Annotated in this window: 205 protein-coding genes, 2 tRNA genes, 33 pseudogenes and 1 riboswitch (2 of these 241 only partly in view); of the genes and pseudogenes, 127 read left to right on the plus strand and 113 right to left on the minus strand. The window is 37.2% G+C overall.

From position 1 onward, the window contains the following. Positions 1 to 811: pseudogene (locus CWATDRAFT_RS39350) on the plus strand (ISAzo13 family transposase); it begins 292 nt to the left of the window's first position. A 218-nt stretch (positions 812 to 1,029) separates the two neighbouring features. Then, positions 1,030 to 1,890 (plus strand): annotated as a pseudogene (locus tag CWATDRAFT_RS04660) (RNA-guided endonuclease InsQ/TnpB family protein); the annotation flags it as partial. A 244-nt stretch (positions 1,891 to 2,134) separates the two neighbouring features. On the opposite strand, the pseudogene CWATDRAFT_RS35495 reads toward CWATDRAFT_RS04660, so the two are convergent. Both CWATDRAFT_RS35495 and CWATDRAFT_RS40965 read right to left on the minus strand, forming a co-directional pair. Next, positions 2,135 to 3,620: pseudogene (locus CWATDRAFT_RS35495) on the minus strand (IS1380-like element ISCwa5 family transposase). Between the two features lie 154 nt (positions 3,621 to 3,774). Then, entirely contained in the window at positions 3,775 to 3,900 is a 126-nt protein-coding gene (locus CWATDRAFT_RS40965) for a hypothetical protein (RefSeq protein WP_268742168.1), read from the minus strand. Here CWATDRAFT_RS40965 and CWATDRAFT_RS39355 point away from each other — a divergent pair. Then, positions 3,880 to 3,960 (plus strand): annotated as a pseudogene (locus tag CWATDRAFT_RS39355) (hypothetical protein); the annotation flags it as partial. The gene CWATDRAFT_RS40965 and the pseudogene CWATDRAFT_RS39355 overlap by 21 nt on opposite strands. 63 nt (positions 3,961 to 4,023) lie before the next feature. Continuing rightward, positions 4,024 to 4,248 (plus strand): transposase, encoded by a 225-nt coding sequence (locus CWATDRAFT_RS39360; protein ID WP_232287006.1) that lies wholly within the window; start codon positions 4,024 to 4,026, stop codon positions 4,246 to 4,248. Positions 4,249 to 4,260: 12 nt separating this feature from the next. Here the strand turns inward: CWATDRAFT_RS39360 and CWATDRAFT_RS04680 are convergent, their stop codons facing one another. The 5 genes from CWATDRAFT_RS04680 to CWATDRAFT_RS04700 form a co-directional block, all read right to left on the minus strand. Further along, the gene (locus CWATDRAFT_RS04680) at positions 4,261 to 4,428 is read right to left on the minus strand and encodes a type II toxin-antitoxin system Phd/YefM family antitoxin (protein WP_081450923.1); all 168 of its coding nucleotides are present in this window, start codon (positions 4,426 to 4,428) and stop codon (positions 4,261 to 4,263) included. Positions 4,429 to 4,629: 201 nt separating this feature from the next. Continuing rightward, a complete protein-coding gene (locus CWATDRAFT_RS04685; RefSeq protein ID WP_007303915.1) occupies positions 4,630 to 6,255 on the minus strand; it encodes an IS1634-like element ISCwa1 family transposase in 1,626 nt (541 codons plus the stop codon). A gap of 79 nt (positions 6,256 to 6,334) precedes the next feature. Further along, complete coding sequence (locus tag CWATDRAFT_RS04690) at positions 6,335 to 7,219, minus strand: pentapeptide repeat-containing protein (RefSeq protein WP_007303916.1); 885 nt, start codon at positions 7,217 to 7,219, stop codon at positions 6,335 to 6,337. Positions 7,220 to 7,367: 148 nt separating this feature from the next. Then, positions 7,368 to 9,506: a DNA polymerase gene (locus CWATDRAFT_RS04695; protein ID WP_232287007.1), complete on the minus strand. Its 2,139-nt coding sequence runs from the start codon at positions 9,504 to 9,506 to the stop codon at positions 7,368 to 7,370. A gap of 291 nt (positions 9,507 to 9,797) precedes the next feature. Then, a complete protein-coding gene (locus CWATDRAFT_RS04700; protein ID WP_007303918.1) occupies positions 9,798 to 10,637 on the minus strand; it encodes a tyrosine-type recombinase/integrase in 840 nt (279 codons plus the stop codon). Positions 10,638 to 10,787: 150 nt separating this feature from the next. On the opposite strand from CWATDRAFT_RS04700, the gene CWATDRAFT_RS31550 reads away from it, so the two are divergent. The 6 genes from CWATDRAFT_RS31550 (at position 10,788) to CWATDRAFT_RS04725 (ending at position 16,922) form a co-directional block, all read left to right on the plus strand. Continuing rightward, positions 10,788 to 11,429, plus strand: a complete 642-nt coding sequence (locus CWATDRAFT_RS31550; protein WP_232287008.1) for a pentapeptide repeat-containing protein — start codon at positions 10,788 to 10,790, stop codon at positions 11,427 to 11,429. 27 nt (positions 11,430 to 11,456) lie between these two features. After that, positions 11,457 to 11,609: a hypothetical protein gene (locus tag CWATDRAFT_RS37005; protein WP_021829081.1), complete on the plus strand. Its 153-nt coding sequence runs from the start codon at positions 11,457 to 11,459 to the stop codon at positions 11,607 to 11,609. A gap of 143 nt (positions 11,610 to 11,752) precedes the next feature. Next, positions 11,753 to 12,610: a hypothetical protein gene (locus CWATDRAFT_RS04710; RefSeq protein ID WP_042711185.1), complete on the plus strand. Its 858-nt coding sequence runs from the start codon at positions 11,753 to 11,755 to the stop codon at positions 12,608 to 12,610. Between the two features lie 150 nt (positions 12,611 to 12,760). Next, positions 12,761 to 14,245: an IS1380-like element ISCwa5 family transposase gene (locus CWATDRAFT_RS04715; RefSeq protein ID WP_007303921.1), complete on the plus strand. Its 1,485-nt coding sequence runs from the start codon at positions 12,761 to 12,763 to the stop codon at positions 14,243 to 14,245. A gap of 410 nt (positions 14,246 to 14,655) precedes the next feature. Continuing rightward, on the plus strand, positions 14,656 to 16,170 hold the full coding sequence (locus CWATDRAFT_RS04720; RefSeq protein WP_042711250.1) for a group II intron reverse transcriptase/maturase: 1,515 nt from the start codon (positions 14,656 to 14,658) through the stop codon (positions 16,168 to 16,170). Positions 16,171 to 16,439: 269 nt separating this feature from the next. Next, positions 16,440 to 16,922, plus strand: a complete 483-nt coding sequence (locus CWATDRAFT_RS04725) for a MinD/ParA family ATP-binding protein (protein WP_007303923.1) — start codon at positions 16,440 to 16,442, stop codon at positions 16,920 to 16,922. Between the two features lie 17 nt (positions 16,923 to 16,939). Here the strand turns inward: CWATDRAFT_RS04725 and CWATDRAFT_RS04730 are convergent. The 3 genes and pseudogenes from CWATDRAFT_RS04730 to psbQ form a co-directional block, all read right to left on the minus strand. Then, positions 16,940 to 17,581: pseudogene (locus CWATDRAFT_RS04730) on the minus strand (transposase). Between the two features lie 64 nt (positions 17,582 to 17,645). Continuing rightward, the gene (locus CWATDRAFT_RS04735; protein ID WP_007303150.1) at positions 17,646 to 18,227 is read right to left on the minus strand and encodes a helix-turn-helix domain-containing protein; all 582 of its coding nucleotides are present in this window, start codon (positions 18,225 to 18,227) and stop codon (positions 17,646 to 17,648) included. Positions 18,228 to 18,492: 265 nt separating this feature from the next. Then, on the minus strand, positions 18,493 to 19,569 hold the full coding sequence (gene psbQ / locus CWATDRAFT_RS04740) for a photosystem II protein PsbQ (RefSeq protein ID WP_412093203.1): 1,077 nt from the start codon (positions 19,567 to 19,569) through the stop codon (positions 18,493 to 18,495). 232 nt (positions 19,570 to 19,801) lie between these two features. Between psbQ and CWATDRAFT_RS04745 the strand changes: the two genes are divergently transcribed. Then, positions 19,802 to 20,218, plus strand: a complete 417-nt coding sequence (locus tag CWATDRAFT_RS04745) for a hypothetical protein (RefSeq protein ID WP_007303926.1) — start codon at positions 19,802 to 19,804, stop codon at positions 20,216 to 20,218. A gap of 182 nt (positions 20,219 to 20,400) precedes the next feature. Here the strand turns inward: CWATDRAFT_RS04745 and CWATDRAFT_RS04750 are convergent, their stop codons facing one another. Further along, positions 20,401 to 21,771 carry an NAD(P)/FAD-dependent oxidoreductase gene (locus tag CWATDRAFT_RS04750; protein WP_007303927.1) on the minus strand — a complete coding sequence of 457 codons (1,371 nt, stop codon included), beginning with the start codon at positions 21,769 to 21,771 and terminating at the stop codon, positions 20,401 to 20,403. A gap of 139 nt (positions 21,772 to 21,910) precedes the next feature. After that, on the minus strand, positions 21,911 to 22,171 hold the full coding sequence (locus tag CWATDRAFT_RS04755) for a hypothetical protein (RefSeq protein WP_007303928.1): 261 nt from the start codon (positions 22,169 to 22,171) through the stop codon (positions 21,911 to 21,913). 486 nt (positions 22,172 to 22,657) lie between these two features. On the opposite strand from CWATDRAFT_RS04755, the gene CWATDRAFT_RS04760 reads away from it, so the two are divergent. The 6 genes from CWATDRAFT_RS04760 to CWATDRAFT_RS04785 all read left to right on the plus strand — a co-directional run bounded on the left by CWATDRAFT_RS04760 (position 22,658) and on the right by CWATDRAFT_RS04785 (position 29,155). Then, positions 22,658 to 23,158, plus strand: coding sequence for a DUF2231 domain-containing protein (locus tag CWATDRAFT_RS04760; protein WP_007303929.1), 501 nt, complete (start codon positions 22,658 to 22,660; stop codon positions 23,156 to 23,158). Further along, the gene (locus CWATDRAFT_RS04765; protein ID WP_007303930.1) at positions 23,158 to 23,814 is read left to right on the plus strand and encodes a DUF2231 domain-containing protein; all 657 of its coding nucleotides are present in this window, start codon (positions 23,158 to 23,160) and stop codon (positions 23,812 to 23,814) included. Before CWATDRAFT_RS04760 ends, CWATDRAFT_RS04765 begins: the two co-directional genes overlap by 1 nt. A 30-nt stretch (positions 23,815 to 23,844) precedes the next feature. After that, positions 23,845 to 24,753 (plus strand): cytochrome c oxidase subunit II, encoded by a 909-nt coding sequence (locus CWATDRAFT_RS04770; protein ID WP_021830946.1) that lies wholly within the window; start codon positions 23,845 to 23,847, stop codon positions 24,751 to 24,753. 228 nt (positions 24,754 to 24,981) lie between these two features. Further along, on the plus strand, positions 24,982 to 26,664 hold the full coding sequence (locus CWATDRAFT_RS04775; RefSeq protein WP_007303932.1) for a cytochrome c oxidase subunit I: 1,683 nt from the start codon (positions 24,982 to 24,984) through the stop codon (positions 26,662 to 26,664). Positions 26,665 to 26,812: 148 nt separating this feature from the next. Further along, positions 26,813 to 27,418 (plus strand): cytochrome c oxidase subunit 3, encoded by a 606-nt coding sequence (locus CWATDRAFT_RS04780; protein ID WP_007309423.1) that lies wholly within the window; start codon positions 26,813 to 26,815, stop codon positions 27,416 to 27,418. Positions 27,419 to 27,640: 222 nt separating this feature from the next. Further along, positions 27,641 to 29,155: a GMC oxidoreductase gene (locus tag CWATDRAFT_RS04785; RefSeq protein WP_007303934.1), complete on the plus strand. Its 1,515-nt coding sequence runs from the start codon at positions 27,641 to 27,643 to the stop codon at positions 29,153 to 29,155. 41 nt (positions 29,156 to 29,196) lie between these two features. Here the strand turns inward: CWATDRAFT_RS04785 and CWATDRAFT_RS04790 are convergent, their stop codons facing one another. Together CWATDRAFT_RS04790 and CWATDRAFT_RS04795 are read right to left on the minus strand one after the other, a co-directional pair. Next, complete coding sequence (locus CWATDRAFT_RS04790; RefSeq protein WP_007303935.1) at positions 29,197 to 31,170, minus strand: bifunctional aldolase/short-chain dehydrogenase; 1,974 nt, start codon at positions 31,168 to 31,170, stop codon at positions 29,197 to 29,199. Positions 31,171 to 31,319: 149 nt separating this feature from the next. Further along, on the minus strand, positions 31,320 to 31,487 hold the full coding sequence (locus CWATDRAFT_RS04795; RefSeq protein ID WP_021832382.1) for a hypothetical protein: 168 nt from the start codon (positions 31,485 to 31,487) through the stop codon (positions 31,320 to 31,322). Between the two features lie 412 nt (positions 31,488 to 31,899). Here CWATDRAFT_RS04795 and CWATDRAFT_RS04800 point away from each other — a divergent pair, with 412 nt between their 5' ends. From CWATDRAFT_RS04800 to CWATDRAFT_RS04830, 9 genes and pseudogenes are all read left to right on the plus strand, one after another. Continuing rightward, positions 31,900 to 32,265 (plus strand): hypothetical protein, encoded by a 366-nt coding sequence (locus CWATDRAFT_RS04800; protein ID WP_007303936.1) that lies wholly within the window; start codon positions 31,900 to 31,902, stop codon positions 32,263 to 32,265. 39 nt (positions 32,266 to 32,304) lie between these two features. Continuing rightward, positions 32,305 to 32,625, plus strand: a complete 321-nt coding sequence (locus CWATDRAFT_RS04805; RefSeq protein WP_007303937.1) for an HdeA/HdeB family chaperone — start codon at positions 32,305 to 32,307, stop codon at positions 32,623 to 32,625. A 192-nt stretch (positions 32,626 to 32,817) separates the two neighbouring features. Beyond that, complete coding sequence (locus CWATDRAFT_RS04810) at positions 32,818 to 33,702, plus strand: 4-hydroxybenzoate solanesyltransferase (protein ID WP_007303938.1); 885 nt, start codon at positions 32,818 to 32,820, stop codon at positions 33,700 to 33,702. 99 nt (positions 33,703 to 33,801) lie between these two features. Further along, positions 33,802 to 34,008: pseudogene (locus CWATDRAFT_RS32910) on the plus strand (Rossmann-like domain-containing protein); the annotation flags it as partial. Positions 34,009 to 34,277: 269 nt separating this feature from the next. Further along, positions 34,278 to 35,053 (plus strand): annotated as a pseudogene (locus tag CWATDRAFT_RS04815) (RNA polymerase sigma factor SigF). A 144-nt stretch (positions 35,054 to 35,197) separates the two neighbouring features. Beyond that, complete coding sequence (locus tag CWATDRAFT_RS32275) at positions 35,198 to 36,037, plus strand: DUF4388 domain-containing protein (RefSeq protein WP_007303941.1); 840 nt, start codon at positions 35,198 to 35,200, stop codon at positions 36,035 to 36,037. A gap of 9 nt (positions 36,038 to 36,046) precedes the next feature. Beyond that, entirely contained in the window at positions 36,047 to 36,442 is a 396-nt protein-coding gene (locus CWATDRAFT_RS35500; RefSeq protein ID WP_007303942.1) for a response regulator, read from the plus strand. Between the two features lie 150 nt (positions 36,443 to 36,592). Beyond that, on the plus strand, positions 36,593 to 38,227 hold the full coding sequence (locus CWATDRAFT_RS04825) for an NACHT domain-containing protein (protein WP_007303943.1): 1,635 nt from the start codon (positions 36,593 to 36,595) through the stop codon (positions 38,225 to 38,227). Positions 38,228 to 38,338: 111 nt separating this feature from the next. Next, positions 38,339 to 38,638: a HEAT repeat domain-containing protein gene (locus CWATDRAFT_RS04830; protein ID WP_042711186.1), complete on the plus strand. Its 300-nt coding sequence runs from the start codon at positions 38,339 to 38,341 to the stop codon at positions 38,636 to 38,638. On the opposite strand, the gene CWATDRAFT_RS04835 is transcribed toward CWATDRAFT_RS04830, so the two are convergent. The 7 genes and pseudogenes from CWATDRAFT_RS04835 to CWATDRAFT_RS04865 all read right to left on the minus strand — a co-directional run bounded on the left by CWATDRAFT_RS04835 (position 38,622) and on the right by CWATDRAFT_RS04865 (position 43,485). Next, positions 38,622 to 39,263, minus strand: coding sequence for a transposase (locus CWATDRAFT_RS04835; protein WP_007303945.1), 642 nt, complete (start codon positions 39,261 to 39,263; stop codon positions 38,622 to 38,624). The genes CWATDRAFT_RS04830 and CWATDRAFT_RS04835 overlap by 17 nt on opposite strands. Positions 39,264 to 39,327: 64 nt before the next feature. Next, positions 39,328 to 39,909 (minus strand): annotated as a pseudogene (locus CWATDRAFT_RS39365) (helix-turn-helix domain-containing protein). Positions 39,910 to 40,044: 135 nt separating this feature from the next. After that, positions 40,045 to 40,932 (minus strand): hypothetical protein, encoded by an 888-nt coding sequence (locus CWATDRAFT_RS04845; protein ID WP_007303947.1) that lies wholly within the window; start codon positions 40,930 to 40,932, stop codon positions 40,045 to 40,047. Between the two features lie 67 nt (positions 40,933 to 40,999). After that, positions 41,000 to 41,266, minus strand: a complete 267-nt coding sequence (locus CWATDRAFT_RS04850; protein WP_007303948.1) for a hypothetical protein — start codon at positions 41,264 to 41,266, stop codon at positions 41,000 to 41,002. Between the two features lie 21 nt (positions 41,267 to 41,287). Beyond that, positions 41,288 to 42,163, minus strand: a complete 876-nt coding sequence (locus CWATDRAFT_RS04855; protein ID WP_007303949.1) for an S-methyl-5'-thioadenosine phosphorylase — start codon at positions 42,161 to 42,163, stop codon at positions 41,288 to 41,290. A 136-nt stretch (positions 42,164 to 42,299) separates the two neighbouring features. Beyond that, a complete protein-coding gene (locus tag CWATDRAFT_RS04860) occupies positions 42,300 to 42,557 on the minus strand; it encodes a hypothetical protein (RefSeq protein WP_007303950.1) in 258 nt (85 codons plus the stop codon). A gap of 352 nt (positions 42,558 to 42,909) precedes the next feature. After that, positions 42,910 to 43,485, minus strand: a complete 576-nt coding sequence (locus CWATDRAFT_RS04865; protein ID WP_021831261.1) for a DciA family protein — start codon at positions 43,483 to 43,485, stop codon at positions 42,910 to 42,912. A gap of 155 nt (positions 43,486 to 43,640) precedes the next feature. On the opposite strand from CWATDRAFT_RS04865, the gene CWATDRAFT_RS04870 reads away from it, so the two are divergent. Next, complete coding sequence (locus CWATDRAFT_RS04870; protein ID WP_007303952.1) at positions 43,641 to 44,786, plus strand: SpoIID/LytB domain-containing protein; 1,146 nt, start codon at positions 43,641 to 43,643, stop codon at positions 44,784 to 44,786. A gap of 52 nt (positions 44,787 to 44,838) precedes the next feature. On the opposite strand, the pseudogene CWATDRAFT_RS35510 reads toward CWATDRAFT_RS04870, so the two are convergent. The 3 genes and pseudogenes from CWATDRAFT_RS35510 to CWATDRAFT_RS04890 all read right to left on the minus strand — a co-directional run bounded on the left by CWATDRAFT_RS35510 (position 44,839) and on the right by CWATDRAFT_RS04890 (position 48,610). Further along, a pseudogene (locus CWATDRAFT_RS35510) lies at positions 44,839 to 46,360 on the minus strand (IS5 family transposase). Positions 46,361 to 46,505: 145 nt separating this feature from the next. Further along, entirely contained in the window at positions 46,506 to 47,756 is a 1,251-nt protein-coding gene (metK, locus tag CWATDRAFT_RS04885) for a methionine adenosyltransferase (RefSeq protein WP_007303955.1), read from the minus strand. A gap of 116 nt (positions 47,757 to 47,872) precedes the next feature. Next, the gene (locus CWATDRAFT_RS04890; RefSeq protein WP_007303956.1) at positions 47,873 to 48,610 is read right to left on the minus strand and encodes an HAD family hydrolase; all 738 of its coding nucleotides are present in this window, start codon (positions 48,608 to 48,610) and stop codon (positions 47,873 to 47,875) included. Between the two features lie 247 nt (positions 48,611 to 48,857). On the opposite strand from CWATDRAFT_RS04890, the gene ligA reads away from it, so the two are divergent. After that, complete coding sequence (gene ligA / locus CWATDRAFT_RS04895) at positions 48,858 to 50,870, plus strand: NAD-dependent DNA ligase LigA (protein WP_007303957.1); 2,013 nt, start codon at positions 48,858 to 48,860, stop codon at positions 50,868 to 50,870. 14 nt (positions 50,871 to 50,884) lie between these two features. Here ligA and CWATDRAFT_RS04900 read toward each other — a convergent pair whose 3' ends face one another. Together CWATDRAFT_RS04900 and CWATDRAFT_RS04905 are read right to left on the minus strand one after the other, a co-directional pair. Continuing rightward, a complete protein-coding gene (locus CWATDRAFT_RS04900) occupies positions 50,885 to 51,169 on the minus strand; it encodes a small RNA NsiR4-regulated ssr1528 family protein (protein WP_007303958.1) in 285 nt (94 codons plus the stop codon). A gap of 70 nt (positions 51,170 to 51,239) precedes the next feature. Further along, complete coding sequence (locus CWATDRAFT_RS04905; protein ID WP_007309441.1) at positions 51,240 to 51,881, minus strand: Crp/Fnr family transcriptional regulator; 642 nt, start codon at positions 51,879 to 51,881, stop codon at positions 51,240 to 51,242. 207 nt (positions 51,882 to 52,088) lie between these two features. On the opposite strand from CWATDRAFT_RS04905, the gene CWATDRAFT_RS04910 reads away from it, so the two are divergent. Beyond that, entirely contained in the window at positions 52,089 to 52,688 is a 600-nt protein-coding gene (locus CWATDRAFT_RS04910; protein ID WP_007303960.1) for a M23 family metallopeptidase, read from the plus strand. 4 nt (positions 52,689 to 52,692) lie between these two features. On the opposite strand, the gene CWATDRAFT_RS04915 is transcribed toward CWATDRAFT_RS04910, so the two are convergent. Further along, a complete protein-coding gene (locus CWATDRAFT_RS04915) occupies positions 52,693 to 53,544 on the minus strand; it encodes a M56 family metallopeptidase (protein WP_007303961.1) in 852 nt (283 codons plus the stop codon). Position 53,545: 1 nt separating this feature from the next. Then, positions 53,546 to 53,965 carry a BlaI/MecI/CopY family transcriptional regulator gene (locus CWATDRAFT_RS04920; RefSeq protein WP_042711189.1) on the minus strand — a complete coding sequence of 140 codons (420 nt, stop codon included), beginning with the start codon at positions 53,963 to 53,965 and terminating at the stop codon, positions 53,546 to 53,548. Positions 53,966 to 54,169: 204 nt separating this feature from the next. On the opposite strand from CWATDRAFT_RS04920, the gene zds reads away from it, so the two are divergent. Next, on the plus strand, positions 54,170 to 55,642 hold the full coding sequence (gene zds / locus CWATDRAFT_RS04925; protein WP_007303963.1) for a 9,9'-di-cis-zeta-carotene desaturase: 1,473 nt from the start codon (positions 54,170 to 54,172) through the stop codon (positions 55,640 to 55,642). Between the two features lie 57 nt (positions 55,643 to 55,699). Further along, a complete protein-coding gene (locus CWATDRAFT_RS04930) occupies positions 55,700 to 56,146 on the plus strand; it encodes an SRPBCC family protein (RefSeq protein ID WP_007303964.1) in 447 nt (148 codons plus the stop codon). 145 nt (positions 56,147 to 56,291) lie between these two features. Here the strand turns inward: CWATDRAFT_RS04930 and CWATDRAFT_RS04935 are convergent, their stop codons facing one another. Beyond that, a complete protein-coding gene (locus CWATDRAFT_RS04935; protein WP_007303965.1) occupies positions 56,292 to 57,731 on the minus strand; it encodes an NF041680 family putative transposase in 1,440 nt (479 codons plus the stop codon). Positions 57,732 to 57,810: 79 nt separating this feature from the next. Between CWATDRAFT_RS04935 and CWATDRAFT_RS04940 the strand changes: the two genes are divergently transcribed. Continuing rightward, entirely contained in the window at positions 57,811 to 58,206 is a 396-nt protein-coding gene (locus CWATDRAFT_RS04940) for a hypothetical protein (RefSeq protein WP_007303966.1), read from the plus strand. A 100-nt stretch (positions 58,207 to 58,306) separates the two neighbouring features. On the opposite strand, the gene CWATDRAFT_RS32920 is transcribed toward CWATDRAFT_RS04940, so the two are convergent. The 3 genes from CWATDRAFT_RS32920 to CWATDRAFT_RS04950 form a co-directional block, all read right to left on the minus strand. Beyond that, complete coding sequence (locus CWATDRAFT_RS32920) at positions 58,307 to 58,456, minus strand: orange carotenoid protein N-terminal domain-containing protein (RefSeq protein ID WP_232287009.1); 150 nt, start codon at positions 58,454 to 58,456, stop codon at positions 58,307 to 58,309. A gap of 322 nt (positions 58,457 to 58,778) precedes the next feature. Then, positions 58,779 to 60,404, minus strand: a complete 1,626-nt coding sequence (locus CWATDRAFT_RS04945) for a CocE/NonD family hydrolase (RefSeq protein WP_007303967.1) — start codon at positions 60,402 to 60,404, stop codon at positions 58,779 to 58,781. Positions 60,405 to 60,432: 28 nt separating this feature from the next. Next, complete coding sequence (locus tag CWATDRAFT_RS04950; RefSeq protein WP_007303968.1) at positions 60,433 to 60,906, minus strand: YbjN domain-containing protein; 474 nt, start codon at positions 60,904 to 60,906, stop codon at positions 60,433 to 60,435. A 149-nt stretch (positions 60,907 to 61,055) separates the two neighbouring features. Between CWATDRAFT_RS04950 and CWATDRAFT_RS04955 the strand changes: the two genes are divergently transcribed. Continuing rightward, the gene (locus CWATDRAFT_RS04955; RefSeq protein WP_007309447.1) at positions 61,056 to 61,688 is read left to right on the plus strand and encodes a TetR/AcrR family transcriptional regulator; all 633 of its coding nucleotides are present in this window, start codon (positions 61,056 to 61,058) and stop codon (positions 61,686 to 61,688) included. Between the two features lie 90 nt (positions 61,689 to 61,778). Here the strand turns inward: CWATDRAFT_RS04955 and CWATDRAFT_RS04960 are convergent, their stop codons facing one another. After that, positions 61,779 to 62,330, minus strand: coding sequence for a thioredoxin family protein (locus CWATDRAFT_RS04960; protein WP_007303970.1), 552 nt, complete (start codon positions 62,328 to 62,330; stop codon positions 61,779 to 61,781). Positions 62,331 to 62,428: 98 nt separating this feature from the next. On the opposite strand from CWATDRAFT_RS04960, the gene CWATDRAFT_RS04965 reads away from it, so the two are divergent. The 3 genes from CWATDRAFT_RS04965 (at position 62,429) to CWATDRAFT_RS04970 (ending at position 64,043) form a co-directional block, all read left to right on the plus strand. After that, complete coding sequence (locus tag CWATDRAFT_RS04965) at positions 62,429 to 62,833, plus strand: NIL domain-containing protein (protein ID WP_007303971.1); 405 nt, start codon at positions 62,429 to 62,431, stop codon at positions 62,831 to 62,833. Positions 62,834 to 62,849: 16 nt separating this feature from the next. Next, positions 62,850 to 63,001: riboswitch (cobalamin riboswitch) on the plus strand. A gap of 390 nt (positions 63,002 to 63,391) precedes the next feature. Then, complete coding sequence (locus CWATDRAFT_RS37010; RefSeq protein ID WP_157134040.1) at positions 63,392 to 63,568, plus strand: hypothetical protein; 177 nt, start codon at positions 63,392 to 63,394, stop codon at positions 63,566 to 63,568. 10 nt (positions 63,569 to 63,578) lie between these two features. After that, complete coding sequence (locus tag CWATDRAFT_RS04970; RefSeq protein WP_007303972.1) at positions 63,579 to 64,043, plus strand: hypothetical protein; 465 nt, start codon at positions 63,579 to 63,581, stop codon at positions 64,041 to 64,043. A gap of 237 nt (positions 64,044 to 64,280) precedes the next feature. On the opposite strand, the gene CWATDRAFT_RS32925 is transcribed toward CWATDRAFT_RS04970, so the two are convergent. Both CWATDRAFT_RS32925 and CWATDRAFT_RS04980 read right to left on the minus strand, forming a co-directional pair. After that, positions 64,281 to 65,306: an IS701 family transposase gene (locus CWATDRAFT_RS32925; RefSeq protein WP_071892152.1), complete on the minus strand. Its 1,026-nt coding sequence runs from the start codon at positions 65,304 to 65,306 to the stop codon at positions 64,281 to 64,283. A 184-nt stretch (positions 65,307 to 65,490) separates the two neighbouring features. Then, positions 65,491 to 66,150: a transglutaminase-like domain-containing protein gene (locus CWATDRAFT_RS04980; protein WP_007303974.1), complete on the minus strand. Its 660-nt coding sequence runs from the start codon at positions 66,148 to 66,150 to the stop codon at positions 65,491 to 65,493. 296 nt (positions 66,151 to 66,446) lie between these two features. Between CWATDRAFT_RS04980 and CWATDRAFT_RS04985 the strand changes: the two genes are divergently transcribed. The 7 genes from CWATDRAFT_RS04985 (at position 66,447) to CWATDRAFT_RS05015 (ending at position 72,683) form a co-directional block, all read left to right on the plus strand. Next, positions 66,447 to 67,808 (plus strand): AAA family ATPase, encoded by a 1,362-nt coding sequence (locus CWATDRAFT_RS04985; protein ID WP_007303975.1) that lies wholly within the window; start codon positions 66,447 to 66,449, stop codon positions 67,806 to 67,808. Positions 67,809 to 67,813: 5 nt separating this feature from the next. After that, positions 67,814 to 68,665, plus strand: a complete 852-nt coding sequence (locus tag CWATDRAFT_RS04990) for a ParB/Srx family N-terminal domain-containing protein (RefSeq protein ID WP_007303976.1) — start codon at positions 67,814 to 67,816, stop codon at positions 68,663 to 68,665. Between the two features lie 139 nt (positions 68,666 to 68,804). Next, the gene (locus CWATDRAFT_RS04995) at positions 68,805 to 69,083 is read left to right on the plus strand and encodes a hypothetical protein (protein WP_007303977.1); all 279 of its coding nucleotides are present in this window, start codon (positions 68,805 to 68,807) and stop codon (positions 69,081 to 69,083) included. 97 nt (positions 69,084 to 69,180) lie between these two features. Continuing rightward, positions 69,181 to 70,359: a M20 family metallopeptidase gene (locus CWATDRAFT_RS05000; RefSeq protein ID WP_007303978.1), complete on the plus strand. Its 1,179-nt coding sequence runs from the start codon at positions 69,181 to 69,183 to the stop codon at positions 70,357 to 70,359. Positions 70,360 to 70,533: 174 nt separating this feature from the next. Next, a complete protein-coding gene (locus CWATDRAFT_RS05005) occupies positions 70,534 to 71,115 on the plus strand; it encodes a helix-turn-helix domain-containing protein (RefSeq protein WP_007303979.1) in 582 nt (193 codons plus the stop codon). A gap of 64 nt (positions 71,116 to 71,179) precedes the next feature. Next, entirely contained in the window at positions 71,180 to 71,821 is a 642-nt protein-coding gene (locus tag CWATDRAFT_RS05010) for a transposase (RefSeq protein WP_007303980.1), read from the plus strand. Positions 71,822 to 72,239: 418 nt separating this feature from the next. Continuing rightward, on the plus strand, positions 72,240 to 72,683 hold the full coding sequence (locus CWATDRAFT_RS05015; protein ID WP_007303981.1) for a DUF29 domain-containing protein: 444 nt from the start codon (positions 72,240 to 72,242) through the stop codon (positions 72,681 to 72,683). Here CWATDRAFT_RS05015 and CWATDRAFT_RS05020 read toward each other — a convergent pair. After that, positions 72,673 to 72,855 (minus strand): hypothetical protein, encoded by a 183-nt coding sequence (locus CWATDRAFT_RS05020; protein ID WP_042711191.1) that lies wholly within the window; start codon positions 72,853 to 72,855, stop codon positions 72,673 to 72,675. The two genes, CWATDRAFT_RS05015 and CWATDRAFT_RS05020, sit on opposite strands and share 11 nt — an antisense overlap. Before the next feature lie 403 nt (positions 72,856 to 73,258). On the opposite strand from CWATDRAFT_RS05020, the gene CWATDRAFT_RS05025 reads away from it, so the two are divergent. The 3 genes from CWATDRAFT_RS05025 to CWATDRAFT_RS05035 are packed head-to-tail and all read left to right on the plus strand — an operon-like array spanning position 73,259 to position 78,353. Beyond that, positions 73,259 to 77,896, plus strand: coding sequence for a glutamate synthase-related protein (locus CWATDRAFT_RS05025; protein WP_042711192.1), 4,638 nt, complete (start codon positions 73,259 to 73,261; stop codon positions 77,894 to 77,896). Positions 77,897 to 77,952: 56 nt separating this feature from the next. Beyond that, positions 77,953 to 78,147, plus strand: coding sequence for a type II toxin-antitoxin system HicA family toxin (locus CWATDRAFT_RS05030; RefSeq protein WP_007303983.1), 195 nt, complete (start codon positions 77,953 to 77,955; stop codon positions 78,145 to 78,147). Next, positions 78,144 to 78,353, plus strand: coding sequence for a type II toxin-antitoxin system HicB family antitoxin (locus tag CWATDRAFT_RS05035; protein ID WP_007303984.1), 210 nt, complete (start codon positions 78,144 to 78,146; stop codon positions 78,351 to 78,353). The genes CWATDRAFT_RS05030 and CWATDRAFT_RS05035 overlap by 4 nt, the downstream gene beginning before the upstream one ends. Before the next feature lie 22 nt (positions 78,354 to 78,375). On the opposite strand, the gene CWATDRAFT_RS05040 is transcribed toward CWATDRAFT_RS05035, so the two are convergent. Beyond that, positions 78,376 to 79,176 carry a hypothetical protein gene (locus tag CWATDRAFT_RS05040; protein WP_007303985.1) on the minus strand — a complete coding sequence of 267 codons (801 nt, stop codon included), beginning with the start codon at positions 79,174 to 79,176 and terminating at the stop codon, positions 78,376 to 78,378. A gap of 275 nt (positions 79,177 to 79,451) precedes the next feature. On the opposite strand from CWATDRAFT_RS05040, the gene CWATDRAFT_RS32935 reads away from it, so the two are divergent. Further along, complete coding sequence (locus tag CWATDRAFT_RS32935) at positions 79,452 to 79,601, plus strand: BrnT family toxin (RefSeq protein WP_007309458.1); 150 nt, start codon at positions 79,452 to 79,454, stop codon at positions 79,599 to 79,601. A gap of 38 nt (positions 79,602 to 79,639) precedes the next feature. Here CWATDRAFT_RS32935 and CWATDRAFT_RS05045 read toward each other — a convergent pair whose 3' ends face one another. Together CWATDRAFT_RS05045 and CWATDRAFT_RS05050 are read right to left on the minus strand one after the other, a co-directional pair. After that, a complete protein-coding gene (locus tag CWATDRAFT_RS05045) occupies positions 79,640 to 79,915 on the minus strand; it encodes a helix-turn-helix domain-containing protein (protein ID WP_007303986.1) in 276 nt (91 codons plus the stop codon). Continuing rightward, the gene (locus CWATDRAFT_RS05050; RefSeq protein ID WP_232287011.1) at positions 79,908 to 80,294 is read right to left on the minus strand and encodes a type II toxin-antitoxin system RelE/ParE family toxin; all 387 of its coding nucleotides are present in this window, start codon (positions 80,292 to 80,294) and stop codon (positions 79,908 to 79,910) included. Before CWATDRAFT_RS05050 ends, CWATDRAFT_RS05045 begins: the two co-directional genes overlap by 8 nt. Before the next feature lie 50 nt (positions 80,295 to 80,344). Here CWATDRAFT_RS05050 and CWATDRAFT_RS05055 point away from each other — a divergent pair, with 50 nt between their 5' ends. Both CWATDRAFT_RS05055 and CWATDRAFT_RS05060 read left to right on the plus strand, forming a co-directional pair. Next, entirely contained in the window at positions 80,345 to 81,190 is an 846-nt protein-coding gene (locus tag CWATDRAFT_RS05055) for a hypothetical protein (protein WP_007303987.1), read from the plus strand. Between the two features lie 137 nt (positions 81,191 to 81,327). Next, positions 81,328 to 81,537: a type II toxin-antitoxin system HicB family antitoxin gene (locus tag CWATDRAFT_RS05060; RefSeq protein ID WP_007303988.1), complete on the plus strand. Its 210-nt coding sequence runs from the start codon at positions 81,328 to 81,330 to the stop codon at positions 81,535 to 81,537. A gap of 21 nt (positions 81,538 to 81,558) precedes the next feature. Here CWATDRAFT_RS05060 and CWATDRAFT_RS05065 read toward each other — a convergent pair whose 3' ends face one another. Further along, on the minus strand, positions 81,559 to 81,819 hold the full coding sequence (locus tag CWATDRAFT_RS05065) for a type II toxin-antitoxin system RelE family toxin (protein ID WP_007303989.1): 261 nt from the start codon (positions 81,817 to 81,819) through the stop codon (positions 81,559 to 81,561). Then, entirely contained in the window at positions 81,812 to 82,042 is a 231-nt protein-coding gene (locus tag CWATDRAFT_RS05070) for a hypothetical protein (RefSeq protein WP_007309461.1), read from the minus strand. The genes CWATDRAFT_RS05065 and CWATDRAFT_RS05070 overlap by 8 nt, the downstream gene beginning before the upstream one ends. 12 nt (positions 82,043 to 82,054) lie before the next feature. Between CWATDRAFT_RS05070 and CWATDRAFT_RS37015 the strand changes: the two genes are divergently transcribed. Continuing rightward, positions 82,055 to 82,198 carry a hypothetical protein gene (locus CWATDRAFT_RS37015; protein WP_007309462.1) on the plus strand — a complete coding sequence of 48 codons (144 nt, stop codon included), beginning with the start codon at positions 82,055 to 82,057 and terminating at the stop codon, positions 82,196 to 82,198. A gap of 265 nt (positions 82,199 to 82,463) precedes the next feature. Further along, entirely contained in the window at positions 82,464 to 83,816 is a 1,353-nt protein-coding gene (gene gorA, locus CWATDRAFT_RS05080; protein WP_007303990.1) for a glutathione-disulfide reductase, read from the plus strand. Between the two features lie 199 nt (positions 83,817 to 84,015). On the opposite strand, the gene CWATDRAFT_RS05085 is transcribed toward gorA, so the two are convergent. After that, positions 84,016 to 84,471 carry an NUDIX hydrolase gene (locus tag CWATDRAFT_RS05085; RefSeq protein ID WP_007303991.1) on the minus strand — a complete coding sequence of 152 codons (456 nt, stop codon included), beginning with the start codon at positions 84,469 to 84,471 and terminating at the stop codon, positions 84,016 to 84,018. A 725-nt stretch (positions 84,472 to 85,196) separates the two neighbouring features. Between CWATDRAFT_RS05085 and crtR the strand changes: the two genes are divergently transcribed. After that, positions 85,197 to 86,090: a beta-carotene hydroxylase gene (gene crtR, locus CWATDRAFT_RS05090; protein ID WP_007303992.1), complete on the plus strand. Its 894-nt coding sequence runs from the start codon at positions 85,197 to 85,199 to the stop codon at positions 86,088 to 86,090. Positions 86,091 to 86,572: 482 nt separating this feature from the next. On the opposite strand, the gene CWATDRAFT_RS05095 is transcribed toward crtR, so the two are convergent. Further along, a complete protein-coding gene (locus CWATDRAFT_RS05095) occupies positions 86,573 to 86,785 on the minus strand; it encodes a DUF2839 domain-containing protein (protein WP_007303993.1) in 213 nt (70 codons plus the stop codon). A 250-nt stretch (positions 86,786 to 87,035) separates the two neighbouring features. Between CWATDRAFT_RS05095 and CWATDRAFT_RS05100 the strand changes: the two genes are divergently transcribed. The 7 genes and pseudogenes from CWATDRAFT_RS05100 (at position 87,036) to CWATDRAFT_RS05130 (ending at position 97,041) form a co-directional block, all read left to right on the plus strand. Further along, a complete protein-coding gene (locus tag CWATDRAFT_RS05100; RefSeq protein ID WP_007303994.1) occupies positions 87,036 to 88,823 on the plus strand; it encodes a two-component system response regulator in 1,788 nt (595 codons plus the stop codon). Positions 88,824 to 88,989: 166 nt separating this feature from the next. Next, entirely contained in the window at positions 88,990 to 90,129 is a 1,140-nt protein-coding gene (locus CWATDRAFT_RS05105; RefSeq protein WP_232287012.1) for a hypothetical protein, read from the plus strand. 140 nt (positions 90,130 to 90,269) lie between these two features. Beyond that, complete coding sequence (locus CWATDRAFT_RS05110) at positions 90,270 to 90,869, plus strand: hypothetical protein (RefSeq protein ID WP_007303996.1); 600 nt, start codon at positions 90,270 to 90,272, stop codon at positions 90,867 to 90,869. A gap of 250 nt (positions 90,870 to 91,119) precedes the next feature. After that, the gene (gene ilvB / locus CWATDRAFT_RS05115) at positions 91,120 to 92,979 is read left to right on the plus strand and encodes a biosynthetic-type acetolactate synthase large subunit (protein WP_007303997.1); all 1,860 of its coding nucleotides are present in this window, start codon (positions 91,120 to 91,122) and stop codon (positions 92,977 to 92,979) included. Between the two features lie 150 nt (positions 92,980 to 93,129). Further along, positions 93,130 to 93,585, plus strand: a complete 456-nt coding sequence (locus CWATDRAFT_RS05120) for an IS200/IS605 family accessory protein TnpB-related protein (protein ID WP_081450916.1) — start codon at positions 93,130 to 93,132, stop codon at positions 93,583 to 93,585. Positions 93,586 to 93,772: 187 nt separating this feature from the next. Beyond that, positions 93,773 to 95,783: pseudogene (gene tkt / locus CWATDRAFT_RS05125) on the plus strand (transketolase). A gap of 331 nt (positions 95,784 to 96,114) precedes the next feature. Beyond that, positions 96,115 to 97,041 (plus strand): YihY/virulence factor BrkB family protein, encoded by a 927-nt coding sequence (locus CWATDRAFT_RS05130; protein WP_007304001.1) that lies wholly within the window; start codon positions 96,115 to 96,117, stop codon positions 97,039 to 97,041. Here the strand turns inward: CWATDRAFT_RS05130 and murG are convergent, their stop codons facing one another. Next, the gene (gene murG / locus CWATDRAFT_RS05135) at positions 97,042 to 98,088 is read right to left on the minus strand and encodes an undecaprenyldiphospho-muramoylpentapeptide beta-N-acetylglucosaminyltransferase (protein ID WP_007304002.1); all 1,047 of its coding nucleotides are present in this window, start codon (positions 98,086 to 98,088) and stop codon (positions 97,042 to 97,044) included. A gap of 75 nt (positions 98,089 to 98,163) precedes the next feature. Between murG and CWATDRAFT_RS05140 the strand changes: the two genes are divergently transcribed. Next, a complete protein-coding gene (locus CWATDRAFT_RS05140; protein ID WP_007304003.1) occupies positions 98,164 to 98,934 on the plus strand; it encodes a Cif family virulence factor in 771 nt (256 codons plus the stop codon). Positions 98,935 to 99,135: 201 nt separating this feature from the next. On the opposite strand, the gene CWATDRAFT_RS05145 is transcribed toward CWATDRAFT_RS05140, so the two are convergent. Further along, complete coding sequence (locus CWATDRAFT_RS05145) at positions 99,136 to 101,055, minus strand: GTPase family protein (RefSeq protein WP_007304004.1); 1,920 nt, start codon at positions 101,053 to 101,055, stop codon at positions 99,136 to 99,138. A gap of 120 nt (positions 101,056 to 101,175) precedes the next feature. Between CWATDRAFT_RS05145 and CWATDRAFT_RS05150 the strand changes: the two genes are divergently transcribed. Next, positions 101,176 to 101,550: a hypothetical protein gene (locus CWATDRAFT_RS05150; RefSeq protein WP_007304005.1), complete on the plus strand. Its 375-nt coding sequence runs from the start codon at positions 101,176 to 101,178 to the stop codon at positions 101,548 to 101,550. 171 nt (positions 101,551 to 101,721) lie between these two features. On the opposite strand, the gene CWATDRAFT_RS05155 is transcribed toward CWATDRAFT_RS05150, so the two are convergent. The 4 genes from CWATDRAFT_RS05155 to CWATDRAFT_RS37020 all read right to left on the minus strand — a co-directional run bounded on the left by CWATDRAFT_RS05155 (position 101,722) and on the right by CWATDRAFT_RS37020 (position 104,501). After that, entirely contained in the window at positions 101,722 to 103,038 is a 1,317-nt protein-coding gene (locus CWATDRAFT_RS05155) for a four-carbon acid sugar kinase family protein (RefSeq protein WP_007304006.1), read from the minus strand. Between the two features lie 113 nt (positions 103,039 to 103,151). Then, entirely contained in the window at positions 103,152 to 103,505 is a 354-nt protein-coding gene (gene rplT / locus CWATDRAFT_RS05160) for a 50S ribosomal protein L20 (protein WP_007304007.1), read from the minus strand. A 38-nt stretch (positions 103,506 to 103,543) separates the two neighbouring features. Further along, the gene (rpmI, locus tag CWATDRAFT_RS05165; protein ID WP_007309481.1) at positions 103,544 to 103,747 is read right to left on the minus strand and encodes a 50S ribosomal protein L35; all 204 of its coding nucleotides are present in this window, start codon (positions 103,745 to 103,747) and stop codon (positions 103,544 to 103,546) included. Positions 103,748 to 103,859: 112 nt separating this feature from the next. After that, entirely contained in the window at positions 103,860 to 104,501 is a 642-nt protein-coding gene (locus CWATDRAFT_RS37020) for a hypothetical protein (RefSeq protein ID WP_007304009.1), read from the minus strand. Between the two features lie 1,214 nt (positions 104,502 to 105,715). Here CWATDRAFT_RS37020 and ltrA point away from each other — a divergent pair. From ltrA to CWATDRAFT_RS05190, 4 genes and pseudogenes are all read left to right on the plus strand, one after another. Further along, positions 105,716 to 107,521, plus strand: a pseudogene (gene ltrA, locus CWATDRAFT_RS41290) (group II intron reverse transcriptase/maturase). A gap of 103 nt (positions 107,522 to 107,624) precedes the next feature. Then, positions 107,625 to 109,541: an AMP-dependent synthetase/ligase gene (locus CWATDRAFT_RS05180; RefSeq protein ID WP_007304012.1), complete on the plus strand. Its 1,917-nt coding sequence runs from the start codon at positions 107,625 to 107,627 to the stop codon at positions 109,539 to 109,541. A 34-nt stretch (positions 109,542 to 109,575) separates the two neighbouring features. Beyond that, on the plus strand, positions 109,576 to 110,025 hold the full coding sequence (locus CWATDRAFT_RS05185; protein ID WP_007304013.1) for a YlqD family protein: 450 nt from the start codon (positions 109,576 to 109,578) through the stop codon (positions 110,023 to 110,025). Between the two features lie 299 nt (positions 110,026 to 110,324). Beyond that, entirely contained in the window at positions 110,325 to 111,020 is a 696-nt protein-coding gene (locus CWATDRAFT_RS05190) for a response regulator transcription factor (protein ID WP_007304014.1), read from the plus strand. 398 nt (positions 111,021 to 111,418) lie between these two features. Here the strand turns inward: CWATDRAFT_RS05190 and CWATDRAFT_RS05195 are convergent, their stop codons facing one another. Beyond that, positions 111,419 to 112,486 carry a potassium channel family protein gene (locus CWATDRAFT_RS05195; protein WP_007304015.1) on the minus strand — a complete coding sequence of 356 codons (1,068 nt, stop codon included), beginning with the start codon at positions 112,484 to 112,486 and terminating at the stop codon, positions 111,419 to 111,421. A gap of 407 nt (positions 112,487 to 112,893) precedes the next feature. Here CWATDRAFT_RS05195 and CWATDRAFT_RS05200 point away from each other — a divergent pair. From CWATDRAFT_RS05200 to CWATDRAFT_RS05215, 4 genes are all read left to right on the plus strand, one after another. Further along, a tRNA-Phe gene (locus tag CWATDRAFT_RS05200) sits at positions 112,894 to 112,966 on the plus strand. 274 nt (positions 112,967 to 113,240) lie between these two features. Next, entirely contained in the window at positions 113,241 to 114,566 is a 1,326-nt protein-coding gene (locus tag CWATDRAFT_RS05205) for an FAD-binding oxidoreductase (RefSeq protein ID WP_007304016.1), read from the plus strand. 27 nt (positions 114,567 to 114,593) lie between these two features. After that, positions 114,594 to 115,961 carry a (Fe-S)-binding protein gene (locus CWATDRAFT_RS05210; protein WP_007304017.1) on the plus strand — a complete coding sequence of 456 codons (1,368 nt, stop codon included), beginning with the start codon at positions 114,594 to 114,596 and terminating at the stop codon, positions 115,959 to 115,961. A gap of 120 nt (positions 115,962 to 116,081) precedes the next feature. Then, positions 116,082 to 116,708, plus strand: a complete 627-nt coding sequence (locus CWATDRAFT_RS05215; protein ID WP_232287013.1) for a SanA/YdcF family protein — start codon at positions 116,082 to 116,084, stop codon at positions 116,706 to 116,708. Positions 116,709 to 116,759: 51 nt separating this feature from the next. On the opposite strand, the gene CWATDRAFT_RS05220 is transcribed toward CWATDRAFT_RS05215, so the two are convergent. The 6 genes from CWATDRAFT_RS05220 to CWATDRAFT_RS39385 all read right to left on the minus strand — a co-directional run bounded on the left by CWATDRAFT_RS05220 (position 116,760) and on the right by CWATDRAFT_RS39385 (position 121,472). Next, positions 116,760 to 117,182 carry a hypothetical protein gene (locus CWATDRAFT_RS05220; RefSeq protein WP_007304019.1) on the minus strand — a complete coding sequence of 141 codons (423 nt, stop codon included), beginning with the start codon at positions 117,180 to 117,182 and terminating at the stop codon, positions 116,760 to 116,762. Between the two features lie 58 nt (positions 117,183 to 117,240). Then, on the minus strand, positions 117,241 to 117,615 hold the full coding sequence (locus CWATDRAFT_RS05225) for a phasin family protein (protein ID WP_007304020.1): 375 nt from the start codon (positions 117,613 to 117,615) through the stop codon (positions 117,241 to 117,243). Positions 117,616 to 117,661: 46 nt separating this feature from the next. Then, the gene (locus tag CWATDRAFT_RS05230; protein WP_007304021.1) at positions 117,662 to 119,578 is read right to left on the minus strand and encodes an ABC-F family ATP-binding cassette domain-containing protein; all 1,917 of its coding nucleotides are present in this window, start codon (positions 119,576 to 119,578) and stop codon (positions 117,662 to 117,664) included. After that, entirely contained in the window at positions 119,579 to 119,917 is a 339-nt protein-coding gene (locus CWATDRAFT_RS05235) for a hypothetical protein (RefSeq protein WP_007304022.1), read from the minus strand. Positions 119,918 to 120,078: 161 nt separating this feature from the next. Further along, entirely contained in the window at positions 120,079 to 120,585 is a 507-nt protein-coding gene (locus CWATDRAFT_RS39380; protein WP_007304023.1) for a sensor histidine kinase, read from the minus strand. A gap of 38 nt (positions 120,586 to 120,623) precedes the next feature. Next, positions 120,624 to 121,472 carry a DICT sensory domain-containing protein gene (locus tag CWATDRAFT_RS39385; RefSeq protein WP_007304024.1) on the minus strand — a complete coding sequence of 283 codons (849 nt, stop codon included), beginning with the start codon at positions 121,470 to 121,472 and terminating at the stop codon, positions 120,624 to 120,626. Positions 121,473 to 121,685: 213 nt separating this feature from the next. On the opposite strand from CWATDRAFT_RS39385, the gene CWATDRAFT_RS05245 reads away from it, so the two are divergent. The 3 genes from CWATDRAFT_RS05245 (at position 121,686) to CWATDRAFT_RS05255 (ending at position 127,586) form a co-directional block, all read left to right on the plus strand. After that, complete coding sequence (locus tag CWATDRAFT_RS05245; protein WP_007304025.1) at positions 121,686 to 123,920, plus strand: ComEC/Rec2 family competence protein; 2,235 nt, start codon at positions 121,686 to 121,688, stop codon at positions 123,918 to 123,920. Between the two features lie 99 nt (positions 123,921 to 124,019). Then, a complete protein-coding gene (locus CWATDRAFT_RS05250) occupies positions 124,020 to 124,346 on the plus strand; it encodes a hypothetical protein (RefSeq protein WP_007304026.1) in 327 nt (108 codons plus the stop codon). A 222-nt stretch (positions 124,347 to 124,568) separates the two neighbouring features. Further along, complete coding sequence (locus CWATDRAFT_RS05255) at positions 124,569 to 127,586, plus strand: FAD-binding and (Fe-S)-binding domain-containing protein (protein WP_007304027.1); 3,018 nt, start codon at positions 124,569 to 124,571, stop codon at positions 127,584 to 127,586. On the opposite strand, the gene CWATDRAFT_RS05260 is transcribed toward CWATDRAFT_RS05255, so the two are convergent. Both CWATDRAFT_RS05260 and pipX read right to left on the minus strand, forming a co-directional pair. Further along, a complete protein-coding gene (locus CWATDRAFT_RS05260) occupies positions 127,554 to 128,210 on the minus strand; it encodes a YggS family pyridoxal phosphate-dependent enzyme (RefSeq protein WP_007304028.1) in 657 nt (218 codons plus the stop codon). The genes CWATDRAFT_RS05255 and CWATDRAFT_RS05260 overlap by 33 nt on opposite strands. A gap of 5 nt (positions 128,211 to 128,215) precedes the next feature. Then, entirely contained in the window at positions 128,216 to 128,485 is a 270-nt protein-coding gene (gene pipX, locus CWATDRAFT_RS05265; protein ID WP_007304029.1) for a transcriptional coactivator PipX, read from the minus strand. 113 nt (positions 128,486 to 128,598) lie between these two features. Between pipX and cofG the strand changes: the two genes are divergently transcribed. From cofG to CWATDRAFT_RS05290, 5 genes and pseudogenes are all read left to right on the plus strand, one after another. Further along, positions 128,599 to 129,573, plus strand: coding sequence for a 7,8-didemethyl-8-hydroxy-5-deazariboflavin synthase subunit CofG (gene cofG / locus CWATDRAFT_RS05270; protein ID WP_007304030.1), 975 nt, complete (start codon positions 128,599 to 128,601; stop codon positions 129,571 to 129,573). A 56-nt stretch (positions 129,574 to 129,629) separates the two neighbouring features. Further along, the gene (locus CWATDRAFT_RS05275) at positions 129,630 to 130,025 is read left to right on the plus strand and encodes a DoxX family protein (protein WP_007304031.1); all 396 of its coding nucleotides are present in this window, start codon (positions 129,630 to 129,632) and stop codon (positions 130,023 to 130,025) included. 98 nt (positions 130,026 to 130,123) lie between these two features. Continuing rightward, positions 130,124 to 131,229, plus strand: a pseudogene (locus CWATDRAFT_RS05280) (alkene reductase). A gap of 479 nt (positions 131,230 to 131,708) precedes the next feature. Continuing rightward, a complete protein-coding gene (locus tag CWATDRAFT_RS05285) occupies positions 131,709 to 132,248 on the plus strand; it encodes a GIY-YIG nuclease family protein (RefSeq protein WP_007304034.1) in 540 nt (179 codons plus the stop codon). A gap of 76 nt (positions 132,249 to 132,324) precedes the next feature. After that, positions 132,325 to 132,831: a Tic20 family protein gene (locus tag CWATDRAFT_RS05290; RefSeq protein ID WP_007304035.1), complete on the plus strand. Its 507-nt coding sequence runs from the start codon at positions 132,325 to 132,327 to the stop codon at positions 132,829 to 132,831. Here CWATDRAFT_RS05290 and CWATDRAFT_RS05295 read toward each other — a convergent pair. Further along, complete coding sequence (locus CWATDRAFT_RS05295; RefSeq protein ID WP_007304036.1) at positions 132,791 to 133,618, minus strand: fumarylacetoacetate hydrolase family protein; 828 nt, start codon at positions 133,616 to 133,618, stop codon at positions 132,791 to 132,793. The genes CWATDRAFT_RS05290 and CWATDRAFT_RS05295 overlap by 41 nt on opposite strands. 209 nt (positions 133,619 to 133,827) lie before the next feature. Between CWATDRAFT_RS05295 and rpsF the strand changes: the two genes are divergently transcribed. Next, entirely contained in the window at positions 133,828 to 134,163 is a 336-nt protein-coding gene (gene rpsF, locus CWATDRAFT_RS05300) for a 30S ribosomal protein S6 (protein WP_007304037.1), read from the plus strand. A 64-nt stretch (positions 134,164 to 134,227) separates the two neighbouring features. Here rpsF and CWATDRAFT_RS05305 read toward each other — a convergent pair whose 3' ends face one another. From CWATDRAFT_RS05305 to CWATDRAFT_RS35525, 3 genes and pseudogenes are all read right to left on the minus strand, one after another. After that, complete coding sequence (locus CWATDRAFT_RS05305) at positions 134,228 to 134,611, minus strand: four helix bundle protein (protein ID WP_007304038.1); 384 nt, start codon at positions 134,609 to 134,611, stop codon at positions 134,228 to 134,230. A gap of 70 nt (positions 134,612 to 134,681) precedes the next feature. Beyond that, positions 134,682 to 135,707 carry a dual-specificity RNA methyltransferase RlmN gene (rlmN, locus tag CWATDRAFT_RS05310; protein WP_007304039.1) on the minus strand — a complete coding sequence of 342 codons (1,026 nt, stop codon included), beginning with the start codon at positions 135,705 to 135,707 and terminating at the stop codon, positions 134,682 to 134,684. A 1,381-nt stretch (positions 135,708 to 137,088) separates the two neighbouring features. Next, positions 137,089 to 138,499: pseudogene (locus CWATDRAFT_RS35525) on the minus strand (IS1380-like element ISCwa5 family transposase); the annotation flags it as partial. Positions 138,500 to 138,567: 68 nt separating this feature from the next. Here CWATDRAFT_RS35525 and CWATDRAFT_RS05335 point away from each other — a divergent pair. Then, the gene (locus CWATDRAFT_RS05335; RefSeq protein WP_007304043.1) at positions 138,568 to 140,064 is read left to right on the plus strand and encodes an IS66-like element ISCwa4 family transposase; all 1,497 of its coding nucleotides are present in this window, start codon (positions 138,568 to 138,570) and stop codon (positions 140,062 to 140,064) included. A gap of 232 nt (positions 140,065 to 140,296) precedes the next feature. Here CWATDRAFT_RS05335 and CWATDRAFT_RS05340 read toward each other — a convergent pair whose 3' ends face one another. The 5 genes from CWATDRAFT_RS05340 to CWATDRAFT_RS05355 form a co-directional block, all read right to left on the minus strand. Then, complete coding sequence (locus CWATDRAFT_RS05340) at positions 140,297 to 142,345, minus strand: N-6 DNA methylase (RefSeq protein WP_007304044.1); 2,049 nt, start codon at positions 142,343 to 142,345, stop codon at positions 140,297 to 140,299. Then, complete coding sequence (locus tag CWATDRAFT_RS31565) at positions 142,308 to 142,568, minus strand: hypothetical protein (protein WP_157134041.1); 261 nt, start codon at positions 142,566 to 142,568, stop codon at positions 142,308 to 142,310. The genes CWATDRAFT_RS05340 and CWATDRAFT_RS31565 overlap by 38 nt, the downstream gene beginning before the upstream one ends. A gap of 247 nt (positions 142,569 to 142,815) precedes the next feature. After that, complete coding sequence (locus CWATDRAFT_RS05345; RefSeq protein WP_007304045.1) at positions 142,816 to 145,710, minus strand: cyclic nucleotide-binding domain-containing protein; 2,895 nt, start codon at positions 145,708 to 145,710, stop codon at positions 142,816 to 142,818. Between the two features lie 48 nt (positions 145,711 to 145,758). Continuing rightward, positions 145,759 to 146,079, minus strand: coding sequence for a hypothetical protein (locus tag CWATDRAFT_RS05350; protein ID WP_007304046.1), 321 nt, complete (start codon positions 146,077 to 146,079; stop codon positions 145,759 to 145,761). 17 nt (positions 146,080 to 146,096) lie between these two features. Continuing rightward, entirely contained in the window at positions 146,097 to 146,390 is a 294-nt protein-coding gene (locus CWATDRAFT_RS05355; RefSeq protein WP_007304047.1) for a MinD/ParA family ATP-binding protein, read from the minus strand. 75 nt (positions 146,391 to 146,465) lie between these two features. Here CWATDRAFT_RS05355 and CWATDRAFT_RS05360 point away from each other — a divergent pair. Beyond that, positions 146,466 to 146,792: pseudogene (locus CWATDRAFT_RS05360) on the plus strand (helix-turn-helix domain-containing protein); the annotation flags it as partial. Between the two features lie 120 nt (positions 146,793 to 146,912). On the opposite strand, the pseudogene CWATDRAFT_RS05365 reads toward CWATDRAFT_RS05360, so the two are convergent. Continuing rightward, positions 146,913 to 147,092, minus strand: a pseudogene (locus CWATDRAFT_RS05365) (NF041680 family putative transposase); the annotation flags it as partial. A gap of 63 nt (positions 147,093 to 147,155) precedes the next feature. On the opposite strand from CWATDRAFT_RS05365, the gene CWATDRAFT_RS05370 reads away from it, so the two are divergent. Together CWATDRAFT_RS05370 and CWATDRAFT_RS05375 are read left to right on the plus strand one after the other, a co-directional pair. Beyond that, positions 147,156 to 147,737: a helix-turn-helix domain-containing protein gene (locus CWATDRAFT_RS05370; RefSeq protein ID WP_007304049.1), complete on the plus strand. Its 582-nt coding sequence runs from the start codon at positions 147,156 to 147,158 to the stop codon at positions 147,735 to 147,737. A gap of 103 nt (positions 147,738 to 147,840) precedes the next feature. Next, complete coding sequence (locus CWATDRAFT_RS05375) at positions 147,841 to 148,443, plus strand: transposase (protein ID WP_007304050.1); 603 nt, start codon at positions 147,841 to 147,843, stop codon at positions 148,441 to 148,443. A gap of 26 nt (positions 148,444 to 148,469) precedes the next feature. Here the strand turns inward: CWATDRAFT_RS05375 and CWATDRAFT_RS05380 are convergent. From CWATDRAFT_RS05380 to CWATDRAFT_RS05400, 4 genes and pseudogenes are all read right to left on the minus strand, one after another. Continuing rightward, positions 148,470 to 149,427 (minus strand): annotated as a pseudogene (locus CWATDRAFT_RS05380) (transposase); the annotation flags it as partial. A 27-nt stretch (positions 149,428 to 149,454) separates the two neighbouring features. Continuing rightward, a complete protein-coding gene (locus CWATDRAFT_RS05390) occupies positions 149,455 to 150,981 on the minus strand; it encodes an IS5-like element ISCwa2 family transposase (protein ID WP_007304053.1) in 1,527 nt (508 codons plus the stop codon). Positions 150,982 to 151,225: 244 nt separating this feature from the next. After that, positions 151,226 to 151,483 (minus strand): CRR7 family NDH-1 assembly protein, encoded by a 258-nt coding sequence (locus CWATDRAFT_RS05395; protein WP_007304054.1) that lies wholly within the window; start codon positions 151,481 to 151,483, stop codon positions 151,226 to 151,228. A gap of 15 nt (positions 151,484 to 151,498) precedes the next feature. Further along, entirely contained in the window at positions 151,499 to 152,467 is a 969-nt protein-coding gene (locus tag CWATDRAFT_RS05400; RefSeq protein WP_007304055.1) for a hypothetical protein, read from the minus strand. Between the two features lie 390 nt (positions 152,468 to 152,857). Here CWATDRAFT_RS05400 and CWATDRAFT_RS38235 point away from each other — a divergent pair, with 390 nt between their 5' ends. Beyond that, on the plus strand, positions 152,858 to 153,016 hold the full coding sequence (locus tag CWATDRAFT_RS38235; protein ID WP_007304056.1) for a hypothetical protein: 159 nt from the start codon (positions 152,858 to 152,860) through the stop codon (positions 153,014 to 153,016). Positions 153,017 to 153,095: 79 nt separating this feature from the next. Here CWATDRAFT_RS38235 and CWATDRAFT_RS05405 read toward each other — a convergent pair whose 3' ends face one another. The 3 genes from CWATDRAFT_RS05405 to nadA all read right to left on the minus strand — a co-directional run bounded on the left by CWATDRAFT_RS05405 (position 153,096) and on the right by nadA (position 155,678). Further along, positions 153,096 to 154,175, minus strand: coding sequence for a phosphotransacetylase family protein (locus tag CWATDRAFT_RS05405; RefSeq protein ID WP_007304057.1), 1,080 nt, complete (start codon positions 154,173 to 154,175; stop codon positions 153,096 to 153,098). A gap of 27 nt (positions 154,176 to 154,202) precedes the next feature. Continuing rightward, the gene (ebsA, locus tag CWATDRAFT_RS05410; protein ID WP_007304058.1) at positions 154,203 to 154,589 is read right to left on the minus strand and encodes a type IV pilus biogenesis protein EbsA; all 387 of its coding nucleotides are present in this window, start codon (positions 154,587 to 154,589) and stop codon (positions 154,203 to 154,205) included. Between the two features lie 117 nt (positions 154,590 to 154,706). Continuing rightward, positions 154,707 to 155,678, minus strand: a complete 972-nt coding sequence (nadA, locus tag CWATDRAFT_RS05415; RefSeq protein WP_007304059.1) for a quinolinate synthase NadA — start codon at positions 155,676 to 155,678, stop codon at positions 154,707 to 154,709. Positions 155,679 to 155,869: 191 nt separating this feature from the next. Between nadA and CWATDRAFT_RS05420 the strand changes: the two genes are divergently transcribed. Continuing rightward, positions 155,870 to 156,916 carry an anthranilate phosphoribosyltransferase family protein gene (locus CWATDRAFT_RS05420; RefSeq protein WP_007304060.1) on the plus strand — a complete coding sequence of 349 codons (1,047 nt, stop codon included), beginning with the start codon at positions 155,870 to 155,872 and terminating at the stop codon, positions 156,914 to 156,916. 133 nt (positions 156,917 to 157,049) lie between these two features. Here the strand turns inward: CWATDRAFT_RS05420 and CWATDRAFT_RS05425 are convergent, their stop codons facing one another. The 3 genes from CWATDRAFT_RS05425 to CWATDRAFT_RS05435 all read right to left on the minus strand — a co-directional run bounded on the left by CWATDRAFT_RS05425 (position 157,050) and on the right by CWATDRAFT_RS05435 (position 158,911). After that, complete coding sequence (locus CWATDRAFT_RS05425) at positions 157,050 to 157,688, minus strand: Uma2 family endonuclease (protein WP_007304061.1); 639 nt, start codon at positions 157,686 to 157,688, stop codon at positions 157,050 to 157,052. Between the two features lie 50 nt (positions 157,689 to 157,738). Next, positions 157,739 to 158,206, minus strand: coding sequence for an SsrA-binding protein SmpB (gene smpB, locus CWATDRAFT_RS05430; protein ID WP_007304062.1), 468 nt, complete (start codon positions 158,204 to 158,206; stop codon positions 157,739 to 157,741). Between the two features lie 84 nt (positions 158,207 to 158,290). Then, positions 158,291 to 158,911 carry a vWA domain-containing protein gene (locus CWATDRAFT_RS05435; protein WP_007304063.1) on the minus strand — a complete coding sequence of 207 codons (621 nt, stop codon included), beginning with the start codon at positions 158,909 to 158,911 and terminating at the stop codon, positions 158,291 to 158,293. A gap of 268 nt (positions 158,912 to 159,179) precedes the next feature. Here CWATDRAFT_RS05435 and CWATDRAFT_RS05440 point away from each other — a divergent pair, with 268 nt between their 5' ends. Both CWATDRAFT_RS05440 and CWATDRAFT_RS05445 read left to right on the plus strand, forming a co-directional pair. Continuing rightward, positions 159,180 to 159,500 carry a hypothetical protein gene (locus CWATDRAFT_RS05440; protein ID WP_021830899.1) on the plus strand — a complete coding sequence of 107 codons (321 nt, stop codon included), beginning with the start codon at positions 159,180 to 159,182 and terminating at the stop codon, positions 159,498 to 159,500. Between the two features lie 366 nt (positions 159,501 to 159,866). After that, positions 159,867 to 160,226: a hypothetical protein gene (locus CWATDRAFT_RS05445; RefSeq protein ID WP_007304065.1), complete on the plus strand. Its 360-nt coding sequence runs from the start codon at positions 159,867 to 159,869 to the stop codon at positions 160,224 to 160,226. Positions 160,227 to 160,317: 91 nt separating this feature from the next. On the opposite strand, the pseudogene CWATDRAFT_RS05450 reads toward CWATDRAFT_RS05445, so the two are convergent. Next, a pseudogene (locus tag CWATDRAFT_RS05450) lies at positions 160,318 to 160,563 on the minus strand (aquaporin); the annotation flags it as partial. A gap of 278 nt (positions 160,564 to 160,841) precedes the next feature. On the opposite strand from CWATDRAFT_RS05450, the pseudogene CWATDRAFT_RS39390 reads away from it, so the two are divergent. Next, positions 160,842 to 161,944: pseudogene (locus tag CWATDRAFT_RS39390) on the plus strand (ISAzo13 family transposase). 154 nt (positions 161,945 to 162,098) lie between these two features. On the opposite strand, the pseudogene CWATDRAFT_RS41635 reads toward CWATDRAFT_RS39390, so the two are convergent. Then, positions 162,099 to 162,880, minus strand: a pseudogene (locus tag CWATDRAFT_RS41635) (ISAzo13-like element transposase-related protein). A 185-nt stretch (positions 162,881 to 163,065) separates the two neighbouring features. On the opposite strand from CWATDRAFT_RS41635, the gene CWATDRAFT_RS05475 reads away from it, so the two are divergent. From CWATDRAFT_RS05475 to CWATDRAFT_RS05500, 6 genes and pseudogenes are all read left to right on the plus strand, one after another. Then, positions 163,066 to 163,941 carry a DUF5942 domain-containing protein gene (locus tag CWATDRAFT_RS05475; protein ID WP_268742204.1) on the plus strand — a complete coding sequence of 292 codons (876 nt, stop codon included), beginning with the start codon at positions 163,066 to 163,068 and terminating at the stop codon, positions 163,939 to 163,941. Positions 163,942 to 164,487: 546 nt separating this feature from the next. Further along, positions 164,488 to 165,805 (plus strand): annotated as a pseudogene (locus tag CWATDRAFT_RS35530) (IS1380-like element ISCwa5 family transposase); the annotation flags it as partial. 300 nt (positions 165,806 to 166,105) lie between these two features. Beyond that, the gene (devC, locus tag CWATDRAFT_RS05490; RefSeq protein WP_007304073.1) at positions 166,106 to 167,269 is read left to right on the plus strand and encodes an ABC transporter permease DevC; all 1,164 of its coding nucleotides are present in this window, start codon (positions 166,106 to 166,108) and stop codon (positions 167,267 to 167,269) included. Positions 167,270 to 167,312: 43 nt separating this feature from the next. Beyond that, positions 167,313 to 167,819, plus strand: coding sequence for a sulfite exporter TauE/SafE family protein (locus CWATDRAFT_RS38250; RefSeq protein WP_198138933.1), 507 nt, complete (start codon positions 167,313 to 167,315; stop codon positions 167,817 to 167,819). Positions 167,820 to 167,865: 46 nt separating this feature from the next. Then, positions 167,866 to 168,300: a hypothetical protein gene (locus CWATDRAFT_RS38255; protein ID WP_007304075.1), complete on the plus strand. Its 435-nt coding sequence runs from the start codon at positions 167,866 to 167,868 to the stop codon at positions 168,298 to 168,300. A 23-nt stretch (positions 168,301 to 168,323) separates the two neighbouring features. Next, positions 168,324 to 168,743: an acyl-CoA thioesterase gene (locus tag CWATDRAFT_RS05500; RefSeq protein WP_007304076.1), complete on the plus strand. Its 420-nt coding sequence runs from the start codon at positions 168,324 to 168,326 to the stop codon at positions 168,741 to 168,743. A 156-nt stretch (positions 168,744 to 168,899) separates the two neighbouring features. Here the strand turns inward: CWATDRAFT_RS05500 and CWATDRAFT_RS05505 are convergent. The 4 genes and pseudogenes from CWATDRAFT_RS05505 to CWATDRAFT_RS05520 all read right to left on the minus strand — a co-directional run. Next, positions 168,900 to 169,427: pseudogene (locus CWATDRAFT_RS05505) on the minus strand (sigma-70 family RNA polymerase sigma factor); the annotation flags it as partial. Between the two features lie 26 nt (positions 169,428 to 169,453). Beyond that, a complete protein-coding gene (locus CWATDRAFT_RS05510; RefSeq protein ID WP_007304078.1) occupies positions 169,454 to 170,095 on the minus strand; it encodes a transposase in 642 nt (213 codons plus the stop codon). Positions 170,096 to 170,159: 64 nt separating this feature from the next. Continuing rightward, on the minus strand, positions 170,160 to 170,741 hold the full coding sequence (locus CWATDRAFT_RS05515) for a helix-turn-helix domain-containing protein (protein ID WP_007303150.1): 582 nt from the start codon (positions 170,739 to 170,741) through the stop codon (positions 170,160 to 170,162). Positions 170,742 to 170,798: 57 nt separating this feature from the next. Then, positions 170,799 to 171,536, minus strand: a pseudogene (locus CWATDRAFT_RS05520) (sigma-70 family RNA polymerase sigma factor); the annotation flags it as partial. Between the two features lie 239 nt (positions 171,537 to 171,775). Here CWATDRAFT_RS05520 and miaA point away from each other — a divergent pair. After that, entirely contained in the window at positions 171,776 to 172,681 is a 906-nt protein-coding gene (miaA, locus tag CWATDRAFT_RS05525) for a tRNA (adenosine(37)-N6)-dimethylallyltransferase MiaA (protein WP_007304080.1), read from the plus strand. Here miaA and CWATDRAFT_RS05530 read toward each other — a convergent pair. After that, on the minus strand, positions 172,678 to 173,406 hold the full coding sequence (locus tag CWATDRAFT_RS05530) for a cyanoexosortase A system-associated protein (protein WP_007304081.1): 729 nt from the start codon (positions 173,404 to 173,406) through the stop codon (positions 172,678 to 172,680). The genes miaA and CWATDRAFT_RS05530 overlap by 4 nt on opposite strands. Positions 173,407 to 173,443: 37 nt before the next feature. Further along, the gene (gene crtA, locus CWATDRAFT_RS05535; protein ID WP_042711200.1) at positions 173,444 to 174,235 is read right to left on the minus strand and encodes a cyanoexosortase A; all 792 of its coding nucleotides are present in this window, start codon (positions 174,233 to 174,235) and stop codon (positions 173,444 to 173,446) included. 81 nt (positions 174,236 to 174,316) lie between these two features. On the opposite strand from crtA, the gene CWATDRAFT_RS05540 reads away from it, so the two are divergent. After that, positions 174,317 to 174,898, plus strand: coding sequence for a helix-turn-helix domain-containing protein (locus tag CWATDRAFT_RS05540; RefSeq protein ID WP_007303150.1), 582 nt, complete (start codon positions 174,317 to 174,319; stop codon positions 174,896 to 174,898). A 64-nt stretch (positions 174,899 to 174,962) separates the two neighbouring features. Continuing rightward, positions 174,963 to 175,604: pseudogene (locus CWATDRAFT_RS32280) on the plus strand (transposase). A 92-nt stretch (positions 175,605 to 175,696) separates the two neighbouring features. On the opposite strand, the gene CWATDRAFT_RS05550 reads toward CWATDRAFT_RS32280, so the two are convergent. Further along, positions 175,697 to 176,326, minus strand: a complete 630-nt coding sequence (locus CWATDRAFT_RS05550; protein ID WP_007304085.1) for a Uma2 family endonuclease — start codon at positions 176,324 to 176,326, stop codon at positions 175,697 to 175,699. Between the two features lie 169 nt (positions 176,327 to 176,495). Then, a complete protein-coding gene (locus CWATDRAFT_RS05555; RefSeq protein ID WP_007304086.1) occupies positions 176,496 to 177,788 on the minus strand; it encodes an ATP-binding protein in 1,293 nt (430 codons plus the stop codon). A 148-nt stretch (positions 177,789 to 177,936) separates the two neighbouring features. Here CWATDRAFT_RS05555 and trpS point away from each other — a divergent pair, with 148 nt between their 5' ends. The 3 genes from trpS to CWATDRAFT_RS05570 all read left to right on the plus strand — a co-directional run bounded on the left by trpS (position 177,937) and on the right by CWATDRAFT_RS05570 (position 180,527). Then, complete coding sequence (gene trpS, locus CWATDRAFT_RS05560; protein WP_042711262.1) at positions 177,937 to 178,959, plus strand: tryptophan--tRNA ligase; 1,023 nt, start codon at positions 177,937 to 177,939, stop codon at positions 178,957 to 178,959. A gap of 58 nt (positions 178,960 to 179,017) precedes the next feature. Then, positions 179,018 to 179,914: a methylenetetrahydrofolate reductase gene (locus tag CWATDRAFT_RS05565; RefSeq protein WP_007304088.1), complete on the plus strand. Its 897-nt coding sequence runs from the start codon at positions 179,018 to 179,020 to the stop codon at positions 179,912 to 179,914. 70 nt (positions 179,915 to 179,984) lie between these two features. Then, a complete protein-coding gene (locus CWATDRAFT_RS05570) occupies positions 179,985 to 180,527 on the plus strand; it encodes a DUF2062 domain-containing protein (protein WP_007304089.1) in 543 nt (180 codons plus the stop codon). Positions 180,528 to 180,556: 29 nt separating this feature from the next. Here CWATDRAFT_RS05570 and CWATDRAFT_RS05575 read toward each other — a convergent pair whose 3' ends face one another. Beyond that, a complete protein-coding gene (locus tag CWATDRAFT_RS05575) occupies positions 180,557 to 181,633 on the minus strand; it encodes a coiled-coil domain-containing protein (protein ID WP_007304090.1) in 1,077 nt (358 codons plus the stop codon). A gap of 234 nt (positions 181,634 to 181,867) precedes the next feature. On the opposite strand from CWATDRAFT_RS05575, the gene CWATDRAFT_RS05580 reads away from it, so the two are divergent. Next, entirely contained in the window at positions 181,868 to 183,013 is a 1,146-nt protein-coding gene (locus tag CWATDRAFT_RS05580; RefSeq protein WP_007304091.1) for a hypothetical protein, read from the plus strand. Positions 183,014 to 183,029: 16 nt separating this feature from the next. Next, positions 183,030 to 183,578: pseudogene (locus tag CWATDRAFT_RS05585) on the plus strand (pentapeptide repeat-containing protein); the annotation flags it as partial. 214 nt (positions 183,579 to 183,792) lie between these two features. On the opposite strand, the pseudogene CWATDRAFT_RS41640 reads toward CWATDRAFT_RS05585, so the two are convergent. Next, a pseudogene (locus tag CWATDRAFT_RS41640) lies at positions 183,793 to 184,964 on the minus strand (ISAzo13 family transposase). Between the two features lie 124 nt (positions 184,965 to 185,088). Between CWATDRAFT_RS41640 and CWATDRAFT_RS41645 the strand changes: the two are divergent. Both CWATDRAFT_RS41645 and CWATDRAFT_RS05605 read left to right on the plus strand, forming a co-directional pair. Continuing rightward, entirely contained in the window at positions 185,089 to 185,385 is a 297-nt protein-coding gene (locus tag CWATDRAFT_RS41645; RefSeq protein WP_007304095.1) for a pentapeptide repeat-containing protein, read from the plus strand. Positions 185,386 to 185,442: 57 nt separating this feature from the next. Continuing rightward, positions 185,443 to 187,067, plus strand: a pseudogene (locus tag CWATDRAFT_RS05605) (IS1634-like element ISCwa1 family transposase). Between the two features lie 340 nt (positions 187,068 to 187,407). On the opposite strand, the gene CWATDRAFT_RS05610 reads toward CWATDRAFT_RS05605, so the two are convergent. Both CWATDRAFT_RS05610 and CWATDRAFT_RS05615 read right to left on the minus strand, forming a co-directional pair. After that, positions 187,408 to 187,480: transfer RNA gene (locus CWATDRAFT_RS05610), tRNA-Ile, on the minus strand. A 114-nt stretch (positions 187,481 to 187,594) separates the two neighbouring features. Beyond that, positions 187,595 to 189,184, minus strand: a complete 1,590-nt coding sequence (locus tag CWATDRAFT_RS05615; protein WP_232287015.1) for a fatty acyl-AMP ligase — start codon at positions 189,182 to 189,184, stop codon at positions 187,595 to 187,597. A gap of 252 nt (positions 189,185 to 189,436) precedes the next feature. Between CWATDRAFT_RS05615 and CWATDRAFT_RS35535 the strand changes: the two are divergent. Further along, positions 189,437 to 190,922: pseudogene (locus tag CWATDRAFT_RS35535) on the plus strand (IS1380-like element ISCwa5 family transposase). A gap of 224 nt (positions 190,923 to 191,146) precedes the next feature. On the opposite strand, the gene CWATDRAFT_RS31580 reads toward CWATDRAFT_RS35535, so the two are convergent. The 4 genes from CWATDRAFT_RS31580 to rpaB form a co-directional block, all read right to left on the minus strand. Next, the gene (locus tag CWATDRAFT_RS31580; protein WP_007304101.1) at positions 191,147 to 191,917 is read right to left on the minus strand and encodes a glycosyltransferase family 39 protein; all 771 of its coding nucleotides are present in this window, start codon (positions 191,915 to 191,917) and stop codon (positions 191,147 to 191,149) included. 42 nt (positions 191,918 to 191,959) lie between these two features. Then, complete coding sequence (locus CWATDRAFT_RS31585) at positions 191,960 to 192,409, minus strand: hypothetical protein (protein ID WP_050018334.1); 450 nt, start codon at positions 192,407 to 192,409, stop codon at positions 191,960 to 191,962. A 28-nt stretch (positions 192,410 to 192,437) separates the two neighbouring features. Beyond that, on the minus strand, positions 192,438 to 193,124 hold the full coding sequence (locus CWATDRAFT_RS05635; RefSeq protein ID WP_007304102.1) for a glycosyltransferase family 2 protein: 687 nt from the start codon (positions 193,122 to 193,124) through the stop codon (positions 192,438 to 192,440). 355 nt (positions 193,125 to 193,479) lie between these two features. Further along, positions 193,480 to 194,211 (minus strand): response regulator transcription factor RpaB, encoded by a 732-nt coding sequence (gene rpaB / locus CWATDRAFT_RS05640; protein WP_007304103.1) that lies wholly within the window; start codon positions 194,209 to 194,211, stop codon positions 193,480 to 193,482. Between the two features lie 247 nt (positions 194,212 to 194,458). Between rpaB and radA the strand changes: the two genes are divergently transcribed. Together radA and CWATDRAFT_RS05650 are read left to right on the plus strand one after the other, a co-directional pair. Further along, the gene (gene radA, locus CWATDRAFT_RS05645; RefSeq protein ID WP_007304104.1) at positions 194,459 to 196,024 is read left to right on the plus strand and encodes a DNA repair protein RadA; all 1,566 of its coding nucleotides are present in this window, start codon (positions 194,459 to 194,461) and stop codon (positions 196,022 to 196,024) included. A gap of 167 nt (positions 196,025 to 196,191) precedes the next feature. Continuing rightward, complete coding sequence (locus CWATDRAFT_RS05650; protein ID WP_007304105.1) at positions 196,192 to 196,590, plus strand: hypothetical protein; 399 nt, start codon at positions 196,192 to 196,194, stop codon at positions 196,588 to 196,590. A 99-nt stretch (positions 196,591 to 196,689) separates the two neighbouring features. Here CWATDRAFT_RS05650 and CWATDRAFT_RS05655 read toward each other — a convergent pair. From CWATDRAFT_RS05655 to CWATDRAFT_RS05670, 4 genes and pseudogenes are all read right to left on the minus strand, one after another. Continuing rightward, positions 196,690 to 196,872: pseudogene (locus CWATDRAFT_RS05655) on the minus strand (NF041680 family putative transposase); the annotation flags it as partial. 126 nt (positions 196,873 to 196,998) lie between these two features. Next, entirely contained in the window at positions 196,999 to 197,421 is a 423-nt protein-coding gene (locus CWATDRAFT_RS05660) for a hypothetical protein (RefSeq protein ID WP_007304106.1), read from the minus strand. A 47-nt stretch (positions 197,422 to 197,468) separates the two neighbouring features. Continuing rightward, entirely contained in the window at positions 197,469 to 198,110 is a 642-nt protein-coding gene (locus tag CWATDRAFT_RS05665; protein WP_007304107.1) for a transposase, read from the minus strand. A gap of 64 nt (positions 198,111 to 198,174) precedes the next feature. Beyond that, positions 198,175 to 198,757: pseudogene (locus tag CWATDRAFT_RS05670) on the minus strand (helix-turn-helix domain-containing protein). A 109-nt stretch (positions 198,758 to 198,866) separates the two neighbouring features. On the opposite strand from CWATDRAFT_RS05670, the gene CWATDRAFT_RS05675 reads away from it, so the two are divergent. The 4 genes from CWATDRAFT_RS05675 (at position 198,867) to CWATDRAFT_RS05690 (ending at position 204,416) form a co-directional block, all read left to right on the plus strand. Further along, entirely contained in the window at positions 198,867 to 199,118 is a 252-nt protein-coding gene (locus CWATDRAFT_RS05675) for a hypothetical protein (protein ID WP_007304109.1), read from the plus strand. Further along, positions 199,115 to 200,278 (plus strand): murein transglycosylase A, encoded by a 1,164-nt coding sequence (gene mltA, locus CWATDRAFT_RS05680; protein WP_007304110.1) that lies wholly within the window; start codon positions 199,115 to 199,117, stop codon positions 200,276 to 200,278. The genes CWATDRAFT_RS05675 and mltA overlap by 4 nt, the downstream gene beginning before the upstream one ends. Before the next feature lie 137 nt (positions 200,279 to 200,415). Further along, positions 200,416 to 202,458 (plus strand): excinuclease ABC subunit UvrB, encoded by a 2,043-nt coding sequence (uvrB, locus tag CWATDRAFT_RS05685; protein ID WP_007304111.1) that lies wholly within the window; start codon positions 200,416 to 200,418, stop codon positions 202,456 to 202,458. Between the two features lie 431 nt (positions 202,459 to 202,889). Continuing rightward, positions 202,890 to 204,416, plus strand: a complete 1,527-nt coding sequence (locus CWATDRAFT_RS05690) for an IS5-like element ISCwa2 family transposase (RefSeq protein ID WP_007304112.1) — start codon at positions 202,890 to 202,892, stop codon at positions 204,414 to 204,416. A 291-nt stretch (positions 204,417 to 204,707) separates the two neighbouring features. Here the strand turns inward: CWATDRAFT_RS05690 and CWATDRAFT_RS05695 are convergent, their stop codons facing one another. Together CWATDRAFT_RS05695 and CWATDRAFT_RS05700 are read right to left on the minus strand one after the other, a co-directional pair. After that, on the minus strand, positions 204,708 to 205,100 hold the full coding sequence (locus CWATDRAFT_RS05695; RefSeq protein WP_007304113.1) for a Fur family transcriptional regulator: 393 nt from the start codon (positions 205,098 to 205,100) through the stop codon (positions 204,708 to 204,710). 720 nt (positions 205,101 to 205,820) lie between these two features. Further along, positions 205,821 to 206,189, minus strand: coding sequence for an ArsR/SmtB family transcription factor (locus CWATDRAFT_RS05700; protein ID WP_007304114.1), 369 nt, complete (start codon positions 206,187 to 206,189; stop codon positions 205,821 to 205,823). A 3-nt stretch (positions 206,190 to 206,192) separates the two neighbouring features. Between CWATDRAFT_RS05700 and CWATDRAFT_RS37040 the strand changes: the two genes are divergently transcribed. The 3 genes from CWATDRAFT_RS37040 (at position 206,193) to CWATDRAFT_RS05715 (ending at position 207,544) form a co-directional block, all read left to right on the plus strand. Then, on the plus strand, positions 206,193 to 206,516 hold the full coding sequence (locus CWATDRAFT_RS37040) for a type II toxin-antitoxin system HicA family toxin (RefSeq protein WP_007304115.1): 324 nt from the start codon (positions 206,193 to 206,195) through the stop codon (positions 206,514 to 206,516). Then, positions 206,513 to 206,725 carry a type II toxin-antitoxin system HicB family antitoxin gene (locus CWATDRAFT_RS05710; RefSeq protein ID WP_007304116.1) on the plus strand — a complete coding sequence of 71 codons (213 nt, stop codon included), beginning with the start codon at positions 206,513 to 206,515 and terminating at the stop codon, positions 206,723 to 206,725. Before CWATDRAFT_RS37040 ends, CWATDRAFT_RS05710 begins: the two co-directional genes overlap by 4 nt. Positions 206,726 to 207,070: 345 nt before the next feature. Then, complete coding sequence (locus CWATDRAFT_RS05715; RefSeq protein WP_232287017.1) at positions 207,071 to 207,544, plus strand: DUF6745 domain-containing protein; 474 nt, start codon at positions 207,071 to 207,073, stop codon at positions 207,542 to 207,544. Between the two features lie 8 nt (positions 207,545 to 207,552). Here CWATDRAFT_RS05715 and CWATDRAFT_RS05720 read toward each other — a convergent pair whose 3' ends face one another. Next, positions 207,553 to 208,764: an FAD/NAD(P)-binding protein gene (locus CWATDRAFT_RS05720; RefSeq protein WP_007304118.1), complete on the minus strand. Its 1,212-nt coding sequence runs from the start codon at positions 208,762 to 208,764 to the stop codon at positions 207,553 to 207,555. An 84-nt stretch (positions 208,765 to 208,848) separates the two neighbouring features. On the opposite strand from CWATDRAFT_RS05720, the gene CWATDRAFT_RS05725 reads away from it, so the two are divergent. Genes CWATDRAFT_RS05725 through CWATDRAFT_RS37045 form a run of 6 tightly spaced genes read left to right on the plus strand, consistent with a single transcriptional unit; the run spans position 208,849 to position 212,291 of the window. Further along, positions 208,849 to 209,931, plus strand: a complete 1,083-nt coding sequence (locus CWATDRAFT_RS05725; protein ID WP_007304119.1) for a metal ABC transporter solute-binding protein, Zn/Mn family — start codon at positions 208,849 to 208,851, stop codon at positions 209,929 to 209,931. 52 nt (positions 209,932 to 209,983) lie between these two features. Continuing rightward, complete coding sequence (locus CWATDRAFT_RS05730) at positions 209,984 to 210,775, plus strand: metal ABC transporter ATP-binding protein (RefSeq protein WP_007304120.1); 792 nt, start codon at positions 209,984 to 209,986, stop codon at positions 210,773 to 210,775. Then, positions 210,744 to 211,559, plus strand: a complete 816-nt coding sequence (locus CWATDRAFT_RS05735; RefSeq protein ID WP_007304121.1) for a metal ABC transporter permease — start codon at positions 210,744 to 210,746, stop codon at positions 211,557 to 211,559. The genes CWATDRAFT_RS05730 and CWATDRAFT_RS05735 overlap by 32 nt, the downstream gene beginning before the upstream one ends. A gap of 38 nt (positions 211,560 to 211,597) precedes the next feature. Beyond that, positions 211,598 to 211,828: an addiction module protein gene (locus CWATDRAFT_RS05740; protein WP_007312306.1), complete on the plus strand. Its 231-nt coding sequence runs from the start codon at positions 211,598 to 211,600 to the stop codon at positions 211,826 to 211,828. Continuing rightward, positions 211,825 to 212,115: a type II toxin-antitoxin system RelE/ParE family toxin gene (locus CWATDRAFT_RS05745; RefSeq protein WP_042711203.1), complete on the plus strand. Its 291-nt coding sequence runs from the start codon at positions 211,825 to 211,827 to the stop codon at positions 212,113 to 212,115. The genes CWATDRAFT_RS05740 and CWATDRAFT_RS05745 overlap by 4 nt, the downstream gene beginning before the upstream one ends. Positions 212,116 to 212,135: 20 nt before the next feature. Beyond that, positions 212,136 to 212,291, plus strand: coding sequence for a metal ABC transporter permease (locus CWATDRAFT_RS37045; protein ID WP_268742206.1), 156 nt, complete (start codon positions 212,136 to 212,138; stop codon positions 212,289 to 212,291). Between the two features lie 473 nt (positions 212,292 to 212,764). Here CWATDRAFT_RS37045 and CWATDRAFT_RS05750 read toward each other — a convergent pair. Next, positions 212,765 to 214,202, minus strand: a pseudogene (locus tag CWATDRAFT_RS05750) (NF041680 family putative transposase). A gap of 79 nt (positions 214,203 to 214,281) precedes the next feature. Between CWATDRAFT_RS05750 and CWATDRAFT_RS05755 the strand changes: the two are divergent. Beyond that, positions 214,282 to 214,677, plus strand: coding sequence for a hypothetical protein (locus CWATDRAFT_RS05755; protein ID WP_007304123.1), 396 nt, complete (start codon positions 214,282 to 214,284; stop codon positions 214,675 to 214,677). A gap of 101 nt (positions 214,678 to 214,778) precedes the next feature. On the opposite strand, the gene CWATDRAFT_RS05760 is transcribed toward CWATDRAFT_RS05755, so the two are convergent. The 3 genes from CWATDRAFT_RS05760 to CWATDRAFT_RS32985 form a co-directional block, all read right to left on the minus strand. Beyond that, the gene (locus CWATDRAFT_RS05760; protein WP_007304124.1) at positions 214,779 to 216,305 is read right to left on the minus strand and encodes an IS5-like element ISCwa2 family transposase; all 1,527 of its coding nucleotides are present in this window, start codon (positions 216,303 to 216,305) and stop codon (positions 214,779 to 214,781) included. 121 nt (positions 216,306 to 216,426) lie between these two features. Next, positions 216,427 to 216,987 carry a pentapeptide repeat-containing protein gene (locus CWATDRAFT_RS05765; protein WP_007304125.1) on the minus strand — a complete coding sequence of 187 codons (561 nt, stop codon included), beginning with the start codon at positions 216,985 to 216,987 and terminating at the stop codon, positions 216,427 to 216,429. A 38-nt stretch (positions 216,988 to 217,025) separates the two neighbouring features. Then, on the minus strand, positions 217,026 to 218,051 hold the full coding sequence (locus CWATDRAFT_RS32985) for an IS701 family transposase (RefSeq protein ID WP_071892160.1): 1,026 nt from the start codon (positions 218,049 to 218,051) through the stop codon (positions 217,026 to 217,028). Positions 218,052 to 218,367: 316 nt separating this feature from the next. Here CWATDRAFT_RS32985 and CWATDRAFT_RS05775 point away from each other — a divergent pair, with 316 nt between their 5' ends. The 5 genes from CWATDRAFT_RS05775 to ylqF all read left to right on the plus strand — a co-directional run bounded on the left by CWATDRAFT_RS05775 (position 218,368) and on the right by ylqF (position 221,402). Beyond that, positions 218,368 to 218,973 (plus strand): hypothetical protein, encoded by a 606-nt coding sequence (locus CWATDRAFT_RS05775; protein ID WP_007304127.1) that lies wholly within the window; start codon positions 218,368 to 218,370, stop codon positions 218,971 to 218,973. After that, the gene (locus CWATDRAFT_RS05780) at positions 218,973 to 219,209 is read left to right on the plus strand and encodes a hypothetical protein (protein ID WP_035824965.1); all 237 of its coding nucleotides are present in this window, start codon (positions 218,973 to 218,975) and stop codon (positions 219,207 to 219,209) included. The genes CWATDRAFT_RS05775 and CWATDRAFT_RS05780 overlap by 1 nt, the downstream gene beginning before the upstream one ends. A gap of 42 nt (positions 219,210 to 219,251) precedes the next feature. Next, on the plus strand, positions 219,252 to 219,713 hold the full coding sequence (locus CWATDRAFT_RS39395; protein WP_232287018.1) for a hypothetical protein: 462 nt from the start codon (positions 219,252 to 219,254) through the stop codon (positions 219,711 to 219,713). Between the two features lie 467 nt (positions 219,714 to 220,180). Next, positions 220,181 to 220,411, plus strand: a complete 231-nt coding sequence (locus CWATDRAFT_RS38270; protein WP_042711206.1) for a hypothetical protein — start codon at positions 220,181 to 220,183, stop codon at positions 220,409 to 220,411. Between the two features lie 151 nt (positions 220,412 to 220,562). Then, on the plus strand, positions 220,563 to 221,402 hold the full coding sequence (gene ylqF / locus CWATDRAFT_RS05800; RefSeq protein ID WP_007304129.1) for a ribosome biogenesis GTPase YlqF: 840 nt from the start codon (positions 220,563 to 220,565) through the stop codon (positions 221,400 to 221,402). A 26-nt stretch (positions 221,403 to 221,428) separates the two neighbouring features. Here the strand turns inward: ylqF and CWATDRAFT_RS05805 are convergent, their stop codons facing one another. Beyond that, positions 221,429 to 222,073: a histidine phosphatase family protein gene (locus CWATDRAFT_RS05805; protein WP_007304130.1), complete on the minus strand. Its 645-nt coding sequence runs from the start codon at positions 222,071 to 222,073 to the stop codon at positions 221,429 to 221,431. Between the two features lie 56 nt (positions 222,074 to 222,129). Next, on the minus strand, positions 222,130 to 223,188 hold the full coding sequence (locus tag CWATDRAFT_RS05810; protein ID WP_007304131.1) for a hypothetical protein: 1,059 nt from the start codon (positions 223,186 to 223,188) through the stop codon (positions 222,130 to 222,132). A gap of 110 nt (positions 223,189 to 223,298) precedes the next feature. On the opposite strand from CWATDRAFT_RS05810, the pseudogene CWATDRAFT_RS05820 reads away from it, so the two are divergent. Continuing rightward, positions 223,299 to 224,923 (plus strand): annotated as a pseudogene (locus CWATDRAFT_RS05820) (IS1634-like element ISCwa1 family transposase). A 241-nt stretch (positions 224,924 to 225,164) separates the two neighbouring features. Next, positions 225,165 to 226,514 (plus strand): annotated as a pseudogene (locus CWATDRAFT_RS05825) (NF041680 family putative transposase); the annotation flags it as partial. Between the two features lie 237 nt (positions 226,515 to 226,751). Here CWATDRAFT_RS05825 and CWATDRAFT_RS41650 read toward each other — a convergent pair. From CWATDRAFT_RS41650 to CWATDRAFT_RS05850, 4 genes and pseudogenes are all read right to left on the minus strand, one after another. Continuing rightward, complete coding sequence (locus CWATDRAFT_RS41650) at positions 226,752 to 227,198, minus strand: PEP-CTERM sorting domain-containing protein (RefSeq protein ID WP_007304135.1); 447 nt, start codon at positions 227,196 to 227,198, stop codon at positions 226,752 to 226,754. A gap of 255 nt (positions 227,199 to 227,453) precedes the next feature. Beyond that, a pseudogene (locus CWATDRAFT_RS35540) lies at positions 227,454 to 228,939 on the minus strand (IS1380-like element ISCwa5 family transposase). A gap of 149 nt (positions 228,940 to 229,088) precedes the next feature. Next, on the minus strand, positions 229,089 to 229,364 hold the full coding sequence (locus tag CWATDRAFT_RS39400) for a hypothetical protein (protein ID WP_007304138.1): 276 nt from the start codon (positions 229,362 to 229,364) through the stop codon (positions 229,089 to 229,091). A 92-nt stretch (positions 229,365 to 229,456) separates the two neighbouring features. Continuing rightward, positions 229,457 to 230,686, minus strand: partial view of an ABC transporter ATP-binding protein gene (locus CWATDRAFT_RS05850; RefSeq protein WP_007304139.1) — the 3' portion only. It continues 585 nt past the right edge of the window; the window shows 1,230 of its 1,815 coding nt (coding positions 586–1,815); the start codon falls outside the window, past its right edge; it ends in the stop codon at positions 229,457 to 229,459.

A 230,686-nucleotide genomic window follows, 5' to 3' on the forward strand; every position in this document is an offset into this window, starting at 1 on the left:
ATAATGGAGGGGAGGTTCCTGCTGCTTCGACAATGGCAGATATTTTAAATTGTTTGGGCTATCGATTAAGAAAAGTGGTAAAAGCTAAACCTAAAAAAAAATCTCGGAGACGGACGCTATCTTCGAGAATATAGAGAAAAAAGATAGAAAAAAAGACCCTTCTGTGAAACGTTTAAGTATGGATTGTAAAGCAACTGTGGAAATAGGAGAATATTCACGTGGCGGACAAACCAGAGGTTATAATCAAGCTCAAGATCATGATATGGGAACTAAAGAAAAATACGTTCCTTGTGGGATTGTAGATGAAGATACAGGGCAACTTTATGTAACTTTTGGAAGTTCTTATAAAACGAGTGATTTCATGGTAAATAACTTGGAGCAATGGTGGACAAGTCTTAGTATAACTGAAAAGCAGCAACTAGAGAACATCCAAATTAAAGTTGATAATGGACCAGAAAATAGTGGAATAAGAAGGCAATTTTTGAAGAGAATGGTAGAGTTTGCCGACCAAACTAAGAAATCTATTCAATTACTATATTTTCCTCCTTATCACAGTAAATATAATCCCATAGAAAGATGTTGGGGAATTTTAGAGAGGCATTGGAACGGAACACTTCTGAGAAATGCTCAAACGATGTTAGCTTGGGTAAAAACTATGACATGGAAAGGCTTAAATCCGATAGTTAAGTTAAGTAAAAAAGTTTATCAAAAAGGCATTTCTTTAACGAAAAAAGAGATGAAGGAAATTGAGAAACGTTTAGAACGTAATCCTCACTTACCTAAATGGGATATTTTGATTAGACCCAGTTAGTCTAAAAAGTTAATAAGAGTGTAAAATTAAGTGAATTTCCTTTTTAAAAATAGTCAAAGCTAATTTAAAAGTTAGCGTATTTCTTTCTTTTAGATAGGGAGGTTTTTGTTCGCGGAAAGTATCCGCGAACAACTTTTTATTTTTCCCTTTTCGCTTATTTGAGATGTTCTACAAACAGATTCTGAGAATGGGTGGGAAACTTTTTCTTGGAAATCACCTTAGCTAAAAATAAAGACACACCTTGGGTAACTTTATTAAACTCTCAAGCCCGTCAATCCGCTGCTGATAGGGCATGGCAATCAATTAACAGGTTCTACCAGAATTGCGGAGCGCCGACGCGCCATCTCATGGCGCATGTCGCCGCACCAAGCAGTCGTGCCAAGATATCAGGGAAGAAAGGGTTTCCTAAGTTTAAAAAATATAGTCGTTCTGTTGAGTATAAACTAACAGGATACAAGCTATCCGATGACAGACGTAAAATTAAATTCAGTGATGGTTTTAAAGCCGGAGAATTTGATTTATGGTGTAGTCAAAGAACCTTAGTTTATTATTCAGAACAACAGATTAGACGGGTAAGAGTTGTTAGACGTGCTGACGGTTATTATTGCCAGTTTCTAATTGATGTAGAACGTCAAGAAAACCATGAACCAACGGGACAAGTAACAGGAATTGATCTGGGCTTAAAAGAGTTTTATACTGATGCTCAGGGAAATACTGTTGATAATCTACGCTATTTAAGGAGATCAGAAAAGCGTCTTAAAAAGGCACAAAGACGATTATCAAAACGTTTCCGTAAAGGCAAGAAACAGTCTAACAACTACCACAAGCAACGGGTAAAAGTTGCCAAGCTTCATCTTAAAGTATCAAGACAGCGTGAAGACAAAGCAATTAAATATGCTTTGGCGTTAGTCCAATCTAATGATCTGGTGGTCTATGAGGCTTTAAAAGTTAGAAACTTGGTAAAGAACCGTAAATTTTCTAAGTCAATTAGTGATGCTTCTTGGTATCAATTCACTGAATGGTTGAATTATTTTGCTAAGATTTATCGTATTGTTTGTATTGCTGTGCCGCCCCATTTCCCGGATTTCTCACAAATTAATTTGAAAGCCCAATCCAGAGATGAAAAATGATAATTTTTAGGACTAATAGAAATTTTGAATATAGATGAATAAAAAAATTGACTTTGATTATCCAAAAATTGAGTTTAAGAGGGAATAATTATATTAACTTTTGATTTTCTCCACGATAAATAAGACTAAATAAAAGTATCAGTCAGTCAACAACTTATGATAGATATCTTTTTTAAAAAACAACTTATTCTACTTATCCCGTATTAGGAATAGTTTTAATTCTTTTGTTAGCAATAGACAAAATATCTTGATAAGGACAAGCACTAGCTATAGCGATAATAATTCTTCTACAACTAATCTTTATTCTGGCTCCCAACTTAAGAAGATTTAGACGTATTCTTCCCACAGTTGCTTTAGCCAATGAAGTTTTTTTTAAACAGTGTTGACGAAAAGCATTTATGAGAACATAAGCCCAGGAATGTATCCATAATCTTAGTTTATTACTTTGAAATGTTTGAGTTGAAGTTCTATCAGCTAACAAGTCTAATTGTTGTTCTTTAATCCGATTTTCCATCTCGCCTCTCGGACAGTATTTTTTTGTATAAAGTTTTGAGGGTGGAATTTTTGAAGCGGGCAAAAATGTCACCACATGGCGCATTTTTAAGCCATCACTTCCATAACAAACTTTTGTCACTACTCTTCTTTGACAACTCCGTGACTTTTCTGTTTTATAACGAATAGAGCGATACCAAGTAGAAATTGGTACTAATTTTTTAACTTCTTCTAAATCTTCTTTTTTCTGAAATAAACTATCCATTAATTCAGTTATTGGAGCTAGTTTTTTTTCATATTCATGTTTGGCTTTTTCAATTACATCATCCGCTCGTAACTTAAGAACGCCATTTATTCCCATAGCTATAACATAATCAACTAAAGGCTGATTTTCACAAAAATAGAAGATTTCTTCACGGGCATAGGCACTATCACCCCTAACTAGGATATGAGTCTCTGACCATTTTTCTCTAATTAGTCCGATAATTCTTTGTAATTCGTCTAAGGCTCCATCGGCTGGATCTACATTAGATGAACGAAGTTTAGCAACTAATAAATGATGCCCACAGAAAATATATAAAGGAGCATAACATACTCCGTGATAATAACTATTAAAAAATGCCCCTTCTTGATTACCATGTACTTGGTCATCCGTGACATCCATATCTAATATAATACTTAAGGGAGGTTTTTTATAAGACTCTAAAAAAAAATTCGACAAAAGATTTTTCAATGGCTTCAAAGTTGGTTTCTATTTTATGATAACGACTCGTTTTTTGGTCGAGAATAGTCTCAGGACAATATTCCAATCTATTAATTGTACTTTTTCCAGCTAACCATCCCTTTTTATCTTCAAGTTTATTAAGCTTTTCTAAAGCGATCTTAAGGGCAGGATCGTGACGTAATTTATCATGGTCATTGACATCTTCATAGCCTAAAATAATTCCATAAAGCCTTTGTGCTAATAACTCATGAACGGAATGATCTACATAAGATTGATGACGATGATCTTGAAAACAGTTACCAAACTTCTCGGTAATTCCCAGTTTTTTATCCAACTCAGCTATCCAGACAATCCCCGCATCTGAAGTGATTAGTCCCCCATCAAAATTAGCGATTATTTCTTTTCCTTTCTGTTTACTAAAGTTGATTACTTGACGAGGGGTTCGGGGATGACTGGGACTCATTAAATCAGTTTAAGGTAAATTGCTTTAATAATTAAATTATAGCATATTTTATTCTAACAATCTAGTACTATTAGAGATTTTATTAATAATTTTTTTGGAAAAATGAGTGATTGATTTATCTTTTCATCTTTGTCTAATTCGGGTTGATTTTAACTTAAAATCTGACAACAGACTGTTGGTTGGGGAAATCTGCGATCGCTCTGTTCAAACCCACTTCCTGTAAGGCTTCTGTGTTTGGCGATCGCAGATTTTGTGAGAAATTCGGGATTTCACCAGTCAAGATTGTTCGGTTTGTGGCACAAGAGTTCAGAAATCATTAAGTACCAGAACTCATCAATGTCCTAACTGTAAAACAGTCTTAGATAGGGATCATAACGCAGCAATTAATATTCTTAAAAAGGGTTTGAAATATTTGGGAGAACATCTCAACGGTACTGTAGGGCATACAGAAACCGGAGCCAGTGCGGTCTTGGGGTCTCCCCAAGTAGAGCAACTGGCGTACCCAAACGCCTTGGGAGAGTCCGACCTCTGGGTTCTTAATGGCAACGTTGAGAATTTAAGCCGTCTCGTTGAGCAAGGAATTTCTAATAGTGATGTGGAAAGAATCCCCCGTTACAACGCAGTTTAACGGGGGAGTATGTCAAGCATCGATTAAATTATGTTCTTGTGTTTTACCTGCTTTATATTCTGCGATCGCTTCTTCTAAATGTTGAGCATTAGCAGGAGATTTTAAGAGATAAACTGTTTCCATGAGGCTATCATAATAACCCAGATTCCGCACTTCAAAATGTAGTATAAAAAAATACATAGTTTTAAAAAGTCCGAAAATCATACCTGGGCAAGAATATTTCTCTTTTTATTAAATTTTTAGGAAAAATAATCAAATTAAGAAGATTTATACTCATTGAAAACTTAGCAAGACTCAGCACAAACGAAGGAGAGTTTCCTCTTCTCATTTGATATCATTAGACTCTTATTCTTTTATTATTTTTGCTTTATCCAATTCAATTTATAGATAATATCTTTGACAAGATGCAGGTAATAAACTCAATATAAAACGCCTTTCTTCTGTTAAATTGACAATTTGTTTAACTCCGTTTAAAATCACATAATGAATACCTTGAAAACATTGAAATATCCACCTCAAAGTCGGACGCAATGTTACTTTCCCTACTTGATTATTTATTCCTTTTTTGACTCTTTTTAAACAATTTCTTAATTCTCTTTGCCCCAAGTTATAAATCAACAAACACAAAGACATTAAAAATAACATTTTTTCTATTCTTTCTGGTTTTTCAACGAAGAAACTATCAGTAAAAAATAAGGGATCTTTCAAAAATCGAAATCCTCTTTCCGTAGATTGCTGGTTTTTATAAGTTATCAGAATTTCACTAGCTTCTAATTTATTTTCCTCTACTAAGTTAGTTGCTAAAATAAATTTTCCTGCTTCTTTAGTCTTTCTACTTATCTCTTCATCTTTTTTGATGATCAGACTAATCATTTTATAAATCTTTTCCTTTTTTTTCGAGTAAGTTTCAATCAGTTCAACTTCTTTTATTTCCAACAATCTCAATTTTTTATTAATAGCTTTTAATTTATATCGAGCAGCTTGAGGATGTTCAAATTCTTCAGATTGTATTTCTTTAAGAAATTTTTGGGATTTCTTCTCTTCTTGGGAAAGTTGTTTTTCTAGTTTTTCCAAATCACTTTTCTGTCTTTTTTCACTCAAGACTATTAACCAAGTTTGCTTGATTCCACCATAAGTAACAATTTCTTCTTTCCAGGTATAACTTTCTAAATTTAGGTCACTTCTTTTTTCTTTATCTTCATCTTTTACTTCTTCCACCTCTATATTTTGCACTAATTCTTTTGCTTTTTTTATGGTCATTGGAACTCTCGTTATCCATTTTAAATGTTGGATTAGTTGGAGATTTTCTTGACCATATAAAGCACTATCACAAACCATGATACTATCAAACTTTATTTGCTTTTTGAATTCTACTAAAACGTTTCCAAATACAGCTTTATCAGATTCATTTCCATCTCCTACTCTCACAAATAATGGAATATCTCCATCTTGGCTTGTTATTAAATCCAAGACACATTGTGTTAAGTCTGGTCTATGATCCCGAGAATATCCTTTCTTAATAAAAATTGGTCTTTCTTTAATAATTTTTTCTTCTTCCTGTTTCTCTTTATCTTCTTCCCTTTTATATTCTCCATCTAAATGAAATGATGTGGGATCTAAATGGGAGTATTTAAGGTCTATTTTAAATTTTTTAATTACTTCTAAAACTACTTCAATAAAAATATCATTTAGTCCATATTTATATAATTCATCCATTACTCTCCCAATTTTATCATCATTAAGGTAATCAGGTTTAATTCTTTCTCCTAACAATTTCTCAATGGCTTTATCTTGAAAAAACTGACTGAATAAATATAGAGGTCTTGAAACAAATCCTAGTCCATTGATTAAAATAGACTTAACTACTGTACCTGCTGAGATTTTTTCTCTAACATCTATTCCTAATTTATTATTAATTATTTTGACTATTCCTATTTCATCAATTAAACCAGCTACTATCCCTAAATGGTCTAAATTTTTAACTTGTATTTCTTCTAAATAAGACATTTTTCGCTCTTTTTTTACAGAGGAAACAACTTAAACAATTATCCCACTTTTTTGTCTTCAAGAGCTTAAGCAATTATACTTAATTGTTAACCCCAGGCTTGTAGTATTTAATGCTACTTTTTGAAGTGCGGAATCTGGGTTCTATCTCTGCTTTGTTGACTTCAGGGGGGACATCAATGCGAACAACAAAGGTTCCACCTGGTCTCTTTTCTATTCCTTGAACATCAACATTTTCTTGTCCGTATTCATTCTGTAACTCTTTGAGAGAGAGAAGGAAGGCTTTCCAATCAATGCCATCCAAAAATACCAGGTCTACTGTTTCTAATGCCTTTTGAAACAGTTTGGTAAACTCGCCAGGCTCAAAGTTTCTATTAAGGTCATGAGGTCTACGTTCCTGTTGGTCTTGTCTTAAGTAGACGTAGTCACAGATTACATTTTCTAGGTTAGTCTCACTGTTGATATTCCAATCTTGTATACAAGCTCCAGTCAAGGTTGCCCCATCAAAGTTAGTCCGTAACGCTCGAACTCTACTGAGGTTAGCTCCTCTGAGGTAGGCCCCTTTTAGGTCAGCTCCTGTGAGGTCGGTTCCTGAGAGGTCGGTTCCTGAGAGGTTAGCTCCACTGAGGTTGGCTCCTGAGAGGTTAGCTCCACTAAGGTTAGTTCCACTGAAGTAGGTTCCTGTGAAGTAGAAGTAGGCTCCTCTGAAATCGGCTCTACTGAGCTTGGTGTCTTCGAGTCTGCAGCTATCGAGGTAGGCGTTTCTGAAATCGGCTTGAACGAGGCCGGCCCCTTTTAGGTTAGCTCCTGAGAGGTTGGCTCGTCTGAGATTAGAGCCTGAGAGGTTAGCTCCACTGAGGTCGGCATCACTGAGGTCAATTTTCACATCAGGATTATCTTCTCGCCATAGATTCCAAACCTCTACGCCCTCTTTTTTAAGTGTTCTTAGTTGCTCTTGGTTTGCCATTCCTTTCAATACCTCACAAAAGATTGTCCCACGTTTTGATAAAACTCTCTTGGGGGTTATTCCATTTTCCCTTGTTAAGGGCAAGTAAAAGGTCTAAAATCCGCGCAACCCTGATTACGTAGTAATCTCAGCGATGTCCTGTCCCCCTCTAAAATCTGAAAAAAGGCGGAGACGGTTCATTCTTGATTAGAACCCATGTTCTATCCTGTTTTTTCAGTTTTCTAAAATCTTTCAAGGTCTTCACAGGGAGATGAGTAAGCCCTAATCGGAAGTAAAAATCCTTTTCTACGTTGAACCCCACCAAATGAAGATTATCCTCCCTAGAAATAAGTGCTTTCTTGAGGCTTAGGATTTCCTTTTCTGAAAATCTCCCTGTCTCAACATCTTCCAAGACTTTAGAAAAATCTACTTCCCCACCCTTTTCCTCATTTAGTTGTTCAAGTAGCTTTATTTTGGGATTTGTTTTCAATCCTGAAGGATTGACTCCTCTTACTTTTGAAATGATAGAGTTTCCTTCTTCATCAAAGATTGTGTAATCTGCTTTATTTATCCATGAAACAGACCTAAAAATCTTTTGATTTCTGTGAGATTTTAGTTCTACTTTGAACCTGAAGGGAAGTTCATACATTCGCCAAAAGTCTTTAATGTGCTGTAATAAAATGTCTTCATTTGGTTTCACAGAAGTTATTGTGATGCTTCTGTGATTGTTGAGTATTGACCTATTTGCAAGAACGTTTAAACCTGGTCGTTTTCCCCTTTTCAACACCCTTACCTTATCTATTTCAAATAATCCCCCATCAGTGATTGAAAGAATAGTGTCAAGTGCTTTATTCATCTGCCAGCAACCTATTCTTCCGGCGGCTGTGATGTTATTTGCTACCAATGTATTTCCAACGTCAAAAAACCTAGAACACATTACTCCATAAAGTGAGTTTATGAGAAGTTTCAAACCATCTGATTTAGACTTTTCTCCTCTATGTTTAAACTCCATTCTTTTGTCAAGAATAGGTTCCAGGTAGTCGCCAATCATAACTCTCAAACAGGTTTTTGACCCTCCAGTTTCAACTGAAGATAAACCTCTTCGGTTAGTTTTCTTTCTACGATATATTTTCCCTTTCAAAGATTTGCTTACAAACTCCTGTGGATTATTCGTTATCCAAGATTTAGGGAACCAGCAAGCAGCTTCAACTTCACAATCTAATAACTCACTCATTTCTTTGTTGGTGCAAACTTTTCGTAAGACTTCAAGAAGTTCCCACGTTATCACTGTATGATAGAGTTCATTTCTCGCCAAACATAGATTTATTGAATCTTCAACTTTCTTTGCTAAATCCTCAGTTTCAGCGTTAAAAAGTTTTTTCATTTTCTCCTTGTTAATGTCCATAGATAGTAATAAATCTTGGTCAAAACTTAGGCGTCCAGATATGAATATTTGGAAACCATACGGAACAAACTCTTTCTCATTTTTATTTAGAAACTGACGAAGGGTTAAAGGTCTGCTGACATTATCCTGAAAGTAAATCTTAGGTCTCCCAATAAAATAGGGTTGGGAGACTAACGCCGTCCCATAGCAACCTTGAAGGTCTATGTCTGCAATGTTTTCAGCATAGTTCTCATAAGGTCTTTCATTCACACATCTTCCCCCATAGACAAGTCCTAAAGTCCATGAAGACCCCTCTACTCTGTGAGCATAAAAAGATTTACCATTCACCCCTAGTCCTTTTATTTTAGGTTTTACAGGTTTTTTAGTGTTTATGTTCAAACCTTCTTCAGTTAGTGGAATGTAATCGGGAAAAACTCCATGTCTGCAAATAGCTTCTTCCATCTTTGGGTGTAAGCTATAGATGAAAGAAGTGAAGGCGTGGGCTGACATTCTTCCCATAGTGTAATGAGGGTCTAAAAACTTTACTGAATGTCCTGCTTCCCTCATAAGATTTTCAAGGTTATTTTTAAAGTTCAAATGCACTTCCTCAGTAAGATTTACATCGTTTTTTAGATAGGTTAAAAGCTCCTCATAATCTTCATGATAGTGTTTGGAAATGTTTCCCATGTCAAAGTTGGGAGACTTACCTTCAACAAACTGAGAATCAATGATTTCTCCACTTGCTTTCAATCCTTCAGGATTGAGACCGATAATGTCCCTTAGTCTTATTTTTATGGTATGCGAAAACCCCTTTACTTTAGGACTTTTTATTTCAAGTTTCCCATCGGGGAAATAGAGGAGTGAGGTTTGACCTTGCCATTTCCCCGATTTGTCAAAGTGTTTTCGGTTAACAATACCTACCAACAAATCTTGTCCAAAAAAGTTTATAAGGTCTCTGTCAGACCAAGTAAAAACGAAGTCAGCGGAGAACTTTTTTATCCGAGGGAAAGAGTTATGGAGGTAGCATACAACCTCAAAAATAGGATTTTTAAAGTCATCACTCATGAAGTCGGTGAGAATATCATAGTGACCATCTGTCAGTGAAACCCGTGTGTAGCTTAGAACATCTTGTTTTGTTCTATTACAGAACTCTGAGTCATAATAGATAGTAATCATGTTTTAGCCCCCAGAGTTATTTCTGGGGTGTTTTTTGGTTTAGAGTGTTATAAAGTTGGAGGAGGATTGGTTCTCCCTTCCATTCAGGTAATAGCTTTCCGTAATGCTTACAGAACTATGACCCAAACTTCTGCTGAGTAAGTGGATGTCGCAACCATTGTCTAGGGATGTCATTGAATGTTCATGTTTAAACTTGTGAGGATGAATATTAGCATCAATCCCTAATCTTTTCTTCAGTCGGTTTAGCATAATGTTCACAGCTTGTCGTTTCAACTGTTCATCCCTTTGGTAAGCAGTGAAAACAAAAGTCGGGTTGAACTCAGATTTTAGTTCTGATAGTTCAAGAAATAGTTCCTCTGGTAAGTTTAGACTTCTTTCCTTATTTCCCTTTCCACTGATAAAGACTTTATTCTGATAGAAATAACTCCACTTCAAACGTAGAACTTCAGATACTCTCAGTCCAAGGAAATACATCATTTTTATTATCAACCTGTCTCTTTTACTATTCGTCCCGTCAACCATCTTACGGATGTCTTCATTTTCTATTCTCATAGATGCTATCCGTTTATTTACCTTGGGACTTTTTACCAACACAGCGACATTAGACGTAAGGTAGCCTACCTTGTAAGCGAAGGAGAATAGAGACTTCACGGTAGAAAGTTTCCCTTTTATCGTGCTGGGTTTATTCCCTTTCAGTTCCAACATTCGGACAAATCCGTGTATGTCTTCAATCTTGACCTCTTCAAGAGAGAGACCAATAAATCTGATAAACTGCTTGATGTTTGATTGATAATGCTGTCGGGTTAACTTACTTGATTGGTGAAGTAGCCAGGTAGTTATAAGCTCACTATCATTTTCTGCTCTCGTAAGGCTGTTCATTTGTTCTAATGTTTACAATAGTTGTTGTTTTGTTAATACTTATTATAGGCTATTTAGTCAACGTGAGTTTTAGAATGTTAGTTAAATAACATTCACTCTGTGAAAACGATGAAAAGATGGTGGAAGAAGAGGAAAAAAACTAAAGTAGAAGTGAAAAAGATTTGGCAAGAATCTGGTAAAGGAGAAAAAAGGATTATTTGGGAAAAGCCAAAAGTCTCTTCCATTAGAAAGTTTGCTGATTGGTGGGAGACTACTCCTGTTGAGAAGTTTCTAGAAGATGTAGACTACTTACTAAAAAAAAGTGCTTTTCTGAGTGTTATCAGTCTCCTGGCACAAATCACCATTATTATTAGTTTGATAACTTGGATAACTGGGATAGAAGAAAGAAGAGAAAATGAGATTTTTGCTACTTGGCAAGTGGTCAATCAAGCCAGTGGTAAAGGAGATAAAACAGGGGCGGTAAAAATAGGATTAGAAAGACTGCTAAAAAATGATTTTTCTTTAGCAGGTCTAAATCTCAGTAACACACAACTGTATGGAGCAAATCTTGAAGGAGCAGAGCTGTGGGGAACAAATCTTCAAGGAGCAGGTCTGGTGTCAGCAAACCTTGAAGGAGTATACCTGGGAGGAGGAAATCTTAAAGGAGCAAACTTGCGCGAAGCAAATCTTCAAAAAGCAAACCTGTCGGGAGCAGAAAACCTAACTAATCAACAAATAAAACAAGCTTGCTTTTGGGAGAAAACATCACAGAGGAACATAGAGACTTACTTGAAGCAAACTACCAACGGGTAGTTATCACGCTAAAAAAAGGAGTAAAACATGAAAATCAAAACTTATGAAGATGGTTCTATTGCTATTACAGAAAGTGGTTCTAAAAGAATTTGGACTTTTAGTGATAAAGGCCAGTTAGAACGCTTTTCTATTGGTAGTAAGATTTTTAACAAGGATAAAGAGTTAGTAAGTCATGGTTAGGACGCACCAGAAAATTGGGCTGCACCTACACAAAAACAACATAGAGAAAGTCAGGGGACAAATAAACACAACGGGTAAATGCTTCTCCCAGATAGTAAATGAAGCACTCAACTATTATTTTACACATCCTACAACGGAGGTTTATGACAGACCCAAGCAACACACGACCATTTGAAGATAAACAGAGTTTATCAATGTCCACTCAGGCCGCTTATAACAAACTCTTAGAAGGTAGAGGAAAAAAGGAACCCACCACACACTTAGAAGTAGTAAAATTTTGGTTGCAACGTTCGGGTTGTAAATGGTGTTATAACGATAAAGGTTATTACTGGTTTAACAAGGAAACCCACGTCTGGGAACTCTACAGATCCCTAACAGAGTGGTTATTACGTTTCAAGTTGTCAGAGGACACACCCTCTAAAGAACTAAAGGAGATGTTCCCCTGTGTGCTAAAGACTAATAAGGATGAGGGTTCTATCAAAAAGCTCCCTAAACCATCGGGTGTTATTCCGTTTTCTAACGGGGTTTTTGACATAAAAAAAGGTAAGTTTAGAGTAGGTGCAGAACCTCAAGACTATTTATTATCCCTTGGTGAAAACTTTTACTACTGGGATTATGAAGGTGAGAAACCTGTGGAAATTCTGCACCTTATTGACATGATGTCAGGGGGAGATGAAAAGCTACGGGAGCTTATTCTTGCAGTCTGTTGGTTAAACATTGTAGGTGTGCAGGAACGGCGTTATGATGGGTTCAAAAACTGTTTTATTCTCTGGACTTCTAAGGATGGTTATAGCGGACGTAGCACCTTGTTTAACATTCTGGACACTTGCTCTGGGAACAGAATTTGTCATTTAGAACGCTTGGAAGACCTTACAGACGCTAACCCCGAATTTCTCACAAAATCTGCGATCGCCAAACACAGAAGCCTTACAGGAAGTGGGTTTGAACAGAGCGATCGCAGATTTCCCCAACCAACAGTCTGTTGTCAGATTTTAAGTTAAAATCAACCCGAATTAGACAAAGATGAAAAGATAAATCAATCACTCATTTTTCCAAAAAAAATTATTAATAAAATCTCTAATAGTACTAGATTGTTAGAATAAAATATCCTATAATTTAATTATTAAAGCAATTTACCTTAAACTGATTTAATGAGTCCCAGTCATCCCCGAACCCCTCGTCAAGTAATCAACTTTAGTAAACAGAAAGGAAAAGAAATAATCGCTAATTTTGATGGGGGACTAATCACTTCAGATGCGGGGATTGTCTGGATAGCTGAGTTGGATAAAAAACTGGGAATTACGGAGAAGTTTGGTAACTGTTTTCAAGATCATCGTCATCAATCTTATGTAGATCATTCCGTTCATGAGTTATTAGCACAAAGGCTTTATGGAATTATTTTAGGCTATGAAGATGTCAATGACCATGATAAATTACGTCACGATCCTGCCCTTAAGATCGCTTTAGAAAAGCTTAATGAACTTGAAGATAAAAAGGGATGGTTAGCTGGAAAAAGTACAATTAATAGATTGGAATATTGTCCTGAGACTATTCTCGACCAAAAAACGAGTCGTTATCATAAAATAGAACCCAACTTTGAAGCCATTGAAAAATCTTTTGTCGAATTTTTTTTAGAGTCTTATAAAAAACCTCCCTTAAGTATTATATTAGATATGGATGTCACGGATGACCAAGTACATGGTAATCAAGAAGGGGCATTTTTTAATAGTTATTATCACGGAGTATGTTATGCTCCTTTATATATTTTCTGTGGGCATCATTTATTAGTTGCTAAACTTCGTTCATCTAATGTAGATCCAGCCGATGGAGCCTTAGACGAATTACAAAGAATTATCGGACTAATTAGAGAAAAATGGTCAGAGACTCATATCCTAGTTAGGGGTGATAGTGCCTATGCCCGTGAAGAAATCTTCTATTTTTGTGAAAATCAGCCTTTAGTTGATTATGTTATAGCTATGGGAACAAATGGCGTTCTTAAGTTACGAGCGGATGATGTAATTGAAAAAGCCAAACATGAATATGAAAAAAAACTAGCTCCAATAACTGAATTAATGGATAGTTTATTTCAGAAAAAAGAAGATTTAGAAGAAGTTAAAAAATTAGTACCAATTTCTACTTGGTATCGCTCTATTCGTTATAAAACAGAAAAGTCATGGAGTTGTCAAAGAAGAGTAGTGACAAAAGTTTGTTATGGAAGTGATGGCTTAAAAATGCGCCAGGTGGTGACATCTTTGCCCGCTTCAAAAATTCCACCCTCAAAACTTTATACAAAAAAATACTGTCCGAGAGGCGAGATGGAAAATCGGATTAAAGAACAACAATTAGACTTGTTAGCTGATAGAACTTCAACTCAAACATTTCAAAGTAATCAACTAAGATTATGGATACATTCCTGGGCTTATGTTCTCATAAATGCTTTTCATCAACACTGTTTAAAAAAAACTTCATTGGCTAAAGCAACTGTGGGAAGAATACGTCTAAATCTTCTTAAGTTGGGAGCCAGAATAAAGATTAGTTGTAGAAGAATTATTATCGCTATAGCTAGTGCTTGTCCTTATCAAGATATTTTGTCTATTGCTAACAAAAGAATTAAAACTATTCCTAATACTGGATAAGTAGAATAAGTTGTTTTTTAAAAAAGATATCTATCATAAGTTGTTGACTGACTGATACTTTCATTTAGTCTTATTTATCGTGGAGAAAATCAAAAGTTAATATAATTATTCCCTCTTAAACTCAATTTTTGGATAATCAAAGTCAATTTTTTTATTCATCTATATTCAAAATTTCTATTAGTCCTAAAAATTATCATTTTTCATCTCTGGATTGGGCTTTCAAATTAATTTGTGAGAAATCCGGGTAAAGGGACAATCAATCATCGGACGGAACGAATAAAAACGAATCTAGAGTCTCAGGAAATAGTCGAAACCTGGGTAGGCAAGACGAGATGCGGAAATCTCTAGATTCGGGTAGGACGAAGCGTAATTGCTTCGAGGCAAAAAGAAAACGATTAACCGAGGTGAACATGGTTAGACACAAAATCAAAGATTTTAGTGAACTCTGGAAGAGCATTCCCTGGAAGAAATTCCGCAAGAATCTCTTTCGTCTCCAAAGAAGATTGTTCAAAGCCATTCAAGCAAAAGACACTAGACGAGCTAGGAATCTACAAAAGCTTATTTTGAAATCCTTTGCAGCTAGGTTACTTGCAGTCCGACAAGTATCACAGCTAAACACTGGCAAGAAAACCGCAGGAGTAGATGGGGTCAAATCTCTCAACTTCAAACAACGGTTCGCCTTAGCAGAAAGATTACTCAAGGCACACGATTGGAAACACTCAAAGCTAAGAGAAATCCCCATCCCCAAAAAGGACGGTACAACCAGAATGCTAAAGGTTCCAACTATGGCAGACAGCGCATGGCAATGCCTCGTTAAATACGCCTTAGAGCCAGCACACGAAGCACTGTTTCACGCCAGAAGTTACGGGTTTAGACCTGGACGTTCAACGCACGATGCTCAAAAGATTCTATTCGCAAATCTAAGATCCAATTCAAACGGATTAAACAAGAGAATACTTGAGCTAGACATTGAAAAATGCTTCGATAGGATTAACCACACCTCAATTATGGAAAGGGTGATAGCCCCTCAGTCAATCAAGACTGGAATAGGTCAATGCCTAAAAGCAGGTGTCAACCCAGAATTTCCAGAACAAGGAACCCCCCAAGGGGGGGTGGTAAGTCCACTATTAGCTAACGTCGCATTGGACGACATAGAGGACATCCATACCTCCATCCGGTACGCGGATGATATGGTTGTAATCTTAAAGCCTAAAGACGATGCCGACAAGATACTCAAGAATATACAAGAGTTCCTGGTAGTCCGAGGACTAAAAGTGAGTGAAAAGAAAACTAAGCTCGTCAAAGCGACAGATGGATTTGATTTTCTAGGATGGCACTTTAAAGTAGAATCCAACGGAAAGTTTAGATGTGTCCCATCAGAGGACAATTACAAAGCATTCCGCAAGAAAGTCAAGGACATCGTCAACTGCTCGAATTATGGGGCTAGGGTTAAAGCTATGAAATTAGCCCCCCTAGTCAGAGGATGGCGAAATTACCATAGATATTGCAAATTGGAAGGCTCTCGCTTCTCCTTATGGAGAATGAACCACAGAACCTTCAAGGTCTTCAACAAAGAAAGGAAACTGAACCGATATACGGCATCAGAGCTTATCAAGAAGGCTTTTCCAGCAGTATCTTATAGTGAGAATCGCCACATCAACGTCAAAGGTAATAAATCCCCATACGACGGGGACGAAGTTTACTGGAGCAAGCGTAACAGCAAACTCTACGATGAAGCAACCTCTAAATGTCTGAAAAGACAAGACCATTCATGTGGACATTGTGGATTGAAGTTTATGGATGACGAGAGGGTACACCTCCACCACATAGACGGAGAACACAGTAATTGGAAGCCCAAAAACTTAATGGCAGTCCACCATAGCTGCCACCAGTACATCCACATGGGCAAGACTGGAAAAGTCTAATTTGTCGGGAGCCGGATGCTCAGAAATGCGCACGTCCGGATCTAAATGAGAGGGTCGGAGGATAATACCTCCACTCGACTCAACCGGAACAGAGATTAATGGTTCATCACCTTGAATGAGTTTCTCTCAATCAAGGTTAAACCCCGAGTCCAAACATTCAGGCTATATTCTGTTTTTAAAGGCATTGGCTGGGTAAATACCGGAAATATTCAGTCTTTTTTCTTAAATTGCACCCAATCACTTATTGAATCTGATTAAAAAACCTTATCATGACCCAAATTGTTTCTATTCATTCCTATCGCGGTGGAACAGGAAAATCTAATATGACGGCTAACCTAGCCACCACCATGGCCATGTTAGGTAAGCGTGTGGGTATTGTGGATACCGATATCCAATCTCCAGGAATCCATATTCTCTTTCGCCTCGATGAAACAAAAATTAACAAAACCCTCAACGATTATCTTTGGGATGATGATTGCTCAGCAGAGCAAATTGCTTATGATGTCAGTTATGTCCTAAATCATGGATCTGCAGTGGCGGCCAACCCTAATGGGAAAATCTTTTTGGTTCCTTCGAGTATGAAAAGTGAGGATATTGCCACTATTCTCAGCGAAGGATATGACGTGGAATTGCTCCAACAAGGATTTTATGAGGTGGGAGATACACTGGAGTTAGATTATCTCTTTGTGGATACCCACCCAGGTCTAAACGAGGAAACTCTACTTTCCATTGGTTTATCTAGTGCAGCTTAGCAAAAATAATCCACCAGTCACTTATGATCTTTAAAGCCCTTAAATTTCCAAACGAACGGCTTAGCAAAATGTTGATTAAAGTAATCAATAAAATTGAGAATTTTTTGGGATAGTTCTTCAGTTGAACGGACAGTAATTCTTTTGAGTAAACGCCTGACTAAGATCGAAAACTAACACTCAATTTGATTAAGCCACGATGTATGTTTGGGAATATAAACAAAGCGAATTCGATGAGATTCATCTGATAAAAAATCTGCTCTGCTGTCCATAGATTGCAAAATCCCCTCCTTTCCTTTTCTCCCCAAATCAATAGTAATTCCACAGCTTTCTGCTACTAATTTGACTAAGCTTTCCGATTTATGAGTGTTGAGTTTATCTACAATAAAAATCCATTCTGCTTTTTCATCAATCTTAATCGTTCTCTGGATATGTTCAGAAAAATCTTGTTCTGTTCTTGTCGGTCCAATAGAGGGACTAACAACTTTTCCTCTTGCCACATCCCAGTTCGCAATTAAGCTTAAAGTTCCGTGTCTTTCATATTCAAATTCGATTTTTTCTACTTGTTTAGGCTTGATTCTTTTGTTCGGAAATAATCTCTCAAGAGCTTGAATCCCTGTCATTTCATCTGTACTAATTAAATGAATTCCTTGTTCTAACAAAGTTTTAGCTTCTTGATGAAGTTCACAGATATATTTGACTTGCTTTTTAAATTTTAAGGGATCATCAATTTTGGCATTTAACCAGTAACGAACGAGATGTGGTTGTAATGTCGCTTCTTTTTAAAAAACGCCCCACACTACGGGGGGAAATCTTTTCGACAATTCCTCTTTTTATGGCTTCATCCGCCAACTCTGAAGGTGTCCAATGGCTCACTGGTCTGTCTGATTTTTCACATTCTTCACAAGCGATCGCTACAATCTGGACTACTTGTTCGACCGTAAAGGATTTTGTTGTTCCAGGTCTTGGGCGATCGCTTAAAATTCCTTTGATCAAGACCATTAATGCTTTCTCCGTTACCTGTTGTTCTTCGGCGGCACTCAGTTTTTCTCTCTCCTCAAACCATCGCGATCGCCACTGACGCACTTGTACTCGGTCTAATTCTAATCTTCGACTAATCGAACTATTGCTCTCTCCTGATGCTGCGGCTAAGATTAGCTTGGCTCGTCTAACAAGGCGATAGGGGTTTGTTGTCCCTCTCACTATTTGTTGGAGTACTGTTTTCTGTAGGTTGGAGAGGTTAATTGGCAATGCTTTTATCATGGACATCAACTTCGAGATTCTTCCGTTAGTTTCATTGAAACACATTGTCGTGGCTAGTCACGAAAGTTTCTGTAAAAATCTGGTGGATTACTTTCGCCAAGCTGCACTAGTATAGAAGGATACGGGAGGGCATCCCGAAATTCACGCCTTGGGAGACATGAATAGGTAAGACCAGTGATGGCACGTTCAGCCCAGGAAGCTTCTTGCCTAACAGCAGAAGTATGTCACTGAATATGTATTAACGTTGTAGGGGTCAACGGCCGTTGACCCCTACTTTAGGAAACTGGTATAAGTATCAAAGAGTTGGGAATTAACTGTTTTGAGGTTCGACTAAATTATCTAACCCATCGATCACTTGTGCGGAGACAATTTGATCTTTTTTGGTCAACTCTGCTAATGTTTCTTTACCATCAACTAGATAACCAAAAACAGAATAACGGCCATCCATTAAGTTAAACCCAGGAGGGGTTAATTCACTGTCAAATTTAAAGAAGAAAAATTGTGATGATCCACCGTTGGGATCTAAACTAGGACGGGCTAAGGCAACGGCCCCATAAGCATTAAAAGGAAGAACTAAATCTGGTAAATAAATACCCACCTCTTCAAGAGTTGCGCCATAAATGGGTGTTTCATCCCCTTTAACCAAAATTTCCATGGGAATAGCACGATATTCTCCTGTATCTGGGTCAATAAACCCTTCTTCTTGCCCTTTTGGATCACCGCTTTGGATGGCAAAACCATCTTCTGAGTCAAGAAAAGGTAAACCATCGTAGAAACCTCGTTGCACCAGATCAACAAAGTTTCCTCCATTAACAGGGGCGTTGTAACCATCAACCACAATGGTGAGATCCCCTTTGGTAGTTTCTAGTTTAACCGTAGCCCGTCCTTTTAACTGGGGCAAGCTGGCGTATTCTGTGGGAACATCAAAAGGGAAACCTTCCACCATTAAGGCTTCAATATCACCAACATTATTGAGAATAGCCCTTCTTGTTAGCCATACCTGTTCTGTATCTTTACTTTTTACTGCTTCCTGCAGTTTGCTGATCTCTGTTTTAACATTTTCTAAGAGTTTTTCTGCTTGGGGTTGGCGATCGCTAGGAACCCCGTCGATAATTTTATCGCTGCGTATGGTGAGAACAAAAGAGGCTCTTTTGACATCTTTCGCGATGGGAGGCCAACGTTTTCCCCTCAGATGATTAGAAATATCTTCGATGGCATCTTGAACTTTGCGAATGGGTTCGTTTTCAATAGGTAAGGCGTACCTTAAAATAGCTTCGGGGCTAGTAATGGCGTTTCCTTGAGCAAGAGCCGCAACCAACACTGAATTTGTACCTAATTGGTTCCAGGTTGCCCCAGATAAACCAATAGATAGGGTCACTACCATCATAGCGACTATGGTTTTTTTGCACCAATGTTTCCATGTGGATAGGACATCAAACCAAAAACTTTGTTTTAATTTCATCAACTTTTAAGGATTACCATGAATGAGCATTTTCATTATTTTTATTTACCATAATTTGAGGTCTAATTGATACCCCCTTGTGTATGAAGTCTTGAGAATAATTATTATTTATGTTTACAATAAAAGAATATTGATTCATTTTCTAGGAATTTTAACAATGGCAAGGGGTCTTTTTTGGTTATCGTTATTAGTGGTCTTTTTTATCTTAGCTTGGAGTGGTTGGAATGAATATCAAAAGTTAGAAGCTTATCGGGTATGGGCAGAAGATTTTGAGCAAGCTAAATATGATATTTATGCCATCATTGGTGTTAAAGGTAAAGAAATTACTTGGGGAAAACCAGGCCGATCTATTCCTGATGTTTTACCTAAACTTTTGTTAAATGATGTTGACAAAATGGAATTATTAGTTAACGACCAATCTGTTGATTTAGCCAATTTACCCAGAAAGGGAAAACCTGTAATTCAGTTTAGTTTTATCGAAAAGAATAAACCGGTAGTTAAAATTCCCTTTACTGAGATTGATTTAGCAGCTAAATGGTTAACTTATTTAGATAATCTTAGAAAAAATATTTAATCATTTCAACTGTAATTAATAATAATTATAGGACTATTTTTAGTAAGTTGTTTAGGGTTAGTTTCTCGTCGGAAAGAACAATAAAAAACTGTGGCCAAATTGGTTAATTTGGCCAATATATACAATGAAAAAGATTTTCAATCGATCTAGAGACAGTTAGAATCTATGCTTTTGAAAAACTGTTACAGGGAAATAGATGTTTCGGTCGGGTTTAATGTAGCCTCATAGATGATGGTTTCGTGATCATCTTCGAGTTTAATTTCAGGGTCTTTACCAGGAGTAGTAATAAGACGAGCCCCTTTGCTGTCGGTAAAATAACTCCACGCCCACTGAATCATAACAATCAATTTATTGTCAAATTCCAAGAGGTAGAAAACATGGATAAATAACCAGACAAACCAAGCCAAGAAACCGGATAATTTTAACCACCCCATATCTACCACTGCTTGGTGTTTACCAATAACCGCTAAGTTACCCCAGTCTGTATATTTAAAGGGTTTTAGGGGACGGTTTTGGATGCCATTACGAATAAAACGAGCAACATAAAACCCTTCTTGCATGGCAACTGGGGCAATACCAGGTAAAATACCTCCTTCTCCATCGGGATAATGGGCTAAGTCGCCAACGACAAAGATATTTTTGTATTTAGCTAAATGAAAATCAGGTTCTACTATAACTCGTCCGGCTTGATCCAGTTGCGCGTCGGCACATTCGGCTAACATATTAGCAATAGGAGAGGCTTTCATACCAGCAGTCCAAAGAACAGTCCTGGTGCGAATTTGTTCTAACTTATCCCCGTCACGATAAGTTACTAACTGACCCCTAATATCGTCCACTCTCACCCCAGTTTTCACGGTAACACCCAATTTTTCTAGGGATTTTCGGGCTTTTAGGGAGAGATGGGGAGGATAGACGGGTAAGATGTGTTCACGGCTCTGTAAAAGGATAATTTCAGCTTCTGAGGTATCAATATTCCGAAAATCCTCTTTTAAGGTTCCGTGGGCCAGTTCTGCTAAAGCTCCAGCTAATTCAACACCGGCTGGCCCTCCTCCCACTAAAACAAAGGTTAACCAGTCTTTCCTTCGTTCCGGGTTGGGTTCTTTTTCGGCCGATTCAAAGGCAATAAAGACCTTTCTGCGAATTTCTAGGGCGTTTTCGATAGTTTTTAGTCCAGGGGCGTTCTTTTCCCAGTCATTGCCAAAATATTGATGGGTGACTCCTGTGGCGAGAATGAGGGAGTCATATTTAACGTCTCGATAACGAAGTTTAACGGTTTGTTGTTCTGGGTCAATTTCGGTAACTTCTCCCATTAAAACTTCTGTATTTTTATTTTTACTCAATAAAGCTCGTAAGGGGGAAGAAATGTCTGCCGGGGATAAACCGCCTGTAGCGACTTGATAGAGTAAGGGTTGAAAAACGTGAAAGTTTCGTTTATCAATTAAAGTAACTTTAACAGGGGCTTTGGCTAGTTTTTGTGCTGCATATAGACCACCAAAACCACCGCCTACAATGACGACGTGATGAAGATTTGAGGAATCAGATTGAGCAACCATATAGTTTTTTTCTCCTTACTTTAACCACTGGGATTCTTGAGACTTTCACAACAGAAAAAGTACGAGTCTCCGACTAGATTTACAAGTTTAAAACACTAAGCAATACACTCACTTTTTAGTCTATGGTAATTGTGAAACCTCAGTTTGTTAGATTTGTTACAAAATCCTGCATTTTCTTTTCTAAATGTTGGTTAAGAAATCCTCGATTGATCTTAACCTTTCCATTCTCTTTATGAACAATAAACGCAATATTTTCTTTATCTGGAAATTTAATTAAGGCTTTTTCTTCCTTGGGGAAGCTTCTAGCAGCAATAGCAACACTATAGGTAATGAGATAAGAAGATACCAACTGCTTGTTATTCCAGAGAGCAGCAGGGTTTATTCCCTCTATTTTGGCCATAAACTAGATTTGTTTACGATTAGGATAGTGTTCTGCACCTATTTCAATAATTCTCATAGCTTGACCAAGGTTATCTATAATCTCTTCTAACATTAGAGGGATCAATAAATCAAGCTATAAAAAATATATGAATCTGATATGAGACTCATATTTATTATTTTTAAGAAACTTAAAAATTAATTAAAAGGTGAGAAGAGATACAGATATGCTTGACAAATTTAGATATTAATCTATTAGTAGAGTTCCTAAGAAAATTATCCTATAAGTTATGACAGTTTGTCAAAGATTAAGGATTGATTAGAATTCGCTGAAGAACAGATTTGTAGTTAATAGGTGATTACTAGGGAAAAAAGCAATTTTCAGCCTAAAAATTCTCGATTTTACAGGCTCAAGCATGGACATAAACTTGATGGTTAGAGGGATGTCCTAAAACAGAAAAATACAATCAATGTATTACTCAAGAAATACTCACAGCAAAAGACGATTATGTTTAATTATCTACCCCCATTAAACGATCATAATTTACCTTATCCCGATACCCTACATCCCATTGTGGTTCATTTCGTGATTGCAATGGTGTTATTTGCCTTTTTATGCGATGTTATCGGTTATTTCACCCGTAACTCACGGTTATACGAAGTTAGTTGGTGGAATATGTTGATCGCAACTGTTTCCATTTTCGTGGCCATTATTTTTGGTCAATATGAGGCAGGTTTAGCACAACCCTATGAAGTTGTCCAACCGATCTTAAATCTCCATACCCTGATTGGTTGGTCATTGTCGGGCATTATTGCCGGGATAACGGGATGGCGTTACGTTATTCGTTCGAGAGATCCCGAAAAACTCCCTATCCCATACTTAGGCTTAGGTTTAGTCTTGGTAGCTGTTGTGGGAATGCAGGTGTATCTGGGTGATGAGTTGGTATGGGTGTATGGACTGCATACCGTTCCTGTTGTAGAAGCTATTAAGGAGGGAATCTTACAATAATGGACTATAACGCTATTGATACTTTAAATGCTAATCTCGGTCCCAATGGACTGCCCTATAGTATTCCTATTCATCCTAATCTGGTCCATTTAACTTTGGGTTTGTTCATCATTGCCGTTATCTTTGATATGTTAGGGGCGATGTATGGCTTAGAAAAACCCTTCTTGAAAATTCTGGCTATTCCTGCCATTCGCAGCAACTTTTTTGATGTGGGTTGGTACAACATCCTAGCTGCTTCTATTATCACGGTTTTTACCGTTGCTGCTGGGTTTTATGAGATGATGCTGGCTAACCCTATTACTGATGTCAAAAGTGCTTGGGGAATGGATGCTATGTCAACCATGTTATGGCATGGTGTCGGTGGTGTTTTCCTGTTAGCGTTTATGGTGGGAATGACCATCTGGCGAGGGTTTCAACGGTTTATTTGGCGTAAAGAAAGAACCATCCAAGTGCAATGGAGTTATCTCGGGGTGGGGATGTTTATGTTATTTTTGCTGTTTCTTCATGGAACATTGGGGGCCCAAATAGCGGCCGAGTTTGGAGTCCATAATACAGCAGATCAACTGTTACACGCCGGCAGACAAACCGAGTTATGGCAGCCCGAAGGGCTTAATGTTGGGCTGAATAATGTGAAACCCTTACAGGATAATACTTGATCCGTTCTATCGTTGCTACTTACATTAATCATGAGACCTCGTAATATTCTATTTATCGTCGCTTATGCGATCGCTTTAGCAGGGATCAGTCTCTGGATGGGACAACTATCCTATTCCTGGTTTCCTCCCCAAGCATCAGCAGAGTCCCTGTTAATTGACAAATTATTTGCTTTTTTGGTGACAATAGGTAGCTTTATCTTTTTGGGTATCACAGGAGTTATCATCTATGCTGTGGTGTTTCAGAGGGCGGCTAAATATGACTTTAGTGATGGGCCTCATATCGAAGGAAATGTCACTCTAGAAGTAGTTTGGACTGCTATTCCTATCCTGTTGGTGTTTTGGTTAGCTGGTTATAGTTACTATATCTATCAGCAAATGTCTATTCGTGGCCCCATGGAAATGATGCACTTATCTATGGGACATGGTGACACCCCGGCGGTTGTGCAAGAGTTACCCACAGAAGAAATAGAAGTTATTTCCAAACAATGGGCCTGGGTGTTTCGTTATCCAGAAAGTCATGTCACCAGTACCGAGTTACATCTTCCTGCTAACCATCGCATTAAGTTAGCTTTAACCTCAGAAGATGTCTTGCATGGTTTATATATTCCAGCATTTCGGTTAAAACAGGATATTGTCCCCAACAAAACCGTTAATTTTGAGTTTACTCCCATTAAAGAAGGAACCTATCGTTTACGGGACTCACAGTTTAGTGGAACTTATTTTGCCACCATGCAGGCCAATGTAGTGGTAGAGTCCCCCGAAGAGTACCAAACTTGGTTAGCTGAAGCGAAGAAACGTAAACCTTCCCCGAGTTATAACCAGGCCGCGGAGGAATATTCCCAAGAAAAAAGACAAACCTTTAAAAGAGGTTGGCCAACTATCATCCCTGCTAAACCTCCCGTGGTTAACTATAGCAGTTTTTCTAACAATAACGTTTAGAAAAAGAAGAGGAGACACTTAGAGAATTGATTTCACCATTATTTCAATAATGGACAATGGACAATGAATAATGGATAATTAACTCTCCGGTTAAGGGAAGAGCATGGGAATAAATTAACGCTTTTTATCCTTGAAAAGAGATGTTTCCGAATTAATTAATTATCAATTGTCAATTATGCAAACTTTCAATTCTCAATTTTTGATTGTCCCTATTTTGAACCAATAAATATGACAGATACTCAAGTCAAAACAACAACTATTATTACAGAAAGCTATCAAGACCTATCGGCCAGAGACTGGAAACGATATTTTAGCTTTAGTACCGATCACAAAGTCATTGGTATTCAATACTTAGTGACTTCTTTTATCTTCTTTCTTGTCGGTGGTATCTTTGCTATGGTCATCAGGGGAGAACTTATTACCCCAGAAGCAGACTTAGTAGATAGAACCTTTTATAACGGAATGTTCACTATGCACGGCACAATAATGCTGTTTTTGTGGACTTTCCCCTCATTAGTTGGCTTGGCTAACTATTTAGTTCCCATTATGATCGGGGCTAAAGATATGGCCTTCCCTCGCCTCAACGCTGCCGCCTTTTGGATGGTTCCAGTGGTGGGTATTTTTATGATAGCCAGCTTTTTTGTACCCAGTGGTTCGGCCCAGTCTGGTTGGTGGTCCTATCCCCCTGTCAGTGTACAAAACCCCACTGGCCAACTGATAACAGGGCAACTCCTCTGGCTTTTAGCGGTGGCTATTTCTGGGGTATCTTCGATTATGGGTGCGGTTAATTTTGTCACCACCGTAGTGAAAATGCGGGCCCCAGGTATGACCTTTTTTCGGATGCCAATTTTTGTTTGGGCGGTTTTTAGCGCGCAAATCATTCAATTATTTGGTCTTCCTGCGTTAACTGCTGGTGCAGTTATGTTATTGTTTGATGTAACCGTGGGAACCAGTTTTTTTGACCCCTCCCAAGGAGGAAACCCCATCTTATTTCAACACTTTTTTTGGTTCTATTCCCACCCTGCGGTTTATGTGATTATTCTGCCCATCTTTGGCATTTTCTCAGAAATATTTCCAGTTTATTCCCGTAAGCCTCTGTTTGGTTACAAAATAGTTGCTATCTCCTCTTTACTTATTGCAGGAGTCAGTGGTTTAGTCTGGGTACACCATATGTATACCAGCGAAACATCTGGCTGGATGAGGATGATTTTTATGTTATCTACCATGTGTGTCTCCGTTCCTACTGGTATTAAGGTCTTTGCTTGGGTGGGTACAATGTGGGGAGGCAAGTTACGTCTCAATACCCCTATGTTATTTGCAATGGGTGCATTGATCATGTTTATTTTTGCCGGGGTAACAGGGATTATGTTATCTGCGGTTCCTGTGGATATTCATGTCAATAATACCTATTTTGTGGTGGGCCATTTCCATTATGTGTTATACGGAACTGTAACTATGGGAATGTATGCCGCTATTTATCATTGGTTCCCCAAAATGACGGGAAGGATGTATTACGAAAGTTGGGGTCAAGTGCATTTCTGGTTAGCTTTTATTGGCACTAACTTAAACTTTTTACCGATGCACCCTTTAGGTTTACAAGGAATGTTGCGCCGGGTGGCTTCTTATGACCCAGAATACGCTTTTTGGAATGTTATCGCCAGTTTAGGGGGATTTTTCCTGGGAATGTCTACTTTACCCTTCATCTTCAATATTATGAGTTCTTGGATACAAGGGCCCATCGCACCGAGTAACCCTTGGCGGGCCATTGGTTTAGAGTGGCTTATTTCTTCTCCTCCTCCCGTAGAAAACTTTGAAGACACTCCTATCGTTGTTTCTGAACCCTACGCTTATGGGAAGTCAGAACCCTTGGTAAGCAACCTCGAAGGAGTATTAGGGCATCACGAGAAGTAAATATTAGGAAGGGTGGGGAGTGTGGGAAGTGTGGGAAGTGTGGGAAGGGTGGGAAAATTTTTGACTTTCACATCCTAACTCCTAACTCCTAACTCCTAACTCCTAACTCCTAAATTGTTAGCTCATTAACCTTTTGGAAACAATGACAATGGATAGTTCAATTTCATCGCAACATTTACACCACGAACACGCACAGGAACACGAACACGATGAACAAGGCAATAGTCTTTTCGGTTTTATTGTCTTTCTTCTCTCAGAAAGTATCATTTTCTTGAGCTTTTTTGTTGGTTATATTGTCTATAAAACTACTACCATTGACTGGCTACCTGCTGGTGTAAGTGGTCTAGAAGTTAGAGAACCATTGATTAATACGGTGGTGTTAGTTTCTAGTAGTTTTGTTATTTATATTGCTGAACAATTCTTAGAGAAAAACAAATTGTGGGGCTTTAGAATATTTCTTTTCTTAACAATAGCTATGGGAATTTATTTCTTATCTGGACAAGCTATTGAATGGAATGGTCTGGAATTTGGTTTTACTTCTGGTGTCTTTGGAGGAATGTTTTATCTATTAACAGGATTTCATGGTTTGCACGTTTTAACTGGTGTTTTATTACAAGTTATTATGTTAGGACGTTCTTTCATTCCTGGTAATTATGATAACGGTCATTTTGGTATAATGGCAACCTCATTATTTTGGCACTTTGTTGATGTTATTTGGATTATTTTATTTGTATTACTTTATGTCTGGCAATAGCCTTTAATAATGGATAATGGATAATGGATGATTATCTTTTTTTCACACATCTACTAAGGTGTTAGCCAAAATGGTAGGGTGGGTAATTACTATAATTGAATTTCTAACAATGGTTAATTAATTGTTGTATTGCCCACGGAACCTCAACCTGAAAAAGTCCTGAAGGACTTACTACGAACTCAGAAAAATAAAGTATTTCATTCAACAAAGGTACAAAAAATTATGATTATTGATGATCAACATTATGATGTAATTATTGTGGGAACGGGTGCTGGTGGTGGCACTTTAGCTAATAGATTAGCCCCCACTGGTAAAAAAATTCTTATCCTCGAAAGAGGTGATTTTATGCCCTTAGAAGAACAAAATAGGTCCAATGTTGATGTCTTTAAAAAAGAACGTTATCGTTCCTCAGAACGCTGGTATGATCAGGATGGGCAGAACTTTTCTCCTCAGACTAATTATGCTGTGGGTGGTAATACGAAAATCTACAGCGCAGCATTAGTAAGAATGCGAGAAAAAGATTTTGAAGCAGTAGAACATCAAGAAGGTGTTTCCCCCGAATGGGGTCTAAAATATCAAGACTTTGAACCCTATTATACAGAGGCAGAAAAATTATATATGGTTCATGGTAAAACTGGGAACGATCCTAGTGAACCTGATCATAGCGAAGATTATCCCTTTCCTGCCGTTGAACACGAACCCGAGTTCCAAACTATAGTAGAGGCGATCGCTAAACAAGGATTACACCCCACATCTTTACCCCTCAGTTTAACCCGTGAAGAAGATGATCCCACGGGAGACTCAGAGGTATTCGGTATTGTCCCTGCTTTAAAACACGATAATGTGACCCTGAAAACTTCGGCCAAGGTGGTCTGTTTAATTACTAATTCTTCAGGAGAAGCAGTAAGAGCGGTAGAAGCAGAAATAAACGGTCAATCTTATCTATTTTTCGGGGATATTATCGTTTTAGCCTGTGGTGCAATCAACTCAGCGGCCTTATTATTGAAATCAGCTAATCATAAACATCCCAACGGTTTAGCTAATAGTTCCGATCTCGTCGGTCGTAACTTCATGAAACACAACCAAACCGCTATGGTGGAACTGAGTGTTAACCCTAACTCTGGTCAGTTTCTTAGGAGTGTTAGTGTTAATGACTTTTATTGGGGTGACGAGAACTTTCCCTATCCTATGGGTCATATTGAAAATACAGGAGGACTCCTCCAAGACATCATTTTTGCCGAGTCTCCCCCCATTTTATCGGTGTTGGCCAAAGGAATGCCAGGGTTTGGCCTAGAACAATTAGCTAAACGATCTATTGGTTGGTGGTTATATACAGAAACTTTACCCAATGCTGATAACCGTGTTAGAGTCGATGGGGACAAAATCTATGTTGATTTCACTCCCAATAATAGCGAAGCACACGATCGCTTAGTTTATCGCTGGATCGATGTACTCAAAGCAGGGGAGAAAAATTTAGGTGGTTCTGTGTTTGAAAAGTTAGCTGTTTACCCCCGTGGAGAAGTTCCCATACAAACAGTTGCTAACCAATGCGGAACTTGTCGTTTTGGGGAAGATCCTCAAACCTCTGTTCTGGATCTCAACTGTCGCACCCATGATCTCGAAAATCTCTATGTGGTGGATAGTAGCTTTTTTCCTTCTAGTTCTAGTGTTCCCCCTGCTTTAACCATTATTGCTAATGCGTTGCGGGTGGGGGATCATCTCAAGTCTAAAATTTAACAGAATGTTGGGTGAGGCAGGGGGCAGGAGGGTTTTCAACACTAAATAACCCTTTCATTTCCCCCATCTAAAGGGACTTGTGCGGCCGTTGTTTTCTCGAATAAGCGATCGCACATATTAGCAGCCAACTCGGCCACATCATGACTGGTAACTTCCACTTTCAAAACATTATTTGTCTTATACTCTTCTACCGTTAAACCATAATTTTTTGCCCGAGTTTCTAACACTTCATCTGTCCAGATACCTGTATCAAAAACCCCGTTAGGATGAATGGAATTAATACGAATCTTATCCTTACCCCATTCTAAAGCAGCGACACGGGTTAACTGATTCAAAGCAGCCTTAGACGCAGAATAAGCAGCAGCCCCCGGCCCTGGTGCCAGCACATTTTTGGAGCCGATAACCACCATTCTACCCCCCTTCGGAGCCATTTTTAAGAAGGGGTGAACCTCTCGCATCAATACTAAATTAGCATCCAAATTAATACCCATAATACGTCGCCATTGTTCCGTAGCTAGGGCAGAAATAGGGCTACTAGCAGGGAAAATACCAGCATTGAGTATCACCATATCAATGCCCCCAAACCGTCTTACAGCCGTTTCTAAGCCTTGCTGAATGGCTTTTTCATCTGTGAGATCACAGGTAAGGCCACAGAAGTTGGGGCCTTTATGTAAATCTGCGATCGCCTCATTAATATCCAACCCCACCACAGCGGCCCCTCGTTTCAGTAGAGACTCCACACAAGCTTTACCAATACCAGAGGCTGCTCCCGTTACTAGGGCAACTTCTCCTGTAAAAGCAGGTGCTTGCCCGCCTTTAGCCAGTTTTGCTTGTTCCAGTTCCCAGTATTCCACATCAAAGATATCTTGGGGAGGTAAGGCTTGATAACCCCCTAACAGCGTCCCCCGTTGGATAATATCGATGGTGTGGTCATAAATATCAGCTACAATGGCCGCAGCCTTAGCATTTTTACCGATCGCAACCATTCCCAACTCTGGATCGATAATCACCCTTGGTGCTGGATCAACCATGGTTTTACTGTCCTTAGCCTGGGCTAAATGGGTTTTAAAATAGGTTTCGTACTGCTTTACATACCCCTCTACATCCCTACCTATTAAGGGTATGCGTTTGGTGCGAATAACATGATCTGGTGTGGCCGGCCCCTGTTGAGAAATAGTAGTAATATCCTCTCGTTGAGCAAAAGCAAGGGTTTTTTCCGTTTGCTGAAGGGAGAGAATAACGGGAAAACCAGCAGCAATAGACACTTGATAACGTAGTTGTGCTAAAGTCTGACTGAAAGATTTTTCTGGGGTATTTACGGCTTTTTGGGGAATATTCCCAGCTTGATGACGTTTTAGATACTCTTCTGCTTCCGTAACTAACTCAATCATCCTTTCATAAGATTCTTGGGCCGTGTCTCCAAAGGAAAAAATACCATGATTCATCAAAACCATCCCAATAGTATTATCCCCTTTTTGCTTCTCGAATTCTTCTGCACAGAGACGGGCGAGGTCAAATCCTGGCATAATGTAAGGGATAATTACCAAGCGATCGCCGTATATTTCTTCCATGCGCTGTCTTCCTTCTGCTGTGTTGGTAATGGTAACCACTGCATCAGCATGGGTATGATCCACATATTTGTAGGGTAATATGGCATGGAGGATAGTTTCCACAGAAGGTGAAGGAGCATTGGAGCGAATCATCTGGGTTTTCAACTCATTAACCATCTGAGAGTCTGATAAGCTCTTAAGTTTGGCTAGTTTCAAAAGATGAGGCATTCTTACCCCAGAAAAACCCCCTTCTTCGATGGTTGCTAAGTCCCAACCACTGCCTTTAACATAAAGTATATCTTCTCTTTCTCCAACAATATTATTTTGACTGATTTTTACCGATGTGTTGCCGCCACCGTGCAACACTAAAGACGGGTTTTGTCCCAATAATCTAGAAGTGTAAACTCTCAGGGCTAAATCTGTTGTATATTTAGCTGCATCTTGGTCATTCCACAAACTTTTCATCAGCAGATTGGTTGAGCATTAAATATCTATCTCTATTTACTCTATAACAATTCGAGACGAAAAAACACCCAGGATAATCAGATTAGTTTATCTTGGGTTATGAGTAGTCTTTGGAAGTTTAGAAATAAGCTAAAACTTAATCACTGCAATTAACTCTTTGTAGAATCTCCGATTAAAAAATTATGCTCATCCATAGCATCTTCCCACTCTAACATGGGATCAACTTTTAAATCAGTTTCTTTGTCTAATAATTGACTGACAAAGTTTTCATAATCTTCTAAACTGTTGAACATATAAGGTCTTTCAATTTTGTACATTTTTACCTCTTAAGTTTTTAGAGAATACCTCTCCATTTACGGAGAATTTTAATTATATAGTTAGGGCATTAGTAACAATGCTAACTGATTATCTTTTAATGAAAACTGGAAAATGAACATGACTGCTAAGCTCAGTAAAAGCTATAATCAAGGTCTAAAAGACTGTGTTCCAGTTCACATCTAAAATAAAAATTATATGGGTAACAAACAACAGCTTAACCCTAAGTTTAATCTTGATTTGGCAAGATGTAAACTCGAAAAAATACGTATTTTACTCCGTATATCTATCGGAGAAAAGATACTGATTAGATTGAAAAAACATCTAAAAACAAGAAAATTTACCACTTAATTAGGGAAAAACTGCTACAATAACCAATGGAAAATTCACAAATCCTGTTTCAACCATACTTAGATGATGCCGAAATCATGGAAAAAGCTGTTAACAATTAGCACAATTTTAGTGGCTGATGCTATGCTACTATCAACTAGCATTACCCTAGCTCAATATTCATCCCGTTCCCAATCTTATTGTGAGGGTTACGCCAGAGACTATGCCGATCGCTATGCTAGAGGTGGTTTCTTTCGAGGAGGGGCAAGAGGGGCAGCCAGTGGCGCAGCCATAGGGGCTATTGTCGATGGGGGAAGAGGTGCCGGAACAGGAGCAGCCATCGGTTCCGTTGTTGGCATCATAGGTGGTAGTTCCCGTCGTGCTTCCGATCATGATAGCTTATATCGACAGGCATTTGATGATTGTATGCGGGGCGCACCCTTAAGATAACCCTTAATTTCAACAATAAATAAACAATGAGGAGTAATCATGAAATCAATTAACAAACTATTAGCTATTTTCCTATTATCAACTATTATTAGTACCCTCTATAGTTCATCAGGTTTTGCTCAGGATGAAGCAGAAAATACTAAAGTAGAATTGAATAAAATTAGTTGTCGAGAACTCTTAAAAATGCCAGGAAAAGATCGGGAATTAACCTTGGTCTTTTTTCACGGGTTAATGGCATCCAGAAACAATCAAATGGTTATCGATCGAGTAGCTTTAAGAGAAGCAACTAATAAAATTACTGATTATTGCATAGATAACCCTAACTCCATGTTAATGACAGCTTTTGATGAATATCTTTAAAACTGCTTAATTTCCAAAGTTTAAAGTATTCTCATACTTCAGTGTCAGAATACTTTTTTTATCAAAATATAATCGGAAATAAATAAAGGCATAAGGTGGGCAATACTGATGAGAGTTAAAATCTTAATATAAATATAGTCTGATTATTGCCCACCCTAGAAATATATCCATTGTTAATTAGCCAGTGACACTATGATTAGTCAATCTCAACCCCAAAAAGAACCTACTTTGTTAACTATTATTCGTCTATTAAGATGGGATAAACCAGCAGGAAGATTAATCTTAATGATCCCTGCCTTATGGGCTATTTTTTTAGCAGCAAGGGGACTTCCCCCTTTACCTTTAATTGGGGTTATAATTTTAGGAACCTTAGCTACCAGTGCTGCTGGATGTGTGATTAATGATCTCTGGGATAGAGATATTGATCCTCAAGTGGAAAGAACCAAAAAACGTCCCCTAGCTGAGCGATCGCTGTCGATCAAAGTAGGTATCATTATCGCTTTTATTTCCCTTTGCTGTGCTGCTGTATTAGCATTTTATCTGAATACATTAAGCTTTTGTTTATGTGTTGCGGCTGTCCCTTTTATCGTCTGTTATCCTCTTGCCAAAAGAGTATTTCCTGTTCCTCAATTAGTGTTATCCTTAGCTTGGGGTTTTGCAGTATTAATTAGTTGGACTGCTGTAACAGGAAAATTAGAAAATTATACCTGGGTATTGTGGGGAATAACGGTATTTTGGACATTGGGTTTTGACACAGTTTATGCTATGGCTGATCGAGAAGATGATCAGAAAATCGGTGTTAATTCTAGTGCTTTATTCTTCGGAAAATATGCAGGGGAAGCAGTAGGAGTATTCTTTGCTATTACCGCAGGTTTATGGGCTTATTTAGGGGTGATTATGCACCTAAATTTAGGATTTTGGCTAACCTGGGGAATCTCTTTATTGAGTTGGATGATAGAATATATACGTTTAAGTTCTCCTGAGATTCCCCAAGAAACCTATGGTGAATTATTTAGAGAAAATGTCATTTTAGGGTTTGTTTTATTAGCAGGAATTATGGTGAATATTATACTCTAAATAATGTATTCATATTCATGCAACTTCTGGAAAAAATGGGACTGAAAAGCTTTTAAGCCACCATCATTTTCCCATTTCTTTCCGTACAAAACCTTTCCCCGTCTTGTGGAATTATCTAGAGATGCTACAGTGGTATTGATGGGTCCAACACTTCCCTGGTTAGGGGAATTAGCTGATTTTGGCATCAATTATCTAGCTGGTGTTACCGTTAGCGATCCTACCGCCTTAAGGCAAACCTTTGCTGAAGGGGGTTGGGTGAGGATCTTTGAAACAGCAGTACAATATCATTTGTTATCACTAGGTTAAACCCCTAAAACAAAAATAACTTCATAATCTCTGAAACCTAGACGAAAAGAGAGATTCAAGGAACAACAACGGGTACAAATTTACAAAAACAGTAACAGTTTAATAAATATTTATATATCACCGTATCTTTCTCCGTATGATTATCTAGACTTTGATGCAAAGAACTTTTCTAAGAGTAGTATAAATCCTGTTGTGAGTAACATCACATTCATTTTAGGCTAAATATAGTTAATTGGTTACTAACAACAGTAAAGTAGTGCAGATTTGCTATGAATACTCCTGTCAAACAAAATGTAAAACTCGAAACCCTTAAGCTGTTTCAAGAGTATGAAAAGAACCCAAAGACTAGGCTAAGAAATAAGATTTTAGAATTAAATTTTGGCTTAGTACGCAGAGAAGCACATCACTGGGTTCATCAATGTCCAGAAAGCTATGAAGATTTAGTACAGGTTGGAAGTTTAGGTTTAATCCGTGCCATTGAACGGTTTAGTATTGGAAAAGGTCATGCCTTCAGTTCCTTTGCTATTCCTTACATCAGAGGAGAGATTCAACATTATTTACGAGAAAAAAATATACAGTTCGTATTCCCAGACGCTGGTTAGAAATAGGAAGACAATCTATCCATGTGCGCCAAGAATTTAGAGAAAAATTTAACCGTCAACCAACGGATTCAGAAATTGCTCAAGTCCTAGAAATTTCTTTAAAAGAATGGCAAGAAATTAAACTAGCTTTTCAAAATAGAGAACCAGTGAGTTTAGATGTTAAAATTAGTAATGGTGGAGAAGGGCAAACCAGTTTAGGAGAGTTAGTTCCTGATATCAATTATCGCAGTTTTCAACTAGCACAAGAAGATCAAATTCGTCTCCAACAAGCCTTAGGACAATTGGAAGAAAAAACGAGAAATATTCTTGAATTTGTTTTCCTCAAAGACCTAACCCAAAGAGAAACAGCCGAACAATTAGGAATTAGTGTAGTCACGGTTTCCCGTCGTGTTAAAAAAGGGCTAGAAGTACTCAAAAGTAATATGGGTAAGGAGATATGTTGATTATTAGAAAAAGGATTAACTGAGAAGAAGACTGATTACTACTTACATAGGCGCAAGCGGTGATGTTAGTCACCTAACATTGAATGTAATTATGAGAAAATAGGGTTAATTATTTAATATAAATCAATTAAAGGACTTGTGTAAATGGCTAATGTTGATCAGGAAAAAACCAAAACTGCATCTCCTTCAACCACTTTTTCCATGACACAGGGAACTAGGGAACCCCCTGCCCCCATTTGTTTTCCAAAATTTGCAACTACCCAACAGGCAACCTTATTTAACAAGTTAAAAAATAATCAATTTAGTGGTAAAGTTTCTTGCCAAACTGAGCAAGGAAGAGAATCTCATATCTACTGCTATTTAGGGAGAATTATCTATGTAACAGGAGGAACTCACCCAGTAAGGCGATGGAGAAGATCAGTGTTAAAAATTTCCCCAAAACTAAGAAAGATAGGATTGCAATCTATTGCCATTCAACAATATATTGCTGCCTCTATTCGTCAAAATAATCCTATTAGTTGGGACTATGATCTGTTATGTAGTTGGCTGAAACAGCAAAAAATTAACCGCACAGAATTATTAGAAATTATTACTTCTATGGTCATAGAAGTTTTATTTGACCTGATGCAAGGTGGTCAAGTATCCTGTCATTTTTATCCTCATAAAAAAGTTTTATACCCTTCAGTTTTACTTGACCCGGAACAGACCATTGTTACTACCTGGAAATCTTGGCAAAATTGGCACCTTTCCACCTTGGGTAGTCACTCTCCCAATGAAGCTCCTGTAATTAAAAGTTTAGAAAAATTAAAAAAACGGTCTTCAGCAAAAACCTATGAAGTTTTAAGCAAGTATATTGATGGAAACCGCAGTTTGCGAGATTTAGCCGTTTATATGGAGCAAGATGTGTTAAGGTTGACCTCCTCTTTAGCTTTATATATTCAACTGGGATTGATAAACTTAAAGGAAATCAAGGACTTACCTTAACCTTTGACTGTGCCTCAAGAAAAATCCTTAGCTCACGATGAAAATAAATTGATTGCTTGTGTCGATGATAACCCTCGAATGTGCCAGTTAATGAAGGATATTATTGCAGAGGCAGGGCATCAATTTTTAGGCATTAACGATAGCAGTAAAATTATCCCCTTATGTTTTATTCATCAACCTAATTTGATTTTTATCGATTTAGAAATGTTGGGGATAGATACTTGGAAAGTTTGTCGTAAACTGCGCAACTCTAAAGCCTTACAGCAACGACCTATTATTGTGTTAGTAGGACAAAAAGGAGTCTGGGAACCCTTACACAACAAAATTTCAGGTTCTTCTGCTTTTATTAGTAAGCCTTTGAGCAAAGAAGACATATTAGACACCATCTTGCAACACTTACCCTAAGAAATCCCAGCAGGGAGCATGACGGGGAGATGGGGAGATGGGGGGGGAAATTCATCAGATCAACTATTATCAAATAAGAAAATTATTATTTTGCTCTTATCAAAAACCTACGAAACAGAGTAAAATTATAAGTAAAAGTAGGCGACAATAATGTCCCAACCCAACTCACCCGCTGTTGAAAAACAATCCCCCTCCTTTAGCATTGACTGGAAAAAAGTCGGTCGTGTAATGCTGAAATATTTCTTGCCCATCAATCCTATGACTACTCAACCAGATGAGAGGGGAAAGGATAGGGAAGACTTGCTCATCCGTTTAGACTGTATTCAAAGTGCTAATGGTAGTAATACTTGTTCAAAACACTTTCAGAAGCAATCATCCCAAGATAAAAAGCTTCAATATCGGGAATTGAATCTCAACAACCATCAAGTAGAACGATTATTTAAACAAATTTGTGATTTAGATAGACAGGGAAGAAACAGAGGTAAAATCGCCATTGTTGGAGAATCTGGAACAGGTAAAAGTCTTTTTTTGCAAACCTTAGCCCGTTGGATGCTAGAGACAACAGATTATATTCCCATTTGGATATCTCCTGAGCAACTAACAACTCTTTCCCTAAGGGAATATTTAAGCCAAAAATGGCTCACTCAATGTTCTAAGCATTATGGGAAAAAGCAGAAATTATCTCCAGAATCTTGGCAAACCTCTTTTGAAGCATTATTAGAGAGCGGCAGAGTTTGGTTATTTGGGGATGGGATTGATTACTTATTAACTGAATCTAGCAATAATAGCAATGAATCTCCCCTTTCCTTGTTTAAAGAACAACAAAAATATACAGGTAACTGCCATCTAATTCTAAGCTGTCAAACCTCTACCTGGAAAATGCAGTCCCAAGCTTTAGCTCAATTTGATATTTATCAGACAAAGTCCCTCTCAAGTCAAACTGAAATTGAACAATTTGTGGAAAGATGGTTGCATCCCTACTCATCCCAGAGAGAAAATTCAGAAATAAGAAGGGATTTAGGGGCAAATTTATCCACTCTTTTGAGTCAACCCCCAAACCTATCCCTTCAGACTTGGTTAAACAATCCCTTGCGCTTATCTTTGCTTTGTCGTCTCTGGCAGAAAAACCCTCAAACCTTACCGCAAGCAGTAGCAAGTTTGTATCAAGTTTTAGTCAATGAATTTTATCAATGGCAGGCAGAAAACACCAATGTTACCGCCACAGAACAAGAACCATTGAATGAGTTTTTAACTCGCTTAGCATTAACTCATCGAGAAACGGGCTCGTCTTCTGCCCCTATTTCTCAAGAGATGATCGAAGATAATGCTTCAAAACTTTCTTTGAGTTTGCAACTACATTGGTTGAGACCTATGGGAATAGTAACTCAACTAGAAAAACATAATCAGTATCGATTTGAAGATCAAACGTTTGAAGATTATTTCGCCGCTTTAGGGATCGATAACTGGCAATATTTTTTGGCTACAGAAACAGGCAAAATAGAGATGTTTAGCGAGCAATGGCAACACATCTTGCTATTTTGGATGGGACGAGAAGATATTGCTTCCCAAGAAAAAGAAGCCCTGATCAAAGCTTTGATTGACTTTAAAGATGAATGTGGTCAAGAAAATTTTTATGGTTTTCGGGCTTGTTTAACCGCAGCTATGGCTTTGTCAGAATTTAGGGATTGTTCTGTAAAAGATGCTATCATCGAACAAGTGTTTGTTTGGGCATTGCCCGCATTTCTCACAAATTCTGCGATCGCTAAACTTCAAACCATTATGTAGTCTGAGTTTAACCTTGATTTGAGGGGCGAGTAAAAAATAACAGTGTGCCATTTTAAGCGATCGCTTGAAAAATAAGCCACATCTAACCTCTAGCTGATTACTGATCAGTTTGTGAGAAATGCGGGATTGGCAGAAGATGATAAGTCCAACTTACGTCGTACGGCCGCTAGAGAAGCGATCGCTAATATTTATCGCCCTTTGGTGATTAATCATTTAATTAACTATTTTGAAAATGATTCACAACCATTACAGCAAAGACAAAGATTAAACTATCTAGAAAGATTAGGCAAAGGGAACACTGAAGCGATCGCAGCTTTAACTGAATGTTTACAAAACGCCAAAGATACAACCCTTCGTTGGCAACTAGCGCAGCTTAGCAAAAATAATCCACCAGTCACTTATGATCTTTAAAGCCCTTAAATTTCCAAACGAACGGCTTAGCAAAATGTTGATTAAAGTAATCAATAAAACTGAGAATTTTTTGGGATAGTTCTTCAGTTGAACGGACAGTAATTCTTTTGAGTAAACGCCGGACTAAGATCGAAAACCAACACTCAATTTGATTAAGCCACGATGTATGTTTGGGAATATAAACAAAGCGAATTCGATGAGATTCATCTGATAAAAAATCTGCTCTGCTGTCCATAGATTGCAAAATCCCCTCCTTTCCCTTTCTCCCCAAATCAATAGTAATTCCACAGCTTTCTGCTACTAATTTGACTAAGCTTTCCGATTTATGAGTGTTGAGTTTATCTACAATAAAAATCCATTCTGCTTTTTCATCAATCTTAATCGTTCTCTGGATATGTTCAGAAAAATCTTGTTCTGTTCTTGTCGGTCTAATAGAGGGACTAACAACTTTTCCTCTTGCCACATCCCAGTTCGCAATCAAGCTTAAAGTTCCGTGTCTTTCATATTCAAATTCGATTTTTTCTACTTGTTTAGGCTTGATTCTTTTGTTCGGAAATAATCTCTCAAGAGCTTGAATCCCTGTCATTTCATCTGTACTAATTAAATGAATTCCTTGTTCTAACAAAGTTTTAGCTTCTTGATGAAGTTCACAGATATATTTGACTTGCTTTTTAAATTTTAAGGGATCATCAACTTTGGCATTTAACCAGTAACGAACGAGATGTGGTTGTAATGTCGCTTCTTTTTAAAAAACGCCCCACACTACGGGGGGAAATCTTTTCGACAATTCCTCTTTTTATGGCTTCATCCGCCAACTCTGAAGGTGTCCAATGGCTCACTGGTCTGTCTGATTTTTCACATTCTTCACAAGCGATCGCTACAATCTGGACTACTTGTTCGACCGTAAAGGATTTTGTTGTTCCAGGTCTTGGGCGATCGCTTAAAATTCCTTTGATCAAGACCATTAATGCTTTCTCCGTTACCTGTTGTTCTTCGGCGGCACTCAGTTTTTCTCTCTCCTCAAACCATCGCGATCGCCACTGACGCACTTATACCCGGTCTAATTCTAATCTTCGACTAATCGAACTATTGCTCTCTCCTGATGCTGCGGCTAAGATTAGCTTGGCTCGTCTAACAAGGCGATAGGGGTTTGTTGTCCCTCTCACTATTTGTTGGAGTACTGTTTTCTGTAGGTTGGAGAGGTTAATTGGCAATGCTTTTATCATGGACATCAACTTCGAGATTCTTCCGTTAGTTTCATTGAAACACATTGTCGTGGCTAGTCACGAAAGTTTCTGTAAAAATTTGGTGGATTACTTCCGCCAAGCTGCACTAGCAAAATCTGACTATTCTCAGTTTAGGGGTTAAGTGGCCCCTCCATGGTTTTTTATTAACAAATGTTACAGTTATATTTCAGCCACTGCCCTTTCTATTAAGCGTCTGGCTAAAGTTTGGGTTCCCGTGTGTTCATAATAATTGGTTGTCATGTCTAAAAAGGCGGCGACATAATCTAATTTATCTTCCGAGTATTCGATAAAATTGCTTAAATGCTCGAAAAGTCCCTGTGGAGTCACCCCTTTGTCTTCGACAAATCCTGACATCCAACCTTTAACCGAGTCAAAACTTTCTCCGATAAAATTAAGTTGACTGTTACTGTCACCCCCTGGAATAACTTGTTTGATGCTGTTAAAGGTGCCGTTATTCTCTAATTCCTTGGGAGACAGACTATGAAGACTTGATTCTATTTTCATAATAAAATCGGGACCGAGGGGAATTAAACCATCTAAACAGACTAAAGCAGCCATTCTCATCAAAGATTCTCCGCTATACTCCCCTAATGAGCCGACAAAATCTCCAATACTGTCCCCAGGAATTCCATTAATTTGACAAAATGCTACTAATTCGGTCACTAATTTTAGGCATAAATCGATGGCTTGCGCTTTATCGGGGTTAGGAGTAATACGGTTTAAAAAGCCCAAAAATGAGACTTTTTCCCCAATTTTATTGGCTAAGGCCGCTGCCCCTAAAGCACTGTCACTATTATCTACGGTTTGATATAACCATAAGGCAGTTTGATACCCTTGAGATTTATCGTTGAAAAGATGAACCGCGCGATCGCCGATTTCTTGGATCATGTCCTCGTCGGTTTCCCCTGTGACGGTGCGAATGGTGTTCTCAAACCCGACTAAGTTCTCCCATTCCCCAGGAACCACAAAATCCAGGGTTTTCAAGACTTTGATGGTCATGTTATCTGTGGGTAATTCGTCTACAATCTCATAAATTGGTTTACTCATAGCACTTTTTAGCGAAACTTCTAAGACTACCAACTTTATTTTAAGTTGCGGAAGGTACTCCGATACTTTAGCTGTCTGATATTTCTTCCCAGTCTGGACATTGTTCGCTTTTTAGCCAACCACTGGGATGAAAACCACAAATTAATTGGCTTCTTTGCTCACGATTATAACCATAAAATTTGCCGTGATAATGACAGCAACCAAGACAAGTTTTTGGACGAGTTGATTCAACCTGATTAAACCCCAATTGAGAACGCAAAACTTGGCGGCGAGATTGGTAAAAATTACGCCGTTTTTTTAAGAGTCGAAACCGAGATAGATTCGCCGCTGCCATAACTGAAAATCTTTTTTATCCTTACATATATTTCTGTAAAATTAGACCTAATCTTTCTTTTGTTTCTGGGCTAATCTTGTCAGGAGGAGTGAGAAGAGCATATTTTAGAGCAGAATGTGCTTCAGAAACAGGGGGATTTTTAGCTAAGCTTTTGACTGTTTCTAAGATAACTTTTTGGGCATTAATGGCATTTTTCTGTAAGTTATCAACGATCATTTCTACGGTGACATGATCGTGGTCTGGATGCCAACAATCATAATCAGTAACTAGGGCTAAGGTAGCATAAGCAATTTCTGCTTCTCTCGCTAATTTTGCCTCTTGTAAGTTGGTCATACCAATAACCGATGCGCCCCAACTGCGATATAAATTAGATTCAGCAATGGTGGAAAAAGCAGGCCCCTCCATACAAACATAAGTGCCTCCTTTGTGTAAGGCAATCTCAGGTAACTGTAAACTCTCAACTACCTCAGCTAAAATATTGGTAAGTTGCTGGCAAACCGGATGACCAAAGCCAATATGGACAACAAGACCTTGTCCAAAAAAAGTGGAAACTCGGCGATGAGTGCGATCGATAAATTGATCGGGGATGACCATATCTAGGGGTTTAACCTCCTCTTTGAGAGAACCCACCGCAGAGGCTGAAATTAAATATTCAACCCCTAACTGTTTCATCCCGTAAATATTTGCCCGAAATGGCAACTCTGAAGGCATTAAATGATGATTACGGCCATGACGGGCTAAAAAAGCCACTGATACCCCCTCTAGGTTGCCCACAATGAAAGCGTCCGAGGGCTTACCAAAAGGAGTCTCTAGGTGAATTTCTTGTACATCCTCAAGGGCGTCCATCTTATACAAACCGCTACCACCGAGAATGCCTATCTTTGCTTGAGTTACCATTGATACAGAACTTTTGTCATAAATGTGTTCTCATTAAAAATAGCATCTTTTGTTAACAAAGATGCTATTTGTTGCACACTGATTGAAAAAAGATAATATTGTTTAATAAATTATTTTAGACAGAAAACATTGATTGTTAATGAGCAATTGGTTCGTTAACTTTTTCGGCGGATTCTACATCAACAGAGCATTCTAGAACAAAAGAGTTTTCCAGTTTAACAACTTTTTCTAAACTTTCCCAAGTTTGGGTAAATGGTGCAACAGCCAAACTACAAGCTTTCCATTCTGCACTAACCGGAACACCCAATTGTTGGCACATTCCCCCTCGACGACCTTCTGTCTGATAATACCGACAAAAGCGACAAGATGAGGTCAAAAAATTAGAGGTTTTCATGGGAGTTTTACCGCAAGGTGTGAGCTTTAATCTTTTTAGATTTTCCTTTCATCGTTTATTATCTAACATCAGTTGACCATGATTCAATCTCCTCACCTATGCCTCTGTCTTGATTTGACTGTTTTTCTTGATTTTTCTGGCTTTAGATTTTTTTAATATTTATTTTACAAAAGTCAATAAAGTCTCCTGATAATCAAAGAAACTTAATTAAATTAATTTTCTGGGATTGAGTCCATTGTCAAAGAAGATACTGGGGATCAAGTGTAAAAACGGAACTATCGAAGGAAAACTTTATGAATAATCAGAGGATATACTGAGAAAAACAGTAATGATGTCATTGTTAACTGAATCATTACTCTAAGTTTGACAAAGATTTTGTCTGCCAATGTTGCGTTATGCAAAGATAACACTTTGACCATCTTTCCAGTTCGATCTCAGGAGTTGGACAATGGCACTGGGGACACAAAGGCAGATGGTTGAGATGGTGGGCGATGGCCTCAGTCCATCGTTGAAAGGCTTCTTCTGGGGTGGTGGTGGGTATTGTACTTTTTTCTGGGGGATCAACCCCATCAGTACAAGAAAAAAAGCCTTGTCCCCTTTCTGGGGATGATGATTGTTTATGGCCTGGATGCTCCTGCCATTGAGCAGGGGAAAACCGAAGTTTTTGCAAGGGAGAAGCGGATAAACCATGATTAAGTTGTTTGAGCAGAGAATAACTTTGAAAAGATAACTGTTGGGCCCAACCGGAACTAGAGGTGGCGATCCAAAGCAGATCCCTTTGGACATATAAGGGTTTACTATGGGAAGCAGCTTTTTCTGGGACGATAGTTGACCAAATGTCACATATTTCCACATAGCGACGATATTCTTCCCATTGGGGAAGTTGTGTTATGGCTTGTAGTAGGCGATCGAGAGAGTTGAGGGACATATTTAGAGGTGACGGGGTGACGGGGAGTGTGAGCAGGATGCTCACTATCCTCATTGAGACTCTTAAGAAATAGATAGTAGCATGGGTTGTTATAGTGATAAAGATTGTTATTTATCAGTATCCTAACCATTATTATTTTTTAAATTTGTTGTGTGATGAAAAAGTTGTTAAAAAACTTGTTATTCAACCGTCCCCAACTTTGGGGTGTTCCTTTATTATGTGCTGCCAGTGTTCCTTTCATTGTCGCTTATTGGCAACCCTCTGATCCTTCTGTGGAAACTACACCCCAGACAAGCACCTTACCTCCTCTGAGTCAACTACAACCTTCTCAACAACAGTCAGAAGTAAGGGCTAAGGGCCATTCACCTCGACAAAACTCAGAGGTTCAAAAACCTTATCTCAAACAACCAACTTTGAAGGAGCCTGAAGTTGAAACTGAGGAAACTAAGGAGTCGGCTAAACCCACTAAAAAATCAGAGGTGAAAAAGCAGGTTAGTTCCCCACCCTCTCAAATGTCTCCTCCGTCTCCTCCTGTTTCTCCCAAGTCTTTGGCCCCTGCTCCTGCAAACTATCAACCCCCTCCTCTTGACATTCGTGTAGCTATTCTACGAGATGCACCAGGAACTACTTTGGGGGTGTCAGGACAAGCAGTGGTAAGCGATCGCAATAATAAACGACTAAAAACCCTTTCTGGGTCCCAAGGGTGGAATGTACGGCCAAATGGGGGTTCTTTATCCTTTGGGGGAGAGTCTGTACCTGGGGTGGTTTGGGTACAACCGACAAAAGAGAGTCTTATCTATGTAGGCGATCGCTGGTATCGGGGCAAAATTTTATTGGTGTCTAAGGGTAACAGCTTGCTGGTGGTCAATCATGTTAATTTTGAGCAGTATTTATATAGTGTGGTGGGTAGTGAAATGCACGCTAATGCACCCACAGAAGCTCTCAAAGCTCAAGCGATCGCCGCTCGCTCTTATGCCTTAGTTCACATGATCCGCCCGGCTAGTTCTTGGTACGATCTGGGTAATACCCAACGTTGGCAGGTGTATAAGGGATTAAACAGCGAATATAATACGGGTCATCATGCGGTACGAAGCACTAAAGGACAGATTTTAAGCCATCGAGGCGGCGTGGTGGAGTCTCTTTATGCAGCCACAGATGAAATTGTGGCCCGCGCTCATAAGGGACGGGGAATGAGTCAAACGGGGGCTTATGAATTAGCGAGAAAGGGTTACGATTATCAACAAATATTGGACTATTATTACCCCGGGGTGGGTTTAGCGAGATTAGTTTTGAGTAACTAGCTTCTAAATAGGTACGTGTAATTAGGGTTTGCTGAAAAAGTTTCTCCAAAATTTATGCCACTTTTGACCAAGAATTTTCTGACAAATCAATAAGTTTTAGTACATAAAAATTGTTTAAAGTATAATCAAAATTAATGAAAGGCGGTTTGATGAGTTCCCCTGTTCTATTATTAGTAAATAAGGACAAAAAAAGCGACAAAAACTGCCTCAGAAGTTTAGAAAGATTGACAACTAAAAATGTAATAGCAATAGATGTAATGGAGGTTTCAGGGAGTTTTGTCATCACGAGATTTAGGCTAAATCTTCGTTTAGCTTGTCCAAACTTTCCCTCAATAGCATTACGGAAGCATTCATCGGAGTGGGCTTGTTTCTTTTCTTCTTCACTGACATTTTTCGGAGGTCTTCCTAACTTCGGACCACTGATTCTTATCCCTCTTTCCTTACACCAATTTCTGTTTTCCCTAGTTCGATAAATTTTATCTACATGGACGGATTCGGGATAATAGCCAAACGTTTCTTTATACTTTTCTACTTGTTCTTTTAAATGACAAGATTCATTGAAGTTTTCCCAACTTATTTTGTCTAGAAACACATAGTTATCTACACAGCTTACTGAGAGTTTAGCTCCAAACTCTATTGGTTTTCCTGCTTTTCCCCTCACTATTGGACGAATATGCCGTTGAGTTAAACTTACAATTCTTTGAGGAACACTCTGGGTCTTATTCTCCCACATTGACTGTTGTTGTTCATAAACTTTTTTGATAGTCTCTAGACAATTTTTCTGTNCTTTACTCAGATTTTCCAGGGAAGCCCCAGCTNGAAANTTAGTCTCTATATTTCCTAAATTTTTCTTAGGTATTTTAACTGTTTCCCGATAGCTTTTTTCTCTTCTTGATAGATACTTTTCGTTTTTAGCTACTTNTAAGTATTCTTTCTAGCAATTTTTCTAGAAGTCTTCGGCTTTTTTCTCAATTTACTCTTNAATGGTTATAAAGGATTATCTATTATTCTTTCTGTCTCAATTCTGGCTGATTNTAATATGCCTAAATNCGTTGGGTATTGATGTCTGCTGGCGCACAAGTCGCATCTAAAATTAGTTTACCTTTATTTTTTATTTTTTCTCCTTTTTCTTGGAGACAATCCTTTTTTTTTACTTCTTTATCACTCTTGTCTATTTCTCTTTTTACTATTTTTTTATTGATTTTGTTTATCAATTCTCCATCAATTCTTTTCCTAAAATGAACTAGCATTGAAGATTCCAGTGGTGGCTCTTGTTGATAACAATTTAAACCTATAAAGTATTGTAGATAGGGATTTTCTCTAATCTGTTCTATAGTTTCTCTATCACTTGTTCCTAATTTTTCCTTAATAATTAATGTCCCTAATGCCATTCTAAATAGTTTGGCTGGCGCACCTTTTTCTGCTGAAAAAAGTTTAGCATATTCTTCCTCAAAATCATCCCAAGGTATCAACTCTGCCATGATTACCCAACGATTATTGGGGGACAATTTGCCCTCGAAAGGTAATTCAAATTTTTCTGGGGGCGGTAAAGGTTGCTCCTCTTTTCGATACATTTGTTCTTGACCAACAACTGGGAGGTGTTTCTACCAATTATAGCAGTTTGTAGCCGACAAAGCTGATCTTTTTTGCGATCGCGAATATGGGTGTAACCTTTTAAAGAATAGGGTTTTGCTTTTATTCAGCAAACCCTAGTTAGGATTAAACACCAACTTTTAATAAAGCATCTTTGAGTAAGGCCGCTTTATCAGTTGCTTCCCAAGGGAGATCAAGATCGTTGCGTCCAAAATGACCATAAGCAGCCACATCTTGATAGAAGCGTCCACCCCGTTGAGAAGGAAGTTCACGGAGTTTCAGGGACTGAATAATACCAGCAGGACGTAACTCAAACAGTTCATTAACAACTTCTAACAACTTGGTTTCATCCACTTTACCGGTGCCGAAGGTTTCTACTAAAATACTAACAGGACGAGCAACACCAATAGCATAACTGAGTTGAACTTCGCACTTATCTGCTAAACCAGCAGCAACAATATTTTTAGCCACATAACGAGAAGCATAAGCGGCAGAACGATCAACTTTTGTGGGATCTTTACCGGAAAATGCGCCACCACCGTGACGAGAATAACCACCGTAGGTATCGACGATAATTTTACGACCGGTTAACCCTGCATCTCCTTGAGGACCACCAATAACAAATTTACCGGTAGGATTAACTAGATAGCGAGTATCTTGAGAGGGTTTAATATCGATATCTGCAAATACAGGTAGAATAACTGCTTCCCAGAGATCAGCTTTAATTTTAGCTTGAACTGCGTCGTTATCGGTGATGGAACCGATGGTTTCATCGTGTTGTGTAGAGATGAGAATGGTATCGATACCAACGGGAATACCATCTTCATAGGCAATGGAAACTTGGGTTTTGCCATCGGGACGTAAATAGCTTAAATCACCAGTTTTGCGGACTGCCGCTAAACGACGGGCGCAACGATGGGCTAAACTGATGGGTAAGGGCATTAATTCTGGGGTTTCGTTGCAAGCATAACCAAACATGAGTCCTTGGTCACCGGCACCGATTTGGTCTAACTCATCATCGCTGAGTTCTTTGCGTTGTTCCCTAGCTTGGCTAACACCTTGGGCAATGTCGGGAGACTGTTCATCCAAAGCCACTAAAACGGAACAGCTATTGGCAGAGAAACCATTATCAGCATCAGTATATCCAATTTCTGCAATTTTGTTACGGGCTAATTTGGCAAAATCAACATGAGCTTTGGAGGTAACTTCCCCGGTAATCAAGACTAAACCAGTGTTGACGACGACTTCCGCAGCTACCCGACTTTGATCATCTTCATTGAGGAGAGTATCAATAATAGTGTCTGAGATTTGGTCACAAACCTTATCGGGATGACCTTCTGTAACGGATTCAGACGTAAATAAATAACGTTTAGACAATTTGTTTTACCCTCTCTAATAATGATACAGACAACAAACTTTTGTTAATGTAACATCATACACCCTAAGCTCCAAATTCAGCAGAAGTTTCTATTTTTGTTAGATCCTTTAGTGGTTTAACCCAGTTGTATTTCCTCGATTTGAGTGATAATAATATCGGCTTGATTGAGATGAGGGGCTGTTTTGTTAGCCCAAGAAATGCCGATGGCTCCTGCTACTCCTGCTTGTTTGGCCATGAGAATATCTCCTTGAGAGTCTCCTACCATGACAGTTTTCTCGGGTGATGTTATCAAAGTTTGACAAGCTTTAATAAATAGTTGGGGGTCGGGTTTACTTAATCCTTGATCACCTCCCATCATTAGTTGAATGTAATCAGAAAGATTATGTTCCCGTACAAAATGTTCTACGTCTTGGGTAGGGGCAGCCGAGAGAATTCCCAATTTTAAGCCAGCTTCGTATAAAGTTTTTAACACATCTAAACTACCAGCAAATAAGGGGGAAGTGGTTCGATCTTTTTTGAGAGATTGATCAACTTCTCTAAAGGCGTTTTCGGCTATTTTTAGGGCTTCAAACCAACTTTTTCCTGTTTCTGCAATGTAAGCAGCCGCAGCAATTAAGTTTTCTTGGCGACTTCCTACGGCCATCAAACCAGTGGGATCTAATTGATTATTTTGCAGGCCAAAGGCCATTAGTAAGGGTTCTCCGATCCCTGGTATTTGGGCATCTAATAAGCGGGCGCGATGAATACTTAACTCTCGTAAAAAGTTATTAGAGTCTTCTAGAGTGCCATCTTTATCAAAGATAATTGCTTCAATGTTCTTAAATTCAATGTTACCGCAGCGAATGTTGACCAAGATATGTACTCCTAACTCATACTTTTAAAATAGTAACAAAAGAAAAAATTGACAAACCGAGTCCGTAATGCTTATTCAATAATGGATAATGGACAATGGACAATGGATAATTACCAATGGATAATACTGTTGTGAGAAAATTAGCTTTCTGGGTTTAACCCCTACAATGGCGAATTCGTAGGGACATAATACTATTATGTCCTAATATCTTCAAACTGAATCTTGACTTATCGGAGTAATTAAAATAATGATTGAACAACGGATACAACAACTAAGACAACAACTACAAAAAGCGAATTATGCTTACTATGTTCTTGATAATCCCATTATGGAGGATGCTGTTTATGATCAGTTATATCGGGAACTAGATACATTAGAAAAGGAGAATACTCATTTAATTACTTCTGATAGTCCCACCCAAAGAGTAGGGGATAAACCTGCGTCTCAATTTGTTTCTCTTGCCCATAATATTCCTCTTTATAGTTTAGAAAATGCCTTTAATTTAGAGAATTTACAAGCTTGGCAAAAACGATGGCAACGATATAGTGAAAAGGAAAACATAGAATCTGCTGAATACGTTTGTGAATTAAAAATTGATGGCTCTGCCCTAGCTTTAACCTACGAAAATGGTTTGTTAATTCGAGGTGTAACTAGAGGAGATGGAACCACAGGAGAAGATATTACCCAAAATGTTCGCACCATTCGTTCTATTCCTTTAAAGTTAAATTTAGAAAATCCTCCCCCTATTATAGAAGTCCGTGGAGAGGCTTTTTTACCCCTAGATGAATTTGACCGCATTAATCAACAAAGAGAAGAAAATGGAGAGGCTTTATTTGCCAATCCTCGTAACGCTGCCGCCGGAACATTACGACAGTTAGACCCCAAAATTGTCGACCAGAGACGCTTACAATTTTTTGCCTATACTTTGCATCTTGAAACCACAGACATAAACAGTCAATGGGAGTCTTTAAACTATTTACAAAATAGTGGGTTTTTAGTTAATACTCACCGCAAATTATGCCCATCTCTTGAGGAAGTAGCTGACTATTTTCAGCAGTGGGAAACCGAGAGAAAAGACTTACCTTATATGACAGATGGTGTTGTCGTAAAAATTAATGATTATTCTCTGCAAAAAGTGTTAGGGTTTACCCAGAAATTCCCCCGTTGGGCGATCGCCTTAAAATATCCCGCAGAAGAGGCCCCCACTATAGTTAAAGATATCATAGTCAATGTGGGCAGAACGGGGGCTGTTACCCCCATGGCAGTTATGGAACCGGTTCATTTAGCCGGGACAACGGTACAAAAAGCCACCCTTCATAACAGCGATCGCATTAAGCAACTGGATATCCGTGTGGGAGATACGGTGATTATTCGCAAGGCAGGGGAGATTATTCCCGAAGTTGTCCGTGTTTTGGATGATTTACGCCCCCCCAATACCCAACTCTACCAAATGCCGTCTCACTGCCCTGAATGTGATTCTACTTTGAAGCGTCCCCCAAACGAAGCGGTTACTCGCTGCATGAATCTTTCTTGTGGGGCAATTTTACGGGGTAGTTTGGTTCATTGGGCTTCACGGGATGCTTTAGATATTCGCGGTTTAGGAGAAAAAATTGTTATCTTACTAATTAATAATGGTTTAGTTAATTCCCTTGCCGATTTATATGATTTAACCCCCGAAAAAATTGCCAATTTAGAACGCATGGGTAGCAAATCTGCAAATAATTTAATAGAGGCTATTGAGGGCAGTAAAAAACAGCCGTTTTCACGGGTTTTATATGGTTTAGGTATTCGTTATGTGGGTAGTGTAACTGCTGGTTTATTGGCGGAAAACTTCCCTAGTATGGAGCAATTATCTCAGGCTTCTTTCTCTGATTTAAGTTCTGTGTATGGCGTAGGAGAAGAAATTGCCCAGTCAATTATTGATTGGTTTAGTATCGAAAAAAATTGTGATCTAATTCAACAATTAGAAAAAGTTGGGTTACAATTAGAAGCAACTAAATCTAAAACACCCACTGTTGATTCTCCCTTAACTCCTTTTGCGGGCAAAACCTTTGTTATTACTGGTACTTTACCTAGCTTAAAACGGAATGAGGCCAAAGCTTTAATTATGGAAGCAGGAGGAAAAGTAACCAGTTCCGTTAGTAAGAGAACTGATTATTTATTGTTGGGGGAAAACCCAGGTTCTAAGTTAACTCAAGCCGAAAAATTAGGAATAACTCAACTCAGTGAAGCCGAATTTTTAACTCTTGTAAAAAAATAAGTAATCTGTTCTGATTATTTTGCACCGTAGTAAAAGGCAATCTCTTTATCTTTGAGTGGAACAAATTCTGCGGAGGTTAGACGTTGATTGAGTTCTTCCATTGAAAGATGTTTGGCTCCAATACGGACAATACGAGAGCGCATGGTATTGGTGACACCACTGCGTTGACGTTGCCCTTCTAATGCCATAACCTCGTTATATAGGTTTAATTTTTCAGGTGGGATGGGTGTTCCGTCTAAATCAAGACCCTTAGAGATCGCAGAATCAACTGCATCAGCACCAGTAGTAGAAGATGTCATAAAAAACTGTTTAATTATGTGAAAAATCTAATCTAAACTATATCATAAGCCTGTCTCATCCAAAACATAATCAGTTAAAATTAGCATCAGATTTAGAATAGGAATGGAACTTAACAGAAGTAATAATAATATGGCGATCGCTATCAAAACCAAGCCATCCTTGACGTTGAAATTCTCCCAACAAACGAGTTACTGTTACCCTTGTAGTAGCAATAGCATTGGCTAAGTTTTGATGGGTTAAACGGACCTTAATCCGAGTTCCCTCTTTTGTGCTTTCCCCTAACTCTTGTTGAAGTAAATAAAGTAATTGTTGTAAGCGATCCTCAACCCTTTTTAATCCCGAAATAGCTAATAACGCTTCTGTCTGACGCATTCGACGGGCTAACTGACTAAAAGCCATTTGACTTAACTCAGCAGAGTTGCTTAAATCTTCAATCCCGTACCATTTTAAATAAAGATTGGATAATCCTTTAACTTGATAAGAATTTACAAAAGTTAACCAGGAACCAAAAAAAGTTCCGGGTTGCGCCCAACCTAACAAAATTTCGTCCCCTTGGGGAGATAGTTGACTTAATTGAGCAATACCACGATCAACTTGCCAAATACCCTCGTTAACAAGGGGTATGGTTTGGCCTCGCTCATAAAAGTGTATTCGCTCCTCCTCCGTCTCTTCAAGGGCCAAAGGTTGCGTCGGGTTGTAGGCTAACAGCATTTTAGTTTTACTCTTTCCACCATCAAAGGACAATACTTCATGAAACAGTCTAAAAGATGAAGGTAAACATTGGGTAATCATGAGATTAAAAGACTTAAGAACATTGAAGCAACTTTACAAAAATCCATTTTCTGCTACAGTGGCTTACAACTCTTTAACTTTCTTAAGAAAGTATCTGGGTTTACTCCTACACTTAATCAGTAACCGATGAAATCATTATCCAATCGATTAATTATTGCTGGTGTGAGCATTTTTGTTTCCCTTATATCCCACACCATAGTTGTGGCCTCTGGAGAAGAAGAAACCGGGGTCAAGTTACGTCCTATCCCTTCGGATCGCTATTTACCCCAAACCCCTGTATCTCCCCGAGGTTATATTTGGCCCTCTCAAGGCAACCTTACCTCTGGTTTTGGTCCACGTTTTGGTAAACTGCACACAGGGGTTGATATTGCTGCCCCCATTGGTACTCCCATTGTTGCTGCGGCCTCTGGTGTGGTGGTGTTTGCCGGTTGGAGTAATAAAGGTTTAGGTTATCAAGTGAGTATCCGTCACCCTGATGGCAATGTTAGTGTTTATGGTCATAATCAACGACTGTTGGTGACTTCAGGCCAAAATGTAGAACAAGGCCAACAAATTGCAGAAATGGGCAGTACAGGATTTAGTACAGGACCCCATCTACATTTTGAAATTCGTCCTGGAGGCAGAAAGGCAATTAATCCCATCGCTTTTTTACCGGGTCAAAGACCAGATTTAACCCCCCAACAAGCGGAGTTAATTAGGCGTAGAAATTCAGGAGATTTTCAATAACTTTTCAACCATGAAAAGGAATAGAAACTAATGGCAATAGAGTTATTAAAACGGGATACCATTCAATGCCTTTGAAACGAACATAGTCTGATTCATCAAATAAGGCATTGATTCTTTCTTCTAGTCGGTTTTCTAGGTCAAGATCATGAAATCCTGCCGCCATTACTCCCAAAGGATTTGCTGTTACTATTCTATTAATTTCTTGAGCGATAATAAGTAAGGATTCTGCTAAAATTAAGGGATCGACTGTTTCGGCCGCCTTTTGATCGGCGCGGATTTCTCTTAATAGTAATAAATCTTGCCAAAGTTTATTAGTTTTCGGTAACCAAAAACTAATCCTTTTTAGCCAACCTAACCAGAAAAACCAAAAAGTATCATGATAATAAGCGTGTGCTTGTTCGTGGGCGATAACTGCTTTTAAATGTGCATCATCTAGGGTTGTTAAAATACCGTTACTAATGATAAGTTCTGAGTCCCAAAAGCCTACTTGTGCGCTATAGGGTAAATTAGTTTCTAGAATTTTGGCGTGAGTATTATAAATATTTTTTTGGGGATAACTCTTTATTTTTTGCAGAGACGAGCATCCTTGATATGTAATTTCTAAACCTCTGATGACAGCAAATAACAAGAAAAAAACTGCTAATAAATAACTGAAACGACTTGCCTGGAAGCCTAGCATTTGTCCATGATAACCCATAAAAATGACGGCCATCGCTGTCATTAATAATAGTAAAGGTGGTGCCATAAAAGCCAGCAGCGATCGCTGCCAGTGACTTAGGCCATAAGAACAGAGAGAAAATATTAAACGTATTCCTATAGCCACTGCTAAAGCCAAGAAAATCATAACTGAGTGCATATTAAGGAGTCCCCCGTTGACGGCGAATGGCTTGGAGACGATTTGCGATCGCCTCTAATCTTTCTAAACTACTTGCATCTAAACTATCAGCAAACGACGCTACCATATCAGGGTTACTAATAGCAAGAAATTGTTGTAATTGTTCATAAGCTTGTAAAGCTTTGGCTTGTTCACGGGACATTAAAGGTTCCCAGGTAAAAGCTTTATTATTTTTGGAACATTTGAGCCAACCTTTTTTAGTTAGACGGTTTAAAACGGTGGTAACAGAAGCATAAGCTAATTCCCGTTCTGGATCGGCTAAAATGTGATCGTGTATTTGTTTAACGGTAGCTTGGCCAAAGTCCCAAATAATTTCTAAAATTTCTGTTTCTAGGATTCCTAAAGACAATTTTTGGGGACGATACTCTGGTAAAGGAGACATAGGACAATGTTCTAAACAACTGACTAAAACAACAACCAACTCATGGTGCTGTTGCCTGTCATTTTACTAATATTTTTCAGTTATCAACGGCAAATATTCTTAAAATTTAAGACTTACTACATAATTATAACCCAACTTCCTAACCTTGGTTATTTGTTTGATATGATTACAATATGTAAAGAAAATGAGACAAGGAACTAAAGAATGCGAGTTGCGATCGTTGGTGCAGGTTTAGCAGGGATGGCCACGGCCATGGACTTAGTAGACGGGGGTTGTGAGGTGGAAATCTTTGAATCTCGTCCTTTTGTCGGCGGAAAAGTGGGCAGTTGGGTAGATAAGGACGGAAATCACATCGAAATGGGTTTGCACGTCTTTTTTGGCTGCTATTATAATCTTTTTGCTTTAATGAAAAAAGTCGGGGCGATCGATAATTTACGCCTCAAACAACACACCCACACTTTCATTAATAGTGGGGGAAAAATTGGGGAGTTGGACTTTCGTTTCGCTGTTGGTGCGCCATTACACGGGTTAAAGGCCTTTTTTACTACGTCCCAACTCTCGGCGATCGATAAAATGGCTAATTCTTTAGCCTTGGGAACCAGTCCTCTTGTACCAGGTTTAGTCAACTTTGAGGGAGCGATGAAAACCATTCGCAACCTAGATTCTATCAGTTTTGCGGACTGGTTTCGTCAACATGGGGGCAATAATGGCAGTTTACAACGGATGTGGAACCCCATCGCTTATGCGTTAGGGTTTATCGATACGGAGAATATTTCTGCCCGTTGTATGTTAACCATTTTTCTCTTTTTTGCCACAAAAACAGAAGCTTCTATCCTAAGAATGTTAGAAGGCTCTCCCCATGAGTATCTTCATAAACCCATCACTAACTATTTAGAAAGTCGTGGTGTAAAAATTCATACCAGACGTAGAGTCAGAGAAATTTTATATACAGAAAATAATAATAATATTGAAGTTACGGGGTTAGTTATTCCTAATGGAGAGAAAGAAGAAACTATCACCGCGGATGCTTACGTTTGTGCTTGTGATGTTCCTGGAATTAAAAGATTGATTCCTGATGATTGGCGTAAGCTATCTCTGTTTGATAACATCTATCAGTTAGAAGCGGTTCCGGTGGCGACTGTACAACTGCGTTTTGATGGTTGGGTGACAGAGTTACAAGACGAAAACAAACGGAAACAGTTAAAAGAAGCGGCCGGAATTGACAATTTATTGTATACAGCCGATGCTGACTTTTCTTGTTTTTCTGACTTAGCTTTAAGTAGTCCTGGAGATTATTATAAGGAGGGAGAAGGCTCATTACTACAATTAGTTTTGACTCCGGGTGATCCTTTTGTTAAAGCGAAAAATGAAGACATTGCTAACCATGTTTTAAAACAAGTTCACGAGCTTTTTCCCTCTTCACGGGAGTTAAATATGACTTGGTATAGTGTGGTTAAACTAGCTCAATCTCTGTATAGAGAAGCTCCAGGGATGGATGTTTATCGTCCTTCTCAAGCTACTCCTGTCCCTAACTTTTTCCTCGCAGGGAGCTACACCCAACAAGACTATATTGATAGTATGGAAGGGGCAACCATTTCGGGTAAACAAGCAGCAAAAGTTATCTTAGAAGCAGCAGAAACCCTTAAAAAATCCCCCCAGGTTTCTACAATTCGCTAAAATGAGCATAGGGGTGGGCAATGCCCACCCTACGTTTAATTGTTATGTAAATATAAAATGTCTAATTGGTTGGAACATAGCGTACAAATTGAAGTCGATGCTCCCATGGAATTAGTGTGGGGATTATGGTCGGATTTAGAACAAATGCCACAATGGATGAAGTGGATCGACTCGGTTAAAATATTAGATGAAAATCCAGAACTATCTCGCTGGAAATTGGCCAGTGGTGGGCTGGAATTTACTTGGTTATCGAAAATTTTAAAGGTCGTTCCCCATCAAATCATACAATGGGAGTCGGTGGACGGTTTACCCAATCGTGGAGCAATTCGCTTTTATGATCGACAAGGGAGTAGTATTGTCCGCTTAAGTGTTGCTTACGGTATTCCAGGATGGTTAGGTAAACTTATGGATAATTTATTTTTAGGTAGAGTGGTAGAATCAACTATTATGGCTGATCTAGAAAGATTTAGGGATTATGCTATGAAAGCGAAAGAAAATCAATAGTTCATGTATTCTAAATTTTGGACTTTGGACAAAAAAATTTTGTTAGCGTATATTTTACGCTAAACTAAAATCCCAAAATATCGGCTCTGTATCAGTCAATAAAATTGGCTGACAAATAGGGCTAATCTATAGATTCTGAGGAAAACTAAGGAGCTTTTAAGTTTTCAGTTGATTTTTTGCTCCCTTTCTTGATAACATCATGACGAGTTCGTGGGGCTTTTTTGTAACCTTTAATACGTCCGGAAGAAAAACCTCGACGTTTGGGAAATTTGGCGAAAGTCCCCAAGGTCGTAATTATTCTTGAAAAGTCTCTTTGAACTAGACTAGGGGTGATTTTGATGGATTTATTAGTCTTCAAATACTGTTCCCAATCACGGGGTAAAACCACAGCTAATTTTCTGGCAGCCCACAAATTTACATAAGAAAGAAGTGTTAGTTTAAACCAATTTTCTTCATGATGTACATCGGGAGTTAAATAAGATGTCATCAATAATCTTTGTTTACCAAATCGAAAAAGATGTTCCATGTCATAACGTTGTCGATAACACTGATAACAATCAACTAAACTTAACTCATCGCGCCGAGAACCAATAACAATAAGCCACATAGGTTTCCAAATACTATTTCTTTCTTGAGCTCTGACAACAATCTGGAGTAAAGTAAAGGGGTGATTGTTCATTTTATAGTTTTTAGTTCCTCTCATTAACATCTGTTTCCATCCCGAAATAGTCACTGTTAATTGACGACCTTTTTTCGTTGTAAAGGGAACATGATGAACTTCATCAGGTTCAGTCCAAGTTTGGTCATCTTTAAGGTCAAATTTATCCCCATACCAACGGGGATGTCCCGAAGTTTTGGCTTGATTTTGGTCCCGAATAAATTGACGATAAAAAACTCGGTCACTTCTAACTCTTGTAATAGTAACTAGGTCTTCATGCTTAACTTGTTCCCCAATAAAATCCTTTTGGCTGTAGTCACTATCAGCCACTAAGACAGATAATTTATCAGAAAATAAAGAACTTTGCCAGATTTTTTTTAGTTGTTGATTGCCTTGATTTACTCCTTTATGTTTAGAGGGGACTCGCTCTCCTGATAAGGGGACAGCCCAAGGGACTTTTTCTGTGTCTATTTGGTCAGGTAAAGCGCAGACAACGGAATAACAATGTCCAATATTAATGGGTTTATTTCCCTTAATTGGATTGGGGTAATGAATAAAGGTTTTATCCGCTAACATTTCGGCAAACGGTCGTGGACAGGGAGTTGTGTCAATACCAAATAAGTTATAATGTTTTGAAGTGGGAGAAATTGTTCTCGATACCGCTGAAAATAAAGTCTCAATTCTCTGTTCATAATTAGGGTCAGTTTGAGTGGGTAAAAACTCTTGAATTCCTCTATATAAACTGTTATAATCTCTTCTAAATAAAGGATTGAGAGACAATTCAACAACTGAGTGAGCTTGTTGGTTACTGGAGAGGGCATCGAGTAATTCTATAATAGTTTCTTTTCTAGCTTTTAGTCCTTGGAAGAGGTTAGACCTCCACACCAGGAATTCCTCGACAGACGTAGCCGTTTCATTTTTGGTCATTTTTAAAATTTATTACCTTATAAATTAGCGGAATATATACGCTAACATCAAAAGAGGTTGTTTGTTACAGTTAAGGCTAATGTCATCACATTCCGAACTTAAGACCAGTCAAGATGTCCACCTGAGAGCCAAACAAATTAAGAGTCTAATTCGCTCTCTTAAACAGAAAATAAAGAAAATTGAACGGGAAGGGGAAGTAGCACCAGCTAATTGTCATATTATTCTTTATCAGGTTAATCGAAAGGGAACAATCTACTGGTATTATAAACTACAGGCTGCTGAATCAATTTTTCCTATGGCCACTAATAATGAGAAAAAAACCAAATATAAATATTTAGGACGAGCCGGAAGTTCTGCTCATATTGATGCTGTAGAAAAACTCACTAGAAGAAATCTCATTGATGAATTAGAACGAGTCATTCAATCTCTAACTGAAAGCTACTTAGATATCTATATTGGAACCGAAACTGAATGAAGCTATTTAATATTTAAAATCCCCTAAAAAGATGGAAAGAGAGTTTTTAAAATCACCTTAATTCTCTATTTTAGCTCTGGAGATATGTTTAGCGTAAAATTTACGCTAACAATTGTTTTTTATCCAAAGTCCAAGTATAAGCTACCCAAAGTAAACCTAGCTTGTCATCGGTGCTAAGGCTTTGAAATTGCTCGGTAACAGAATTAACATCGAGAGCCTGAGTGTTAAAATTGGGTGCTGTATATACCATGATTTATATTAGAATCTTTGTACACTTAATAGTTAGTTCAGAGTGAGGCTTGTTTGATTGCCTTGCTCCTTTCTTTTTCCATTATGTAACATTTCTTTAAGATTTGCAAATAAGCATTATATATACTTGACATAGCCTATTGTATATAGTAATGGAAATCACGTAAATCAGAGGTAGACTGGGTGACGGGGTGACGGGGTGACGGGGTGACGGGGAGTGTGGGGAGGATGAAGATATGGTTAATTTTTTGTCTTCCCATCCTTAATAGTGATCTATAGTCTTTAAGCGGTTGTCTATTTCTGTAATATTAATTTTTTGATATTTAATTAATAGGTAATATAATTTCTGATATTTGTTCAGGGTTACTCCATACTTTTATTGTAATAGTTTTAGCATCAAGTAATTGTTCTTCGTTGGGGGTTTTTCCTGTTCCTGTATTCAAAGCATAAGCAGGAAAACACGCACCACTTAAACTAAGTCTTAAACAGCTATCTTTTTTAATTTTGATACAAGTAGGTTGTAAAGCGATAGTTATGGGTAATTTATCTGAGTTTATTCTTATATAACCTTGACTAAAATTATAAACTTTTCCGTCGGGTTTTACTTCTGATAAGATGGCACATATATCAAAACTTTCTGTATCTGCTGTACAATAAATTCTAACAAAAGGTGTACCACTAATTGATAAATCTTCTGTTAATTTATCAGAGGGATAAGTTATAATATCAAAACGTTCATCTAATTGAGAACGGTCAAATGATCCCGACGGAATACTAGCATGACCCCCTAAAGATGGCACTGGCCGCCAAGGATCATGAACAATAATATCATTAACATTATCATCAGGAATATTATCAACTAATTGACCATCATCATCTTTAACATTAGCTAAACCTTGACTAAAAATATAGTAACTTTTCTCTTGTATTGTTTCCCATTTTTTAGAATATTTCCATTGATTACTTTCCATTTCAAATAAAGAGATAGGTTGAGAAAATAAGTGATCTATCTCTTTCCCTTTTAAAAAATGATCGAACCAATCAATTTGATATTGATCAACAAAACTAATAGCTGCTTTTGTGTAGTTTTTGCTACCTATTTTTGAACCCCAAGGAAGATGACCCCAAGGACCAATAATCAAATTTTGAGGATAGATACTCTTAGTTTTCATAGCATTATATAGATTAATCGTTCCCCGTAAATAAGGGTCAAACCATCCCCCAATATGTAGCATAGGTAAATCTAGTTTATCTATCAATGTTTTAGGGGATAATTGCGACCAATAATCATCAAAATAAGGATGATTAATCCAGTCATGATAAAAAGAATCAGAAGCCAACTCTTTCATCAAGTCTGGATAGGCAATAATGGGGTCTGATAAGGGTAAATTTCGTGATGCTTTGTAGAGTTTATGGAAAGCGTTAATATCCCCTTTCAATCTAGCTGTTTCGGCCGCTAATTGTATCGCCCAACCCAAATTAGTTTGTAAACAAAATGCTCCATTTTCATATCCCCAATCATGATATAAATCATAAGCAACCATAGCAGGACATATAGTTTTTAATACTTCTGGTTGAGTGGCAGCAGCAAATAATTGGGTCATACCTTGATAAGAAAACCCATACATTCCTACATTTCCTGTACTTCCAGGTAAATGAGAAAGCCAATTTATAGTATCAAAACCATCATCTATTTCCTTAGCAAATAAATTAAACTCTCCTTGAGATGTCCCCCGTCCCCTAACGTCTTGAATCACTACAATATATCCGTGAGAAGCGTACCAAATAGGATGAGCATAGACTACGGTAGAGGCTATTTTTTTTCCATAAGGTTGTCTCATCAATAAGATAGGAAAAGACTCGTTGCTCTGGGGTCGATAAACATCAGCATCGAGACGCACTCCATCCCGTGTAGTGAAAGATAAAGTTTCTTGTTTAACCTGATACATTTTTGTGTTTCTAAAGAGTGATAATTAACTACTTTGTAACCGAATTACATCCGTAAGTTTCGATTAATTTTTCATCATTATCATCAGCAATAGTAGCCACTAAAGTAATAGCGAGAGAAATTTCCCCTGGAGATAAATCCTCAACAGTACGCTGAGTTAAAACAACAATTTGATTATTCATAATTCCGAAACGAGTTTCTAGGGTTTCCTCTCCATTCATCTCCAGTAACTTGCGCATTAAACCTAATTCATCTTGAGCAGGAAGGGTTAAGACTGGGGACCAAACCGTTAACAAATCTTCTTCCTTTTCTCCTGTTAGCTGAACATAAGTTTCTACACTACCATATTGAAACTTCCAGAGGTATCCTTGCTCATCATGATGTACCATCGCACTATCATTTTCTTGTAAACTATCGATAACTGTTTCTATGGCTTCTTGATGGCTGATTTCGGTGCTAGTAAAATTATCGGGTAAGGTGTATTCTGTGGTTGAGTTAGTCATAATAAACCAATAATGGTGAGTGAGTTGAGGGCATACTGTCCTATTATCTCTTGTTAAGGGAAAGAAAAAACAACTTTTGTGAAGATATTTAAAAATTTAGGCCCTCTTGGGAGAAAATAGTCTGAGTCCTTATGCTTATGATTATGGTAATGTCAGGTTTTCGATCTACTTTTGTCTCTAAAACCCTTAATACCTCTAATACAGAAGAAGATACACGATCGCGTATTCTCAAAGCAGCTTTACGTCTATTTGCTGCTCAAGGCTATGATGGTACAACTACCAAAGAGTTAGCTAAGAAGGCAAAGGTAGCAGAAGGAACCATCTTCCGTTATTTTCCTAATAAAAAAGCTGTTTTAATCGAAGTTGCTACGGAGGGGTGGGTGGAAATTTTAACGGACTTATTAACAGAATTAAGCGAGATGGGAAACTATAAAGCAGTTAGGGAAGTTATGCGACGACGGGTGTTAAGAATGCAGGAAAATAATGATTTATTAAGAGTCTGTTTTATCGAGGCACAATTTCATCCAGAATTACAGGAAAAAATACAGTCAGAAGTGATTATTAAAATGACAGATGTAGCAGAAGCTTTCTTTGAAACAGCTATGGAACAAGGCATTTATCGTCCCATGAATCCTAAAATTGTTGCTCAAGTTTTCTTAGGAATGTTTGCCATTGCCGGGTTTTCTTCGCAGACAATTATTTCTCCAGAAGCATCTCCCAAAGCCTTACAAGAAATGGCAGAAGGTATTGCTGATATCTTTCTCCATGGGGTTTTAGCTTAACAATTAACAATTAATAATTAACAATTAACAATTATTTTTCCCTAGTAGAAAGTGAGAATGAAGATAAAAATTCTTCATTCTACATTCTACTTATCCAGACTTAGCCTGGGAGCTATGACTACGAGGATCACTAATGGGGTTATTGGGGCTTTTTAAATCCGAGGTTTCTCCGGTGGAAGCGGCGTAAGGTAAGGTTTGATGGTCAATTAAGGCTTCTAAGTTTGCTTGCATAACGGATGAAGGTTGTTCGCCGATCGCTTGGGCGATCTCTTTTCCTTGATCGTCGATAAAGACAAAATGAGGGATACCATCCACCCGATAACGCAAAATTTCGGGTAACCATTTATTATTATCCACGTTGAACATGACAAAGTTGACCGAATCTCCATATTTCTGCTTTAATTGAGCTAATTCTGGAGCCATAGCCTGGCAACTGGTACACCAATCAGCATAAAATTCTGTTAAGGTGGGTTTCCCGTTGGCGATCGCTACTTCTATGGGGGTTGAGTCTTTGGCTTGACTTTCTAGAGAAACGGAGCCAGTTTGGGTTTGAAAGCCAAAAAATATCGCTATACTAAGGGTAATGGCAGCAACAGCGATAAGGGTATTTCTGATACGATTAGCATTAACAACTTCAGACATATAAGTTCTTAAACAAAAAAAATTTTAACCTCTTATCCATTTTATAATATTTCCTCTACTTTGAAAGCTGATATCAATTAGTCGCCTTAAATTTAACCATGAAAAAACGAGTTACTCTTACTTTTCCTAAGCGTACAGTACAAATGCCGTTAACCTATCGTTTGGCAAGAGATTTTGATATTGCTGCTAACATTATTCGCGCTCAAGTTGCTCCTAATCAAGTGGGAAAGTTAGTGTTAGAATTGTTGGGGGATATTGATGCGATCGAAGCAGCTATTGATTGGATGCAATCTCAGGAGATTGATGTTTCTTTAGCTAGTCGTGAAATTAGTATTAATGAGGAAAAATGTGTGGACTGTGGTTTGTGTACCGGAGTCTGTCCCACAGAAGCTTTAATACTTGAGGCAGATACTTTTAAGTTATCCTTTCGGCGTTCCCTTTGTATTGTTTGTGAACAGTGTATTCCTGCTTGTCCGGTGCAAGCAATTTCTACTACTTTCTAATAGTATAGAAATATGATAAGCTACTAAGGTATTCGGTTCTAATGGAGATCAGCCATTAGAGTTAACGGGGAAAGATCGGTGTAAATCCGTCGCTGTCCCGCAACTGTGATGAGATTAGTCTTGAAGAAATCTCTTAGTCAGAATGCCCGCCGATAAGTTAATCCACGTTCGTAATCGTCTGCTAGGTACAGATTGTGGTCAATATGATTAGTCTGGGGAAGTATTCTCCTCAAAGGTTTTTTGTTCAAAAGAGGGCTATAGATTCGTGTTTGGAAGTCTTGCCCCAATCCCCAAAAGTTTATTGCCAACGATGACTTAGAAAATGAGACTTGAATCCATTCCTAATTTTTGGCAATTCTAAGTCTCAGTTTATAACCTTTTATAACCTGTTATGAGTTGTTGTACAGGTGTTTAACCTATCTTACCTAATCCCAAAGCCTCTCATAGAAACCCCTTTTAACTTGTAGTGGTCAAAACCTTGACCTGAAAGGTTTTGACGATATTTAGTCAGTTTCAGATAAAGGGGGTATTAAAACCGGATTTGGTATAAAAAGAATCTTGAGAAAAAAAGGAGAGAAATTGATGCAAAAATCGAGTGTATTTTCTAAAATCAGGTTGACAGTATTGACCTTGAATTCAAATCTGTTTGGTTTATCAATAGATGAGAGCAAACAGCTTTATCCAGAGCAATGGACTACTGCTCCCATCCTGTCGCTAGATATCAAGCGTGTTTAGGAGGTACCGAATGAGTGAAGTAGCTGATAGATCGAATTGGCATCAAGATTTTATTGCCAGTAACTTGCTGGTCCTTGGCTATAATGCTTGGGCTGGTCATCTTAGTCAGAAGCGTGGAGCGATCGTTTGCAGCCTGAATTCTCCGATGGTGGGTGTTGCTGGCGAATCATTCAAAACTTATTTTATCGGACGTTCTCGCCTTGTGCCGTTTTTGAATGCTTGGTTAAAGGCTCCTGAGAGGGCAATTTTGCCCCATCACTTTATGATTGCTCATATCTTAGAAGTTGTCGATAATTATTCTCCAACCAGAGAAATTGTTTTCTTGCTGGAGTCTTTCGATGAGGCAACGTTCTTTTACTTGAAAAACCTACCCATTACACCACCTCAATGCTACGAGCAAGTACGTAAAACTTGGGATGAATTCCAGCCAGGAGTGAATGCTTGGCAAGATGAACAACTTCCAAGGGTCGATTAAGGTAGTCCAGGAGCTAGGGTGTTCAATTTGTGGGAATTTGCACAAAAATCGTTTGCTCTACTTTCCTCCTGTGGGAATGGTTTGAAACGCCGATTACCACAGGACACAAACCCAAAAGAGTAGGAGTTACGCATTGACAAATTAACTTAAATATGAGTAGCTTTAAAGAGAGACAACGATCGCTAATTATTAGAGTCATTAAAATTGACGTAATAATAACAATAACTAATCTATAAATTAGGCTGATAATTTCAAATTTATTTGCTCTAAAATAAAATTCCGATTAACTTCAATAGACAATTCTCTTTGGAGTTGATACCAATTATCAATTAACTCATTAGCTCTCATTAATTCAAGTTTAATAAAAGCCCGTAAAGAACTAAAGAAATGGGTCAATATAGCTTCTGATTTTCTGACTATAAATTTATTGATACCACATAATTGTTTGAGCGCACGATGGTAACATTCAATAATCCAATGAGTTGTTTTCAACAAAGTAAATAGAGTTTTATCTGTTTCTCTTAAGTCTTTATTTTCTTTGTCAAATAAAATATAAAAACGAAGCATCCCGTTTTTGAAATGTTTCTTAAATACTTTAACTTCGCCAAACTCTTTTAAGTAAACAATTGTCCCATTTTCCTCTATTTCTAAGCTTTCAACGGATTGATATTGTCCTTTAACGATTGATACTTGTCGATTTTTAGCTATTCCTATCATGAAACCTAATTCTTGTTTTTTCAAAAATTTAAGGTTCTCTTTAGATGAATACCAACTATCACCAGTTACATAAATTGGCCTCAGTCCCCAAGCTAAAACTTCCGATAGCATCATCCGAAAATAATCATTTTTAGACAGATTATCTTCTTTATCATAAAGTCGATAATTTAGAGGGACTGAAATTCCATTAGGGTCAGTATATAATAAAGTAACTAAATTAATTCCTTTGATAGTTTTATGTTTATTTCCTGACCAGAAATAACCAATAAATTTACTTAATTTAGGATTACTATAAAGTTTTTCAATGACTGTATCATCAATACTTAAGGTTCCCCCACTCAGTTCAATGTGCTGTTTAAATTCATTGAATAAATCAACAGGTTTATAGCTTTCTCTTAATAAAAAACGGTTAACACTATCATGAGATAAATCCTCAAATATCTCGGATAAACGATTACAACCCGAATATTTGGATTCAGCAATTAAATAGTAAGTATAGAGTTCTAAATGACATTTAGCCGTTGATTTCTTCGTTATAGTTCGGATATCTACCTCCAGTTCTTATAATCCTCTCTATTTTATCAGTTTTTTGCTTTTTGTTAACAGCGATAGCTTTCTCTGTTTGGACTATGCACATTGTAAACCATCTGTCAATGCGTAACTCCTAGTACCAATAACCTTGTATTTTAGCTGCATTCCAAGCGTGTCCCTGTCCATAAAAATTGCTTATTTATGTTCGAGAATCACCAACAATAATAAGAATTTCTTCATTAATTGCTTTACTTAATGCCATTAATAAATTAGCATATCCTTGACAAACTGCTTGACGAGTTTTAAATACAGTTTGAGGATCTTGAGGTGGATATTCTCCTGAAAAATAAGCATCTGCATCATAAGAAATACGAGTCGCTACATAATCATGAAGTGCTTTAATTCTTTGAAAAGGATCAGATTCATGATCAGCGATATAATTAGCAACAGATTTAATGCTAACCTCTTCATTAGCGGGAATATTCATAACCAGAGGATGAGGTTTATTTCTATTTGATAACCATAGATTTTTGTCAGCTATGGTTATGGGTTTTTCAACTTTAGTAAAAACTGTACTATTATAAATTTCTGTTATCTGATAACTTTGATTACCTTGAGTATAATTTTGAGTATAATAAACGAGTGTTGCAATAGCTATGAGATAACCTAGCAAATGTTGTAAATTAACTCGTCTCCAATAACGTTTGATTCTATCTAGAAAATTAGGACGACGAGGAACAAAATAAGAATATTGACGACGCTTTTTTATTTTTTGTTGACGAATTGTATAAATAAGATAAGCAACTAAAAGAAGAGTAATAGCAATTAAAATACCGATAATTATATAAAATATAACCATTATTGATCAATGTCTCTAACTATTAAGCTATTGATAGTATTCCCAAACAATACTGAAAATTATAATGTTCAACTATCTTTACAAAAGAAACAGGGATTTTACTTAATTCACCACTTATAATCAAGATGTAATTTAAAAATTCAGCAATTGTACTGTTTTCTACTCAGTATATACTTAGGGATAATAAGTGTGATAAGCTGTTTAATAGTAGTTAATGTTACTTTTAACTTATTGTTCCTAACCATTTCTGTTATTTAATTTTATCCTCTATCTTTTATTATTGAGGAAATAGTCAATTGCAATTTCAACCTAGATCCTGTCATAATGAAAGGGAAGTAGAGAGTAAGCTAATTGTTCAATATTTGCTCCCAAAATTAGGGTATTCTTCTGATAACTGGTATCAAGAAGTAAGCTATGGAAATATTCGTTTAGATTTTTCAACCGTTGCTGTTAAAAAAATGAAAAATCTTTCTTCTTGTGTTGTCATTGAAGCGAAACATCCTAGAGAAAATTTAGATCATCATGTGCGTCGTTTGGGACATTATTTGATGAAAACTAAAAGTTTTTATGGAGTGTTAACCAATGGGAAAGAATTCCGTATTTATCAGCGATCGCAGGATAAATTAAAGTTTCTCTTTTGTTGTCAAGGAGAGAATATTGCTAACAATCTCAACAAAATCAATGCTTTGATTGGTAAAGAGAGTTTAACCAAGAGATTATCTACTTGTCAAGCTGTTTATGTCCCGAAAGTTTCTCAATCACCTATTAAGGAGTTACCTAAAAAATCTATGAAAGTTATTGCTGTTTACCACCATAAAGGTGGTGTCGGAAAAACCACCGTAGCTACTAATTTAGCTGCTGCTTTTAGTAACCAAGGAAAACGAGTTTTATTGATTGATATTGATGCTCAAGCAAACACAATTTTTGCTACTGGTTTAATTAAATTTCAGTTCGATGATGACGATGATTTGAAAGATAAAAATGTCTTTCATTTACTACACAACAAACAAATACAAGTTGCTGATGTTGTTAGAAAGTCTCAAGGATTTAACCAACCAGAAGTTGATGTGATTCCCTCTCATATTACATTAATTGAACGTCAACGTGATTTATTAAAGAAAGCTGCTAGTGCTTTCAGATTAGCTAATAAATTAAACTTAGTTGAAAACAATTATGATTTTGTGCTTATTGATACACCTCCATCTCTAGATTTATATGCACAAGCTGCATTAATTGCTGCTGATAGTTTAATTATCCCTTCTGACTTAAAGCCATTTTCTAATCAAGGTTTAAATAGTGTAAAAAATTTCATTGATGAGGTAATTAACTCTAGCAAAGAAGAATTAAATAAACCATTACTAAAAATCATGGGTGTTTTACCGTCTAAAATTTCTACTCATCATAAATATCTTCAGTATACATTTCCCAAACAAAGACGAGTTATTTCTGATAACTACAATTTTCCTATAATGGAAAACACAATTTCTGAAAGAATGTCTTTATCTCAATGTATTAACCAAAGTATAACAGTAGGAGATTTAGAAATTCCCGATCCTAAATCAATTTTTAATTACGCAAATAATGTTTCTTCTGCAAATACCTCTGCTGCTGAGTTTGAATCATTAGCTATTGAAATATTAGAAAAAATAGGAGCTTAATAATCATGGATTTTTTCTTAATTGATGTTGATACCATTAAGTGTTCTATACCTTATTCTAAAGTACAAGACTACGAGAGACAAATTGATCGGCTTGCTAATCTTATCTTAGATTCTGAAGGGATTATTAATCCTGTATTTGTTAAAAAAATTGGTTCTAATTCTTATGAATTAGTTTATGGAGAAATAGAATACTATGCTATGATGAAAGTCGGCAAAATAGATCCAGAAAAGGGAGAATCTATTGCGGCATTTATCATTAAGGAAGATCAACAAGAATTAATTAAACAACAGATTTATTTTTTGCGAAAATCTTTATCAAATGAAAAAAGTACAGAGGAAAGTCAATCATTAAATAGTGAGTTAGTCTCAACTGTAAATAGTAACTATAATAAGTCAAATTCAGTACAGAAAGACATTCATCAAATCCATGAACAATTAGAATCTCTCATAGAAATGAATACAGCAAAAGGATTGAAAAGGTTACTCAGAAAACAGCTAGAAAGTATTATTACTGAAGCTGAGACAAAGAGTAAACAAGAAGCAATACAATACCTTAAAAATTCCCAAGCTGAATTACTATATCAAAAAAATAAAATTGATGATCAAATACTAGAACTAAGTAAAGTCAATTTAATGGATACAACTTATGATCAATTATCTACACTGATGCAACAAGCAGGAAGTAATATCACTCAAATAAATGCTAGTTGGAAAGCTGTTGAATATTGGCGAAAATCTGATCAAGAATTAACTTGGGATAATTTGAAAAAATTCACAGTTAATAAGTCCAAAGAAAAGATAAAAGGGTTTGCCATTGGGACTTACCAAACTTTAAAAAAAGTTGCTTATTTGTAACTTTTAAACCCTTCAAGTTAATCATTGGATAATACTAGGGACATAATCTATTATGTCCCTAAATACCGCTATAATATTGAAAGAAAGAATATATAGTTAATTCAAATAATATCTTCTTAATAGGAAGACTAATTAAACCATGTCAACCAAAGAACAGCTACTAAAAGAAATTGAACAATCTCCTGACTATCTCATCGAAGAAGTCTTAAACTTCCTACTCTTTGTTAAACTTCGTTTAAAACAAAAAATAACTACTAATACTAATTTAGAAACCCATTCTATCCAAGAAAATTCTATTTTAGAAATGATAGATGAAATCACCCAAGATATTCCAGAAAGTGAACTGGAACAACTCCCAACTGATTTCTCTAAAAATTTAGATCATTACTTATACGGTTTACCAAAAGTTGAAGAATGAAGACAGTATTTGCAGATACTTTGCAGCCTATCGATAACTTGAAGATACTTTATAATAATAATTAACCTCAAACAATGCCAAATCCTCACCGTTTCCTATGCTGTCCCAAATAAAAACCCTTGCTGAAGAACTTGCACCCAGATTAATCGAAATACGTCGTCATTTCCACTCACATCCAGAATTAAGCGGACAAGAATACCAAACCGCAGCCTACGTTTCAGGGGTTCTCTCATCCTATGGTATTCACGTACAAGAAGCCGTAGGAAAAACAGGGGTTGTCGGCAACTTAGAAGGAAATGGTACAAAAAAAGGAATTTTAGCCATCCGCACCGATATGGACGCTCTACCCATCGAAGAAAGGACAAAACTAGAGTTTGCCTCATGTAAGTCTGGGGTAATGCACGCCTGTGGCCACGATGTCCATACCACCCTTGGCCTAGGAACTGCCATGATTTTAGCCCAGTTACGAGACCAATTACCCGGTAACATCCGCTTCCTATTCCAACCCGCCGAAGAAATCGCCCAAGGAGCAAGCTGGATGGTTCAAGATGGGGCGATGCGAGATGTGGATAGCATTTTTGGAGTTCATGTCTTTCCCTCCCTTACAGCCCGTTCTGTGGGCATTAGGTACGGAGCCTTAACCGCAGCAGCAGATGATATTGAAATCTTTATCCAAGGAGAGTCCGGCCACGGGGCCCGTCCCCACGAAGCGGTTGATGCTATCTGGATCGCATCCCAGGTTATTACCACCCTACAACAAGCTATCAGTCGCACCCAGAACCCTCTACGTCCCCTAGTTTTGACCATTGGCCAAATAACAGGAGGCCGCGCCCCCAATGTCATCGCCGATCAAGTAAGAATGGCCGGAACCGTGCGATCGCTCCATCCAGAAACCCATGCTAACTTACCAGAGTGGATAGAAGGCATTATTGCCAATGTCTGTAATGCTTACAACGCCAAGTATGAAATGAACTATCGTCGGGGAGTGCCTTCGGTCCAAAATGACATTAACCTGACACAAATAATAGAAAGTGCTTGTCGAGAAGCATGGGGCAATGATCTTGTCGAGATATTACCCGAACCCTCCCTAGGGGCCGAAGATTTTGCCTTATACCTAGAACACGCCCCCGGCACAATGTTTCGCTTAGGGGTAGGCCACGAGAAAAAAGATAACTATCCCTTGCATCATCCCTTATTTGAAGTAGATGAGTCAGCCATTGTTACCGGGGTTGTTACCTTAGCTTACTCCGCTTGTAAATATTGGGGAATACAGTAACGTGAGTTCGGAGTTCGGAGTTCGGAGTTCGGAGTTGTGATTTTTTTAAGGAGAGAATGGGGGTGCGATTCGTTCAGCTAGAAAGCCTGTACTAAATACAGGTGTGTAGCTAGTGCAGCTTGGCGAAAGTAATCCACCAGATTTTTACAGAAACTTTCGTGACTAGCCACGACAATGTGTTTCAATGAAACTAACGGAAGAATCTCGAAGTTGATGTCCATGATAAAAGCATTGCCAATTAACCTCTCCAACCTACAGAAAACAGTACTCCAACAAATAGTGGGAGGGACAACAAACCCCTATCGCCTTGTTAGACGAGCCAAGCTAATCTTAGCCGCAGCATCAGGAGAGAGCAATAGTTCGATTAGTCGAAGATTAGAATTAGACCGAGTACAAGTGCGTCAGTGGCGATCGCGATGGTTTGAGGAGAGAGAAAAACTGAGTGCCGCCGAAGAACAACAGGTAACGGAGAAAGCATTAATGGTCTTGATCAAAGGAATTTTAAGCGATCGCCCAAGACCTGGAACAACAAAATCCTTTACGGTCGAACAAGTAGTCCAGATTGTAGCGATCGCTTGTGAAGAATGTGAAAAATCAGACAGACCAGTGAGCCATTGGACACCTTCAGAGTTGGCGGATGAAGCCATAAAAAGAGGAATTGTCGAAAAGATTTCCCCCCGTAGTGTGGGGCGTTTTTTAAAAAGAAGCGACATTACAACCACATCTCGTTCGTTACTGGTTAAATGCCAAAATTGATGATCCCTTAAAATTTAAAAAGCAAGTCAAATATATCTGTGAACTTCATCAAGAAGCTAAAACTTTGTTAGAACAAGGAATTCATTTAATTAGTACAGATGAAATGACAGGGATTCAAGCTCTTGAGAGATTATTTCCGAACAAAAGAATCAAGCCTAAACAAGTAGAAAAAATCGAATTTGAATATGAAAGACACGGAACTTTAAGCTTGATTGCGAACTGGGATGTGGCAAGAGGAAAAGTTGTTAGTCCCTCTATTGGACCGACAAGAACAGAACAAGATTTTTCTGAACATATCCAGAGAACGATTAAGATTGATGAAAAAGCAGAATGGATTTTTATTGTAGATCAACTCAACACTCATAAATCGGAAAGCTTAGTCAAATTAGTAGCAGAAAGCTGTGGAATTACTATTGATTTGGGGAGAAAAGGAAAGGAGGGGATTTTGCAATCTATGGACAGCAGAGCAGATTTTTTATCAGATGAATCTCATCGAATTCGCTTTGTTTATGTTCCCAAACATACATCGTGGCTTAATCAAATTGAGTGTTGGTTTTCGATCTTAGTCAGGCGTTTACTCAAAAGAATTACTGTCCGTTCAACTGAAGAACTATCCCAAAAAATTCTCAATTTTATTGATTACTTTAATCAACATTTTGCTAAGCCGTTCGTTTGGAAATTTAAGGGCTTTAAAGATCATAAGTGACTGGTTGATTATTTTTGCCAAGCTGCACTAGTAAAATCAGGTAGTTCATTCATGATAGATTCTTAAGGTAATGTAACAATAAATACTGTGTGGATAGATATATTTTGTCATTGACTGACATTGTAGTGGTTTAACACTGTTAAAGCCAATATATTAACCTATCTAAAATTTTGGGTTACGATGGATTTATATATTCTTGTTATAATCTAGATTATAATCACGTAACCCACCCTACTATTATCTTAATGATTATCTTAATATTTACTTCTAGAAATAACTTTAACCTTAAATACAGCAACTTAGGGCATAATTGTACATTGACCTATAATCATTATCTAGAGCATAGTGGACAGTTTAAAAATTGCACACTTGATTAAAATGAAAGCATAACCTAAATATCTGATTAGGAGTTAATATTATGAAGTCCATTGAAGCACCCCAAAAAACTAATCTTTATGAAACAGATTATATTTTATGGATAGAAGAACAAGTAAAAGCACTAAGTGAACATAACGAAAAAGCACTTGATTGGTATAATCTAAAAGAGGAGATAAATAGTCTGGGGAAAGAACAAAATAATGCTATTCATAGCCTTTTGAAACAAATTATTATCCATAGATTAAAGTTAAATTATACAAATAAAAAGTTATCTAGAAATCACTGGATTAATGAAATAGATGACTTTCAAGATGAAATTGAAAGAAGATTAACGAAAACACTTTTAAATAAAATTAATCTTGAAACTGAATATGAACGAGCAAAACGTAAGGTTTTAAGACTTTATAATGTCAAATTACCTGATGTTTGTCCTTATACTTTTGAAGAGTTAATGAGAAGATTCCCATATAGCACTACGCATTAATGGCATCTATTATTTTTCTGAAACTTTCAATACTAGATTTTTGATAATCTTTAAATAAACAACTAACTAATATTTCTAGGTTGTCTTTATCAGTATCAGAAATACTTTCAAAAACTCGTACTGCTTCAGAATCAAGTTGTAAAGTTAAGGCGGATTTTTTCTTGGTTGACATAATTGATAATTGAGAACTAATCTAAACACTACCTTATCTGGAATTATGTTAATCTTATTCTCTCTTCCAGTCTTAAACATTAAACAAATCTTAAAAAAATTAGGACAAATATAAGAACACACCAAAAAATCCGTTAAAATCAAGAATCCGTAGTATAACTTGTCTTAACAAACATCTATAGATCAAAACCCTTTGGGTTAGATAATATGTGAAGTAGAAGCCCGTTGATCCAAGCAACAGTTCAACACTTGTCCTTCTAAAGACACAGGTTAAACCAAGAACCATTGACCGATCGATCCTTCCTTGACCATTACTTAAGCTGCGGTTTAGTTGCATGATAACTAACTCGCTTGAGCAACCTCGTTACCCTTAAACTTTGACTCGTATGGATGAGCGCACCATAATGAATATGAACCAAAATACCCCTAACCAACCCAACGTAACCTACATGGGAATACCCTCCCTCGTTGAAGAAAGAGACGCTTGTGGAGTAGGATTTATAGCAGATGTAAAAGGGAAAGGGAGTCATAAACTGATCCAACAAACCCTAACTGCGTTAAGCTGTATGGAACATCGGGGCGGTTGTAGTGCCGATAATGACTCAGGAGATGGCTCGGGTGTGATGACAGCTATCCCCCGTGAATTATTATCCCCCTGGTTTTCTGAAAAAGGCTTAACTATGCCTCCCGTGGAACAGTTAGGGGTGGGGATGGTATTCTTGCCTCAAGATAGCAGTAACAGAGAAGAAGATCGATCGCACGTTGAAAGCGTGGTTAAGGATGCAAACTTAACGGTTTTAGGATGGCGTGAAGTTCCTGTTAACCCTGATATTTTGGGAGTTCAAGCAAAAGAAAATCAACCCCGTATCGAACAAATAATGGTAACTTCTCCCGATGGTTTATCCGGGGATGAGTTGGATCGGGTATTATATATTGTGCGATCGCAGATCGGTAAACGGTTAGCAGATAATTTTTATATTTGCTCCTTCAGTTGTCGTACCATTGTTTATAAAGGTATGGTACGCAGCGAAGTATTAGGAGAATTTTATCAAGATTTAAGCGATCCTAACTATATTAGTCGCTTTGCTGTCTATCATCGGCGGTTTAGTACCAATACTATGCCTAAATGGCCCCTGGCTCAACCCATGCGTTTATTGGGTCATAATGGAGAAATTAATACCCTCATCGGTAATATTAACTCCATGGCCACCAGAGAGGTTAAGTTAAACGCACCAGGGTGGAAACCAGAGGAACTTACAGCATTAACCCCCATTGTTAACACAGCTAACAGTGACTCCTATAACTTAGATAGTGCCTTAGAATTATTAGTAAGAACCGGTTGCAGTCCCTTAGAAGCGGCCATGATCCTAGTGCCGGAAGCCTACAAAAATCAGCTTAATCTTAGAGATTACCCCGAAATTACCGATTTTTATGACTATTATAGCGGGTTCCAAGAACCTTGGGACGGTCCAGCTTTACTGGCATTTAGCGATGGTAAAATGGTGGGTGCTTGTTTGGATCGTAATGGGTTACGGCCGGCACGGTATTGTATTACCAAAGATGATTATGTGGTAGTGGGATCAGAAGCAGGAGTGGTAGACCTTCCAGCAGCAGATATTATAGAAAAGGGTAAACTGGGGCCAGGACAAACCATTGCAGTTGACTTAACCAGCCAAGAAGTGTTAAAAAATTGGCAGATTAAACAACGTATCGCTAAAAAACATCCTTACGGGGAATGGTTGCAAACCCATCGTCAACAACTAACCCATGAAACCTTTTCTCATACCCTTCTCTTAAACGACGCAAAACAACTCCTACAACAACAAACAGCTTTTGGTTACACAGCAGAAGATTTAGACATGATCGTGGTTCCCATGGCCATCCAAGGAAAAGAACCAACTTTCTGTATGGGGGATGATATTCCCTTAGCTGTCTTATCAGATAAACCTCATCTACTCTACGACTACTTTAAACAACGGTTTGCTCAAGTTACTAACCCTCCTATTGATCCTCTACGGGAAAGTTTAGTCATGTCTTTGGAGATGTTATTGGGGTCAAAAGGTAACTTACTAGATCCCCAAGCAGAAGATGCTAAACTGATCAAAATAGATAGTCCTGTTCTCAACGAAACGGAACTACAACGGATCAAAAATGCTGACTTTAATACCACTGAGTTATCTACACTGTTTGATATCACCTCAGGCCCAGACGGTTTAAAAGTTGCTTTAGAAAAACTCTGCCAACAAGCAACCGAAGCAGTAGAAAAAGGTGCCAAAATACTGATCTTAAGCGATCGCGTAGGGGCGAACGGCCGTTCGACCCTAGAGGGAAATATCAACGAAACCAGCAGTTATATTCCTCCCCTATTAGCAGTGGGAACCGTACACCATCATTTAATTAAACAAGGGTTACGCTTAGAAACATCTTTAGTGGTAGATACGGCCCAATGTTGGAGTACCCATCATTTTGCCTGTTTAGTAGGTTACGGGGCCTCTGCTGTATGTCCTTACCTCACCCTAGAAACCATCCGTCAATCAAATAAACTAGAAGATATCAGCATCCCAAAAGCGTTAGACAACTATCGTCATGCAGTAGAAGCAGGGTTACTAAAAATTCTCTCGAAAATGGGAATATCCCTGTTAGCTTCCTATCATGGGGCCCAAATATTTGAAGCGATCGGCCTGGGGATGGAGTTGGTAGATACGGCCTTTAAAGGGACAACCAGTCGTGTGGGTGGTTTAAATATCGCCGAACTTGCTCAAGAAGTTATTACAGTTCATAGTAAAGCCTTCCCCAACTTAACAGATAAGAGACTGACAAACTACGGTTTCATTAACTCCCGTTCTAAGGGAGAATACCACATGAACACCCCAAAAATGTCAAAACATCTCCATAAGGCGGTTAAAGCTTATAAAATTGGGCAAAATGGGGCTAATAAAGAGGCTTATGATCATTACGAACACTATAAAAAATACCTCGAAGAACGTCCTGTGACGGCCTTGAGGGATCTCTTAGACTTTAACCCCGATCGCCCTTCTATTGCTTTGGAAGAAGTCGAACCAGTAGAAGACATCGTTAAACGCTTCTGTACCGGTGGTATGTCCTTGGGTGCATTATCCAGAGAAGCACACGAGACTTTAGCGATCGCCATGAACCGTCTAGGAGGTAAGTCTAACTCAGGAGAAGGAGGAGAAGATCCCACCCGTTTTAATGTTCTCTCAGATGTGGACTCAGAGGGACATTCTCCCACATTTCCCCATCTTAACGGTCTCAGAAACGGTGATAGCGTTAGTTCTGCCATTAAACAGATCGCCTCGGGACGGTTTGGGGTAACACCAGAATATCTGATGAATGGTAAACAGTTAGAGATCAAAATGGCCCAAGGGGCAAAACCAGGAGAAGGGGGACAGTTACCCGGCAAAAAAGTTAGTCCCTATATCGCCATGTTACGCCGTTCTAAAGCAGGTGTTACCCTCATTTCTCCCCCTCCTCACCACGATATCTACTCTATCGAAGACTTAGCCCAGTTAATCTTTGACTTGCACCAAATTAACCCTAGTGCTAAGGTATCGGTTAAATTAGTAGCCGAGATCGGCATCGGAACCATCGCTGCAGGTGTGGCCAAAGCTAACGCAGACATTATCCAAATATCTGGTCACGACGGTGGTACAGGTGCATCCCCCTTGAGTTCTATTAAACACGCAGGTTGTCCTTGGGAACTAGGGGTAACAGAAGTGCATCGGATGTTGATGGAAAATAAATTACGCGATCGGGTTATTTTACGGGCTGACGGTGGCTTAAAAACAGGTTGGGACGTGATCATGGCTGCTTTGATGGGTGCGGAACAATACGGTTTCGGTTCCATTGCTATGATCGCCGAAGGTTGTATTATGGCCCGTATATGTCACACCAACCAATGTCCCGTTGGGGTAGCGACTCAGATGGAAAGGTTGCGTGAACGGTTTACCGGTATTCCTGAAAATGTAGTTAACTTCTTCTATTTTATTGCCGAAGAAGTCCGCTCAATTTTAGCAAAATTAGGTTATCGTTCTTTAGATGAGGTTGTAGGCCGTACTGATCTCCTGAAAATGCGCTCAGAGGTCAATTTAACTAAGACTCAGTCCCTTAACCTAGACTGTCTCTTGAACCTTCCCGATGTGAAAAGCGATCGCAGTTGGTTAAACCACCAAGATGTTCACAGCAACGGTCCCGTATTGGATGATCAGTTATTGGCCGATGCAGCTATTAGTTCCGCCATCAACACTCACGGAACCATAGCAAAAAATGTGAAAATTGTCAACACCGATCGCACAGTTGGGGCGCGTATTTCTGGGGTATTAGCCAAGAAATACGGCAATACCGGCTTTTCTGGGGAGTTAACCTTTAACTTTACCGGTGCTGCTGGTCAAAGCTTTGCTGCTTTTAACCTTCCTGGGATGATCATGCACCTAGAAGGGGAAGCAAACGACTATGTATGCAAAGGAATGCACGGAGGGGAGGTAGTTATCGTTCCCCCCAAAAATTCTATATTTGAGGCAGCAGATAACGTTATCGTCGGTAATACCTGCCTTTACGGGTCAACTGGCGGTGTTTTATACGCCAATGGCCGCGCTGGTGAACGGTTTGGGGTGCGTAACTCTATGGGTAAAGCGGTTATTGAAGGAGCAGGGGATCACTGTTGTGAATACATGACCGGTGGTGTTATCGTTGTCCTCGGTTCCGTTGGCCGTAATGTGGGTGCAGGAATGACCGGAGGGATCGGTTATTTCTTGGATGAAGATTACAGTTTCCCCGAAAAAGTTAACCCCGAAAATGTTGATATTCAACATATATGTACCGAAGCAGGGGAGGCACAATTAAAAGAATTAATTGAGGCTCATTTTGAACGCACTGGCAGTAAAAAAGCAGAACATATCCTCAATAACTGGGGAGAATATGTGAGCAAATTCTGGCAAGTAGTTCCCCCATCCGAGGCAAACAGCCCTGAAACGAACCCTAACCCAGTTATGATTGAGGAAAAGACCTTAACCCCTGCTAAATAATTAACTCGTAGGGTGGGCATTGCCCACCTTACTTTTTACTTCAATCAAATACTGTAATGAAAGTTAAAGAGGTATTAAAACGACTCAAAGCAGATGGATGGTATCAAGTAAGAATGCGAGGTAGTCATCGAATTTTAGCCCATCCTGACAAATCGGGCATTGTTGTCGTTCCAGGAAAATTAAGTAATGATATTCCTATTGGAACTTTATCAGCTATTTGGAAACAGGCAAAATTAGGAGATGAAAAATGAAACAGTATGCAGTGATTTATGAAAAAGGTGAAACCAATTGGGGGGCAATTGTTCCCGATTTACCAGGATGTGTTAGTATCGGTGATAGTTTAGAAGAAGTACAAGAAAATGTTAAAGAAGCGATCGCACTTTATTTAGAAGTTTTAGCAGAAAGAGGTGAAAAAATACCTGAACCTTCGACAAAAGTAGGATTAGTTAATGTTTAAGTTGATTTTTTTTATAATTAATTTATTGTTCTACTAATGTCTTGATATAGTCACTAATCAAATTTTGTCTAATAATAATGAATTTTTCATATTCATTATTTAATCCCATTTCAAAAGCTTCTCTATTAATAAAATTAGTTTCCAAAATATCGTATGTTTTGTCTCCTAAAAGTTGTTGAATCTGCTGAAAGTATAGTGATGGAGCTTTATCTGAAATACTTCTGTTATTAGATAAGCTGGTCATACAAACGTTCGTGTGTAGGTTAGCCTTTCTTTTTATTACACCTATTTGGCTCAAAAAATTCTTTGGAAATATATGATGATATTCGTTTTTATTAATAATGGCTAAAGTTTCTATTGTATTTATTGGATTTCCATCAAGTAAACTTCTTGGTTTCTTAGATGCTAAAATTAACGCGAATGTCTTACTTGCTGCACTTTTAAATGAGAACTGACTGTTAAGAAAATTATGGTAATTAACAGTTTTATTAATAGTAATATATTCAAGATAACCAGTTTCTGCATATTTTTTCATATTATTAACACTTTGCCTCATGAGAGTATAATTTGAACTACCAAAATAACTTGTTAAGCTAGTTATCCAAAACCATCGTTTTAAGGAATCTCGCTGTTCAATAGTTGGTTTTGGGCAAACATCGAAAAATATAACCAACAAAGTAAGTTGTAAATTATAGGGTAGGTATGCTTTAGAACTTAATGGTAATTCATTCGTTAAAAAATCTACTGCTAACTTATAACTTTCTTGACATTTATTTATTGCTAATTTTAAATCTTTTGAATCAAGAGTTCTTAATTTATCCAAATCCTCTTTTAAAATTCCGAAACCAGCACAAGTAGATATATTATTAAGAATATCTCTATCGGAGACTCCATCAAAATTTTTAGCTTCTATTGATTCACGTATATTTTCTAATCCACTATTTAGATGAAAATCTTCATTTTAAATTATATCATCACTTGTTACGCTAATGCGATCGCCGATATTGTAGGGTGCGTTAATGAAATGTAACGCACCGTCTTAAGAAGATTGTTGTTGAGGGATCTTGTGGGGTAAACAAATGGATATAATTAATAATTATGGAATTTGAATGGAACCCAGACAAGGCTATTAGGAATATCCAAAAACATAATATTTCTTTCACAGAAGCAGCCACCGTTTTTAATGATCCTTTATCTCTTACCTATCCAGTTATGGTTGAGGAAAAGACCTTAACCCCTGCTAAATAATTAACTCGTAGGCCGATGCACTGCCCACCTTACTTTTTTCATCTTATTTCTAAGATCAGTTCTTTACCTAAAGCTTTAATATACTTTTCAAGAGTAACAATATCTACCGATTGTATATTATTTTCTATTTCAAAAACTGTTGCCTGATCGCAGTTTAGTTGTTGTGCTATTTCTTCTATTGTTATACCAGATTTCTCTCTAGTTTGTGCTAATATAAACCCTAATTTAAAACTAAGATAACCAGATTCAAAATTGTCGGAAAAGTCACAATCCTTTTGTTTTCTTTCCGTAATATACTTCTCAAGATCACTCATTATTTAATCTCCTGTTTAGATAATCTCGTTTTCTCTGTTGTGCTAAATTGATTTCTTGTAAAGGGGTTTTTTGAGTCTTTTTAGTAAATCCATTAGTTAAGATGAATACATTATTTTCAACAAAAAAGCCAAGTAGCCGAAATATATTGTTACCAACTTGAATCCTTACCTCCCATATATCATCAGTATTTACTAATTTTTTTAGATATTGACTCGGTATCATATCTAATTCCTGAATTAATCGTAACACCCAAAGCACTTTTTGCGCTTGTTTTCCAGATAGAGAATCTAAAAAATCAACTACGGGAGTTGATCCTGTTTCTGTACGATAAAAAATTATTTCTCTCATATAATAATCTCTCTTTGCATAAATTTCCAAACCGTGGGGTTGATCCCATAGTGTTGAATTAAAAATGGAGACAAACTCTTATGACAACAGCTAAAAGTAAACAAATTACCATTGGTGGTATTCCTGTCTCAGTTTATCTGGTGACTGATGAAGGAGAATATCGGTGGTCAATGCGTCAAGCTAGTAGAGCGGTAGGTTATGGTGATTCTTGGTTAAGAGACACATTACGTGCTGAGAGTAATGCACTGGTTCGATTGAAAGAATACGGTTTTGAGAACGATATTATTGAGGTTGCTGGACGAGGATTTATTGAAACTCACTTAATATCAACGAGAGATTTCATGTCCATTGTGCTATACGCTGCTTTAATAGGTGGAAAAAAACAAGCAGCGGCCTTGTTAGTCGCTTCAATGCAAGAAACATTAGAACGACGTGCTGATTATGCTTTCGGGATAATTAGAGACGAAGATGAATATATTCAGAAGTTTGAATATCGTTATGCGTCTATTATTCTCAATAAAACCTTGCGTGAAGCTATTGGTGACTGGATTCAAGACTCTGATAAAACAACAATTGATGATTACATCAAAGAGCATAGATTAAGAGGTGGACAAAGAGCAATTTATACTCGAACTTTAGGAGAAATTTATCAAGTTATTTTTGGAAAATATAAAAAAGAAATTAATAGAGATTTAGATGTTGCTGAATATAGAACTCCTAAAGACTCTGTTCATGTAACTCAATTACAGAGAATTGCTCAAATTGAAGATTTAGCGGCTAAATATATTGCACGTAGAGTATTAAAGCCAATTGAGGCTGTTCGAGAAGCAGCAGAAGTTTTAATGATTGATATCGAACAACCCAAATTAGGCGATCGAGTCACCAGAACCGATGTACATAAAGTTTTAAAAGCTAAAAGTAGTTAGTGCGATCGCTGATCTTGTAGGGTGCGTTAATGAAATGTAACGCACCGTCTTAAGAAGATTATTGTTGAGGGATCTTGTGGGGTAAACAAATGGATAAGAAGATACATAATCTTTGACCTCCTAATAATTAACAAAAAATGAAACAGTACGCAGTGATTTACGAAAAAGGTGAAACTAATTGGGGGGCAATTGTTCCCGATTTACCAGGATGTGTTAGTATTGGTGATACCTTGAAAGAAGTACAAGAAAATGTTAAAGAAGCGATAAAACTGTATTTAGAAGTTTTAGCAGAAAGAGGTGATAAAATTCCTGAACCTTCGATAAAAGTAGGATTGGTTAATGTTTAAAAAGAAAACCTAATATAACTCTTACTGATAAACTTGACCACGAGATGCTATTAAGAGAATAGTAATAATACCTTGAGAATCATCAATAGTATAAATTATGCGCCAATTACCGAGTCGATAACGAAAACGTCCAGATAACTTTCCTTTAAGTGGTTTAATATTAGGATGTTGATAAGGATTTTGAGAAAGTTGATCAAAACAACGATTTAATCGAGACGCTAAAGACTGATCAGCTTGTTCATAAAATCGCTGTGCTTTACGAGTTAAGATTAAATCATACATTGCGACGAATAGCCTTAAATGACACTAAATCTCCTGTTGCTGCTTGTTCTTCTGCTTCTCTTAAATCATTTTCAAAACCAACAATATTTAATAATTCTTCCGTTGCTTCATTATCTTCTCTTTCTACTAAATAAGACAAAAAATCAGCAGCAACTAACAGTTTTTCTTCTGATAGTTGATTAATATAGGACTGAACTTGCTCACGAATTCCTAAATCACTCATAAATAAAGCATAATGTATTTCGATAAGATTATATCATACATTACAATTCTTCTCTCAGATATTAACACCCATTGGCAGACCATTGCCCCTATTCTAATAATTCGTAATGAAGAAGAATATGATCAAGCTGTGGAAAGATTAAACGCTTTAATTTAAGTAATATTAATCATCATTGATAAATATCAAAATAAAAAACAAAAAAATAGAATCTCTATCAATGGCACTAACAAGAATGCCAAGAAGCGATAAAATATAAAAATAGAAGATACAAAGCACAACCATAGCAGGACAAAAATTAGTGAGGATATTTTTTGTCTGCTTAATTCTCATTCCGAGGTAACGAGGAATGTCATTAACATCAAACACCATCATGGCTAGTGCTGTAAAAAAAAGAAGCAAAAACTAGGAGATTTGTATTATCATGAGTTATGATTTCGATCTGTTTGTCATTGGTGGGGGTTCAGGGGGTATTGCCACCGCTAGACGTGCTGCAGAATACGGCGCAAAAGTCGGTTTAGCCGAATATAATCGCTTAGGCGGAACCTGCGTTAATGTAGGATGTGTTCCAAAAAAATTGATGGTGTATACTTCCCATTTTTCCGCACAGTTTCAAGAGTCTCAAGGGTACGGTTGGAGTCCGGTTAAAAGTACCTTAGATTGGTCAAAAATGATCACCGCAGTTAACGAAGAAACCCAACGTCTTAATGGTATTTATCTGCGGATGTTAGATAACTCCAAAGTAAAACTTTATCGGGACTATGCTAAACTACTTGACCCCCATACCATCGAAGTAGGAAATAGTAAAATTACCGCAGATAAAATCTTAATTGCAGTGGGAGGACATCCCGTCAGGCCAGACATACCAGGGATCGAAAATACCATTATTTCTGACCAAATGTTTACCTTAGCTGAACAACCAAAACGGATGGTAATCTGGGGCGGTGGTTATATTGGGGTAGAATTTGCCTGTATAATGCGAGGCTTAGGATCAGATGTAATTCAAGTTATTCGTCGGGATAAAATTCTCAGGGGTTTTGATGAAGATATCCGTAGCACCATTCAAGAATCTATGGAAAATCATGGTATAAAAATCCTTAAAAATTGTACCATTACCGCCATCGAAAAAACATCCCAAGGGTTAAAAATTGCCGTTCAAGGTGATCAAAATAATGAGATGGTTTTAGTCGATACCATTGGTTTAGCAGCCACGGGACGTAAACCTAGTTTAGATAATTTAGGCATAGAAAATACTGCGGTTGAAGTTAACAATGGGGCGATCGCTGTTGATCAATATGGTTGCACCGCTCAAGACAATATCTATGCAGTGGGAGACTGTACCGATCGCATTAATTTAACCCCCGTGGCCATCAATGAAGGGCGGGCTTTTGCTGATACCCATTTTGGCGGAAAATCCCGTGTCATGAGCTACGAAAACGTTCCCTCTGCTGTGTTTAGTACCCCGGAAGCAGCTACCGTCGGGTTAACGGAAGAAGAGGCCAAACAACAGTACGGAGAAGACGCAATTAAAGTCTATCGTAGTAAGTTCCGTCCCATGTACTACGTTTTACCAGGAAAAGAAGAAAAAACCCTGATGAAATTGATCGTTCACCAAGAGAGCGAAAAAGTATTAGGGGCCCACATGGTAGGTGACTATGCAGCAGAAATAATTCAAGGAGTGGCGATCGCTGTGAAAATGGGAGCCAAAAAATCGGATTTTGATGCAACCGTTGGTATTCATCCCACCTCAGCAGAAGAGTTCGTTACTATGCGTTAATACTGGTCCCAGGAAAATTATTTGTTGACATAGGGATAAGGGAGACTGGGGGAGACTGGGGGACACCGGAGACTGGGGGAGACTGGGGAGATGGGGGAGCAGAATATTAATATTGCTTCTAGTCTTCCCACCCTTCCCTGTTACTGAGCGAAGTCGAAGTACACTTCCCACTCCCCACCCTCCCTATTTCATCAACTTTTCACGCTAACACGGTTAACCCCTGTAAATAATCATTTAACTGGCGATCGTGATCGTGACAAAGGTTTCCTAATGGTAAATCATCGGGCAAAAATGCTTTAACTCCCATTACTTCTAAAGGATCTTTTATAGAAAACTCCCCTTTAACTTCCGCTTCCATCAAAATAGAAATTGAGTGAATTCTGGGGTCACGATCCATAGACGAATAAACCCCGACTAACCGCCGAATATTTAATAATTCTAATCCTGTTTCTTCCTTTAATTCTCGTTTAGCTGTGGTAATGACATCTTCTCCCCAGTCAACAATACCCCCTGGTAGTCCCCATTGTCCTGTATCCTTTCTTTGAATCAAAACAATACTCCCATCAGGAAGCACCGGAATAATCGTAGCACCCGTAATAGGATGACGGAATATAATCCCCATTACAGTCTTAATATATCGCCACACTTGACCCATATGAATAATCTCCCTCCTTAAAGCTTAATCAAGAAGTTTGGAGAGACTATCATCAACCTATTCCGTTTCATAGACCAACCTCTAAAGTGACACTCCTCCCGACGCTGATCCAGTAGGTACAGCGCGGGCTTCCCTACCTCACGACAGGGCGTTACTGTTTCATCGGTCTTTTCTAGATACACAAATGTTGCCATTCACATATCCCAGTCCAGATACCTCCACAGTCAGCACCACCGACTATCCATCGGCTGCAATGTATCGAGTTTTTATCCAGAAAGACTTTTCTACCCGTTTCCAGTTTCCGAGCATTGTTGATTGTCTGGGGCAATCTAGGGACGCTTATCTCCACTGGCTAGAGCGATGGGGTTCGCCCTTTAAGTTTTTAGCCTGTTTCCAGGTGTCGATTAGACTTATTCCATCTTACTTTTGGCTGGCTTGTTTGTCAATTTTCGTGGCATCGAACCACTCAAGTGGAGGACATCTCACGATGGCGAAGCGTCTTCGCCATCGTGAGATGTCCGTGACCCGCCTTTCATCCCGACGCTGACTTCGTACAGCGCGGGGCTACGGGCGCGGTAAACTAAACTTTAACCTTGAGTCTTCGTAATCTAACTTCCATTTTTACATAAGATGAGATAATGTTACAAATCTTTACTAAATAGTCGGTTATCGTGTAGACTGGTCAAAGACTAAAAATAATATTTATTAAGGAGCAAGAAACAGCCATGCAGTCGGCACAGACGCTGCCAAGAGTACCCAGAGAGTATCTTAAACCCCCAGGAGGGTTAAATCCGAACGTGGTAATGTTTTTTACCGCTTTATCCCTCATTGGTTGTTCAATCAGTGGTTATTGGTTATGGCAGTGGCCTGACTGGATCTGTTTTTTCTGTAGTGTTCTTGCCCTACATATGTCAGGTACAGTGATCCATGATGCTTCTCATAATTCTGCTCATAGCAACCGAATTATTAATGCTATTTTAGGCCATGGAAGTGCTTTGATGTTAGGCTTTGCCTTCCCAGTATTTACACGGGTGCATTTACAACATCATGCTCACGTCAACGATCCCGATAATGATCCCGATCATTTCGTTTCCACTGGTGGACCCTTATGGATGATAGCAGCGCGCTTTTTTTATCACGAAATTTTCTTTTTTAAGCGTCGCTTGTGGAAAAAGTACGAACTCTTAGAATGGTTTTTGAGTCGTTTATTCCTATTTACTGTGGTTTTTTTGGGTATTCATTACGAATTTATCGGTTTTGTCATGAATTTCTGGTTTGTTCCTGCTTTAGTGGTGGGAGTTGCTTTAGGATTATTCTTTGATTATTTACCCCATCGACCTTTTAAAGAACGCGATCGCTGGAAAAATGCGAGGGTTTATCCCAGCGCTATTCTCAATATCTTAATTTTTGGACAAAACTATCATTTAATTCATCATCTCTGGCCCTCTATTCCTTGGTATAAGTATAAACCAGCTTATCATGCTACTAGACCTTTATTAGATGCTAAAGGATGTGATCAATCTTTGGGTTTATTGCAAGGAAAAAATCTCTGGAGTTTCCTCTATGATGTCTTTTTGGGAATTCGTTTCCATGACAATCATCATAAAAAATCCCTATGAATTATCTGGCCCATTTACTATTAACAGTACCCGTGACAATGGGGTTAATTGCCGAGAGCCGTATGAAGTGAAAGTTTCATGTACGGTTCGGAATGGGAGTTGTGGTAGGTGACTACCACTTCGACCCCTTCGTGCGACCCACCCGAACTTTGGATTGACAGACAGCCTAACATCAAAGCAAAGTAGCAATACTTTCGGCGCAGAAACATTGTCAGATCGGGAAAAGAAATTACTGAAGAATCAAAAAGTCGGCAGCAATAGCGTAAGTCAAAACAGTGATTTGTCGAAGAACAATTTATACTCCTTGGGACACAGGGAGTCTGCCTCTGTACAGTGAAAACTGTACGACAGTTAGTACCACTTTTGTGAGTAAAACCTGCGGAGGGAACGTAAGACCAAAACAAAACTTGTTTTGTGGAGGCTGGTCCCGTTGAAAGAGGAAGCCCCGTATGAAGCGTAGCGAAATACGTGGGTATGTCACCTTATTGAAGATTCCACCAGCCAAAAGTGGGGCCAATAAAACGAACTGTTACCCAGAGAGCGACCATAATCCCAATACCAAACCAGGCCCCTCGTGTAGTCCATTGATAGAAATCATCAGCTTGAACCTTTGAAATAGGAACCCAAGGCAAAATACGTTCCTCTTGACCGTACTGTTCTCCTAAAGCGTTTTTACGGCGTTTGGCTTCACCCATCTTTCATCCTACAACTCGTCATGATCCTATAATAACCTTTGAGGGGCTTTTAACTGTAGGCAGTAATCTATGATAATTTAGTATTATCTCTGACGTAAGGACACATTGCATAAGATCACTACCTAAGTTTCTAAAAGCGGTTTCGGGTGAACATTTGCCTAAGAAATCATATAATTGAATCAAAGTAATAAACAGTTTCAAAATTAAGTTTGACTATTGTAAAAGTGTAATAGGAAAATGAGCTTTATTCATGATTAATGTTCATGGCTCTCAGTTTATAGCCAATATTCTAATTGTTGATGATAAACCAGCTAATCTGCGGATTCTATCCACCATTTTAACCAAGGCTGGTCATAAAGTAAGGGCTGTTACCAGTGGGAATATGGCACTAATCACGGCTAAAACCATGCCCCCCGATATCATCCTCTTAGATGTCAAAATGCCCGACATTGATGGTTATCAAGTTTGTCAAAAACTCAAACAGTTCCCCGAAACCGCCGAGATACCTATCATTTTTCTTAGTGCCTTACAAGATGTAGAAAACAAGGTAAAAGCCTTTGAAGCAGGAGGGGTCGACTATATTATCAAACCCTTCCAGTTTGAGGAAGTTCTCGCTAGGGTATCAATTCATATCAGCCTAAAACACGCCCATAATCAACTGCAAAAACTGAACAAAGAACTAGAAAAAAGAGTTAAAGAACGTACTGCTGACTTGAAACAAATTCAGGAAAAACTGTCTTTTCATGCCCGTCAAGACACTTTAACCCATTTAGTTAATCGTTCCGTATTTTTGGAACGGATTGATCTCGCCCTAAAAAGATTTCACGAAGAAGAAGATTATCTTTTTGCAGTTTTCGTTATTGATCTCGATCGCTTTAAAATGATTAATGATAGCGACGGTCATCAGGTGGGGGATCTCTTATTAGTTGAAGTTAGTCGTATCTTAGAAAGTTTAGTAAGTCAAGCCGATACCGTAGCCCGAGTAGGAGGGGACGAATTTGCCATTCTTCTCGATCCTATCCGTGATGTGAACGAAGCCCTTAAACTAGCCCAAAATATAAAAGAAGCCTTGACTACTTCCTTTTTTATCCAAGGACGACAAGTCTTCATCAGTTCTAGCATTGGCTTAACATTTAGTGAGAGCAGTTATAACTCTGCCCTAGAAATTCTGCGCGATGCTGATATTGCTATGGGAAAAGCGAAACAAAAAGGGAGAGGAAAATATGAGATTTTCAATCAAGAAATGCACACCCAAGCTTTAAATTTATTAACCTTAGAAACGGATTTAAGATACGGTATCGAGAAACAAGAATTTGAAGTTTATTATCAACCAATTATGAACTTAAACCCGATAAAATTAGTTGGTTTTGAAGCCTTAATTCGTTGGCAACATCCCGACAAAGGGTTTATTTCCCCTGGGGAGTTCATTCCTGTTGCCGAAAACACGGGGTTGATTATTCCCATCGGCAAAATTGTCTTAGAAAAAGTGTGTCAGCAAATCCAAACCTGGAAAAAAAAGTTTCAGCAAATAACTATTTTAAAAATAGCTGTTAACTTGTCCAGTAAACAGTTTAAAAATGCTTATATTCTTCAAGAAATTGACGAAGTGATGGAAAGAACAGGGTTGACCTCTAACAATTTAAAACTAGAGATTACTGAAACATCTCTAATTGACCATTCCCAAGAAACCATCAAGTTATTAAAACAGTTAAAACAACGAAATTTAGAAATTTGTCTCGATGATTTTGGGACAGGTTATTCTTCTTTGAGTTATCTCCATCGTTTTCCCGTTGATACCTTAAAAATTGATCGTTCTTTCATTAATTGTATAGGTCAACCGGAAGAAAATTTAGAGATTATTCAGTCAATTATTCATTTAGCTCATAATTTAGGGATGAATGTAGTAGCAGAAGGAATCGAGACTGAAGAACAACTAATCTATCTACAAAAACTAAATTGTGATTTTGGTCAAGGATACCTATTTAATCGTCCTTTAACTGCTCAAGAAACTGAAAATTTATTGAGAGATGGTTGTTGAAAAGCTCCCCACTGAATAACTGATAACTGATAACTGATAACTGATAACTGATATAGTCAGAGATATTGCCATCATAGGAGAGTCAATAGTGTTTGGGTTAAATCAGCGATCGCCATTGATCACGTTTCTGTCGAGTTTAGTATTAATTGTCCTTCTCAGTTGGGGTTTGATCGGGTGCAGCGATGGCCTAGAAGCATTTTCCCAGGATCAAGAAACCTCTAAGCTTACCGTCACCACCAGTAAATTAACAGAAGTTGCCCCACCAACGGTTATCCAAGAACTGAAAGAGATTTTAGCCCAATATCATCCTCAAGTGGCTATTATTAGTCCCAAACCTCAGCAAATGTTCTCAGAAACCTCGGTTCCTGTACAACTAGAGGTTAAAGATTATCCCCTCTTCAAAGACGAAAAATTAGGACTTGGACCAAATTTACATTTGTTTGTGGATAATAAACCCTATCAGACAGTTTATAACGTTGATGAACCCATTATTTTAGAAGATTTAAGCCCAGGAACCCATACTATCAGAGTATTTGCCTCTCGTCCCTGGCACGAAAGTTTTAAAAACGAAGGGGCCTACGCAGAAACAACATTTAGTGTTTTTACAGAAACAGAAGATAACTCTCCCTCCGCCTCTCTTCCTCTACTAACCTATAGTCAGCCTCAAGGCAGTTACGGAGCCGAACCAATCATGTTAGATTTTTATCTAACCAATGCCCCCTTACATCTTGTGGCACAAAGCGATCCCAATGATGATATTGTAGATTGGCGCATCAAAGCCACTATTAACGGGGAAAACTTCTTAATTGATACCTGGCAACCCATCTATTTACAAGGGTTTGAACCTGGAGAAAATTGGGTTCAGTTAGAATTTATCGATGAACAAGGACAAGAAGTTAGTAACACCTTCAATGATACGGTTAGAGTAATTACCTATGAACCATTAGGAGAGGATACCCTCTCGCAACTGTTACGAGGAGAACTTTCCCTAGACATGGCTCGTTCTATTGTTGATCCCAATTATGTCTATACTTTAGAGCCATTACCCAGTGAAGAAGAGACACCTTCTGAAACAATAGAAGAAATCATCGAAAACGAAACAGAACCTCAAGAATCTGTTGAAATAATCGAAATAGAAACAGAAACTCAAGAATCTGCTGAAACTATGGAAATGGAAGAAAAAGCTCTTGATACTGTTGAAACCATCGAACCAGAAGCACAAAATCTTGAGTCTGAGATGGAAACAGTAACCCAACCGATGGCAGAAGAAGAAAGGGACCTAGGAGATATTACCCTGGATGATTGAGAATGGTCTGGCCAGAAAAAATAAAAGGATAGTTAAAATTCCTAGCATTTCCTAGGGAACTAAATTATCCTGAAAGGTGTCAAAAGACAATTTACTCAATACAGTTTACCCAATTAGGTTGGAGTGAGGTCATCGTGTTTATGAAACACTCACATATGTTAGCAGGGTTAGCTCTTGGCTTATCCCTATTAGGAATGTCTCCTGCTCAAGCAGAACCCGCGCAAAAAGAAGTTCTCATCAGTCAATTAGCTGGTCACGAATTAGAAGATCCCATCGACGTTTATCGTCAAGACTGGTTAGACTTCAAATTTAATGAATATATCATCGGTCGTATTCGTGGCGTTACCGGAGATGTAGCACAAATCCAAATCATTTCTGCTGGCATCAGCCAAGATGCTCACGTCAGAGTAACTCATGACCTAGGTTTCACCACCGGAGAACGGGATGTTTGGAAAGTGACCGCTGCAATGCCTCATTTATGGCCCAATTTGGTGGCTGGTTCCGACGTGATCATGAAAGTGGTTGATGGTGAATTCGTTATCATCGGAGACAAGCGTTCCTACTACCGCGCACAGCAAACTTATGCTCGTCCCTATTGGGTATCTCGTTTAGATTTACGGGAAGTACCCGAAGTAGTACGGACAAATATCAGTTGGGAACGTCCTGACGTAAGTTTACCTCCTATGCCCGAAAATACAGTTGAAATTGCCCCTGCTGAACCTGTTCCTGGTATGTGGTAAGGTTAGTGTAATAAGTTAGAGAATTTAGTGACAAGAGCAAAAATTAATTATTGGTAAAATAAAGGCGATACTCACAAAAAACTTGTTAGTATCGCCTTTATTTCGCATTTGGCACTACCTTCCCAACAACATTAATAAAACATCCACCCTTTATACCTTTTGGGTTTTTTCTTGAAGGGGATGGGGGAGGATGTGCGATCGCGACTAAAATAGAACATATAGACAGAAATTAAGTGAGGCGGTTTGCCCTGTGGTTTCTTCAATAGCAAAAATAACTCCATTCTTAGCAGAAACTCCCCAACGCTGTACAGGGGCTTACGCCCTCATAGATAGCCTAGTTCGTCACGGCGTTAAACACATTTTTGGCTATCCCGGGGGAGCCATTCTCCCCATTTATGACGAATTATACCGAGCCGAAGCCAGGGGAGAGCTTCAACATTTCTTAGTACGTCACGAACAAGGTGCGTCCCACGCGGCCGACGGTTATGCTCGGGCCACTGGTAAAGTGGGAGTATGTTTCGGGACCTCTGGGCCTGGGGCAACAAATTTAGTAACAGGGATCGCTACAGCACATCTCGATTCTATCCCGATGGTGGTAGTAACCGGACAGGTGGGAAGAGCGGCCATTGGCAGCGATGCGTTCCAAGAAACGGATATTTTTGGCATTACTCTACCCATAGTCAAACATTCCTACGTGGTACGCTACGCCCAAGATATGGCTGGGATCGTGGCTGAAGCTTTCCATATCGCCAGTACCGGACGGCCTGGCCCTGTGTTGATCGATGTGCCGAAAGATGTGGGACTCGAAGAATGCGACTATATCCCTGTTGAACCGGGACAGGTTAAATTACCTGGGTATCATCCCACGGTAAAAGGAAACCCCCGTCAAGTTAATGGGGCCTTATCTTTAATCGAAACTTCACAACGTCCCTTACTCTATGTGGGAGGTGGGGCGATCGCCGCCAATGCTCACGTACAAATACAAGAATTTGCCGAACGTTTTCAAATACCCGTAACCACGACGTTAATGGGACTTGGCTCCTTTGATGAGCATCATCCCCTATCCGTGGGAATGTTGGGAATGCACGGCACCGCTTACGCTAACTTTGCGGTGAGTGAGTGCGATCTGTTGATCGCTGTGGGAGCGAGATTTGACGATCGCGTAACCGGAAAATTAGATGAGTTTGCCTCCCGTGCGCGAGTGATCCATATCGATATCGATCCGGCGGAAGTGGGTAAAAACCGAAGACCTGATGTTCCCATTGTGGGAGATGTAGCTCAGGTACTCGAACAGTTATTACAGCGATCGCGAGAGATCGATGTTCCCCTAGATCCTCAGAAAACCGAAGCTTGGTTACATCGCATTAACCGTTGGCGCCAACAATATCCCCTGGTTGCCCCCCATTATGACGGTACCATATCCCCCCAAGAAGTAATCGCGGAAATTGCTCAACAAGCACCTCACGCTTACTACACAACGGATGTGGGACAACATCAAATGTGGGCCGCCCAATTCTTAAATAACGGGCCCCGTCGTTGGATTTCTAGCGCAGGGTTAGGAACCATGGGTTATGGAATGCCGGCAGCCATGGGGGCTAAAGTTGCTTTACCAGAAGAAGAGGTAATCTGTATTAGTGGTGATGCTAGTTTTCAGATGAATCTGCAAGAGTTGGCTACTTTATCTCAGTATGGGATCGCAGCGAAAACCGTGATTATTAATAACGGTTGGCAGGGAATGGTGCGTCAATGGCAACAAGCCTTTTTCGGTGAGCGTTACTCCTCGTCTAATATGCAGTCAGGAATGCCCGATTTTGAACTGTTGGCTAAAGCTTTCGGGATCAAGGGTATAACGGTTACAGAGCATTCTCAATTGTCTGGTGCGATCGCTGAAATGTTAGCCCATGACGGTCCTGTGTTGATGGATGTTCATGTGAAAAAGGATGAAAATTGTTATCCTATGGTTGCTCCTGGGAAAAGTAATGCCCAAATGTTGGGACTTCCTGAGTTAAAACCGACAATTTTTATGAAGGAATTAACCCGTTGTACTTCCTGTGGTGTGGATAACCCTGTAACTAACAAGTTTTGTCCTGAATGTGGCGCAAAAGTTTAATTTGTGGGGAAACAGAGGAAAAAGTTAATGTTCTCTGTTTCTCCTTATTTTTTAACAAAATTATTGGCAGAAGTCCCCACCTATAAATTTCCTTATATCCAACTCAGGTGTCTCTAAGTAGTATCATAAACATTCAACAGAAATATAGTCATAAAAGCATCTCGTTTGATTATTAATACTCTCATTAATCAGAAAATAGGAACTCTGATTATTGGTCATAATCCTGGCTGGAAACAGAAAGTTAACTTAGGGAAAAGAAACAATCAAAATTTTGTATTTATTCCCTATAATAAGCTCATAGAAATGTTATCTTATAAAGCAGAAATGGTGGGTATTAAGGTAATTATTACTGAAGAATCTTATACATCGAAAGCTTCGTTTCTGGATAATGATCCTATTCCTGTGTATCAGAAAGGTAAAAAAAATCAAGTAACTTTTTCTGGGAAAAGAGTAAATAGAGGTTTGTATCGCACTGGCAAAAGAAAATTAATCAACGCCGATGTTAACGGTTCGTTGAATATCATGAGAAAAGCAGTCCCAAATGCCTTTAGCTATGGGATAGAGGGTGTTGTAGTTCACCCAGTCAGGGTAATACCTGCAAAATAAGGATATGTCATATTTGACTATATTTTTATGAACTATATATTAAGTTATCAGAAAATTATTACAGTCCATCTTCCCATCGTTACCCAAGAGTGGGATGATAAAGACAAACCTTGGGGCAAATTACAGACCAGGAGTTGCCCACTCCACACTGATTGTTGTCTTATCGTAGTTTATTGCAAGAAAAATTATGGTTGCTGCCACCCAGTCACTTCAAGAACTGTGCATTAATTCTATTCGTTTTTTAGCGGTTGACGCTGTAGAAAAAGCTAAATCAGGACACCCCGGACTGCCTATGGGTGCGGCTCCGATGGCTTATGTCCTCTGGGATAAGTTTATGCGGTTTAACCCCAAAAACCCCAAATGGTTTAACCGCGATCGCTTCATCTTATCTGCGGGTCATGGCTGTATGTTACAGTACGCCTTACTCTATTTGACCGGTTACGATAGTGTCACCATCGAAGACATTAAACAGTTCCGTCAATGGGGATCAAAAACCCCTGGACACCCAGAAAACTTTGAAACCGAAGGGGTAGAAGTTACCACCGGTCCTTTGGGACAAGGGATCGCTAATGGAGTAGGTTTAGCCCTAGCAGAAGCCCATTTAGCAGCTACCTTTAACAAACCAGATGCTACCATCGTTGATCACTACACCTATGTTATTTTAGGGGATGGTTGCAACATGGAAGGTGTGGCCGGTGAAGCTTGTTCTATTGCTGGACACTGGGGTTTAGGTAAACTGATCGCTCTTTATGACGATAACCACATCTCTATCGATGGTTCTACAGATGTGGCGTTTACCGAAGATGTGTCCAAACGCTTTGAAGCTTACGGTTGGCACACTATCCATGTGCCAAATGGTAACACCGATTTAGATGCTATTGCTAAGGCCATCGAAGAGGCGAAAAAAGTCACCGATAAGCCTACCATGATCAAAGTTACCACCACCATCGGTTATGGGTTCTCCCAACAAACAAGACACCGCCGGTGTTCACGGTGCTGCTTTGGGTGCAGATGAAGTGGCTTTAACCCGTAAAAACTTGGGATGGGACTATGAACCCTTCGATATCCCCCAAGATGTGCTTAAGGCAATGAATAAGGCTGAACAGGGTGCTAGTTACGAAGCTGAATGGAACCAAGCTTTTGCAGCTTACAAGGCTAAATATCCCACCGAAGCTGCTGAGTTTGAACGTTATTTAAGTGGTCAACTTCCCGATGGTTGGGATAAGGACTTACCTACCTTCACCCCCGATGATGACGGACAACCTACTCGGAAACATTCCGCTGCTATCCTCAACATCTTAGCTCCTGTTGTACCTGAGTTAATCGGTGGTTCGGCGGATTTAACCCACTCTAACTTAACGGAATTAAAAGTTTCTGGGGACTTCCAAAAAGGAGCCTATGCTAACCGTAACGTCCACTTTGGAGTGCGTGAGCATGGTATGGGTGCTATCTGTAACGGAATGTCTTTACATAATTCTGGTTTAATTCCTTATGGTGCTACTTTCTTGATATTTACCGATTATATGCGGGCTTCTATCCGTTTATCGGCTTTGTCTCAAGTAGGAGCTATCTGGGTTATGACTCACGACTCCATTGGACAAGGGGAAGATGGTCCGACTCACCAACCTGTAGAGGTTTTGGCTTCTTTACGGGCTATTCCTGATTTAACTGTTTTTCGTCCTGCTGATGGCAATGAGTGTTCTGGAGCCTATAAAGTGGCGGTTGAGAAGGCCAAAGCTCATGCACCTAGTTTATTAGCCTTTACCCGTCAGAAAGTGCCTAACCTCCCTGGAACTTCTATGGAAGGAGTGGCTAAGGGTGCTTATACTATTGTTGACTGTGATGGAACTCCTGATATTATCCTCATGGGAACCGGTTCAGAAGTCAGTCTATGTGTGGCTGCTGCTGAAAAATTAACCGGCGAAGGGAAGAAAGTTCGCGTGGTTTCTATGCCTTCTTGGGAGTTATTTGAAGCGCAAGACGAAGCTTATAAAGAGTCTGTTTTCCCCAAAGCTGTAACTAAGCGTTTATCTGTGGAAGCTGGTGTTAGCTTTGGTTGGTCAAAATACGTTGGACCCGAAGGCTACAGCGTCAGTATTGACACTTTTGGTGCTTCTGCTCCTGGTGGAACCTGTATGGAAAAATTCGGCTTTAGTGTTGATAATGTTTTGGCTAAGGCAAAAGCTGTTTTAGGTTAATTAATTCCTAATTCCTGTTATTAATCAATCAAAGCCCTCTGAAAGTTTAGGGGGTTTTTTCTTGTTCATTTTGCCATTTGTTATGATTTTCGATACCAGGGACATTCCTAATACCCTCTGAATAACAACTGTTCATTATTGATGGTTGAACTTGGAAGGACAAATAAAAAGAATTGGGGGAGGTTCATATGGGAAAAATTCCTCCCCTCAACGCTTGAACAGGTGCCGAGTTACAATGACTCTGGATGTTTTTTCTTTGTTCCCATCATCAGAACTTTCCCGACATAATATAATCTAATTATTTATCATCAGAACTTTTTAATATATAACCGTGATTGAGTTTGTTCAAAACCGAATACTATCCTCCAAGATAATACAGTTATTCACCGGTACCCTTATTAAATGGCAACAAGACGACTGTATAGAAATGGGGGCAGCATTGTCCTATTATGCTATTTTTTCCCTTTTTCCTATCTTACTGGTTATTTTAAGTATAACTGGTTTCATTCTTGGCCCTGATACCAACGCTTATACTCAAATTTTAATCCTTGCTAAAACGGCCTTTCCTATAGAAGCTTATCATATAGTAGAAACTACCTTGCTCCAATTAAATACAAGTAGTTTAGGTGCAGGGATTATTGGTTTTTCTATTCTATTTATTACTGCCAGTCGTATTTTTCTGGCTTTGAGTCGTGATGTTAATAAAATCTGGAAAGTTTATCATCGTCAGTATAGTCAAAATGGCTGGTTTTGGACAGTTATTACTTTCATTAAAAATCAAATTATTGCCTTTCTTTTAGTATTAAGTTCCACTGCTTTAATGTTAGTTTCTCTGTTATCTAATATTGCTTTAAAAGTATTTTTTAAGATCATTCAAAATGTAGAGAATGTAATTACTTGGGTTCGACTTGACGAAGCTTCTCTATGGAATACTTTACAATTAGGAGTAACTTATTTTCTCCTAACTTCTGTGGTTATGTTTCTTTATAAAACCCTCCCAGCAACTAAAGTAAAATGGAGTGATATTTGGATAGGTGCTTTATTAGCAGTTAGCTTATTTTCTCTCCTTCAAAGTTCAGTTAGTAGTGGGGTAATTCGTATTGGGGAACAGTTTCGAGCTTATGGTATTATTGGAGGATTCATGGTACTTTTATTATGGATATTTCTAACCTGTCAAATTTTTCTCTTAGGCTGCGAATTTACTTATGTTTATACGCATTTATTTGGCAGTAGAAAAAATAAATCAATCGATAAATAATTAAACAGCATCTTTAATCAACTTAGATAATTGTTCCGCACTATCTATAACAGCTAATTCTGAACTTTTTTGAGACATCCTTTTCAATTTTTCAGGATTTTTTATTAAATCTAAAACCAAGTCTTTTAAGTTTTGTTCCGTTAATTCTTTTTGTTGATAACAATAGGCTGCCTCTCCTTCAACAAACACTTTAGCATTAAAAGATTGATGATCCTCTGCTGCAAAAGGATAAGGGATTAGTATAGCAGGAGTTTTAGTAATAGCTAATTCTGTTAAGGTTCCGGCACCAGCACGACTCACCGCTAAATCTGCTCTTTGTAATAGCCCAGCAACATTATCATAGAATGGTAAAGAAATATATTGAGGGTGTTTAAAAATATCGGCATCAGGGTCATTTTTTCCTGTTAAATGGACTACATAAACCCCCATTTTTAACCACTCTGGTAAGCAATTACGAACTAATTGATTAACAGAAACAGCACCTTGAGAGCCACCTATTATGACAATTAGAGGCACATTATCAGGTATATTTAAGTCTAAAGATTGGGGAGTGTAGAACTGCGATCGCACAGGGGTACTAACCCAAATAGTAGGGATATTAGGTAAATATTTTTTAGTCCCTTCAAAACCCAAAGCCACTGTATTACAAAAACGACTTAATAGTTTAGTTACCTTGCCAGGAATATAGTTTGCTTCGTGAAGAATAGCAGGTATTCCTGATAACTTAGCGGCTAAAATAGCAGGACTAGCAATATATCCACCAGTGGTAAAAACTACTTCTATTTTTTCTTCTTTAATTATTTTTTTTACAGCAAAAACTGAGTTAACTAAACCCAACAAAATTTGTAACTTTTTGAGGGGAGAGCGAGTTTGAAATCCTTCAACTGATATAGAATGGAAAGGATAGCGATCGCCGATTAAACTCTGTTCGAGACGGTTGGGAGTTCCTAACCATTGAATTTCGTAATCTGGTAATTTTTCAGCCACTCCTAAAGCCGGAAAAACATGACCCCCAGTGCCACTTGCTGCGATTAATAAACGTGCCATAAAAACAAAATAATCGTTATAATAAAGAGAAAATCCTAGTATAGTAAATCAGGATAGTTCACAAAAGGTAGACGCATGATGTATCGCCATTGGTTCCTCTCTGTTGTAATTGGTTTCGGTATAAGCTTAGGGACTCATTTAACTCTCCGTGCAGAAAGCCCTGACACGGCACCGGTTGAATTAAAAGCCCTAATTACGCAAATCGATGCAGCAGCTAATCGACAGGACATCGAACGTATTCAATCATTATATAGTGACCAATATGTGACGGCTGATGGGTTAATGTTAGATGAGTTTACCCAAAGCTTAAAGGCACTGTGGAAAGATTATCCTGATTTGGAATATACAACAGAAATATTATCTTGGGAGAAAAAAGGCACAGGTTGGGTGGCAGAAACTTTAACAACTGTGATAGGAAATAATCAAGAAAGGGGGCGAAAAATTCAACTAGAAGCCAAAATTAAATCCCGTCAAACTTTCCAAGGAGATAAATTGATTCGTCAAGAAATATTAAGCGAAGAAACGAGATTAACCTCTGGAGAAAATCCCCCAGAAGTCACCGTAAATATACCAGAAACAGTGAAAGTTGGGGAAGAGTTTGATTTTGATGTTATTGTCGATGATCCTCTCAGGGATGAGTTATTAGCGGGTATGGCGATGTTAGAAAAAGTTGACAGCGATCGATATTTAGATCCCTCTACTATGCAGCTAGAATTGTTACAATCTGGGGGATTATTTAAACGAGTTCCTGCTGCTGAAGAACAACAAAATCGTTGGCTTTCTGCTATTTTGGTTCGTAGCGAAGGTATTACTATGATTACTCATCGTGTCAGAATTATTGACTAATGAGTGATTATTTTTGCTGTTGTTTAGCATAGATATCTACAAGATTTCGGATCATGGCCTGATAAGATGCGTTATTACGCAATTGAATCGCCTTTTTACTATAGGTTGATTTCGGCAATGATCACAAAACTTTTTAAAATTTACATCAGTTTACTATTAATACTGTAAACCTAAAATCGGATAAACCCAAAATAGGTTATTTTACAAATACTCTTTAAACCGCTTTCTTAACTGTTCAATGGTCATATTTTTGTTTAAAAATTCAACCATAGCTTGACCAAAAGCCCAAGCATTGTCTTGACTATTTCCCGAATTATCTAATAATAAAGGCCACAAAGATAACAAATCAAACTGTTTAAGATTAACCTCATCGGAATCAAACAAACAGAATAAATCATAAGCCATTTGTAACTTACCCACAACAATTGGTAATTGTTCAACAGGAATCTGTTCAGCTAATAAATAAGCCAAGGTAGAAGAGCCTGTACTTAACGTAGAAAGAAACTGTAAAACAGGACTTTTTAATAAAGCCGTTATTCCTTCTGTTGTACTCAGTCGTAATGTACAATTTTCAATTATTTTTGCAGCAGCAACGGATCGGGCTTCTTGTTGTTGTAAAAAACGGGCTAATCTTAATTGTTTTGAAGGTTTAATAGAGGCTAATAAACTATTGGTTAAAACATCAATTCCCCAACTCTGTCGGCCAACGGTTCCATCACGAGTAACAATGGGTAAAATAACGTCACATTTATCCCCTAATATTTCCACACGGTAAGCTGTCGCCTCTCGAATACTTATTTCTTTGGGTAACTTTCCCTGTTGCCAATCATAAGGAGGTTGCCACTCTCTCACTGGCCGTAAGCGATCCACTTGGGTTACAATGGCAATCATGGGTAAGTTTGTAATCTCTTCTCTAACCGCCTCCAGAAACTTCATATCTATCTCTAAAGAAGGATCAAGAGCAGGAGTTACTAATAACAATAAATCTGCCTTGGTACAATAATTTAACACCTGTTCACGAAACTCTGGACGGTTAATTTGTTCATACCCAGGAGTATCCCAAAGGGTTAAACTTTCCTCCGTATTACTATGCCAATGATAAGCGGTAAAATCATCTGTATTGGGTAAAATATCAACTTCTGCTTGAGCGGTTTTAAATAAAGTATTGATCAAGCTACTTTTCCCAGCGCCAGTCCTTCCTGCCAGTAAAATATTAACCGGTTTTACTTCTATTTTGTCGATGGGTTGGGCCTTAGCAATAATCTCTTGTAGGGTTTGAGTTTTGGCAGCAGAAGGGGCTTTTTCGGGAACGGATAATGTGGATAATGTGTCTGAAGGGAGCAGAGTTTTGTGACTATAAAGGGCGATCGCTTGTTTAGCAAGAATTTTTAAAGCCGTTTCTCGGAAGGTTTGCCCAAAGTTGACCACAAGTTGTTGATTTGCTTCTTGAGTGGATTTTCTACTGGTTTGTTTAGCTAAAGCAACCACTGGGTTCAATACCCACTGACTCCAGTTCCAAACACGCCATAATTTACGAGCATTGGGTTCTAATTTTTGGTAAACTTCATAAGCTTGATAAGCTTGGCCAATACTGACTTGATTAAGAAAAGGGGCTAATTTTTGCATCCAGCGATCAAGATCGTCTACGGTTCCCCGAATAAGTCCATAAGCTTGAGGAACATAGATATTAAGTAACGGATATTTGATTTCTGGGTGATAGACTTGGGCGATCGCACTGACTAAACTCTCGCAGCGTTGCCAAAACGTAGGCCAATCTTCCCAAAAAGGGCGATCGTTGCGAGTTTCTTGGATAATATCGTAGAGAATGGTCTCTATTTTACCAATGGTTTCTTGATCCCCAATGGTGGCAACAATTTGGTTTTCTTGCTTGTCTCCCTCTTGGGTAACCTGAGAGATAAAGGTTTCAATTTGTTGTTCTACGGGTTTCGTCCACTTAACCAATAACCAACGCCATCCTAGCAAAATTAAGACCAAAATAGCCCAGATCCAATTAATTCCCCATTGATGAATTTGTATCCCTGTTGCAATGATAAAAAAACTAACAATAACAATCACAGGACTTGCTAATACTACCCACTGCCAAGGTTTTAATCTAATCATATTTTTTAATTTACCTGTATAATAAGATATATTTTAAGGGAAATAATCTTGAAAATTTAGGAATAGTTACGAAAATAACTAAATTCTTAATCAATTTTTCTCACTTATTAATGGTAACTTATGCCCTCTCTAACCCTCTCAGAAATCACTTATTATCGTTCCCAACTTGCTGACTATCCCGATGCGATCGCCGCTTTAGATGAAATTGTTGTTTGTGATGGTGACTTAGACGATGCGGCCATTAACCTTGCTTTAAGTGTAGGACAAACCCCCGATCGCACTGACTGGTTAGAGGGGTTAGCAAAACGATATCGTGTAGAAATTTGTCAAGAAAACCTGATTAATGAATTGTCTCAAGGTCATATTATTCCGGTGATTAATCATTTAATGAATACCAAAAGAGTACCAGATATTTTAGTGTTACCTGTTATCTTATATGTTTTCAAAACGGGGGTTGATGATTTTTGTTCCCCTTTAAAACTTAAAATAACATAAGTCTAACTACTACTGTCTAAGAAAACTTACCTTTTTTTCAATACTTTATTATTTTTAATCTTTTTCTTAGATCGTAGGGTGGGTTAGGTGCAGATTTTATTTTGATAAAAACATCATAATTTTTTATCCGCACCGTAACCCACCATTTTCAATTATCCTTAGTTCTTCTTCTCATTTTTTCAAGCGACAATAAACCGTACTTAACCCCTGAACATTCCCCACATTACCAGGAAATAAAACCACAGGTAAATTAGGAAATAAAGGATGATCTTTTTCGGTTCTTACCATTGAACATCCGGCTAAAACTTGTCCTAATAAACGTACCGCTTGCAATTTTAAACCGGTACTTAAAACATCATTAGAGGTAATACCACCTTTACTAATTAAAAAGCTAATATCACGGGGTAAACCCTGAACCACTTCCATTAATAAAGAAGAAACTGCTATCCCGAAATCCAATCTTTTTTGTACGGTTTCAAAGGTTAACTCGTCTCTGCTGGTATAAACTACAGGGGTTTTACCCTGTTCATGAATACTTTTAACTTTTTCTAAAATACTCTTTAATAACTCATCTTTGTTATCAGGATTATCTCGTGGTTTTTTAACATCAACTTCTATTCCTACCACATCTGCTTGAGTTAATAAGTCTTGTAATTGTTGGGTTGTTTTCTTAACATGAGAACCCACCAAAACAACCCCAGGTTTATCTGTTGGTTTATATTCTGCCATTGCTTCTGCTGCAATGGGTTGTTTTCCTAACTGAGCTAAAGAGGTTAAAATACTAGCAGCACTACGGAATAAAAACCGTTTACCTGATGCTGCTGCGGTTAATAAGTCTTCAGCAAATTTATCTAAATCTTCTTGTTTTTCTCCGTCAACTACTCCGCATTTATTTCCTTGTAGCTGCATCAATCTTTCTAAGCTACCTTGTCGAATATCTGTTAATAAAAATCGTTCAACTTCTGTTGTTTTAATTCCTCCTTTGGTCTTTTCTTCTACATAGTCTGGTAAATAACTATAGTGGTAAGCAAAAACAGAATCTTTAGCAAACTCTGTTTCATGAACTGGTGTTAATGTTCCCTCGATGTTTAAATAGTGAACACTGTCAAGGGTTTGTCTTCCTCCTTCAAAAAAGGCAGGAATTAGAAAATGAGCGTCAAAACCACCCAATTCTTCGGCAATAACATCGGTTTCTATGGGATAATGACCTCTAAGAGTTGAGTCAGAACGACTGACAATTAAAAAATCTGCTATTTTTTCCGCTTCGATCGCAATTTTGAGATTATGACAAACTTCCCTGGTGACTTCTGCTGCCTTTTGGGGAGTTAATGCTCTCGTGTTTGTCAAAACAAAGAAAATAGGGACTTCATCCCTTAACCCTAATCTTAATGTCTCAACGTCCCACTGCATTAATAATAAACAACTATGTACCGTTTGGGAACCGGTTGGATCATCATCTAAGACTATTATTTTCGGTGTTTGACTCATTCTTTACTAACTGTTATCGCCTTTCCTATTGTCCCATGAATTGTGGCGAAACAGTAAAACCTTTCCATGAATAATTGATAATGAAATATCAATTATCCATTATCAATTATCCATTATTTAGCTGTACTAGCTGTTTCTACCACCTTGGCAAAAGCATCAGGGTCAAGAATCGCTAATTGTGCTAACATTTTACGGTTAATCTCAATATTAGCCTTTTTCATCTGACCAATTAATTGACTGTAACTCATGCCATTTTGTCTGGCAGCAGCGTTAATACGAGTGATCCATAAGCGACGAAAATCCCGTTTCCGTTTACGGCGATCGCGGTAAGCATTGCGTAATGCTTTCATCACCTGTTGGTTAGCGGTACGGAATAGACGAGAATGGCTTCCTCTAAACCCTTTAGCTAGTTTGAGGATTTTTTTACGACGTTTTCGGGCGACATTGCCCCGTTTTACCCTTGTCATAGTTACTCTGTTTCTGTGTTAATCTACGTTCATTAATTTTAGGCGTAAGGCAACATTAAGCGAACATTTGGCTCATCCTGTTCGCTAACTAAGGCTGCATTAGACAAACGACGACGCTTTCTTTCAGCACTTTTATGATTTAATAAGTGATTTTTGAAAGCTTTTCGCCTAACAATTTTCTTACCGCTTCCTGTTACTCGAAAACGCTTGGCGGCAGCTTTGCGCGTTTTTAGTTTAGGCATAATATTGATATAAAGTATAGACACAATTCCCTATCATAGCATAAAATATCTATCAATAACAATATGATGTAACCCAAAAAGCCTTCTTGAAAAAGAAGGCTTTTTCTGATGATTATGAGCTATGGTCATTATTACGTTTAGCCAAAATACCAGCCAATCCTATCATAGCTAATGCTGTTACTGATGTGGGTTCAGGGATTGAGGTGGGGGTCGCTGTTATATTTTCATCACCTCCACTGCCACTGCCACCAGAACTGCCACTGCCACTGCCACCGGTACCTCCACTGTCACTGCTATCAGTACCAGAACTGCCACTGCCACTGCTATCAGTACCAGAACTGCCACTGCCACTGCTATCAGTACCAGAACTGCCACTGCCACCAGAACTGCCACTGCCACTGCTATCAGTACCAGAACTGCCACTGCCACCAGAACTGCCACTGCCACTGCTATCAGTGCCATTACTGGTTCCTTGTATTGCCGATGCTAGTGCAAGTAGATCCTCACTATCTTTTAGTATTGAATCAATTGGACTATCATCAGAAACTAATGAATTTATGTCATTTGTTTCTGTTCCATTGCTATCACTATCACTATTGTCATCAGTATTCCTACTACTGTTACCAGAAGAATTTCTTGAACCTTGAGAACCAATAAATGAAGATAAAGAACCACCACCACCACCATTATTGTTATTGGAACTAGATGAATTTGGATTCCCTCCGTCAGAAAACGGTGAAGACGGGAAAGACATTGATGTAACTCCCGATGAATCGCTCGCATTAGCATCGATGTTTGATGAGTCAAAAGGGTTATGCAACAATTGTGCTGAGGCTGGCATAGAGGAAAAAATAACAACTCCAAATGCTATAAGAGATGGAATTGATTTACACCTTTCAGGATTTGTTTTTGGGTTGTGCATTTTTATAACCTGTTCTATTGCTTAAATGATTTTTAATCAAGCTAAAAATCAGAAGGTATTGGAAAATAGATAGGCTTTAGGTAAGTTAATTAATTTGTGGGAATACTTAGGTAATTAATAACTAATAAAAATCATTTTCTATCTTCATTTTATGAGACTAAAAAAGGATTGTCTCGTGTTTTTTGAAAAGTGGTTATTTATACAAAAATATAAAGTTACATTACACAAATAATACCTAGAAATACGGCTCTTTTTCAGGGATATCACCTATCAAAAAAAATTGTTATTCAATCATGGACAATGAAGAAATAAATAAATAAGCTTATCTAGTGAGGGGTGATCAGTGAAAAAAGTGTCACTCTTCTCCTTTTCCCTCTAGGGTGGAAACCTTAACATGGGAACAATAACACCCTTATTAGCTAGTCTATGGGTGAAACGTGCGATTCGTTGGGCTAGAAAGCTTGTACTTATTTTAAGTGTGTAGCCCGTTCAGAACCTAGAAATCTGAATAACTGTTGGTTTGTTGGCCAAAGGAGCCACACTCGGAATCAAAAGGAGAAATCCTGAGAGTGACGACATAACCCTCTGTTTTGAGCTTAGTAAATTCAGGATAGAAGCAGGGTTAAAAGGGGAACCCGTCATGAAACAGCATGATAAGCCGTCCCTCTAGTCAATCGGTCATGGTTAAGCATTACGTTGAATCATCGACTTGAACCCTCACCATCGGAAAGTAGCCAAAACTGTTTGACAGGCTGCGTTCAAAAAGAACAAAGTGAAAAGTGGAAAATTGGTTTCTTTTATCCACACAGATTCCTAAAAGTAACTTGGGGGAAAGATGAAACCTAAAACCGATATACCCAAATCAACGGAACGAATTAAGTCCATGATTGCTCTTACCACTGGTCGGTAGGTAAGCAGGAACAAACTTAACCGCAAGGGTCATGGATGTGAGAAGCAATAAGAAGCAAACGCCTATTTGTAATGAGTATGGATATGCTGACGTATTGCTGGTGGATTAGATGAAATAGTCTCTATTAGAGGTGAATATGTCGAATGCGAGTATAACCAAGACTACGCCAGAGTGGAACACAATTAACTGGGCAAAAGTCCAGAGAAAGGTGTTTAAGCTTCAAAAAAGAATATTTCAAGCTGTTAAATCAGGTAATAAAGTTAAAGCTAAAAAGCTTCAGAAGTTACTGTTAAAGTCACATTACGCAAAGCTCTTAGCCATACGCAAAGTGACCCAAGACAACCAAGGCAAGAAAACTGCTGGCGTTGATGGGAAAAAGGTATTACGCCCTAACCAAAGATTAAAGTTAGCTAAAGAACTAGCTTTAAAAGGTTACAAAGCAAAGGCACTCAGACGGGTTTGGATTCCCAAGCCTGGAAGAGATGAAAAACGTGGATTGGGGATACCCACCATGAAAGATAGAGTAATGCAAGCCTTGGTTAAATCAGCCTTAGAGCCATACTGGGAAGCCCAATTTGAGGGAACATCTTATGGTTTTCGTCCAGGCAAAAGCGCACATGACGCAATTAGCGTGATTTTCAATGCCATCAACAAAAAGGCAAAATATGTCCTTGATGCCGATATCGCCAAATGTTTCGACAAGATTAACCATGATTACCTACTGTCCAAAGTAGATTGTCCATACAACATCAAAAGAATCATAAAACAATGGTTAGAATGCGGTGTTATGGACAACGGTATATTTGAGGAAACCAATTCAGGAACACCTCAAGGTGGTGTAATAAGCCCACTATTGGCTAATATTGCACTACACGGAATGATAAAAGAAGTAGAAAACCACTTCCCTAGCACAAAGCTTAAGGAAGATGGTACTCGAAAAACTAGGTATAGACATAAAATTATCCGTTATGCTGATGATTTCGTAGCTTTACATGAAGATTATGACGTTATTCTACAATGTAAAACTCTAATTGCACAATGGTTAGATAAAGTCGGACTAAAAATAAAACCATCCAAAACCAGAATCTGCCACACCCTAAAGGATGTAGAAGTTAATGGAAAGATGGAAAATGCAGGGTTCGACTTTCTCTGATTCAACATCAGGTCATTCCCCGTTGGGAAACATCACTCTGGTAAAACAGGTGCAAATCCAAATAAAGGGCAAAAATCAAAACTGATTGGATTCAAAACAATAATCAAGCCAAGCAAGAAGAAAATACTAGCTCATCATGAGGCAATGAAAGAGGTTATTAAATCTCATAGAACTGCCCCACAAGCAGCATTAATCGCAAGATTAAATCCCATAATACGAGGATGGTGTAACTACTACCGAACTGTTGTCAGTAAGAAAATATTCACATCCGAGGATTTAACATTATGGAATATGCTTAGAGCCTGGACAGTAAGCAGGAAAAAGAAAAAGACACCACTGATTAAAGCTCTCAAAAAATATTTCTCACACGGGAAACACGGAAAATGGACTTTCCAAACAGGAAAAACAGTCCTCTACCACCACGCCGAAACGGAAATTAAGAGACATACACTGGTTAAGCCTGAATCATCACCATTAGACGGAAATTGGACATATGGTCGCAAAAGACGAGGTACATATACTGGGACACCAACCAGAGTCTCAAAACTCTTAAAGAAACAGAAAGGTATATGCCCTCAATGTAAGCAACACTTCACACCTGAAGACTTGATAGAAGTTGACCACATTATCCCTAAATCGAAAGGTGGAAAGGATACCTACAACAATCTACAAGCTCTACATCGTCATTGTCATTATGTCAAAAGCAAAAATGACTACCTCTATGATTGGCTAGAGAATGGCTATGAATGGAAGGACGATATACTAACAGTACCCATGGCAAGGGTCTAATTGCCGAGAGCCGTATGAGGTGAAAATTTCATGTACGGTTCGGACTGGGAGTTGTGGTAAGCGATTACCACTTCGACCCCTAATCATTAATGATATCAATACTATGACAACTATTCCCGAATATACTAATCTAACCGCCTTAAGCGAAGTATGGGCGATCGCAGCCAAAAAATTCCCCGATATCGTAGCATTGCACGATCCCAACAGTAAACCAGCAGTTAAATTGACCTACGCTGAGTTATACCAAAAATTACAACAATTTGCTGCCGGATTACAAGCTTTAGGAGTGAGCCCAGATGATAAAATTAGCTTAATTGCTGATAATAGTCCCCGTTGGTTTATAGCCGATCAAGGATCAATGTTAGCAGGGGCCGCCAACGCCGTGCGATCGGCACAAGCAGATAAAAACGAATTAGCTTATATTGTCAGAGATAGTGATAGTAGTACCCTAATTGTAGAAAATCAGAAAACCTTAGACAAAATACGCTCTTTTTGTGACGAAATACCCCTACAGTTAATTATCCTCCTCAGCGACGAAACCCCCAACCGAGACGATCCCATCAAAACCTTAAACTTTTCCCAACTGATGGAACTAGGGGCTAAAAACAGCTTACAACCGGTGAAAAAAAATGACACCGATTTAGCCACCTTAATCTATACATCAGGAACCACAGGACAACCAAAAGGTGCCATGTTATCCCATGGTAATCTCTTGCACCAAGTCAAAAATTTAGATGCTGTGATCCAACCCAAGGTAGGGGATCAGGTACTTAGTATTTTACCATCTTGGCACTCTTACGAACGCAGCGCAGAATATTTTCTGCTCTCCCAAGGATGTACCCTAGTTTACACCAATATCCGCAACTTTAAGACCGATATCAAGCGATTTAAACCCCAACACATGGTGGGGGTTCCCCGTCTTTGGGACTCTATTTATGAAGGTATACAGAAGCAACTGAGGGAAAAAAGCGACACCCAACAAAAAATAGCCCAGTTTTTCTTCAATATTTCCCAAAACTTTATCCTTTCTCGACGCATCGCCGACAATATGAGTTTAGAACACTTCGATGCCTCTGCTATAGATAGGTTCATAGCGAAACTTAAAACTATCTTCCTCGCCCCTTTACACGGTTTAGGGGATAAACTCGTCTATAGCAAGATTCGGGAAGGTTTAGGAGGCAATTTTGAAACATTAATGAGTGGTGGGGGTTCCCTGGCCAAACATTTAGACGACTTCTACGAGATCATTAACGTCCCGGTTTTAGTGGGTTATGGTCTAACAGAAACTTCCCCGGTTAGTAACGCCCGTACCCATAGTCATAACCTACGGGGTTCTTCTGGTCAACCTATTCCCCATACAGAGATCAAGATCGTCGATCTCGATACAGGGGAAGCCGTTTCTCGGGGAAAACGAGGAGTTGTTCTCATTCGTGGTCCCCAAGTCATGCAAGGATACTACAAGAAACCCGAAGCTACTGCCAAAGCGATCGATCCCGAAGGGTGGTTTAATAGTGGGGACTTGGGTTGGATCACTCCTATGAATGATTTAGTGATCACCGGACGGGCTAAAGATACCATTGTCTTGAATAACGGGGAAAATATTGAACCCCAACCCATCGAAGATGCTTGTGTCAGAAGTCCTTATATTGACCAGATGATGTTAGTGGGACAAGATCAAAAAGCTTTAGGTGCTTTGATTGTACCTAACTTAGACGCATTACAAACATGGGGCAAAAATCAACAACTTAACCTGACTTTTCCTTCAGAAGATGCCAGCAGAGAAACGATCATTAACAGCGATCTTTATGGAAAACCTGTTCAAGACTTATTCAAACAAGAATTGAAACGAGAAGTGAAAAATCGCCCAGGATATCGTGCCGATGACCAAATTAAAGTCTTTGAACTGATTTTAGAACCCTTTTCCTCTGAAAACGGTATGATGACCCAAACCTTGAAAATAAAACGGCCTATAGTCACTGAACGATATCAGGGTATGATTAACGGGATGTTTGAATCGTAGTCATTGAAATCAATAGTCAACGGAGAAAATAGTTATGGAAGACGCAAACACCAGTTTATTACTGAAACGCCCGGTTAACTTAAAGGTGATTGTTACCACTCGCTGGAAAGAAGAAATGCAGCAACAACTGCAAGCACAAATCGAACAAGTTGACAACCAGATACAACAAATTGAAATGCAAGGACAACGGGCCATTGCTGAAATCCAAAAACAAAGTGTATCTCCTCCAGGCCCAGAAACAACCCAACAAATTGATAATATTCAATTACAGGTTAATCAGAAAAAAAGTGAGTTTTTGGAACGAAAAAATCAATTTTTACAACAAATGCAGCAAGTTCAAACTGTTGAATTAGAACAAGAAGTTGTTCAAGGACAATTAGAAAGTTTTTTCCGTGTTGAAAAAGGAGAAAACTTGGTCAAAAAACTAAACGTAGAAGTTGTCATTCGTGATGGTGTAATTGAAGAAATACGGGGAGAAATTTGACAACCGACCCTAACCCACCCCTAACCCTACCCACCCCCGCCCCTCCCAGAAGGGGAATTTATCGTTGAGGACTTCTGCGGACATTTTCTTAAAATTTAACTAAGATAGCCATGTTTTCAAAGCAACGTGGCTATTTTTTTCATTTTGTGTATTTTTATGGCTAGTTTCAGAGATTAATAGTAATTTGCCTTAAATTATCTTGCTTTAGAAAATAATAATAATTATTACTAAACTACTAATAAATGTGACAGTATGCAAAAAAATGCTATGATAGATATAGAGACAGAAGAACTCAATTTATGCCGTTATTGATTTTAGTCGCCGATGACGATCTGGGAATTCGTGTCGCTGTTAAAGACTATTTAGAAATGCACGGTTATGGCTGCATAACCGCCCAAAACGGAGAAGATGCCTTTTCCTTAGTTCAAACTTATCGTCCCCATTTATTAATCTCAGATATTAAGATGCCACGAAAGGACGGCTATACCTTAGTAAAAGAACTTCGTCAACTGCCGGAATTTCGTTTACTACCCGTAGTCTTTCTAACCGAGTGTAGTACAACAGAAAGTCGTATTCAAGGGTATCAAGTTGGTTGTGATGTATATTTACCCAAACCTTTTGAAATGGACGAATTAAAAGCAGTTATCCGTAATTTATTAGAGCGATCGCAAATTATTCAATCAGAGTGGCGTTTTTCCCAGAATAAGTCCGTTAACCAAAATACCCCTCAACAACAACAGCAAGCGGCTAAAATTTCCATTCAAGCAGAAATAGAGTTCTTTGAATTAACCCGACGAGAAAGCGAAGTCCTCGACTTATTAACTATGGGACTCTCCAATGGAGAAATAGGTCAAAGACTCCATTTAAGTCCTCGTACTATTGAAAAATACGTGAGTAGTTTACTGCGGAAAACAGATACTAGCAACCGTGCCGAATTAGTCCGTTTTGCTTTCGATCACCATTTAGCTTTTCCCTGCGGGAAGCCCCACATCTGAACCCAAAGGGTCAGTGTGGGATGGGGCGTATAAACTGAGGAGGAAACCTCCTCAGACAGCCCCTCATGAAAGCAGGGGCAGGGATGACAAACGTAGCTTTTCTGATCTAAAATAAACACATCGCTTGATAGGTCTACAAGGTAATGACTTGGGTTTATGATTCGAGCGATAGAGGAAAGAAGGACGTATCTTGCTGAACCTGACCCTCCACAGTGGACTTGCAGAAGCTGTGATCCAAAGCATAGTAATTGAAGAATTTTGAACCTTTGGGACAAGGGGGATAGCCTATCGCCTTGGCGTAAAACTTGCTATTGCTTGCAGTAGAAAGCGGCCGACTGGGTAGGAAGCCCACACTCTATCCGATAGGATGAGTGTGCGGTAGTTCACTTAGCTGAGTTTTAATGTCTAGGTGGCCGCAAAGCTGGAGAAGGAGTAATGGGACCTAAAATTTGATTGAGTTGTCGTAATTGTTCCGGGGTTCCCATACAGATTAACAAATCTCCAGCCATCAATTCCGTTTCTCCCGTCGGCCCCCCCAATAAAGTACCATCAGACCGACGAATAGCTAAAACCAACGCCCCCGACTGTAATCTTAATCTTGCTTCGCTGAGAGTTTGACCCACACAAGGACAAAACTTAGGATCAAGCAGAAATTCCTCCATATAAAAAGTGCGATCGCTTCCCGTTAAGATCCCATCCACAAAATCCATCACCTGGGGTCTCAAAGCCGCCGCAGCCAAACGTTTACCCCCAGTAATATAGGGGGAGACAACAGCATCGGCCCCCGCCCGTTGTAGCTTTAATACCGCTTCCTCTGTACTAGCGCGGGCGATCGCTCGAATTTTGGGGTTGAGAGTTTTAGCAGAGAGAACAGTATAGAGGTTTTCTGCATCGGAGGTTAAAGCAGAGACTAAACACACCGCCTTATCAATTTTGGCATTGATCAAACATTCATCTAGGGTTGCGTCTCCCTGAATAACGATATAGCCTAACTGTTTGGCTTCTTCCACTTGTTCCGGTCGAGAGTCAATAATCACAAAAGGAACGTCCTCGGCCGTAAATTCTTGGGCTACTTGTCGAGCAGTACGCCCATAACCGCAGACGATACAATGATGTTCTAGGGTGTCTATCAAGCGTCTCTCCTGTCGTTGTCTAATTCCATCTTGAAAATAACCTTGAATTAAAGCCTCGGTTAAACGATTGACAATATAACCAATGGTAATGACTCCTAACAAAATTAAAACAATAGTAAACAGTCGGGAGTCATCATCGAGGGGGCGAACTTCGGAAAACCCAACAGTAGACAGGGTAATCATCGTCATATAGGCCGCTTCAGTCAATGACCATTTTTCGATGACATAATACCAAAAGGTTCCCAAGCAAAAAACACCAGCTAATGCGATCGCCCCACCGAGTAATTCTTGTCGTAAACGTCGATATTTTTCTTCAAAAGAATATAGAGCCATAGAAATTGTTATTTTCTAGAATATTTCCCTGGATTGGTGTGATAATTTCGACGTTCAATCTATAGTTCATAAAAATATAGTCAAATATGACATATCCTTATGTTGTTTTTTACTGATACCCTGTTTCGTATAAACTACTATATTTCTTCCTTATTTCTCTTGAATGTTTATGATACCTTGAAGATCCTCAAGTAATTATCCCGAAAGCCTTTACTAAGGAATGGACATAGTTGAAATCTATCAATCATTATAACTAAACAGAATCAAGCCCCTTGCGGATTTTAATAGTTTTTTTGTACTTCCTAGTTGTCATTTTCTGACACAAGAGCAAAAAATTTTAGACAAGCTCTTGCATTACTCCAAATTATTTGTTATGCTAGTTAAGCGCAAAACAAAAGAATGCTTTAGCCGGGATAGCTCAGTTGGTAGAGCAGAGGACTGAAAATCCTCGTGTCGGCGGTTCAAGTCCGCCTCCTGGCATCTAACTATAATCAGTATAACCCACCATTCATAAGGGTTTTAGGGACTCAACAGAGGAGCGTTTCTCTTTGAGTCCTTAAATTTTTGGTTTTTTTTATTCATAAATACTTAGTTTGGGGCGATTTGTAGAATTGATGGATGACTTTATGGCAGTGATGCACTGTTTTTCTTCTAACCTATAGAGGAATAGGGAATTCTGCCCGACGTTTTTGATAAAGAGTATGAACGTAAACTATCACAAGAAAATGACAAACAATGATAAAATATCAAGAAAATGTATAACTATCTAGTTATGACCTCTGAAATCGCTTCACAATTAGAATCTATATTAGATACCCAGGATATTATTCCCAGAGATAGAGTCAATAATGGTTGGCAAGATCGGGTTAAAAAAACAATTTATAATAGTTGTCTTCCTGACTATTTCCTAACTCCTCCTGAGCTTAAATATTTGAGTAATACTGTTAGAATAGCAAGCAAAAATCGCTGTTCAATACTTCCTTGTGGTAGTGGGACTAAGTTAAGTTGGGGTGGTGTGGTTTCTGATGCTAATCTCGTTATTAGTACCCAAAAGCTTAACCGAGTCATAGATCATGCAGTAAGTGACTTAACCATCACCGTAGAAGCAGGGATAAAATTAAGGGACTTACAGACTATTTTAGGGCATCATAATCAATTTTTGCCTATTGACCCTGCTTACCCAGATAATGCCACCATCGGAGGCATTTTAGCCACAGCAGACACGGGATCTTGGCGACAACGTTATGGGGGAATACGGGATCTAGTATTAGGGTTATCCTTTGTCCGTTGGGATGGAGAAATAGCGAAAGCAGGGGGTAAAGTTGTCAAAAATGTGGCAGGATATGACTTAATGAAACTATTTACAGGTTCCTACGGCACATTGGGAATTATATCTACTGTTACCTTCCGTTTGTATCCTATCCCTGAAGCTTCGGGAACCTTGCTGATGACTGGGGAAGCCGAAAACATAAGCCAAATGGCACAAACCTTTTTACAATCGGGGTTACAGCCTACTGCTGCTGAAATGATTTCACCATCTGTCGTGAAAACCTTAGAATTAGGGGAAAATATGGGCTTAATGGTACGTTTCCAAAGTATCCCAGAAAGTGTTAATGAGCAAAGTCAACAAGTGCAAGCGATCGCCGAAAAGTTAAGTATAAAAGTGATATTCTGTAAAGATGAAATTGAAAATAATCTATGGAAACAATTACAAAAATTAATCAGAGTTGATAACACAAATGTAACCATAAAAGGCAAAATAGGAATTATACCCAATCAAGCAGTTAACTGGTTAATAAAATTAAATGAGTTAACCCAGCAACAAGGATGGGGGATGATTAATTTAAGTAGTGGCATAGGACAGTTTAAACTGGATATAGAACCCAGTTTAGGCATCTTAAAACAACTGCGATCGCTCGCTCAAGAAAACCGAGGCTTTTTAACCATTTTAGAAGCAGATCAAAGCATCAAAAAACAATTTGAACCTTGGGGATATTCTGGCAATGCCTTACCCCTAATGAAACAAATTAAAACCCAATTTGACCCCCATAACCTATTTAGTCCTTCCCGTTTTATCTAGTTGACTTTTTCAAGAACACTTATTATTATGCAACTTTCTGATAACTCCAATAATAGTTTTAATTTTCAACGAGCTTTAGAAGAAGAAATTAAAGGATTTGACGCAAAAAATCCACCCAAACAAGAACTAATTGATAGTTGTGTTCATTGTGGCTTCTGTTTATCTACATGTCCGAGTTACCGTGTTATCGGTAAAGAAATGGATTCTCCAAGGGGCAGAATTTATTTAATGGATGCTATCAATAAAGGAAAAGCAACCCTAGATGAAGCAACTACCCAACATTTTGACAGTTGTTTAGGTTGCTTAGCTTGTGTTTCAACCTGTCCATCGGGGGTACAATACGATAGTTTAATTTCAGCAACTAGACCCCAAGTTGAAAGAAATCAACCGAGAAGTATTGCTGATAAAATCATTAGAAGTATAATTTTTAATCTTTTTCCCTATCCCCAAAGATTACAAATTTTTATTCCCTTACTTTGGCTATATCAAAACTTAGGAATTCAGAAAATTGTCAGGAAAACAGGGTTATTAAAATATTTATCCCCTCGTTTAGCTGCAATGGAGTCTATTTTACCAGACATAACCCTTAAATCATTCAACAAAACCTATCCCGATGTTATCCCTGCTCAAGGTAAAAAACGTTACCGTGTGGGAGTAGTTTTAGGGTGTGTTCAAAGATTATTTTTCTCCCCTGTTAATGAAGCAACGGTTAGGGTTTTAACTGCTAACGGTTGTGAAGTAGTTATTCCTAAAAGTCAGGGTTGTTGCGCTGCATTACCAGCACACCAGGGACAGGAAAAACAGGCTCAAGCTTTAGCCAAACAGATGATTGATAGTTTTGCTGATACTGGTGTTGATTATATCATTATCAATGCTGCTGGATGTGGTCATACATTAAAAGAATATGGTCATATTTTAGACGATGATGCAGAGTACAAAGAAAAGGGTGAACAATTTTCAAATCAGGTTAAAGATATTCAAGAATTTTTAGCAGAAATTGGTTTAAAAACCCCATTATCTCCTGTAAAAGATGAAAATTTACCTTTAGTTTATCAAGATGCTTGTCATCTTCTGCACGGTCAAAAAATTAGCTTACAACCCCGTCAACTTCTTAAACAAATTCCAGGAATAACATTAAAAGAACCTATTGATGCTGCTTTATGTTGTGGTAGTGCAGGGGTTTATAATATGTTACAACCAGAAGTTGCTGATGAGTTAGGAAAACAAAAAGTCAATAATTTAATGAATACAGGGGCAAAATTAATTGCCTCTCCTAACCCTGGATGCTCTTTACAAATTAAAAAACACCTAAACCAACAGGGAAAAGATATAAAATTAATACACCCTATCGAGTTATTAGATCATTCTATTAGAGGTGATAAAATTAAACTGTAGAATAAATTAAGTGCAAGGTAAGGCTAAATTATGTCATCTTTACCAGGAAAAGACAGGAACAAAATATCTAAAAAAAAGTCTGGCTTTTTTCACAACTTTGTGACTATGAGCAGCATTTTATTGATTGCGTTCCTGGTATTAATTATTTCAATAGATTGGTATATTGGTAATCAATTTAACCAATCTATTTATTCTGATATCAATCAAATTCCTAGAAAAAAAATAGCCTTAGTATTAGGAACATCTAAATATGTTAACCAATCTGAAAGGACACGCTATAATGCCTATTATGCTTATCGAATGAAAGCGGCTGCAAAATTGTATCAGGCCAAAAAAGTAGATGGAATTTTGGTCTCAGGAGATAACTCAACTGAATTTTATGATGAACCCAGTCAAATGACCGAAGATTTAATTAAATTGGGGGTTCCTGCTCAATATATCAATCAAGACTATGCAGGGTTTAGGACCTTAGATTCTATTGTACGGGCTAAAGAAATTTCTGGCTTAGAAAGCTATACCATTGTCTCTCAAAAATTCCATTGTCAACGAGCATTATATATTGCGAAAGCAAAAGGACAAAATCCCATTGCTTTTTCTGCCTCCGATATACAATCTTTTGCTGGAATAAGAACAAGATTGAGAGAAGTTTTTGCGAGATTTAAAGCATTTTTAGACTGTAAAATATTAAAAACAAATCCCAAGTTTTTAGGGAAACCTGAGACCCTTCATTATCGGGGACATTCCTGATACCAGAGAGTTAGGAGTTATGTTTTTATGTTTTTTTTAGTTGACTTTTGTTTATACTTCTAAAGTCTTATTGTTGGGTTTTTCTTCCCAGTCGGAACAAGAATCATTATTAGAACCGTAAGGGTGCATTCCACAAACAAATAAATTTTGGCCGTATAATCGTCCATGATAATGAGTACATCCCCGACAAGCAGGATGAACATTATGAGTGGGTTCTATTTTTGGTGAAAGTATTGATTCAGGATCTTGGTTATATTCATAATAGTAGTAGTAATTTTGAGATTCTTCCCTGATAGAAACATCGATAATGGGGGCAAAAACATCATCCAAAAACTGCTCAATTTCTCTGAATAAATCATTCTCAAAATCTTCAGCAGCTTTTTCCATAGACTGCCCCACTTCATCTACAAAACCCTCTACAGCAACTGTTACATTGTCTATCCATTCTGTGAAATCTTTTTGCCAGTCTTCCATAATATTTATTTATTGAAATTTATTTAAGATTAAATAGTGTTGGCTTATTATTTGTCAATTATTGACGCTTTAAACGATCTAGCTCTTCTTGTAAAGATTCTACTTGTTGTTTGAGATTATCTAAATTTTCTTGCTTTGATGTTTCTGTTTTCTCTTCATCTTCTTCGGAAACAATTTCGATTAGACGAGGTTCTTTTTGCTCATTTTTTTCAGTTTCAGTCGGGTTAGCTTGTTGCGCTTGCTGAATCATATCATCTACATATTTTTTAGCTTCTTCTGCGGTTATTTCTCCCCTGGACACCATTTCATCAGCTACTTTTTGAGCTTGAGATTTTAATTCTTGTATGGTAGTGCCTCCTTTTTCTGCTGCATAGGAAGCAATACCAACTCCAAGATAGAATGCTTTTTGTACCAAGTTACCTAGATCAGCCATATTGTCCTCAAGTTTAATCTTTTTTTCAATTATAACACCAAGATTTTTAAGTTTCTCTTTCTGCCAATTCTAACCATCTTTCTGTCGCTGTGTCAATCTCTTCAACCAATGCAGATAATCGTTCCGTTAAGGTTTGCATTTGGGCAAAATCTGTTGGGGGATTATTATATAAATCTGCTTCTAATTTTTCCTTTTCTGCTTCTAGTAAGGGTATTTTTTCTTCTAAGTCTTTATATTCATATTTTTCCTTAAATGTAAGTTTATTAGACTGTTTAGACTGAGTATTTTTAGAATTTTTTGAAGCCTTATTATCTTGAGAATTGATTTTATTTGGTGACTCTTTTTCTTTTTCTTCATTTGCTTTCTTATAATCCAGATATACTGAATAATTACCAGGATATTGTTTAATATTTCCTCCTTCTTCTAGGGCAAAAATCGTATCAACTGTTCTGTCTAAAAAGTAGCGATCGTGAGAGACAACAATAACACAGCCGTTAAATTCTTCTAAGTATTCCTCTAAAACTGCTAATGTTTGTACATCTAAATCATTGGTTGGTTCGTCTAATATTAATACATTGGGCGCACTCATCAATACTTGTAATAAAAATAATCTTCTCTTTTCTCCTCCAGAAAGTTTATGAATGGGGGCATATTGTTGATTGGGAGGAAAGAGAAATCTTTCTAACATTTGAGAAGCAGTAATAACGCTACCGTCTGCTGTTTTAACTAATTCTGCCACGTCTTTTAAATAGTCAATAACTCGCTGCTCTTCATTAACTAATAAATCTTCTGAATGTTGATCAAAATAACCAAAATGAATAGTTGGTCCAATATCTATTTTTCCTGAATCGGGGGTGATTCTCCCTGTGATAATATTCATTAAAGTGGACTTACCTGCTCCATTCTTTCCAATAATTCCTACTCGATCTTGAGGATTAAAAATATAGGTAAAATTATCAATTAAAACCCGGTTATTATAAGCTTTATTAATATTTTCTAGTTCAATAACTTTTTTACCAATACGACGACTAGCGGTACTAATCTCAACTTTTCCTTGAGTTTGTCTAAACTCTTTATTTTGCATATCTTGAATGCGATCAATACGGGCTTTTTGTTTGGTACTCCTAGCTTTAGGACCTCTTTTTAACCATTCTAATTCCCGTCTTAATACCCCAGCGTGTTTCTTTTGACTACTAATTTCTGAGGCTTCTACTTCTGCTTTTTTTTCTAAAAAATAAGAGTAATTTCCTGCATAACCATAGAAATCACCTCGATCAATTTCTAGGATACGATTTGTGACTTTATCTAAGAAATAACGGTCGTGGGTAATTAATAATAATGCCCCAGAATAACGGTTTAAATAACTTTGTAACCATTCTACAGACATAGCGTCTAAATGGTTGGTAGGTTCATCCATTAATAAGGCATCTGGTTCTGATAATAAGCCAGAAGCTAAGGCGATTCTTTTCCGATAACCTCCCGATAAATCGCCAATTTTTGCCTCAAAATTATCGATACCTAATTGGCTTAAAACAATTTTAGCGTTAGTTTCTAATGCCCAAGCATCTAGGGTTTCAATTTGTTGGGTAACGGCTGATAAACGAGACATTAAACTATCAGTTTCTTGAGGGTTATGGGCTAATTTGTGAGATATTTCTTCATACTCCCTAATTAGTGCCATTTGTTCTCCACAATCAGCAAAAACCTGTTCTAAAACGGTTAGATTTTCGTCTAAATTCGGTTGTTGGGGTAGATAAACAATTTTAGTTCCAGAATTAACCCATAATTCTCCTTGGTCAATGGGTTCTAATCCCGCTATGATTTTTAGTAGGGTGGATTTTCCTGAGCCATTTGTCCCAATTAAACCAACTTTATCCCCTTCTTCTAAACTAAAACTTGCCTCTTTCAAAATTTCTTTGATACCGAAATCTTTTTTAACTGATCGTAAGGTTAAAATTGTCATCTAGTCCCTTCCTTCTTGTCCTATATTTAATTCTAACAAACCGGGAGTTCCAGTAAAAAAAATGTAGAAGCCATACTTAAGAGGATTTTTATTTTGTAGTCTAGCGTAGTAAGCTGCGATCATGCCTTCTATTCCATGACTAATAAGAGCAATTCTATCTAACCAAAAAATCCAGTTTAAGTTACTGGGAATTTCCCAGTTATTAAGTCTTACGTATAAATTTCCTAGCTCCCATAAAATTGCTAAACTAATTAAGGTAGTAGATAAAATTTTCACTGGAGTCTTTATCAATTCAACCGAAGGATTGTTGAGAATTTGGGTTTTTTCTTCTTGGTTCATTTTAGGAATAGGTATTCTTTTATTCTACTATAACTGATCAGTGATCAGTTGTGAGAATTAAGTCTGAGTAGAAGGGAACAGGGAACAGATAAGAAAAGGAATATCTCATGAATCATTTCTGATTACTATATAACTAATCAGTGATCACTGATCACTGACATTTAATCGGAAGATTCTTGAAAGATAACTTTAACGATTGTTCCTTTATCTACTTGAGAAACGATCTCAATTTTGCCCCCACATTGTTCAATTAAATGACGGACAATGGTTAATCCCAGTCCCACTCCCTCAACGGAAGAACTCAGGGTATTACGTCCCCTATAGAAACTATCGAAGAGTTTGGGAATATCGCTATTTTCTATCCCCACTCCTGTATCAATCACAGCTATTTCCACCCCTTCTGATCTCAAGTTCGTTTGTACAGTAATGCGTCCCCCTTCAGGAGTAAATTTAAGACTATTGTGAATAATATTTTGTAGAATTCGTCGTAACCAAGAACTAGGAAAAGCAACAGCAGGAAAACCAGCAGGGATGGTATATCCTAAAGTAATTCCTTTTTCTTCAGCGATCGCTTGATAGGTACTAACAATCCCTGGAACCAGTTCTTCTAGGTGAACAGTAGGGTCAGATTCTTCTAAACTTTGATTAAGTTGTAATAATTCTTGCAATCCTATAAGTAGGGTATTTTGCCGATCGCATTCTTTTTTTAATAGGTCGATATATCTCTGTCTAATGTCCCGTTTATGCTGTTTTTTTCTAACAACTGAAGGGCCGTTTTCATGTTGGTTAAAGGGGTACTTAGTTCCCTGGTTAGGGGTTGGGGGAACTCCTCTCTTACGGTCAAACTTTTTGAGGGAAGGGGTTGCGTTGTTTCTTGCTTAATCTTGGGAGAAACGGAAGAAATATGGGGCAGAAATTGATACCATAATCTTGTTAATAGGGTGGTATCTATTTCACTTGGTAAAGGAAAAGGTAACACCGAGTCTGTTAATACCTCTACCGAAGTTGTATCTGTTATCGTAATAAGGTGTTTGATTGCGCTTAATGCCTTTTGAATAACGTTAGGATTAAAACTATAGATGACTTTGAGGGTAGTGGGTTCTAGAAGTCCTGAGGGGGGATCTTCCTCTGCTGGAATCTGTTCTTGCGCCAACATTAGACTACACAGTTGAGGGGAGAGAATTAAGCAAAAATGCTCCCGTCTTAGCTGACTACTGGTTTCGAGTACAATGGGGATTAAACTATCTTGGGATGAATAGCTGCTACGAGAGCTATGACGGGAGGGTGCGCTTCCACCACTACGACTTATGTTGCAACGATATATTTGCTCAGAAAGCCCTTCTTGATAATAAGTTTCTAGGGTTGTCCACCAACGGGAATGGGGTGGTAATTTTGCCCAGACTGTTGCCTGTATTTCTTGATCAATCAAAAACTGAATCCCTGTGTCAACCCATTCCCGAAAGGTACTAGCCGAGATAGTTAAAGAGGCTAAGTCGGAGTCAGTGGTTTGAGTTAGTTGATAAAGTGATAGTTCTGAAGTCGTGGGAGGATTCATCCGTTTATAATAATTCTTTTTTTATAGCTTAATATTCAGTATTCTCTCATTTGTTGGGTATGGTTCCGTTGTTTTACTTAGTTTTGTTAACAAATTTTATAATTTGTGACAACCGACCCTTTTTATGCTAGATATTATCATCCTCAATTCACTGATCATGGTTAAGCTGGTCAATGATTAATTGATTTATCTTATCTAGATAAGAAACTTATTATGAATTCTTGGCGTTATATTATCCTAATATTAGCTTATCTTGGGGGTTTATTCCTAACAGGATTGTGGGGATTTCCTAATCCTCAACCTTCTTGGCAACAATGGACTTTGGTTATTTTATTAATTTTTATTATTCCACCTAGTCTATTTATTTTCTTAAATCGTCGTTGGCGACGGTGTCCTCAATTACGGTTTTGGTTCTTAGTTTCTTGTGTTGCTTTTTTCGCTGTTATCTATTTTCAATTTCGCCTTCCTTCTCCTCGTTCAACTGATATTAGTCACTTAATTAAAGATGATTTTAAGCCCAAACAGGTTCAAGTCTTAGGAAAGGTTTTATCTGAACCTCGAACCACCAATAATAATCGGAAAAGATTTTGGTTTCGAGTACAAAGAGTAAATCTTAATGGCAACAATGAGCAGTATAAAACAGTTACAGGAAAATTGTATGTTACTTTACCAAATACCGAAGTTTATTTAATTTATCCGAGACAAACTTTAATCATTGAGGGTAATTTATATCAACCGCGATCGCCAAAAAATCCAGGGGCGTTTGACTTTAAAAAATATTTAGCAAAACAAGGATCTTTTTCAGGATTAAAAGGCGAAAAAGTTGTCTTTAGAACAGACAAAAAGCTCTGGGGATGGACAAACCTACGAAATCGTATAATTAACGGTTTTACCGATGCTTTAGGAAAGGAAAACGGCTTAGTTATTAGTTCGATTATTTTAGGGAGAAGGGCGGTTGATTTACCCCCAGAAACTAGGGATTTATTCGTTAATATTGGTCTGGCTCATGTTTTGGCTGCATCAGGGTTTCACGTAGCTCTATTGTTAGGTATTGTCTTTTGGATTACTCAATCTTTATCCCCTAAAAAAAAATTAATACTTGGGATAGTTATTTTAATATTTTATGTAGTATTAACCGGAATACAGCCTTCTATTTTACGAGCGGCTTTGATGGGTTCTTCTGTTTTAATAGGTCAAGTTTTAGATAGAAAAACCAATGCTTTAGGTGCTTTATTATTATCAGGTTTTTTATTGTTAAGTATTAATCCTTTATGGATCTGGGACTTAGGATTTAAACTTAGTTTCTTGGCAACTTTTGCTTTATTAGTTGCCAGTCCTTTTATTGAAAAGAAATTGGACTTTTTACCCCCTAAACTAGCAGGTATGATAGCCGTACCTATAGCTGTTTCTATCTGGACATCACCTTTAATAATGTATTTTTTTCATAGTTTTAGTTTTTATCTTATTCCTTTTAATATTTTGGCAACTCCTTTAATTATGCTCTTAGTTGTTGGCGGAATTATTAGTGCTGTTTTTATCTTAATTATTCCCAATCTAGGAATACTAATAGCTAAAATTTTATTTTGGCCGCTTCAGATTCTCTTACAATCTGCTCAACAAATACCTCAATTAAAGCTCAGTGCTTTTGCCGTTGGACAAATATCTTTAGTTACGTTAATTATTATCTATAGTATTTTAGTAACAATTTGGTTAAATAAAAGATTCCAGAAATATTGGCACATAGGAGCATTGATAATTATTGGCTTGATTATTATCCCAATCATTTACAAAAATATTACTTTATTGAAAATAACAGTTTTAGAAGGAAATAAAGTACCGATTATAGTCATGCAAAATAGAGGTAAAGTTACCCTAATTAATGTGGGCAGCGAAACGGATATAAAATACACATTATCACCGTTTCTATCTCAACAAGGGATTAATAAAATTAATACAGTTATCATTACCAATAATCAAGATGAACTGAGTTTATCAATAATTAAAAAGAAAATTAAAATCAATAGTATTATTGATCTTTTCGACAACAAAGAATTTAATAACAGTCATCAAGTCATAGAAGAAGACTCAACCATTATAAAAGCCATGAATAGGGAATCAGGTATAATAAAATGGCAAATAAAAGATAAATATTGGTTATGGATAGATGGTCAAAAACTAGATCCTCAATCGATTTCAGTTCATCTTAATCATGGCCTTGATGTCCTTTTATGGTCTGGAAAAAAACTGTCATCTGATTGGATAAAATTATTAAAAAAATATCAGCCAAAAATTCTGATTATTTCTACTAATTATCTTCCTAGCTTTATTAAAACAAAATTAAATCAAGAAAACCTTAAATGGTATTGGATAGAGCGGGATGGTGCAATTCAATGGATACCAAACCAGGGAATTAAACCCCTATTCAACAATCAAGAAGAAGATTCCTAAATTTTTGTATCCTAACATACTTTTGAAATCTTAATAAATAGAAAAGTTAGTTAAAACAATTACAATACTTCTCTGCCCAAAGTGTTACCGTAGAGAGGCATGGAAATTTTCCTGAAAAGATATGAGGATTTTATGAATAATTCACAGCTACCCTTCGAGTGTACAAGTAGCGAACTAGAAAAAGCGGCTATTAACCGCTTTCGTACCCATATCGGGTATCTCCCTGCCCAATGTCAAATTTTCCGTGAACCCTGGAATCACTCAACGGTTATCTGCCTTGATTTCGTCCAATGTCCTCAGTTACTCGATTCTCTCAAAGAGATGGAACCTTCTTTAATTGAAGGAGTTCAAGCATTAGGATTAGGAAATGCCGTTGTTTTTCGTTTGGGTAAAAAGTTAATGGGATGGAAAAATATCATGTCTTAGGTATAAATATTTAGTATATCTCTAAGACGAATTAAGAGATAACTTTTACTAATTTACATTTTCTTTCAAAGTTAGGCTATATTTAATCGCCATAGCAGTAGTATTGAGTGATCGCTAATTTTTTTGTTTCTTCAATGTTTATCATCCTGACAAATAGGAAAGATATCTTTAGTAGCATTGAAGCAGTGATTGTGGCGATTGTTTTTTGATAAAATTATTAAAATGATTCCAAAACTTGAACCAGAAACAACAATTAATCACACCATTGCTGATTTTTTGAGTAGTTTAAGAGACACTTCTTTTTCAGGAGATATTAAGGGTGATTTAGCTAACCGTTTAATTGCTTCTACTGACAATAGTATTTATCAAATTTTACCCCAAGCTCTTGTTTTTCCCCGTACCAGTCAAGATATTAGAGAAGTTTTTAAATTAGCTAACAAAACTGAGTTTGAATCCGTTACTTTTTCACCTCGAGGGGGAGGAACTGGCACTAATGGTCAATCACTTTCCCCTAGTATCATTATAGACTGTTCTAAGTACATGAATCAAGTCTTAGAAGTGAATATAAAAGAACAATGGGTTAGGGTGCAACCTGGTATTATTTTAGACCAATTAAACCAAATATTAGCAGATCATAATCTCTTTTTTGCCCCGTCCCTTGCTCCTAGTAACCGTGCAACCATTGGTGGGATGATTAACACGGATGCTGCGGGTAAAGGTTCTCGTATTTATGGGAAAACCAGTGACCACATTTTAGCATTAAACTGGGTTTTATCCGATGGGACTTTAGCTACTTCTTCTCAAGTTAATTTAGAGACATTAAACATATTAAAACAACAAGAAGGAAGATTAGGAGAAATTTATAGACTAATAGATAAGCTTGTGTCCGAAAAAGCAGAATTGATTGATAATATATTTCCTAAATTAACTAGATTTATGACTGGTTATAACTTAGCTAAGGTTTATGATGAAAGCAGAAAATATTTTGATATTAATCGAATTTTAGCTGGCTCAGAAGGGACATTAGGCGTTATTACAGAGGCAAAATTAAAATTAACAAAAATTCCTAAAGCTACTCAATTATTTGCTATTCATTATCAAAATTTTGATGCAGCTTTAAGGGATGCTGAACATTTACTAACTTATGAACCTGCTGCCATTGAAACAGTGGACGAAACAATTTTAGAATTGGCTAAAGATGATAGTATTTTTGAAGAAGTAAAAAACTTTGTTGGTTCAGCTAAAGCCCTTAATTTAGTTGAGTTTATTGCTGAAAATAATCATAATCTAGAAAAGCAAATAAGTTCGTTAATCTCTAAATTACAGGATAAAAGCAAACCAGGAATTATCGGCTATTATAAAACTGATAAATTAGAAGAGATTAAGCCATTATGGTTATTAAGAAAAAAAGGAGCAGCTTTATTAGGAAGTATGCCAGGTACTCGCAAACCCATTGCTTTTATAGAAGATACGGCAGTTAATCCTAGGAATTTAGCCAATTACACCAAGGAATTTAAAAAGTTATTAAACAGTTATAACCTTAAATATGCCATGTTTGGTCATGTGGATGTCGGTTGCCTTCATGTTCGTCCAGCGTTGGATATGAAAGCACCTAAAGATGAAAAATTGATTAGAGAAATATCGGACAAAGTTGTTGATTTAGTTCGTAAGTATGGGGGAGTTATTTGGGGAGAACATGGTAAAGGTTTTCGCAGTGAATACACACCTTTATTTTTTGGAGAAGAACTATATCAGGATTTAAGAAAGATTAAAGAAGTATTTGATACTAAAAATAAATTAAACCCAGGAAAAATTGTTACACCTTATCATAGTACAGATAAAATTGTTAAATTAGAATCAACTTTAAGGGGACAGTTTGATCGCCAAGTTTCTCAACAGTTTAGAAAGGAATATGAAGCAGCTTTTAATTGTAATGGAAATGGTGCTTGTTTTAACTTTAACCCTGATGAAATTATTTGTCCTTCTGCTAAACAAACTCGCGATCGCATTCACTCTCCAAAAGGAAGGGCAATGTTATTAAGAGAATGGTTAAGATTATTATCAAAATCAGATTTTAACAAAGATAATAATGAGTCTTTATCTATCCCTAAAAAAATTTGGTACACCCTAAAAAAATGGCAAGGTAAAGAAGATTTTTCCCACGATGTTTATCAAGGGATGCAAGGATGTCTTGCTTGTAAAGGGTGTGTTAGTCAATGTCCGATTCATGTTGACATCCCTAGCTTAAAATCTCTATTCTTAGAACGCTATCATAGTCGCTATTTACGTCCTTTTAGAGATTATTTTATGGCTAACATAGAACAGTTAGCCTATTACCAATCTTTTGCGCCTAATATATTTAATAATGTAGTGCAAAACTCTCTTAGTAAATTGATAATTAGTAAATCATTAAATTTAGTTGATCCACCCCTTATTAGTCCGCTTATTTTACGACAAAAACTAACCATAGAATTAAAGATAGAAACCTTACAAAATTTATCGAGAGAAGAACAAAAAAATAGCATTATTTTATTACAAGATGCGTTTACCAGTTTCTACGAAGCACAGTTAGTTGTTGATACTTATCATTTTTTTGAAAATTTGGGTTATAATGTTTATCTATTACCGTTTTTTATCAATGGAAAACCTTTACATTTAAAGGGATTTATCAATCAGTTTAAAACTGTAGTTATGCAAAATATCAAACACTTAAAAAAAGTTTTATATTTAGATATTCCTCTGATTGGAATAGAACCAAGTATGACCCTTACATATAGAGATGAATATGATAAAATCAGTGATGATGAAAACATTTTTAATAAAGTTAAACTCATCCAAGAATTTTTAGTTGAACAAGATAAAGTATTCCCCAAAATTAAACAAAATAAACCCTATTACTTGTTAGGACATTGCCACGAAAAATCCCTTGTTTTTAACTCACAAAAGCAATGGCAAACAGTTTTTAAAAACATGGGAGTGAGGTTAAATTTAGTGCCTGTTGGTTGTTGTGGAATGGCCGGAATGTATGGCCATGAAAGAGAACATTATGAAAGTTCACAAGACATTTATAGAAGTAGTTGGCAACAACATTTACCGGAAAATATTGAGGATAGACCCTATTATTTAGTTACTGGATATTCTTGTCGTTCACAAGTTAAAAGACTATCAGGATGGAAACCACAGCATCCTATTCAAGTATTAAATAAACTAATTTCTGGCACCAAAAATAATGCTTCCTAAACGGATCATAGTTGCACCCTTTTCTACTGCTAATAAATAATCATTAGACATTCCCATTGATAATTCTTTTAACTGTAAGGATGATTTTTCGTTTATTTTTGTAGCAAGTTCTTTAGTTTTTTCAAAAGTCTCTAAACATTCATTTTCAGATAGTCCTAAAGGTAAAATAGTCATTAATCCTTCAATTTTTAAATGTTTTAAGGGTTCCAACTTAGGTAAATCTTGCCAAAATTCCATGACCTCCCAACCATACTTATTGGGGTCAGGCAAGAGTTTGACTTGAAGACAAACATGAGGATAAATAGAAGTTTTAGCAGCCAATTTATCTAAATGTTCTGCTAATTTTAGACTATCAACCGAATGAATCCAATGAAAATTTTCTAATATTTTTTTAGCCTTATTAGTTTGAATATGACCAATAAAATGCCAACAAATATCTTTATGGTCTTGTAACTCTTCTTGCTTTAAAATTGCTTCTTGGACACGACTTTCTGCAAAATCACGAATACCATAGTGATAAGCTTCTTTAATTGCCGTCACTGGCTTTTTTTTTGTGACAGCAACCAAACGAACAGAAGAAGGAATTTCACTCAAAATTTTGTCAAGATTTTCTGCAATTGTCATATCATTTAAGCAAAGGTTTGTTTATACATAGCTTGAAATTCTTTGTACTCTTCTATGAGTCCTAGACGGTGAAGATTACGCAGACGTTTTTCTACTAATAATCTAGCATCTGAACGACTAATCGGTTCAAGAACCGTATTATCCGGTATCATCTTCACTAGAAAAAATAACCGTTGAGCGTATAATGTAGTAAACAACTCTTGATTGTCATCAAGGAGACAGACACGATAAAGAAGTCCGAAAATAGGGTGATTAAAATAGGTTTCGCTACTCATTCTTGATAGTTTAAAAGTTACTATAATAATAACTCTCTAAACGCCGTAAGTCTAGGTATATTATACTAGAGTATTGAGAAAAATTGCTATCATTTTTAGTATCAGACGAAAAGATGACAAAAAAAATTACCTATAGTCCAGCTTATACCCTAGTTCCCACCTATGAATGCTTTAACCGTTGTACCTATTGTAATTTTCGGGTTGATCCTCATCAAGATAGTTGGTTAACTTTGGAAAAAAGTCGAACTATTTTACAAAAATTACAATATAAATCTGTTTGTGAAATTTTAATTTTAAGCGGCGAAGTTCATCCCCAGTCTTCTAGAAGAAAAGCTTGGTTTCAACACATTTATGATCTCTGTCAATTAGCTTTATCGATGGGTTTTCTGCCCCATACTAATGTAGGTATTTTAAGCTTTGCGGAAATGGAAACTCTAAAAACTGTTAATGCGTCTATGGGGTTAATGGTAGAACAAATTACCCCAAAACTACTAGAAACAGTTCATGGTCATTCCCCTAGCAAATTACCTTCATTAAGGTTACAACAATTAGAATGGGCTGGTCAACTAAAAATTCCTTTTACCACAGGTATTCTCTTAGGAATAGGGGAAAAAGAAGAAGATTCCTGGCACACATTAGAAGCGATCGCAGAACTTGAGCAAAAATGGCATCATATCCAAGAAGTTATTTTACAACCTCATCAGCTAGGAAGCAAGCAAAAATTAGAAGTATCTACTTTTCCTATTGACAAGTTACCCAAAATGGTTGCCAAAGCTAGAGAAATTTTGCCTAATTCCATTACGATACAAATTCCTCCTAATTTAATAACAGATCCCAGATGTTTATTAGACTGTTTAGAAGCAGGAGCTAGAGATTTAGGGGGTATCAGTCCCAAAGATGAGGTAAACCCAGATTATTCCCATTTATCTCATCAAGGACTAGTGGATTTATTAGCCTCTAAAGGATGGGAATTAGTACCCCGTCTTCCTGTCTATCCTCATTATTATAATTGGTTGTCATCCTCCCTACAAAAAGCCCTAAGTACCTGGAACAATTCTTCTCATTTTCAGCCTTTGTTGTCAATTTAATTAGTAGTTGTTAGAATTTTAGTAAAATAGAAAATATAGGAATAGGTAATTTATCAATGCTAAATCAAGCCACTTTCCAAAGTTATGTTTCTCTTTTAGCTAGGTTTTTCTTGTCCGCAATTTTTATTAAATCTGGTGTTAGTAAGCTATTATCTCCAGGGCAAACTCAAGCGTATATGGCCTCCAAGGGATTACCTTTAACTGAAGTCTTGCTATGGGCAACTATTTTAGTTTTAATTTTAGGAGGTGTCTCTGTTTTATTGGGATATAAATCGAAAATTGGTGCTTGTTTATTAATTGGCTTTTTAATCCCTGCTACCTTAATTTTTCATGGAACTTTTCCAGAGGAAGAAATCGCTTTTTTTAAGAACTTAGGATTAATGGGGGGACTGTTAATGATCCTTGCTTTTGGTTCAGGAAAATTTAGTTTAGAAAACTACCTAAAATCCTAATTAATTCATAGTTTAGGGATAATTTATGAGTTATCCCTAAATAGCACTTTTAAAGTATAATTTATAGCAGAAACAATTAAGTTATTTAAACTATAAATATGAGCAAATCACCCACATTATTGAGTCCTTGTCAAGTCGGTAATATTACTCTAAAAAATCGGGTTGTTATGGCACCTTTAACCCGTTCTAGGGCTGGAGAGGAAAGAATGCCCAATGACCTCATGAAACAATATTATAGCCAAAGAAAATCAGCCGGATTAATTATTAGTGAAGCAACCGTTATTTCTCCACAAGGTTGTGGTTGGTTAAATAGTCCTGGCATTTATTCAGATGCACAAATGAAAGCTTGGCAACCTATAACCCAAGCACTTCATGAAACAGAAACCCCGATTTTTTTACAACTTTGGCACTGTGGAAGAGCATCTCATAGTAGCTTTCAAGAAAATAATCAATTGCCTGTTTCAGCCTCTGCTGTTAAACCCAATGGTGACTATATCCATACTCCCATTGGTAAACAATCTTACAAAACCCCTCGGGCCTTAGAAACCGAAGAAATACCCCCTATTGTTGAAGATTATCGTTTAGCTGCTGAAAGGGCGAAAGATGCTGGTTTTGACGGTGTTGAAATTCATGCAGCTAATGGTTATTTGATAGACCAGTTTTTACAATCAAAAACTAACCAGAGAACCGATAAATATGGCGGAAGCATTGAAAATCGTTATCGCTTTTTAAAAGAAATTATCGAGGCAGTTCTAACAGTATTTTCTGCTGGACAAATAGGAGTGAGACTTTCTCCTAACGGTGTTTTTAATGATATGGGTTGTCCTGAATATCGAGAATTATTTATCTATGTTGCCCAACAATTGAATAGCTATAACTTAGCTTATCTTCACCTTTTAGATGGCTTAGGATTTGGATTTCATGAATTAGGCGTCCAATGACTTTGGCAGAGTTTAGAACGGTATTTGATGGTGTTTTAATGGGAAATTGTGGTTATACTCAAGAGAGTGCAGAAGAAACAATTAAAACAGGAAATGCTGATCTAATTGCCTTCGGTCGCCCCTTTATTAGTAACCCTGACTTAGTAGAAAGATTTAGTAATGACTGGCCTTTAAATCCCCCTGCTGATATGAATATTTGGTATTCTTTTGAGCCAGAGGGTTATGTTGATTTTCCTACTTATGAAGAAAGTAAAAAAAGTTAATTGATTTTTTAAAATGTAGGGTGGGCAAATGACTAAATTTATTCAAACCTATGATTAAATTTTAAATAATTGCCCACCTTCAAAAAAATATTCTTAGAAATATGAGATATAAGCTAATTACTTTGTTTTTAATAGAACCTTTCTTTTTATTGCAATAATGAGCTATAGTAAGCAGGTTTTAGTTGTAAGAAAATAAGCTTTCTGGGTTTAACCCCTACAAAGACTATAAATATTAAGTCTCATTACAAAAACATCTTTCAACCTTGCAGAAGGTTGGGGGTATTCAGGTATCATAACTAATGATTAACTAATATTTTGTGTCCTGGGAGCATCCCAAAGTTGCTTTCTTGTCCTTTACTGATAATAGTTGATCTGATGAATTTCTCCCCGTCTCCCCGTAAAACTCCAAGAATTAAGTTTTCTGCAAAAATGGGATGCTCCCCGTGTCCTTAACTTCCTTATTGTATTGAGAATTAATTATGATTACTGAAACTCAACTACCTAGTTTAAACGCCTTAGATTATTTACCCTACTTAGATGAAAATGGAGTGATTACTGAAGACTTACAAAAAAAGATTGGTGTTTATGCAATTTTCAATGAAAATAAAAAATTAAAATTTATTGGCTATTCCCGTGATATTTATGCCAGTTTAAAACAACATTTAGTGCGTCAAACTCAGCAATGTCATTGGCTAAAAGTTGAAATTATTACCCGTCCTAGTCGAACCATTTTAGAAGAAATAAAAACTAACTGGACTGAAGAAAATGGAGATTTATCCATTGATAATCAAGAGAACCAGAACCTATGGACGCAAGCTATTGACGCTAAAGTTTGTATGACAGAAGAAGATAAAGAAACTTACAAAAATAGCGATGAATTAGGAAAAATTAAACTATTAAAAACAGTTTCTAGAAGAGTTCAAGCTGATATCGAAGAAACTTTAAAGCAACGAGGAAATAAGATGAAAATTCGCTTTAATCCCAAACTCAAAGAACAAGGATTATTAGATTTGAAATAGAGTTCATAACTGATCACCGAATAAATGTTGTACATTGAAAGGTGAAGTCAGTTTGATAATCAAGGAGTAACCCCGAATGACGTGGCGTGGTTCAGTTAGTATTCCAGATCGTATTTTTGGCACTTTAGTTTATTGCTTTGCCGTTTATGACACCCTATTTTTTGGGACTTTCCTATTACAACAGTTTCCAGCCTTTAATTTTTTGGTGCTTCCTGCGGTACCGGTTGGGATAACCTATGGTTTAGTGAGTGCCATACTCGGACCATTAGGACGTTTTGGCAGTTTTCTGGTATTTATTCTTTTATTTGCCGCCGTGGTGCGTAATGATAAGATTAGCCACTTTATCCGTTATAACGCCATGCAATCGATTCTCATCGGCATTTTATTGGCTTTAGGGGGAATTATTATGCAGTATGTTTTAGTACCGGCCCTGGGAGGTGGTATTCTCATTGAAACTCTATTCAATGTACTATTCTTAGGTGGCTTGGCAGCATCTTACTTTTCCATGATCCAATCAGCTTTAGGCAACTATGCAGAAATTCCTACGATTTCTGAGGCTGCTTATTCTCAGGTTCGCTGGTAGTCATGTTAGCGGTTGGCTCACTCATAACAGGGTTTTCGATGCTACCAATGCCCTCAATTTCTACCCGAATGCGATCGCCGATACTCACAGGGCCAACCCCTTCGGGGGTTCCCGTCAAAATAACATCCCCTGGAAACAAAGTCAGAATTTGAGAGATATAAGAAACGATGACTTGAGGAGAAAATATCATATCCTGAACCAAAGCAGACTGCCGTGGTTCTTCTTCATTGTTAACAAAAGTTTGAATACTAGCAGCCGCACTTAATTCGCGGATCACCCAGGGGCCTAGAGGACAAAAGGTATCAAACCCCTTAGCCCGCACCCATTGATTATCCTTCCGTTGAAAATCACGGGCTGTCACATCATTAGCAATGGTATAGCCCCAAATTTTGCTTTGAGCTTCTTTCTCAGAACAATTTTTAGTCACTTCACCAATCACCAAAGCTAACTCTCCTTCATAGTCTACCTGTTGAGACTGGGAGGGATAATAGATAGGTTGCTCTTCCCCAATCAGGGTCGAAGGAGGTTTAAGAAAGAGTAAAGGTTCTGTTGGGACGGTGTTACCCAGTTCCTCTGCATGAGCTTTATAATTTCTGCCCACTGCAATAATTTTGGAAGGAAAACAAGGGGCTACAAATTGATAACTATCCGCCTTGAGGACGACACCACTGGGTTGCCCTCCATCCCAAGGGGCAGCATCAAACACCGCCACACTGCGATTGAGATTAAGTGAGCCATAATGGATGTTTCCTTGAGTTGTTTTTACTCTAACGTAGCGTTGCGGCATAAAATTCAGCACTCATTGAGGTTACAAGCAGACTAAGCAGCCTTTGAATATCTTAGCCATTAGTCATAATGTCGTAGTATGATCTTAAAGTAATCTGTCTCAAAAAGGAGACATTTTTTCAATTGATTAGTTTCGATTAATCCTTGCTTCTTGATCTTCAGACTCTGAGTTGATCACTAAGCCAACTTGTCCATAAGGAGTTTAAACCCATGAGCCAAAGTTACGAAATGATTTTTATCTTGCGTCCTGATCTCTCAGAAGACCAAGTTAACCAAGCTTTGAACAGCTATAAAGAATTCTTGACCACAAATAACGCTACCAACCTAGAAGTGAAAATTTGGGGTAAACGCCGTTTGGCCTATCCCATTCAAAAAAAGGTAGATGGTATTTATGTTCAGTTTAATTATGAAGCAGACGGAACCCAGATCGCACCCTTAGAACGGATGATGCGCTTAGGGGAAGAAGTTATGCGCTATCTCACCATTCGACTGGATACCGTTGCCCCCTCCTCAGAAGCGGAAGAGAAAGAAGGAGCAGAAGCATAACCCGTTGCTTCTGAAGCTTAAGGGGTGACTGGGTGACTGGGTGACTGGGTGACTGGGTGAGAAGTCATAGCAACCAGTCATCAGGTTCGTTAATCATTTTGACTAGGCTTCCTATGATTTGGTTATAGCTTTTGTAGAGATCACGAGCAGTATCTACCGGTAAATATTGACATTTCACAGCAAACTTTAACCACACCTGGACTTCTGCCGCCTCAGCTTCACAGTCGCTTAGTTTAGCTACAAAAGCTGCTTTGTATCGGCGTTTTCTCCAAGCCTCGGCTAAGTTGGCACAAACAGAACGAGAAGAACGGCGAATTTGATCGCTAAGGGCATATCTTTCCTCAACAGGAAACATTTTTGATAGCTCAAAAATATCCATAGCTGCATCAAATGCGATTTGATAGACATTCAAATCTTCGTGAGTTTTTAGCTTTTTGTTCTTTTCCATAACCAATTATAAACCGCTCCCAGTCTCCCCATCTCCCCATCTCCCCGTCTCCCAGTCCCCCACTCTCTCCCTAAACTCCAGACATGGCCCTCAACTGTCCACAAGCTGCATTAGCTTCGAGTCCTCTGGAATAACGGACACTGACGGCAATGTTTTTCTCTTCTAAAATAGTTTTAAAGATGTTAATACTTTCTGCATTAGAACGTTGATAATCAACTTCTTCTATGGGGTTATAAGGAATTAAATTAACATGGCTTTGAAACCCTTTTAAACATTTGGCTAACTCTATCGCTTGTTCCGGTAAATCATTAACACCACCCAATAAAATATATTCAAAACTAACTCTTCTACCTGTTATTTCTACATATTTTCGACAGTCAGCTAAGAGTTTGGGAAGGGGATAAAATTTAGCACTGGGGATTAATTGTTCTCGTAACTTTTGGTTAGCAGCATGAAGACTAACCGCGAAGGTTACTTGTAGTTGATGATGGGCTAATTCTAAGATTTTTTTAGGAATTCCTACCGTGGAAATAGTTAGCGATCGCTGTCCTATTCCTACGTCTTGATTTAATATTTTAACAGCTTTGACAACTTCTTTTGTATTTAATAATGGTTCTCCCATCCCCATAAATACAACATGACTAACTCTTTCTTGAAAGTCCTCTTGTACAGTTAATATTTGATCCACAATTTCTGCACTGCTTAAATTACGATCATATTCTCCTTTTCCCGTAGCACAAAAATCACAATTCATGGGACATCCTACTTGAGAAGAAACACAAACGGTTAAGCGTTTTGCGGTGGGAATGCCAACAGTTTCAATGATTAATCCATCGGCTAAACTTAACAGGTATTTTCTAGTTTTATCCGGGGCAATGGTACAATGATTAATGTTAGAACGCCCGATAGGATAATCTTTAAAGTCTTCTCGGAATGCTTTAGGAAAGACAGAAATTTCTGTGAGCGATCGCACCCCTTTTTGATATAACCATTGATGGAGTTGTTTGCCTCGATAACCAGGTTGTCCCTGTTGTTTTATCCAGGTAGTTAATTCATCTACGGATTTTCCTAATAAAGTTTCTTGTGTTAATGGCATTGAGATTAAGTAATAAAAGTAACTAATTTAATTATAAACCCTTTTAGTTTTGTAGGGTGGGCAAAGTTTATATATTATAAGTAATTAAGATAAATTTATGATTTGCCCACCATCCTAAGTAATAAAAGTAATTAACTCAATTATAAACCCTTTGATTTTTGTAGGGTGGGCAAAGTTTATATATTATAAGTAATTAAGATAAATTTATGATTTGCCCACCATCCTAAGTAATAAAAGTAACTAATTTAATTATAAACCCTTTTAGTTTTGTAGGGTGGGCAAAGTTTATATATTATAAGTAATTAAGATAAATTTCTGAATTGCCCACCATCCTAAGTAATAAAAGTAACTAACTCAATTATAAACCCTTTGATTTTTGTAGGGTGGGCAAAGTTTATATATTATAAGTAATTAAGATAAATTTCTGAATTGCCCACCATCCTAAGTAATAAAAGTAACTAACTCAATTATAAACCCTTTGATTTTTGTAGGGTGGGCAAAGTTTATATATTATGAGTAGTTAAGATAAATTTCTGAATTGCCCACCATCCTAAGTAATAAAAGTAACTAACTCAATTATAAACCCTTTGATTTTTGTAGGGTGGGCAAAGTTTATATATTATGAGTAGTTAAGATAAATTTCTGAATTACCCACCATCCTAAGTAATAAAAGTAATTAACTCAATTATAAACTCTTCGATTTTTGTAGGGTGGGCAAAGTTTATATATTATAAGTAGTTAAGATAAATTTCTGAATTGCCCACCATCCTAAGTAATAAAAGTAATTAACTCAATTATAAACCCTTTGATTTTTGTAGGGTGGGCAAAGTTTATATATTATGAGTAGTTAAGATAAATTTCTGAATTGCCCACCATCCTAAGTAATAAAAGTAATTAACTCAATTATAAACCCTTTGATTTTTGTAGGGTGGGCAAAGTTTTCTAAGATATAGTAAGTTTAAATATAGCGTTTCTCGGACTCATGATGTACACTTAATTTCTAACTCCGAACTCCGAACTCCTAAAACTCTCTATTTTGCCCACCGTACAAGTTGATGATCAATTGGCTTAAAAAACTCTGGAATTTGCTGAAAAGTCTCTTTAATGGTTCTTCTGAAGCAATAGAAACCGATAATCCCGGATTTCTCACAAATTAATTTGAAAGCCCAATCCAGAGATGAAAAATGATAATTTTTAGGACTAATAGAAATTTTGAATATAGATGAATAAAAAAATTGACTTTGATTATCCAAAAATTGAGTTTAAGAGGGAATAATTATATTAACTTTTGATTTTCTCCACGATAAATAAGACTAAATGAAAGTATCAGTCAGTCAACAACTTATGATAGATATCTTTTTTAAAAAACGACTTATTCTACTTATCCAGTATTAGGAATAGTTTTAATTCTTTTGTTAGCAATAGACAAAATATCTTGATAAGGACAAGCACTAGCTATAGCGATAATAATTCTTCTACAACTAATCTTTATTCTGGCTCCCAACTTAAGAAGATTTAGACGTATTCTTCCCACAGTTGCTTTAGCCAATGAAGTTTTTTTTTAAACAGTGTTGACGAAAAGCATTTATGAGAACATAAGCCCAGGAATGTATCCATAATCTTAGTTGATTACTTTGAAATGTTTGAGTTGAAGTTCTATCAGCTAACAAGTCTAATTGTTGTTCTTTAATCCGATTTTCCATCTCGCCTCTCGGACAGTATTTTTTTGTATAAAGTTTTGAGGGTGGAATTTTTGAAGCGGGCAAAGATGTCACCACATGGCGCATTTTTAAGCCATCACTTCCATAACAAACTTTTGTCACTACTCTTCTTTGACAACTCCATGACTTTTCTGTTTTATAACGAATAGAGCGATACCAAGTAGAAATTGGTACTAATTTTTTAACTTCTTCTAAATCTTCTTTTTTCTGAAATAAACTATCCATTAATTCAGTTATTGGAGCTAGTTTTTTTTCATATTCATGTTTGGCTTTTTCAATTACATCATCCGCTCGTAACTTAAGAACGCCATTTGTTCCCATAGCTATAACATAATCAACTAAAGGCTGATTTTCACAAAAATAGAAGATTTCTTCACGGGCATAGGCACTATCACCCCTAACTAGGATATGAGTCTCTGACCATTTTTCTCTAATTAGTCCGATAATTCTTTATAATTCGTCTAAGGCTCCATCGGCTGGATCTACATTAGATGAACGAAGTTTAGCAACTAATAAATGATGCCCACAGAAAATATATAAAGGAGCATAACATACTCCGTGATAATAACTATTAAAAAATGCCCCTTCTTGATTACCATGTACTTGGTCATCCGTGACATCCATATCTAATATAATACTTAAGGGAGGTTTTTTATAAGACTCTAAAAAAAATTCGACAAAAGATTTTTCAATGGCTTCAAAGTTGGGTTCTATTTTATGATAACGACTCGTTTTTTGGTCGAGAATAGTCTCAGGACAATATTCCAATCTATTAATTGTACTTTTTCCAGCTAACTATCCCTTTTTATCTTCAAGTTCATTAAGCTTTTCTAAAGCGATCTTAAGGGCAGGATCGTGACGTAATTTATCATGGTCATTGACATCTTCATAGCCTAAAATAATTCCATAAACCCTTTGTGCTAATAACTCATGAACGGAATGATCTACATAAGATTGATGACGATGATCTTGAAAACAGTTACCAAACTTCTCGGTAATTCCCAGTTTTTTATCCAACTCAGCTATCCAGACAATCCCCGCATCTGAAGTGATTAGTCCCCCATCAAAATGTAATTGCTCACCGCAATAAAGAATCTGTCTTGACAACATAAAGGTAAAATCGGGGATTTTTATGTATAGTGGGGGTTATGACCACAAATGCTACCATTGATTCAAAGCTAGTTAGAGCTATCGCCGATGAACAGTTGGCGAACAATGTCTTCATGATTGAGTGGCTAGTCAAGGCACAACAACAGTTATCTCTTCAACAAAGACTGATTGACCAGCAACAACAACAAATCTCTACACAACAGCAAGAAATTGAAAAATTGAAAGAAGAGAGAGATAAGCTAAAAAACCGTAACTCAAAAAACAGTTCAGTCCCCCCATCATCAGACCCACTAAAAAAGCCTTCTGACAAAAAGAAACGCAAAAAAGGATTTAAACGCGGACCAAAATATGACCACCCAGGGAAGACCCGTAATGGTTTTGGTCAGCCCGATAAGATAGTCCCTTTAGAACTAGAAAACTGTCCTGTTTGTGGGGGTTCAGTGGAACGAGATGAAGTAGTTCCCGAAAAAGTCCAGCAAGTGGCTGAAGTAGTAGACCAACCCATAGAAATCAGGGAATATCGTCGCGGATTCTATAAATTTCCTAGTTGTGGATGGTCAGATTACAGTCCTGTTCCATTGGGAGTTAAAGAAGGATTCGGTTATGGGGCGCGATTAAGTAGCATCGTGGGCTGGCTTGGCTATGGGGGTAATCTTACATGGCGTAAACAGGAACATTTTATAGAGTATGTCTTTGGCATTCCCATTTCTCAAGGGAGCCTTGCCAAAATGCACAAATGGTTTCAAGAAAGTTTAGAACCCTTGACCCAACAGTGGTTAAAGTACATCCAGCAGCCAGGAATCCGATGTGTTGACGAAACCAGTTATTGCATCGATGGCATCAAGTATTGGGTTTGGGTAGCCACATCAAATGAGGTCTGTGTGTTGATGTTGGCTCCCACTAGAAGCTCCGCAGAAGTCGAGAAATTGTTAGGAGCAGATTTTAAGGGCATCCTCACCAGTGAGTGCTATAGTGCCTACTTTAGACAAAGTGCGATAGCCAAACAGAAATGTCTGGCACATTTAGAACGAGAGTTAGAGTCCCTTAAAACCAGTCGTTTTCAAGCGAATCGAGAATTTGCTGCCGATGTACAGCAAGTTTTAGCAACCGCCCGTATCCATTATCGTCATTATCATGCTCGAAATTTAACCCTTGAAGACTTAGGCTCCAAAAGAACAGAAGTCGAGAACTCACTGCAAAAGATTTTTAAAGCAACTCCCAAAAAAGGATGGCCTTATGATGCACAAAGATTGATTAACCGTCTCAAACGTCATTGGGAAGAGTGGTTCACCTTTCTAACTTATCCTGAAGTCAAACCAGATAATAATGATGCTGAGAGAGCTTTACGTCCCATTGTCATTCACCGCAAAGTAAGTGGGGGGGCAAGAAGCGACTGGGGTGCAGAGTTAGTCACCCAAATGTTCAGTTTTTTAGAGACCATGAGATTACAGGGGCAAAATGCCATTGTCCAATTATGCGAATTATTTTCATTAGCTGGTCGGAGTCCCCCAGGATTAGAGATGTAAAAGGCTCCGGAGCCGATGGGGGATAGATTTTTCTTGATCGCCCTATCTCTCTGCACAAAAATACACAGGATTAGCGGATAATCTCCGCTAACAAAAAACTATCTTACTATTCTTTTTTTTCTCATATTGTTGTTTTTAAAAGACTTGATTCTGGGAATGTTAGTCATTAAAATAGCCGTAATAAATTAGCTTAAATTTTACGCTAAATCACAGGGCTTATATTTTTGTTGACTCAACTGATGTTGTTTGTAGTGCTTTTCAATAAGACTTTTTTGTTGCGGTGAGCAGTTACTGCAAAAGATACTTTCCAATCTCTTGTATCTTTCCCTAATTTGTATTTTTCTCTAGCATTTTCTTCTGATAAAGACACAAAATCGTTAATTATTTTTTCTACCTCTTCAGCAGTCCATTGAATAGTTAAATAATCTCTAGCTGTTACAATACCTACAGAATTAATCGGCATTATATCAGTAATTTTCCAACCTTGATTATATTCTTCTAATAAATCAGTATCTTGGGGAATAAATAAATAAAAAGGAGATGAAGGTTCTATTTTTTCCCATTCTACAGTATCCAGACTTAACTGTTGTAATAACTCATATTTGCTTTCACGACTTCCCCATAAATCACTATGATAAACCGTTGCTAAATCAGTATTATTTTCTTCCTTAATAAAAATACCAATACTCACACCTTGTTGAATATCAAAGACATTTTTATCAGCACTTCCATCAGGAGAAACCTCTTTTTTCTTGGAATTACCATGTAAATCTAAAATATAAATTTTAGTAAAAGTTTGTAGCAAGTTTTGACGCATTCCCCTAAAAGTTGGATTATCTAAATAACCATGATTTGTGACAAATGCTAAAATACCTTGACTATTTTTATCAATTTTCCACTGTCCAAAACGAATAAATTTAACATAATCATCCTGTAACCATTTTGTATTTTTTTCCTTTAAGTCAACACCATCAATTTTATAATAATCTCTAACTAGACTTTCTATCCAATTATTTTTGTTTTCTGAATGTCCAGAATAAGGAGGGTTTCCTAAGACAACATAAATAGGAATTTCTGTCTTAACTGCTGCTGCTTTATTTGCTTCTTCTGAGATATATTTACCGAACAAAACCTCCGACTTTTTCACCCCTTCTTCTAACGCATTGGTTAAATAAATATTCAATCTTTCCTTATCTTGAAACCGATAACCTAAGTTTTCTAATAATAATGCTAACTTTAGATGAGCAATAGTATAGGGAGTCATTAACAACTCAAAACCATATAATCTCTCTAATACTTTTTTGTCTCTTAATAACTCATTCCATCGGTTAACACCATACTTTTCAAAGTTACGTCTAATTTGTTTAATCACCTCATATAAAAAAGTTCCTGTACCCGTTGCAGGATCTAAAATGGTTACTTTGCGACTCCCTAAACCGTCATCTAAATCAAACTCTTTATCTAATAAATCATTAACTGCTTGCACAATAAAAGATACCACAGGTTCAGGAGTATAATAAACCCCTCGACTCTTCCTTAAAGATGCTTCATAAGCACCCAAAAACGTCTCATAGAAATGCACAACAGGATCTTCTTGTCTGGTTTCTCTGCCAAAGTTTTCTAAGATACTACTCATGTCAACTTTAGCTAAAAACTCGACTAATTTATCAATTGCCCAATCAATTTTACTGATAATATCTGTTTCAATAACTGTCCTAAATAAACCTTGTAAAAAAGGAATTTTATCACTAATATGAATACTCGCTGTTTTGCGAATAAACATCCCTTGACCTGGGTTTTGTGCATGACCAACCCTGGCAGTAAATAACCCATAAGCAATAGTTTGAGCATACATATCAGCAAAGTTATTATTATCTAAATCAGGTAACAATAAATCCTGAAATAATAACTTAAGTTTTGTCAATTCTTCTTGTTCATCTTCAAATTTTAACGCTTCTGTAATACCATATCTAATTGCTTTTGTAGAAGCAGCCATTTGCGATGCTAAATCATAGTAATTATTGATAACTTTTTCTTTAAAATTGAGAAAAGATAAGATTAATTCTTCTGTTTTAGCAGCATCATCAACAGGAGTTATCTGTCCTTTTTTAACTGTTGCTAATGTTGTTTTTAACTGTAATTTTCCATCAAGATACCAACGAAACTCTAAATAATTAGTTAAAATTAAATTTTCCCCAATGGATGATCCAAAATAACGTTGTAACTGTTCTGTTTCCTCAATTTTATCGAGATTTTCCCCTATTTTTTTTAGCTTCAACATAACCCACTAAATTATCATTTTTTCTCACTGTAAAATCTGGGATTCCTGCTTGATTTCCTTTTTCTTCTATGGTAGTAATAATCTCTAACATTCCACTATCAACTAAATTTTTTAAAGCAGGATAATGGGTTCTTTCACTACCTCTGGTGAGATTATTTTGTAATTCTTGTAAATAGTGAGTAAAATTCATGCAACCATCAATAATTAGTGATAATTGTAGCACAAGCTTCTAGCTTGTAACAGACAGGCTTGCACGGAGGTTGGTGAATCAGTTCAAACAGTACCATATTTAGAATACAATTTAAGATCACAAATCATTATAAAATTATTGTTACAAAAAAGCCTTATCCCTACACATTCTCGTAGGGGTCAACGGCCGTTGACCCCTACAACCTTAACTTATGTAGTCTCAGTTGATGAAAATGGGATTAATATTAGAGGGCTTAATAATATTAATCCCCTACAAACTTCTAACTGGCTAACCGTTGTAACTCTTGTAGTTGACGACTTTCTTGTTCAATAACATTACGTGCAAATCGTTTATCTTGTTCTATTAATTCATTGAGAATTGTTCCTTCAATGACTAAAAAACAAGCTTTAGGAGAGGTGACAATAACCGTTGTAATGGCTTCTAAATTACCCAAAATTTCTAATTTATTTAAGAAATCAACAGGCTCAACCTCATCAACAATTACTGTATCATCTTCCAGAATTTGTTGATATTCAACTTTTCCATCTAACAGTAAAAACAAGTCTTTAGTAATATCTCTTTGTTCCCAGATAATGTCTGATTGCTTGTACTTTTTAATAGGGACTTGATAAGATAATTCCATCAAACTTTCTGCTTTTAATCTCTTTAATAAATCACAACTAGAGATATATAAGAGTCTTTCCAAGGGAGTAATAACTTTACTTGCTTGTTCTCCCGTATCATTAATAATTTGTTGTGCAGTTTCCTTTAAGGAAGGATTCAACATTAAATAAGAATCTAATAGTTGATGTGCTTGTTGTTTACCCCGTTGTTTATCAAGTTTATTTAAGAGATAAAGACTGACAGTTTTTGTTAAAGAATCTGGTTCTGCTAGTAAAGTTTCTAGGTAAGCTATCATCAAATCTTCAGAAACTTTAGGAGGAATTGATTCTGCTAACTTTAACTGTTGTTGCAGACGAGATAAGTAAAGATCGTTCAACCTTTCAGTCCATTTTTGATCATGGTTTTCTAAGAGACTAGGTAAGACATTGGGGGTTAATGTTGCCAACGCTAATACTAAACGAGTTGCTTCTGTTCCCGAGTCCCATTCTTCTAAAATTTTCAGCACCCCCTTAGCAATAACTTGTTGTTTTTGAGCAACAGTATTACGCAAAATTTCTAAACCTTTCCGTAAATGGGGTATGTTTAAAATTTCAGGTGGGTACAACAAAGCGAGTTCAGTATCATACAAATCTTGTAATTGTTGTAAGAGAAGCTGACTACGACGTTCTAGTTGAGAGTCTTCGTCTAGATTAGCAATAATTTGCTTTTCTTCTTCTAAAGTAATCCCATATTCCCGTGATAAAGATTCAACGTTGCCTCCCTCCTTATCTAAAACATCACCAATAGCTTTTTCCTTTTTAACTACCTTTAATAGTTCCCTTCCTAACCCTTTTGCCCCCCGTCTTCGTTTACTACCAACCATTCCCCGAATGCGTTGACGGAAACTTTGTAAACGCAATTGATTTTCACGGGAACGCTGCTGATTAGGATCTAATAAATCGGGATCTTCTACACCTAATTCCGTTAAAATAGTCAAGTGTTCTTTCTCACTAATACCTAATTCTCCCCTCATTTGTTGCAACACTTCTAAACTACTAGCCGAGTTAACATAACCCTCTTCCAATGAATCCCGTAAAATTCCTTTATAGGCTTCTAGACGTTTATCTCCAGTAAAATCAGGCAGAATTTTAGCCAAAACATAAACCTCATCTGCACTTAATAAGTCTAAAGAAAGACATTCTAGGAAGCGAGAAACATCAACTTTTAAGCGAGTCAATTGTTTTCTTAATCGGTTAGCCAAACTTTCTCTCGAATAACGTTCAGAACTTCTTGACCAAGTACGATATAACCATAAACTACTGGCCAATACTAATCCTAAGTTAAACAAGTATTGAACTTGAATAGGAAACTTAGAAATATAAGAACGTCCTGCAAAAATAAAGAAAAAGTTGAACACCCAAAAGGTAGTCAAGGTAAAAATTTGGTGCTGTATTTGTTGGTTGTTCAGTGCCGGATTAAGTTTTAACTGATAGCTTTTGTAGATTCTTTCTAATCTTATGCCCAGAAAATAACCTAAAGCCATACAAGTAGCAACAGTTAAAGGTGCTGCAATCAATCTAGGAATAGGAATAGCTGTATTAAATATATAAAATCCAGGAGAAAAGAGTAAATCTAACTTATTTTCTTGGTGAGTCCAAGCTCCAGACAAAAGATAAGCCCAACTTCCTGAATAAAGATAGTAATACAGGAAAAAACCGACCACTAAACCAGCATAACTATAGTATAGTAACTTATAGTCAGGTCTTTTAATAGCATCCCAATAGGAGCGTTCCGCATCGATATCAACGCAAGGACTATTACAAGCAACACAAGCACTGCTTTCGCTTCCATCGGGGTTAGGACGACGACACATAGACTGAGTAATTACAGTTTTTTGTCCTTCGTGAGCAACACTATTCAAAAGTCCTCTCGGTTCCCCATAAAATGCTTGTACAGGGGCCATGGGACAAAAATATTGACACCAAGTTTCACCTGCATAAAGATAGCCGACTAAAATAGCAGAAGCAATGGTAAATAAGAGGAAAGAGCCTAAAATAATACGATGGGAATCATAAAATAAAAGGCGACCACAAACCCCAACATAAAGCAACCCCATTTGTAGTTTTAAATAATTTTTGCCTAACCAAGAATCACTTTTTATTTTCACTAACTCATAATGAGTTTTTCCTGTTTTCTTATCAACTCGTTTTTTTTGTCGCTGCTTTCCTAAGAAGCGAAATATCTGGGACATAAACTCTAATGGACAAATTCTTCGCCAAAATTCATGGCCAAAAATTAACAGCATAAATACACCACTAGGAACAATTAAACCCAAAAAAAAGGAGGCTCCTAAACCATAGGGTTTTTCTTGTAAACAAACCCCTTGAACCTTGATACAGCTATCAATATGATTAATATGAGGACTTAATTGAAATGGACTCCAAGTGGTATTAAAATGGGTTAACCAAGGAGAAATGGGATCATAAAAGAGGGAAAAAATAAGAATTAGCCAGCAACTAGCCAAGACCCATCTTACCCGGTGCATTACTTTTTCGGGAATATTAGCTAACATGGGATTTTAAAATCAATTAAATACTAAATTATTAATCGGTTGGGCTATCTAAAGATGCTTGTTTAGCCTTTTTTTATCGGCTAACTTCTTAAATAGTGATTGCCCTTTTTTGGGGGGATAAGTGACACGATAATAGCGGTCTTCCCCAACAATAGTTTCCTCGATGAATCCTTTTTCTAGTAAAGGTTGTAAGGAATTTAACGCTGTTTCTTCATCTTGACAAAGATGGATAGCAATATCGAGTAAACTAGGTTTATTGTTCCTGCTAATCCAGTTAATTAAGTGCTGTTCTTCTTTGGGCAACTTTTGTAACTCACGGAAGGACAAACCAGAGGAACCGGAGGACTTATCTTTTGAAAATTTAGCCATAATAATGCCCTCTAGAATTAACTTTGAATATGAGAGACGATGCGTTGCACTTCCTTTGTTAATGGATGGTCTGGATGTTGTAAGCAAAAAAGTCCTTGACTTCCCAACCGTAACATCTCCGTAGATAGGGGTAAAATACCTGCTACTGGCAGTTGATAGGTTTCATGGACTTTATCCTTTAGAACACCAAAATCTATGTCAGGTAAAGCTTTATTCACCACTAACAACATTTTCGGCACTTCTAGTTCCTTGGCCACTTCCACAATAACCGCCGTTCCTAAATAGTCTTGCTGATCAGGTCGCAAAATCATCACCAAGGCACTAGTGCAGCTTGGCGAAAGTAATCCACCAGATTTTTACAGAAACTTTCGTGACTAGCCACGACAATGTGTTTCAATGAAACTAACGGAAGAATCTCGAAGTTGATGTCCATGATAAAAGCATTGCCAATTAACCTCTCCAACCTACAGAAAACAGTACTCCAACAAATAGTGAGAGGGACAACAAACCCCTATCGCCTTGTTAGACGAGCCAAGCTAATCTTAGCCGCAGCATCAGGAGAGAGCAATAGTTCGATTAGTCGAAGATTAGAATTAGACCGAGTACAAGTGCGTCAGTGGCGATCGCGATGGTTTGAGGAGAGAGAAAAACTGAGTGCCGCCGAAGAACAACAGGTAACGGAGAAAGCATTAATGGTCTTGATCATTGGACTTTGGACAAAAAAAGTTTGTTAGCGTATATTTTACGCTGAACTAAAATCCCAAAATATCGGCTCTGTATCAGTCAATAAAATTGGCTGACAAATAGGGCTAATCTATAGATTCTGAGGAAAACTAAGGAGCTTTTAAGTTTTCAGTTGATTTTTTGCTCCCTTTCTTGATAACATCATGACGAGTTCGTGGGGCTTTTTTGTAACCTTTAATACGTCCGGAAGAAAAACCTCGACGTTTGGGAAATTTGGCGAAAGTCCCCAAGGTCGTAATTATTCTTGAAAAGTCTCTTTGAACTAGACTAGTGCAGCTTGGCGAAAGTAATCCACCAGATTTTTACAGAAACTTTCGTGACTAGCCACGACAATGTGTTTCAATGAAACTAACGGAAGAATCTCGAAGTTGATGTCCATGATAAAAGCATTGCCAATTAACCTCTCCAGCCTACAGAAAACAGTACTCCAACAAATAGTGAGAGGGACAACAAACCCCTATCGCCTTGTTAGACGAGCCAAGCTAATCTTAGCCGCAGCATCAGGAGAGAGCAATAGTTCGATTAGTCGAAGATTAGAATTAGACCGAGTACAAGTGCGTCAGTGGCGATCGCGATGGTTTGAGGAGAGAGAAAAACTGAGTGCCGCCGAAGAACAACAGGTAACGGAGAAAGCATTAATGGTCTTGATCAAAGGAATTTTAAGCGATCGCCCAAGACCTGGAACAACAAAATCCTTTACGGTCGAACAAGTAGTCCAGATTGTAGAGATCGCTTGTGAAGAATGTGAAAAATCAGACAGACCAGTGAGCCATTGGACACCTTCAGAGTTGGCGGATGAAGCCATAAAAAGAGGAATTGTCGAAAAGATTTCCCCCCGTAGTGTGGGGCGTTTTTTAAAAAGAAGCGACATTACAACCACATCTCGTTCGTTACTGGTTAAATGCCAAAATTGATGATCCCTTAAAATTTAAAAAGCAAGTCAAATATATCTGTGAACTTCATCAAGAAGCTAAAACTTTTTTAGAACAAGGAATTCATTTAATTAGTACAGATGAAATGACAGGGATTCAAGCTCTTGAGAGATTATTTCCGAACAAAAGAATCAAGCCTAAACAAGTAGAAAAAATCGAATTTGAATATGAAAGACACGGAACTTTAAGCTTGATTGCGAACTGGGATGTGGCAAGAGGAAAAGTTGTTAGTCCCTCTATTGGACCGACAAGAACAGAACAAGATTTTTCTGAACATATCCAGAGAACGATTAAGATTGATGAAAAAGCAGAATGGATTTTTATTGTAGATCAACTCAACACTCATAAATCGGAAAGCTTAGTCAAATTAGTAGCAGAAAGCTGTGGAATTACTATTGATTTGGGGAGAAAAGGAAAGGAGGGGATTTTGCAATCTATGGACAGCAGAGCAGATTTTTTATCAGATGAATCTCATCGAATTCGCTTTGTTTATATTCCCAAACATACATCGTGGCTTAATCAAATTGAGTGTTGGTTTTCGATCTTAGTCAGGCGTTTACTCAAAAGAATTACTGTCCGTTCAACTGAAGAACTATCCCAAAAAATTCTCAATTTTATTGATTACTTTAATCAACATTTTGCTAAGCCGTTCGTTTGGAAATTTAAGGGCTTTAAAGATCATAAGTGACTGGTGGATTATTTTTGCTAAGCTGCACTAGGGGTGATTTTGATGGATTTATTAGTCTTCAAATACTGTTCCCAATCACGGGGTAAAACCACAGCTAATTTTCTGGCAGCCCACAAATTTACATAAGAAAGAAGTGTTAGTTTAAACCAATTTTCTTCATGATGTACATCGGGAGTTAAATAAGATGTCATCAATAATCTTTGTTTACCAAATCGAAAAAGATGTTCCATGTCATAACGTTGTCGATAACACTGATAACAATCAACTAAACTTAACTCATCGCGCCGAGAACCAATAACAATAAGCCACATAGGTTTCCAAATACTATTTCTTTCTTGATCTCTGACAACAATCTGGAGTAAAGTAAAGGGGTGATTGTTCATTTTATAGTTTTTAGTTCCTCTCATTAACATCTGTTTCCATCCCGAAATAGTCACTGTTAATTGACGACCTTTTTTCGTTGTAAAGGGAACATGATGAACTTCATCAGGTTCAGTCCAAGTTTGGTCATCTTTAAGGTCAAATTTATCCCCATACCAACGGGGATGTCCCGAAGTTTTGGCTTGATTTGGGTCCCGAATAAATTGACGATAAAAAACTCGGTCACTTCTAACTCTTGTAATAGTAACTACGTCTTCATGCTTAACTTGTTCCCCAATAAAATCCTTTTGGCTGTAGTCACTATCAGCCACTAAGACAGATAATTTATCAGAAAATAAAGAACTTTGCCAGATTTTTTTTTAGTTGTTGATTGCCTTGATTTACTCCTTTATGTTTAGAGGGGACTCGCTCTCCTGATAAGGGGACAGCCCAAGGGACTTTTTCTGTGTCTATTTGGTCAGGTAAAGCGCAGACAACGGAATAACAATGTCCAATATTAATGGGTTTATTTCCCTTAATTGGATTGGGGTAATGAATAAAGGTTTTATCCGCTAACGTTTCGGCAAACGGTCGTGGACAGGGAGTTGTGTCAATACCAAATAGGGTTTGCTGAAAAAGTTTCTCCAAAATTTATGCCACTTTTGACCAAGAATTTTCTGACAAATCAATAAGTTTTAGTACATAAAAATTGTTTAAAGTATAATCAAAATTAATGAAAGGCGGTTTGATGAGTTCCTCTGTTCTATTATTAGTAAATAAGGACAAAAAAAGCGACAAAAACTGCCTCAGAAGTTTAGAAAGATTGACAACTAAAAATGTAATAGCAATAGATGTAATGGAGGTTTCAGGGAGTTTTGTCATCACGAGATTTAGGCTAAATCTTCGTTTAGCTTGTCCAAACTTTCCCTCAATAGCATTACGGAAGCATTCATCGGAGTGGGCTTGTTTCTTTTCTTCTTCACTGACATTTTTCGGAGGTCTTCCTAACTTCGGACCACTGATTCTTATACCTCTTTCCTTACACCAATTTCTGTTTTCCCTAGTTCGATAAATTTTATCTACATGGACGGATTCGGGATAATAGCCAAACGTTTCTTTATACTTTTCTACTTGTTCTTTTAAATGACAAGATTCATTGAAGTTTTCCCAACTTATTTTGTCTAGAAACACATAGTTATCTACACAGCTTACTGAGAGTTTAGCTCCAAACTCTATTGGTTTTCCTGCTTTTCCCCTCACTATTGGACGAATATGCGGTTGAGTTAAACTTACAATTCTTTGAGGAACACTCTGGGTCTTATTCTCCCACATTGACTGTTGTTGTTCATAAACTTTTTTGATAGTCTCTAGACAATTTTTCTGTCTTTTACTCAGATTTTCCTGGGAAGCCCCAGCTTGAATTAAGTCTTCTATATTTCCTAAATTTTTCTTAAGGTATTTTAACTGTTTCCCGATAGCTTTTCTTCTTTCTTGATAAGATACTTTTCGTTTTTTAGCTACTTTTAAGTATTCCTTTCTAGCAATTTTTCTAGAAGTTCTCGGCTTTTTTCTCAATTTTACTCTTAATGGTTTATAAAGATTATCTATTATTCTTTCTGTCTCAATTCTGGCTTGATTTAATATGCCTAAATCCGTTGGGTATTTGATGTCTGCTGGCGCACAAGTCGCATCTAAAATTAGTTTACCTTTATTTTTTATTTTTTCTCCTTTTTCTTGGAGACAATCCTTTTTTTTTACTTCTTTATCACTCTTGTCTATTTCTCTTTTTACTATTTTTTTATTGATTTTGTTTATCAATTCTCCATCAATTCTTTTCCTAAAATGAACTAGCATTGAAGATTCCAGTGGTGGCTCTTGTTGATAACAATTTAAACCTATAAAGTATTGTAGATAGGGATTTTCTCTAATCTGTTCTATAGTTTCTCTATCACTTGTTCCTAATTTTTCCTTAATAATTAATGTCCCTAATGCCATTCTAAATAGTTTGGCTGGCGCACCTTTTTCTGCTGAAAAAAGTTTAGCATATTCTTCCTCAAAATCATCCCAAGGTATCAACTCTGCCATGATTACCCAACGATTATTGGGGGACAATTTGCCCTCGAAAGGTAATTCAAATTTTTCTGGGGGCGGTAAAGGTTGCTCCTCTTTTCGATACATTTGTTCTTGACCAACAACTGGGAGGTGTTTCTACCAATTATAGCGGTTTGTAGCCGACAAAGCTGATCTTTTTTGCGATCGCGAATATGGGTGTAACCTTTTAAAGAATAGGGTTTTGCTTTTATTCAGCAAACCCTAATTATCAGGAATTAATAGGAGTAATTGAGAGAGTCACCCCCATTACTGATAATATTCAAGAACAACCCGCTATGTTATACGAAGAAGAAAAGGTAGAAAATTAACCTTATTTTTCTAAGCGAATGACATACCATTGTAAATAACTGTCGGAACCCATATCCAGGTCACAAAAATTTTCCATTAAATATTCTGCTTGCCCTTCCACTGTGGTAAATTTTTCTAATTCTCTGGGTAAATCTTCTTGACGATTAACTAAAATTCCTTTGAGCTTTTCTAGCAATTCTTGAGAGGTGAGTATTTGTTCTGGTTGGTCTGGTTCGAGGACAACAAAACCATCCTCTTGATACATAATTGAATTTGACATAATTTTGAGTAAAGATTATTGGATTGAGTGATTTCTTTTGAGGATAATAATCTGCTCGCCTACCACTGGAGTACGAGCAACTAGATTTCCTTGATTGTCTAAGATGTCTAACTTCCTAAAGTCTAAACTTTGGGAACGCTCTAAGATATTATTGCCTAAGCTATCTTGTTCTGTTTTGGTTAAATCATACCATTGATTCCCCACAGTTACAATCAGACGACTGCCGATAAAGTTGGCTTCTATTCTCCCAATTAAATCATTAGGATATTGATTGCTTAAATCTATTACTTCTTGCTGTATGGCTGCAATTAAGCTTTGTTCTGGGGTTAATTTGGGTTGGGAAGAAGGAACATTTTTAAGTGGTTGCGGTAACGATGGTTCTTCTAGTTGTGGTGGGGTTTCTACTATTTCAGTTTGCTCAGTTTCTGGAGGACGATTTAAAATGTCTAAATTAGGTAAAGTTGGTTTAAATATAAAGAATGATGTCGATAAAATAACAACTAAAATTAATCCTAAAATGCCTGCTATTTTACCTTTTGATATTTTTTTTGACATTGAAGGAGAAGACTGAAAATATTTTGTTTCAGCATTCTCTATTACTGGTAATTCTTGGTTAGTTTCCTCAAGGATTTCTGTATAGTTTACTTCTGTTAAAGTTAAGTCATCTTCCCAATTTTCTAATTCATCTATCTCTTCATCTTCTATATTTTCCTGCGGCATTTCTGCTGTTAATAACTCGGTTCCCTCTTCTTCTGTTTCCAAGGATTTAGCAATCATTTCTGTACTGTCAATAAGTGCATTTAAGCTTTCTTGCTTAGGTAAACTTTTTATTTCTTTATTACTGATTTCATTAACAATTACATCTAGTTTGCTAATAGTATCTTTGAGCAAAATTATCAAGTCTTCTTGAGAAATACGATCGGTTGACGATAAAGAAATATCAGGAATATTTGAGGATAGAGGAGAAGGATTTTCACTAGACATAAGTTGACTTCCTCATAGAGTAATCAATAGTAAGTATGGCATTTATAGCGGTTAAACTGAATCAGTTATCGGCCATTTTTAATACCAAAAAGTTAAGATTGTTTTGATCTTTGTGTTACAGCTACTAGACAATTTATCAATTTTATGTTACCAAGAAATCAATAACATAAAAGTTGAAGTCATATACATAGATCTAATTTATCATTTCTCTTAACCAAATTTTCCTTTTTTGTGCTAAAATCAGTGGATTGGTTGCCAACCAACCTGACTGTGTAAGAGACCGCCCCAGTGGCATAAAGTATGTACTCGCCAGACTCAGGGAAGCCCAAAACCCGCTATCTCGGAATCAGAAGATATGGTTAGTAGGACGAATTAACAGAGGAACCCATTGTGGCTAAACGTCGTAATTTAAAAAAAGAAAAAGCAGAACGCAATCAAGCTTATGCCCGTCAGTTTCGTCAAAAAACGTCTCGTTCTTTCTCTCGTGGCCGCTCCTATTCTAACGACCAAGAGGATAAAAACGATGATAACAACGACAATGAATCATAGTTAGGGAAAAGAGCTTTTTCGCCCTTAGATCAAAGGTAAAGAGATAGGGGAGTTTCCCCTTTCCTCTTGCACAACCCTGTTAAACGGGAATAAGACCTAGTTGTACTATAAAACGCTCGAAATCCAGGTTTTTGGCTATCAATTCCTGAATGCAGCCGACCTTGATTTTTTCTTGTAATCGAACTTTGCCAAAGGCTTGATCGACTATTTCAACTGTACTCAACGTATCAAGATCCACAGAAAGGATCGGTACTTCCACATCTTCAGCACGACTGATAATGAGGGGTTGAGGGTCCATGTGTCCCGTCAGTATCAGGCAACTGGTAGAGGTTTCTAGAGCCGCTAGTTGTAGATCGGTGCGATCGCCCCCTGTTACCACAGCTTTATTTTGTCCCTGTCGAAAATACCCCAAAGCCGAGTTAACATTCATCGCTCCAATGGTGAGACTTTCCACCATTAAATCTAAGCGATCGTTGCGACACAAAACCTTAGCATTTAGCTGACGAGAAATTTCGCGAACACTAACACTTTGCAGTAAACGACTAGCGGGTAATAAGCCTAAGACTGGGATACCCCGACTTTCAAGATAGGGCTTAACCAAGGTTTGAGTTGTCTCTAACTCTTGAGTAGGAATATTGTTAATAACCATCCCAACCAAGCGATCGCCTAATGCTAGTTTGACACCTTCAAGACTATCTACCACCAAAGGAGAATGATAACGGGCTACTAACAAAACAGAAGCATCTAGGGTTGTAGCCATATCGAGGATAGATAAACCAAAAAGACTCCCTTGAGAGAGGGTTCCAGCCCCTTCTAAGATAACTAGATCGGTTTCTATATTAGCAAGACTTTCCTGCAATAGGGTTCCATAGTCCGAGTCATCCTCTTGTTTAAGGCGTTTTTCCAGGGTTGGAAGTTGTAAGTCTACCAGAGGCCATCGGATCTGGGCTTCTTTTAAGCCCAGAGCCTCGGCGACAAATTGTACATCTGCTTCTTTGGGTTTGGGAGCTTGCTCTTTGAAACAAGTCCCGATGGGTTTGCTGTAAGCAATGGAGAAGCCTTTATTTTGAAATTCACGGGCTAGTCCTAAAATGGTTCCTGACTTACCTGTATAAGGTTCAAGTGAGGCCACAATTAAGTATTTGGTTGATTTTGCCACCCTGTTACTCCTTAATTTTCTATGGGTTTAGGAGGCCGATTCTTCACAGTGTAGCAACTTGCGATAGAATCCTTGAGGAAAATCTGCTGTTTGTCCTTGTCTACAAGTTTTAAGGGCTGAAATTAGATAGTCAATAAATTCTGCATTAAGAATCGTAATTTCATAACTTAAATCTGCTTGGCCATTGAACTGTATTCGACAACGAGTAATTTCTGAGGGCAAATTAGAAACGTACCAGGAAGCTACAAAGGGTATACCTTGTCCTCCTTCAATGTGTCTTGTTCCTTCTAGATGGCCTAAGTCGTATAGAGAAATTGCGTATGGAAGAACTTTATGCTTATCTTTGGGATAATAAGGCTGATAGATCATTACCTTGCTTTTGGAAGCAGGTTGGATGTCTTCGATGCTAGTCATAAAGCCAATAAACCTTAAAAGGTGTGATGGAGTGATTGATCAGTGGTCCTACCAATTTTCATTATAACTGATAACCGGTAACTGTTAACTCGTCACCGGTAACTGTTAACTAATAACTTACTTAGACATTTCTAACATTCTTTGAATCGGTTTTAAGGCAGCTTGACGAATAGATTCATCCATGATAATTTCTGGCTGTTTATGCTTCATGGATAAATACAACTTTTCTAAGGTATTCAGACGCATATGGGGGCATTCATTACAACTACAGTTATTCATAGCTGGTGCCGGAATAAACCGTTTACTTGGGGCTTCTTTTTGCATTTGATGGATAATACCTGGTTCCGTCGCTACAATAAAAGTGCCTTGAGAACTTTGCTGAGAATACTTTAATAAGGCTGTGGTAGAACCAATATATTTAGCATGGCGTAAAACCGTTTCTTCGCACTCAGGATGGGCAATAATCTCCGCATTAGGATGTTCAATCTTTAGCTGAACAATTTTCTTTTCTGAGAATGTTTCATGGACAATACAACTGCCTTGCCACAGGATTAAATCTCTTCCTGTTTGTTGGGCAACATACCGGCCTAAATTGCGATCTGGACCAAAAATAATAGGACGATCTTTCGGGAGTTGATTAACAATTTTAACCGCATTGGAACTGGTGCAGATAACATCACTCATAGCTTTGATATCTGCGGTACAATTAATATAAGATACAACAATAGCAGTGGGATGTTGCTCCTTAAACTCAGCAAACTCTTTCGGGGGGCAACTATCTGCTAAAGAACACCCGGCCTCTAGATCAGGTAATAAGACTAATTTATCAGGATTGAGAATTTTAGCAGTTTCTGCCATAAAGTGAACCCCCGCAAAGACAATCACTTCCTTATCAGTGGTGGCTGCTTGTTGAGAAAGTCCCAGAGAATCACCGATAAAGTCAGCAATGTCTTGAATATCAGGATCTTGGTAATAATGAGCCAAAACTACCGCTTTTAACTCTCTTTTTAGCTCATCAATGGCACAAAATAAGTCTTTGGGAAGTGCGATCGCAGGTTGGGGTCGGGTCGGTCTAACAGTAGTGAACACAGTGGTGAGGAACTCCTCCAACAATTATAGTTAATCTTACCATAACTATTATAACAAAGATTTTATTATACCATCTTATGTTTAAGGATAATAATGAATATTGTTAAGAAAACTACGGGTTTTCCCATAGATCGACGTTTTTATTATAATGCTACGATTGAACCACTCCCTAACTCGTCATTTTATGTACCATGAGCAATACTTTTAGAGAGTATGTTAAGAAAATCGGTAGTGGTGTTCATACAGGCAAAGACTTAACCCGTGAAGAAGCTGCCGATGCCATGAAACTCATGCTCTTGGGAGAAGCAACCCCGGCCCAAATAGGGGCATTTTTAATCGTTCATCGCATCAAACGGCCAACCCCCGAAGAATTAGCAGGAATGTTGGATACTTATGCCGAGTTGGGACCAAAATTAGAGGTTGATAACCTCTCCTTTAATTACCCTGTAACAGTCTTGGGAACCCCTTACGATGGGAGGGCGCGTATTGCCCCTGTAACCGTACTCACGGCAATTATTTTAGCCACTGTGGGGGTTCCTGTGGTGCTGCATGGGGGGGAAAGAATGCCTACTAAGTATGGGGTTCCTTTAGTCACTCTTTGGCAAGGGTTAGGGGTTGATTTTTCTCGCTTTTCCCTGGAAGACAGTCAAAATATCCTAGAAAAAACTGGTTTAAGCTTTGTTTATCTCCCTAACCATTTTCCTCAAGCTCAGCAATTAATCACTTATCGGGAGCAAATTGGCAAACGTCCCCCTTTGTCTGCGTTAGAGTTAATGTGGTCTCCTTGTTCATCCCCAAAAGTTCATCTTATTTGTGGGTTTGTTCATCCTCCCACAGAAAACCTTTTTAGAGAAACTCTAAAACTAAGAAATTTTCACCATTTTACTACGGTTAAAGGGTTAGAAGGTAGTTGTGATTTACCCCAAAGTCGCACCGCTATTATTGGCATGAATCAACCCAATGATAACCCCAAATGGGAACGGTTATTTCTTCATCCCCAAGACTATCAATTTAAGGGTAAAGATGTACCTCTGGAGTCCACAGAAGAACTTTTAAAACAGATGCAGCAAGTCTTAGAAGGGGAAAATAACCCTTTGATGTCTTTAGCTATTTATAACGGTGGGTTTTATCTTTGGCGTTGTGGGGTTTGTAATGATTTAAAAACAGGTTTCGATGAAGCCAAAACTTTGTTAACCAGTGGCAAAGTTAGACAAAAGTTACAAGAGATTCAAGGCTAACTCTATGAACAATTGAGCTTGTCACAAAATCTAAGCTAAAATCGAATAATCTTATCAGTTGATACTTCCCTAATGAAAATCTATCTTACCCAACAACAGGAAAGTATAATTAAACATATTATTTTAATATATGTTAACTTAAAGCTGTTAGCCACTGCTTCAGATGGCGAATAGCTGCACTGGTATTGCGTTGATAGGCAATTTCCCAACATTGTGCTACCACATCAGCAAGATTTATCTCTGGGAAATACTGACTCTGTAATTTAGCACAATAGTTATTGTCCTGAAGTTGATAAATAAACAGTTGCTGCTTACGAAATAACCAGACTTCCGGGACTTGGTAAGGGAGATAGTCCATTACTTCAGAATAGCTGGTAACATCAATTTCTAGCACTAAGTCTGGGGGGGGATCGTTACGCCAATCAATGCGTTCCTTGCCCGAAATTTCTTGCCAATGGTTAATATAAAAGCAATAGTCTGGTTCAATGCCGCTTTCCTCTGGTAGTTGCATGGTAACAGGGGTAAAAGCATCGTATTCACGTCCAGAGTGATCGAGAAGAACTTTGATAATATCGGCAATTAAACTTGCTTCTCGTCCATGCTTTGGCAACGGTGACATTAATAGAACTTCTCCACAACGGTACTTAATCCGAGGAATTGAACCATCCCCTCTGCGATCGCATAAACCTTGATAGTCTTGCCAAGTAGCAGGTGATTTAACAACTGTTCCGGCTGATAAATATATTTTTTCGGGGGAAATTACTGTTAACATATAATTCGGGAATATATTAATATCTTTATGAAAATTTTAGTCAAACTACATCAGTAACGCTTCATTGCCCGTGACATTTCTCGTTGATCTTGACGACGTTTCACCGTTTCTCGTTTATCATGAAGTTTCTTCCCTTTTCCGAGGCCAATGCCCACCTTAACCCGACTGCCTTTAAAATAGAGTTTGAGTGGCACTAAAGTTAAGCCTTTTTGTTCAATTTTACCGATTAGTTGATTAATCTCTTTGCGATGAAGCAACAATTTACGGGTGCGCTTCGGTTCGTGGTTAAAATATTGACTACTGCCTTGATAGGGGGAGATATGAACATTAGTCAACCAAGCCTCACCATCTTTGATGAAGGCATAACCATCGGCTAAGTTAACCCTTCCGGCACGAATGGACTTAACTTCCGTTCCCACCAGTTCAATTCCCGCTTCATAAGTCTCTAAAATTTCATAGAGAAAGCGAGCCTTACGATTGTCACTAATAATTTTCGTAGCTTTATTTTCATTTCCCATAGCCTTTCTAGGCTAACACTTTCTTTTACTTTTAGCAAGATGAATTAAAGCCCCTAAGAAATAGAGGCTCAAAACCCTTATGTATTAGTCAATAAGAGCGTTTAACAAGACATCGGTTAAGGGCATCCCGTTCATATCATCAACGGTGACCGTATCAACGATATCAAACTTAGCTCCAACTCCCTCAAGATCATCATCTAAGGCTTTAAAGAAACGAGTTGCCTCTTTATCCGTTCCCACTTGGATAAAGGAAATACCTAACTCATCTTCTCGGTCAACTTTCTGAGCGGCATCCATGATCAGATTGATCACCGCTTTGCGATCGGTGGGTTCTCCATCTGTAATAATCAGAAAAGTCTCTCCATTGACTTTTGCTGTCCCGGCTTCTTTGCGTTTGAAATAGTCATCAAAAGCATCTTGAAGAACCGTGGCTAAGTCCGTTTGTCCCATGGGTTGATTTTCTTCGTAAACTTTTGTCACCTTACCTGATGTGACGTTATCGTAGCGTTTGAATGCGCCAGAAAATACATAGACTGTAATCCCATCAGGATCAATTTCTTCGCACTTTTGTGCTAAGGCCAGGGTTGACTCCTGGGCAATTTGCCAACGGGTTTTACCATCAGGATCATCAGACGTAGCCATACTACTGCTTTTGTCGATCATCAGGGTATAGTCCCGATTTTCGATACTTGAGTTTCCTGACATATCAGAAACAACCTCCTAAGTTTATATAAAAACATCATGATTACTCTGTCTAGCCTATATGACCTTTGAGAATTGCCCTAAAATATCCTGATTTTCATCATAATTCAAGAGACTCTTGACTTATCTTGGTTAAGAATCGTTGACATAACCCGATCAAATTGTAAAGTCATATTGCGATAGTGTATAAAAATCTTTAAATATGGTTGTTGCTCCCATAATTGTTATTAACCTAGAACATCATAAGCCGATCATTGTGGAAATTTTTATAATGGACAAAGAATCTCAAAAATACCGTTTGGTTTGTACGTTAACTTTTGGAGATGTTTACGGTCAAATTATTGTTTGGTTAATCGTTATTTTCTTGACTTTAGCCAGTGCGCTTGGGTTATGGAGTAGCACTCGTCAAATTTACGCCTTGGCTGTTGTGGGTTTAGTGCTAGTCTTGTCTTTACCTTTCTTATTGTTTGCTTTCGTGACAACCCTACTCAACCATATTGAGTTTAAGCCCCTCGAAGCAACAGAAACCACCAGTTCTTCTTCTCGTAGAACCGTTAAGGCCAGCCAGAAAACTGCTGAAGCAACCAGTTAATGTACTCAGGGTTAAGGAGCCTATTTCCCTTAACCCTCAGACCTAAAATTTTTGTTTATTTTTATTTAGTTTCCTCTCAACCTTAGACATAATTGAGTTAATGATGATTCAAGATAACAGAGAGTTGAGTTAACTGGTAGTTGAGGGATTATTGTATTTTTTGACCTCTTTGGTTATTACTCGACATTTCTAAAAAACTTTAGGGTTTTGTCTGCTTTTTATGACTCGTTTTCATGAACAGTAAAAGCTTATGTTTTGCTTGATCAAAATAAACTAACCACTCTTACTCTTAGCTCCATTAATGGTGGGCTACAGAAGTAATATTTTTGAAGACTTCTACCAATAACTGGGGTAAAAATAACCAATATGTTTAATACTTTAGCACATTTTTCTCGGATTGCGATCGGCTGTTTAACTTTGGGTCTCAGTACCATAGTTGTCGCAACACCGATCCATGCAGAAACGGAGATTATTACTGATCCTAAACCTTTAGAAACCTACACAGGAACTCTAGAAGATTTAGATGGAACAGAATCAAGAAACCGAGTTGAAAGTTTGGCTGATGAAGGAGAACATTCTCCTAACGTTGACATTCCTTCTCTAGAACCCGAACAGAACTCCTTTGAAGCTAAAACTGAGGCTCTTAATTCAACTTTAGAAGACCATGACTATACGTTAGGAGATGTGAAAAGGCCAACCTATCGGGTTCCCTTAATTAACTTCTAAATATCTGAGAGTCAATATTACTTTTGGGGCAACAGTGATCAGTTTAACGATCAAACTGTTGCCTATTCTATTGTTGAAAACCAAGACAAAATTATTGTTTAAGTGCTGGTTCTATGGGTTCCAAAGGCTGTGTTTCTTTGGCTGTTTCAAAGAAATTTGCATAAACCCATCCTCCTAAAACACCCCCAATAATAGGAGCAAGCCAAAATAACCATAACTGAGCAATGATTTCTACATTGCCACAAAATAGGGCTACTCCTGTACTTCTAGCAGGGTTAACAGAAGTATTGGTCACGGGAATACTGATTAAGTGAATTAAGGTTAGGTGATTTCCGAGAAAGCTTTTCCCATAGGGGGTAATCGCTTGGACTAAAGGCTTTCAAGAAATAAAAGGAACAGAGAGTTAGCGGATCTTGGTACACAACTTTAAAATTTCATAATTGGCTTGTCTGAAAAAACAGAAGAAATAGATTAAAATGAAGAGGTAAAAAGATTAGAGAGAGTAAATTGAAGCTAAAACAGACAAATCATCCCTTAACCCCGTCGATGGTCGATGATTTACGTTTAGCAGCCTCAAAAATGACGGGAGCAGAGCGTCGTTCATTTCAAGCTGAAATGTGTCTCAAGTATTGTGGAGGAAGTGCCAGACAAACCGAAATCGTGTTTGGTTGGGGGAGAAAAAATGTTCAACTTGGATTACATGAAAAACGAACTGGGATAGTGTGTTTAGGATTACAATCAGTCAATAGTGGATGTAAAAAATGGGAGGAAAGATACCCAATAGTTGCCCAATCATTGAAAGAAATAGCCGAAGCTCACGCACAACAAAGCCCCACATTTAATAACCCCATTGCCTATACAAGATTAACGGCGGCTGAAGCCATTAAACAATTAAGAAATCTAGGATATAATGGAGAGGAGGTTCCTGCTGCTTCGACAATGGCAGATATTTTAAATCGTTTGGGCTATCGATTAAGAAAAGTGGTAAAAGCTAAACCTAAAAAAAAATCTCGGAGACGGACGCTATCTTCGAGAATATAGAGAAAAAAGATAGAAAAAAAGACCCTTCTGTAAAACGTTTAAGTATGGATTGTAAAGCAACTGTGGAAATAGGAGAATATTCACGTGGCGGACAAACCAGAGGTTATAATCAAGCTCAAGATCATGATATGGGAACTAAAGAAAAATACGTTCCTTGTGGGATTGTAGATGAAGAGACAGGGCAACTTTATGTAACTTTTGGAAGTTCTTATAAAACGAGTGATTTCATGGTAGATAACTTGGAGCAATGGTGGACAAGTCTGAGTATAACTGAAAAGCAGCAACTAGAGAACATCCAAATTAAAGTTGATAATGGAGCAGAAAATAGTGGAATAAGAAGGCAATTTTTGAAGAGAATGGTAGAGTTTGCCGACCAAACTAAGAAATCTATTCAATTACTATATTTTCCTCCTTATCACAGTAAATATAATCCCATAGAAAGATGTTGGGGAATTTTAGAGAGGCATTGGAACGGAACACTTCTGAGAAATGCTCAAACGATGTTAGCTTGGGTAAAAACTATGACATGGAAAGGCTTAAATCCGATAGTTAAGTTAAGTAAAAAAGTTTATCAAAAAGGCATTTCTTTAACGAAAAAAGAGATGAAGGAAATTGAGAAACGTTTAGAACGTAATCCTCACTTACCTAAATGGGATATTTTGATTAGACCCAGTTAGTCTAAAAAGTTAATAAGAGTGTAAAATTAAGTGAATTTCCTTTTTAAAAATAGTCAAAGCTAATTTAAAAGTTAGCGTATTTCTTTCTTTTAGATAGGGAGGTTTTTGTTCGCGGAAAGTATCCGCGAACAACTTTTTATTTTTCCCTTTTCGCTTATTTGAGATGTTCTACAAACAGATTCTGAGAATGGGTGGGAAACTTTTTCTTGGAAATCACCTCACTCGTTTTATAAGAACTTCCAAAAGTTACATAAAGTTGCCCTGTATCTTCATCTACAATCCCACAAGGAACGTATTTTTCTTTAGTTCCCATATCATGATCTTGAGCTTGATTATAACCTCTGGTTTGTCCGCCACGTGAATATTCTCCTATTTCCACAGTTGCTTTACAATCCATACTTAAACGTTTCACAGAAGGGTCTTTTTTTCTATCTTTTTTCTCTATATTCTCGAAGATAGCGTCCGTCTCCGAGATTTTTTTTTAGGTTTAGCTTTTACCACTTTTCTTAATCGATAGCCCAAACGATTTAAAATATCTGCCATTGTCGAAGCAGCAGGAACCTCCTCTCCATTATATCCTAGATTTCTTAATTGTTTAATGGCTTCAGCCGCCGTTAATCTTGTATAGGCAATGGGGTTATTAAATGTGGGGTTTTGTTGTGCGTGAGCTTCGGCTATTTCTTTCAATGATTGGGCAACTATTGGGTATCTTTCCTCCCATTTTTTACATCCACTATTGACTGATTGTAATCCTAAACACACTATCCCAGTTCGTTTTTCATGTAATCCAAGTTGAACATTTTTTCTCCCCCAACCAAACACGATTTCGGTTTGTCTGGCACTTCCTCCACAATACTTGAGACACATTTCAGCTTGAAATGAACGACGCTCTGCTCCCGTCATTTTTGAGGCTGCTAAACGTAAATCATCGACCATCGACGGGGTTAAGGGATGATTTGTCTGTTTTAGCTTCAATTTACTCTCTCTAATCTTTTTACCTCTTCATTTTAATCTATTTCTTCTGTTTTTTCAGACAAGCCAATTATGAAATTTTAAAGTTGTGTACCAAGATCTGCTAACTCTCTGTTCCTTTTATTTCTTGAAAGCCTTTAGTCCAAGCGATTACCCCCTATGGGAAAAGCTTTCTCGGAAATCACCTTAGTGTCTCAGCTTTGAATGCTAATAATGAGAAAGCTTTTTACTCCAATTATGGGGTAGGTGTGGATATTTCCGCACCAGGAGGAGGACAAGATAAAAAGATCCTTCAAGAAACCATTGATCCTAGTAGTGGACAGGCAAAAATGGCCGGTTTTATGGGAACCAGTATGGCCTCTCCCCACGTTGCAGGAGTTGCTGCCTTAATTCGTTCTACTGGTGTTAAAGATCCTGAGAAAATTCGCAAGATTTTAGAAGAGTCTGCCAGAGAAGTTGAGAACGATAAATTAAACTATTATGGTTTCGGTCAATTAGACGCAGAAGCAGCCATAAAGTTAGCCAAAAAAGGACAGTTTCCCCTTCGTCTTGATCACGACTTATTAATGAAACTGTTAATGTTAGCAGTAGCCTATGTTTTTACCGCATTGTTTAGTAAATCTATTCGTTTTACAGCCCTTTTTCATCTAGGAATCGTCTTAGGAAGTTGTGGCTTTTTCTTGTTAAAACTGGTGGACATTTTCGATGTTCCTCAATGGCCCCTAAGATTAGTCAGTAGTCCTTTAGGACAATGGGGAAATGCGATTCAAGGTAGTGTAGATATCAATCCCATTTTTGCTAGTGTACTGATTCCTTTTTGTTTGATGGCATTACTATTAGGAAACAGAGATGCAAAATGGTTGGCAGTAGGGACAAGCATCGGAATGGCAGGATTTTTAACCGTGACCATCTTCACTTCTCCCGATCTTTGGTTATTAAGTTCCGGTTTAGTGTCTCAAATATTTTTAGGGGTTAATGCTTTACTTTGTTTAGCTTTAGTGAATTTATCCTTAAAAGAAAGCTAATTATTTAATGAAGAGAAAATCTGCGATCGCATTTTTTATGTTGTAGGGTGGGCAATGCCCACCGACAGTAACTATTTCTCAACTAAAGTAGGCGATCGCATTTTGCAATTAGGTTTTCATTGACAGAAAATGTTATATATTTCCCACAATTTGGGCATATTAACAATAATGAAATTTTTCAGTGATTGAGATTTTAAGTGATCTAGAATACATAGGATACAAAATTATGGCATTACACTCTTTAAATACTCTTCTTACTTTTCCTGAACAAGTTGCCTGGTAGGGATTAGATGACAATCAGGGTTTAGTAGCACTGGATATAATTGGTACAAATGATGGTAGCTTAGTCAACGCTCCCACTTGGAATACCCGCATTTCTCACAAATTCTGCGATCGCTAAACTTCAAACCATTATGTAGTCTGAGTTTAACCTTGATTTGAGGGGCGAGTAAAAAATAACAGTGTGCCATTTTAAGCGATCGCTTGAAAAATAAGCCACATCTAACCTCTAGCTGATTACTGATCAGTTTGTGAGAAATGCGGGGTAACTGTTTTCAAGATCATCGTCATCAATCTTATGTAGATCATTCCGTTCATGAGTTATTAGCACAAAGGCTTTATGGAATTATTTTAGGCTATGAAGATGTCAATGACCATGATAAATTACGTCACGATCCTGCCCTTAAGATCGCTTTAGAAAAGCTTAATGAACTTGAAGATAAAAAGGGATGGTTAGCTGGAAAAAGTACAATTAATAGATTGGAATATTGTCCTGAGACTATTCTCGACCAAAAAACGAGTCGTTATCATAAAATAGAACCCAACTTTGAAGCCATTGAAAAATCTTTTGTCGAATTTTGTTTAGAGTCTTATAAAAAACCTCCCTTAAGTATTATATTAGATATGGATGTCACGGATGACCAAGTACATGGTAATCAAGAAGGGGCATTTTTTAATAGTTATTATCACGGAGTATGTTATGCTCCTTTATATATTTTCTGTGGGCATCATTTATTAGTTGCTAAACTTCGTTCATCTAATGTAGATCCAGCCGATGGAGCCTTAGACGAATTACAAAGAATTATCGGACTAATTAGAGAAAAATGGTCAGAGACTCATATCCTATTTAGGGGTGATAGTGCCTATGCCCGTGAATAAATCTTCTATTTTTGTGAAAATCAGCCTTTAGTTGATTATGTTATAGCTATGGGAACAAATGGCGTTCTTAAGTTACGAGCGGATGATGTAATGAAAAAGCCAAACATGAATATGAAAAAAAACTAGCTCCAATAACTGAATTAATGGATAGTTTATTTCAGAAAAAAGAAGATTAGAAGGAAGTTAAAAAAATAGTACCAATTTCTACTTGGTATCGCTCTATTCGTTATAAAACAGAAAAGTCATGGAGTTGTCAAAGAAGAGTAGTGACAAAAGTTTTTATGGAAGTGATGGCTTAAAAATGCGCCATGTGGTGACATCTTTGCCCGCTTCAAAAATTCCACCCTCAAAACTTTATACAAAAAAATACTGTCCGAGAGGCGAGATGGAAAATCGGATTAAAGAACAACAATTAGACTTGTTAGCTGATAGAACTTCAACTCAAACATTTCAAAGTAATCAACTAAGATTATGGATACATTCCTGGGCTTATGTTCTCATAAATGCTTTTCGTCAACACTGTTTAAAAAAAACTTCATTGGCTAAAGCAACTGTGGGAAGAATACGTCTAAATCTTCTTAAGTTGGGAGCCAGAATAAAGATTAGTTGTAGAAGAATTATTATCGCTATAGCTAGTGCTTGTCCTTATCAAGATATTTTGTCTATTGCTAACAAAAGAATTAAAACTATTCCTAATACTGGATAAGTAGAATAAGTTGTTTTTTAAAAAAGATATCTATCATAAGTTGTTGACTGACTGATACTTTCATTTAGTCTTATTTATCGTGGAGAAAATCAAAAGTTAATATAATTATTCCCTCTTAAACTCAATTTTTGGATAATCAAAGTCAATTTTTTTATTCATCTATATTCAAAATTTCTATTAGTCCTAAAAATTATCATTTTTCATCTCTGGATTGGGCTTTCAAATTAATTTGTGAGAAATCCGGGTAACGAACTTACAAGTTAAAGTTTTGATCGATCTTGGGTCTACCTCTTCAAAGTGATGAAAATACCCTTAGCCTGGTTACAATTAAAACATCAAAAAACACGATTATTAGTTGCCATTGCGGGGATTAGTTTTTCCGTTATTTTGATGTTTATGCAATTAGGTTTTCAGTCGGCTTTATTTGATAGCGCAGTGTTGCTTCATAAGAGTTTAAACGGAGATATTTTTTTACTCAGTCCTCGTTCAACAGCTTTAATTGCTATGAAGAGTTTTTCTGAGCGACGATTATATCAAGCGTTGGGAGATAAAAATGTTGAATTTATTACTCCAATTTACTTAGGATTTGCTCAATGGAAAAATCCAGCTAATCCCTTAAAGTGGCGAAACATTCATATTATTGGTTTTGATACAGAATATTCCGTTTTCAACTTACCCGGTGTTGAACAAAATATGGATAAATTAAAAGAACCTGATGTTGTCTTATTTGATCTAGCTTCTAGACCAGAATTTGGACCTGTTGTCAACCTTTTTCAATCTCAAACATCCCTGTTGACTGAAATTGATAATATGAGTAATGCCACCCGCAAAATTGAAGTGGTTGGCTTATTTAAACTTGGTACAACTTTTGGAATTGATGGCAATTTAATTACCAGTCATCTCAATTTTTTGAGGATTTTCTCCCAACGAAAAAAAGGATTAATTGAAGTGGGTGTCATTAAATTAAAATCAGGAAATCCTGCTAATATCGAGCAAAAACTACAACAATATTTACCCAATGATGTACAAATTTTTACCAAAGAAGAATGGATTAAGTTTGAGAAACAATACTGGATGACCAGTACAGCCATTGGTTTTATTTTTAGTTTAGGGGTAGCCATGGGTTTAATTGTGGGAATTGTAGTTGTGTATCAAATTCTTTATACTGATGTAGCAAATCATTTAAAAGAATATGCAACCCTAACCACCATGGGATATCGACATCGTTATTTTTTAACAGTAGTTTTTCAAGAGTCTTTGATTTTAGCTTGTTTGGGTTATATTCCAGGATTTCTAATTGCTTCAGGACTTTATAAAATTGCTCATCAGACGACTTTATTACCGATTGCTATGACTCAACAAAGAACCTGGTTTGTTTTTTTATTAACAATTTTTATGTGTTTTTTGGCTGGAATAATAGCAGTTCGTAAACTCCAAGATGTTGATCCTGCCGACATTTTCTAATCAACAAGATTAATAATAAATTAAGGATGAAATACCGATGCCATTGTCTTTACTTTCAAAAAAAACAATTATACTAATTATAGCAGTAATAACTTGGATAGTTTGGTTAACCTTTCTGGGAATAGAAGGGGCGTTTTCTCACCTCATTAATTATTGGAAAATTGCCTTAACCATGTTATTTGGTTCAATGATAGCTGGAGGAACCAGCATAGGGGGTGGTGCCGTTGCCTTTCCTGTTTTCACTAAAGTTCTTCATATTTCTCCCCACGATGCTAAAATTTTCTCTTTAGCGATTCAAAGTGTTGGCATGACGGCTGCTGCTTTGACCATCTATTTAAGCAAAATTCCTGTAGAGTGGCGAGTGATTCCTTGGGCTAGTTTAGGGGGAATTTTCGGTATTTTTCTCGGTTTAGATTGCTTGTCGCCTTTGCTTCCTCCTGACATTCTGAAAATATCTTTTACGGTTATGTTGACTACTTTTTCAGTGACATTGTTTATTCTTAATCAAAATCACAAGCGTAAAAAAAAAATCAATATCAATTTGGGGTAAATCAGAAAAAAATGCTTGTTTTTTAGCTGGTTTAGTTGGGGGAATTATGAGTAGTTTGGTAGGCAATGGTATTGATATTGTAGTTTTTTCTGTGATGGTTTTGGTCTGGCATTTAAGTGAAAAAGTAGCAACGCCAACTTCTGTAATTCTAATGGCTATTAATGCCCTAGTTGGCTTATTTTTCCAAGTGTCTCTTTTTGAGGATTTTCCTACTAACGTACAAGATTATTGGTTGGCTGCCATTCCTATAGTTGTTATTGGGGCCCCATTGGGAACAATCTTATGTAGCAAACTTAATCATTCAACCATTGCTAATAGTTTAATTTTTCTAATTTTAATGGAAATGATTAGTTCTTTTTTAATTATTCCTTTGCGTCCTGCAATTATTCTGGCTGCTATTTTGTCAATACTTTTGTTTTCAGGACTTAATTATTGGTTATATAATCTACCTATGCTTAGATTATCTCAGACTAAAAACTAAATTCTCAAATAATATCAAATACTATGAAAGCTTACGAATATCATCACATTGTCAGTTTTGAAGAAACAAACTTAGTGGGTAATGTTTATTATGCTAATTATGTTCGCTGGCAAGGTCGTTGCCGAGAGATGTTTTTGAAAGATCATGCCCCTGATATTATTGATGAATTATCTCAGGGACTCGCTTTGGTTACGGTTTCTGTTTCCTGTGAATATTTATCAGAATTATTTGCTTTTGATCATTTGTTGATTAAAATGATTTTGGGGGAAGTTAAACAAAATCGTATCACCATGTTATTTGAATATTGGAGAGTAACAGATCAAGGAGAAGAGTTAATCGCTAAAGGAAAACAAGAGGCAGCTTGTATGCGAAGAGAACATGATAAAACCATTCCTACTCCCATTCCTGCCACCCTAAAAAAAGCCTTAACAAATTTTCGCTAATGTTCTCCATTGTTGCACCTTCAAAAAGTGTGAAGTGTGAAGTAAAAATCAGTCAGGAAATTATCATACTGAAATCACATACAAATTAACCTTTTTTGATTCTAACTTCTGACTTCTGACTTCTGACTTTTAGCGAGGAAACACTACAACATTCTGTTAAGTCAAACTTTCAAAATAATCTCGAATTTGATTACGTCGTCGAGGCTGACGCAGCTTTTGCAGTGTTTTGGCCTCAATTTGACGAACCCGTTCCCGAGATAACTCTAAAACTCGTCCAATACCAGCCAAAGAATAAGCAACCCCATCTTCAAACCCATAACGGAGTTTAATTACTTGCTGTTCTCTTTCCGTTAAATCTTTTAATAAAACCCCAATATCTCGACGTAAAGATTCAACGGCTAAATTTTCTTCGGGGGAAATATCTTCTGACTCTAATAAATCCACTAATTCTGTATCTTTTTCCTTACCTACTTTAACTTCTAAAGAAACAGAACGGGGAATTTTCATCAACACTTCTCGAACCTGTGCAGCAGTCATACCAAGTTCTTGCCCAATTTCTTCTAGAGAAGCATTACGGTTTTTGCTTTGAGAGATTTTCCGTTGAACTTGTTTAATTTTATTGAGTTTTTCTGTGACATGAACAGGAAGCCGAATAATCCGACTTTGGGTGGCGATCGCCCTAGTGCAGCTTAGCAAAAATAATCCACCAGTCACTTATGATCTTTAAAGCCCTTAAATTTCCAAACGAACGGCTTAGCAAAATGTTGATTAAAGTAATCAATAAAATTGAGAATTTTTTGGGATAGTTCTTCAGTTGAACGGACAGTAATTCTTTTGAGTAAACGCCTGACTAAGATCGAAAACCAACACTCAATTTGATTAAGCCACGATGTATGTTTGGGAATATAAACAAAGCGAATTCGATGAGATTCATCTGATAAAAAATCTGCTCTGCTGTCCATAGATTGCAAAATCCCCTCCTTTCCTTTTCTCCCCAAATCAATAGTAATTTCACAGCTTTCTGCTACTAATTTGACTAAGCTTTCCGATTTATGAGTGTTGAGTTGATCTACAATAAAAATCCATTCTGCTTTTTCATCAATCTTAATCGTTCTCTGGATATGTTCAGAAAAATCTTGTTCTGTTCTTGTCGGTCCAATAGAGGGACTAACAATTTTTCCTCTTGCCACATCCCAGTTCGCAATCAAGCTTAAAGTTCCGTGTCTTTCATATTCAAATTCGATTTTTTCTACTTGTTTAGGCTTGATTCTTTTGTTCGGAAATAATCTCTCAAGAGCTTGAATCCCTGTCATTTCATCTGTACTAATTAAATGAATTCCTTGTTCTAACAAAGTTTTAGCTTCTTGATGAAGTTCACAGATATATTTGACTTGCTTTTTAAATTTTAAGGGATCATCAATTTTGGCATTTAACCAGTAACGAACGAGATGTGGTTGTAATGTCGCTTCTTTTTAAAAAACGCCCCACACTACGGGGGGAAATCTTTTCGACAATTCCTCTTTTTATGGCTTCATCCGCCAACTCTGAAGGTGTCCAATGGCTCACTGGTCTGTCTGATTTTTCACATTCTTCACAAGCGATCGCTACAATCTGGACTACTTGTTCGACCGTAAAGGATTTTGTTGTTCCAGGTCTTGGGCGATCGCTTAAAATTCCTTTGATCAAGACCATTAATGCTTTCTCCGTTACCTGTTGTTCTTCGGCGGCACTCAGTTTTTCTCTCTCCTCAAACCATCGCGATCGCCACTGACGCACTTGTACCCGGTCTAATTCTAATCTTCGACTAATCGAACTATTGCTCTCTCCTGATGCTGCGGCTAAGATTAGCTTGGCTCGTCTAACAAGGCGATAGGGGTTTGTTGTCCCTCTCACTATTTGTTGGAGTACTGTTTTCTGTAGGTTGGAGAGGTTAATTGGCAATGCTTTTATCATGGACATCAACTTCGAGATTCTTCCGTTAGTTTCATTGAAACACATTGTCGTGGCTAGTCACGAAAGTTTCTGTAAAAATCTGGTGGATTACTTTCGCCAAGCTGCACTAGTAATACCTTGACGAATCCACCAATAAGCATAAGTGGAGAAACGATAGCCTTTAACGGGATCAAATTTTTCCACAGCTTTTTCTAATCCCAGGGTTCCTTCTTGGATTAAATCAAGTAATTCTAACCCTCGATGTTGATATTTTTTAGCTACAGAAACCACCAGACGTAAATTCGCTTTGATTATTTCGTCTTTGGCCTTAATTCCTGACTTTTGAATTTCCTCTAGTTCAGCAACATCCATATTGGCTAAAACAGCCCATTGACTCTTGCCTTGTACTAAAATTTCCTTTAATTCAAACACTGAAACTTCACTAGCTTTTGCCCATTTTTCCCAGGAAGGACGATGACCTAAATAAGCCATTAACTGGTCATGAATACCATGAACCTGAACAAATTGTTTCATGATCTCGTCGTCGTTTTCTGCTGCTTGGTTTCTGATTTCTAACAATTCAACGTAACGTTGAACCTGCCTCGACTTACTCACCTCTTCTTCTTTTGTTAGTAAGGGAACGCGGCCAATATCTTGGAGATATAAGCGAACTAAATCTGTGGTGACTCGATTAGTTGAAGGATCTGTTTCTGTAAAGTTTATGTTCTGTAATTCTAATTCAATCAAACTATCCCCTAATTCAGAAGCGATCTCGTTAACCTCTTGATCTGACTCTGTGATCGGTCTAATTTCAGGAGAATCAAGCTTATCAATATTGTTATAGGAAGATGTGGCTAACATAGGAATTTATTAGTAATGATTACGAGATCAAATGAGGACTTTCGACTTCCTCTGATTAACCATAGGATTCCCCAAATCAATCAAAAAACCTCATGCTCTTAATATTTGTTTAGATTTAATCAATCAATATTCAGTAGTTACACGGTTAGCGGTATTCTTTTTATTAAAAAATAACTGTAAATCCCACAGGTAAAATACATTTCTTGTTATCATAAAAGAAACTGTTAATATTTATTATTATGCCAAGGGGCTTGATCGTCGTTTGTGGAGCAACAGCAACGGGTAAAACAGCCTTAGCTTTAGAAATTGCTCAATCCATTAATTCTATTATAATTAGTGCGGATTCTCGTCAAGTTTATCGAGAATTTGATATTGGAACAGCCAAAGTAACTGGATCTGAAAGAGAGTTAATTCCTCATTATTTAATCGATATTTGTGAGCCAACAGAAACATTAACTTTAGCAGAATATCAAGAACAAGCACAAAATTTAGTTAAGAGTAATATAACAGAATTTCCGCTTTTAGTAGGAGGAACGGGACTATATATTAAATCTATTGTTAAAGGCTTAAAAATCCCTAGAGTTAGCCCACAACCTCAATTAAGACTACAGTTACAAGACTTAGGACAACAACAATGTTATCAAATTTTCAAACAAGTTGATCCTGTAGGAAGTGAAAAAATTCACGTCAATGATCAGGTGAGAACCCTGCGCGCTTTAGAAGTCTTTTATGCCACAGGAATTCCCATTTCCCAACAACAAGGAGAAAATCCACCCTCTTATCCCATTATACAAATTGGGTTAGATTGTTCTTCCGAAGAATTAAAGAAAAGAATTGTAGAAAGAACAAAAAAAATGATCGAGATGGGGTTGATTGAAGAAGTAGAAAAATTAGTGAAAAAATATGGTTGGGATTTACCTTTATTGAAGACATTAGGGTATGCAGAAATTATCAATTATCTGCGAGGAAAATTATCGTTACCTGAAGCAGAAAAAGAGATCATTTCTCATACCCGTCAGTTTGCTAAACGTCAGAGGACTTGGTTTCGTGCTTACCCAGAAATTGAGTGGTTTGACACCACATCATCTAATCTGGTTGAGGAAGTTTTGTCAAAACTAGAGAAGAGTTTGACGAGACTAAACTAATAATCAGGAAAGTTATTTTTCCACCAAGCATACCAGTCTAACCAAGCTTCTTCTAGCTTTTTCTCCGTTTCATTGAGTTCTTTATCATTAGTATCAATGTTGATAGTAAAATCTAATTCCTCTGATGAATTTGGGATAGACATAATAGTCCATAAACAACGGTATTCAACTAAATCTTGCTGTCCAATTAACCAGAGAAAAGTCCTTGTTAGTCCCCAACCGTGTAAATAGCGATTTTGATTATACTGACTTAGGGTAACAGTGGCCTCACCTTTAGCATTAATACAAGACCCCAAATAAGTTGTATTTTCGTGTTCAAAAAAAGCATAGTGACCGATACCTTTTTGATAGCGGATATAAGGGAAAATACTAGCTGCTGGCATCTTCATATCTTTGATCAAAAATTGGTTAAAACTACCGAAATACTTGTGATAGCGTATCTCTGCTTTTAATCTTTCTTGATCGTTAGTATATTCATATTTTCGAGCAAAATAATTTTCTGGTTCTGATGGTTCAGTTTTAGGTTGGTCTAGTAGTTTACTTTCAAGCAATTTCCATTGGGATAAAGGGACATTATCAGGAATAATAACTTCTTCAGTCTTACTAATTTTTTCAGTTTGTTCTGGAGAAATAAATGTATATATCAGCACTCCAGAAAGACCTAAAAAAACAAGTCCTAAAAGTCCAACTCTAGTTTGTTTCCACTCTATTGGTAAAGAATTCATATTTCTCAGGAAAAATGTAAAGGTATTTTTAATTAATTTAATCTTGTATTTCTAAGCTTAGAGGACGAATATAAGAAAACCAGCAAAATAAACCAAAGACAACCACAGATATCATAGCGAAAGCTAAGCTTCCGTCCTCTCCGTGCCAATAGTCAAAGGCTTCATCGGCAGATTGAGAAACAAAGTAAGTTAATAAACAAACTCGAATGCTATTAATAAAAAAACCAATAAACGGAGCTAAAAAAAGACAGATAATTTTCTGGGTATTTGTCAAAGGAACGATAAAAAACAGGAGAATAGCACAGATAAACATTAAGGTAACAATATCAAGTCCTGCACAAGCTGGTAGCACTTCTACTCTTCCTGTAGGTAAAATAATAGAAACTCCTTCCCGTAATGGTTGAAATCCCATTATGTACAAAAGAAAAGTAGAAAAAATAGCTGTTAGCTTTTCCATCTGAATCATTCTCAGGAAACGCATGACTATGGGGTACAGTAAAAAAAGGCTAAAAACTGATATTTCTTTCCAATAAAAACGAAACCCGTTAAACCCATCTGCTAGTAAAACTAAACCGATGGTAAAGATCACAGGAGACAAAAAGAAATGATAACCAGCCGGAGAGATACTTCTCAGCAAAGCAATAACCATTAACATGATTCCTAATAAGGTTGATGGTAAATTACTTTTTGATTCAAGTCCTAGTTCTTGGTATTTATCCCATAACAAAGAAGCGGCGGTTAACCAAATCAAAAGACTGACACTCATAACATTTTGATTACCGTCTTGTTCTAAAAGAGTAAAATGTATAGCTGTAATAGCAGCAGCTATTGCTAAAAGTAAATAGCTAGTGCAGCTTGGCGAAAGTAATCCACCAGATTTTTACAGAAACTTTCGTGACTAGCCACGACAATGTGTTTCAATGAAACTAACGGAAGAATCTCGAAGTTGATGTCCATGATAAAAGCATTGCCAATTAACCTCTCCAACCTACAGAAAACAGTACTCCAACAAATAGTGAGAGGGACAACAAACCCCTATCGCCTTGTTAGACGAGCCAAGCTAATCTTAGCCGCAGCATCAGGAGAGAGCAATAGTTCGATTAGTCGAAGATTAGAATTAGACCGAGTACAAGTGCGTCAGTGGCGATCGCGATGGTTTGAGGAGAGAGAAAAACTGAGTGCCGCCGAAGAACAACAGGTAACGGAGAAAGCATTAATGGTCTTGATCAAAGGAATTTTAAGCGATCGCCCAAGACCTGGAACAACAAAATCCTTTACGGTCGAACAAGTAGTCCAGATTGTAGCGATCGCTTGTGAAGAATGTGAAAAATCAGACAGACCAGTGAGCCATTGGACACCTTCAGAGTTGGCGGATGAAGCCATAAAAAGAGGAATTGTCGAAAAGATTTCCCCCCGTAGTGTGGGGCGTTTTTTAAAAAGAAGCGACATTACAACCACATCTCGTTCGTTACTGGTTAAATGCCAAAATTGATGATCCCTTAAAATTTAAAAAGCAAGTCAAATATATCTGTGAACTTCATCAAGAAGCTAAAACTTTGTTAGAACAAGGAATTCATTTAATTAGTACAGATGAAATGACAGGGATTCAAGCTCTTGAGAGATTATTTCCGAACAAAAGAATCAAGCCTAAACAAGTAGAAAAAATCGAATTTGAATATGAAAGACACGGAACTTTAAGCTTGATTGCGAACTGGGATGTGGCAAGAGGAAAAGTTGTTAGTCCCTCTATTGGACCGACAAGAACAGAACAAGATTTTTCTGAACATATCTAGAGAACGATTAAGATTGATGAAAAAGCAGAATGGATTTTTATTGTAGATCAACTCAACACTCATAAATCGGAAAGCTTAGTCAAATTAGTAGCAGAAAGCTGTGGAATTACTATTGATTTGGGGAGAAAAGGAAAGGAGGGGATTTTGCAATCTATGGACAGCAGAGCAGATTTTTTATCAGATGAATCTCATCGAATTCGCTTTGTTTATATTCCCAAACATACATCGTGGCTTAATCAAATTGAGTGTTGGTTTTCGATCTTAGTCAGGCGTTTACTCAAAAGAATTACTGTCCGTTCAACTGAAGAACTATCCCAAAAAATTCTCAATTTTATTGATTACTTTGATCAACATTTTGCTAAGCCGTTCGTTTTGAAATTTAAGGGCTTTAAAGATCATAAGTGACTGGTGGATTATTTTTGCTAAGCTGCACTAGTGTTCTCAGGTGAATGCTTTTTTTGGTGACTGATGATCGGGTAAGAAGGTTTCTTTTGGGTTTATTTATTATTATTCAACCATTGACGAAACTCCCTAATTAGTGCATTTTCTCCTATTTTTCCCCGTTTTTTTAAGAAGGTTAATATTACTGATTTTGATAAAATAGGTAAAACTTGGGAATAACTTTCTTCTTGATAACCGCCATCTTTTAGACAATAAATGAAGACATCTTGACCATTGAAACGCCATATTTCTCTCACTTTCAAGGACTCATAAATAGTAAAACGATTTAAAGAACTGCTGGTAATATCAATTTCTATAGCTAAATCTGGCGGCGGATCAATAGTAAAATCAAAATCAATTTTATCTCTAATTAAAGCTTCATTACTGATGTAATAACATTCATCGGGTTCAATTCCTTTTTGTAAATCTTCCCGACTTAAAGTTGTTGAACCAAGACTTAATATTTCTAATTCTAATACTTCTGTTGTTGTTTGTACCAGTCTTCCTAAAAAACCTTTATTGATTTCATGTTCTGGTAAAGGAGTCATAATTTCTAAATTTCCTTGATCATAACTTAATTTTTTACTAGGATTTTCTGCTAAATCTATAGCTAGTCTTTGATAGGTTTCCCATTTTATTCCTGTTAATACAGTTACATTTTTTGGCTTTAGTAATGTTTTGCTCATAGGGTTTGGTTCATGTTGTTGTATAAAAATCAATTAGAACATTTTTGTATATAGGGTTTCTCGGACTTATGAGGTACACCTAATATCGCGCCTCCGAACTCCTAACTCCTAACTCCTAACTCCTAACACTAGAAAACTCTGTACCTCAAAAGTATGAGAAGTGCTATATTTAACTCCTACCTCCTTCAATAGCTAATTCTCCTTGGAGAAAATTAATAAATTGTCTGGCAGTTCTTCCGGATCTGCCATTATGTTTAGTTGCCCATTGTTTTGCTCTAAATTCTAATTCATTTTTATCTATTTTTAATTTAATTTGTGAGGCTAAATGATGCACAATTTGTAAATAAGTATCTTGGTTTGCTGGTTGAAACGTTAAGGTTAAACCAAAGCGATCACTAAAGGATAATTTTTCTTGTACTGTATCCCAATGGTGTATTTCATCAGCATCTTTTGGACGAGGGCGATCGTCAAAATATTCCCTAATTAAATGTCGTCTATTAGAAGTTGCATAAACCACTACATTTTTCGCTTTTGCTGTGACATTTCCCTCCAAAACAACCTTTAAAGCTTTAAAAGCATCGTTATCTTCTTCAAAGGATAAATCATCCACAAAAATAATAAATTTTTGTGCTATCTTCCTCAATCTATCAACAATCATCGGTAAATTAGATAACTGAGACTTATTAACTTCTATTAATCTTAATCCCTGACAAGAATATTCATTCAATAAACTTTTAACCAGAGAAGATTTACCCGATCCTCGACTACCATATAATAAAATATTTAGAGCAGAATAACCCGATAACAAAATTTTTGTATTCTTAATCAATGTTTCCTTTTGACTCTCATAACCGACAATCTCCTTTAAAGTTATAGCATCGGGTTCACTGATACCAATTAATTGATTATCCTGCCATTTTAAAGCTTTATACTGGGCAAAAATTCCCGTTCCCTGTTGACGATAATGAGCAGCTAATTCTGGTAAACAATTTTCCCAATTATCTGTTTGATGAAGAAAAGTCTGCTCCTTATTTTCAAACTGTGCAATAAAAGGAGAAAAAGAAACATTAGCTGCTTCTTTAACCCATTGACTGATAGCTTCTAAGGGGAGATTATATAAAGTGTTGAGAATGCTTAAATCGTGTTCAGCAGCTTCGATTAAAGGTTGAGGTAAATTTTCTAAAGAATTATGTTGAACCTCTTGACTAAAAGGATTATCATCAATAAGAATTTTTCTAATAATATAATCCTGCCAACTAACACATCGAGACGCTAAACTTTTCACCCAAAGACCATAAACTTGAAGGCAATTGATATCAATTGGTTTCTGATTTCTAAAATAAATTAAGTCTAATATTTCTAAAAAAGCTTGTCCAACTTCATCCTCTAAAACAGATTGGTATAACAACAAAGAAGCAATTTTTTGGTGAATAAGATGATAATAGTTTAAGTCTTGATCCATGTTTCTAGACAGAAATAATATGATATTAGGGACATAATATATTATGCCCCTAGGCAACCGATCTGATAAATCTTTTTACAGAAGTTCCATAATCAGGCATAATCGAAAAGAAATAATAACATTAAACAAAAATTACCATAAAAGCAGAATGGGCAAACAAAGGGTATTATCAGGAGTACAACCCACAGGAAATCTCCACTTAGGGAACTATTTAGGGGCAATTCGTACCTGGGTAGATATGCAGGACAATTATGACAACTTTTTCTGCGTGGTTGATCTCCACGCCATTACCGTCCCTCACAACCCAAAAACCCTAGCCCAGGATACCTATACCATAGCAGCGCTTTATCTAGCCTGTGGCATCGATTTAGACCATGCTACCATCTTTGTTCAATCCCATGTTACAGCACATAGTGAATTGGCTTGGTTGCTCAATTGTATCACCCCTCTTAACTGGTTAGAAAGGATGATTCAGTTTAAAGAAAAAGCCCTTAAACAAGGGGAAAATGTTAGCGTTGGACTGTTAGATTATCCCGTCTTAATGGCTGCTGATATCCTACTCTATGATGCAGATCAAGTACCTGTAGGAGAGGATCAAAAGCAACATTTAGAATTAACCAGAGACATCGCTATCAGATTCAATGATCAGTTTGCCACTGATAAAGAAAATCCCGTTTTAAAACTTCCTGAACCCTTAATTCGTAAACAAGGGGCCAGAGTAATGAGTTTAACCGATGGAACCCGTAAAATGTCAAAATCAGACCCCTCCGATCTCAGTCGTATTAACCTTTTAGATCCCCCTGATCTCATCAAAAAGAAGATTAAAAAGTGTAAAACAGATCCCGTCAAAGGTTTAGAATTTGATAATCAAGAACGGCCCGAATGTAACAATTTATTGGGATTGTATACCCTATTATCAGGAAAAAGTAAAGAAGAAGTTGCCAAAGAATGTCAAAATATGGGATGGGGACAATTTAAACCCCTATTGACTGAGACAACCATAGAAGCATTGAAACCAATTCAAGAGAAATATCAGTCTATTATGAATGATAAGGATTATTTAGACTCAGTATTGCGAGAAGGAAAAGAAAAAGCCGAAACTGTGGCTCATGAAACCCTAACTAGAGTCAAAGACGCTTTAGGGTATCTACCCTTACCAAATAATAACTAATAACTGGTAACTGCTCACTGATAACTGATAACTTACCTATTACAACCTACCTAAATTTATGATTAACCATTTTCGTCAAGCCGTCCAAAACAAAGAATTTTTGATTACCGCAGAAGTTGCTCCCCCCAAGGGAGGCAACCCAACCAGAATGTTAGAGATGGCCAAACAGCTTAAGGGTAGGGTTCATGGGGTTAATATTACCGATGGTAGTCGTGCTGTGCTGCGAATGTCCTCTATGGCTGCCTCTGCCCTATTATTACAGTATGGCATCGAACCCATCTGTCAAATGACCTGCCGCGATCGCAATGCCATCGCTTTGCAAGCGGACTTGATGGGAGCTTATGCTTTAGGGTTACGGAATGTTTTAGCCTTGACAGGAGACCCCATTAAAGCAGGGGATCATAAACGTTCAAAACCCGTATTTGAGGTAGAATCAGTTAGATTACTAAAAATGATTGATAAACTCAACGAAGGTATAGATTTTAACGATAAAACCCTGGCTGATGAACCATTAGACCTCTTTCCTGGGGCGGCCGTTGACCCTCAATCTCGTAGTTGGTCAGGGTTACAAAAAAGATTCGAGCGCAAAGTAGCAGCAGGAGCGCAATTTTTCCAGAGTCAACTGATCACTGATTTTGAGAAGTTAGATAAATTCATGCACCAAATTGCGGCCAATAGTGATAAACCGATTTTAGCAGGAATCTTTCTCTTCAAATCCGCTAAAAATGCCCAATTTATTAACAATAATGTACCAGGGGTAGAAATACCCGAAAGCATTATTAAAAGATTAGGGGAAGCAGAAGAACCTTTAAAAGAAGGAATTAAGATTGCTGCCGAACAAGTAAAACAGGCTCAACAACTGTGTCAAGGGGTACATCTGATGGCAGTTAAACGGGAAGATTTAATCCCTGAAATTTTAGATCAGGCCGGTATTCCCCCTATGGTTTCTCAATGAAAAATCTATGTATGTATTGTGGAAAACATTGATAGCATAGAAAAAGACTAAAACCCTTACTTTTGATAAGATGTCTGTTGAGCAGCCCCCCCTCCCCGTGATTTTTCGAGAAAAGAAAGCCCCTCATCGTCCTCCGTATAAACGTAGTCGTTCTCAAATCAAGCGATCGTGGCGTTATTTTTATTTACGGTTTTTGCGATTACGGGGAACCCCTCACTATATTTCACGGGGGTTAGCATTCGGGGTGTTTGCAGGCTGCTTCCCTTTGTTTGGACTGCAAACCATCATTGGTGTCCTACTGGCCATTATATTTCGGGGGCATAAGTTAACGGCAGCAGCAGGTACTTGGGTGAGTAATCCTTTGACCTATGTGCCAATTTTGGCCTTTAATTATAAAATTGGCCAGTTTTTATTACGATTTAGTATTGGCAAAACCCAGGTTAGTCTTCCTGATAATTGGCAATCTTGGATAGAGTTAAAAGAATCAGGTTTAGTCTTTTTGATAACTTTATTTTTTGGTTGTTTAGTGGTCGGTTTAATCTCAGCTATTCTAACTTATATAGTTAGTGTACGGTTTTTGTCTCGTTGGCGTAAAAGACGTTACGGACTTTGAACAAGTTGAGAATTAAGCAACAAGAACCCCTACTGACGGCGTAAAAACGAAGGTAGATCCACTTTGTCCCTAACTGCATCTTCCTTACGATCAGGGGCTATACTAAAACTGAAAGGGGCTTTACTACTAAGCACTATCCCCTGTGGGTTAATCGCTATTTCTTCTTTCTGGCTCTCATTTTCCCCCTCATTGGTAGCGGTTTCCTCCTCAATATTATGCCGAGTTTTACTTAGAGATGGGGTTGGTGTCCCCTTGGAGTTGGCATCAGGGTTAAGGGAAAATAACTCTTCTAAGGTTTGATCAATGGGGTCTAAGGAATGATCAGAGGAATCAAGTTTGGTCGAAGAAGGGCTAATTTTCTCTTCTCGTGAACTAGACCAAGGTTGAATAGAGACAACATTAGGAGCAGTTTTCTCATCAACTGTGGTTTTTTCTGTGGGCTGAGGATTTTCAGTTTTTTTGCTATGACGACTGAGACATTGATCCAATGCCGATTTATACTGTAGGCTATAACGTTGCTGTCGTTGAAGACGTTGCTGCAACTCCTTAATTTGTTCTTCCTTAAAAACTAACTGGTGCTTATTTTGTAGGGTTTCTTCTTTGAGCAAGGCAGATTGCCGTTCTAAGCGAGCAAATGCTTCTTGATCCCCTTGCAATTGTTCTTTCAGGGATTCTACATGACTTTGTTGCTGTTGTAGCTCAGTTTGAGCGGTTTGGAGTTGTTCTCGCAGATGGCTGTTTTCAGCCTGGGTACTTTGAAGTTGGGCCGTTTGTTGGGAAAGCAAAGAGTTACGATGACGCGATCGCTCTTGATAATCCTGAAGTTCTTGCCGAGAGGCAGATAAATCTCGTTCCAAGGTGACAATGGTATCAAGAAGTTGCCTGTTTTGTCCCCGTAATTTACGGGCCAGGTTGAACCAGTCTTGAGTTAAAGGAATATCATGATCCTCAACAATGGAAACTTCTGTAATTTCTGATGATTCTTCGGTTTTCTTATTGCCTAAGTCCATAATAAAATCAGTATTAAGTGTTTGGTTAGGATCAGTCTCCCCTAAGTATGGCTCAAACTCAGGTTTAATCGGTTGATCGGAGTAATAGTTACCCATAGGAATATAACTTAATTTTAGCTATAGTAGTAAAGATGTTATTCCTCGAGATTTAGTTTCTTTGGGAGCATAACACCACTCAAGCACTGAAAACGTTAAACCTATGGACTCAGAAGTTAAGGATAGCCGATATTATGGATAACGAGGTGTGAAGCATTACTGTTTGAGATAAAGAAAAACCTTAATATATATTTATGAGTTAACATTAGTATTTTTTCTATTTAAGGGGTAATTATGCAATTATCATCTGATTCGTTTTATCAGGCTGTTCAATATCTAGAAGATCATCCTGAGTCAATCAGAGTCAAAAAATTAATCTTTTGTATTTGCCAAAAAAGTTGGGAAAATGATCTCAACATCCTCAATAGCTTCTCCATGGAAAGTTTGGTTAAAGACCTAATTACAGAACAAGAAAACCTGGAATTACTAACCCTTTCCTTATATAAATTAGTTAAAACCCTCAACCGTCCTAAAGTTTATGCTGGAGTGGCTAAAGCGATCATTGAACAACTTGGACCTATTTACCGTGAACTAGAGCAAGACAAAGAAGTAGTAGAGGTTTCCGCCGACCCTCAAGAAACTAATGTTTCTGATGAGAAGATTCTTTTAGAACAAGCAGTTAGCAATTTAACCAATCATCCCGAAACCGCTAGAATTCATAAGTTAGTTTATGCCATTAGCAAAAATAGTTGGGAAAACGATTTAGACCGCATTCAACATTATGGACTAAAAAACTTAATCACGGAAATGTTAGAAGTTTATCCTGATTATACTGTTCTCAAACAAGCTTTTGTCCGCTTGGTTAATAATATTAATAAAAAGAATTTATATATAGCCATTTCTAAAGTAATTCTCAATCAAATTTACGGATTATACGATATCTTAAAGCAAGAAAAAGTATTGCCTCAAGCCAATAGTAATAACTACAGCACTCAAATTATTGCCATTAATAATAGTGATAATTATCAAAGTATGGAGCCGTCTTCTAGAGGTGCATTTGAAACCTCTGTGATTGATGTGGCCTCAGAACAGATGATAACCGAGTTACAACAGGTACAACCCCCACCACCACCCTCTCCCCCCAAACCTACCTACGATATTTTTGAGATCCGTATGGAAATTATGCAATATACCAATCCCCTACGGGCTAAAATATTGTTGTTCTCTCTATTGTTTCATCCTTGGGATAGAAGTGGGCAAGATTGGTCAACTTTGAGGAGTTATACACTAGATGACCTATTAGAGCAAATTCTTCAGAGTGGTCGTTCAATTAGCGAAATTGAAGGAAAACTCTACAACATGGCCAGAGCCCTCCATGATCCCGATTCCCATTTACAAACGGCTAGTACCGTTGTTGAATCAGTCAAACCCTTTTTGTAATTTTGATTCCGTATCTATGAAACCCAGTGAACTAATCGAACGATATTCCGCCGGAGAAACCTTATTCAATGGCTTAAAACTGCCAGGAATTAACCTCGTTGGGGCAGATTTGATCGGCATTATCCTCAATGAAGCGGATTTACACGGGGCTAATCTCTTATTTTCTTATTTTAACCGCGCCAATTTAACCCAAGCTAATCTTGTGGGAGCCAACTTAAGTGGAGCAAATCTATCTCAGGCGGATCTCAGTGGGGCAGACTTACGGAATGCGACTCTTCACGGAACCCTACTACAAGGGGCAAATTTAAGGGATACGGATATTACTTTAGCTACTTTTCTCGATGCTAACTTAATTGCTGCCGATTTACGGGGGGCAGACTTAAGTGGGGCAACTCTTACTGGTGCTTGTCTCAGGGGGGCAAATATGCGTCAGGAAAAAAAGAGCTACTACACTAACCTCCAAGCTGCCAACTTAGCTAGGACCGATTTTCAAGGGGCAAACATGAAAGGGGTTGATTTGAGTCGGGCTAATTTGATGGGGGCTAACCTCAAAGAAGCTAAGGTGATTTCCAAGAAAAAGTTTCCCACCCATTCTCAGAATCTGTTTGTAGAACATCTCAAATAAGCGAAAAGGGAAAAATAAAAAGTTGTTCGCGGATACTTTCCGCGAACAAAAACCTCCCTATCTAAAAGAAAGAAATACGCTAACTTTTAAATTAGCTTTGACTATTTTTAAAAAGGAAATTCACTTAATTTTACACTCTTATTAACTTTTTAGACTAACTGGGTCTAATCAAAATATCCCATTTAGGTAAGTGAGGATTACGTTCTAAACGTTTCTCAATTTCCTTCATCTCTTTTTTCGTTAAAGAAATGCCTTTTTGATAAACTTTTTTACTTAACTTAACTATCGGATTTAAGCCTTTCCATGTCATAGTTTTTACCCAAGCTAACATCGTTTGAGCATTTCTCAGAAGTGTTCCGTTCCAATGCCTCTCTAAAATTCCCCAACATCTTTCTATGGAATTATATTTACTGTGATAAGGAGGAAAATATAGTAATTGAATAGATTTCTTAGTTTGGTCGGCAAACTCTACCATTCTCTTCAAAAATTGCCTTCTTATTCCACTATTTTCTGGTCCATTATCAACTTTAATTTGGATGTTCTCTAGTTGCTGCTTTTCAGTTATACTCAGACTTGTCCACCATTGCTCCAAGTTATCTACCATGAAATCACTCGTTTTATAAGAACTTCCAAAAGTTACATAAAGTTGCCCTGTATCTTCATCTACAATCCCACAAGGAACGTATTTTTCTTTAGTTCCCATATCATGATCTTGAGCTTGATTATAACCTCTGGTTTGTCCGCCACGTGAATATTCTCCTATTTCCACAGTTGCTTTACAATCCATACTTAAACGTTTCACAGAAGGGTCTTTTTTTCTATCTTTTTTCTCTATATTCTCTAAGATAGCGTCCGTCTCCGAGATTTTTTTTTAGGTTTAGCTTTTACCACTTTTCTTAATCGATAGCCCAAACGATTTAAAATATCTGCCATTGTCGAAGCAGCAGGAACCTCCTCTCCATTATATCCTAGATTTCTTAATTGTTTAATGGCTTCAGCCGCCGTTAATCTTGTATAGGCAATGGGGTTATTAAATGTGGGGTTTTGTTGTGCGTGAGCTTCGGCTATTTCTTTCAATGATTGGGCAACTATTGGGTATCTTTCCTCCCATTTTTTACATCCACTATTGACTGATTGTAATCCTAAACACACTATCCCAGTTCGTTTTTCATGTAATCCAAGTTGAACATTTTTTCTCCCCCAACCAAACACGATTTCGGTTTGTCTGGCACTTCCTCCACAATACTTGAGACACATTTCAGCTTGAAATGAACGACGCTCTGCTCCCGTCATTTTTGAGGCTGCTAAACGTAAATCATCGACCATCGACGGGGTTAAGGGATGATTTGTCTGTTTTAGCTTCAATTTACTCTCTCTAATCTTTTTACCTCTTCATTTTAATCTATTTCTTCTGTTTTTTCAGACAAGCCAATTATGAAATTTTAAAGTTGTGTACCAAGATCTGCTAACTCTCTGTTCCTTTTATTTCTTGAAAGCCTTTAGTCCAAGCGATTACCCCCTATGGGAAAAGCTTTCTCGGAAATCACCTAATTTAAGGGATGCTGACTTACGGAAAGCAGATTTAACCAATGCCAATCTCAAAGGGGCTTTACTGACGGATCCAAATTTAACGGGAGCAAAGTTGACTGGGGCTAATCTTACCAACCCAGATTCCGCACTTCAAAAAGTAGCATTAAATACTACAAGCCTGGGGTTAATAATTAAGTATAATTGCTTAAGCTCTTGAAGACAAAAAAGTGGGATAATTGCTTAAGTTGTTTCCTCTGTAAAAAAAGAGCGAAAAATGTCTTATTTAGAAGAAATACAAGTTAAAAATTTAGACCATTTAGGGATAGTAGCTGGTTTAATTGATGAAATAGGAATAGTCAAAATAATTAATAATAAATTAGGAATAGATGTTAGAGAAAAAATCTCAGCAGGTACAGTAGTTAAGTCTATTTTAATCAATGGACTAGGATTTGTTTCAAGACCTCTATATTTATTCAGTCAGTTTTTTCAAGATAAAGCCATTGAGAAATTGTTAGGAGAAAGAATTAAACCTGATTACCTTAATGATGATAAAATTGGGAGAGTAATGGATGAATTATATAAATATGGACTAAATGATATTTTTATTGAAGTAGTTTTAGAAGTAATTAAAAAATTTAAAATAGACCTTAAATACTCCCATTTAGATTCCACATCATTTCATTTAGATGGAGAATATAAAAGGGAAGAAGATAAAGAGAAACAGGAAGAAGAAAAAATTATTAAAGAAAGACCAATTTTTATTAAGAAAGGATATTCTCGGGATCATAGACCAGACTTAAAACAATGTGTCTTGGATTTAATAACAAGCCAAGATGGAGATATTCCATTATTTGTGAGAGTAGGAGATGGAAATGAATCTGATAAAGCTGTATTTGGAAAAGTTTTAGTAGAATTCAAAAAGCAAATAAAGTTTGATAGTATCATGGTTTGTGATAGTGCTTTATATGGTCAAGAAAATCTCCAACTAATCCAACATTTAAAATGGATAACGAGAGTTCCAATGACCATAAAAAAAGCAAAAGAATTAGTGCAAAATATAGAGGTGGAAGAAGTAAAAGATGAAGATAAAGAAAAAAGAAGTGACCTAAATTTAGAAAGTTATACCTGGAAAGAAGAAATTGTTACTTATGGTGGAATCAAGCAAACTTGGTTAATAGTCTTGAGTGAAAAAAGACAGAAAAGTGATTTGGAAAAACTAGAAAAACAACTTTTCCAAGAAGAGAAGAAATCCCAAAAATTTCTTAAAGAAATACAATCTGAAGAATTTGAACATCCTCAAGCTGCTCGATATAAATTAAAAGCTATTAATAAAAAATTAAGATTGTTGGAAATAAAAGAAGTTGAACTGATTGAAACTTACTCGAAAAAAAGGAAAAGATTTATAAAATGATTAGTCTGATCATCAAAAAAGATGAAGAGATAAGTAGAAAGACTAAAGAAGCAGGAAAATTTATTTTAGCAACTAACTTAGTAGAGGAAAATAAATTAGAAGCTAGTGAAATTCTGATAACTTATAAAAACCAGCAATCTACGGAAAGAGGATTTCGATTTTTGAAAGATCCCTTATTTTTTACTGATAGTTTCTTCGTTGAAAAACCAGAAAGAATAGAAACAATGTTATTTTTAATGTCTTTGTGTTTGTTGATTTATAACTTGGGGCAAAGAGAATTAAGAAATTGTTTAAAAAGAGTCAAAAAAGGAATAAATAATCAAGTAGGGAAAGTAACATTGCGTCCGACTTTGAGGTGGATATTTCAATGTTTTCAAGGTATTCATTATGTGATTTTAAACGGAGTTAAACAAATTGTCAATTTAACAGAAGAAAGGCGTTTTATATTGAGTTTATTACCTGCATCTTGTCAAAGATATTATCTATAAATTGAATTGAATAAAGCAAAAATAATAAAAGAATAAGAGTCTAATGATATCAAATGAGAAGAGGAAACTCTCCTTCGTTTGTGCTGAGTCTTGCTAAGTTTTCAATAAGTATAAATCTTCTTAATTTGATTATTTTTCCTAAAAATTTAATGAAAAGAGAAATATTCTTGCCCAGGTATGATTTTCGGACTTTTTAAAACTATGTATTTTTTTATACTACATTTTGAAGTGCGGAATCTGGGCTTCAATATAAACAGTTAGAATTAGATTTAATATTTAGTAGAGGAACGAAAACCAACTCATAGGATCTTCGTTATCGTTTATTGATGCAATTAAAAAATCCAGGGTGCAGGAGTTGAACCTGCCTAGCACGAATTATGAGTTCGTTGCCTAAACCGCTCGGCCAACCCTGGTTATCAGCATAATAGTTTTATGCGTTTCCCAATTATAGCGTTTTTGGGGCTTACCTTCTACTACCTAGTTCAGATTCGGCCAACCCCCCTTACAAAGGGGGGCTAAAAAGGTGATTAACCAGCAGCAAATTTGTCCATAACTTCAGCATTATCGCTCCAAACCGCAGCAATATTAATGCTTCCATTCAAGAAGTTTTGGCGACAAGCACGACGTTGAATTTTCCCACTGGCGGTTTTTAACACGGTTCCTGACTTGGCTAAAACGATCGCATAAGTTTGGATTTCGTGTTCTTCGGCAATTTCTTGGCGAATATCTCCCAATAATTGCTCAAAATCCAATTCCCCACTGCGTCTTTCTAACTCCTGGACAACCACTAATTGTTCTTCTCCATCCACCTCAACGGAAAAAGCCGCCCCATAGTCAGAACGAAAAACAGGGTTAAGATGTTGTACAGTCCACTCAAGATCCTGGGGATAATGGTTGGTTCCTCGGATAATAATTAAATCTTTCATCCGCCCGGTAATATAGAGTTCTCCGTCTTTGAAAAACCCTAAATCCCCTGTTCTTAAAAAGGGACCTTCCTGAGTATCCTTGATATAAGCTTGAAAGGTTTCTTTTGTAGCATCTTCCCTTTGCCAATACCCTTGGGCCATACTGGGGTCAGATACCCATATTTCTCCTACTTCATCCTCAGCGCAACGGGTTAAGGTATCGGGGTTGACGATCGCTAGATTTGTTTCACATACCAACCGTCCACAACTGGCCATGACACGGGTTCCTTTTTCCTGTTGGGGATCGGCTTCAACAACTTTATCTTGTTCCATGGCCGAAGCATCGACACAGGTAAACACTGGATGGGTTCCTTTGGGTTTACTGGATACCAGTAGGGTATATTCGGCTAACCCGTAAGCAGGGGCAAAGGTTTCCCAACGAAACCCACAAGGGGAAAAAGTTTCCACAAAATTCATCATCACCTTGGGGTTAATGGGTTCAGCAGCGTTTCCTGCCCCTTCCCAGCTACTCAAGTCTAGTTGTCCTACATCTTTACTTTTGAGGCGACGTAAACAGAGATCGTAGGCGAAGTTGGGGGCCTGGGAATGGGTGACTTTATATTTAGTGATGTTCTTTAACCATTGAATGGGACGCTTAATAAAGGAAAAAGGAGACATCAAATAACAAGGGGTTGCGTTGTACAAAGGAACCATCATCCCTTCTACTAACCCATAATCATGAAAATAGGGCATCCAAGTATGGGTAATACTATTTTCATCGTAGCCACAAGCTCGTTGTAAATAGCTGGCGTGGTGCATTAAGTTAAAGTGGGATAACATAACCCCTTTGGGGGTAGAAGTGGACCCAGAGGTGTATTGTAAGTAGGCTAATTCGTCCTTATCCACCTGGGGATCTTGCCAACCCTCAGCCAAGGATAAATCCACTGTAGCGGTGTCTATCCACTTCATTTGGTCAAATTCTGGAAATTCTCCTTTTACCCCTTCTACAAGGGATAAAATAGCCTCTGTAGTTAAGGCAAAAGTAGCGTTAGCATCCTTAACAATAGCCCTGAGTCGGGGTAAGGTTCTTTTTAATCTTCCTGACTCTGGTGGGGGAACGGGAATAGCGATGACACCAGCATATAAACAACCACAGAAGGCTGCTATTACTTCTAACCCTTGGGGATATAAGAGTAAACCCGAATTTCTCACAAAATCTGCGATCGCCAAACACAGAAGCCTTACAGGAAGTGGGTTTGAACAGAGCGATCGCAGATTTCCCCAACCAACAGTCTGTTGTCAGATTTTAAGTTAAAATCAACCCGAATTAGACAAAGATGAAAAGATAAATCAATCACTCATTTTTCCAAAAAAATTATTAATAAAATCTCTAATAGTACTAGATTGTTAGAATAAAATATGCTATAATTTAATTATTAAAGCAATTTACCTTAAACTGATTTAATGAGTCCCAGTCATCCCCGAACCCCTCGTCAAGTAATCAACTTTAGTAAACAGAAAGGAAAAGAAATAATCACTAATTTTGATGGGGGACTAATCACTTCAGATGCGGGGATTGTCTGGATAGCTGAGTTGGATAAAAAACTGGGAATTACCGAGAAGTTTGGTAACTGTTTTCAAGATCATCGTCATCAATCTTATGTAGATCATTCCGTTCATGAGTTATTAGCACAAAGGCTTTATGGAATTATTTTAGGCTATGAAGATGTCAATGACCATGATAAATTACGTCACGATCCTGCCCTTAAGATCGCTTTAGAAAAGCTTAATGAACTTGAAGATAAAAGGGGATGGTTAGCTGGAAAAAGTACAATTAATAGATTGGAATATTGTCCTGAGACTATTCTCGACCAAAAAACGAGTCGTTATCATAAAATAGAACCCAACTTTGAAGCCATTGAAAAATCTTTTGTCGAATTTTGTTTAGAGTCTTATAAAAAACCTCCCTTAAGTATTATATTAGATATGGATGTCACGGATGACCAAGTACATGGTAATCAAGAAGGGGCATTTTTTAATAGTTATTATCACGGAGTATGTTATGCTCCTTTATATATTTTCTGTGGGCATCATTTATTAGTTGCTAAACTTCGTTCATCTAATGTAGATCCAGCCGATGGAGCCTTAGACGAATTACAAAGAATTATCGGACTAATTAGAGAAAAATGGTCAGAGACTCATATCCTAGTTAGGGGTGATAGTGCCTATGCCCGTGAAGAAATCTTCTATTTTTGTGAAAATCAGCCTTTAGTTGATTATGTTATAGCTATGGGAACAAATGGCGTTCTTAAGTTACGAGCGGATGATGTAATTGAAAAAGCCAAACATGAATATGAAAAAAAAACTAGCTCCAATAACTGAATTAATGGATAGTTTATTTCAGAAAAAAGAAGATTTAGAAGAAGTTAAAAAATTAGTACCAATTTCTACTTGGTATCGCTCTATTCGTTATAAAACAGAAAAGTCATGGAGTTGTCAAAGAAGAGTAGTGACAAAAGTTTGTTATGGAAGTGATGGCTTAAAAATGCGCCAGGTGGTGACATCTTTGCCCGCTTCAAAAATTCCACCCTCAAAACTTTATACAAAAAAATACTGTCCGAGAGGCGAGATGGAAAATCGGATTAAAGAACAACAATTAGACTTGTTAGCTCATAGAACTTCAACTCAAACATTTCAAAGTAATCAACTAAGATTATGGATACATTCCTGGGCTTATGTTCTCATAAATGCTTTTCGTCAACACTGTTTAAAAAAAACTTCATTGGCTAAAGCAACTGTGGGAAGAATACGTCTAAATCTTCTTAAGTTGGGAGCCAGAATAAAGATTAGTTGTAGAAGAATTATTATCGCTATAGCTAGTGCTTGTCCTTATCAAGATATTTTGTCTATTGCTAACAAAAGAATTAAAACTATTCCTGATACTGGATAAGTAGAATAAGTTGTTTTTTAAAAAAGATATCTATCATAAGTTGTTGACTGACTGATACTTTCATTTAGTCTTATTTATAGTGGAGAAAATCAAAAGTTAATATAATTATTCCCTCTTAAACTCAATTTTTGGATAATCAAAGTCAATTTTTTTATTCATCTATATTCAAAATTTCTATTAGTCCTAAAAATTATCATTTTTCATCTCTGGATTGGGCTTTCAAATTAATTTGTGAGAAATCCGGGTTCATGGGGTGTCCATAATATATTAAATGCAGGAGTAAAGTCTTTTCCAATACCTGCATCACCCAGTAAAGGTTGTAACCAAGAGTCATAAGTGTTCTGCAAAGTATTAGATAGGGTTAAGCCCGAGATGCTCTCAAATAATATGTCACCTAATTTTAAAAAGTGTACACTTTGAAAAACATATCTAACTAAATTGGCAACAGCACCTTTTAAACCGTCAGATTGTTTATGGATAGAAGTAAATGTTTCCGCCCCTGACCATCCCCCCAAAAAATAATGGTTATGTATAAATAACCATAACTGTGATAGTATTACTATGGGAATAATTAATAGAATAAAAGGTAAACTATTGTCTGCTATTAACTTTATCAATACTCCCACTTTATACTTTTTCAAAAGTAATAGTCCGAAAAATAAACTGAAAGGAAGAATAAAACCAAGAAAACTTGTTTTAGCAAAAATGCCAAAAGCCAGACCCAATGTTAGTAGTATAACGTCAGTTAAAGTTAACTTTTCTAACAATCGATGAACCGTTAAAAAACAAAAAATTGCTGTAGCTGCTGTGATGATATCATTTTTTGTTGAGGTACTTTGATATACAACTTCAGGTAAGCTGATGATTACAAGAGTTGCCATTAACGAAATTTGAGAACTTGTATATCTTCGGCATAAAGCGTAGGTTCCTAACCCAATGGAAACATAAGCTAAAAAACTAAATATTCCAATTCCATAATCTGTGTAAAATCTCAAAAAAATATGGTGTAAAATATCAGAACCAACAGGAAATACGGCTTATCGGTGAGTTGTAATCTCAGTTAGATAAAGTGATTTTTCTTGCTGAAAGAGCATCACTCTAGCTAAATTATAGGTCATACTATCCCAATTAGCAGGAGGAAGTAAAACGGCCTGTAAACCAAGGTAAGTCCAAGGGATTGATAACAATCCGACAATCAATTTATATTGACTACTAAAATTTTTAAATCTCTGATAAAAATATATAAGGTATTTACTACGCTTTTTGAGGATGAAAAGACTAATAATTATTAGAACTCCTTCTAAGGCAAATGCTAGGTTCGGTTGACCTAGTAAAAAAGCAGTTTGAAAAATCAATGAAAGAGTTATAAAAGTGATAATTATTCCTGATGATAAGGCTTCAGAAATTCTAAGTTGAGTTCGATATATGAGGACACTTGCTCCAAGACAAAGCAGAAGAATCTCTAAGATTGAAATAACAACTATCATTAGTATTTTGTCTATGGTTTGTGATAAGTTAAGTTAAGTTATATTTAAGAATACAATAAATGGCTCTAAATCCATCTTTCCAACCGATTTTTTTGCCTTCTTTATAGGTTCTACCATAGTAAGAAATACCAACTTCATAAATACGACATCCCATTTTAGCGAGTTTTGCCGTTATTTCTGGTTCAAACCCAAAACGACTTTCTTTGATTTTAATAGATTGGATAACTTCTCGTTTAAATGCTTTATAACAGGTTTCCATGTCTGTTAAATTAATGTTAGTCAACATATTGGATAATGTCGTTAAAAATTTATTACCCACCATGTGCCAATAATAAACGACTCGATGGGGACGACTTCCCTGGAAACGAGACCCAAAAACCACATCCGCTTTACCTTTGATAATAGGTTCTATCATTAAAGGATACTCTTGGGGATCGTATTCTAAATCAGCATCTTGAACAATTACTATATCTCCAGTAACCACAGCAAACCCTGTTCTTAATGCAGCCCCTTTCCCCTTATTTTTATGATGATAAATAACTTGATCGACTAATGGTTCTAGTTTAGATTCTAAAAGTCTTCTGGTCCCGTCTGTTGAGCAATCATCCACTATGACAATCTCACAATTTTTCACAGGAGATGCTTTAACAGCTTCAATAACTTGACCAATAGTCCCAATTTCATTAAAACAGGGAATTACAACAGATAATTTCATGTTTTTAACTTCCTACACACCACAAATAAGCCATTTTTGACCTTCAAGAGCATAAACATCTAAGCCTTTGTCTGTCAATTCACGGAGAAAGACGATTATTAAGTATCAAAAGTTCCCAATTTTATCATTTTCCCTGTTTTCAGGAGAATTGTCTTTTCTAACACCTTCATTATCTTGGTTAAATCTCGTGCATAAGCCCCACGCCATAAATACTATAAAAAACAACTATATTTTGGCGTGGGACGGTTGCTCAAATGATTTGCCGTGCAACGACAAATCCGCAACCTCATGAATTTCGAGCAACAAATTAACTGCGTAGCATCCACTTACCTAGATAATATGGGAGCATGAAAGCTTATGGTTCCTCACCAGGTTCTAAAATCCGTTGAAATAAATAACCTGTTCCTCTGGCCGTTAAAATCAGTTCAGGGTTACTGGGATCATCTTCTAATTTTGCCCGCAAACGAGAAATATGAACATCTACCACTCTTGTATCCACATGACGTTCAGGGGTATAACCCCAAACTTCCTGCAATATTTCTGAACGGGAAAAAGGTTCCCCGGAACGACTAACCAATAACTCCAATAAACTAAATTCCATCCCAGTCAAGCGAATACGCTCATCTCCCTTGTAAACCTGACGTTTATTGGTGTCAATTTTAATCGAAGCAATGGCAATGACTCCAGAACTAGGAATACCTGGTGCGCCATTTTTTTCCACCCGTCTCAACACAGAACGAATTCTCGCTTCTAACTCTTTCGGTGAAAAGGGTTTGACCACATAATCATCAGCACCTAGTTCTAACCCCGTGATGCGATCGGCCACATCCCCTAAAGCGGTTAACATTATAATAGGGATATCTGACTCTTTGCGTAACTCCTGACAGACTCCATAACCATCTAATTTAGGCATCATCACATCCAATACCACCAAGTCGGGAATAGCCTCATGAAAGATATCTAAAGCTTCCTCACCGTCAGCAGCCGTTACTACATCGTAGCCAATCATAGAAAGACGGGTTTCCAAAATACGACGGATACTAGCTTCGTCATCCACCACTAAAATTTTCTCTTTTTGTGTTTCCAATGTTGCCCACGCTCCCTAATACTAAGTAAAATTGCTAATCTTTAAGTTGAATGGCTGACCGGGGATCTCTTTAAGATCGAGAATATCCCTTTTTTGCTATCCTTAAGCCTAAATTCTTGCTTTAGAATCTAAACATCATCTGAGTTTACAGAGAGTTACTCCCTTAATACTCCTTATCATTTTCTAGGGTTTTCCCCTCAATATCCAGTATTTTTTTAATTTTTTTAACGTTTCTTTAAATTTGATTATGGCTAAAACAAAAATTGTTTATGTTTGTAGTGCTTGTGGTGCAGAGTCGCTTCAATGGTTCGGCAAGTGCGAAGCTTGTGGGGAATACGGAACCCTAGAAGAACAAACGGTCAATAGTTCATCCTCCCCTGTGGGGGCGGCCAGAAGTGGCTGGCAATCTAATAATCGCACAGATAACAGGTCTGCTACTGCACCTAAACCACGGATTTCTGTCCCTTTTAATGATATTACAGAAGAGGAACAAGCACGCTTTCAATCCGGTTATAACGAGTTAGATCGGGTGTTGGGGGGTGGGGTGGTGCCGGGATCTTTAGTTTTGATCGGGGGTGATCCGGGTATTGGCAAATCTACTTTATTATTACAAACTGCTAACCAATTGTCCCAACGATTATCCCGTATTTTATACGTTTCTGCTGAAGAGTCAGGCCAACAAATTAAGTTACGGGCATCTCGTTTAGGAGTGGCAGAAGCTAGTAGTATAACCGCTGCTAAACAAGCAGAAAGTAATGGTAAAAATGGCAAGGTTAAAAGTAAAAAAAAGGAAGAAGAAAAACTAGATAAAGCTAATCTTTTTATTCTTCCTGAAACAGACTTAGAAGAGATTTTGAGGGAGTTAGAATCCCTGCAACCTCAAGTGGCTATTATTGATAGTATTCAAACTCTCTATTTCGCTGCTTTGACTTCTGCACCGGGTTCGGTTGCTCAAGTTAGGGAGTGTACTTCGGCTTTAATGCAGGTAGCTAAACGGGATAATATTACTCTGTTTATTGTTGGTCATGTCACCAAAGAAGGGGCGATCGCAGGGCCAAGGGTTTTAGAACATTTGGTAGACACGGTGTTATATTTTGAAGGCGATCGCTATGCCTCCCATCGTCTGCTGCGATCCGTAAAAAATCGTTTTGGGGCCACCCATGAAATCGGTATTTTTGAAATGGCAGAACATGGTTTAGTGGAAGTAGATAACCCCTCAGAATTGTTTTTGGGCAACCGAGATGAGTTTGTCCCCGGAACCGCTACTGTTGTCGCTTGTGAAGGCACTCGTCCCATCCTTGTAGAGTTACAAGCGTTAGTCAGTCCCACTAGCTATGCTTCCCCTCGTCGTTCCACTACAGGAGTGGAATATAGTCGCTTACAGCAGATTTTAGCTGTGTTAGAGAAAAGGGTGGGTATTCCCTTGTCAAAATTAGACGCTTATGTAGCTTCGGCCGGTGGTTTAGGGGTAGAGGAACCGGCCGCAGATTTAGGGGTGGCCATCTCCCTTGTGGCCAGTTTCCGCGATCGCGTGGTAGATCCGAGAACTGTGTTGATAGGAGAAGTGGGTTTAGGGGGACAAGTTCGTTTAGTCTCTCAGATGGAATTAAGATTAAAAGAGGCAGCTAAGTTAGGGTTTAAAAGGGCGATCGTTCCTAAAGGACAGAGTTTTGCTGAGGATATTGGTATCGAAATTATCCCTGTTGGAAAGGTGATTGATGCCATTATTGCTGCCATTCCTCCTCAACAAAAGTTTGGTAAAGATTTAGATGATTTAGGAGAAGGAGAAGAAGATAATCCTGAAGACTTTTAAAACTTAGAAATGTACAATATAGCAATCACAATCATGATTTATGAGACCTTGAGTTCCCCCCTTTGTAAGGGGGGTTGGAGGATTAGCGTTCCCTAATACTCAAACTTAATTCTCACAACTGAAACCTGATTGCTATACAATGATTATTGATTTAAGGAGAATCTAACATGATAGATGAAGATGAATTATTGACTATAGCAATCACAAATATCAGGAAAGTTTTAAACTTTGATCCTTATAAAAGCTATTCTGATATTAGTAATCGAGATGAATTCAAACAACTTATATCCAATGATCCAGCTTTTGGTCTTTTAGGTTTGGATGATGATAGATATATTATTGCTAGAGTAGGTGGTAATCTGATAACTTCTTTACATCGTAAACTAGGAGATATGTATGAGGGGTTATTTGTATATCTTTTGACAAAAAGCTTTTCTTTAGATGAAAATGAGCTAAATTTCAGTGTAGAAGTTAAAATCGGAGAACGTAATCAAATTAGGTCTACTGATGGTTTGATTCCTAATAATAAGTTTAATGATTGGACTTTGGACAAAAAAAATTGTTAGCGTATATTTTACGCTAAACTAAAATCCCAAAATATCGGCTCTGTATCAGTCAATAAAATTGGCTGACAAATAGGGCTAATCTATAGATTCTGAGGAAAACTAAGGAGCTTTTAAGTTTTCAGTTGATTTTTTGCTCCCTTTCTTGATAACATCATGACGAGTTCGTGGGGCTTTTTTGTAACCTTTAATACGTCCGGAAGAAAAACCTCGACGTTTGGGAAATTTGGCGAAAGTCCCCAAGGTCGTAATTATTCTTGAAAAGTCTCTTTGAACTAGACTAGGGTTTGCTGAATAAAAGCAAAACCCTAGATAGTTTCAACTTAGTGACATCGATAACTGGATTTAATTTATATGAATTTCTAGAAAAAAACTCCAACATATTGAAACAAGAAATTGACAGTATCTTAACTAAGTTTTAATAAAAATTGCAGTTTCATATAGACGTTTTTTACCACCTCTTTTTCTAAAAGAGACAATTTTTTCGACATCAAAACCTTCTTGTCGAAATAGTTTTCCTAAGATACATTCAGTAAATATTTCGACTCCTGAAAGTCTGGAATTACCCACAACATATACACCTTTGAATTTATCTGCTTTAACAATTTTGAGGGATTTTATATGTTTCCACATATCAATAAAATATTTTGTAGCATAATTACACATTAAGATACTCTTATCTCTCAATTCTTCATAATAAGAAAGATAGGGAAGAATCTCATGGGGAACTTCAATTAATTGTTTTTGTAAGATTGAAGTAGCTTTTCCCCAAGTTCCTCCAATAGCTTGTAAATCAATTTCTGTTGCTTGTTTAATATTATCTAATACTTCCATAAAGTGTAATTGTGGTCTAGTGCAGCTTAGCAAAAATAATCTACCAGTCACTTATGATCTTTAAAGCCCTTAAATTTCCAAACGAACGGCTTAGCAAAATGTTGATTAAAGTAATCAATAAAATTGAGAATTTTTTGGGATAGTTCTTCAGTTGAACGGATAGTAATTCTTTTGAGTAAACGCCTGACTAAGATCGAAAACCAACACTCAATTTGATTAAGCCACGATGTATGTTTGGGAATATAAACAAAGCGAATTCGATGAGATTCATCTGATAAAAAATCTGCTCTGCTGTCCATAGATTGCAAAATCCCCTCCTTTCCTTTTCTCCCCAAATCAATAGTAATTCCACAGCTTTCTGCTACTAATTTGACTAAGCTTTCCGATTTATGAATGTTGAGTTGATCTACAATAAAAATCCATTCTGCTTTTTCATCAATCTTAATCGTTCTCTGGATATGTTCAGAAAAATCTTGTTCTGTTCTTGTCGGTCCAATAGAGGGACTAACAACTTTTCCTCTTGCCACATCCCAGTTCGCAATCAAGCTTAAAGTTCCGTGTCTTTCATATTCAAATTCGATTTTTTCTACTTGTTTAGGCTTGATTCTTTTGTTCGGAAATAATCTCTCAAGAGCTTGAATCCCTGTCATTTCATCTGTACTAATTAAATGAATTCCTTGTTCTAACAAAGTTTTAGCTTCTTGATGAAGTTCACAGATATATTTGACTTGCTTTTTAAATTTTAAGGGATCATCAATTTTGGCATTTAACCAGTAACGAACGAGATGTGGTTGTAATGTCGCTTCTTTTTAAAAAACGCCCCAAACTACGGGGGGAAAATCTTTTCGACAATTCCTCTTTTTATGGCTTCATCCGCCAACTCTGAAGGTGTCCAATGGCTCACTGGCCTGTCTGATTTTTCACATTCTTCACAAGCGATCGCTACAATCTGGACTACTTGTTCGACCGTAAAGGATTTTGTTGTTCCAGGTCTTGGGCGATCGCTAAAAATTCCTTTGATCAAGACCATTAATGCTTTCTCCGTTACCTGTTGTTCTTCGGCGGCACTCAGTTTTTCTCTCTCCTCAAACCATCGCGATCGCCACTGACGCACTTGTACTCGGTCTAATTCTAATCTTCGACTAATCGAACTATTGCTCTCTCCTGATGCTGCGGCTAAGATTAGCTTGGCTCGTCTAACAAGGCGATAGGGGTTTGTTGTCCCTCTCACTATTTGTTGGAGTACTGTTTTCTGTAGGTTGGAGAGGTTAATTGGCAATGCTTTTATCATGGACATCAACTTCGAGATTCTTCCGTTAGTTTCATTGAAACACATTGTCGTGGCTAGTCACGAAAGTTTCTGTAAAAATCTGGTGGATTACTTTCGCCAAGCTGCACTAGTCACGGATAATAGGAAAGACGGAAAATTATGAGGAGTCTTGATTATGCCTAGAAAACCGGATGAATACAGCGTATTCTTGTTTCTTTCCAGTGGCCACCGTGAAGAAGTCCGTTTTGCTCAAATTCAGGACTTCCAAAAATGGTATAGTGGCGAAATTGTCCCTAACTTTGACTCTGAGCAGTTTATTAACGTTCCCATCAAAAATATTCAGGGAGAATATATGGTGGTTCGTCCGTCTAGTATTATGGCTATTCGGGTTGAACCCGTATTTTTTGGTAGTGTCGAAAGAGTATGAGACAAGCGATCGCAACGGTATCTATGGGACTGGGATTGATGCTATTTCCTCCTCAAATTATTATGGCGCAACAATTGCCATTAAACCCCGTTAAACCCACAGAAATTAACTCAGTTTGGGGAGAAGATGCACAAATTTGGGGTACTTCTGGGGAAGCAGGGGATAAATGGTCATTAATTCGGGCTATTAGTTATAGTTTACGCTATTTAGATACTCCTAAAGCTGCGGAGGTTTATAATAATTATCCTGTTCGGGGTATTACTCGCGATCGCGTGCGTCGTTCTTTAATCCGTTTTCAGCAATTATTAAAAACAGCAAAAACCCCCCAAGAGTTTCAACAAGCGGTACAGAAAGAATTTATTGTTTATCAATCTGTGGGTCATGATAATCAGGGAAATGTTCATTTTACAGGTTATTTTGAACCAGTTTATACTGCCAGTCGTCAACGAAGTTCTGAGTATCGTTATCCCTTATATTTTGAACCCAAAAACTTTGTCAACTGGGAAAAACCGCACCCAACAAGATTAGAATTAGAAGGAAGAGATGGGTTAGGCAACAATAGTATTATGAGGGGTAATGAATTAGTTTGGATGAGCGATCGCCTAGAAGCTTATTTAGTTCATGTTCAGGGTTCTGCTCGTCTAAAATTAACCAATGGAGAGACTATAACAGTCGGTTATGATAGCAGTACAGACTATCCTTATGTTAGTATTGGTAAAGAAGTAGTTAACGATGGAATTTTTGCTTTAGATGAGCTAACATTACCAAGACTAATGGATTATTTAAACGAAAATCCACAAGAATTAAGTAACTATTTACCCCGTAATAATCGCTTTATTTTCTTCCGTGAAACCGATGGTCAGCCCCCTCATGGAAATTTAAGTGTTCCTGTTACCGCAGAACGTTCTATCGCTACAGATAAATCTCTGATGCCCCCCGGTGCGTTAGCATTAATTAAAACCCCTATTCCCTATGTTACTAAAACAGGAGAAATGGAAACAAAATTAGTGAGTCGTTATGTTTTAGATCAAGATACCGGTAGTGCTATAAAAGGAGCAGGAAGGGTCGATATTTTTATGGGAACGGGTAAAGAAGCAGGTGATAGAGCAGGTTTAATTAGTAATGAGGGACAACTTTATTATTTGTTGTTAAGGAATTGAACATTATCGATTAAAATAGTTAATTAGGAATGGGATCATACTTCGTTCCTCAACACAAGCCTTGCTCGCTATAAACATATACTATACCTTCCCTGACAGTTAACTTTAAATATGTCCGACTACTTATAGCGAGCAAGATGCTCGCACTACAAAACTGTTTATTATTTTTAATGATGACTAATCCAATTTTTAACCTAAAAGCCCCATTTAAACCCACTGGTGATCAACCTTCTGCCATTAAACAGTTAACAAAATCTATCGAAGCAGGAAACCGTTTTCAAACCCTATTAGGGGCAACCGGAACAGGGAAAACTTTTTCCGTTGCTGCGGTGATTGAAAACATAGGAAAACCCACTTTGGTTTTGGCACATAATAAAACCTTAGCGGCACAATTATGTAACGAGTTCAGACAATTTTTCCCTAATAACGCAGTTGAATATTTCATCAGTTATTACGATTATTATCAACCTGAAGCTTATATTCCTGTCAGTGATACTTATATTGAAAAGACTGCCTCTATTAACGATGAAATAGATATGTTAAGGCATTCGGCAACACGGTCATTATTTGAGAGAAAAGATGTGATTGTTGTTGCTTCTATTAGCTGTATTTATGGGTTAGGAATGCCCTCTGAATATTTAAAAGCTTCTGTTCCTTTGGTGGTAGGAAAAGAAGTAGATCAAAGACAACTATTAAGAGACTTAGTTACTATTCAATATTCTCGTAACGATCTGGAGTTACAACGAGGAAGATTTAGAGTAAAAGGAGATGTTTTAGAGATAGTTCCAGCTTATGAAGATAGAGTTATTAGAGTTGAATTTTTTGGGGATGAAATTGATGCTATTCGTTATTTAGATCCCGTGACAGGAGATATTTTAAATAGTTTGAAAAATATCAATATTTATCCCGCACGACATTTTGTAACCCCAGACGAACAATTAGAATTTGCTTGTGAAGCCATAGATATCGAATTAAAACAACAGGTACAATGCTTAGAAAAAGCAGGTAAACTATTAGAATTACAACGTATTAATCAACGTACTCGCTACGATTTAGAACTCTTAAGAGAGGTTGGTTATTGTAATGGGGTAGAAAATTATTCCCGTCATTTAGCAGGGAGAAAAGCAGGATCACCTCCAGAATGTTTAGTTGATTATTTTCCCAGAGATTGGTTATTGATTGTAGATGAATCCCATGTTACTGTACCTCAAATTAGGGGAATGTATAACGGGGATCAAGCGAGGAAAAAAGTATTGATTGATCACGGGTTTCGTTTGCCTAGTGCGGCGGATAATCGCCCATTAAAATCAGAAGAGTTTTGGGATAAAGTGAATCAATGTATATTTGTTTCTGCAACTCCTGGAAACTGGGAAATTGAACAATCAGAAGAGAGAGTTATTGAACAAATTATCCGTCCTACAGGAGTATTAGATCCCGAAATTTTTGTGCGTCCAACTGAAGGACAAGTTGACGACTTATTAGGGGAAATTAAACAAAGGGTTAAACGTCAAGAAAGGGTATTGATTACCACTTTAACAAAGCGGATGTCAGAAGACTTAACCGAGTATTTTCAAGAAAGAGATATCAAAGTAAGATATCTACATTCCGAAATTAAATCCATCGAACGTATAGAAATTTTACAAGCTTTGAGAAATGGTGAATTTGATGTGTTGATTGGTGTTAACTTATTACGGGAAGGTTTAGATTTACCAGAAGTCTCTTTAGTAGCTATTTTAGATGCAGATAAAGAAGGGTTTTTGAGGGCAGAAAAATCCTTAATTCAAACCATTGGTAGGGCTGCCCGTCATGTTAATGGTCAAGCTATATTATATGGGGATAATTTAACCGATAGTATGATCAAAGCCATGGAAGAAACAGAAAGAAGAAGAAACATTCAAATGGCTCATAATAAACGGCATAATATCACACCAAAACCCATTATTAAACGCTCAAGCAATGCTATTTTATCCTTCTTAGATATATCCCGTCGTTTAAATTCTCAAGAGTTAGAAGAAGTTTACACCCAAGCTGACGATTTACCCTTAGATAAAGTTCCCGAATTAATTCAACAATTAGAACAACAAATGCAAGAAGCTGCTAAAAATTTGGAGTTTGAAGAAGCTGCAAAATATAGAGATAAAATTAAACGTCTTCGGGATAAAATATTAGGACATAAGTAAATCAACAACCAAACAACTTAATAAATCTATATTATTCTCAATACTTCTTAAAAAATCAGTAATAGTAAGTAAAAAGAATTAATAGTAATTGATGATTAACATAGATGTAATTGATCTATGATCAAACAATAATAAAAACTGTTGGCTTAAGTTGAGCAAAAATTCTCATACTTAAGTCCTTAATTGATAGGAGAATTGAATAATGACTACTCAAGTCGAAATCGTACAAGAGACTGTAAAAAATGATAATGAAATGATCAATCTTCAAATTAGTGATGATAGAAAAGTTTACTTAGGGTTTGCTGAATAAAAGCAAAACCCTATTCTTTAAAAGGTTACACCCATATTCGCGATCGCAAAAAAGATCAGCTTTGTCGGCTACAAACCGCTATAATTGGTAGAAACACCTCCCAGTTGTTGGTCAAGAACAAATGTATCGAAAAGAGGAGCAACCTTTACCGCCCCCAGAAAAATTTGAATTACCTTTCGAGGGCAAATTGTCCCCCAATAATCGTTGGGTAATCATGGCAGAGTTGATACCTTGGGATGATTTTGAGGAAGAATATGCTAAACTTTTTTCAGCAGAAAAAGGTGCGCCAGCCAAACTATTTAGAATGGCATTAGGGACATTAATTATTAAGGAAAAATTAGGAACAAGTGATAGAGAAACTATAGAACAGATTAGAGAAAATCCCTATCTACAATACTTTATAGGTTTAAATTGTTATCAACAAGAGCCACCACTGGAATCTTCAATGCTAGTTCATTTTAGGAAAAGAATTGATGGAGAATTGATAAACAAAATCAATAAAAAAATAGTAAAAAGAGAAATAGACAAGAGTGATAAAGAAGTAAAAAAAAAGGATTGTCTCCAAGAAAAAGGAGAAAAAATAAAAAATAAAGGTAAACTAATTTTAGATGCGACTTGTGCGCCAGCAGACATCAAATACCCAACGGATTTAGGCATATTAAATCAAGCCAGAATTGAGACAGAAAGAATAATAGATAATCTTTATAAACCATTAAGAGTAAAATTGAGAAAAAAGCCGAGAACTTCTAGAAAAATTGCTAGAAAGGAATACTTAAAAGTAGCTAAAAAACGAAAAGTATCTTATCAAGAAAGAAGAAAAGCTATCGGGAAACAGTTAAAATACCTTAAGAAAAATTTAGGAAATATAGAAGACTTAATTCAAGCTGGGGCTTCCCTGGAAAATCTGAGTAAAAGACAGAAAAATTGTCTAGAGACTATCAAAAAAGTTTATGAACAACAACAGTCAATGTGGGAGAATAAGACCCAGAGTGTTCCTCAAAGAATTGTAAGTTTAACTCAACGGCATATTCGTCCAATAGTGAGGGGAAAAGCAGGAAAACCAATAGAGTTTGGAGCTAAACTCTCAGTAAGCTGTGTAGATAACTATGTGTTTCTAGACAAAATAAGTTGGGAAAACTTCAATGAATCTTGTCATTTAAAAGAACAAGTAGAAAAGTATAAAGAAACGTTTGGCTATTATCCCGAATCCGTCCATGTAGATAAAATTTATCGAACTAGGGAAAACAGAAATTGGTGTAAGGAAAGAGGGATAAGAATCAGTGGTCCGAAGTTAGGAAGACCTCCGAAAAATGTCAGTGAAGAAGAAAAGAAACAAGCCCACTCCGATGAATGCTTCCGTAATGCTATTGAGGGAAAGTTTGGACAAGCTAAACGAAGATTTAGCCTAAATCTCGTGATGACAAAACTCCCTGAAACCTCCATTACATCTATTGCTATTACATTTTTAGTTGTCAATCTTTCTAAACTTCTGAGGCAGTTTTTGTCGCTTTTTTTGTCCTTATTTACTAACAATAGAACAGGGGAACTCATCAAACCGCCTTTCATTGATTTTGATTATATTTTAAACAATTTTTATGTACTAAAACTTATTGATTTGTCAGAAAATTCTTGGTCAAAAGTGGCATAAATTTTGGAGAAACTTTTTCAGCAAACCCTAAGTAATTTTTAAAGTTAAATCATTCAGTGCTGTTTCAGAATTATCGGTTATCAAAATCTGACAACCTTTCTACTATTAATGTGACAGATTAGACCTAGATTACGCTTGGTGACAAACACGGAATATTCTGCCAAAACCTACGGACACTCAGTGTTTTCTGGGATGTTTGCCGAAAATAACTTTTACTATTTTCTCTGGAAAAATATTGGGCGAAACAGTCTTTAACAATAGTAAATATACTTAGTTTGCTTTAATACTGGGTCAAAGAACGGATTTTGTATTACATTCATGACATCGCCCAAAAAATTCTAGGGTATGGTAGTAGACCTGAAAGTTATAAGTCTTCTCTAATCGTTTTTCTAAATCATGAACAGGACACTCATTGATCACGAAAGATTGACCACAACTAACACAAATTACGTGGTGTTGCTCATGAGAAATTACACTGTAAATTGCTTCTCCATTGCTTAAAGTTCGTGATTTCACAGTTCCTTGAGTTTTTAAACCTTCTAAGGCACGGTAAACTGTTGCTAGTCCTAAAGGCTGATCTCGATGTTTGAGTTCTGCATATAAGTCCTGGGCGGAAATACCATACTTTAACGACTTGAGTACCCGAATAATTTTCTCTTGAGAACGAGTATATTTAGCTTTCATGATCTTTTCATTTTCAGTCCTAGATTAACACTCTCCTTTTATTTATTAGTGACCAATGTGATATACTTCTCCTGTTAGGCGAGAATTTCCCCCTGCCGAAACGTGCAATCACTGGTCTTACTTATTCATGTCTCCCAAGACGTGAATTTCGGTATACCCTGCCTTACGGTTCTATCCGAGCATCGTTACGTCCTAAAGGAGTTGGTTTTAGACCCTTGATTTTTTGATAATAATTATCATTCTCATTATATCCCCTTTAAGTTTTAATTCAATGCTTGTCTAGCTTGAGTGAGAACTTTACCGAACAATTAGGGGTTTAAGGTTCCCCGCCGTTTACGGCGCACAGTGAGGGAAATTTATGGTAGAATGTGTTTGGTTGAAATACCCGACCCCCTACTGCGTAGGCTAGGAAATTCTAGAGGCAAAGCGTTCCGAGAAGGTCGAAACTAAGAACCTGTGGTGGCGAAAGCACAGCAAAAACAGCTAGGGAAACGTGATTGAGTACCAAAGTTTGAATAAACCAACATTCTGAATAAACAGTATGGTCGGGCATCCGAAAACTGAGGGCAACCACCTGAACGACTGGGGACAGCCCCGCCTATGGCTAGCTACTGCGAGAGTGGAGATAGTTAAGCGGTCTGGATGAGCCAGTAATCCAGACGAGTGATGTTTGGAGAATCCACTCACTTCAGGGAGTGGAGTATGTCAACCCATCGCCATTTAGATAAAGTTTGGCAAAGAGTAACTAAGAATATCGGTTACACGCTTATCTCTTAGAGAATAATAAGCCAATTTGCCGTCATTACGATATTTAAGTAGTTTCAAATCTCGCATTTTCCGTAAATGATGGGAAGCGGTGGCGATCTTGACATTTAACATGGCAGCAATATCGCAGACACAAAGCTCATCGCCGTTTCTAAGAGCATAAAGGATCTGAATACGCGAGCGATCGGCTAAAGCATTAAATATAACCGTCATTTCTTCTAAAGTATCTTCTGAGGGTAAAGTTTCCCGAATTTGCGTAACTAGCTCGGTGTTGAAACATCTTACTTGACAAATATCGTCTGCTTTGGTCTTACTCACGGGCATTTAATGGTAACGGTTAAGTCTATTTATTCAATGGTACAGGATACAAATTACTTAAGTCATTGGTGCAATCTCGCTTTGCAAGGTAAGCTTAAAACGGAAAGCCGACATAGGAAGAAGTATTTTCCCAAGAAAATTAGAGAATTAAAAGCTATGCTATTGAAAGCAGATTGTATTTGCGAACAGGGTAAAGGAAGCCACACTAAATGCAGTCATCCTTTGTTAGATTACAAGATAACTATATCTGGTAAAGATGGGAATGATGCTAAACGCTATCAAGAAAAAGATGTAAAAGATTTGCTCAAAGATATTCAGGAGGCTCAAAAATGAAATCGCACTATAGTATCTTAATTCAATGGTCAGATGAAGACGAATGTTACATTGTTTCTTTACCCGAATTTGGCAAATATGCTCGAACTCATGGCGATACTTATGAAGAAGCTGTAAAAAACGCTCAAGAGGTTTTGGAGTTACTAATAGAAGATAATAAAAATCTTCCACAACCAAATATTTATGAGAGCGAGGTCATTGCTAATTGAATCTCCAGAGTTATTCTTAGAAATACATTATTGAGTCTATAAAGCGAAAGGCGATTAGGCTCCGTGTGGCCTTTGGATCGCGTTTATTTTCTGCAAGCTCGCTATCGCTATCAAATAGAGGATTGAATATATTTATGCTGCTACCCTCCTGTAGATACGTTGCATACAACGTATCTACAAAAAACTATTTACCTCACGAGTATGAGAGTAGAAAGTTGTGTCGAATCGCAAATATTTCAAGATTTAGGGCGTATCGATCCTGACTATTTAGACAACCAATATGAAGAAGTTTCCAAGCTAATAAGAAGTTTATTTACACTGGGGAATTTTTTTTGTCGTGGTTGTATGTTCGATTTTTGTATCTCCGAACTCAAGTTACAGTACGATCGCCAGAAGTGGCAGGTAATACAAGAATTAATGCAGCAATGCGACTTTGTTGCGATGTTCGAGAATGTTTGTTTTGTATGCGATCGCCCTATAAAATTATCATTAGATAGCCAAAACCAACTTCATGCTGAATGGGAATATGCGTTGCAATTTGCTGATGATTATGGAGTCTATGCCTATCATGGGGTGGGAGAGCGTCCTGAAGGGGAAAAATGTACTAACGACCAATACATAAAACCAGGTACGAAAGTAAGACTTCCTTCCACTGGGGAGTATGGAATTGTAGCTCATTGCTGGTATAGCGAAGAGATTTATGACTATGATTGCTATGTGGCATTTTACGGAACTTCTTTTCCTGATGAAAAAACCTATTGCAAGCCTTATATTTTTCGTTACACTGCTACTTCTTTAGAAATTTTAGAAAAAGAATAAGCAAAAAATCACCTAATCGCCAAACTAGGTTTAACAATTGCTGGTACGATACTTTTACAAGCCATTCTTGCCCCACCAATATTTCTGGCAACAGGGCCAATGCGTAAAGCAGCTAAACCACCCATAATAAAAAAGTTAGACTTGGGCAGACGTAAATATTCATCTAGTACAGGTAAACCGTTAACTATTTCTGTGGGATAAGTCTCAAGTACCTCTTGCAACAAAGGATGTTCCATAGCACTAAATCTTGTACCAGTAGCCAACCAGATACGGTTAAATTGATCTTTACTTCCGTCTTCACAATCAACCTGCCAGAGATTATTTTGCCATTGTGCAGCCCTAACTTGACAGCATTCATTGATTATTATTGTGCCTTCGGATACTGCCTTTCTTAATTGCAGCATCATTTCAGGAATCATGGAACCACCATTACGAGCTTGCTGTATTTGTTGGTAACGGATATACCAATCAGTTTCGGCCTGAAAGTCTTTGAGATATTTGGGTCCTAACCAACCCGGATCAGCATCAAAGATTTTTTCTTGTAACTGTTTTCTGGTCATTAAAGTAACATTCGCCCCCAGGTTGATAGCACCTTTGGCTAGATGTCCGCTAGTTAAACCACCACCAACAATTAAAACCCTTTCTCCTGTTATGTTAAGTTTGTTTAAATTTACCTGTTGAGAATGACATAATCTCTCTGAGGGATAATCTGAGGTAATCTTCTGTACCCAATCAGGAAGTTGTATTTTGCCACTTCCCGTAGCTAAGACAACTCTACGGGCCATAATAGTTTCTCCCGTATCTAAAACCAATTGAAATCGGGAACGTGAAGCAGTTTTAATTGGTAAAATCTGGATAACTTTAGCTGGATAAACTTTATCACTTAACTTCCAACGACGAATAACTTCATCACAGAAATCGTTAAATAGTTGTGTCCCCGGTCTATCATAAGGAGAAAATAGTTCATGATGCCGATGTTCGGCAAAAGTTCTTAATTGATGGGGATCTGGATCAGGGTGATGAACCGCCGGCGATCGCAAAGCAGGAATTTGTTGTGCTGCAAATTGTTGCTGCCATCGACTCATCCACGTTTGACTGGGATCGAAAATTAAAATTTTGTGATCATACTTTGCGCTTTTTTGCAAGAGGTGTGTGGTTAACGTCAGAGCCTGAACCCCTGCCCCAATCATAGCTAGGTCTATATAACTAGGTAGTGCCACTGTGGATTAATCAAGAAAATAATTATCATTATTATACAATGAGAATGATTATCATTTTAATTAACCATTTATCCACTAAATTATATGAGTTCTACCAATCAATATATCTCCCTACTCCATGGCCTTCGTTCCAAAGCATCTTTACAACGCATTTTCATTACTGCTTTCACTTGTTTAAGTGCGATCGCTTGTAGTCCAGAAACGACTCCCCCAACAAGTTCTGATTCCACACCCCAAACAAGTTCTGAACCCACAGCCGAAACAAGTTCTGGTCCCAAGATTGTAACTACTTTTTTACCGGTTCATTTGTTTACTAAAGCTGTAGTAGGAGATACGGGACAAGTAGATATTTTGATTTCCCCTGGAAAGGAAGTTCACGACTATCAAGCTACCCCAGAAGATGCTAAATTGTTAGCACAAGCAGATGTTTTAGTAGAAAACGGTTTGGGGATGGAAGAGTTTTTATCAGGTTTAGTTGCCAATGCAGGTAATTCTAAACTTCAGCAAATTGATGCTAGTGAAGGAATAGAAGCAATGGAAGGGGAAGATGGACATGATGAACATGGACATGATGAAGATAAACATGATGAAGATAAACATGATGAAGATAAACATGATGAAGATAAACATGATGAACATGGACATGGACATCATCATCCAGAGGGAAATCCTCACGTTTGGTTAGACCCTGTTTTAGCGCAACAACAGGTAGCTAATATTAGAGATAGGTTAATTGAAATAGACCCCGACAATGCAGATAGCTATCGTAGCAATGCTCAAGCTTATATTGAACAACTACAACAGCTAGATAATGAATTTAAAGAAAAATTAGCCCCGGTTCAAGGTTGTAACTTTATTACTTTTCACGATGCTTTTCCCTATCTAGCGCAACGTTATGGACTGGAACAAGAAGCAATAGTAGAAATTCCTGAAGAGAGCATTACTCCCCAAGATATCCAACGGATACAACAAATAACTAAGGAACATTCTGTTAAAGCTTTATTGACTGAACCAGGAATTAAAGACAAGCGCGTTGAGCAAATATCCAGTGACTTAAATCTATCTCTTGAAGAGATCAACCCTCTTGAGGCAGGAGAAACAAATCCACAATATTATTTTCAAGTGATGCGGGGTAATCTCGAAGCATTATCAAGAGCGTGTCAATGATCAGTGATCAGTTATCAGTTTTTTGTTCTTGCTATTTTCCTCTGTAAATTTAATGGACCAAAACGTATCTATTCCCCAACCCATCCTCAAAGTAAAAGACTTATCGGTAATGCGTGGGGAATATCTAGCAGTAGATAATGTTTCTTTTGAATTATTGCCGGGGACTCATACGGCCATTATTGGTCCTAATGGTGCAGGGAAAACTACCTTGATGAAATCCATTTTAGGGTTGCTTGAAGCGCAGTCAGGTGAAATTAGCTTGTTTGATGGTACTGGTAAACGGTTAAAGCGATTAAAACAGGAAATTGGTTATATTCCCCAAAAGTTTCCCTTTGAACGCACTTTCCCCTTAATAGTATCGGAGTTAGTGGGTTTGGGGTTAAATAGTAAATATTGGTGGCGCGATCACAAAGGTCAACGAGAGATTATCCACCAAGCTTTAGAACAAGTTAATTTAACCAAACAAGCTCAACAAAAAATCGGCACTCTAAGCGGAGGGGAGTTAAAGCGAGTTTTATTAGCTTACTGTTTAGTCGCTCCCCGTCGTCTTTTAGTTCTCGATGAAGTTTTAGCCGGGGTAGATGCTACGGGGAAAATGGAATTTGCTGCTTTACTTAATAGTCTCAAACAAGAACAAAATTGGACGATATTGGAAGTTTCCCACGATTTAGATTTAGTTAGTCGCTATTGTGACTCGGTAATTTGTTTAAACCGTCGCTTACTTTATCAAGGTTCCCCTCAAACCACTCTCACCCCGGAAAATCTCTTGCACATATACGGTGCTTTAGTTAGTCCAACTTGTAATCATCATAATGAATCTAGTCAACTTCCTGAATCTTTTTAGTTTACCCTTTATGCAACGGGCGGTACTGGGTGGTGTACTGCTTGGTATTTTAGGAGGCATTTTAGGCAGCTTTTTAATCTTGCGTCGTCTCTCCCTATTCGGGGATACAGTGGGACATTCAGCCATGCTAGGAGTGGTTTTAGCTGCTTTATTAGAACTTCCTACCACTTGGACTTTGATTGGTTTTACCGTTGCTTTTGGTTTAGGTGTAATTTATTTAATTGACAAAACTGATTTAGGTAGCGATACAGTATTGTGTATTTCCCTATCGGGTTCTATCGCTTTAGGTACAATTGGTTTTAGTTATTTAAAGGGATATCGGGGGAATTTATTATCAATTTTATTTGGTGATATTTTAGCTATTAGTAATACAGATCTAATTTTATTATTGTTACTTTTAGCTATAACTGTAGCCTGGATAATTATGAGTTTGCCAGAGCAAATATTACTTACTCTTAATAGGGATTTAGCTTTAGTAAAAGGCGTACCTGTTAGTAGCAATCGTTATTTTTTTATCGTGCTTTTAGCAATTACGATCGCTCTAACTATTCGTGCTGTTGGTATTTTATTGGTCAATGCTTTTTTAGTTATTCCTGCGGCAACTTCTAGATTAATTTGTCAGCAGTTTGTCCCTTTTTTAGTCACTGCTGCTGCCATAGGTGCTACCAGTGGAGTAATGGGAATGGTTATTTCTGGGGCGCTCGATCTTCCTAGTGGTCCCAGTATTGTTTTGGTTCAGTTATTTGGGTTTTTAATAGTAGCTTTATGGTGTCGGCAAGTTTGATAGAATATGTTTAAAGTTTATCTTTTTATGGGGAAACTATGCGGTCAATTGAGCAACTAACAGAGGAAATATTATCCTTGCCTAATGCTTCAAGGGCAATTCTTGCAGACAAATTGGTAGAAAGCTTAGAATTTGACACCGATTCAACAATTCAGTCAATTTGGATAACTGAAGCCAAAAAGCGACGGGATGAAGTTCGGGATGGTTCTGTGCAAGTCATTCCAGGAGATCAGGCGTTGGCTCAAGTTAGAGGTATGATTGAGCCGTGAAGTATGTATTTCATCCTGAAGCACTCAAAGAATATGCTGATGCTGTTCGGTATTACACTGAGCAACGAACTGAAGTCGCACAAGCATTTATTAATGCGATCGAAGATGCAGTATATCGGGTTAGAGAATCGTCCACTCGCTATAATGCAATTGATGATGATGTTCGGCGATGTATGACGCGGAGATTTCCTTACGGGATTCTTTACACGATTGAGCAGGACTATATTCTTATTTTAGCGGTTATGCATTGTAGCCGAGAGCCTGGATACTGGAAAAGTCGTCGGTAGATGAATTCTAATACCAGTTTATCTCATTTTTAGTCACTGCTGCTGCCATAGGTGCCACCAGTGAAGTAATGGGAATGGTTATTTCTGGGGCGATCGATCTTCCTAGTGGTCCTAGTATTGTTTTGGTTCAGTTATTTGGGTTTTTAGTAGTAGCTTTATGGTGTCGGCAAAGTTGAAGCTGTTCAAACTATATAACTTGCTAAATTTAATAACACCATTTATGTTTCCATTAGGATAATAATAATGATAATCAATCTCATTATGGTAGAAATGATTTGCTTTATAAACTTTTATAATTTTATTTTGCTAAAGGTAACGAATAATTAGGATTAAATAAATCAAAATAATGCCAAAGTATTTCTTTTCTAGGATCGTATTTAAGATAACTACCTGTTTTATGTTCGTTCTTGCTTGAACTAAATGTTTTAGGTGCATTCAGGCTGATAGCATACCATTTATCTTGAACTAGAAAAAGCTTAAGTTTTCCTCCGGAAATTTCATACCATGCTGTTGCTGAAGTATTGGACTTTGGACAAAAAAAGTTTGTTAGCGTATATTTTACGCTAAACTAAAATCCCAAAATATCGGCTCTGTATCAGTCAATAAAATTTGCTGACAAATAGGGCTAATCTATAGATTCTGAGGAAAACTAAGGAGCTTTTAAGTTTTCAGTTGATTTTTTGCTCCCTTTCTTGATAACATCATGACGAGTTCGTGGGGCTTTTTTGTAACCTTTAATACGTCCGGAAGAAAAACCTCGACGTTTGGGAAATTTGGCGAAAGTCCCCAAGGTCGTAATTATTCTTGAAAAGTCTCTTTGAACTAGACTAGGGGTGATTTTGATGGATTTATTAGTCTTCAAATACTGTTCCCAATCACGGGGTAAAACCACAGCTAATTTTCTGGCAGCCCACAAATTTACATAAGAAAGAAGTGTTAGTTTAAACCAATTTTCTTCATGATGTACATCGGGAGTTAAATAAGATGTCATCAATAATCTTTGTTTACCAAATCGAAAAAGATGTTCCATGTCATAACGTTGTCGATAACACTGATAACAATCAACTAAACTTAACTCATCGCGCCGAGAACCAATAACAATAAGCCACATAGGTTTCCAAATACTATTTCTTTCTTGATCTCTGACAACAATCTGGAGTAAAGTAAAGGGGTGATTGTTCATTTTATAGTTTTTAGTTCCTCTCATTAACATCTGTTTCCATCCCGAAATAGTCACTGTTAATTGACGACCTTTTTTCGTTGTAAAGGGAACATGATGAACTTCATCAGGTTCAGTCCAAGTTTGGTCATCTTTAAGGTCAAATTTATCCCCATACCAACGGGGATGTCCCGAAGTTTTGGCTTGATTTGGGTCCCGAATAAATTGACGATAAAAAACTCGGTCACTTCTAACTCTTGTAATAGTAACTACGTCTTCATGCTTAACTTGTTCCCCAATAAAATCCTTTTGGCTGTAGTCACTATCAGCCACTAAGACAGATAATTTATCAGAAAATAAAGAACTTTGCCAGATTTTTTTTAGTTGTTGATTGCCTTGATTTACTCCTTTATGTTTAGAGGGGACTCGCTCTCCTGATAAGGGGACAGCCCAAGGGACTTTTCTGTGTCTATTTGGTCAGGTAAAGCGCAGACAACGGAATAACAATGTCCAATATTAATGGGTTTATTTCCCTTAATTGGATTGGGGTAATGAATAAAGGTTTTATCCGCTAACGTTTCGGCAAACCGTCGTGGACAGGGAGTTGTGTCAATACCAAATAAGTTATAATGTTTTGAAGTGGGAGGAATTGTTCTCGATACCGCTGAAAATAAAGTCTCAATTCTCTGTTCATAATTAGGGTCAGTTTGAGTGGGTAAAACTCTTGAATTCCTCTATATAAACTGTTATAATCTCTTCTAAATAAAGGATTGAGAGACAATTCAACGACTGAGTGAGCTTGTTGGTTACTGGAGAGGGCATCGAGTAATTCTATAATAGTTTCTTTTCTAGCTTTTAGTCCTTGGAAGAGGTTAGACCTCCACACCAGGAATTCCTCGACAGACGTAGCCGTTTCATTTTTGGTCATTTTTAAAATTTATTACCTTATAAATTAGCGGAATATATACGCTAACATCAAAAGAGGTTGTTTGTTACAGTTAAGGCTAATGTCATCACATTCCGAACTTAAGACCAGTCAAGATGTCCACCTGAGAGCCAAACAAATTAAGAGTCTAATTCGCTCTCTTAAACAGAAAATAAAGAAAATTGAACGGGAAGGGGAAGTAGCACCAGCTAATTGTCATATTATTCGTTATCAGGTTAATCGAAAGGGAACAATCTACTGGTATTATAAACTACAGTCTGCTGAATCAATTTTTCCTATGGCCACTAATAATGAGAAAAAAACCAAATATAAATATTTAGGACGAGCCGGAAGTTCTGCTCATATTGATGCTGTAGAAAAACTCACTAGAAGAAATCTCATTGATGAATTAGAACGAGTCATTCAATCTCTAACTGAAAGCTACTTAGATATCTATATTGGAACCGAAACTGAATGAAGCTATTTAATATTTAAAATCCCCTAAAAAGATGGAAAGAGAGTTTTTAAAATCACCTTAATTCTCTATTTTAGGGTTTGCTGAAAAAGTTTCTCCAAAATTTATGCCACTTTCGACCAAGAATTTTCTGACAAATCAATAAGTTTTAGTACATAAAAATTGTTTAAAGTATAATCAAAATTAATGAAAGGCGGTTTGATGAGTTCCCCTGTTCTATTATTAGTAAATAAGGACAAAAAAAGCGACAAAAACTGCCTCAGAAGTTTAGAAAGATTGACAACTAAAAATGTAATAGCAATAGATGTAATGGAGGTTTCAGGGAGTTTTGTCATCACGAGATTTAGGCTAAATCTTCGTTTAGCTTGTCCAAACTTTCCCTCAATAGCATTACGGAAGCATTCATCGGAGTGGGCTTGTTTCTTTTCTTCTTCACTGACATTTTTCGGAGGTCTTCCTAACTTCGGACCACTGATTCTTATCCCTCTTTCCTTACACCAATTTCTGTTTTCCCTAGTTCGATAAATTTTATCTACATGGACAGATTCGGGATAATAGCCAAACGTTTCTTTATACTTTTCTACTTGTTCTTTTAAATGACAAGATTCATTGAAATTTTCCCAACTTATTTTTTCTAGAAACACATAGTTATCTACACAGCTTACTGAGAGTTTAGCTCCAAACTCTATTGGTTTTCCTGCTTTTCCCCTCACTATTGGACGAATATGCGGTTGAGTTAAACTTACAATTCTTTGAGGAACACTCTGGGTCTTATTCTCCCACATTGACTGTTGTTGTTCATAAACTTTTTTGATAGTCTCTAGACAATTTTTCTGTCTTTTACTCAGATTTTCCAGGGAAGCCCCAGCTTGAATTAAGTCTTCTATATTTCCTAAATTTTTCTTAAGGTATTTTAACTGTTTCCCGATAGCTTTTCTTCTTTCTTGATAAGATACTTTTCGTTTTTTAGCTACTTTTAAGTATTCCTTTCTAGCAATTTTTCTAGAAGTTCTCGGCTTTTTTCTCAATTTTACTCTTAATGGTTTATAAAGATTATCTATTATTCTTTCTGTCTCAATTCTGGCTTGATTTAATATGCCTAAATCCGTTGGGTATTTGATGTCTGCTGGCGCACAAGTCGCATCTAAAATTAGTTTACCTTTATTTTTTATTTTTTCTCCTTTTTCTTGGAGACAATCCTTTTTTTTTACTTCTTTATCACTCTTGTCTATTTCTCTTTTTACTATTTTTTTATTGATTTTGTTTATCAATTCTCCATCAATTCTTTTCCTAAAATGAACTAGCATTGAAGATTCCAGTGGTGGCTCTTGTTGATAACAATTTAAACCTATAAAGTATTGTAGATAGGGATTTTCTCTAATCTGTTCTATAGTTTCTCTATCACTTGTTCCTAATTTTTCCTTAATAATTAATGTCCCTAATGCCATTCTAAATAGTTTGGCTGGCGCACCTTTTTCTGCTGAAAAAAGTTTAGCATATTCTTCCTCAAAATCATCCCAAGGTATCAACTCTGCCATGATTACCCAACGATTATTGGGGGACAATTTGCCCTCGAAAGGTAATTCAAATTTTTCTGGGGGCGGTAAAGGTTGCTCCTCTTTTCGATACATTTGTTCTTGACCAACAACTGGGAGGTGTTTCTACCAATTATAGCGGTTTGTAGCCGACAAAGCTGATCTTTTTTGCGATCGCGAATATGGGTGTAACCTTTTAAAGAATAGGGTTTTGCTTTTATTCAGCAAACCCTAGTTTAGTTTTATTGAGACAACTTCTTTGGAGGATAGCATTATTCAAATTACAGTTACTCAAATTAGCGTAACTCAGGTTAGCCCAACTTAGATCCGTATAACTGAGATTACAGCCACTTAAATTGGCTTTACTAAGATTAACACCACTGAGATTAGCACTGCTTAAATTAGTCCCCATGAGAACGGATTTTGTTAAGTCAGATCCCATTAAATTAGCTTCAATAATATCGGCTCCAACTAGAGACACCTGAATGAGATAAGTTTCATTTAGGTTAGATTTGTTGAGGTTAACACCATTTAAATTAGCACCGGTAAGATTAGCTCCTTGTAAATCAATGTTACTAAGATTAGCCCAACTTAAATTAATTCCTTGTAAATTAGCCCCACTTAGATCAACCCCAGTTAAATAATCCTTGATTAATCTATTTTTATCGATTTCTTCCATTCTTAGTTTTTGAATTAACTTAGGAGTTACGCATTGACAAATTAACTTAAATATGAGTAGCTTTAAAGAGAGACAACGATCGCTAATTATTAGAGTCATTAAAATTGACGTAATAATAACAATAACTAATCTATAAATTAGGCTGATAATTTCAAATTTATTTGCTCTAAAATAAAATTCCGATTAACTTCAATAGACAATTCTCTTTGGAGTTGATACCAATTATCAATTAACTCATTAGCTCTCATTAATTCAAGTTTAATAAAAGCCCGTAAAGAACTAAAGAAATGGGTCAATATAGCTTCTGATTTTCTGACTATAAATTTATTGATACCACATAATTGTTTGAGCGCACGATGGTAACATTCAATAATCCAATGAGTTGTTTTCAACAAAGTAAATAGAGTTTTATCTGTTTCTCTTAAGTCTTTATTTTCTTTGTCAAATAAAATATAAAAACGAAGCATCCCGTTTTTGAAATGTTTCTTAAATACTTTAACTTCGCCAAACTCTTTTAAGTAAACAATTGTCCCATTTTCCTCTATTTCTAAGCTTTCAACGGATTGATATTGTCCTTTAACGATTGATACTTGTCGATTTTTAGCTATTCCTATCATGAAACCTAATTCTTGTTTTTTCAAAATTTTAAGGTTCTCTTTAGATGAATACCAACTATCACCAGTTACATAAATTGGCCTCAGTCCCCAAGCTAAAACTTCCGATAGCATCATCCGAAAATAATCATTTTTAGACAGATTATCTTCTTTATCATAAAGTCGATAATTTAGAGGGACTGAAATTCCATTAGGGTCAGTATATAATAAAGTAACTAAATTAATTCCTTTGATAGTTTTATGTTTATTTCCTGACCAGAAATAACCAATAAATTTACTTAATTTAGGATTACTATAAAGTTTTTCAATGACTGTATCATCAATACTTAAGGTTCCCCCACTCAGTTCAATGTGCTGTTTAAATTCATTGAATAAATCAACAGGTTTATAGCTTTCTCTTAATAAAAAACGGTTAACACTATCATGAGATAAATCCTCAAATATCTCGGATAAACGATTACGACCCGAATATTTGGATTCAGCAATTAAATAGTAAGTATAGAGTTCTAAATGACATTTAGCCGTTGATTTCTTCGTTATAGTTCGGATATCTACCTCCAGTTCTTATAATCCTCTCTATTTTATCAGTTTTTTGCTTTTTGTTAACAGCGATAGCTTTCTCTGTTTGGACTATGCACATTGTAAACCATCTGTCAATGCGTAACTCCTAGGGAAAACCCGATCTCATTCCTTTATACGATCGAACGTTTAGGTATCTCAATGCCTTGGTCAATGAATTCTAGTTTGACCTGTAAGGATTCCCAACAAGTCAAACAAACGATCCCTTAAACCTTGTCTCTATACAATGAAACCCTATAGGGTTTCCGTGACGATCTAGCACTGCGAAAAGTAGGTTAAAAAGGTAATGACCACATCAGCAAATTACACTTATAACCTTATGGGACAAAGATTCAGCGATTTAGAGGACGTTTACAACACTTTAACTGCAATTGACTTTGATTTTAATCAATTACCTGCCACTAACAAGTATCGGAAGTATAAGGAATGGAAGCAAGATCCAAATGAGCGTAAACCCCGAACTGCTCCCCCTGCTAGTGGGAAAAAACAGAATGTGGGAGTCATGGCTTTCGGTTTAGATGGTGCAGGAGATGCTAACCACACTTTGGTAAAAATGGGGTCTCGTGCTAAGGCTCAATATGATGCGATATCAGGGAATGCTGTCTTTAACTTAAATGTTACCGATCCCGTTCCTGCCACCTATGTCCAACGTGCTGGGTTCATTCCGGCTAAAGCTATTCTAGGACGATCTAACGGCAGTGGAAGTCAAACCTCTAGAGCAACCGGACTTCAATACAAACAGGTTGTGACTGGTTCCTATACTATTCCCTTTGGGGCCGGCTCTGGGGCTGCTGCTTATGAGTTTGGGGCGCAAAATGCAATTTTAGCCACCGCAGGAATTACTAATGATTATGTTGTTAGTTTCACACCGGAAAAAATATCGAGGGGCTAATGAGTTTTAAAGGAGACCTTAGAAAATCACTAATTATCTGGGGAAATCCTTCCCCCAATAGAGACATGACTGACCTTTGTTCGCAACTGGATAATTGCCGGAAATTAATGGACTCTTTCTTAGAGGGTAAGCTACCTTTCCAGGATTATCTTGACTTAATGGAAGCTCAAAATATTGATATGGATTCTTATGCCGAAACCGTATCAACTAACTTGAGAGACTTTAATTTAGTCTGATGATTTCCCACTCAAAAAGTCAATCAAAAACACTCTTTCTTCTTGCCTATGGCTATAGAATATCAATTTAATAATCGACAAAATTGGTTTTCAGTTCATGACCAAACTTACAACGCTCCCGAAGTAAATCCCGCTCTAGAGAGGTTTAACTCTATCCCTCCTATTAAACTAGGCTATACCATCGATTCTCCTATTATCGCTATTTATTGCGCTAACTCCGAGGCTCAAGATAACTGGAGATATGGTGCAAGGTACTTAGCTAAAATGCTAACTACTTTACTGGTTGGGCAAACCGAACCAGACACCGTTTTAAAAGTGGGGAAGCTTTACTTGAATCAAGTTGAGATCATCCAATTGCCACCTGTTTCTAGTAGTTACGCCCTAGAAGTACAAGTTCCTTTCTGGCATAGAGAATTTCAACTTAAAATTTGGGAATACACGGGTAATAATCAGAACACCGTTCATAGAAAACTTGACGATTTAATAGGTAATCCCATGACTTAGTTTAGGAGGCTTTTATGTTTAACCGAAAACAGGGCTACCCAAGCCCTAAACCAGATCCCCCTATCTCGATTCACCAGCTTTTAGTAATTCTAATCATTGTTTGTTCACTTGGCTTTAGTCTCTCAGTTTCCAAGTTAAATGCTATTAATGCCTATCTGAGACATGAAAAGACAAACCAAGGTTACAACGCCCCACAGTTCCCTAGTTCACAGACTTTACCTTAGTTTCTTAAAATACTATCCTTGGCTGTTAGTCACTGCGATCGCGTCTTTATTTCTTTTTCCATCTACCCTACTCACTCCTGTTAGTTCAAGCCCAGATCCAAGGGTCGAAACTGCTTTTAGAGAGGTTAAAGTTCATTATTCTAAATATCCTAAAATCTTAGTTTTTATAGCGAACAAGGATGATCGGGGAAAAGGCAAGCTGATTGCAGTTAACACCAAGAGGTAAATGTAATTCCTTTAACCTTGTCTAATCCTGGTATTGCTGGGAAATTCTACAAGATTAATCCTCACATGGTTAACATTGGGGGGAAAACTAGAGGCGACTTTGGTATCCATGCTGATCGCAATGTTCCTGGTACTGCTGGGTGTATCGGGATCGAGTCTGAAAAGGAATGGGTAGAATTTAAAGCTTTAATGCTTGACTACCAACGAGCCGGATTGAGACAGATTCCATTGCTTTTTTCGTACCGATAGCGGTTGCAAATTATCGGGCTATTAGTATAAGATTTTTCTTGTAGACTTAGGGGGAAGGCAGTCTAAAATTCTAGCGGTTATCCCATAATTTGAGAAGGCCATTCTAATAATCCTTGATGCAAAAACATCTGACTTCTGACTTCGATTAATCATGCCCTTCATTCAATGGTATCCTGGCCATATTGCCAAAGCGGAACGACAACTCAAAGAACAACTCAACCGTGTAGATGTGATCTTTGAAGTCTTAGACGCTCGCATCCCTCTAGCGTCCCATCATCCAGACGTTCCTGGATGGATAGGAGATAAGCCGAGACTGGTTGTACTTAACCGTACCGACATGATACCGGAATCGGTACGTCAAGGCTGGTTGAACTGGTTTGCTGCTCAGGGAGAGACACTTTATTGTACCAATGCTAAACAGGGTAAAGGAATTAAGGCTTTAAAAAAAGCAGCACAAGCTGCTGGCGTACAAATGAACGAAAGAAGACAGCAACGAGGAATGCGCCCTCGTGCGGTTCGAGCAGTGGTTATCGGCTTTCCTAATGTGGGAAAATCAGCGTTAATTAACCGTTTATTGGGGCGAAAAGTAGCAGCTAGTGCTAGACGTGCTGGAGTAACCCGTCAGTTGCAATGGATACGCATATCTGATGCTCTCGAACTTTTAGATGCACCTGGAATTATTCCAGCTAAGTTAGAAAATCAAGAGGATGCCGTAAAGTTAGCCATCTGTGAAGATATTGGGGAAGCCGCCTATGATAATCAACAGATTGGAGCAGCGTTAATTGACTTATTAGTTGAGTTAAATTTTGATAATATTTTGTCATCTCGCTATCAACTTGATCCTCAAAATATAACAGGAGAAGAATATATTGAAAGTTTAGGTAACAGCAAATTTAAAGGGGATACAGAACGTGCAACTATGCAGTTATTAAATGATTTTAGAAAAGGAGTTATGGGAAAAATACCCTTAGAATTACCGCAATTGATATAATAAGAAGTTAATTATTATCAGTATCGCTAAACAAAACGTACTTGATTTTCGGTTTCACCTAAATGAGAGGTATCACCCCCTAATTCTATCTCCCATTTGTCATTAATTTTTACTAATTTAACTAAACAACACAAGGAAGCTTTAAAGGTAGCGGTTTCTTTGGTTAATCCTTCAGTTAATCCTATCACAGAAGCTCCATGACCAACTAATAAAATTTCTTGGGAATAATCCCTAACTACTTTTTCAGCAACTTCCGCCATTCTTTTCATCATTGTAACTTCCATTTCTGGGTATTTAGGAACTAGATAAGAAGAATAACTCCAGTCAATATAAGGATAATCTTTTTCTAATAACTCTCTGGGGTGGATTTCGGGATTTTCACTCATCCAATGGGGATTATGCCATTCTCCAATTCCTGCTTCTAACTTTATGGGAAGATCAAGAATTTTGGCAACTTCAGAAGCGGTTTGTATAGTCCGTAAAAAAGGAGAAGCAAAAATATGTCCAATGTTTTCTTTTTGTAGGCGTTTTCCTAATTGTTTAGCCTGAACAAAACCATCTTCTGATAAAGGAGGATCATACCGTCTTTTTGCAGTATTAAACCAGTGGGGTTTAACAAAATCAAGACGGTTTCCATGACGTGCAATCCAGACAGTTGGAGAAGAGGACATAAGCGATTAAAATTAAAGATTTAGTCTCTGTTAATACTGTAACTTATGAACCTGTTTTATTCAAGGATAACATATTTAGCATTGGTAGGAAATTGTAAATAAGTTTGGGAACGATTTTTGTTTAGTTCTACTGTTTGTTTTGGTAATCCATTAGCATCTAATATAATTGCTTTGGTTAATTTTGGATTATTAAGGGTTATCTGAATATCATTATTTTCTAGTCTCCAAGGTGCTTTCCCGTAGTTGATTATTTCAAAACCTTGTTGTAAATTACCTTTCTTATCTTTCCAGGTGCTTGCTTGTTTTTTCCAGTCTGTAGAGCGAGCAATTGTACCTACCTGAAGCAATATTTTTTCTGATTGTTTGATGGGTTTATTATCCATTGATACAACTATTATAGTTGCATAGTAGTTATTAGATTTTATAGTTATATCTTTTAATTTAATCTCTTCAAGCTTATTTAAAAATCCTGTGACACCTTGTGCTTTGGCTGTATTTAAAAAACAAATTCCTTCTCCATAATTCCAAGTTATCTCTCCAGTAACAGAACGAATAATCTTATTTTTTTCATCAATATACTGCTTAAGATCAACAATTTTATCTTTTTTATTATTACCATAAGTTACTTCTACTGAACCAACTAGAAAAGCTAAAGGATGAATTTTCCTTGTGGTTTGATTATTATCATCTTGATAGTTTTGATCACGATTGGGATCAAAACTTCTGGTCTCAGAAATGATTGGTATTTGACGATTCCATAAATCTTTTAGTGTTCTATTTTGTTTAATAATGGCTTCTCCTTGTTTAATGTAACCTTGACGATACATCAAGGCAGCGGCAGGAAAGTTTCCTAATAATTCTGGTGTATTAATCACCCATTTACCCAAAGAAGGACGATAACCATTAGCAGAAGAAGGTTCTCTCCATTGCGGTTCTTTCATAGCAAACCAATAGAACCCATCAATACCAGTTAATGATTGAAAAATGCTTACTAAAAAAGGAGCTTCTGATTGATAACCAAGGGGAGGAACCCAAGAACTTTCAGGAATAATCATCGGATAATTAGCAACTTGTTTAAGGTTTAATCCCAGATTCCGCACTTCAAAAAGTAGCATTAAATACTACAAACCTGGGGTTAACAATTAAGTATAATTGCTTAAGCTCTTGAAGACAAAAAAGTGGGATAATTGCTTAAGTTGTTTCCTCTGTAAAAAAAGAGCGAAAAATGTCTTATTTAGAAGAAATACAAGTTAAAAATTTAGACCATTTAGGGATAGTAGCTGGTTTAATTGATGAAATAGGAATAGTCAAAATAATTAATAATAAATTAGGAATAGATGTTAGAGAAAAAATCTCAGTAGGTACAGTAGTTAAGTCTATTTTAATCAATGGACTAGGATTTGTTTCAAGACCTCTATATTTATTCAGTCAGTTTTTCAAGATAAAGCCATTGAGAAATTGTTAGGAGAAAGAATTAAACCTGATTACCTTAATGATGATAAAATTGGGAGAGTAATGGATGAATTATATAAATATGGACTAAATGATATTTTTATTGAAGTAGTTTTAGAAGTAATTAAAAAATTTAAAATAGACCTTAAATACTCCCATTTAGATTCCACATCATTTCATTTAGATGGAGAATATAAAAGGGAAGAAGATAAAGAGAAACAGGAAGAAGAAAAAATTATTAAAGAAAGACCAATTTTTATTAAGAAAGGATATTCTCGGGATCATAGACCAGACTTAAAACAATGTGTCTTGGATTTAATAACAAGCCAAGATGGAGATATTCCATTATTTGTGAGAGTAGGAGATGGAAATGAATCTGATAAAGCTGTATTTGGAAAAGTTTTAGTAGAATTCAAAAAGCAAATAAAGTTTGATAGTATCATGGTTTGTGATAGTGCTTTATATGGTCAAGAAAATCTCCAACTAATCCAACATTTAAAATGGATAACGAGAGTTCCAATGACCATAAAAAAAGCAAAAGAATTAGTGCAAAATATAGAGGTGGAAGAAGTAAAAGATGAAGGTAAAGAAAAAAGAAGTGACCTAAATTTAGAAAGTTATACCTGGAAAGAAGAAATTGTTACTTATGGTGGAATCAAGCAAACTTGGTTAATAGTCTTGAGTGAAAAAAGACAGAAAAGTGATTTGGAAAAACTAGAAAAACAACTTTCCCAAGAAGAGAAGAAATCCCAAAAATTTCTTAAAGAAATACAATCTGAAGAATTTGAACATCCTCAAGCTGCTCGATATAAATTAAAAGCTATTAATAAAAAATTGAGATTGTTGGAAATAAAAGAAGTTGAACTGATTGAAACTTACTCGAAAAAAAAGGAAAAGATTTATAAAATGATTAGTCTGATCATCAAAAAAGATGAAGAGATAAGTAGAAAGACTAAAGAAGCAGGAAAATTTATTTTAGCAACTAACTTAGTAGAGGAAAATAAATTAGAAGCTAGTGAAATTCTGATAACTTATAAAAACCAGCAATCTACGGAAAGAGGATTTCGATTTTTGAAAGATCCCTTATTTTTTACTGATAGTTTCTTCGTTGAAAAACCAGAAAGAATAGAAACAATGTTATTTTTAATGTCTTTGTGTTTGTTGATTTATAACTTGGGGCAAAGAGAATTAAGAAATTGTTTAAAAAGAGTCAAAAAAGGAATAAATAATCAAGTAAGGAAAGTAACATTGCGTCCGACTTTGAGGTGGATATTTCAATGTTTTCAAGGTATTCATTATGTGATTTTAAACGGAGTTAAACAAATTGTCAATTTAACAGAAGAAAGGCGTTTTATATTGAGTTTATTACCTGCATCTTGTCAAAGATATTATCTATAAATTGAATTGGATAAAGCAAAAATAATAAAAGAATAAGAGTCTAATGATATCAAATGAGAAGAGGAAACTCTCCTTCGTTTGTGCTGAGTCTTGCTAAGTTTTCAATGAGTATAAATCTTCTTAATTTGATTATTTTTCCTAAAAATTTAATGAAAAGAGAAATATTCTTGCCCAGGTATGATTTTCGGACTTTTTAAAACTATGTATTTTTTTATACTACATTTTGAAGTGCGGAATCTGGGTTATAGAATTACTCGATGCCCTCTCCAGTAACCAACAAGCTCACTCAGTCGTTGAATTGTCTCTCAATCCTTTATTTAGAAGAGATTACAACAGTTTATATAGAGGAATTCAATAGTTTTTACCCACTCAAACTGACCCTAATTATGAACAGAGAATTGAGACTTTATTTTCAGCGGTATCGAGAACAATTCCTCCCACTTCAAAACATTATAACTTATTTGGTATTGACACAACTCCCTGTCCACGACCGTTTGCCGAAACGTTAGCGGATAAAACCTTTATTCATTACCCCAATCCAATTAAGGGAAATAAACCCATTAATATTGGACATTGTTATTCCGTTGTCTGCGCTTTACCTGACCAAATAGACACAGAAAAAGTCCCTTGGGCTGTCCCCTTATCAGGAGAGCGAGTCCCCTCTAAACATAAAGGAGTAAATAAAGGCAATCAACAACTAAAAAAAATCTGGCAAAGTTCTTTATTTTCTGATAAATTATCTGTCTTAGTGGCTGATAGTGACTACAGCCAAAAGGATTTTATTGGGGAACAAGTTAAGCATGAAGACGTAGTTACTATTACAAGAGTTAGAAGTGACCGAGTTTTTTATCGTCAATTTATTCGGGACCCAAATCAAGCCAAAACTTCGGGACATCCCCGTTGGTATGGGGATAAATTTGACCTTAAAGATGACCAAACTTGGACTGAACCTGATGAAGTTCATCATGTTCCCTTTACAACGAAAAAAAGTCGTCAATTAACAGTGACTATTTCGGGATGGAAACAGATGTTAATGAGAGGAACTAAAAACTATAAGATGAACAATCACCCCTTTACTTTACTCCAGATTGTTGTCAGAGATCAAGAAAGAAATAGTATTTGGAAACCTATGTGGCTTATTGTTATTGGTTCTCGGCGCGATGAGTTAAGTTTAGTTGATTGTTATCAGTGTTATCGACAACGTTATGACATGGAACATCTTTTTCGATTTGGTAAACAAAGATTATTGATGACATCTTATTTAACTCCCGATGTACATCATGAAGAAAATTGGTTTAAACTAACACTTCTTTCTTATGTAAATTTGTGGGCTGCCAGAAAATTAGCTGTGGTTTTACCCCGTGATTGGGAACAGTATTTGAAGACTAATAAATCCATCAAAATCACCCCTAGTCTAGTTCAAAGAGACTTTTCAAGAATAATTACGACCTTGGGGACTTTCGCCAAATTTCCCAAACGTCGAGGTTTTTCTTCCGGACGTATTAAAGGTTACAAAAAAGCCCCACGAACTCGTCATGATGTTATCAAGAAAGGGAGCAAAAAATCAACTAAAAACTTAAAAGCTCCTTAGTTTTCCTCAGAATCTATAGATTAGCCCTATTTGTCAGCCAATTTTATTGACTGATACAGAGCCGATATTTTGGGATTTTAGTTTAGCGTAAAATATACGCTAACAAACTTTTTTTGTCCAAAGTCCAATAATATTATATAATAATAATAGCTTCCCCCACTTTGAGCAGGGAAAGCTAATCAAAAAATGAAGTTATTTAATGGCCGAGTGAGTCAATAAGATTCAATTAACTTGGCTTTATTTGGTTGCTTTTTTAGCTAATTTACGTTTAAAGCTTGCACCAAAAGCGATCGCAACTCCTGCACCCATAATAGTCAAAGGTTCGGGAACAGGTTCACCATTAAAACCAACTTCTCTTACTTGATGAAAATTAGGTTGTCCTCCTGGTCCATAGAAAGTATTCATTGTTAAAACAACAGACTGGACACCTATATATGGGGAGTCAAAATTAAAAGTTTGTTCAGAGAAACTATCAGCTGCAACACCATCAAAATCATCGCCTATTTTTGTACCACTACCATCCTCTTCAGAATAGAAAGCAATAGAGAATTCTCTTAAACCATCCCCAAGAGCATTCTGACTACCACCACGATCATTCCAAAGAACAAAATCTTCAAGAATATAGGATTGATCCAAGTTCAAAGTAAACTCTAAAGGTAAACTTTGACCGGCACGAACAGACATATAAGCGTTACCCGGATTTCTCACAAATTAATTTGAAAGCCCAATCCAGAGATGAAAAATGATAATTTTTAGGACTAATAGAAATTTTGAATATAGATGAATAAAAAAATTGACTTTGATTATCCAAAAATTGAGTTTAAGAGGGAATAATTATATTAACTTTTGATTTTCTCCACTATAAATAAGACTAAATGAAAGTATCAGTCAGTCAACAACTTATGATAGATATCTTTTTTAAAAAACAACTTATTCTACTTATCCAGTATTAGGAATAGTTTTAATTCTTTTGTTAGCAATAGACAAAATATCTTGATAAGGACAAGCACTAGCTATAGCGATAATAATTCTTCTACAACTAATCTTTATTCTGGCTCCCAACTTAAGAAGATTTAGACGTATTCTTCCCACAGTTGCTTTAGCCAATGAAGTTTTTTTTAAACAGTGTTGACGAAAAGCATTTATGAGAACATAAGCCCAGGAATGTATCCATAATCTTAGTTGATTACTTTGAAATGTTTGAGTTGAAGTTCTATCAGCTAACAAGTCTAATTGTTGTTCTTTAATCCGATTTTCCATCTCGCCTCTCGGACAGTATTTTTTTGTATAAAGTTTTGAGGGTGGAATTTTTGAAGCGGGCAAAGATGTCACCACATGGCGCATTTTTAAGCCATCACTTCCATAACAAACTTTTGTCACTACTTTTCTTTGACAACTCCATGACTTTTCTGTTTTATAACGAATAGAGCGATACCAAGTAGAAATTGGTACTAATTTTTTAACTTCTTCTAAATCTTCTTTTTTCTGAAATAAACTATCCATTAATTCAGTTATTGGAGCTAGTTTTTTTTTCATATTCATGTTTGGCTTTTTCAATTGCATCATCCGCTCGTAACTTAAGAACGCCATTTGTTCCCATAGCTATAACATAATCAACTAAAGGCTGATTTTCACAAAAATAGAAGATTTCTTCACGGGCATAGGCACTATCACCCCTAACTAGGATATGAGTCTCTGACCATTTTTCTCTAATTAGTCCGATAATTCTTTGTAATTCGTCTAAGGCTCCATCGGCTGGATCTACATTAGATGAACGAAGTTTAGCCACTAATAAATGATGCCCACAGAAAATATATAAAGGAGCATAACATACTCCGTGATAATAACTATTAAAAAATGCCCCTTCTTGATTACCATGTACTTGGTCATCCGTGACATCCATATCTAATATAATACTTAAGGGAGGTTTTTTATAAGACTCTAAAAAAAATTCGACAAAAGATTTTTCAATGGCTTCAAAGTTGGGTTCTATTTTATGATAACGACTCGTTTTTTGGTCGAGAATAGTCTCAGGACAATATTCCAATCTATTAATTGTACTTTTTCCAGCTAACCATCCCTTTTTATCTTCAAGTTCATTAAGCTTTTCTAAAGCGATCTTAAGGGCAGGATCGTGACGTAATTTATCATGATCATTGACATCTTCATAGCCTAAAATAATTCCATAAAGCCTTTGTGCTAATAACTCATGAACGGAATGATCTACATAAGATTGATGACGATGATCTTGAAAACAGTTACCAAACTTCTCCGTAATTCCCAGTTTTTTATCCAACTCAGCTATCCAGACAATCCCCGCATCTGAAGTGATTAGTCCCCCATCAAAATTAGCGATTATTTCTTTTCCTTTCTGTTTACTAAAGTTGATTACTTGACGAGGGTTTCGGGGATGACTGGGACTCATTAAATCAGTTTAAGGTAAATTGCTTTAATAATTAAATTATAGCATATTTTATTCTAACAATCTAGTACTATTAGAGATCTTATTAATAATTTTTTTGGAAAAATGAGTGATTGATTTATCTTTTCATCTTTGTCTAATTCGGGTTGATTTTAACTTAAAATCTGACAACAGACTGTTGGTTGGGGAAATCTGCGATCGCTCTGTTCAAACCCACTTCCTGTAAGGCTTCTGTGTTTGGCGATCGCAGATTTTGTGAGAAATTCGGGACCACATTCTACCACTTGACCAGGTAAATTTATGATAGATTTATATAATTCGTAATGAGCCAGCATTTTCGGAATTCGGGTAAGATGACTGGTTAAATAAAAGCCATTTTCATAATCCCATTGTTGCTCAATATCAAAACCAAATAATGTCTTACTCATGATTATCCTCTAATGCTTAATTATTCTTATCCATTGTACCCCTAAACTGTCCGCTTTTCTCATGGTTTTTATCGTTTTTTAGTTGGGGTAGTTCACGACAACTCTCCTGTTTCTTGTAAAGAATGTAAACGGTGATAAATACCTTGATGCTCTAAAAGTTGTTCATGATTTCCTATTTCAACAATTTTTCCCTCATCTAAGACAATAATTTTATCTGCTTCTCGGACGGTACTTAAACGATGGGCAATAATTATGGTTGTTCTTGTGCCTAAAATAGATGACATTGCTAACTGAATTAATCTTTCTGATTCGTAGTCTAAACTAGAGGTTGCTTCGTCAAAAATTAATACATCAGGTTCAACAATTAACGCTCTAGCAATACCAATTCTTTGCCGTTGTCCTCCCGATAAACGCACACCTCTTTCTCCAACAATGGTATAGTAACCTTGAGGAAATTGGGCAATAAATTCATCGACCCTAGAAATTTTACAGGCTTTTTCTACGGCATCAAAACTAACACTTCTGTTACCATAAGTCAAGTTATCTAAGAGGGTTCCATTAAAAATTTCTACCTCTTGGTGAACCATAGCTAACCTTTGCCGATATTGAACCATATCTAAGGTTTTAATATCCTGTCCATCCATTAATATTTTTCCTTGTGTGGGCTGAAAATACCGTAATAATAGTTTAATTAAAGTTGATTTTCCTGACCCTGATTTCCCCACAATAGCAACAGTTTCATGGGGATGTATTAATAACTCTATATCCTTGAGGACACAGTGATTTTCGTGGTAAGCAAACGATAGATTATCAAAGTGAATTTTTCCTGTAAATTGATAGGGTTCATGGTTAATAGATTCTTGAGTTAAAATAGCTGCATCTTTTCCTGACGGAGTATGTAAAAACTCATGAAAGCGAGACATAGAACTATAACGACGAGCAAAAACTTCTGCTAGTTGGGTGATAGGATCTAATTCTGCATAGGCCATACTAGAAACGGTAATTAAGGTAATAAAATGACCCAGAGAAATATGACCATGTACTGTCACAACTAAACTGTAAACAAGGATGAGGAACACCGAAGATTGAATGAATGTTTTTTGCCAAGTTTCTAGTTTTACATATCCCTTATGAATACGGAACAGTACATATTTTAGTTCCCTATCTAATCTTCTATCCTGTCGTTCTAACTCTCGTCTTTCCGTTGCAAAACTTTTAACTGTTTTTATATTAGTTATTAACTCTGAACTAAAACTTTGGGTATTTTCACTATGTTTTTCCAGTAGTTCCTCATTTTCAAGAATTTTGTTTAAACTTCTGAT

This window comes from Crocosphaera watsonii WH 8501, from assembly GCF_000167195.1.
GTDB classification, from domain to species: domain Bacteria; phylum Cyanobacteriota; class Cyanobacteriia; order Cyanobacteriales; family Microcystaceae; genus Crocosphaera; species Crocosphaera watsonii.

Excerpts from the sequence above, each read along its gene's own strand:
- CWATDRAFT_RS05205 (WP_007304016.1), top strand. The coding sequence starts at position 113,241 with ATGTATAACTATCTAGTTATGACCTCTGAAATCGCTTCACAATTAGAA.
- CWATDRAFT_RS05195 (WP_007304015.1), bottom strand. The coding sequence starts at position 112,486 with ATGGCTCTATATTCTTTTGAAGAAAAATATCGACGTTTACGACAAGAA.
- CWATDRAFT_RS04680 (WP_081450923.1), bottom strand. The coding sequence starts at position 4,428 with ATGTATTTTTTTATACTACATTTTGAAGTGCGGAATCTGGGTTATTAT.
- CWATDRAFT_RS04790 (WP_007303935.1), bottom strand. The coding sequence starts at position 31,170 with ATGAAAAGTTTGTGGAATGACCAAGATGCAGCTAAATATACAACAGAT.
- CWATDRAFT_RS04930 (WP_007303964.1), top strand. The coding sequence starts at position 55,700 with ATGTCTAATTGGTTGGAACATAGCGTACAAATTGAAGTCGATGCTCCC.
- smpB (WP_007304062.1), bottom strand. The coding sequence starts at position 158,206 with ATGGGAAATGAAAATAAAGCTACGAAAATTATTAGTGACAATCGTAAG.
- CWATDRAFT_RS05810 (WP_007304131.1), bottom strand. The coding sequence starts at position 223,188 with ATGCTACTTTTTGAAGTGCGGAATCTGGGATTAAACCTTAAACAAGTT.
- CWATDRAFT_RS05180 (WP_007304012.1), top strand. The coding sequence starts at position 107,625 with ATGACAACTATTCCCGAATATACTAATCTAACCGCCTTAAGCGAAGTA.
- CWATDRAFT_RS04965 (WP_007303971.1), top strand. The coding sequence starts at position 62,429 with ATGAAAAAACGAGTTACTCTTACTTTTCCTAAGCGTACAGTACAAATG.
- CWATDRAFT_RS05340 (WP_007304044.1), bottom strand. The coding sequence starts at position 142,345 with ATGTTGAAGCTAAAAAAAATAGGGGAAAATCTCGATAAAATTGAGGAA.
- CWATDRAFT_RS04915 (WP_007303961.1), bottom strand. The coding sequence starts at position 53,544 with ATGCACTCAGTTATGATTTTCTTGGCTTTAGCAGTGGCTATAGGAATA.
- CWATDRAFT_RS04845 (WP_007303947.1), bottom strand. The coding sequence starts at position 40,932 with ATGAGTAAACCAATTTATGAGATTGTAGACGAATTACCCACAGATAAC.
- CWATDRAFT_RS32920 (WP_232287009.1), bottom strand. The coding sequence starts at position 58,456 with ATGGTATATACAGCACCCAATTTTAACACTCAGGCTCTCGATGTTAAT.
- CWATDRAFT_RS05210 (WP_007304017.1), top strand. The coding sequence starts at position 114,594 with ATGCAACTTTCTGATAACTCCAATAATAGTTTTAATTTTCAACGAGCT.
- CWATDRAFT_RS04715 (WP_007303921.1), top strand. The coding sequence starts at position 12,761 with ATGAGTCCCAGTCATCCCCGAACCCCTCGTCAAGTAATCAACTTTAGT.
- CWATDRAFT_RS39400 (WP_007304138.1), bottom strand. The coding sequence starts at position 229,364 with ATGAGTAAGACATTATTTGGTTTTGATATTGAGCAACAATGGGATTAT.
- CWATDRAFT_RS05190 (WP_007304014.1), top strand. The coding sequence starts at position 110,325 with ATGCCGTTATTGATTTTAGTCGCCGATGACGATCTGGGAATTCGTGTC.
- CWATDRAFT_RS05295 (WP_007304036.1), bottom strand. The coding sequence starts at position 133,618 with ATGCCGCAACGCTACGTTAGAGTAAAAACAACTCAAGGAAACATCCAT.
- CWATDRAFT_RS05155 (WP_007304006.1), bottom strand. The coding sequence starts at position 103,038 with ATGAGTCAAACACCGAAAATAATAGTCTTAGATGATGATCCAACCGGT.
- CWATDRAFT_RS05350 (WP_007304046.1), bottom strand. The coding sequence starts at position 146,079 with ATGGCTAAATTTTCAAAAGATAAGTCCTCCGGTTCCTCTGGTTTGTCC.
- CWATDRAFT_RS05065 (WP_007303989.1), bottom strand. The coding sequence starts at position 81,819 with ATGTATGATTTAATCTTAACTCGTAAAGCACAGCGATTTTATGAACAA.
- CWATDRAFT_RS05390 (WP_007304053.1), bottom strand. The coding sequence starts at position 150,981 with ATGTATCGAAAAGAGGAGCAACCTTTACCGCCCCCAGAAAAATTTGAA.
- CWATDRAFT_RS05780 (WP_035824965.1), top strand. The coding sequence starts at position 218,973 with ATGAGTTTTAAAGGAGACCTTAGAAAATCACTAATTATCTGGGGAAAT.
- CWATDRAFT_RS38255 (WP_007304075.1), top strand. The coding sequence starts at position 167,866 with ATGAGTAGTTTGGTAGGCAATGGTATTGATATTGTAGTTTTTTCTGTG.
- CWATDRAFT_RS05145 (WP_007304004.1), bottom strand. The coding sequence starts at position 101,055 with ATGATTAGATTAAAACCTTGGCAGTGGGTAGTATTAGCAAGTCCTGTG.
- CWATDRAFT_RS05805 (WP_007304130.1), bottom strand. The coding sequence starts at position 222,073 with ATGTCCTCTTCTCCAACTGTCTGGATTGCACGTCATGGAAACCGTCTT.
- CWATDRAFT_RS37020 (WP_007304009.1), bottom strand. The coding sequence starts at position 104,501 with ATGTCTTTCCCGTCTTCACCGTTTTCTGACGGAGGGAATCCAAATTCA.
- CWATDRAFT_RS05440 (WP_021830899.1), top strand. The coding sequence starts at position 159,180 with ATGGACAAAGAATCTCAAAAATACCGTTTGGTTTGTACGTTAACTTTT.
- CWATDRAFT_RS05070 (WP_007309461.1), bottom strand. The coding sequence starts at position 82,042 with ATGAGTGATTTAGGAATTCGTGAGCAAGTTCAGTCCTATATTAATCAA.
- CWATDRAFT_RS05245 (WP_007304025.1), top strand. The coding sequence starts at position 121,686 with ATGAATTCTTGGCGTTATATTATCCTAATATTAGCTTATCTTGGGGGT.
- CWATDRAFT_RS32275 (WP_007303941.1), top strand. The coding sequence starts at position 35,198 with ATGGCTAATGTTGATCAGGAAAAAACCAAAACTGCATCTCCTTCAACC.
- CWATDRAFT_RS05045 (WP_007303986.1), bottom strand. The coding sequence starts at position 79,915 with ATGAGTGATCTTGAGAAGTATATTACGGAAAGAAAACAAAAGGATTGT.
- CWATDRAFT_RS04960 (WP_007303970.1), bottom strand. The coding sequence starts at position 62,330 with ATGTCTGAAGTTGTTAATGCTAATCGTATCAGAAATACCCTTATCGCT.
- devC (WP_007304073.1), top strand. The coding sequence starts at position 166,106 with ATGAAAATACCCTTAGCCTGGTTACAATTAAAACATCAAAAAACACGA.
- CWATDRAFT_RS39385 (WP_007304024.1), bottom strand. The coding sequence starts at position 121,472 with ATGAATCCTCCCACGACTTCAGAACTATCACTTTATCAACTAACTCAA.
- CWATDRAFT_RS04995 (WP_007303977.1), top strand. The coding sequence starts at position 68,805 with ATGTCAACCAAAGAACAGCTACTAAAAGAAATTGAACAATCTCCTGAC.
- ligA (WP_007303957.1), top strand. The coding sequence starts at position 48,858 with ATGATTGAACAACGGATACAACAACTAAGACAACAACTACAAAAAGCG.
- CWATDRAFT_RS04870 (WP_007303952.1), top strand. The coding sequence starts at position 43,641 with ATGAAAAAGTTGTTAAAAAACTTGTTATTCAACCGTCCCCAACTTTGG.
- CWATDRAFT_RS04725 (WP_007303923.1), top strand. The coding sequence starts at position 16,440 with ATGACCCAAATTGTTTCTATTCATTCCTATCGCGGTGGAACAGGAAAA.
- CWATDRAFT_RS05370 (WP_007304049.1), top strand. The coding sequence starts at position 147,156 with ATGTGTTTCAATGAAACTAACGGAAGAATCTCGAAGTTGATGTCCATG.
- CWATDRAFT_RS05530 (WP_007304081.1), bottom strand. The coding sequence starts at position 173,406 with ATGAATTCTTTACCAATAGAGTGGAAACAAACTAGAGTTGGACTTTTA.
- CWATDRAFT_RS05355 (WP_007304047.1), bottom strand. The coding sequence starts at position 146,390 with ATGATTTTGCGACCTGATCAGCAAGACTATTTAGGAACGGCGGTTATT.
- rpmI (WP_007309481.1), bottom strand. The coding sequence starts at position 103,747 with ATGCCTAAACTAAAAACGCGCAAAGCTGCCGCCAAGCGTTTTCGAGTA.
- CWATDRAFT_RS05055 (WP_007303987.1), top strand. The coding sequence starts at position 80,345 with ATGACAACAGCTAAAAGTAAACAAATTACCATTGGTGGTATTCCTGTC.
- CWATDRAFT_RS32935 (WP_007309458.1), top strand. The coding sequence starts at position 79,452 with ATGGAATTTGAATGGAACCCAGACAAGGCTATTAGGAATATCCAAAAA.
- miaA (WP_007304080.1), top strand. The coding sequence starts at position 171,776 with ATGCCAAGGGGCTTGATCGTCGTTTGTGGAGCAACAGCAACGGGTAAA.
- CWATDRAFT_RS04735 (WP_007303150.1), bottom strand. The coding sequence starts at position 18,227 with ATGTGTTTCAATGAAACTAACGGAAGAATCTCGAAGTTGATGTCCATG.
- CWATDRAFT_RS05515 (WP_007303150.1), bottom strand. The coding sequence starts at position 170,741 with ATGTGTTTCAATGAAACTAACGGAAGAATCTCGAAGTTGATGTCCATG.
- CWATDRAFT_RS37040 (WP_007304115.1), top strand. The coding sequence starts at position 206,193 with ATGGTAACGGTTAAGTCTATTTATTCAATGGTACAGGATACAAATTAC.
- CWATDRAFT_RS04760 (WP_007303929.1), top strand. The coding sequence starts at position 22,658 with ATGTTTAATTATCTACCCCCATTAAACGATCATAATTTACCTTATCCC.
- CWATDRAFT_RS05565 (WP_007304088.1), top strand. The coding sequence starts at position 179,018 with ATGATTAACCATTTTCGTCAAGCCGTCCAAAACAAAGAATTTTTGATT.
- CWATDRAFT_RS05230 (WP_007304021.1), bottom strand. The coding sequence starts at position 119,578 with ATGACAATTTTAACCTTACGATCAGTTAAAAAAGATTTCGGTATCAAA.
- CWATDRAFT_RS05275 (WP_007304031.1), top strand. The coding sequence starts at position 129,630 with ATGCTAAATCAAGCCACTTTCCAAAGTTATGTTTCTCTTTTAGCTAGG.
- CWATDRAFT_RS05400 (WP_007304055.1), bottom strand. The coding sequence starts at position 152,467 with ATGTCTAGTGAAAATCCTTCTCCTCTATCCTCAAATATTCCTGATATT.
- ebsA (WP_007304058.1), bottom strand. The coding sequence starts at position 154,589 with ATGACTAGCATCGAAGACATCCAACCTGCTTCCAAAAGCAAGGTAATG.
- CWATDRAFT_RS04850 (WP_007303948.1), bottom strand. The coding sequence starts at position 41,266 with ATGGCAGCGGCGAATCTATCTCGGTTTCGACTCTTAAAAAAACGGCGT.
- CWATDRAFT_RS05735 (WP_007304121.1), top strand. The coding sequence starts at position 210,744 with ATGAATCTAGTCAACTTCCTGAATCTTTTTAGTTTACCCTTTATGCAA.
- CWATDRAFT_RS41650 (WP_007304135.1), bottom strand. The coding sequence starts at position 227,198 with ATGTCTGTTCGTGCCGGTCAAAGTTTACCTTTAGAGTTTACTTTGAAC.
- CWATDRAFT_RS04785 (WP_007303934.1), top strand. The coding sequence starts at position 27,641 with ATGATTATTGATGATCAACATTATGATGTAATTATTGTGGGAACGGGT.
- CWATDRAFT_RS05555 (WP_007304086.1), bottom strand. The coding sequence starts at position 177,788 with ATGGATCAAGACTTAAACTATTATCATCTTATTCACCAAAAAATTGCT.
- CWATDRAFT_RS05660 (WP_007304106.1), bottom strand. The coding sequence starts at position 197,421 with ATGGAAGTATTAGATAATATTAAACAAGCAACAGAAATTGATTTACAA.
- CWATDRAFT_RS04685 (WP_007303915.1), bottom strand. The coding sequence starts at position 6,255 with ATGTCTTATTTAGAAGAAATACAAGTTAAAAATTTAGACCATTTAGGG.
- CWATDRAFT_RS04795 (WP_021832382.1), bottom strand. The coding sequence starts at position 31,487 with ATGTACAAAATTGAAAGACCTTATATGTTCAACAGTTTAGAAGATTAT.
- cofG (WP_007304030.1), top strand. The coding sequence starts at position 128,599 with ATGACAAAAAAAATTACCTATAGTCCAGCTTATACCCTAGTTCCCACC.
- rlmN (WP_007304039.1), bottom strand. The coding sequence starts at position 135,707 with ATGCCATTAACACAAGAAACTTTATTAGGAAAATCCGTAGATGAATTA.
- CWATDRAFT_RS04720 (WP_042711250.1), top strand. The coding sequence starts at position 14,656 with ATGGTTAGACACAAAATCAAAGATTTTAGTGAACTCTGGAAGAGCATT.
- CWATDRAFT_RS05580 (WP_007304091.1), top strand. The coding sequence starts at position 181,868 with ATGCAATTATCATCTGATTCGTTTTATCAGGCTGTTCAATATCTAGAA.
- CWATDRAFT_RS05425 (WP_007304061.1), bottom strand. The coding sequence starts at position 157,688 with ATGTTAACAGTAATTTCCCCCGAAAAAATATATTTATCAGCCGGAACA.
- CWATDRAFT_RS04970 (WP_007303972.1), top strand. The coding sequence starts at position 63,579 with ATGAGTGAAGTAGCTGATAGATCGAATTGGCATCAAGATTTTATTGCC.
- CWATDRAFT_RS05635 (WP_007304102.1), bottom strand. The coding sequence starts at position 193,124 with ATGAAATTATCTGTTGTAATTCCCTGTTTTAATGAAATTGGGACTATT.
- CWATDRAFT_RS05185 (WP_007304013.1), top strand. The coding sequence starts at position 109,576 with ATGGAAGACGCAAACACCAGTTTATTACTGAAACGCCCGGTTAACTTA.
- CWATDRAFT_RS05700 (WP_007304114.1), bottom strand. The coding sequence starts at position 206,189 with ATGCCCGTGAGTAAGACCAAAGCAGACGATATTTGTCAAGTAAGATGT.
- CWATDRAFT_RS05690 (WP_007304112.1), top strand. The coding sequence starts at position 202,890 with ATGTATCGAAAAGAGGAGCAACCTTTACCGCCCCCAGAAAAATTTGAA.
- CWATDRAFT_RS05220 (WP_007304019.1), bottom strand. The coding sequence starts at position 117,182 with ATGGAAGACTGGCAAAAAGATTTCACAGAATGGATAGACAATGTAACA.
- CWATDRAFT_RS04780 (WP_007309423.1), top strand. The coding sequence starts at position 26,813 with ATGGATAGTTCAATTTCATCGCAACATTTACACCACGAACACGCACAG.
- CWATDRAFT_RS05035 (WP_007303984.1), top strand. The coding sequence starts at position 78,144 with ATGAAACAGTATGCAGTGATTTATGAAAAAGGTGAAACCAATTGGGGG.
- CWATDRAFT_RS05235 (WP_007304022.1), bottom strand. The coding sequence starts at position 119,917 with ATGAACCAAGAAGAAAAAACCCAAATTCTCAACAATCCTTCGGTTGAA.
- CWATDRAFT_RS05725 (WP_007304119.1), top strand. The coding sequence starts at position 208,849 with ATGAGTTCTACCAATCAATATATCTCCCTACTCCATGGCCTTCGTTCC.
- CWATDRAFT_RS04900 (WP_007303958.1), bottom strand. The coding sequence starts at position 51,169 with ATGACATCTTCTACTACTGGTGCTGATGCAGTTGATTCTGCGATCTCT.
- CWATDRAFT_RS04710 (WP_042711185.1), top strand. The coding sequence starts at position 11,753 with ATGACAGACCCAAGCAACACACGACCATTTGAAGATAAACAGAGTTTA.
- CWATDRAFT_RS37015 (WP_007309462.1), top strand. The coding sequence starts at position 82,055 with ATGTATTTCGATAAGATTATATCATACATTACAATTCTTCTCTCAGAT.
- CWATDRAFT_RS05110 (WP_007303996.1), top strand. The coding sequence starts at position 90,270 with ATGAAACACTCACATATGTTAGCAGGGTTAGCTCTTGGCTTATCCCTA.
- CWATDRAFT_RS05005 (WP_007303979.1), top strand. The coding sequence starts at position 70,534 with ATGTGTTTCAATGAAACTAACGGAAGAATCTCGAAGTTGATGTCCATG.
- CWATDRAFT_RS05015 (WP_007303981.1), top strand. The coding sequence starts at position 72,240 with ATGAAGTCCATTGAAGCACCCCAAAAAACTAATCTTTATGAAACAGAT.
- trpS (WP_042711262.1), top strand. The coding sequence starts at position 177,937 with ATGGGCAAACAAAGGGTATTATCAGGAGTACAACCCACAGGAAATCTC.
- CWATDRAFT_RS05775 (WP_007304127.1), top strand. The coding sequence starts at position 218,368 with ATGACCACATCAGCAAATTACACTTATAACCTTATGGGACAAAGATTC.
- CWATDRAFT_RS05285 (WP_007304034.1), top strand. The coding sequence starts at position 131,709 with ATGATTACTGAAACTCAACTACCTAGTTTAAACGCCTTAGATTATTTA.
- CWATDRAFT_RS05305 (WP_007304038.1), bottom strand. The coding sequence starts at position 134,611 with ATGGAAAAGAACAAAAAGCTAAAAACTCACGAAGATTTGAATGTCTAT.
- CWATDRAFT_RS04865 (WP_021831261.1), bottom strand. The coding sequence starts at position 43,485 with ATGTCCCTCAACTCTCTCGATCGCCTACTACAAGCCATAACACAACTT.
- CWATDRAFT_RS05250 (WP_007304026.1), top strand. The coding sequence starts at position 124,020 with ATGGAAATTTTCCTGAAAAGATATGAGGATTTTATGAATAATTCACAG.
- CWATDRAFT_RS05570 (WP_007304089.1), top strand. The coding sequence starts at position 179,985 with ATGTCTGTTGAGCAGCCCCCCCTCCCCGTGATTTTTCGAGAAAAGAAA.
- CWATDRAFT_RS05290 (WP_007304035.1), top strand. The coding sequence starts at position 132,325 with ATGACGTGGCGTGGTTCAGTTAGTATTCCAGATCGTATTTTTGGCACT.
- uvrB (WP_007304111.1), top strand. The coding sequence starts at position 200,416 with ATGCTCGCACTACAAAACTGTTTATTATTTTTAATGATGACTAATCCA.
- CWATDRAFT_RS05740 (WP_007312306.1), top strand. The coding sequence starts at position 211,598 with ATGCGGTCAATTGAGCAACTAACAGAGGAAATATTATCCTTGCCTAAT.
- CWATDRAFT_RS05550 (WP_007304085.1), bottom strand. The coding sequence starts at position 176,326 with ATGAGCAAAACATTACTAAAGCCAAAAAATGTAACTGTATTAACAGGA.
- ylqF (WP_007304129.1), top strand. The coding sequence starts at position 220,563 with ATGCCCTTCATTCAATGGTATCCTGGCCATATTGCCAAAGCGGAACGA.
- pipX (WP_007304029.1), bottom strand. The coding sequence starts at position 128,485 with ATGAGTAGCGAAACCTATTTTAATCACCCTATTTTCGGACTTCTTTAT.
- CWATDRAFT_RS04775 (WP_007303932.1), top strand. The coding sequence starts at position 24,982 with ATGACAGATACTCAAGTCAAAACAACAACTATTATTACAGAAAGCTAT.
- crtR (WP_007303992.1), top strand. The coding sequence starts at position 85,197 with ATGCAGTCGGCACAGACGCTGCCAAGAGTACCCAGAGAGTATCTTAAA.
- CWATDRAFT_RS05020 (WP_042711191.1), bottom strand. The coding sequence starts at position 72,855 with ATGTCAACCAAGAAAAAATCCGCCTTAACTTTACAACTTGATTCTGAA.
- CWATDRAFT_RS04690 (WP_007303916.1), bottom strand. The coding sequence starts at position 7,219 with ATGGCAAACCAAGAGCAACTAAGAACACTTAAAAAAGAGGGCGTAGAG.
- CWATDRAFT_RS05445 (WP_007304065.1), top strand. The coding sequence starts at position 159,867 with ATGTTTAATACTTTAGCACATTTTTCTCGGATTGCGATCGGCTGTTTA.
- CWATDRAFT_RS04770 (WP_021830946.1), top strand. The coding sequence starts at position 23,845 with ATGAGACCTCGTAATATTCTATTTATCGTCGCTTATGCGATCGCTTTA.
- CWATDRAFT_RS05060 (WP_007303988.1), top strand. The coding sequence starts at position 81,328 with ATGAAACAGTACGCAGTGATTTACGAAAAAGGTGAAACTAATTGGGGG.
- CWATDRAFT_RS04945 (WP_007303967.1), bottom strand. The coding sequence starts at position 60,404 with ATGTATCAGGTTAAACAAGAAACTTTATCTTTCACTACACGGGATGGA.
- CWATDRAFT_RS04805 (WP_007303937.1), top strand. The coding sequence starts at position 32,305 with ATGAAATCAATTAACAAACTATTAGCTATTTTCCTATTATCAACTATT.
- CWATDRAFT_RS04750 (WP_007303927.1), bottom strand. The coding sequence starts at position 21,771 with ATGGTTGCTCAATCTGATTCCTCAAATCTTCATCACGTCGTCATTGTA.
- CWATDRAFT_RS05420 (WP_007304060.1), top strand. The coding sequence starts at position 155,870 with ATGAGCAATACTTTTAGAGAGTATGTTAAGAAAATCGGTAGTGGTGTT.
- radA (WP_007304104.1), top strand. The coding sequence starts at position 194,459 with ATGGCTAAAACAAAAATTGTTTATGTTTGTAGTGCTTGTGGTGCAGAG.
- CWATDRAFT_RS05540 (WP_007303150.1), top strand. The coding sequence starts at position 174,317 with ATGTGTTTCAATGAAACTAACGGAAGAATCTCGAAGTTGATGTCCATG.
- CWATDRAFT_RS05030 (WP_007303983.1), top strand. The coding sequence starts at position 77,953 with ATGAAAGTTAAAGAGGTATTAAAACGACTCAAAGCAGATGGATGGTAT.
- CWATDRAFT_RS05710 (WP_007304116.1), top strand. The coding sequence starts at position 206,513 with ATGAAATCGCACTATAGTATCTTAATTCAATGGTCAGATGAAGACGAA.
- CWATDRAFT_RS05395 (WP_007304054.1), bottom strand. The coding sequence starts at position 151,483 with ATGTCAAATTCAATTATGTATCAAGAGGATGGTTTTGTTGTCCTCGAA.
- CWATDRAFT_RS31585 (WP_050018334.1), bottom strand. The coding sequence starts at position 192,409 with ATGATAGTTGTTATTTCAATCTTAGAGATTCTTCTGCTTTGTCTTGGA.
- CWATDRAFT_RS05150 (WP_007304005.1), top strand. The coding sequence starts at position 101,176 with ATGCCCTCTCTAACCCTCTCAGAAATCACTTATTATCGTTCCCAACTT.
- rplT (WP_007304007.1), bottom strand. The coding sequence starts at position 103,505 with ATGACAAGGGTAAAACGGGGCAATGTCGCCCGAAAACGTCGTAAAAAA.
- CWATDRAFT_RS04810 (WP_007303938.1), top strand. The coding sequence starts at position 32,818 with ATGATTAGTCAATCTCAACCCCAAAAAGAACCTACTTTGTTAACTATT.
- CWATDRAFT_RS05500 (WP_007304076.1), top strand. The coding sequence starts at position 168,324 with ATGAAAGCTTACGAATATCATCACATTGTCAGTTTTGAAGAAACAAAC.
- CWATDRAFT_RS05435 (WP_007304063.1), bottom strand. The coding sequence starts at position 158,911 with ATGTCAGGAAACTCAAGTATCGAAAATCGGGACTATACCCTGATGATC.
- CWATDRAFT_RS05225 (WP_007304020.1), bottom strand. The coding sequence starts at position 117,615 with ATGGCTGATCTAGGTAACTTGGTACAAAAAGCATTCTATCTTGGAGTT.
- zds (WP_007303963.1), top strand. The coding sequence starts at position 54,170 with ATGCGAGTTGCGATCGTTGGTGCAGGTTTAGCAGGGATGGCCACGGCC.
- CWATDRAFT_RS05760 (WP_007304124.1), bottom strand. The coding sequence starts at position 216,305 with ATGTATCGAAAAGAGGAGCAACCTTTACCGCCCCCAGAAAAATTTGAA.
- CWATDRAFT_RS04920 (WP_042711189.1), bottom strand. The coding sequence starts at position 53,965 with ATGTCTCCTTTACCAGAGTATCGTCCCCAAAAATTGTCTTTAGGAATC.
- CWATDRAFT_RS05730 (WP_007304120.1), top strand. The coding sequence starts at position 209,984 with ATGGACCAAAACGTATCTATTCCCCAACCCATCCTCAAAGTAAAAGAC.
- CWATDRAFT_RS04950 (WP_007303968.1), bottom strand. The coding sequence starts at position 60,906 with ATGACTAACTCAACCACAGAATACACCTTACCCGATAATTTTACTAGC.
- CWATDRAFT_RS05755 (WP_007304123.1), top strand. The coding sequence starts at position 214,282 with ATGTCATCACATTCCGAACTTAAGACCAGTCAAGATGTCCACCTGAGA.
- CWATDRAFT_RS04860 (WP_007303950.1), bottom strand. The coding sequence starts at position 42,557 with ATGAAAACCTCTAATTTTTTGACCTCATCTTGTCGCTTTTGTCGGTAT.
- CWATDRAFT_RS05675 (WP_007304109.1), top strand. The coding sequence starts at position 198,867 with ATGCCTAGAAAACCGGATGAATACAGCGTATTCTTGTTTCTTTCCAGT.
- CWATDRAFT_RS04910 (WP_007303960.1), top strand. The coding sequence starts at position 52,089 with ATGAAATCATTATCCAATCGATTAATTATTGCTGGTGTGAGCATTTTT.
- CWATDRAFT_RS04990 (WP_007303976.1), top strand. The coding sequence starts at position 67,814 with ATGGATTTTTTCTTAATTGATGTTGATACCATTAAGTGTTCTATACCT.
- CWATDRAFT_RS04940 (WP_007303966.1), top strand. The coding sequence starts at position 57,811 with ATGTCATCACATTCCGAACTTAAGACCAGTCAAGATGTCCACCTGAGA.
- CWATDRAFT_RS05000 (WP_007303978.1), top strand. The coding sequence starts at position 69,181 with ATGCTGTCCCAAATAAAAACCCTTGCTGAAGAACTTGCACCCAGATTA.
- CWATDRAFT_RS04980 (WP_007303974.1), bottom strand. The coding sequence starts at position 66,150 with ATGGTTATATTTTATATAATTATCGGTATTTTAATTGCTATTACTCTT.
- CWATDRAFT_RS05260 (WP_007304028.1), bottom strand. The coding sequence starts at position 128,210 with ATGACAATTGCAGAAAATCTTGACAAAATTTTGAGTGAAATTCCTTCT.
- CWATDRAFT_RS04955 (WP_007309447.1), top strand. The coding sequence starts at position 61,056 with ATGTCAGGTTTTCGATCTACTTTTGTCTCTAAAACCCTTAATACCTCT.
- CWATDRAFT_RS04755 (WP_007303928.1), bottom strand. The coding sequence starts at position 22,171 with ATGGCCAAAATAGAGGGAATAAACCCTGCTGCTCTCTGGAATAACAAG.
- CWATDRAFT_RS05695 (WP_007304113.1), bottom strand. The coding sequence starts at position 205,100 with ATGAAAGCTAAATATACTCGTTCTCAAGAGAAAATTATTCGGGTACTC.
- murG (WP_007304002.1), bottom strand. The coding sequence starts at position 98,088 with ATGGCACGTTTATTAATCGCAGCAAGTGGCACTGGGGGTCATGTTTTT.
- CWATDRAFT_RS05715 (WP_232287017.1), top strand. The coding sequence starts at position 207,071 with ATGTTCGATTTTTGTATCTCCGAACTCAAGTTACAGTACGATCGCCAG.
- CWATDRAFT_RS05085 (WP_007303991.1), bottom strand. The coding sequence starts at position 84,471 with ATGGGTCAAGTGTGGCGATATATTAAGACTGTAATGGGGATTATATTC.
- CWATDRAFT_RS04700 (WP_007303918.1), bottom strand. The coding sequence starts at position 10,637 with ATGAACAGCCTTACGAGAGCAGAAAATGATAGTGAGCTTATAACTACC.
- CWATDRAFT_RS04800 (WP_007303936.1), top strand. The coding sequence starts at position 31,900 with ATGATGCCGAAATCATGGAAAAAGCTGTTAACAATTAGCACAATTTTA.
- rpsF (WP_007304037.1), top strand. The coding sequence starts at position 133,828 with ATGAGCCAAAGTTACGAAATGATTTTTATCTTGCGTCCTGATCTCTCA.
- CWATDRAFT_RS05650 (WP_007304105.1), top strand. The coding sequence starts at position 196,192 with ATGATAGATGAAGATGAATTATTGACTATAGCAATCACAAATATCAGG.
- CWATDRAFT_RS05095 (WP_007303993.1), bottom strand. The coding sequence starts at position 86,785 with ATGGGTGAAGCCAAACGCCGTAAAAACGCTTTAGGAGAACAGTACGGT.
- CWATDRAFT_RS05375 (WP_007304050.1), top strand. The coding sequence starts at position 147,841 with ATGACAGGGATTCAAGCTCTTGAGAGATTATTTCCGAACAAAAGAATC.
- CWATDRAFT_RS05255 (WP_007304027.1), top strand. The coding sequence starts at position 124,569 with ATGATTCCAAAACTTGAACCAGAAACAACAATTAATCACACCATTGCT.
- psbQ (WP_412093203.1), bottom strand. The coding sequence starts at position 19,569 with ATGATGGTAGTGACCCTATCTATTGGTTTATCTGGGGCAACCTGGAAC.
- CWATDRAFT_RS05025 (WP_042711192.1), top strand. The coding sequence starts at position 73,259 with ATGAATATGAACCAAAATACCCCTAACCAACCCAACGTAACCTACATG.
- CWATDRAFT_RS05345 (WP_007304045.1), bottom strand. The coding sequence starts at position 145,710 with ATGTTAGCTAATATTCCCGAAAAAGTAATGCACCGGGTAAGATGGGTC.
- CWATDRAFT_RS05765 (WP_007304125.1), bottom strand. The coding sequence starts at position 216,987 with ATGACTCTAATAATTAGCGATCGTTGTCTCTCTTTAAAGCTACTCATA.
- mltA (WP_007304110.1), top strand. The coding sequence starts at position 199,115 with ATGAGACAAGCGATCGCAACGGTATCTATGGGACTGGGATTGATGCTA.
- CWATDRAFT_RS04905 (WP_007309441.1), bottom strand. The coding sequence starts at position 51,881 with ATGCTGTTAGCCTACAACCCGACGCAACCTTTGGCCCTTGAAGAGACG.
- CWATDRAFT_RS04745 (WP_007303926.1), top strand. The coding sequence starts at position 19,802 with ATGGCAAGGGGTCTTTTTTGGTTATCGTTATTAGTGGTCTTTTTTATC.
- CWATDRAFT_RS04855 (WP_007303949.1), bottom strand. The coding sequence starts at position 42,163 with ATGGTAACTCAAGCAAAGATAGGCATTCTCGGTGGTAGCGGTTTGTAT.
- CWATDRAFT_RS37005 (WP_021829081.1), top strand. The coding sequence starts at position 11,457 with ATGAAAATCAAAACTTATGAAGATGGTTCTATTGCTATTACAGAAAGT.
- CWATDRAFT_RS05575 (WP_007304090.1), bottom strand. The coding sequence starts at position 181,633 with ATGGGTAACTATTACTCCGATCAACCGATTAAACCTGAGTTTGAGCCA.
- CWATDRAFT_RS05100 (WP_007303994.1), top strand. The coding sequence starts at position 87,036 with ATGATTAATGTTCATGGCTCTCAGTTTATAGCCAATATTCTAATTGTT.
- CWATDRAFT_RS04765 (WP_007303930.1), top strand. The coding sequence starts at position 23,158 with ATGGACTATAACGCTATTGATACTTTAAATGCTAATCTCGGTCCCAAT.
- CWATDRAFT_RS04935 (WP_007303965.1), bottom strand. The coding sequence starts at position 57,731 with ATGACCAAAAATGAAACGGCTACGTCTGTCGAGGAATTCCTGGTGTGG.
- CWATDRAFT_RS04825 (WP_007303943.1), top strand. The coding sequence starts at position 36,593 with ATGTCCCAACCCAACTCACCCGCTGTTGAAAAACAATCCCCCTCCTTT.
- gorA (WP_007303990.1), top strand. The coding sequence starts at position 82,464 with ATGAGTTATGATTTCGATCTGTTTGTCATTGGTGGGGGTTCAGGGGGT.
- CWATDRAFT_RS05140 (WP_007304003.1), top strand. The coding sequence starts at position 98,164 with ATGATGTATCGCCATTGGTTCCTCTCTGTTGTAATTGGTTTCGGTATA.